The following is a 230,686-nucleotide window of genomic DNA, read 5'->3' as shown; positions in this document are numbered from 1 at the left end:
AATGCACCCACATCGCCTATAACGTAGAACTTAAGATAGCGAAAGGCGAACTTTACGACACGACCTACATACCCAACCCCAGCCCCTCGTTATTTCCCGATAGTTAGAACCAATAAAAACAGAAAAAATGAAACCTATAAATTTCCCCGAACAAAACGCCGTATTCGGCGAGAATCAACGCCCGTTATACGAACCGCTTCCGGCATATAGAAGCCCGGACGGGCAAGTAATATGCTGTTTTGAACTTACCGAAGAAGAAAAACAGCGAGTAGCAGAAACCGGCCAAATTTGGCTAAGTCTATTAACCTTCAACCGACCGCTACAACCCGTTTACTTGACAACGGAGAAAAGCGACATATTCAAGAACCCGGAATAACTATGGCTACCGTATTAAGGAATTGCGATAATTGCGGCCGTCTATACGAAGCCGATACCCGGAACTTAGCGCGAGGTTGGGGAAAGTGCTGCAGTAAGTCCTGCGCGGCTACCCTTCGGGAGAAGTCGGCCGGGACCAAACAGGGGAAGCCCGCCCGTCGTCTTACCTACGACGAATTGGTAGCGAGAGCCAACGCCACCGAGAAGAAGGCGAAGCCCCGGCACATAGAAAGCCACCTACAACGGAATTGCTTTACCTGGTTCCGGCTTCAATACCCACGCCTTCGGCTATTGCTTTTCGCCGTACCTAACGGCGGGTTCCGCAATAAGAAGGAAGCCGGGATAATGAAAGCGGAAGGAGTTACGGCGGGCGTGGCGGACGTTATTCTACTTATTCCTTCCGGCGGCTTCGCTTCGCTTTGCGTAGAGTTCAAGACCGAGGACGGAAGGCAGAGGGCAACGCAGAAGGAATGGCAGACCGCCGCCGAAGGAGCGGGTAACAAATACGTCATAGTCCGCAGCTTCGACGAGTTCAAGGAACAAATAGAAACATACCTAACCCCCGACAAAAATAATGGATAAGGAAGAATACAAAAAGCGGAAGGCGGAAATGGAGGCCCGCCACGAACAAGAGAAAAAAGACCTCGCAATAGCATACGCGAAGGCGAACAACCCCTATAAGGTTGGCGACATACTTACCGACGGCAGGGGTAGAACAATCCAAGTAGACCGTATTTGTTATTCGCGTGGTACAACGTGGGGCGGCTATTCGGAATTTCCCTTTTGCGTCTATGAAGGCGCGGTACTTAAAAAAGACCTAACCCCGCGAAAAGCAAGCCCGTTTAGGGATAGCATAAGCCAACCCCATGTAAAAGAAAAACTGACACCCAAAGAAAGCTAACCGCCCGACTTGAAGTTTTAGCGAAGTGTTTTAGGCTTTGTCGTATCACTATAATACGATAAAGCCTTTAACTTTGCACATAGAAACCAACACGCCAATGACACCGAAACAAGTAATAGAAAAAGTCGTGGCCTTCGTTGAAGGGCTACCGTTCGACAAGAAGCTGCACTACGCCGCCGGGCTTCTTATTGCCGGAGTTCTCACCAACTTCCTACCCGTCCTTATTGCCGTCGCTATTGCCGTGGCAGTAGGCATCGGTAAGGAAGTCTACGACCGGGTAACGAAGAAGGGAACGCCGGAATTTGCGGACTTCCTATGGACGACCGCCGGGGCTTTAACGTGGCTTCTTCTTTACTACGCCGTTTCGGGCATTGTTTGGGCGTGGATAAGTTAGGCTTCTACGAAATTCCATATAGCTGAGCAACGGCGACAGCCGAAGCGGGAAAGGGCGCGGCGACCAAACCGCGCCTTTTCTTCCATTAAGACACAGGACGAGATGAGCAGACAAAAGAAGACAATACCCAAGAAGACCCAGGCCGACGACAACGGCTTAGACTTTAACGTAGGCGATATCGGGATAGAAACGCCCGACTTCGATACGGCGTTATTCGACATATTGGAAGACGAAGTAGGCGAAGAAACACGCTATATAAAGCCGAAGGTTTACGCTACCTCGGCGTATTTCGTTATGTACGATAACGCCGTAAAGTTGGCGCGGGATATTGTAATAACAGAAGGAAGCCGCTACGACGTGGTAGTAAACGGTTCGTTCATATTCGGCGACTTCTTAGAAGCCTTCATAGTGAGAAATAACGCCAAGTGTAAGAAGTTGACAATTTCCACGCTGTCGCTCAACCAAAACAACGTAGACAGTCTGCACAACCTTATAACCCACGGCTATATAGACGAACTTAACCTTATAGTAAGCGCGTACTTCTACAATATGGAGATACGGGCTTTAATTCCCTACATATACCGACAATTAGACATCGACAACCGCCTACAATTAGCAGTAGCGAACGTCCACACGAAAACTGCTCAGTTTGAAACATTAGGCGGGAAGAAGATAATAGCCCACGGTTCGGCGAACCTTCGCAGTTCCGGCAGTATAGAGCAATTCACAATAGAGGAAAACCCGGAACTTTACGACTTCTACGACGAAATGTTTAGCCGGATATTGGAACGCTACGCCACCATACGGAAAGCGGTATGGGGTAAAAGCCTATGGGCGGACTTAATAAAAAAGAAATTCAACGACTAATCCCTACGACTATGGCAGAAGACAACGGAAGCACAGGAAGCGGCGGCAACGGTTCCACTATACAGAGTTCGACGGCGGCAAGTATGCGCGGCCCGTCTATGGCTTATTGGGCGGATCCATTCGGCGGAGGCCCGACAGGCCCGGCACCATTCTAACCTTAACACCCCGACACAATGGCAAAGAAAAAGACAACACAGGAAGCGACAGCCGCCAAGCCCCTCGCGGGATTGGTGCAAAGCGTCGTAGTCCGTCTTAGCGACATAGAACCCAACAAAGGGCAAATTCCCGGCGTTCCGAAGAACCCGCGCCAAATGAAGGACGACGTTAAGTTTAGGAAGTTGAAAGCGTCGATACAGGACGACCCGGAAATGTTGGCACTTCGGGAAGTGCTTATTTACCAACACAACGGGTTGAACGTCATTATAGGCGGAAATATGCGTTACCGCGCCCTTAAAGAATTGGGCTATACGGAAACAATAGCCAAGATTATACCGCCGGAAACACCGCCGGAGAAGTTGCGGGCGATAGTGATAAAAGATAACGTAGCCTTCGGCGATTGGGATATGGACGACTTAGCCAACGAATGGGATATAGAAGACTTAGACCATTGGGGCGTAGACCTTCCCGACATTGATACGGGCAAAGCGGAAGAAGACGCGGAAGAAGACGACTTTAACGTAGCTGAGAACCTACCGAAGAAGCCGAAAGCCCGATACGGCGACGTTTACCGATTGGGAAACCACCGCCTTATCTGTGGCGACAGCACAAGCCCCGAAGTGTTGGATATTCTTATAGGCGAAGGGAAGGTAGACTTACTTCTGACCGACCCGCCCTATAACGTGGACTATTCGAGCAAGAACGAAGCCCTAAACGCCGCAGACAAAGGAAACAGAGTACAGAAAGACATCGCCAACGACAAGATGGAGGACGGCGCGTTTTTGGACTTCCTTACGGCAGCTTTTGAAAACGCAAACCGCTTTCTCAAGAAGGGCGGCGCGTTCTACATTTGGCACGCTGGAACGGAAGGGCTTAACTTCAAATTAGCAGTAAAATCCGTGGGTTGGGATTTGAAACAAATTCTTATATGGGTTAAGAACAACATGGTATTAGGCCGACAGGACTACCAATGGAAGCACGAACCCTGCCTATACGGGTGGAAGCCCGGCGCGTCGCACTTCTTCGTAAACCGCCGCGACCTTCTTACCGTGTTGGAAGACCCCGGCCCGGACATAGACGCTATGACGAAGGACGAACTTAAAGCCCTTCTTCGTTCGCTATTGGGCGAAGCGACACCTACGACAGTCATACACGAAGACAAGCCGCTACGTTCAGCCGACCACCCCACGATGAAGCCTATTAAACTTATGGGCAGGGCGATTAAGAACAGCACACGCCCCGGCGAAGTCGTCTTAGACCTATTCGGCGGAAGCGGAAGCACCCTTATGGCGGCCGAACAGTTAGCCCGCTCCTGTTATACCGTGGAATTAGACCCCGCCTACATAGACGTGATTATAAAGCGTTGGGAGGAATACACGGGCGACAAGGCGGAATTATTAGGAAACTTCGCGCCGGACGAAGACGCGCCGGAACGAGAATAAAGGAACAGAGAGAAAAACAACCATTATCAGAGAAAAGCGATGGCCAACGAACAAAACCTTATACCCTTCAAGCCGGGGCAGAGCGGAAACCCGAAAGGGCGACCGAAAAGCCGCGTACCCGAACAGCTTGTAAAGATATTCGGGAGCAAGGCCCGCGCAAAGAAGTTTTACAGCCTTTCCTCCGTCGAAATTGACGAATGGGAAGCCGCTATATTGTCGTTCAGCGCGAACGACCTTAAATTATTAGCGAAGTGGGAAGACGCGCCCGCGTACCCAAAAGGGCTTGCTATTGCCGTCCTTTCGGATATGAAAAACGGGAAGACCACGACGTTAGACAAGCTGCGCGAACGTCAGTACGGGAAGCCCACACAGCGAATGGAATTAACCGGGAAGGACGGCGGCGACTTGATACCCGCTCGGACGCTTACGAAAGAAGAAGCGGCCGACTTATTCAAAAGCCTAAACGAGAAATATTAAATGAGTTTCTGCCGCGACATAGACGTTATAAAAACGTGGGTTCTACAAGGAACCCTAAACTTTACGCGCTTCTTTTTCAAAGAAAAGTATAAGCGTAAGTTTGTCGTAGGCGTACACCATGAGCGAATAGCCGAAGCGTTAGACAAGGTTCTAAAAGGCGAGATAACCCGGCTAATAATAAACATTGCCCCGCGCTACGGTAAGACGGAGTTAGCCGTTAAGTCCTTCATCGCGGAAGGCTTCGCCATAAACCCGAAGGCGAAGTTTATACACCTCAGTTATTCGGACGACTTAGCCCGCGACAATTCGCGGGGAGTACAGGAAATTCTACGCGAACCTTCGTTTAAGCGTCTATTCCCGGAAGCCGCGCCTACAAGTGTCAATACCCGTAAATGGTTCACGAAGGCGGGCGGCGGACTTTACGCCGTTTCGTCAGCCGGACAGGTAACAGGCTTCGGCGCGGGTTTGGTGGATAAGGACGAGGAAGAAGAATTAGGCGACGAAGTAGCGGCTATTACGTCCGAAGCCGGAGAGTTCGGCGGCGCGATAGTCATCGACGACCCGATAAAGCCGGACGACGCACGAAGCGAATTAGTCCGCGAGAAGGTAAACCAAAAGTTTGAAACTACCATACGAAACCGCGTTAACAGCCGAAAAACGCCGATAATTATAATTATGCAGCGTTTGGACGAAGACGACCTATGCGGCTACCTTCAAAAGTTAGAGCCGGGCGAATGGACGGTTTTAAGCCTTCCCGTTATTGAGGTGGACGACCGAGGGAACGAACAGTCCTTATGGCCGTTTAAGCACACCTTAGCCGAACTTCACGAATTAGAGGACAAAGCCCCGTGGGTATTTGAAACGCAGTATATGCAGAACCCGCGCCCCCTTACCGGGCTTATGTACGAAAGGGAGTTTAAGACCTACGAAGTATTACCCATTACCAAGCAACGGAAAATTAAAGCCTACGTCGATACTGCCGACACGGGCGACGACTTCCTATGTTGCATTGTCTATGTGGAAACGGAAATAGGCAACTTCATTTTAGACGTGTATTACACCCAGGCCGCTATGGAAACGACCGAGCCGGAAACGGCGCGTATTCTTACGAAGTGGGAGGTAGAAGAAGCGATTATAGAGAGCAACAACGGCGGCCGTGGCTTCGCCCGTAAGGTTGAGGAAAACTGCCGGACGTTGGGAAACAGGAAGACGGTAATACGCTGGTTCCACCAAAGCGAAAATAAGGATGTCCGTATCTTCAACCATTCCGGCGAAGTGCAGAACCTAACGCACTTTCCGAAGGATTGGGCGCACCTATTCCCCAAGTTCTACCAAGCAATAACCAAGTATAAGAAGCAAGGAAGGAACGCCCACGACGACGCGCCGGACGCTTTAACCGGAACCGTGGAGAAGCGACCCGACGGGAAGACCAATATAACGAAATTGAAAAGAATGTTTAACTAACAATAACAACGACTATGCCCCCAATAGACGAACTTCTAAAGACAGGCGACCACGCCGCCGCCATTAACGAACTGAGGAACGGACGACTTACGACCCTTCCCAATTCGGAGCAGTACAACGCGCAGTATGACCCAAAGCTGCACGACATTAACGACCCCCGGAAACGCCCGGACAAAATCGTAGTAACCGACAAGAATAGCGAGGAATACGGCGAAGTAAAGAACATCAACGTAAACGCCGAGATGACGACCGAAAGCGGGTTTAGAATAGAACCCGTAGCCCGCATCGCATTAGCCCTTCAAAAGTTGATAGTAAAACGCGCCGTCGCCTTTACTTTCGGCAACCCGGTAGCCTACGACGCGACCCCGGAAGGCTCCGACGAAAAGGCCATACTTGCCGCCCTTAAGCGAGTATTCCACGACGTTAAGGAAAAGACCCTTAACCGCCGCGTAGCCCGTAGCCTTTTCAGTAGTACCGAAGTGGCGGAATATTGGTACCCGGTGGAAACCGACGAGGAACACACCCTTTATGGCTTTCCAACTAAAATGAAGTTCCGCGTAGCCCTGTTTAGCCCTATGTTCGGGGATAAACTTTACCCATACTTCGACGATACCCGCGACCTTGTAGCCTTCTCCCGTGAGTTTGTGAAGAAGGCGGACGACCTTACTACACGGACGTACTTTGAAACCTACACGAAGGACGCGCACTACTTATGGACGGCGGAAGGCCCGACAGGAACGGAAGCCAAGAACTGGGAGTTAGTCGAGGGCTACCCCAAAGAATTGGAAATAGGTAAAATTCCCGTCGTTTACGGGTGCCAACCCGCCGTAGAGTGGGAAGACGTACAAAGCCTTATAGACCGATTGGAAAAGTTACTTTCCAACTTCGCCGATACCAACGACTACCACGCTTCGCCGAAAATCTTTGTAGAAGGCAAAATATTAGGCTTCGCAAGGAAGGGAGAAGCCGGGGCCATAATAGAAGGCGAAGAAGGCGCGAAGGCTACCTACTTATCATGGAACCAAGCCCCCGAAAGCGTGAAGTTGGAAATAGACACGCTTCTCCGGCTCATATACGCCATTACCCAAACGCCCGACATTTCCTTTGAGAGCGTCAAGGGCATAGGCGCAATTAGCGGCGTAGCCCTTCAACTTCTATTTATGGACGCACACCTAAAAGTACAGGACAAAATGGAAGTATTCGACGACTACCTAACCCGACGCGCCAACATATTGTTAGCCTATCTCGGAGCGGCTAACATCAAGAACAAGGACGCGGCCCGCCGTCTTATCGTTTCGCCCCGGATAACGCCCTACATTATTGAGGACGAACAGGCGAAAATAAATATGCTTCAAGCCGCCAACGGACAAAAGCCCGTTGCAAGTCAAAAAGCCACCGTCCGCCGTTTGGGTTGGGCGGAAGACCCGGACGCTGAAATAGCCGAGATACAGGAAGAAGAAGCCCGCGCAAACACCTATTACGAGGGCGAACCGACCGTTTAACCCTATTTTGCCGAATGTCGTATCAATATAATACGATTAGGGCGCGTCTAAGCGCGTTAAACCGCTCCAACTAAGGAAACTATAACCTAACGCGCTTCTCGCGCTTAGACGCGAAATTTAACAAAAATAACTTTATGCCCGATTATACCGAAAACCGCCTTATAGTCCGACTTCGGGGCTTCGACGCGGCACACTACGCCCGGACGACGCGCTACGCCCGTCAAGTGGAACGACTGTATAACACCGCTTGCGACGAGATAGCCGCCGCAGCCGGACGAATAACCATACCCGAAGATGGCGTTTTCAGTTTCGACGACTTCCCCGCTACCCGGAAACAGGCGCAAGGGATATTAACCCGGTTGGCTAAGAAGGTGGAAGCAGTGATAGAAACAGGAACGCGGACGGAGTGGCAAGCGGCCTGCGACAAAAGCGACACGTTCCTAAGTTCTATTCTGCGCACTTCCCGACTAACCCCGGAAGAAGCGAAGCAATACCAAGCCCGAAACTTAGAAGCCTTACAAGCCTTCCAACAGCGTAAGGCCGGCGGGTTGGGTTTAAGTCAGCGCGTATGGAAGTACACGGAAGAATTTAAGACGGCGTTAGAATTGGGTATAGATGTCGCCGTAGGAGAAGGACGGAGCGCACAGCAGCTCTCCCGCGACCTACGGCAGTACCTAAAAGCCCCGGACAAACTATTTAGGCGCGTCCGGGATAAGGGCGGAAACCTTCGGCTAAGTAAGGCGGCCGCCATGTACCACCCCGGACGCGGCGTTTACAGGAGTTCCGCCAAGAACGCCGAGCGTTTGGCGCGTACCGAGGTAAATATGGCATACCGTGAAGCCGAATACTTACGATGGCAACAATTAGACTTCGTTGTAGGCTTCCGGGTAATGTTGAGTAACAACCACACGACAACCGACAGTAAAGGGAAGAAAGTACCGCTTACCGATATTTGCGATGAGTTGGCGGGCGACTACCCTAAAACGTTCAAGTTCCTCGGTTGGCACCCGCAATGCCGTTGTTTAGTCGTTCCCATTATGTCTGACTACGACGAATATAATAAAGACCGGGCTAACCGCTTGAAGGCAATAGTTAGGGGGCAGACCTATAAAAGCCTTCCTTCCCGTCGTACCGTCCGCGACGTACCCGCCGCCTTCCGTTCCCATATAGAAGCGATAGCCGACCGCGCTAAGGGTTGGAAGTCGATGCCGTACTACATACGCGACAACTTCAATAAGGGCATTATTTCCGGGGGGCTTCTTCCACAGATACCACAACGGGCGCAAATGCCCGGCACAACGGCGAAGCCGCCCGAACCATGTACAGCCTACGACAGCGAGATAGCCAATTATAAGACGTGGGCTTATACTTATGGCTTAGATGTGTCGGCATTGGATCCATTACGCACGGCGGGCGATAAAGCCGGACTTCACGCCGAATTAAAACGACTTCAAACGGAACGCTTCAACCGACAGGCGGAATGGATATCCGCCCGTAACGAGGTGGAAGACTTCGCATCCCAGGCCGTAGGCTTCCCGGATATTGTGAAGGAGATAGAAGACGCGCTTAACGCCAACGAGATAAAGACGACCAATTACTACGGCGACTGCATAAGCCGCCTTAAAACCTTCTTTGCGTCGCTTCCGGGCAAGTTGTCAGCCGCCAAAGCGAAGAAAGGAACGTATTCCAAGAATATGCCTACCGAGTTAGAGAACGGAAGGGCTTATTTGGATAAGGTCAGCCACGAATTTAGTAAGGACTTCTTCGACCTTCTTAAAGAAAAGCCGAAGTTAGAATTACGCCACAAGAATAAGGGAAGTTATTGCACGAATAATGGCAAGTTAGTAGTAATAGACGGCGACAGCCGCGCCGCCGCGTCGGATTGGTACCGAATACGGGTAATTTACCATGAGTTCGGCCACGCCATAGCAGACCAAAGGAAATTATTATTTTCAAAGGAAGTTACCGATGTACGCGACAGGCAAATAACCCGCCTACGCAAACGAGAAAAGGCGACCTATTACACTACCGAGAAAGTATGGAATCACAAAAAAGGAAAATACGAACTTCAAAAGGTTAGGCACGAGGTTAATCAAATGAAAATAGTTACCCTTTCCGCTAAGATAAATAATATTTATAGACGGATAAAAGACAAGAAAAGCGACGACCCGATATTTAAGCGTTTCGGGATAACGAAGGGCGACGCGATAGAGCAATTTTGCGCCCTTATGGATACGTTGCGCAGCTTAGTTAACCGCGACGACGTGGGCTGGGGGCATAAAGTTAGTTATTTCAAGAACCACGGAATGAAGGAACACGAATATTTAGCCCACACCTTCGAGAACGCATTTATAGGAAACCGCGTATTCCAGTTGTTAATGCCAACAGAATACGCGGAAATGATAGCGTTAGCGAAGTCGTTTAAGAAGCCTTAGCCGACGGGAATAACGTATAAGCCACCGTCCATTATTGAGCCTACGAACTTCGCGCCCGTAGGCTCTTTTTCGTCATTGCCGGGATAGACAGGAAGAAGGCGGGCTTTACCTTCCAAGCAACGCCGGAGAATAGCCCCGTTTTTTTCAGCGTCCGGCTCGGCATATTGCAGAAGGCGCACTACGTCGATGTCTTCCGCCGGAGCGTCCGAGTTAAGGAAGCCTTCGACAAGGGCGTTATTAGGAACGATAGTAACGGGCTGTTTGCCCTTCGTGGTGGGGATATTGGGAACTTTCATAATTCGGCAATTAACGGATAGTAGGAGGATATGGCGAAACGGGCAGAAGAAGAAGGCTTAACCGGCCCACAATAATACGGGGCAGTAGACCCGATGAGAAGGCACGGTAGAACGTCCGGCTTGCCGTTCAGTTCGTCGGAAGGAAGCGGCGCACCTTCCACGGGCGGGAATAGCTCAGTAACAACCCGGTCAAGCTCCCGTAGTGCTTCGCGCCGGGCGCGTCCGTGTGAACGCTTTACTTCCCACAATGCAAGAGAAACGCGCCCTTCTTTAGTCTGAGCGGTACGCGCTACCAAGTCGTCAAGAAGTGGCTCAACGGAACGGCTTACTTCGGCGACTGCTTCCCGGAGTTCGGGAGGAAAGGGGGGAATTATACGGTTAGACATTTTGGGTATATTTTGCTTCAACTTCGACTCCTTTAATACGGCAGTCCACCACGTCGCCGGAAGTGGCTAAGGCGGGCTGTACGGCGACGGCGACCTTTATAACTACGTCCGTGGCATACATTCCGGCGAAGTTCTTAACGGCCTCCGTTATGCCGTGTTCAAATTCCGCCTTCTTCATAAAGAACGTTTCGGCGGGTGTTAAGTTCTTTTCATTCATAGGGGCAAATGGTTATTTATTCGCCACAAAGATAGCACAATAACACGGCGCGACCAAATCCGCCACCACAGGAAAGCGGTAACGGCATACCCACAAAGGCACAGCCGTAACCGTATAACGTGGAACAGGCGGAACTAATTGTTACCAACCGAAAAAGTCAATAGCAAAAACTACTCAAACGTATTACTTTGTTACGTCGCCATTCTTCCGGGCTTCGTCAAGTATTCGCGTCGCACGTTCAAGCCCGCCCAACTTGATACGGGTAACAGCGACGCGCCCGTAGATGTCGGCTAATTCCTTCGCCCGCGCTTCGGCTTCGCGTTGGGCCTTCTTCCGCATACGCCGGGGCTTCGTCAGCAGAGCGACCACGACAAACAGAAAGAATCCGGCAAGAAGGACGGCGGCAAGAATAAGCGCAGCTTCCATTTTAAGGCTGTGTTACGTCGTGAAAGAAAACGTAGAAGGTTTTTAAGTCGTCCGAATAGTGCGACATAACGCTAACCTTATTCCCGTACCAATTAAAGCCGTTGTCGTCCTTCGCCCATTCCCCAAAGTCCGACATAAGAGCTTTTACTATATCCAATTCTTCGCCCTTCCCGATAAGGAAATAGGCTAAGATATTTTTAATTTTGTAATTGGCAACGTCAACGTATATGGCTAACGGAGAATGCCCGCCAATCCTATAACATTCCTTCTCCTTTTCGGTTACTTCACAACGGAAGCCTCCCTTTTCCGCTTTTTCTTCCAATAGGTGCAACTTCCGAAGATTTTTAGTAATTGAATCGCCTAACACGACTTCGCCGTAGAACGGACGAGAATCAAGATAGGCAAGCGTTCCGCGTTCCTGTGCATAGGACAGCACAGGGAGCAAAAGGCAGAGCCAAAAAAGTAACTTCTTCATAAAATTAGTAACTTTGTAGCCACCGCCCGAAGTAGCCGGGTTAAACGCACAAAAGAAGCGCGGACTATATAGGTTTGAGTATTTGCGGCATCGCCAAACGCCTTACGAAAACAAACCGTATAGCCGCGCTTCATCGGTATATCGTGGTAGGGATATACGACGCTACGCGCTTAGGTTCATTCTTCGTAATTTGTTAATTTGGCGATTTTCAAATACTAAGAACCTATCGCTTCTTCGATAATAGCCGGATTTCTCCCCGGACTACGCTACAAAGTTACGCCAAATATTTCACAAAACGCACATAAAACACTTACAAAGTGTATGGCAAGCGACACGACCGTAGGAAGTTTCGGCGAAGTGTTTGCCGTTCTATATTTGAACCCGTATTAAGGTAATACGCTAAATTTGCACTTGATAAAGTAACCCTACAAATTTTTATGGACGAATTAACATTAGCAATTTTTACACTACTGCAAACGAAATTTGCGGGCGTGAGAAAAGACGGTTTGCAACAGTTGGCCGCCGTTATCGGCGTACAGGTAGCAAACGAAGAAGAAGCAAACGAAGTCGTAGGTAAACTTACCGCCGACAAAGTAAGCAAGTTCGTAACCGAATGGCGAAAGACAGCCGACGCGGAGATAGCCAAAGCCAACAAGACCCACGAAGACGGCCTTAGACGTAAGTACGACTTCAAGGAGAAGGAACAGCCCGGCGAACCCCAACCCGGCGAGGAAACGCCGCCCACGGGTGGAGCATTGACAGCCGAACAAATCCGCGCCATCATACGCGAGGAAAACAAGGTAATTCGCGACGAGTACGCGAGCTTACGCGCCGAAAAGACCGTAGCCACCCGTAGGGAACAATTTGTAGCAAAGTTGGAAGCCGCCAAGATTGAAGGCAAGGAGCGCGAACTGATGCTACGCAGCTTCGACCGCATTGCTCCCACCTTCAAGGACGACGAAGACTTTAACGGGTACCTTAACGGAGTGCAGGGCGACCTCGATGCCATTGCACAGGAGCGAAGCGACAAAGGATTGCTTAACCACGAAAAGCCCCTCTTTGGAGCCGTGAACAAAGAGGGTATTAGCGCGGGCGTAGCAGACTACATCGCTTCGCAGAGTGAAACAAATCCGGCCCTTACAGGGAAGGAAATTTAACAACCCCTAAAACGACACTACAATGGGATTTATGCGATACCAACGCAAACAGGACGAGCGAGTAGCCCACGCCTGTATTAACAATTTGGCGGATATTCCTAACGGTGTAACCGTAGTCGTTGCAGACCTTATCCCCGGCGTTCCCCTTCGTGAAGGTGCTGTTATTGCGCCGGACGAAGCGGGCTTTTACCACCTTCTCAAGACCGCCGCAGTTGTGGAAGCCGCAACCACGACCGCGACCGAATACAAGGTAGAGAAAGGTCATCACTTCAAGGTAGGCGACTTCGTGATGTTCAAGACCGGGGCCAAGTCTTACGCTATTACAGCCATTGACACCACATCCCCAATCTTCGACAAAATAACCGTAGGAACAACCCTCGGCGCGGCTATTCCCGTCGGCGGAACGCTTATGCTTGCAAAGGGCGAAAGCGCGACCGTTTCCGCCTTCAAGTACCCGCCTTTTGCCGCTTGCGGCGACAGTTACCCTGTAGAAGCCCTTACCAACACCCCGGTAGCGGCTATAACCTTCGGGCAGTTCCGCGCCGCCCTCTGTCCGCCCCTTAGCGACGAGATTAAGGCCGCGCTTCCTACCCTTAAATTCATTTAAACTAACCCCCACAGCAGAAAGTTATGATACCTACTTTAATGCAAGGGCTTAACGAGAAGGACATGGCGGGCGTAGTCAAGACCTACAACCTTCATCCGTTCTACTACCCAACCCTTTTCCCGTTGAAGGAAAACTACTCCTTAACGTGGAAAGCGTTGGAAACCCGTGTAGGCTTGAAAATAGCCGCCGACCTCGTAGCCCGTGGCGCACGAATTGACAAAAAGACCCGCGAGGCAATAGCCCGTATTCAGGGCGATATCCCCAAAATTGCCATTAAGCGCACCAAGAACGAAGACGAGCTGGACGAATACGACCTTATGATAGCCCGTACTTCGCAGAACCCCGACCTTCGCGCACTTGTGGACGCATGGGCGGAAGATACTAAGTTTTGTTGGGATGGCGTAGCCGCCCGTTTGGAATGGATAGCGTTGCAGTCCATTTCCCTCGGTAAGATTACGCTTACCAACGAAAACAATACTTCCGTACTTACCGAATACGACGTAGACTACCTTATCCCCGAAGAACAAAAGGTAGGCTTCCAAACCGGATCCGCTTCGTGGGCTAATTCTGCGGCCGCCCGTCCTATTACAAAAGACTTCAAGGCGGTATGTAAAAAGGCGAAGAAGAAGGGCGTAACCCTTAAATACGCCTTCATGAATACGGAAACCTTCGCCGAATTTACAGAAACGGCAGAAGTACAGAAAATTTGTGCTTCTTTCGCCGCCAACGCCCTCGGCGTTCAGCAGACACCGAGCCTCGAACAGGTAAACAACGCCCTTCGCGGACTTTCCTACCTTTACGGACTTCAAATCATCGTTATCGACCAAGACATTACAATAGAACTTAGCGACGGAAGCCGCCCGTTCAGCGGCAACCCCTTCGTTACGAATGTCGTAATGTTCAGCGCGTCTAAGGTTCTGGGGCATACCTATTGGAAACGCCCGGCAGACCTTAACGTAAAGGGTTCGGTAGCCCTTAAGACCCTTAACGGCCACACCCTTATTAAGAAGTTCGCTAACGAAGAACCGTTAGAGGAAGTCACGATGGGCATTGCAAACGCCTTCCCCGCGTGGGAAACTTCTAACGACTCGTGGCTTATGTCCACCGACGCGAACACGTGGAACCATTAACCTAACAGCCGGGAAGCCCCGGAAACCCCGAAGGCTTCCCGGTTTAACACCTTCCAATTATGACGTACAAAGAATGGCTTTCGCGCACCGTTTCCCGGTTCGGCATTGACAACGCCGACGCGGAATTGATACTTATCAACCAAGCCGGGATAATTCCCGACCCCGAAGCCGAAGTAGAAGTAAGGACGGCAAAAACCGCCCTTTGCAAAGAGTTCGGCTCGGTCATACCGTTGGCAAACGTCAGCGAAGGCGGCTATTCGGTAACGTGGAATTGGGAAGCTATTAAGTTTTGGTATAATCAGACTTGCGGCGAATTGGGGATAACACCCGCAAACGCGCCGAAGGTCAAGAACCGAAGCCGGATATGGTAGCAATAAAAGAGATTATAAACAGCCAATACCCGCACTTCCTTTATACGCACAACAGCGACGGGGAAGCGAAACAAGACGCTAACGGTAGTTGGACGACAACCGGGGCCGCGTGGAAACTTCACGCTTCATGCCGAGAGGAAACAAACGGCAAGGGAACGCAGATACAGGCGGCTAATGGTAGGTTTATAACCTTCGCTTCCCTTATCCAACTTCCGGCGGGAACGGAACGGGTAGGCTTAGGCCAGGAAGTGGCAGTAGCCGACCGAATGCTAACCCCGTCAGAGCTGACCGACGAAGCGTTACGAAGCGCGGAAGCGGAAGGAGTAGTTAGGATTATTGGCGAATGCTTAAAATTCGATAAAGGGCGACTTCATTGTAGGCTATGGGTATAACGTCAAACTTCAAAGGCAACATAGACGAAACGTTTAGGGCGTTTCTTGCCGAAGTGGAAAGGCAGATTATAGAGAGCCTTTGCCGCGTAGGAGAGGAAGCCGTAAAGTTGGCTAAGTTGATACCGCCGGAACGTGGCTTTAACGACCAAACGGGAAACCTTCGCTCGTCAATTGGCTACGTCGTCGTAAAAGACGGGAAGCCCGTAAACGTGTCTTTCGGGGCTGTCAAGGGCGGACACGCCGGAGTTAACGAAGGTCAGCGTTTAGCCCTTCAAGTTGGAAGCAACTATACAGACGGGTATGCTTTAGTCGTCGTGGCGGGTATGAACTACGCCGTTCACGTCGAGAGCAAAGGGCGCGACGTATTGACCTCAGCCGAAAAGTTTGCCGAAAAGGAGATAGCCAAAGAATTAGCCGACTTAGTTACCAACGTTCAAAATGCCTTCAAGTAGTGGAAAATTGCAGTAGCATAGACACCGACGACATCCTCTACAAAATAATAGCGGAAGCCGTCAGTTCCGGGAAAGTCAATATTTCCGGCGGTGTATTCGTACAGGGGGAACGCCCCGACGATAGCGAAGCCGAGGACATAGTAATAAACACTATAACCATAACGGACGAAAAACCGCAGACCGGAACCTCAAACGTAAATATCTTCGCCCCCGACAAGAAGGTAAAGATACACGGGAGAGAACAGCGCAAAGCAGACCGGGAACGCCTACGCATAATTGGCAACGCGGTTAAAGCCCACTTGAAAGCGCAGAACGTGGCCGACTTAGAATATTGGATAGAGAGCGACACGACAATAAAAGAGATTGAGGTAAAGCAGCACTACCGCAATTTGAGAATTAGCTGGAATATTCATTAACCCAACCACCTATAACGACATGGTAATAACTTTAGGACTATCCAAGATTTTAGGTAAGACAGGCGAACCCGCCAACGCGACCGCCACTTTTACCGAAACGGGCTATACCACCTTCGGACTTACCTACCAAGACACCGCCAAGATGTCGCAAGAGGACGGCGAGGAAACGGAGTTTTACGCCGAGGAAATAGACGACCCGGTAGAAGTGATGGGTAAGGAAGGTAAAACTATCTTCAACTTTTCCATCATGAACCCCGACCTTACCACCCTTAAACGACTTTTCGGCGGCGAAGTGGCTTCCAACGTATGGGCTTACCCCGACGCTTCGACACAGATTGAGGAATCGCTTATAATTCTTCCCCGAAAGGGTTTGAAGTTCAGCGTTCCCCGTGCCAAGATTAAGGCGAAGCTCAACGGCGAATTTTCTAAGAAGGGTTTGCTTCTTGTAGAAGTAACCGCCACCGCGATGAAGCCCAACACCGAAGGGCTTAAAAAACTTTACGTCGGCTTAGTCAATCCGAAATAACAGGACGACCCAACCAACCACCCGGACGGTCCCGCTACATTGTTCCGGGGCCGTCTTAACATATTCAACCAATGACACAGGACGAAAAATTAGAAGCCCTTACCCGCGAGCAGACAGAGCTGCGCAAGATGATAGGCGAAGGCGTAACTTTCGACGTGGAAATAACACACCGCCGCCGGAAGCCCGGCTTTTGGGGATATTTCCGCAGACGTGAGAAGGTAACGGAAACGAAGGTTTATACAATTCAAGAACCGACGTTAGCAACCTTAGACCGCCTTAGCCTTCTTTGGCTTCAAATGGAGATAGACGAAACCAAGTTAGGCGACGACGACTACCTACGCACCGCCCGCGCCTTAGCCAACAAGGAAGCAAAGCAGCTCGCCGAAGTAGTGGCTACCGCCGTATTGGGCGAGGATTATTATATAGCGACTTTTGACGGCACGACCTACCGCCGGAAGGAAGACCGCAAGGCACTACGCGACCTTACCCGGCTTTTCTTCCATACCTTAAAGCCTTCGGAGTTGCTGACGTTGGCTATTATTATAACGAACGTAAGCAACTTAGGGGATTTTGTAAACTCTATGCGGTTGATGAGCGCAACGCGAACAAGCGAACCGGAAGCGACTCGTATAGAGCCACAGGATTAAAAAGCCCGCACGGCCGCCGGGGTTCCGTTTGCGCACACTTCGGCTGGACGTTGGACTACCTTCTCCACGGTATAGCGTGGGGAGCGGTGCAACGGATGTTAATAGACGCGCCCGGAGTAGAGGAAAAGGGTAAAGGCGGCAGTTCCGGGAAGTCCGGCGACGACGTGGAAATAGCCCTTACCGACGACAACGCGGCGGAAATAATGAACCTTATAAACAGGATGAACCGATGAATATTCAAGGCGGCGGGCTGTCGTTTGAGATTTCCGGCACCAACAAACAGCTACTAAGCGTTCTTAACGAAAGTAAGAAGGCTATACAGGAATTTCAAGGCGCGGCCGTATTAGGCGGAAAGCAGATGGACGGAGCATTTACACGCGCCGCCCAAGCTATTGACAAAGCCTTTGCCAACATAGATGTTATAGTAGATACCAACAAGGCGGCTATAACCGAGTTGGAAAACGAGTACAAACGACTCGGCGCGGAAGCGTCTAAGGCTCTTTCCGCCGGGCATAAGGAAGAAGCCGCAGCCCTTCAAACCAAGCAAGCCCAACTACGGGAAGAAATAACCTTACGCCAAACAGTCATAGACGAAGCAGGGAAGCAGGCCGACGCGCTTATGCGTGAGGAACAGCAGTTGCGCAAAGCACAGGAAGCCGCCCAAAACAACGCTACCGCCCAACAGTCGTTAAGAACGCAGCTTAGGAACGTCCGCGAGCAGTTAGGGCAGATGGAAGAAGCAGGGCTACGCGGAACTGAAACCTTCCGACAACTTCAAAAGGAAGCCGGACGACTTGCCAACGCCATAGGCGACGCGCAGACTCAGGCCCGAATATTTAGCCACGATAACGCCGGACTTCAAGGAATGATAGCCGGACTTTCGGGCGTAGCCGGAGCGTTCAGCGCGGCACAAGGCGCGGTAGCACTTTTCGCCGGAGAGAACGAAAACCTTCAAAAAATTATGTTGAAGGTTCAAGCCCTTATGTCGATAACGATGGGATTGCAACAAGTCGCCAACGCCTTAAATAAGGATAGCGCGTTTATGCTAACCACAGTAGCAAAAGCGAAAGAGTTGTTAGCCGCCGCCAACCTTAAGTTAGCCGGGGCGTTGGGTATTTCCACCGTAGCCGCCCAAGCACTTATGGCGACACTAACTCTCGGCCTTTCCGTCGCTATTACCGCCGTTATTGCCATTATTGCCAAGTTGAACAGCAAACAAGCGGAAGCCAAGAAAGCCGCCGACGAGTTCAACAAGAAGGTAGCCGAAGCCGCCGGGAAACCGATAGCCGCATACCGCGCCCTTCAAGCGGAATGGTTAAGCCTTTCAAGTTCATTAAAAGACCGGGAAAAGTGGGTACAGGACAATGCCGACAAATTTAACGACTTAGGCTATAAGGTACGCAACGCGAAGGAAGCCGAAGACCTACTTATTAAAAATTCCGCGAAGTTTGTAGAAGCCTGTATAATGAAGGCGAAGGCATTAGCCGCACAGAACCTCGCCGCTGAAAAGTACCAAGAAATTATAAAGAAGCAAGCCGAAATAGACGCTATGCCGGACACGGTTAGCCAATTCGTGCAGACGAGTAGCGGACAATATGGCGGCGTTACAGGCTATTATATTGAGGTAGCCAACCGAGCAAAGGCAGAAGCCCGGAAAGAATTAGAAGGCTTACAGGGCGAAGCGAAAAAACTTATCGAACAGCAAACGCAGTTTACAGCCGAGGAACAGGCTATTTTAGCACAGATAGGCAACCAAGCCGGGCAAGTCGTAGAAGGAAGCGTAGCGGCCGCAGAGAAGGAACTGCAACGCCTTCGCGGGCTTTATAACGACGCAGCTACCGACGCAGAACGCTCCAATCTTGCCAAACAAATAGCCGCACAGCAAGCAGAAGTAGACCGTTTAAGCCTAAAAACTACTTCCGGGGGTGGAGGATCCAACAAAGATAAAGACCCATTCGCCGAAATGTTGGCGACACGAAAAGGGCTTTACGAAAAATATTTGAAGTGGATAACAAGCAGCGACGAAACCGTTAGGAACGCCGCCGCTTCCGAGTTCGCGCCCTTATTGAAGGAAGGCAGTAGCTATCTTGACTATTTGGAGAAACAACGCGCCGCGATTGAAGCCAAAGCCACAAAGACAGCCGCCGACCTTAAGAACCTTACTACGATTAACAACGAGATAGCCAACGCCACCCGCGAATCGGTTATTTCCGCCTTCGACGCACAACTACAACAGGAGTTGGCCCAGTGCAAGACCCTAAGCGAAATGTTAGCCACCATAGAACGCCGACGTTCCGAACTTTCCGGGGATAATTCCGACGTTGATAACGCAAAGGCGGAAATACTTACGACCGCAGAGAACGACGCTAAGGAACAGGCTAAGGAAGAAACCAAAGCCCTACTTAACGAATACGCCGCCTATCTTCAAGAGAAAATAGACTTTGAAGAAAGTTATGCCCGGAACCGGGAACTACTGACCCGGAGAGCCGCAGAAGCCACCACAGACGCAGAACGCCAAGTAGTCGAAGCCGCCTTAGCCGCGCTTGAAGCCAAACGCGCCGAATATAATAAGCGAAGCGGAAACGAACAATACGACACGCTGTTACAGGAATACCAAACCTATCAGCAACAGGAAACCGCGATACTTGAAAAGTACGCGGCCCAACGTGCATTAGCCGAACAGCAGGGCAACGCTGCCATGATAGCGCAGATTAACGCCAAACAGCAAACCGAACTTTCCAAGTTAGCCGCCCAAAGGCTTATGGCTTCCGAAAGTTGGGGGCAGTTGTTTAGCGATATTTCCCGCCTAAGCACAACCACAATTAACCGGCTTTTGAACGACATAAACAGCCGGAAAGTAAATCTTTCGGCAGAGTTCAACCCCGCCGACCTCAAGGCTATTAACGACCAATTGCAAAAGGCTAAAAACGAGTTGCAGACCCGTAACCCATTCTTAGCCCTTCGTCAGAGCCTTAGCGAGCTTCGCGCCGCAATGAAGGCGGATAAGTTGTTAGACAGCGACGACCCGTTTGTAAAGTCCTTAGAAGAAAAGAAAAAGCAATATGCCGACTATACGGACGCGATAAACAGCAGCGACACCACGTTAGCCGGGGCCGCTAAAGAAGCCTTCGCCGACCTTTTGGCGGAAGGCAGTAGTTACGTCGATATGCTACGCCGGAAAATTGCCACGCTTAACGGGCTTAAGATTAAAGGCGAACTTACCATAGAAGGACAGGAGCAACTCGATATATTGAACGCCGCCCTTAACAAAGAACAGGGCACCGCCAAGAGCGTAGGCGCGGCAATAAAGGAAAACTTTGCTGACCTCGGCAGTAGCCTAACCTTTGTTTCGTCGTGCTTCGGCAGCGTCGTAAGCGGAATAAAGAAGATGGGCTTAAGTATGGACGAGGAAACGGAAACCATACTTAACGACATAGGCGGTATGTTGGACGGAGCCTCACAGATAGCGACGGGCATAGCCACCGCGAACCCGTTAAGCATTATACAGGGTTCTATCGGCTTTTTGTCGTCCGCCTTCGACCTATTCAACAGCCGCGACCGAAAAGCGGAGCGTTCAATCAAGAAACACGAAGAAGCCGTTACCCGGTTGGGCCGTGCTTATACAGCATTACAACACGCTGTAGATAACGCCCTCGGCGAAACCGTTTACCAAAACCAAAGCGCGTTAATTGCCAATCTTCGCCAACAGCAGAACGAAATTTACGGTATGATAAACGACGAGAAATCGAAAAAACATACCGATTGGGGCAAGGTTGAAGAATACCAAGAACGCATAGCCGATGCCAACCGCCAAATACAAGATATCATAAGCGAGATAACCAAGAGTATAACGCAGACCTCCGCCGGGGAGTTGGCGAACCAACTTAAGGACGCGCTTATGGAAGCCTTTGAGAGCGGCGAGGACGCGGCTAAAGCCTTCGGCGACATAGCTAACCAAGTATTAAGAAACGCCGTCGCAAACGCCTTAAAGTTACAGTTCTTAGAAAAGCCCCTGCAAAACGCGATTAAGCAGCTTCAAAAAGATATGGGCTTTGACGAGGAAGGAAACGGTAGTTTCGACGGGCTTACCCCGGAAGAACAGGCACGTTTCAAAGCCGCAGTAGCCGCAGCCGGGGCCAACTTCAAAAACGCGATGGATATGTATAAAGACCTATTCGCGGAATTGGACGACAGCGACCCGACGAGCCTAAGCGGAGCGATAAAGGGAGCAAGCCAAGAGAGTATAGACCTCTTAGCCGGACAGACTAATGCGGTACGCCAAAACCAAGTAGTTTCTATTGAAATTTTCCGACAGCAGCTAAGCCGCCTTACAAGCATGGATAACCGCTTAGGACACATAGCCGGAACACTTCTAAGCATACTTTCCCGCTTAGGCATTGAAGAAGGCGACGATTTGCGCTCTCAAGGAATAACCGATTAACCCTTACTACGACAATGGAATTAAACCAACTTAAGAAGGCTTTAGCCGCCGAAGCAAAAGACAAAGGCATTTGTTCAGAGTGGTACGACTTCATACTGAACGCCACGACCAAAGAACGCCTAATAACCCTTTTCGTAAAGGGGCAGGACTTCTGCGAAGAAAATAACTACCCGTCGCCGGAACTTCGGGCGGAGTTCGCCGACATACGCGCCCGTTTCGGAGTGTATTGCGCTGACGACAGGATAGCGGCGAAAAGTCTGCGAAGTGTTATAGCCTTCGACAACGCGACCGGGATAGCGGAATATAGTAACTTCGATGTCGCCTCCATTTCGGCGCGTGGCAACAGCGAGATAACCATCACGGCAAAAGATAACGCCTTTGTTGTCGTCGTCGTTTCCGAGGCGGCAAAGGTGCAGATAACAGCAAGCGACAACGCAAGGGTAAGCGTAATCCTTCACGGCGGAGAGTGCAAGACCCAGGCCAAAGAGCAAGCGAAGATAAAAACAACCGACAAACGTAAGTAAAATGGCATTAGAGCAAAATCTTATATTAAACCTTCCCTTCGACGAAGCGGACGGTTCTAACGTAGCCTATGACTTCGCGGCAAACCGTTATGACGCGGAAGTAACGGGCTGTCCTTTCGTCGTCGGCAGACAGGGGAACTGCATACGCTTCCCCGGCGAAGGCTACGCCGAAATTCCCGCCAACGTGATACCATTAAGCGGCAACTTCACTATTTTAGCATGGGTCAAGGCAAATAAGTACGCCGACGGAGTTACAGGAAAGCGAATCGGGCTTTTCTGTAATACCGCCCAATTGGAAGGAAGCCGCGAAATTTGGATAGACGTAACGCCGGATAGTTGGGGCTTCCTAACAATCAAGAAGACGGGCAACACAGTAACGCTATATTTGGACACGCAGCGCGTAAGTAGCGTTACCCTTCCCGCTACACTTACGGGAATAGCCCTGTTACAGGACGTTTACGGCACTGAATACGGTTATGCAGATGTTGACGAAGTGAAGGTTTATAACGTCGCCCTTTCGGACGACGATATAGCCGGAAGCCTTAATAACGTTTCGCAACTTGAATACTACCTTAGTGGCGTAAATTTCCGCGACATGGGTATAAGGGTAGAAAGTTCCACGGGAGTATTAGACCAACCAAAATTAAAAACGCCGTCTTCTATTGATTGGCCCGACTACCACGGGAAAGTAGTCGATCTAACGAATAAGCGTTACGAGGAACGCGAAATAACGCTTAATTGTTGGCTTAAGGCTTCGGGTAAAATTGACTTCGTGGAGCGAGTAAACAGACTTTACGACCTTCTACGCGCCGACGGAACCGCCCGCCTTATGATAAGCATCCACCCGACAAAGCCACTTCTTTACGAAGTCTATGCTTCCGACGGTATAGCCCCGTCGAAACGTTGGCACGACGATAAGATGATAGGCACTTTTAGCCTAAAGTTGAGAGAACCCGACCCAGTGAAGCGCGTAGTTCGCCACCAACGAATCAACGAAACAAGCCGCGAGCTTTCCATCGCCCTAAAAACTGAAAAAGTTGTTAGCGTCTATTGGGGCGACGGAACAGTAACCGAAGATGTTTACGGAGATTATACCGGGGCGAAGGCTTTAAAACATACCTACGCCGAAAACGGCGTTTATTACGTCGTTGTGGCCGGTGTAATTGAGGAAATAACCGACTTTTCCACCAACGGCATCATCGTATGGAACAGATTATAATTTACCACGCAGACGGAAGCGAAACGCCGTTATTCAGTCGTAAGAACGTCAGCGGAATCAGTAAGGCGACCCAAAAAGCCGCCTTACTTTCCGACGACGTGGTAACTATTTCCGTTTCGTCATCCGTACCCCTTCCCGTAGGGATAGGCGACCGTATTAAAGTTTACGGGCGAACCTACAAGGCAAACCAATTGCCGGAACCCTCTAAAAACGGGCTTCGGCGGTTTGAATACGACATTACGTTTGAAGGGCTGCAGTACGACCTTATCGACGCACAATATAAGTTACCCCCGGAAGCCTACGGCGACACCTATTACAGCGACCTATACGGACATTTGCGCGTATTGGTTTGGAACGCCAACCGCGTACAGCCGAATAAATGGCGTTTAGGCGTTTGCCCGGCAGAAGGAACGACCGCCTATAAGAACATAAACACGGCAAGCCGGAACTGCTTACAAGTTCTTCAAGACATTTGTAGCGAATGGAGCGTAGAATTTGAGATAACCCCCGGCGACGGTTTTAATACGATTAACATCAAGGAAAAAGCCGGAATTACCCACCCGTTTACACTTCGATACGGGCGCGGTAAAGGCCTCTATACCCTAAAGCGTACCAACGTTAATAACGCCGGAATAACTACGCGCTTGTTCGTCTATGGCGGACAGGACAACCTCGGACGCAACTATGGGCATACCCGCTTATGCCTTCCCAATACCGACCGCCTTACTTCCTATTTACAGGACGATAAGGCTTTGGCACAGTACGGCACAAAAGAAAACGAAAAAGTTTACGACATTAAGCCGGAGCGCGTCGGAAAGGTTACAGCAGTTGGAGCGGACGAAATAACATTTTCGGACACAACCGCCGGGGATAACGCTATGTTCGACCTTAACGCCAAAGGCCCGGACGGAAGCACCCTTTATTTGTTGGGCGACACCCACGCAAAAATAAAGTTTCAGTCCGGGCAGTTGGCGGGCTACGAATTTGACGTACACAAATACGACCATGCTACCCGAACCTTCATACTAAACCGCTTTACAGACGAAAACGGTACGGTATTCCCTTCCGCTACTTCCGAAGCCTTCCAATTTGCCAAAGGCGACGAATATATTATTACCGAGATACAACTGCCCCGTAGTTATATAACCGCCGCTGAAAACAAGTTGTTAGAAGCCGCTAACAAGGACTTCCCGGCCATGACACAGCCACAAGTAAGTTATAAACTTACTATTTCCGAAGACTTTTTTACCGCGATGTTCGGGCGCGAGGTGGAAGCCGAGATTTTACACGTTGGCGATTACATTAACATTGAGGACGAAGACATAGGCGTTAATAAGGCTGTCCGCATAGTGAGATTAGAACGTAACCTTTTAAAGCGACACGCCTACGACATTACACTCAGCGACACCGTTACCAAGTCTACAACTGTCCGCGTCCTTAACGAGATAGACGACATTAACGAAGTCATCAATATAAACAAGTTGGCAGACCCCGCAAAAGCCCGCCGACGTTGGATGGCTACGCAAGAGTTGTTAAGTATGGTATTTGACCCGGAAGGCGACTATTACAGCGAGAAAATAAAACCGTTGTCGATAGAAACCCAAATGTTGAGCGTTGGCGCGAAGTCCACACAATTCGCGCTCCAAAACATTACCTTCCAACCGAACTATAACAAGGATCCAAACGCGTTGTTTGTTTCAAACGGTTTGTTAGTTCACTACGCCATCGAAGAAAATATACGGACGTGGGTACTTACGGCGGCAACCTTTACCAACTTAAAGACTGCTACCGCTTACTTTATTTACGCCCGATGTTCCACCACCGCCGGGAACGGACAAATTATCCTTTCCCAAAGTGCTATAAAAGTAGAACAGGAAGCCGGGTATTACAACTTTCTTATAGGAGTTCTTAACAGTGTAGTAACCGACGCGGGCGGCAAGAACCCCGGCAGATTGGTAAGCCTTACCTACGGAAGTACGACCATTAACGGGCGTTTCCTTCGTACCGGGCGAATAGAAAGCAGCGGGGGCGGTAAGTGCTACTTCGATTTGGATAACGACGAAATAGGCGGCGTTATTCGTTTCGTAGGCATAGACGGGAATTATTATAACATTACAGACGTACAGGAGAAGACCGACGAACTTAAGAATTACATAAACAACACCCTTCCGGGAATATTGAGCGACCTGCAAGGGCAGTTAGACGGCGTTATAGAACAATGGTTTTATGACATAGACCCCGCGCCGTTAAGTACCGCACCTTTGGCAGCACCAAACGCACCCGCAAAAGAGTGGACGGACACCGATACGGCGGCCGGAAACAACGCGGAGCGGGAAAAGCACCTCGGCGACCTATATTATAACACTTCGTCGGGCAAAGTTTGGCGTTACGTCAAAGGTAAGATACGACCCAAGCCGGGAGCTGCGCTATCAACGACGGATTACTACTTTTGGCAGGAACTTGAAGACACGGAATTAGCCCAAGCGTTAGCGTTGGCACAGGACGCACTCGATGCGGCTAACGACAAGGCTAAAATTTTCGTGTCAACCCCTTACACGCCCTATTATGTCGGCGACTTGTGGGTACAGGGAAGCACGGGCGACATCCTACGATGTAAAAAAGAACGTCTTACCGGGGCTTTTAATTCCGGCGATTGGGAGAAGGCAAGTAAGTACACCGACGACGCGGCGTTAACGAACTTCATAAATAACAACTTCCTTCCGACTGTCAGCGACATAGAAGACCAGATAGACGGTAAAATAGAGAGTTGGTTTCAATCTTCCGACCCTTCTGAGAATTGGACTACGACCGCCGAAAAACGTAAACACATAGGCGATATGTGGTACAATTCTTCTACGAAGACTTTGAAGCGATACCGACAAAACCCGATATCACTTATTGACCCTTCTACGGGTACAGTTCTTTATAATTTTAGTTGGCAAACCATCGAAGACCAAAAGGCAATAGATGCCTATGAAGCCGCAAGCCAAGCACAGGACACCGCCGACCGCAAAAGACAAGTATTTGTAAGCACCCCTTACGGGCCTTACGATGTCGGCGACCTTTGGCTACGGTCATGGACAGACAGCACAGGAGTAGCAAGAAAAGACCTATACCGCTGTATTACCGCCCGAACTTCCGGCTACAATATTAACGATTGGGCGGAAGCGACCTTTTACGACAACACCCAAGTAACCATAGACCGGGGAATAGTTACCGCCGGAACTGTGCAACTTGCTAACGGTAATTCCCAAAGTATTGTAGCGGGTATTACCGGGGGCGAGAGTGAAGCCGCCAACGAGAAGGAAGAACGGAAGGTTAGAATTTGGGCGGGAGCAAGTAAGGCGAACCGCTTTACCGCGCCTTTCCGCGTTCTTCAAGACGGCAGTTTCGTAGCGACAAAAGGAACGATAACAGGAACAATTAACGCCAATTCCGGCTCTATTGGCGGCTTCGAGATAGGAAGCGGAAGAATAGGAACTGTAGCAAACGGCACGGCAACAACAGGTACCGGAATGTCTTTATATAGTGAATTTATTAAATTCGCTAATACTTATTGTTGGGCTTCGATAGGCACCAACGTACTGCCCGCAACGACGGGAACGGTTGGTTTAGGACGCTTTACCAATTCCACCCCGAACAGTTATGGCACGAACTACGGGCTTCTTATTGACGTTACAGGCGGATTGATTAACTTAGCGATAAAGACACATGGCGCGATAGTTTCCGATACCTACATAGAAAGTTACGGGATATTGAAAGTAACGCCATCCGTTAACACTTGTCATATTCCCGGCGATTTGTCAAACCCGACTATTTTTAGAATTGTCGCAAACTTCATTTATTCAAATGCCGGGGTTGGCTTCCCAACACGCCAATCAGTATGCAAGCTATTAGGAATTGGCAGCAGCACACCGTTTGCCGTCCGCTTCCAAATGGTAGTTAGTACATCTTCAACCCAAACGGGCTACATTACCGGGCGCAATACATTCGTAACAAGCAAGAATAGCGCAGGCGTAACAACTTACCCGATGAATAACGACTCCTACCCGTGGCGACTTGACAACAACGCCGCACAGCAGACAGGAAAAGCGAATATGGCAAAGGGCGACATTTGCGAATACCTTTTAGTTTGGGATGGAAGCACCTATAACGCCTATTGCTTGAATTTCCGCACCTAAACAACTGAAACACGCCGCTATATAGCATTTGTTAGCCCGTCCTACACGGCGGGCGGGCTAACAAACACTTCACGGATACTTAGCGACGTATTAAAGTAATACGACTATACAGTAATTTTGCAAACACCAAAATCAGATAACAATGACAAACAGGAACGGCGATTTAGTCAGCGCACAAATATCGGTAGCCGGCCCGGTCAAGTTCGACGGGGGCAGCTTCCGAAAAGATACGCCCTTTTGCGTCAAGAACGACGGAGAAGCTGCGGTAGTGCTTGAAGTGAACCTTTGGGGAATGCCCGAAGGCGAATTTATTGCTACGCGCTTTGAAACGGGTTGGAACCCGGAAATAGTCCGAGAGATAAAAGAAACAAGTCAGAAAACCGCCCTTCTTTGGGGCTACTAATAACACCACAAACTATGGGTTTAATTATAGCTGCGGGCAACACTAAGCCCGCCTTCCCTTACGATTATTACTACGGCGTTCGCATAAAGACGACCGTAGCCGCTACCACTTTGGAGCGAATAGGCCGCCCGGAGTTGCACACGTCGCTCCCGGTTCAGTCAAAGATGCGCCGTTGTGTGCTTCGTGATAACGGAACGGTAGCCTACTACCTTCACGCGACAGACAGCACCAAACGCGACACCGGGGCCGCCGCCAACCTTACCGGGGCAGACGGTCAAGTAATGGTAGAAATTCCGAAGCACTACCGTAAGTTTGAGTTCGACGGAACCGACCTTATAGCCCTTATTTCGGAATACCCGCTCCCCGGCTTCCACGAAGTACCGAAAATGTACCGCAGTGCCTACGAAGCCACAGTAGACCGCACCGTAGCCGCTACGCCTAAGTTGGCTTCCGTAGTCAACACTACCGCCGCTTTCCGAGGTGGAAACAATAACGCAACTTACGACGGCACCTACCGCAGCTTCCTCGGACTTCCGGCTACGGCAATTTCCCTTACCAACTTCCGAAACTACGCCCGCAACCGTGGCGAAGCCGGACTTAACGGCAAAGGTTGGAACTGCGACCTATACGCCGCACAGTTGGCGACCTATTGGCTTTTCGTCATTGAGTACGCCAACCTTAACTGCCAGGCCGATTATAACGCACAGCCGGATGCAAACGGTTATAAGCAGGGCGGACTCGGCGCGGGCGTTACTACTATGACTTCCGCGAATTGGAACACCTATAACGGCTATTACCCCGTCGTTCCGTGTGGCGCAACCAATTCGCTCGGCAACGCTTCCGGCGTTGTCGAAAAGAGCATAGACAACGGCGCGGGCATAGCCTATACGTTCAAAGTTCCTTCTTATCGAGGGATAGAAAACCCCTTCGGCCATATTTGGAGCTGGACGGATGGCTGTAAGTGTGAGATACAAAGCGAAGAAGCGGGCGGCCTGTCGAAGTTCTACGTTTGCAACGACCCCGCGCAGTTCCAAGACAGCAGCTACAACGGTTATGACTACCGGGGCGACCTTCCCCGGAAGGAAGGCTACGTTAAGCGCATCATGGGCGGCGAGTTCGGCGACAATATGCCCGTAGAGGTTGGCGGAGGTTCTACCACCTACTTCGCGGACTACTTCTATACCAATATACCCGCGTCCGGCGTGGCTATGCGCGGCGTTTTGTTCGGCGGGAGCGCGATTGACGGCGCGTTTGCCGGGCTTTCGTGTGCGTATACGCGCAACGCGGCTTCGAGTACGACTGCGACCGTCGGCTCTCGGCTTTGCTTTATACCCGCAACGTAACCCGTTCCCCACGCAATACAATAACGAAAACGCGCCCCAACCGCCGCGCCCCGATTGTTCGGCGGTTGGGGTAAATAAAAAGACAAATTATGGAAATAGACCCTTTGCGACAAGCCGACAGAGCATTACGCCAATGGGTAGCAAGAACTAAACACGAAATAGCGATGAGCGACTACAACACCAAGCCCACAGTAGAAGACGACGGAAGCCTCGCCTTCTTGAACATTCCACAGGACGAAACAAACAAGCAGTTCAACTGCCGCGAAACCACGTAGCAAAAACTAATAAACCTTTCCTTCCTTGTGCTTGACTTCATCGACGGAGTAAAAACAAAGTTCGGAAACGAACGCTTCTTAGTGAAGATAAAGCACCCGGACAACAGCCCTGACAAGCCGGGCCAAGTGGAAAAGTTCTTTACCAATTCCACCGAAATAAAATACGTTCTTCGTGAGATTAAGAAGCGTAACGCCTTCCCGCGAAAAGTCACTATGAGGGCTTCGGGTACGCGCTACTACTTTGAATAAAACGAATTGGGTTGTTTGCCTACGGGCGTTTTGTTCGGCGGGAACGCGAATAACGGCGCGAATGCCGGGCTTTCGTATGCGAATACGAACAACGCGGCTTCGAATACGAATGCGAACATCGGCTCTCGGAATTACTGATAACCTTAGAAATAAGGGCTTATAACTTGAAATGGCAAAGACCCCGCCTCTTGGCGAAAAATAGTAATAATTATTGGCTTTTGGTAGGCTTGCGCCGAAGAACGCCAAGTAATCAGCAAAGCAATAAAAGAAGTGAAAAGACACGGTAATTTATTCGGCAGTTTCAGCGACGCGGACAACATAGAACGCGCCGCCCGTATGTCCGACCACTATAAGCCCGAAAACACGGCGAAAGTGTGCGCTTTGCTTCATAGCGACGAGTTCCAACCGTCAGACGCTTATAATATAACCATAAACGACGGTAAGGAACGACTGTTAACCATTCTACCCGAAAACCCCGACAAGATAATACATCGCGCCCTGTTGTTGATACTTCGCCCGATTTGGGATAAGGTATTTATAGCCGATAGTTACTGCGGCATTAGGAAACGCGGGCAGCTTCCGGCAGCACTAAGAACGCGCAGCTTCATACAGGAAGCCCGCAAAAGCGGCCGGGTGTATTGTCTTAAGTTCGATATGCGGAAATTCTACCCTACGATAAAGCACGACGTATTAAAGGCGTTAGTTCGTAGGAGCATCAAGGACAAACAGATACTTCGGTATTTAGACGCTATTATAGACAGCGAAGAAGGGGTAATGCTGGGTAGCCCTATAAGTCCGTACTTCGCCAACCTTTATATAACCTACCTTTGCCACAGGCTTAAGGAGAAGATGGGCGCGAAGTGGCTGATAAACTACGCCGACGACTTTATTATACTTTCTAACGATAAAGAGTTTTTGCACCGTTTGTTAAAGGAGATTGAGGGATACTCTACCGTAGAACTACGGATAGAGGTAAAGAGGAATAAGCAAATATTCCCCGTAGCCTTAGACCGAAGCGACAAACACGGCCGGGGCATAGACTTTTTAGGCTTTGTCTTCTACCTTAACGAAACACGGATAAGGAAAGGTATAAAACAAGCCCTTTGTAGGAAGATAGCGAAGTTAAGGAAAGCCAAGAACCCTATATCCCGGAAAGACTTCTTACAGGCTATTGCGCCGTGGTGGGGTTGGCTTAAATACAGCGATAGCCAATACTTAATTAACCAACTTAATAAAATAAGCCCGTATGAAATCAAATTCAGACGTTAGGCCGGCGGCAATTTTGCCGCTCGGAAATGGCGCGTACCACTACAATTATAACGTAGCCGCCCGAACCCAAGAACCCGAACCCGTGGCTCAGTCCGACGACGAAACCCCGGACGGAACAGACACCGCCGTTAACATAGTCAGCCCCCGGATAGTCTATGACTACGACACCGTGGAAGTGTGGGGAACGCCCAACTACAAAGACCTTACCCGCGCCGTCATTCGTGCCGAAGTTTCGGAAACGGAAGAGTTCGGACTGATTAACGACTACAACGCCGCCCGCGCCGGGCTACTTGAAGACGAGGAAGCAGAAAAGGCGGAAGCCGCCTATACCGCGCACCTTCGCCGAGTAGCCGAGATTAAGGCAATGGTCAAAGTTGACCTCGCCGGGGCCGGGTACTAAAAACGACATAGGACAATGGAAAACGTACCCGCAATAATAAGCGCGATTGGTGTAATTATAGCTGCGTGGTTTAGTTACAACCAATACGCCAAAAACAAACTGACCGACTTGAAGGTAGAGCAGATGCAACGCGAAAACGAAGTAAAGCGTAAGCGTCGTTCTGACAATTCGGCGTTAGTTCACGGCGAATTATGGGAGATACTCCACGAACTAAAAGCCGACCGCGTTTACATAGTTCAGCCGCACCCATTAGGGAACGAAAGTATGGTTAGCATCTACTTTGAAAGCAAGCGCAAAGGAGTAGAAAGCATGAAGCCGCGTATTCAAAACCTTAAGATGTGCGACGTAGCAAAGTTTTGCAGTGAACTAACGAAGAACTTGTTTATGTTCATAACGGACATAGATAACGAAGTATCCGACCGCTACGCGAAATCCTTACTTTCGTCCTGCGGAACGGAGCAAGTAATTATAAAACGCCTTTCCGACAATTCCCACGATTGGGTAGGCTCAATTTTTTGCGAGTTCACACACGGCACGGAAATAGACGAAGGAGAAGCCCGCGCCATTCTTCACGAAGCCGCTATGAATATTCAGTACATTCTACCGGCATTTATAGACTAATCAATTAAAACCACATGGCAAATTTAGCAGTATTAGCCCCCTTCATTTTGTCGCACGAAGGCGGGTTTGTAAACGACCCCTACGACCGGGGCGGAGCGACCAACAAAGGAGTAACTATTGCAACGTGGCGACAAGTTGGCTACGATAAGGACGGCGACGGCGATATAGACGTAGACGACCTCAAGAAGATAACCGACACCGACGCAATAGAGCGCGTAATGCGTCCGCACTATTGGAACCGGTGGAAAGCCGACCGCATAGCGTCGCAGTCAGTCGCTAACATTGTCGTCGATTGGGTATGGGCTTCCGGCAAGCACGGAATAACGAAGGTTCAGGCCCTTCTCGGCGTGAAGGTGGACGGCATTGTAGGCGAAAAGACCTTAGCCGCCCTTAACGCGCGGAACCCCCGCGCCCTGTTCGACAGGATAAAAGCCGCCCGCGTCGCCTTCATTGAAGGCATCGTAGCCGCCAACCCTTCGCAAAAGCGATTTGGGAACGGATGGCTTAAGCGTCTTAACCGTATTAAGTACGGAAGTCTTACCCACAACACCAACCCCGAAAAAACAATAACCTTCCCCGACGTATGAACCGAGTAGCCCAAATTCTTATAGTTGTGCTTGCGCTTTTCGCGTCCGCCTGTACGACGAGCCGGAAGGCGACGGCGACCAACACCCAGGCCGAAGCGCAGTTTACGGCGACGACCGAGAAACAACACCACGCCGGATCTATAGAGAAGGCGGGGATAATTACCAACATAACGACCGACGAACGCCGGAACGTGGTAGTAGATTTTACAACGGTGGAGTTTTACCCCGGCGGCTTCCCTTCATTCCCTAACGACAGTACGGCCCCGGATTGGCTTAATACAGTAATAGCCGCTACCGCTTCCGAGAACGGGGAGAAGGCGAAGCCCCCCAACGTGAAAAGCATCACGAAAGGCCGGGCAGTTCTTAACGGGGAGAAAAACGAGCAAAGCCGGACGGAAGCACAGGCCGACCGAACCACTACCGAAGACGACACGGAAAAACAGGACATCAACGCCGAAGCGAAGAAAGATACCGACACCAAGACCGAGGAAAAGCCAAAGACCACTATTTGGGATTGGCTATATTTGGCAGTCGTCGGCGTGTTCTGTGTCTACGCGATAATTATCGGCTTGAAGGTGGCGATAAAGATGCACCGGGCCGCCAAAGGTAAATAAACGAATAGAGCCGGGAGCCGGGCGGGGCTTCCGGCTTTATATTGGCCCCGGATAAAAGAAAAGTACCCTCAAAAGTCCGTTTTTGGGTACTTTTTCGGGTACTTATTCGCTAAAACATTGATTTTCAATGTTAGAAGCGGAGAGGGAGGGATTCGAACCCCCGGAGGTGTGACCCTCAACGGTTTTCAAGACCGCCGCAATCGACCACTCTGCCACCTCTCCTCTGAGATTATGAGTGCAAAGGTAGGCGATTCTTGTGATATATGCAAGCGTTTGCGCGACTTTTTTTGTGATTTTTTTGAGTGAGATGCAGATTACAATTGTAATCGGCTGGCGTTCAGGCGGAGACTGTCGAGGCTTCAGCGGTCAAAAATTTTGTCTTTTTCAGCTGCTTGTGTCGGTGTTCCTGCTATTCCTCCTATATGGCAGTCGTTCATTACGACTCCTGTGGTGTTGGAGAAGCTTATGCCGATTTTTGCATCACCCGCCGAGACATTGTTGAAATAGATGTCAGATACCGGTTTTTGAGAAGTGCCTTGTACGACGAGTGCGGCGGCTGTCGCCTTGTCACAAGTGAGCCCGTCTACATATATGCCGCGTATGGTTGAATATCGGTCGTTGTCAAGCCCCTCGCCGGCATATCTGCTTGTCACGTAAAACAGGTCCTCGACTTCACCAAACCGACAATTGCTGACATGGATATTCTCGACAAATCCTCCACGGTCAGGGTTGGTCTTGACATATATGCCGCGCTTGCAATAGCCCGAGTAGTCGCAGTCCTCGATGATGATATTGCGTACACCCGCCGACATTTCGCTTCCGATCACTACTGCGTGGAGTCCCTTGAAATGACAGTTTCTGATGATGACATTCTCAGTCGGCGAGCCGAGCGTCCATCCGTCATTGTCACGGCCGCTCTTTATGGCTATGTTGTCGTCACCATTGTCAAAGTAGATGTCTTCGATAAGAATGTTGCGGGAACATTCAGGGTCGATGCCGTCGTTGTTTATCAGTTTGGCGTCATAGCGGATTGAGCGGCATATTATATTTTCGCTTTTAAGCAGATGGACACACCAGAACGGCGAATTAATGATTTTCACTCCTTCTACGGTCACGCCGCTACATTCATACAGCTGGATGAGTTGCGGGCGCAGGTAGTAGCCGTCGCCAAATATCCGTTCTGACACCGGTGTGGCATTGTGATTCATGTCACGGCTTCGTTTTTGACCGGCTTTCTGCGATTTTTTCCAGGTGGCAAATGTCGACATGGCATTTCCGTCGATCGTGCCCTTTCCGGTGATTGCCACATTTTTTAGCCCATATCCGTAAATCATGGGAGAGTAATTGTAAAGAAATGTGCCTTCCCAGCTTGTGCTTACTACGGGATACAGCTCAGGGTCGGGGTCAAACTTCAGCGTTGCGCCCTCTTCAAGGTCTATACATACATTGCTTGTCAACGTTACGGGACCTTTGATATAATATGTGCCCGGGGGTACTGATATTCTTACGCCGCCTTTTTTGTCGGCGTGGCGCATGGCTTTTTCAAAAGCCTTACGGCAGTCTTTCATCCCGTCGCCTTTGGCTCCGAAATCGGTTATTTTCACGCGGTTGCCGCTGATTTCGGCTCCGCTTATAGATGACAGGATGCTGTCGCGCAAAGCCTCGCGGACAGCTGAATGGTCGGTGGCAGCGGCTCCAAGCGATGCGGCTGCCAGTATCAGGCAAGAAAATAAGTGTTTAAGCATGGTGAAGATATAAAAAATTGTTAGCGATTTCAGCAGGCCATATAGCGTTTTTGCATCATTATCCACCCGTCATATTGCTCCGGGCTCTTAAATGCCGACCTCGGGATAAGTAATATGCAGTATTTCCCGGAGTCAAGTCGGTACGCGATATATTCTTGTGTGATTTTGATGCCTTTTATGCGGCTCCACGTTATCATGTCGTCATCTCTTGCCGGTATATCCTCCGCCATCGGTTCATACACGAGTCTGAGCCCCTCTTCCGAGAGCTGTGTGTGATGAGGGAGTATCGACATGCGCGCCTCCGGGGCAAGCGCGTGATAGAAATATACTGTAATCATTATGGGCGGCAGTATGACGAATGCCATCATAAGCGCGATCAGAAGAAATTTTACATCGACGGCGGCGGCAAGCACAAGACATGCTGCCGGTGGCAGCGCAATAAGCCACCAGTTGCGGCGACACCATAGTTTCATTATGTATGTGGCGAGCGTCGACGCCCCCACTTTGTATATGTCAGTTGTCATAGTGGAGTCAAAGTTAAGAAAAAAAGTGAATTGTGTCGCAGGTATGTAATGTAAGGCATGCCGTTTTTTATTGAATATGGACATAAAGTGTCCGTTATCGGACAATAGTCCTGTTGTGATAATGTTGATTCCCAATAGTTTATGTTTTTGGCACGGAAAATGCAACTATAAATGACGGAAATTCATCAAATAACAGCAATGGATAGAGAAATACCGAAAGAAGAGCTTCGACGGATGAAGCGGAAGAAAATCATCACAACGGTAAGTGTTGTAGCTATGCTTGCGGTCGTGATAGCAGTTATCATGATGCTTACGCGTACCGGGGTGTCGCGTAAAGATATCGTGGTGGCTACGGTTGACCGGGGCACGATACAGTCGTCGGTAAGCGCCGGGGGCAAGGTAGCTCCGGCATTTGAAGAGATAATCAATTCGCCGATAGCCACCCGTATAGTCGAGGTCTACAGCAAGGCGGGCGACAGCGTCGATGTGGGCACACCGCTCATGCGCCTTGACCTGCAGACTGCCGAGACAGAGCTCAACAAACTTATGGACCAGATAGAGATGAGGCGTCATGAACTTGAACAGCAGCGTGTCAACAATGCCACTCAGCTCAGCGACCTCGAAATGCAGATAAAGGTAAAGGCTATGACGGTCGACCGCATGGCAGTAGAGCTTCGCAACGAGCGCTATCTTGACAGTCTCGGCTCGGGCACCGGTGACAGGGTAAAGCAGGTCGAACTTGAATACAATACCGGCAAGCTTGAGCTTGAGCAGATGAGGCTGCGTCTTGCCAACGAGCGTAAGGTGACCGATGCAAATCTCAGACTTAAAGAACTTGAACTGAATATTACCGGTAAAAATCTCGGCGAGATGCAGCGCACACTCGATGATGCCCGCATACGTGCGCCGCGCAAGGCGACACTTACCTATATCAACGATCAGGTAGGGCAGAAGATTGCCGAGGGTGAGCGAATAGCCATTATATCAGATTTGTCACATTTCAAGGTCGACGGCGAGATAGCCGACACCTACAGCGACCGCGTGTCGGTAGGCGCCGACGCGATAGTGAAAATAGGCAAAGAGCGTCTGCCCGGAAAGGTGAGCAATGTCACGCCGCTGTCGCGTAACGGCGTGATGGCATTCACCGTAAGGCTTGATGACGACAGCAACAAGCGTCTGCGTTCAGGTCTTAAAACCGATGTATATGTGATGTGTGACGTAATCGAGGATGTGGTGAGGATTACCAACGGACCTTTTTACACCGGTCCCGGCGAATATGAGCTTTTTGTGCTTGACGGCGACGATGAACTGTTGAGGCGCAAGGTGACTCTCGGCGACAGCAATTTCGAGTATGTGGAGGTGAAAAGCGGACTGCAGCCCGGCGACAGGGTGGTCATCAGCGACATGAAAGAGTTTAAAACAAAGAAAAGGCTAAGAATCAAATGATTGATATACGTAAAATCGCACGACTGACTGTCAGGCAGGCTCGCGCTGACAAGGCATACACGGCTCTTTATATAGGAGGAGTGGCGCTGAGTATCGCTACGGTATTGATTTTCGCGGTGATATATTATGTAAGGATTGCGCCGATATATCCGGAGGTGAACCGTGACCGCACTCTTTATCTTGACCTCGTAAGGTGCGTGAAGCCTGACAGTACATCATCGGCAATGGCTAATCTCTCTTACCGAGGGCTTGACGAGTGGATTTACCGTCTTGAAAATGTCGAGGCTGTATCGGCAAAAAAGGGCGGGACAATGGCTGTGTCGGTTAATGGTGAAAACAGGAGCATGGACGCGGAAGCGTCATATACCGATGTAGATTTCTTCAAGATATATGAATTTGATTTTATTGAAGGAAGCTGTTTTTCAGAAGCCGATTTCAATAGCGGGATTAAAAGAGCGGTGATAGCCGAAAGTCTTGCCCGCAAACTTTTCGGCACTGCTGAAGGAGTGACCGGGCGGGAGTTCATGGGCGATGGAGAGATTTATACCGTCGCGGGAGTCGTCAAGTCGCCGAGCCGGCTTACGCGCAGCTCATTTGCCGAGGTCTATGCCCCCTATACCGCGACTGAGGGTTACGACAGTCAGGGCTGGAATGTCGGAGCGCCCTATATCGGTGGCGGCTACAGTGTGGCGTTTCTTGTAAGCGACGCGCGGCAGGAGAAGGCTTTGCGACACGAGATGGCGGAGTTTGTAAGAAAAAACAATGCTTCCGGCGACAATTGGAGTATCGACATCTTCAATCAGCCGCGCACCCACCTGCTGAGTGTCTTTCAACGCTTTCCCGGCAATGACTTTTCCTGGCTTGACATCCTGATTGACAATATTCTTGTGCTTCTGGCTCTACTGCTTGTACCGGCAATCAACATAAGCGCCATGATAGCGGGCAGGATGGACTCGCGCCTCTCGGAAATCGGCATACGAAAGGCGTTTGGTGCCGACAGGCGCGGATTGCTGTCGCAGATAATGTGGGAAAACCTTCTGCTTACCCTCACCGGAGGCATGATAGGTCTTGTCGCGGCATGGGTCGTGCTGTATGTCTGCCGCACGTGGGTTTTTGACCTCCTGCTGTCGACAAACGAGCCGGTCCATGACACGACTACAATCACTGTTACCGGCGAGATGCTTTTCGCTCCGGCTGTGTTCCTTGCCGCGCTGTTGCTGTGTGTCGCTCTCAACGTGCTGTCGGCGTTTATTCCGGCATGGCGCTCATTGCGTCACCCGATAGTGGATTCCCTCAATGAAAAAAGATAACAGGTTATGTGGAAACTGATATTCAAGAATCTTTATAGCCGACGCCGTCGCATGGCGTGGCTTATCGCGGAAATGGCTATTGTTACTATAGTCATATGGGTGTTTATCGACCCGATTATAGTCAATGGCTATGTCGACTCGCTCCCTCTCGGATATGACCGCGACAGGCTGTGTCTTGTAAAGACGCGCAGGGTTAAGGAAAATTCTCCCGGATATAATGCGGAGCGCACCGACAGCGCATCGTCGGAAACCGACTTGCGCAACCTTATCCGCCGCGTCACCAATATGCCCGAGGTCGAAAGTGCCACCATCGTCGACTGGAGTTATCCCGACGCTATGGGCTACAGTTCGATTAGCGTCGGAAAAGACAGTGTGTGGCTGTCATTGCAGGTTCTTCCTATGGTGAGCGGCATGGATTATTTGACCACCTTCGGCATAGACGCCATTGACGGTAGTCCTGTCGCCGGGCAGTTGCAGAATCTCCGGCCCGAAACGGGCGACATCATTATCACGCGTTCTGTCGCCAATCTGTTGTTTCCTGAAAGCAACGCGGTAGGACGTTACATCGGAGATGACGCTGAAGATTTCACTCCTGAGGACGCATATCGGATAGCCGGTGTCGTTAAGGATGTTAGGCCGCAGAGTGTGAGCAGCTGTCCTTTAGTGGCATTCCGCCCTTATGAGTTCAATCCCGACCTTGATTACAGCATTGTTGTCAGGCTTCGTTCCGCTTCCGGAAAGAGACGGTTTATACATGATTTCAAGGAGAGGATGTCGACAGAGATGCGTTCAGGCAATTACATGTGCTATGACATAAATTCTTATGACAATATAAGCGAAGAAGCCGCTTATTCTGCCGGCGTGACAAATGATCTCAGGCTAAGGTCGATGCTGTTGCTCTTCTTTTTCACCAATCTTCTGCTTGGTGTGGCAGGCGTGTTTTATCTGCAGACCCGGAAGAGGAGTGAAGAGGCGGGGATTATGAGGTCGTTTGGCGCTACACCACGGCGTATAAGGCTGATGCTTCTCGGCGAGGGATGGGTGCTTGCGACGGCAGGATGTCTTATAGGATGCCTTGTCTATTTGCAGTATGCTGTAAAGGAGGGCCTTGCACGCGCTCATTCCAATACCGGCTACGAGCTTTACGATTCATCATGGGGAAGCGACCTGTCTGTCCATTTTATAGTGGTGTCGCTTGTGGTATATCTACTCATGCTGATAGTCACGGGCATCGGCATCAGTATACCGGCATGGCGTATAAGCCGTGTCAACCCTGTCGACGCTCTGCGTCATGATTGATAAACGATGATAATTGAATATTAATAAACCAAAGAAAATATATAAAAATATGGCAATCATTAAACTTAGCGGAGTCAACAAAATCTACCGTACCGATGAAATCGAGACCCTTGCTCTCGAAAACGTGAATATAGAGGTTGAAAAAGGTGAGTTTGTAAGTATCATGGGACCTTCCGGATGCGGAAAGTCCACGCTGCTCAATGTCATAGGGCTGCTCGACACTCCTACCGGCGGCACTGTGGAGATCGACGGAGTGAACGTGACCGGCATGAACGACAGCAATCTGTCATCATTCCGCAACAAGAATCTTGGATTTGTATTCCAGAGTTTTCACCTTATCAATTCTCTCAATGTCATTGACAATGTGGAGCTGCCGCTGCTTTACCGCAAGATGAAGGCATCGGAGCGCACGCGTTTTGCCAAGGAGATGCTTGAACGGGTAGGACTGAGCCACCGCATGCGCCACATGCCGTCGCAGCTTTCCGGCGGACAGTGTCAGAGAGTGGCGATAGCGCGTGCGATTGTCGGAAATCCCGAAATTATCCTCGCCGACGAGCCTACAGGTAACCTTGACTCAAAGATGGGCGCGGAGGTGATGGAGCTGCTTCATGACCTGAACAAGAATGACGGACGCACAATCGTCATGGTTACCCATAATGAAGACCAGGCTAAGCTGACCGACAGGATTATTCGCTTCTTTGACGGTCGACAGGTAAAGTAAATATTAAAATCGACAGGTTATGATAAATATATTCCGACAGGCATTGGCGCAGTTGAAAGCGCAGAAAATGCTCGGCATCATCTCCATTGTCGGCACGGCGCTTGCCATATTCCTGATTATGGTGGTCGTGATGCTGCAGCAGGTGAAAGTGGTGCCTTTTGCTCCGGAGAGCAACCGTGACAGGCTGCTTCATGCGTCAATGGCAAGTATAAAGACCGTAGACGGGGCTGACAATTACTTTGAGTCCAACGGTCCGCTGAGCTATGAATCGGCGCGTAAACTTTTTTATGCATTGGAGACTCCCGAGGCTGTGAGCATATATGAGCCGGGCACAAGCACCGCGCCTGTATCGCTTCCGGCGTCACAGGCAGTAAGCGTCGACATTAGAAATACCGACGATAATTTCTGGAAAGTATTTGATTTCAGTTTCGTGAGCGGTAAACCTTACGATAAGGCGGCATTTGATTCCGGACTTGCCGAGGCAGTCATATGCGAGAGTGTGGCACGCCGTTTATTCGGCAGTGTTGACGTTGCCGGAAAAGAGATTCTGATTAATTATGTGCCTTATACGGTGGCAGGTGTCGTCAAGGATGTGTCAACACTTGCCGGACATGCCTATGCCTCTGTATGGGTGCCGTTTACATCGACCAATATGGTTAATTGGACGTGGAACTACGACATCATGGGTTCGCTCGGTGTCACTATTCTTGCCCGCAACCGCGATGATTTTGACCGCATACGTCATGAATATGAGGAAAACGTAAGGCAGTTGAACAAGGAGATTGAATCGACGGGATGGGAGATGATTACGCGCAACCGCCCTTACGACCAGGAAAAGGAAGCATGTGGCGCATGGGCTAATATAGAGCCTGATGTCGAAGGGGCGCGACGTATGCGCTGGATTATATTTGCGATATTGCTTATCGTGCCGGCGGTCAATCTGAGCAGCATGTCAGAGAGCCGGTTGCGCCGCAGGGTGGAAGAAATCGGTGTGCGCCGTGCGTTCGGTTGCCGACGAAGCGAACTTTTTGCAGGAATAGTGGGTGAAAATCTTGTCACTACACTTATCGCAGGCATGCTCGGGTGGATTATGAGTGTGATATTTGCGTGGGTCTTCAGCTCATTCCTGTTTACCGCGCCCTATTCTACGGTGTCGGTGATGCCCAAAGTGGACATTACGATGCTTGTGCAGCCATCCACTTTCCTGTGGGCGATTTTATTCTGTTTTGTGCTTAACCTGTTGAGTACCGGCTTGCCTGCATGGAGAGCCTCGCGGATAAATGTCGTCAATGCACTCAACGCCAAACTATGACATCTATGGACCAGAAACTATTTAAACAGATAAAAAATGAATGGCGCAGCAATCTGTGGCTCGCCATCGAGCTTCTTATTGTGAGTGTGGTGATGTGGTATATAATCGACTATTTCTATGTCGATTACAGAGTCTACAATGAGCCGCTCGGCTTTGACACGGAACATTGCTATAGGCTGGATGTGTCTTACTTGAACGAAAAGTCGCCTGATTATATCGCCGATGCTTCGGAGGAAGAATGGGTGTCATGGATGAACACGTTGGAAGACCGCTTGCGCGCCCGTCCGGAGATAGAGGCTGTAGGGAGGGGACAGAACTCTCATCCTTATAACGGCTCCAATTCAGGCACAATGCTCAAATATGACACGATAAACACGTCAAGTTATGTTATAAGGCGAGTGGTCTCTCCTGATTTTGTCAGGGTATTCCGCTACGAGGGCATCAACGGGGAGACTCCCGATCAACTTGCCGAGATACTCGACAAGGGAGAAATCTTGATAAGCGAGAATCTGCTGTCGATGGAGAAGGATCCGGGCATGGATGCAGCCGACCTTATGGGTAAGGATGTTTATATTGACTGGGACACTACACGAACAGTGAGGGTAGGAGCTGTGTTGAAACCTGTGAAATACTCCGAGTTTTTGCAGGGACCGATGAACCGCACAATCGTGATTCCGGAGCGCTTGACCAATGTAAACACCAATGAATGGGTAGTCAGGGTAAAGGAAAACATGGACAAAGATTTCGAGAAAAATCTTCGTGCCGACATCGACCGTCATTTCCGGATAGGCAATATGTATATATCAAACATAAAACCGTTTTCTGTACTTCGCGACAGCTATATAAAGGCGGAAAAGGACACAATACGCAACATGCTTACCGTAATGGGATTTCTGATGGTCAATATATTTCTCGGACTTCTCGGCACATTCTGGTTCAGGACACAGCAGCGCACCCGCGACATCGCAGTGCGCAAGGTGAGCGGAGCTACTTCAGGCGATATTCTGCGTCTGCTTTTCGGGGAAGGGTTGCTGATACTTACCGTGGTTACGCCTATTGCCATTGCGATAGACGCCAACATAGCCAATCTTGAACTTAGCGCCTATCTGCACGGTGCAGGTGACGGTTATTTCGCATGGTGGCGTCTTGCTCTGTGCGGAGGTTTGACCTATATCGTGATGGCGATTATGATTGTGGTCGGTATTGCAATCCCTGCTTACCGAGCCATGCATATCACCCCGGCTGTCGCGCTCCACAATGAATAGATATTGATTTAAAGGTTAATAAATAGTTAGAATAGAATGTTTTTACGAAAAACACTCCTGTCAGCAGTTGTCGCCCTTGCCGCCCCTGTGATGGCGGCAAGCGGCGGCGAAGCTGTGAGCCGTATAACACTTGAAGAGGCTATTATCACAGCGCGGACACAAAGCGTTGACGCGGCTGTGGCTCTTAACGAGCTGAAAACCGCTTATTGGCAATACCGCACATTTCGCGCCGACCTTCTGCCGGAAGTGAACTTTCAGGCTACAATCCCGAGCTATCGCAAAAATTACAGCACCTATCAGCTTGACGACGGAAGCTACACCTTTGTGCGCAATAATAACCTTCAGATGAGCGGAGTGCTGTCGATTGACCAGAATATATGGCTCACAGGCGGAAAGCTGTCGCTTAACACGTCGATAGACTATCTGAAGCAACTTGACGGCAACCGCTTTGACCGGTTCATGTCGGTGCCTGTGGCGCTTACTTTGAGTCAGCCTGTATTTGGCGTCAACCATATAAAGTGGAGCCGCCGCATCGAGCCGGTGCGTTATGAAGAGGCTAAGGCGGCGTTTCTGAGTGCCACGGAGACTGTGGCTATGAGAGCCGTCGACTACTTTTTCAGCCTGCTTATGGCAAAGGAAAACCTGGCTACCGCGCGGCAGAACTGTGACAATTCCGTAAAGCTGTATGAAGTGGCGAAAGCAAAGCGCAAGATGGGGCAGATCAGCGAGAATGACCTTCTACAGCTTGAACTTAACCTGCTCAACGACAGGTCGACCCTGACCGATTCGGAAAGCGATTTCAAGGCGAAGATGTTTCAGTTGCGCTCGTTTCTCGGCCTTGACGAGACAGTCGAGCTGGAGCCTGTATTGCCGGAGGCGGTACCTCATGCCGCGATTGATTATTATGATGTGCTTGAAAAGGCAAAGGCAAATAACTCTTTTTCTAAAAACATAAGGCGACGTCAGCTTGAAGCCGACTATGAGGTGGCTAAGGCCAAGGGCAACCTGCGAGAGATAACGCTCTTTGCCCAGGTGGGCTATACCGGAACGGCTGAACGGTTTAATCTCGCTTACGACCGGCTGAAAGACAATCAGGTGGTGGAGGTGGGCTTCCGTATCCCTATTATTGACTGGGGCAAGCGCCGCGGTCAGGTCAAGGTCGCCGAAAGCAACAGGGAAGTCGTGGAGAGCCGCCTGCGTCAGGAGACCATGAACTTCAATCAAGACATATTTATCCTCGTCGAGCGGTTTAACAATCAGCAGGCGCAGCTTGACATCGCGTCGCGCGCCGACACAATCGCTATGAAGCGCTATGCTACCAATGTCGAGACATTCATGATCGGCAAGATTTCCACGCTTGACCTCAATGACTCTCAGTCGAGGAAAGATCTCTCGCGTCAGGAATATATCAACGAGCTTTTCCGCTACTGGTATTATTACTATCAGCTGCGGAGCCTCACCCTGTGGGATTTTGCATCGGGGACAGGCATCGACAGCGACGTTGAGGCGATAATTAAGCGGTGACAGTTTCCTGAAGTTGCGTAATATTCTTATCTTTGTATTGATAAACAGAAAAGGAGTTTGCCGATGATACTCATAGTCGATGATGACAATGCCATAAGACTGTCGCTCTCCATGCTTTTGCGGAAGGGCGGTTATGAAGTCAAGGCTGTGGCCGGTCCCGCCGAGGCGATGGCTGTGGTGAGGCAGGCTGCGCCGCAGCTTGTGTTGCTCGACATGAATTTTTCGCGTGCCACAACCGGCGACGAGGGGCTTACCCTGTTGAGGCAGATAAAGATATTTCACCCCGATGTTCCGGTCATTTTGATGACGGCATGGGGGAGCATACCTCTCGCTGTGGAGGGGATTCGCGCAGGGGCGTTTGATTTTATCACCAAGCCCTGGGACAACCGGGCGCTTCTCGGACGCATTGAGGCTGCTATCAATATGACGGGCGGCAAGACTGATGCAGGAGAGTTTGACCGCTCCCGCATTATCGGGTCGTCGCCGGCTCTGATGAGCGTCCTTGACACAGTGAGGCGCGTGGCTGCTACTGACGCGCCTGTACTGATAATGGGTGAAAACGGCACCGGCAAGGAACTTGTCGCGGAGACCCTGCATGCCAACAGTCGCCGCAACGGGGCTCCGTTTGTAAAGGTGAATCTTGGCGGAATCTCCCGCTCCCTTTTCGAGAGCGAGATGTTTGGTCATAAAAAGGGCGCGTTTACAGGAGCTGCCGCCGACCGTGAAGGACGCTTTGCTGTTGCCGACAAGGGCACTATATTTCTCGATGAGATAGGTGAACTTGACGTCAACTCCCAGGTAAAACTGCTGCGTGTGTTGCAGGAACACACGTTTGAGGTGCTTGGCGACAGTGTCCCTCGCAAGGTCGATATACGTGTCGTGTGTGCGACCAATGCCGACCTTTCCGCGATGGTCGCTGACCGCACTTTCCGTGAGGACCTGTTTTACCGCATAAGCCTTATAACTGTCACGCTCCCGCCGCTGAGGGACCGTAAAGAGGACATCCCGGAGCTTGTCGCCCACTTTGCCCGTCAGTTCAGCAAGGCAAACCGCATGGCGATGCCCGACATTACTGACGACGCCGTCGATTATCTGTCAGGGCTTCCTTATCCGGGCAACATCCGCGAACTGAAAAATCTTGTTGAACGCACGATGATTATCAGTCAGTCGCCGGTGCTTGACGGGCGAGCGTTTCGCAGTGCGTCGTCATTTGCCCCCGATATGACCGTGGCTTCCGTAGCCGCCTCGGGAAGCCTTGAGGATATAGAGAAGGCGGCTATTGAGAATGCGCTTGCCAAGAGTGGCGGCAATCTGTCGGCTGCAGCGTCGCAGCTTGGCATAAGCCGGCAGGCACTTTACCGTCGCATGGAAAAATTCGGCATATCGACATGAAGCGTAATCCTGTATTTATCATTCTGTCGGTGCTGATTGTGATTGCATGTGTCGCGCTTCTTGTGATAGTCAGGCACACAGCGTCATCTTCTTTTTTTATTGCCGAGGGACTGCTGGCGCTCTGCTTGTTGCTGCTATGGGTGTTTTATGCGCGTCTTGTCAAGCCGATAAATACGATTGCCAATGGTATGGACCTCCTGCGTGAACAGGATTTCAGCAGCCGGCTTTCTCCGGTGGGGCAGAGTGATGCCGACCGCCTTGTTGACATCTTTAACCGGATGATGGCAAGCCTGAAGGAGGAGCGCCTGAGAGTCAGGGAGCAGAATCATTTTCTTGACCTGCTGATAGCCGCGTCGCCTATGGGTATAATCATCCTTGACGATGACGACCGGGTGACGATGGTTAATGACGCCGCGCTTAAATTTCTTGACGCCGACGCGAGCAAGGCGCTTGCCGGAAAAAGGGTCGCCGATCTCGACAGCCCGCTCTCAGAGGCGCTGGTGACGCTCCCTCAGGACACAACCACGACCTTGCGCCTCAGCGACTCGATGATTTACCGCTGTGCGCGGCTGTCGTTTATGGACAAGGGATATGCCCATCCGTTCATCATGATTGAGAAGCTCACCGATGAAGTGATGAAAGCGGAGAAATTTGCTTATGAAAAGGTGATAAGGATGATGGCTCATGAGGTCAACAATTCGGTGGCCGGAGTAAGTTCAGTGCTTGAGACCGCATCCATGATTTCGGAAGACCCTGACATGGCTGAGGCTCTTGATGTGTGTCGCCATCGGTGTGAGAGCATGAGCCGGTTTATCACCTCGTTTGCCGATGTGGTCAAGATTCCGGCGCCGCGGCTTGAGGAGTGTGACCTTAACGTTTTTGTTGCCGAGACATTGCCGCTTCTTGAAAGCCTGTGTACGGTAAGGGAGATAAATCTTGTATTCAGGACATCGCCGGAGGCTGTGAACGTCATGCTTGACAAGGTGCAGATGGAGCAGGTGTTGATAAATCTTGTCAAGAATGCCGCCGAAAGCATCGGGACCGAAGGAGAGATTACCGTGTCAGTCGCGGGTCATGAAATATGTATCGCCGACAATGGCGCCGGCATTGACAAGGAGACACGTCAGAAAATTTTTACACCGTTTTTTTCATCCAAGGCCGATGGCAGGGGACTCGGGCTGCTCTTTGTCAGTGAGGTGCTTAACGGTCACGGATGCACCTTTTCACTGCGCACCTATGATGATGGACTCACAAGATTTTTGATACGTTTTCAACCATAGTGCCATTAAGATTGTTTAAAATCTCGGAACTATATTTAATGTCGTTTAAACAATCTAAATTCACGATTATGAAGAAGTATTTAGTCATCCTTATGGCATTGGTCGGTTTTTGTATGACAGCACAGGCTCAACGTACAGAAATATTTGCAAGCTACGGCGGTTATACCCAGATGGACGCGATGGACTGTCATGACGGTGGCCCTGACGTAAACAATGCCTGGGGTGCGCTCAATCTTGGTGTCAATGTGAATGTGGCACCGAATTTCTGGATTGGTCCTTCCTATACATTTTCGAGTACAACAAGAAAGAAATGGGATGACAATCATTTCTATTATCATGCCATCATGCTTAACGGTCGATATGACTACTATCGCAACCGCATAGTGACAGTCTACGGAAAGGTAGGTGTAGGTTGTGTAATCATGCATGAGACCTGGGATGATGACGATGACGATTACACCAAAGACAAAGGCTATTTCGCATTTCAGATTAACCCCATCGGAGCTACTGTAGGGTTGACTGATGTCTTCTCTATCTTCGGCGAGCTCGGTTTTGGTGCGCAAGGTCTTGTTCAGGTAGGCTTCAAGCTTCGCCTGTAATATAATTCGGCTTTTTGTTTGTTTCCGGGGGTGGGGGTGTTGGCCTTTGCCTCCGGTGTCATATATGACGGTATAGTGTTATAGATACTTAATTTCGGACGGTATAAATCGACAGAATGTAAATGAATGTTAATATCGTGCGAGAAAAGGGCGTATATAATGTTATAAAGTAGCGAGTAGGGGTTAACTTTGTCCAAGCAAATTATAAGTTTATGCCAAATATATTGACGAGCCTTGTACGCAAACAGGCACATAAATATGGTGATAGAGCCGTGTTCTGTTTCAAAAGTACATTGCAGGGCTCATGGGATGAGATTTCATGGAACGCTTTCAGCGCTGACGTTGACAAGGCGGCTTGTGCGCTTGAGATACTTGGGATAGAGCCTACTCATACGGTGGGCGTATTCTCGGCAAATCGTCCTGACATCCTTGTCACTGATTTTGCCTCATTTGCCAATCGTGTCGTTACTGTCTCCATCTATGCCACAAGCAGCGAGGAGCAGGTCGAATACATTGTAAAGGATGCACGCATACCATTGCTTTTTGTAGGTAACCAGGAGCAGTATGAGATAGCCCGTAAGGTAGCTGAAAAATGTCACTGCCTCAAGCAGATTGTCACATATGAGAAGGTGAAGATGCATCCTGCCGACTCTCACACAATTACGTTTGAGGATTTTCTAAAGCTTGGGGCTGCCGCCGGCGACTTGTGTCGCAAGGAGGTGGCGGCGCGCTCGGAGGCGGCTCGTCCCGATGACATCGCCACATTGCTCTATACGTCAGGCACGACAGGTGAACCCAAGGGCGCGATTTTGCTGCACTCATGTTTTGACGCGGCGATGGCAATCCACCAGGAGCGCCTTACGATGCTTTCCGACAAGGACACGTCAATCAGCTTCCTGCCTTTAAGCCACATCTTTGAAAAGGCGTGGACCTATTATTGCATGGTCATGGGAATAAAGGTGTATATAAATCTTGACCCACATAATATACAGACATCAATACGTGAGACCCATCCGACATGTATGTGCAGTGTCCCCCGATTCTGGGAGAAGGTATATGCGGCTGTGATGGCTAAGATCTCGCGGATGAACGCGGTCCAGAAGCTGCTTGTCAAGCGGGCGCTTGTCGTGGGTCGCCGCCGCAACATCGACTTTGTAAGGCTTGGACGCAAGGTGCCTGGATGGCTCGAATTGCAATACCGCTTTTACGACAAGAAGGTGTTTGAGCCTATGCGTAAGGTGATAGGTATTGAAAACGGGACACTGTTTCCTACCGCAGGAGCGCCGCTGTCGGCTTCGATAACCGAGTTTCTGCAATCATGCGGTATACCTATAATAATCGGCTACGGACTATCCGAGACTACGGCTACAGTGACCTGCTTCCCTAAGGTCGGTTATGAGATAGGCACCGTCGGGACAGTCATGCCGCGCATTCAGATAAGGCTTGGCGAGCAGGACGAGATCTGTGTCAAGGGTCCTACCGTTATGGCAGGTTATTACAACAAGCCTGAGGAGACGGCTGCCGCGTTTACTCCCGACGGATGGTTCCGCACAGGTGACGCCGGCAAGATTGACGATACCGGAGCGCTGATACTTACCGAACGCATCAAGGACCTGTTCAAGACTTCCAACGGCAAGTATATAGCCCCGCAGGCGATAGAAAGCCGTCTTGGAGAGGATGAATATATCGAGCAGGTGGCTGTCATAGGCGATCAGCGCAAGTATGTGACGGCGATAATCATCCCCGCGTTTGAGGCTCTGAAGGAGTATGCAAAAAAGAAGCATATCAAATATAAGACTGTCGTTGACCTTGTCAACAACACCGAGATCAAGCGTATGATCGAGGAGCGTATAGAGAAGCTTCAGAAAGGATTTGCCAGCTATGAGAAGGTGAAGAAGTTCACTTTGCTCCCTAAGGAATTCACGATGGAGAGCGGCGAGCTGACCAACACGCTGAAGATACGACGTCCGGTCATCAACCATCGCTATGCCCGCGAGATAGAGGCTATGTATGCCCAGTGAAAAGACAGAAATTGAATTATTAACATATTATTAACCAACCATAATCAGATGATTACATTTGAACAGCTAAAAGAGACGATAGAGCGCAAGGATGCGCTGGGGAGGTATCTTTGACATCGACAGTAAGCGTGTCGAAGTAGAAGAGGAAGAACTGCGCACACATGTGCCCGACTTCTGGGAACATCAGAAAGAAGCACAGGCGCAGATGAAAAAAGTAAAGGAACTGCATCAGTGGATTGACGGCTACGATGAGCTTGACAAGGCGGTCGGCGAGCTTCAGCTTGCCTGGGACTTTCTGAAAGAGGGGCTTGTCGAGGAAGAAGAGATTGACTCCATGTATGGCTCGGTGATGGAGAAAATCGAGGCGCTTGAGCTGAAAAACATGCTGCGTCGCGAGGAAGATTCACTCGGTGCGGTGCTGAAGATTAATTCAGGTGCCGGAGGCACGGAGAGCCAGGATTGGGCGTCAATGCTTATGCGCATGTATCTGCGTTGGTGTGAGGCAAAAGGCTATAAGGCTTCCATCGCCAATATCCTTGAAGGTGACGAGGCAGGTATAAAGTCGGTGACTATCGATGTCGACGGCGCGTTTGCCTACGGTTATCTTAAAAGTGAAAACGGAGTCCACCGTCTTGTCAGGGTGTCGCCTTACAATGCTCAGGGTAAGCGCATGACATCATTTGCATCGGTATTTGTGACTCCGCTTGTCGATGACACCATCGAGGTGAAAGTCGACCCCGCCGCCCTGTCGTGGGATACATTCCGAAGCGGTGGAGCAGGAGGTCAGAACGTGAACAAGGTCGAGTCGGGCGTCAGGTTGCGCTACCAGTTTGTCGACCCTTACACCGGAGAGAAGGAGGAAATCCTGATTGAGAATACCGAGACCCGCGACCAGCCCAAGAACAAGGAAAACGCCATGCGTCAGCTCCGTTCCATTCTATATGACAAGGAGTTGCAACACCGCCTTGCCGAGCAGCGTAAGATTGAAGACGGCAAGATGAAGATAGAGTGGGGCTCGCAGATAAGAAGCTATGTGTTTGACGACCGGAGGGTTAAGGACCATCGCACCAACTGGCAGACAAGTGATGTCAACGGAGTGATGGATGGTGACATCGACGGATTCATCAAGGCATATCTGATGGAGTTTGCCTCGGAGTCGGAAGAATAATTTAATAAAGTTACAACAATGAAAGATAAGCTCACGGTAATAAAGGTGGGCGGCAAGATTGTCGAGGAGGAGGCATCGTTGAATAGCCTCCTTCGCGACTTTGCTGCAATAGAGGGTTTCAAGCTTCTTGTGCATGGCGGAGGCAGGTCGGCGACAAAGATTGCCGCCGCTCTCGGAGTAGAGACGGTGATGGTCGACGGAAGGCGTGTGACTGATGACGCTATGCTTGATGTCGTCACTATGGTCTATGGCGGTCTTGTCAACAAGAAAGTGGTGGCAAGGCTCCAGGGGCTCGGCGTGGACGCTCTCGGCATGACAGGTGCCGACATGGACATAATACGCAGCCACAAGCGACCGGTGAAGACTGTCGACTACGGCTGGGTAGGCGATGTCGACCGTGTAAACGGCGAGGCTCTCGCGTCATTGTTGCGTTCAGGCGTCGTGCCTGTCATAGCGCCTCTTACCCATGACGGTGACGGTCATCTTCTGAACACCAATGCCGACACCATGGCAGGGGAGACGGCAAAGGGGCTTGCTCCTTATTTTGATGTCACCCTTGTGTATTGTTTTGAGAAACCGGGTGTGTTGCGTGACGAGAATGACGACAATTCGGTCATAGCCGAGATTGACACAGCTATGTTTGAAAAATTGAGAAATGACGGAATCGTAACCGGCGGCATGTTGCCCAAGCTTGAAAATGCGCTTGACGCAGTAGGCAAGGGAGTAAGCGAAGTCGTGATAACGCGTGCGTCGGCTCTTGACAATCTTGACGGCGGCACTCACATAAGGCTCTGAAGTCACATTTGTCTACAGATTAATGGTCGGGCGGCAATTCGTTGAGGATTGTCGCCCGATTGATAATTAAATAGTGAGATGCATTGTTAAAATACTATATTATGTAATCTTTTTTAGCCTGCCGATGTTGAAATGATGTATATGATTAAAAAGAATATCAGTCGGGTACATTGACGCGTGAGAATATTTCTTGATGCCCGGTACCCCACAGAATAATATAATTCAAACTTAACAAAACACAATTACTATGGCAGACAAGAAGTATTCTCCTGCGGTGCAGGAACTTGCGGACCTGATTAAGAAAAACAAGTGGGAAGACAAGTTTAACCAGGCTATTGAAAAAGTGGTGTCCTACAAGATTCCCGGATTGTCCGACATGAAGACTATCGAGGATTATCTTGATTACCTTGAGGCTTATGCTCACTGGGTACCTGCTGAAAACAGCGAGGGCACACATGTGTATCAGCATCTTTTCCGTTCATTCTTCCTTCTGGATCAGGAACCGGTCAAGTCGTTGCAGACACCATGTCGTCCTGCCGACAAAATGCCTGAACTTACCCCGCTGTCAAAGTGGATGGTAGATTACTGCTACGCAATCGGTGACTGGCTTGACAGTCCTGAATCAATCACTGATGCCAGTGTCAAGTCATTCTATGACTGTGCGGTATATAACATGAACGAGTATCTTGAACCCCGTGGCGGCTGGAAGACATTCAACCAGATGTTTGCGCGTCACGTGAAACCTGGATACCGTCCTATCGCAGCAATTGAAGATGACAAGATCATAGTGCATCCTGCCGATGCATGCTTCGGTGGACAATGGGAAATACGCCCCGACACTCATGTGCGTATCAAGGGTCTTGACTGGAGTATCGACGAACTTCTTGAGGGAAGCCCTTACAAGGATAAATTCAAAGGCGGCATGTGGTGTCACTCCTTCCTTAGCTGGACCGACTATCATCGTCAGCATGCGCCGCTGTCAGGTATAGTGCGCGAGGCGCGTGTTATCCAGGGTGCATGTTATGTTGACCTTGTGGCTGTGCCTGATAAGGTAAATCCTGCCACCAATCAAGTCGAGGCATGGCGTGCTACCGCTCCTGACCAGGCCGGTTATGAGTTTATGCAGACCCGTGGATTGATCGTGCTTGAAACAAAATATGGCTACGTCGCTATTCTGCCTATCGCTATGCCGCAGGTATCGTCAGTTGTGGTTACGGCAGAAGAAGGCATGGCTCTGAAGAAGGGCGATGAGATTTCTTACTTCCAGTTTGGCGGCTCTGATATAGTATATCTGTTCTCTGCCAACATGAATGTCTCAATCTCCGCTCATCTCGGCACTCACTACAAGGTAGGCACCAAGATTGGTGAAATCTATCCGGTGGTAGAGCTTTAGACAAAATAATCTTTCAACCAATAAAAACTTAGGCTATGGCTGCTCCCGATGTAAAAAAGCCATCAGTTCAGCCTAAGGAAAGCAAACCCGCGAAGGCTCTCATCTCGACCGGTGCGATGACCGTAATGATTATCACGACGGTGGTGAGCCTCCGCGGACTTCCTTCCCAGGCGGAATTTGGCATACAGTCAATTTTCTACTATCTCTTTGCTGCGATAGTGTTTCTTATTCCTTTCTCTCTTGTGTGTGCCGAACTTGCCTCGACTTATACTCATTCCGGAGGTCTCTACCGGTGGGTATCGGAAGCGTTTGGCACCCGTTGGGGATGGTCGGCGATGTATCTTGAATGGCAGACCCTCGTAATATGGTTTCCTGCCGTGCTTATGTTTGGCGCCGTCTCTCTTGCCTATATTTTCTGGCCGGAATCATTTGACGCCCGCCTTGCATCCAACAAGATTTACACTCTTATCATAGTGCTTGGTGTCTACTGGTTCTGTAATTTCATGGCGTTCCGCGGCATGAAATCGTCAAAGATGCTAAGTACGCTTGGCGGACTTTTCGGAACAATCGTTCCGGGGGCGATTCTTATCGTGCTTGGCGTGGCATATTTCTGCATGGGCAAGCCTATCATGCTTACTCATGAGTCATTTTTCCCTGATTTTACCAAAATCGGCACAATAGTGCTTGCCGCGTCTATATTCCTGTTTTATGGCGGAATGGAGATGAACGCCGTACACGTGCAGAACATGCGTGACCCTGCGCGTCAGTTTCCTAAGGCTATGTTTACAGCCGTGGCTGTAATCGTTGCTCTGTTTGTCTTTGCGACTCTTGCCATAGGCTTTGTCGTCCCGGCGAAGGATATCAATCTGCTTGCGTCGCTTCTTGTCGCATACAATGACCTTTGGGCGTCTATCGGTGTGCCCTGGCTCGGCAACGTGATGGCTGTGCTTATCACTTTTGGAGTCATAGGTCAGGTCAGCGTGATTATCGCCGGCCCGTCGACCGGACTTGTCGCCGTGGGCGAGAGCGGTTATCTGCCGCGTGCACTGCAGAAGACCAATTCCAAGGGTGTCAACAAGCCTATCCTTTATGTTCAGGCATTGTTTGTGACGTTGCTTGCATTTGTGCTTGTCGTTTTGCCTTCGGTCGAGTCGGCTTACCAGGTGATGTCGCAGATGGCTACCGTCATATACCTGATTCTCGTGTTGATGATTTACTTCGCTTTTATCCGTCTGCGTCACACCCAGCCCTCGAAGCGTCGCGGATTCCGGGTGCCCGGCGGTAAATTGGGCGAGGTCATTGTTACCGGAATCGGCATTCTCGGTGCGGTTGTGGCGATGATATTGAGCTTTATTCCCCCGTCGCAGATTAATACAGGAAGCCCTGTCGTCTATGTGCTTATCATTTTGATTGGTGCTGCTGTGTTCTTCTGTGTCCCTCTCGTCGTTTATGGCTGCCGTCGTCCCGACTGGCGTGACCCGGCTGTCGCTGACAAGTTCTACCCGTTTGACTGGCAGATAGAAAACCGTAAACCTTCTCAGGTGTCGCGGTGGAGTGCCGGCTATGAGCCTACTCCCGCGGAAGTGTCGGCTGCCGTGGCTCGAATCTCAAAGGAGGAGGGTGAGCCTGCTGATGCTTCCGGGAAGTGATAATCGGCTGTCTTGAGGCAGCGGCTCTTGAAATGCTGTTTAGTGAAGGCTGTGTGTCATGATTCCGGTCATGACACCGCTTTCATTAAAATTTAAAAGAGTCATCTCCGGTAAAATATTTATTCTGGTTAATTTTTCAAGAGCTATCCTGAGATTATGAAACGTATAGCTACAGGCAGGGGATATATTCCGTTGCTGACATTGATTGCCGTGTGGTCGATGTCGTTGGTCGTTGATCTTCCCGGACTTGCCATATCTCCGTTGATAAGCGTGATTGACAAGGTGTTTCCCGGTGCGACTCATCTCGAATGTCAGTTGCTTGAGATTCTCCCCAATTTCTGTATTTTCCCTTTTATACTGCTTTCCGGCAAGCTGTCTATGAGCCGTAACAAGGTGGGGCTTGTCGTGGTGGGGCTTGTCGTGTTTTTATTGGCGGGGATTGCTTATTTCTTTGTCGACTCGATTCTCGGGCTTATAATCGTAAGCTGTATTCTCGGCATGGGTTGCGGGCTTGTCATCCCCCTTGCCGCGGGATTGCTTGCCGAAATCTTCACCGGGCGCTATCGGCTTGAACAGATGGGTATAAAGTCGGGTATTGCCAACGGCACACTCGTGTTGGCGACGCTTGCCGTCGGGCTTATCGAGGGAAAAAACTGGCACCTGCCGTTTGTCGTCTACCTCTTGCCGGTCGTCCCATTGGTGATGTCGGTGTTTCTGTCGCGCAGGTTTCTTTCGGCAAACGGAGGCTCAGATGTGGCTACTCCCGTGCAGGCTCACATTAAATTGGCGGGATTGCCTGCCGGAGTTGTGCGCCGCCGCATCATGGGAATAATCTTTTTCTATCTTGTCGTGACAATCTCGGGAATCACACTGTCGTTTTTTATCCCGTTTCTGATGTCGGCTCATCACATGAGCGATGACGCTACCGGTTATGTGAGCGCGGTGTTTTATCTGATGGTGACATTGCCGGGGTTTTTCCTTGGCAAGATTGTGTGCGGATTGCGCAGGTCGACAATTCCGGTGTGTATAGCCATGATGATTGTCGGTCCGCTTATAATCGCTTTCTGCCCGTCGCTGACGGCTTATTTTATAGGAGCGTCACTGATGGGGTTCGGATATGGTGCCTTGCAGCCGATTTTCTATGACAAGGCGTCGGAACTTGCCCCGTCGGCCGCTCATTCCACAAGGGTGCTTTCATATGTCATGTCGGCAAATTATATCGGTGTCGCCGTGTGTCCGCTTTTCTTTGTCGGCTTAAATTCGGTAGTGGCGTTTGTGATAAGCGCGGCATGTATGGCGGTCGTGCTTGTGGTGGCGATTCTAAGGCGTCATTCATTTACGTTCAGTGTCGATGACGAGCTTGCCGCCTATGGGAAGAAACACCTTGATTAGCAATATTTATAATATGGATTTTATTACTTTAAAGTTACTTTATGATGATGAAAAAGTCGGTGTCAACTATTCTTGCCGTCACATTTTCGGTGTTGCCGGCAACCGTTGCAGCCCAGGCTGTAGAAGATGATGAAACAATTGTCACTGTAATCGTCGGCGATGATAACGCAGCCGTAGATGTCCAGGACGAGTTTGTGAAAAATGCGCCTAAGCGTAAAAGTGACAACGGTTTGCCCCGATTTGCAATCGTCGGGAAAGACAATAAGTTTTACCTTGGTATAGGCGCTCAGTTTCTTGGCGAAGGGCTGGTGGACTTCGGCGGAGAGATGCCCTCGCCTTATAACTTTGTTCCGTCGGCTATCACTCCGGCTACGCCCGGCAACGGGTCGTCGTTACGCTTTACTGCGCTGACATCCTCGTTTTACATAAACGCAGTCGCTCTTCCGGGCACTAAGGATAAGGTGGGGTTATTTTTCAAAGCGCAGATAAATGACGGTAACGATTATGGCTTTAATGTGTCACATTTCTATGTGACTTACCGCGGATTCCAGATCGGTTATACGTCAAGCCTGTTTGCTGATGGTGCGGCGATGCCATTTACGATTGATGCCCAGGGACCTAACGGCTCGGCTAACATGTCAGTGTTTACGGCAGGGTATATACATGAATTTTCTTCATCTATAACGGGAGCTATCGGTATAGATGCCCCGACTGCCGATATAACTGCGGGAGACGGTACCTCAACCGTGAATCAGCGCATACCTGCCGTGCCGTTGTATCTGCAATACGGATGGGATGGCGGTGCAAGCCACATAAGGCTGTCAGGACTTGTCAGACCTATGCAATACCGGGATGTTGTCGCGGGTAAGAACCGCACTCCTGTAGGGTGGGGCGTGCAGCTCTCCGGTCTTGCCAAGGTGTTGCCTGCGCTGACGCTGTATTATGATGCCACTTATGGTCACGGCGTGGCTGACTACCTGCAGGATAATACGGGCATGGGGCTTGACGCCCTGCCCGATGCCGACCGTGACGGGCGATGCCGGTTGATGAAGTCAATGGGACTGACTGCGGGTATGTCAATCGGACTTACCGACCGCCTGGTGTTTAACGGCGCTTACAGCCATGTAACCAACTGGGCTCCGTCGGGGGCTGTTACTGACGACAGCCGTTACCGTTACGGCGATTATGTAGCGGCAAACCTTATCTACACGGTCAACAAGATTGTAGGTGTCGGCGTGGAATATGATTATGGACACAGAAAGTCATTTGGCGGCGAGGGGTTGCATGTCAACCGTGTCCAGGCTCAACTTTCCGTTACATTCTAATATAAATTCCGGTCGGCACTTGACAATATGTGCCGACCGGTCTTTTTTTGTCACATAATTTTGCAAAATTTGGATAAAAGGAAAGAATTGTATAACTTTGTGCGATTAATAAAGAAAACGGAAAGCTATGAGAGTTGCGATAGTTGGCGCGAGCGGCGCCGTAGGTCAAGAGTTCCTTCGTGTACTTGACCAGCAGAATTTCCCTATTGACGAACTGTTGTTGTTTGGCTCAGTCCGCAGTGCAGGACGTAAATATACGTTCCGCGGCAAAGAGATTGAGGTCAAGGAGCTTAAACACAACGATGACTTCAAGGGAGTTGATATCGCATTTGCTTCTGCCGGAGCCGGCACGTCGCGCGAATTTGCCGAGACCATCACCAAGCATGGCGCCATCATGATTGACAACTCAAGCGCGTTTCGCATGGATGACGATGTGCCTTTGGTTGTCCCTGAGGTAAACGGTGACGACGCTTTTAACACTCCGCGCAATATCATAGCCAATCCTAACTGTACGACCATACAGATGGTGGTGGCTCTGAAACCTATTAATGACATCTCGCCGATAAAGCGTGTGCATGTCGCTACCTATCAGGCTGCGTCAGGTGCCGGAGCTGCGGCTATGGATGAGCTTGTAGAGCAGTATGCCCAGCTTGGCAGGGGAGAGGAACCCACCGTTGAAAAGTTTGCCTATCAGCTCGCCTACAATGTAATCCCTCAGGTTGACGTGTTTACCGACAACGGTTATACCAAGGAGGAGATGAAGATGTACAACGAGACCAAGAAGATAATGCATGCGCCCGACATCGAGGTGAGCGCCACATGTGTGCGTGTGCCTGTGATGCGTGCCCATTCCGAGTCAATCTGGATTGAGACGGAGAGCCCCGTGTCGCTTGACGCTGCCCGCAAGGCTCTTTCCGAGGCGGAAGGTGTAGTTGTCTTCGATGACCCTGCAAACAAGAAATACCCGATGCCGCTTGACATCGCAAATCAAGACCCCGTTTATGTGGGACGTCTCCGCAAGGATCTCACATGTGACAACGGTCTGTCATTCTGGGTGGTCGGCGACCAGATAAAGAAGGGCGCAGCGCTTAATGCCGTGCAGATTGCACAGTACATGCTTGCCCACGGTAAGAAATTTTGAAGATTAATATATCCTTATAAGAAACCTCTGTACAAACTAAGATTTTATTCTTTTAAGCCTTTATTTTATTTACGAAAGGAGTCGACGAGAGCCGCCTCCTTTTTTTATTGGTGAAAAATTGCTAAATTTGTGGATGATTTTTCCAGAGAATGTAGTATGGGCGTTATGAATGCAGCAGTTCTTGTCACTGACCCGGTGCTGATATTTTTTATCGTGCTGGTAATAATATTGTTGTCTCCTCTGTTGCTCAATAAGCTAAGGATTCCCCATATAATAGGGATGATTGTCGCGGGAATTGTCGTGGGTCCCTATGGAATAGGCCTGCTCGCCCGCGATGCAAGTTTTGCTATATTCGGTCAGGTCGGCATCCTGTATCTCATGTTCCTTGCCGGAATAGAGATTGACATGTATCATCTGAAGAAAAATCTCAAAAAAGGTCTCTGTTTTGGTATGTACACCTTTCTTGTGCCGATGATACTCGGCACGGTGTCATCCTATTTCCTCCTGAAACTTGACTGGCTCACATCGGTGCTGCTTGCTTCGATGTATGCGTCCCATACTCTTATCGCTTATCCTGTCGTCTCGCGTTTCGGGCTGACAAAGACTCCGGCTGTCATTATCACAATCGCCGGCACTATCGTGACAGTGCTTGGCGCGCTCATTGTGCTTGCCGTGTGTGTCGGTATCTATTCCGACGGGGCGTTCAATATCGGTGAGGTATTGCGGCTGATGTTGCGTCTTGTGATTTATTGCATCGTTGTCGTGTATTCTTTCCCGAGGATGACACGATGGTTTTTCAAGAAATACAGTGACAATGTGTCGCAGTTCGTATATGTTCTGGCGATGGTCTTCCTGGCGAGTTTCTCGGCTCAGATGATAGGGCTTGAAAGCGTGTTGGGAGCCTTCTTTGCCGGTCTTGTGCTTAACCGTTACATCCCTAACATGTCGCCGTTGATGAACCGTATCGAGTTTGTCGGCAATGCGATTTTCATCCCGTATTTCCTTATCGGTGTAGGTATGCTGATTAATGTCGGTGTTGTTGTCAGAAGTTGGGACACGGTCTATGTCGCGGCTGTCATGACTATAATGGCGACGGCTGTAAAGTGGATTGCCGCGTGGATGACGCAGCTTACCTATAAGATGAGCGGCGCCGAACGAAGCATGATATTCGGGCTCTCCAATGCTCAGGCGGCGGCAACGCTTGCCGCGGTGATGATCGGCTTTAATATCGGGATGTTTGACGAGAATGTGCTGAATGGCACTATTGTGATGATTCTTGTCACATGCACAATCTCCTCTATAATCACCGAGCGCGCGGCTTCAAGACTGAAACTGCAGCAGCTTGAGTCAGAATCGGAGGTAAGCGAGCCGCAGGGCAGGTCGTCCAATACATTAATCTCTGTGTCCAACCCTATTACCGCCGGGTCGCTTGTCGAGCTTGCCATTCTTACCCGTAATCCGGGCATAAAGGGAAACAAGCTTTATGCGATACACGTGCGCAATGATAATTCCGCCGGCTCAAGGGCGATAGGCCGAAACTCGCTTGACGTGGCGGAACAGGCTGCGGCGAGTGTGGACGCAAAGCTTATCCCGATTGAACGTTACGACTTGAATGTGGTGACCGGTCTTGTCAACACTATCGAAGAGCGGGATATTTCTGACGTTATAATCGGCATGCACCGCAAGGCTACTGTGATAGACTCTTTTTTCGGCAACAAGATAGAGCAGTTGTTGACATCTACCCATCGCATGGTGGTCATAACCCGATGCTTCATCCCGGTCAGCACGATTACGCGTATCGTCGTGTCAGTGCCTGACAAGGCTCAGTATGAGACCGGTTTCCGTCGTTGGGTATTTTCCATCGGAAATCTCGCGCGCCAGCTCGGATGCCGTGTGATATTCTGCTGCCATCCCGACGTGCAGCCTTATATACGCGGAGTGCTTTATAAAGAGAAATATGACATCCGCGCCGAGTACCGTGACGTGGAGGATTGGGATGACTTTGTGCTTCTCGCCAACCGGGTGCTTGACGATGACCTGTTTATTGTCGTGAGTGCGCGCCGCGCGTCACTGTCGTTTAATTCCGGCATGGATGAGATGCCCGGATTCCTGCAGAAGTATTTTTCACGCAACAATCTTGTGGTGCTATATCCTGAGCAGTTTGGCTCGGACGTGACAAATGCTTCATCAATCGACCCGCTTGCCAGTGATGTCACAGCGACCCCGAGCGGGCTCTGGTTGCAGCTGCTTTCCTACTATCGTAAGCTGATACAGTTCAGGAAGCGGTTCACTCAGCGAAAACGCGTGAAGAAAATAGATCTCTGATGTCGATTGGTGCAGTTTAAGCATCGAAATGACATGTTTAATCGGTTTATTGTACATGTTTGGCATTTTTGGACATGGTTTGTGTTAAATATTGTATAATTATGCTTATTTTTGCATTAAATAAATCATTTTATCACAATTAAGACTATGAAATTATTTAGACTATTTGGAATGGTTGCGTTTTCCGGACTATTGATGACCGGATTTGCTTCATGTGGCAGCGATGAACCGGGCAATGACGAGGGTGATGATCCTGTGGTTGAGCCTGGACAGGTTGATGAGACTGTCAACCGTCAGTTGACATCGGCCGAGGCCGGTAATTATCTTGATGAGACGGCTACAAAAATCAGTGAGATGTTTGATCCGGCCGACCAGAAAGAGGTTATTGATGTATTTCAGAATTTTGTCGACCGATATGGTTACTACGAATTTGATGAAGACTACTTTAACTTTGAGACAGGTGGAAGAAGCATGCTTGCCGAGATGGCAAAGTCATTTGTAATCGGACTTTCTACCGGCGATCCCGGAAGCCTGTCGCGTGCGGCTAACACGTTTGTGACACGTTACGAAATATCATTTGACAAGCTTAAAGGTGTCTATACACCTGACACCCGTAACCAGGTGTGGAAGCGTGACCCGAGCGGCAACGACATTGTGTTCCGTTTCGGCACTACCGAATTTAAGGTTCAGGTGAGCGGAGGCAACTGGGACATTGAATTTGCTGATTCTTACGATGACTGGTGGGATGACGCCACTTATGTTGAGGAATACAAGGTGACTGTTCCTAAAAACATCGTGATGACTGTGACTGACTCAGGCAAGGAGCTTGTAAAGAGCGTTGTCGAGACCAATCTTGATGTCAATGGACGCAATTTCCATGTAAAGACTTCGCTCCGCGCGGCTAACATCACTCTTGATGCGCTTGTGGACGGAAACAACAATCTTATATCCGAGTCGCAGTCGATGACTGTGGGCGGTCAGCGTTTCCTGACTACAGTTACTTCTGTCAACGGCAGCCACCTCTGTGACGTGGAGTATCTTTCAGAGATTTTTGACGAAGACGTTGAGTCAGCCGTAAGCAAGATTGACAATACATTCGGCAAGGGTGTGACCTCGGTAAACATCTGTGACCGTGTTCAGATAAAGGCTGAGATAAGCAAAATCGGCACACTGATGGCTGCCGGCAGCTATGATTCCTACACTTATTATAACAAGAATGCCGAAAACGATGCTGTAAAATTTGCTTCATCGCTCAACAATAACGTGAAGGCTCAGATGTATTTCGGAAATACTTCTGTCGCGCAGGCTGATGTGCAGTGGCAGAAATGTTATTATGAATACTATGCCGGCGTGGGCGATTGGTATGTCGAGCCTGTGATAGTGTTTGGCGATGGCAGCCGCTTTACTTTTGAGGAGTATTTCGACGAGTCGCGCTTTGCTAATGCCGAAAACAAGTTCTTGAGTCTCGTATATCTGTACGAAAGTCTCTGGTAATAATTGAGAACAAGACATTTGACTCTTGCATATATGAGCTGTGTCGCCCGCCGGGCGGCACGGCTCTTGTTGACTGTAGGCATGGCGGCAAGTGGCGTTGCCTGCTTTGCCGTGGAGTCACGTGACAGCGTGGAGTTGCGGGAGGTGGAAGTTGTCGCGACATCTACAAGGACCACACGCATCGGTGAATCGGGGGCGTTGACCATGGATGCCTCGCTTTTGGGGCGGACGCTGCGTTCGTTGGGCGAGGCTGATGCCGTAGGTTATCTGAAATTGCTCCCCGGTGTAAGCGGCGGCAGCGACTACGGGTCGGGGCTTTCTGTTCAAGGCGGCGATTATTCCCACACGTTATTTCGCATTAACGGCATGCCGCTGTTTTTTCCGTATCATTTCGGAGGGATATTTTCCGTTGTCTCTCCGATGCACTTTCCTCTGGTTAAATTTGAAAAGGCTATACATGACCGTTCCGCTCCGTCGAGACTTGGTGGCATAGTGGACATGTCCACGCGCAGGGACAAGCTTGAAAGTGTGAGAGGGTCGGTAAATATCGGTGTCATATCCTCGGGGGTCAGTGTCGGATTCCCTCTCAGCAACACAGTCGATCTGACTGTCACGGCAAGAACCTCCTATATTGACCGCCTTTACGGTAAATTGCTCAAGGGGAAGAGTTCAGCGATATATTATAATCTCAGAGATGTTTGCGTGACTGCGGCGTGGACTCCGGGAGAGTCGGATCGCGTTACCGCTGACTTTTTTCTCAATTCCGACAATCTGAAGGTCACGGATGACGCGTATGCGCTCGGTACTGTCATGAAATGGGGCAATGTCGCCGGCTCTGTCGGCTGGTGTCACCGGCTTTCTCATGGAGAGATTACTAACACCGCTTATTATTCCGGATTTAACAATTCGCTGACGATGGAGATGCCGCAGCTCGGTATCAGAATGCCGTCAGAAATATCACAACTGTCGGTTAACGGGCGGCTTGACTTGTCGCTTGACCGTAACTGGCGGCTGAAAACCGGATATGCGCTTATGCTTAACCGCGTGATTCCGCAGTGGGCCGATGTCAATGGCTATTCACGGGGAAATGCGGAGCTTGTTAAGGAGCATAGCCGTGAAGCGGCATTGTTTGCCGAGATTTACCGTCGGGTTGTGCCGTCGCTTACGCTTTCGGCAGGTGTACGTGTCACCGGATATGAGCAGGGCTCCTACGGGACTGTGCTTGCCGATCCGTCGGTCACAGCGTCGCTTTCCCGACCGTGGGGCGACCTGATGATGCAGGTTGCAAGTTACAGCCAGACTCTTCATCAGGTAGGATTCTCAGAGATAGGAATGTCGTCAAATTTCTGGATTGGCTCCGACGGGTCGCTTCCCGTTCAGAGGGCATTGTCGGCTGCTGTCAATTACAACCGGTCATTTCTTGACGGGCGATACACGATGTCGGTTGACTTGTATTATAAACGTTTGCGCGGATGCTCCGAATATGACGGCATAATCCTCGGATTGCTTGACGGCAATTATCAGTCGCGCGACAATATATTAAGTGGCAAAGGCTATAATTACGGGGCTGATATTATGGTGTCAAAAAATTTCGGAAAGCTTACAGGCTCTGCCGGCTATGCCTATGGGATAGCGCGCCGGATGTTTGACGATAAGACAGGGTGGGTGACCGCTTCGTCAGAGCTGCGTCATTCGGTCAATCTGTGGATTCGTTACAACCTGTCGACTCATTGGTCGCTTTCCTCTGTGTTCACTTACACTACCGGGCGGCCTGTGACACCGATAAAAGCGTTTTATATGGTCGGTGAAAATGTGTTTATGGACTACGGCAGGCGTAACTCCGGCAATCTTCCTGCCTATCATCGGCTTGACCTCTCTGCTACATACTCGTGGACTACAAGGAAATGGCTGAGTCTGCGACATTTTATAAATCTTTCGTTGCTGAACGCTTACGGTCACCGTAATGTGGATATAGTCGGGTTCAATTATGACAGTGACGACAATCTCTTTTACCGCAAGGAGGTGACGTCGCTTTACCGGTTTATGCCGTCGGTCAGCTATAGTGTGGAATTCTGATGAGATACAGACTGTTATACATATCGTTGATTTCAGTTGTCATGACATGGCTTGTCGCCTGTAACAACACGACCGCCCCATCGGCCCCGTCACTTGTCATTGACGGGTGGATTGATTCCGACGGCTATCCTGTCGTCGTGCTTACCAGGACTATTTCACCCGGCGACTCCAAAAAGACTCCTGTTGCCGATTGTCTTGTGAGATGGGGGAAGGTCACTGTGTCAGACGGGGAGCGGGAGGTGGTGCTTACAGGCTCTTCTAATGAAAATTATTTCCCTCCTTATATCTACCGTAGTTATGAGATGAAAGGAGAGCCGGGCAGGACTTATTCTGTCACGGCTTCATATGACGGCATGACAGCATCATCGTCATGCAAAATGCCATCCCGACCACGGATTACCGGCGTCGTGACCCGTAAGGTGCAGGACTCTGACTCGTTGTGTGAACTCACGCTGAACTTTGTGCCTGCCGCAGGCGAGCGCTTCTATCATATAGTGACGCGACCTTACGGCAGCAGGGGACGCATGCTGCCCTCATTTATGGGGGCTGTGAAAGCCGATGTCGGTGCTGATACGGTAAGTGTGCCTGTTTATGCGCCTAAGACCGATACCTCACCCGATGATTTCTCGCCATATTTTAAAACGGGCGATATTATCGAGGTGGCGTTGTGTACAATTACGCCTGAGGTCTATGACTTCTGGCTCGGATATGACGAAGAGGTGGCTTTTGGCGGAAACCAGTTTGTAACGTCGTCCGGCAATCTTCAGTCCAATGTCATGAATGGTTACGGAGTATGGAGCGCACGCGGAGTTGCGCTCCACACAGTTGTCATAGCTCCGTAATGTAAAGAGTCCTGACCGACTCTTATTTGTAAGTCTCCGCTATTGAATAAATCGAATTGAAGATTTCGATGTCGGTATCGGTCAGCTCGACATGGCGTCGCGCCATTACGCGTCGTGCGATGTCAAAGAATTTGGATAGTGACACGTCGCTGAAGCCCGCAGCGCCGCCTTCGCTGAATGACGCTACGAAGTTGCGAGGAAATCCTGACCCGTGGATATTGCATCCTACACCTACCACTGTGGCGGTGTTAAACATGGTGTTGATGCCGGCTTTTGTGTGGTCGCCCATGATAAGTCCGCAGAACTGGAGCCCTGTGCGCAGGAAACGGTGGGCTGGGTAGTTCCAGAGTTTGATTTCCGAATAGTCGTTTTTGAGGTTGGAGGCGACACAATTGGCGCCGAGATTACACCACTCGCCGATGACGGCGTTGCCGAGAAATCCGTCATGACCCTTGTTGCTGTATCCGATCATGACCACATTGTTGAGCTCGCCGCCTACTTTGCAGTAGGGACCGATGGTCGTTGCGCCATATACCTTTGTGCCCATGTTTATATAAGAGTGTTCGCAAAGAGCGAGAGGCCCTCTTACACATGATCCCTCCATAATCTCCGCATCGCGACCGATATATATGGGACCGTGGGTCACATTGAGCATCGCCCCTTCCACTGTCGCGCCTTCTTCAATAAAGATTGCCGGAGTGCCGTCGCTGAGAGTGGGCGAGCCGATAAGGGTGCATGTAGGGCTGAGTGGTTTCGAGCTACGGTTTTCAGTCAATGTGCGGTAGTCGGCGGCGAGGGCTTGCTCGTTGAGCATAAATATGTCGGGCAACGTTTTTATTGCGAGCACGTCATCTTCAAACTGCACTGTCGCCTCATGGCGCTTTCCATGACTTGCAATCAAGGTGTCGCCGATGAAAAGTGCCGTAGCCTGCGGCAGCGACTCGATTGCCTTGACAAGGTCGGCTGAAGGACATACATTGCCGGCAATATAAAGGTCTTCATTAGTGTCTGACTCTTTTATCGGATATTTTGGCGAAAGATATTCGACTGTCCGGTAGGAATAAGTGCCCGGTAACGCTTTTTCCCATTTTTCCCTTATGGTCATTATGCCGAATCTTATGTCGGCTATAGGTCGGGTAAATGTAATGGGTAGTAGATTTTCGCGCAAGTCGGCGTCGTCAAAAAGTATGATGTTACGTGTCATGGTTTCTGAATTAATGTTTCTACAAATGTAAGAAAAATTATTGAGATATGGTCAATTGATAATGGTTAGAGTGCATAAATATGCAGATATGCATAAATTAGACGATTTTTAACCTCAAAATCAATGAAAATTAAATATCAGGTAATCAGTGATTTGTGTAAATTTATATGTTAAATAACATAGTTTTATTGCATGGTTTAAGAAAAAACATCTAACTTTGCACCGTATTTAGTTGTATATAGTAGTGAAACGGGGAGAAAGGAAACCCCGATAAATATTAACTAAAACTTTATAGTCATGAACAAGATGATTAAGTTTTTTAAAGAGGGAGTCAATTCATATGTAAGAAACATGAGTGACCACCAGTTGTTCAGGATTACCGGCGACTGCACTCCTATGTTTGACGAAGAGAATTAGTATGAATCGCCCCCGCCCGGATGCCGCCCGGGGCTTGTTGAAGGAAGCGGCACACTTGAGAATGAAGAATGTTTTAGGAATTTAAAGAAGAAGTGTTATGAAGAAGTTTTTTAAGAAAGTACTTACTTGGTACTTTGAAGCAGCATCAGAGATGTACAAGTAAAAAAAACTTGCATTAGTGAGCAAGTAAATGAATTTAGGTTTAAAATTAGAGAATCGTGAACATCTCACGATTTTTTTGTGCCCTGACGTCAGGAACAGGCAAAAATCACTATCTTAGCCATCCTGTTTTTTTTAGTTATGGATAAATTGACTACATCAGTTGAAATAGAGCGTCTGGCAGTGAGGGCGCGTCACGGTGTCTTTGACCAGGAGCGTAAGGTCGGAAACGATTTTGAGGTCACCGTAAGAGTTGACTATCCCTGGGATATAGACTCCGATTCGCTTGACGGCACTCTTAATTACGGTGAGCTCGTGGCGCTTGTGAAAGAGGAGATGGCAAAGCCGTCGGCTCTGCTTGAGCATGTGGCGGGAAGGATATACCGGCGTATAACGGACCGGTGGGATGCAGCCACAGGAGGATATATAAAAATCTCCAAGCTCACCCCGCCGGTCACGGCACAGCTTGCCTCAGCCTCGGTCAGCATCAGGTGGTGACGGCTTTAAAAGGCTCTTCCTTTGTAGACGCTGCTTTTTGCGGCAGGATACAGTGTGCCCTCGAGGGTGATGCGGTTGGAGTTGAAATTGGGTGTCACGACTGCTGTCGCGCGGTCGGTGCCTTCTATTACGGTGATGGAGATTACAGCCGAAATGCCGTTGCCGGTCACGCTCATGGACTGGGTGAATGACCCGTCTTTGTTTTGCGATGTCTTGATGTTGGATGCGACTCCTTCTACCGTGATTCCTCCTACTCCGTTAGGTCCGCCCGAGTTAAACGGCGCTATCTGTACAGTTGTCCTGCCGTTGACCGAGGATATGAAGTTTGTTACCGAAGATACATATGCCGGTCGTCCGCGCTTGAAGATGAGCCTGTCGGCTTCAAGCACAAAGTCCATTCCCGCGAGCGACTTCACGGCAATGATATGATTGATTGAATCGCGGCGTGCTTCAAGTGTTTTCTGCTCTTCCCTTGCCGCCTTCTGTTCCGGGGTGAGAGTGGTGCATGAGGTTGTCAGTGCGATTGCCGTGGCAATGATTAAAAACAGTCGGTTCATGATTGCTTGATTGTGTTAAGTTTAATCCGGATGATATATTTCTATAAATATAACGTATATAAACTTAATTTGGATTGAGAAAAGTGGTATCTTTGCATAAAAATGAAATAATTTGTCAATCCAATCATTAATTTATAAAGTGTATATGAAAAAGTTTTTACTCTCTGCCATGGCATTGCTGCTTGGTGTAAGCGGCATGAGTGCGGCAAAACAAGTAGGGCTCATTTCGTCGGACGTATTGGCTGCAATTGACAAGCCTGTCGTTAGAAAAGCCGCTGCGGCTTCAACCCCGCGTTGGGACTGCTATTATTTTCTTGGAAGCAGTATTACCGCAGGCAATTTTAATACCCCCGGTACTTATAAGCTCTCAATCGTAATTCCTGAAGATAAAGCGAAGCAGTGTATCGGTTCAAAGCTTACCAGTATTGTTTTCTATATGGGAACATCTACTGATTCCGCCGGTTCGGTGTTTATAACAAAAGGTCTCGGAGGCGAGACAATCTGGGAGAAGGAGATCACTCTTAATCTTGGCACTCTTTCTGGCAACAGCTTTAATCCCGGAGAAAACGTGGTTGAACTTGATGAGCCTTATGTGTTTACAGGAGAAGAGATCGCAATAGGATATAAGTTCAAGGCGCCGCGAAATACCGCAATCCGCAGTTATTATCCATTTTGTTACGTGAATGAGGACGCTATCAGCGAGTATTGCGATAATGCGGCGTTGGTTACTGATGGAGAAGAAGTGTGGAATAATCTTGGAGTGCCTCTTACTATTATGGCAGGGGTAGAGGGCGAAAATCTGCCACTTTGGGCTATTCCCGTAGGCTACGACATGTCAAGTGTCGTAAAGACCGGGGAGGCTATTGATGTCGCCATGCAGTTTGTCAATATAGGAGGTCGTCAGATTACGTCATTCTCCGGGTTTACAGGAGTTGACGGCGTGAATGGCGAAGAGCAGGAACTGCCGCTGAAAATTAGCTCTCACCGCTCAGGTATCGTGAACCTCAAGACGGCTCCTGTCGATAAAGATGGCTTGTATCTCGTCAATGTCGCATTTGACAAGGTGAATGGCGAGCCGATGGAGACTGCCGAGGCTGAATCTTATGTAAAGGCTATCGATAAGGGCGTGAAGCGTCGTGTCGTTTTTGAAGAGTGGACCGGTACATGGTGTGGCTATTGCCCGAGAGGTATCTGGGGTATGGAATACATGAAAGAGAATTATCCCGATGATTTCATCGGCATCGGCGTGCATTACAACGATGACATGCAGGAGACTAATTATATCACCTCGCTCGTAAACACCGGCTATGTAGCCGGATTCCCCGGAGGTCTTGCCGACCGCATGCTTACTGCAAATCCCAGTCCTAATGATTTTGTGGCGCTTGTAACGGAAGTTGGCGGTGAGAAGGGCTTTGGCGACATTTCTATTGACGCGAAGTATATAGATGAAGCTGAAAAGACTCTTGAAATAAGTGGTAACGCTAAAATTGTGTATGACCGCGCCAATGTAAACGACATTCTTGCCAAGTCGCAGTATCGGGTGTCATTTGTCATCACTGAAAATGGTGTTGCTGGAACTCAGGCAAATTACTTCGCCGGCGGTGGCTACGGACTGTGTGGCGGATGGGAATCCTATCCCAGTAGCGTTAATTGGAAATTTGATGATGTGGCGCGCTTGATTGACACGTTTGACGGAGTGGACGGTCTGCTTCCCGCAGTCATGGAGAAGGATAAGGAATATGCCTTCACCCATCAGATTAAGTTGCCCTCTAATGTCAAGGTCGGCAGCAATATAGATATTATCGCGATGCTTATCAACACGACTACCGGCTTTATTGAAAATGCCGTTAAGATAGCCGGTCCGCAGCGAGTGGCATCAATCGACGCCATTACCGCCGGCGGCTCTGCTTCAGCTGTTGCAGTGAGCGCGGGCGCCGGAGAGATTACGGTAGCCGGTGAGTGTGCCGTTGCCGAGGTCTATGGCTTCAACGGGGTGCGTGTGGCCGAAATTTCAGGCGCAGGGTCAATATCTGTTGCTCCCGGACTTTACGTCGTAAGGACTATGGATACTGACGGCAATAGCTCTACGGTGAAGGTTGCCGTGAGATAACGGAGCGTTACCAGAACTTATTTGTCGACGGATTGTATTCCCATCCGTATTCGCTCATTTTTCTCTCCAGCTCGCCGCGGTCTATGTCAAGGTCGTCGCAGAGTTCATCGAGCGAGGTGTAATTGTCGCGCAGTTTCATGTTCAGAAAGCTGAACAGCATTGCAGGGTCTTTAGGTAAATTGTCCATGTAATAAAAATTTTGTGCAAAATTACATCTTTTTGCTTGATGTTAAAATAGTGTGGATTAATGGCAATTAGTCAGATATTTACGCCTTGGCGTGGCAAATGTATAAGGAAAAGCCATGCCAAGGCGTGATTGTTTATGGGAATAACGCGTTAACGAGATGAATGGATTTTAATATCTCGCGATAAAAAGTTAATTTTGTACTGAAAATAAAATTGTTATCCGCAAAAATAGAAATGGAAAAGAACTTTAAACGCACTCTGATAACTACCGCTCTCCCTTATGCCAACGGCCCTGTCCACATCGGACATCTTGCCGGAGTATATGTGCCTGCCGACATCTATGCCCGTTACCTGCGTCTGCGCGGGGAGGATGTGAAGATGATCGGTGGCAGTGACGAGCATGGAGTGCCCATCACTATAAAGGCGCGCCGCGAGGGGGTGACACCGCAGGACATCGTGGACCGCTACCACAACATTATCAAGGACTCTTTTGAGGAACTTGGTATCTCGTTTGACGTGTATTCACGCACAACTTCGTCGACCCACGCGGCTACCGCGTCGGAATTTTTCAAGAGACTCTACGACAAAGGCGAGTTTGTCGAGAAGACATCCATGCAGTTGTATGACGAGGAGGCGGGTCAGTTTCTCGCCGACCGTTATGTGACCGGAAAATGTCCTCACTGCGGCAATGAGCGTGCCTACGGAGACCAGTGTGAGGCATGCGGCACATCGCTTAGCCCCGAGGAGCTTATCGACCCGACAAGCGCAATCACCGGCAGCAAGCCCGTAATGAAGGAGACAAAACATTGGTATCTTCCTCTTGACAAGTGGGAGCCCACACTGCGCAAGTGGATTCTTGACGGACACAAGGAGTGGCGCAGCAATGTTTACGGACAGTGCAAGTCATGGCTTGACATGGGGCTTCAGCCGCGTGCCGTGAGCCGCGACCTTGACTGGGGTATCCCTGTGCCTGTGGAAGGGGCTGAAGGAAAGGTGCTGTATGTATGGTTTGATGCACCTATCGGCTATATTTCAAATACCAAGGAGATACTCCCCGACTCGTGGGAGACATGGTGGAAAGACCCTGAGACCCGGTTGATTCATTTCATCGGAAAGGATAACATCGTGTTTCATTGTATCGTGTTCCCGTCTATGCTCATGGCCTACGGTGACAATTTCCAGCTTCCTGACAACGTGCCGGCAAATGAATTCCTCAATCTTGAGGGCGACAAAATCTCGACCTCACGCAACTGGGCTGTGTGGCTGCATGAATATCTGCGTGACTTCCCCGGCAAGCAGGATGTGCTCCGCTACGTGCTTACCGCAAATGCTCCTGAGACAAAGGACAATGACTTCACATGGCGCGATTTCCAGGCTCGTAACAACAGTGAACTTGTGGCCATACTCGGCAACTTCGTGAACCGTGCCGTGGTGCTTACCCATAAATATTTTGACGGCGTGGTGCCTGCTGTCGGTGAGTATCTTGACGTGGACAATAATGCATTCAAGGAACTTGCCGATATAAAGCAGTCGCTTACCGATAATCTTGATAACTTCCACTTCCGCGACGCGCTGAAAGACGCTATGAACATAGCGCGTCTCGGCAACCGTTACCTTCAGGAGACAGAGCCTTGGAAGGTGGCAAAGACTGACATCGGCCGTGCCGGCACGATATTGAATGTCGCGTTGCAGATATGCGCCAATATCACGGTCGCGTTTGAGCCATTCTTGCCATTCATGTCGGCTAAGCTGCTGAAGATGCTCGGCGGAGAGACCTTGACATGGGATATGCTCGGCTGCAATGACCTCATTCCCGCCGGAGCCAAGATAGGAGAGCCCGAACTGCTCTTTGAGAAAATCGAGGATGACGCTATCGAAGCGCAGATAAAGCGTCTTGAGGATATCAAGCGCCAGAACCAGCTTGACAACTGGAAGGTGGCGCCGCAGGCTGAAAACGTGGACTTTGACACATTCAAGAAGTGTGACATCCGTGTCGGGACTGTGCTTGAGTGTGAAAAAGTGCCCAAGGCCGACAAGCTGCTCCGCTTCCTTATTGACGACGGCATGAAAAAGAGGACAATCGTGTCAGGTATAGCCAAATATTATGCTCCGGAAGACCTTATCGGCAAGCAGGTGTGCTTTATCGCCAACTTCGAGCCCCGAAAGTTGCGCGGCATCCTGTCGGAAGGCATGATTCTTTCGGCTGAAAATCCCGACGGCTCGCTTGTCGTTATAGGTCCCACTGCCCCGGTGCGTCCCGGCGCACAGGTGATGTGATGCCGCAACTTAACAGAAAATTCAAACCCACAAAGACAGAGATATAGATGAAAAGTGCGCGAAAACCTCATATTCTGATCATATATACCGGTGGTACAATCGGTATGATCGAGAATCCGGAGACTCACACGCTTCAGCCATTTGACTTCACGCATCTGATTGACAATGTGCCGAAAATCAAGATGCTTGATTACACGATTGAAAATATACAGTTCAATCCTCCGCTCGATTCTTCCGACATGAATCCGAAGTATTGGATGGAGATGGCTCGCGCGATCGAGGAAAATTTTGACCGCTTTGACGGATTTGTCGTGCTTCACGGTACCGACACAATGTCCTATACGGCGTCGGCACTTTCATTTATGCTTGAAAACCTGCATAAGCCGGTGATTATAACCGGCTCGCAGTTGCCGATAGGCGAGGTAAGGACCGACGGTGAGGAAAATCTTATCACTGCTTTGCAGATAGCTGCTGCGACCGATATAAATGATGCGCCGATGGTTCAGGAAGTGGCGATATTGTTTGAAAACTATCTTTGGCGAGGAAACCGCTCGACAAAAATGAGCGCCGACAACTTCAACGCGTTTAAGAGCAACAACTATCCCTCGCTTGCGAAGATAGGTCTCGGCATCCACTTCAACGAAGAGGCGCTGATGAGGGCGGTGATGAAACGCCCGTTGAAGGTGCGCTACGCGATGGACACCAATGTGATGTTTCTGGATTTGAATCCGGGAATATCGGAGGAGATACTGCGTCACCAGTTGTCGACACCCGGCATAAAGGGTATTGTGCTGAAGACATTCGGCGCCGGAAACGCCCCGACTTACCTATGGTTTCTTGATGCCATACGCGATGCGGTCGACCGTGGCATAGTGATTGTCAACGTGACCCAATGTGTCAACGGCGGAGTGCATACAAAGCGTTACCTGTCAGGCGACAGGCTTGCCGCTGCAGGCGTCATCTCCGGTCATGACATGACATCGGAAGCTGCGATAACCAAGCTTATGTATCTTTTCGGGCTTGGATTGCCGCCCGCTGAGGTGAGAAAGTATCTCGAATGTTCGCTATGCGGAGAGGTCACCTTATAAAATAATATATGTAAGCCTTTCCGCGATTGACCCTCCTAAAAGTGTGGATTTGAGAATTTTATTTTAAAAAGTGAGCTACGGATTGTAGCTAATTGAAAAAAAAGTGCGATATTTGCACTTGCAAAATCAGCGAGAACGCTTAAAAGAGCGTAACCGCTTGCAAATCATAAAATTATTACCATTATAATAAAAATAAACGAAAAATGACAAAAGCCGACATCGTAAACGAAATCTCTAAGACTACCGGTATAGAGAAAGTAAATGTGCTTGAGACTATCGAAAAGTTCATGGAGATTGTAAAGGATTCTCTGGCTCACGGTGAGAATGTTTATCTCCGTGGTTTTGGTAGCTTCATCGTTAAGACCCGTTCAGAGAAGACCGCACGTAACATTTCAAAGAACACCACTATCATTATCCCCGAACATAAGATTCCGGCATTCAAGCCTGCAAAAGTGTTCATGGAAGAGGTGAAGTAATCCGGTTTTACACTTCTGATACATATTTTAATTAACCAATTATATTAACTTCAAATTAGCGTACAATGCCAAGCGGAAAGAAAAGAAAAGGCCACAAGATGGCTACTCACAAGCGCAAAAAACGCCTAAGAAAGAATCGTCATAAGAAGAAATAATCAGGGTGACCGTTTATTTTCAGAAATGACTGTTTAAACAAGATTTTTGTATATACATGAGAACAAACGTGACCAATCACACCATAATGCGATGAAGTCAAGTTTGTTCTCTGCGTATATAAAAGAAAAAGACCAAATGAAAAGTGAACTCATTGTAGATGTCCAACCCTCCGAGGTGTCGATAGCCTTGGCGGAAGATTCCCGTCTCGTTTCGCTTCAGAAGGAGTCGAGGAATATTTCCTACGCTGTCGGTGACATTTATCTGGCGAGAGTCAAGAAGCTCATGCCCGGATTAAATGCCGCTTTCGTTGACGTAGGCTACGAGAAAGACGCTTTTCTTCATTACCTGGATCTTGGTTCCCAATTCTCTACCTATTACCAGTTTGTAAAGCAGGCTCTCGATGATCCCAAGCGTGTGCCCTCGCTGTCAAAAATGAAACTGCTGCCCGACATCAACAAGCAGGGCTCTATTGCCGATGTCCTGGAGAAGGACATGACGTTGATGGTGCAGATAGCCAAGGAACCCATCTCTACAAAGGGTCCGCGACTGACTACGGAAATTACATTTACGGGACGTTTTCTTGTCCTTATTCCTTTTTCTGACAAAATTTCCGTGTCGCAGAAAATCAAGACAACCGAGGAGAAGCTGCGTCTGCGTCAGCTCGTCGACAGTATCAGACCTAAGAACTTCGGAGTAATTGTGCGTACCTCGGCTGAAGGCAAGCGTGTCGCAGAGCTCAATCATGAGCTGAAGACGTTGCTGAAATGCTGGGAAGACACTGTGTTGAAAGCGCAGCACTCTACTGTGCCCTCTCTCATATTTGAGGAGGAAAGCCGTATTGTGAGCATGTTGCGTGACGTGTTCAGTCCTTCTTTTGAAAGCATATATGTGAATGACGCGGAGACATTTAATCAGATATCGAAGTATGTCGACCTGATTGCTCCCGAATGTCACGACATCGTAAAGCTGTACTCAAAGGATGAACCGATTTTTGACCATTTCAACATTACGCGGCAGATAAAGTCTTCATTTGGCAAGACCGTATCTTTCAAGTCGGGTGCTTATATTATAATCGAGCATACCGAGGCGCTTCATGTGATTGACGTGAACTCCGGCAATCGCTCCAAAGCCTCTGCCGACCAGGAAAGCAACGCCCTTGAAGTGAATCTCCGTGCGGCCGACGAAATCGCACGCCAATTGCGTCTGCGTGACATGGGTGGTATAATTGTGATTGACTTCATCGACATGAACAAGGCGGAACATAGACAGACCTTGTATGAACACATGAAGGAAGTCATGGCTAATGACCGTGCGCGTCACAATATATTGCCGCTAAGTAAATTCGGACTGATGCAGATAACACGTCAGAGAGTGCGTCCGGCGCTTGATGTGGTCATAGCGGAAAAGTGTCCGTCATGCTTCGGGAAAGGAGAGGTGCAGCCCTCGCTACTCTTTACCGATACTCTGCACGAAAAACTGGACTATCTAATTAATAATCTTAAAGTCACGGGCTTCATAATGTATGTCCATCCCTTTGTTGACGCATATCTTAAAAAGGGTCTGCTGTCGCTTTACAGGAAATGGCGCGTCGAGCTTGGCGGCAAGTTTAAGATTTTACCTGACCAGTCGCTTGCCTACCTTCAGTATAAGGTGGTGGACAGCGATAAAAATGAAATAGACCTCGCTGAGGAGAAGGACCTTGAGTCATCGTCATCGAAGTCAAAATCTAAAGCCAAGAATCGGGATAGCGAAGAATCGTAGTCTTTGCCCCACTTATCGCTCAATAAAAAGCGCGGACACCATAGTGAGTGCCCGCGCTTTATTTTTGCATTGTCCCGGGGGATTTTATTTTGCCGCAAGGGGTGAAGGCACGTTGTATACGCGTGCGGCGAGTTCCTGGTCAAGCATGTAAAGCCCCATGCCGTTATCTCCGATCATGCGGAATTTGTTGATAAGTTCCTGGGCGCTCTCTTCTTCTTCGACCTGCTCGTTGACAAACCAGTTCAGGCGGTCGCAGGTGGGATAGTCTTTTTCTGCTTCTGCGATTGAGTAAAGATTGTTGATAAGAGCCGTAACTTTCTGCTCATGGGCGAGAGTCGCCTCAAAGGCGTCAATAGGCTTTTCCCAGGTGACCGGTACTTCATCGATGGGCTTCAGGACTACTCTGCCTCCTCTTGCATTCACGTAATTCATGAAAATCTGGGCGTGGGCCTGTTCTTCCTGAAACTGAATGCGAAACCAGTTGGCTATTCCGGGCTTTCCGTCGGCATCAAAATTGCATGCCATTGACAGGTAGAGATAAGCCGACCAGAACTCGGCATTGATTTGCTCGTTGAGAGCGTCTTGTACTTTAGGACTAAGCATGGTAATACGTTTTTATATGTTTTTATTGTGTAATTAAGAAACACAGGACAAGCGGAATTGTTGGATTCCGTTTGTCCTGTTGTTTCATGATAGGATATTTTTTATTCAGCTTTCTTTTTTGCCGGAGCCTTCTTTGCAGCGGCCTTCTTTGTAGTCTTTTTGGCTTTCGGAGCTTTGGCTTCTTCTGCCTTCTCGGCAGAGCCTTCAGCAAGAGCCTCGCGCTTTGCATGCTCCTCGTTGTAGTGCTCGAGGTTGTTGCGCATTGATGCCACTTCCTTGTTCAGGACCTCGATTTCGGTAGCCTGGTTGCGGATTGTGGTCAGGAGGGCGTTGAGCTCTTCGTTTTCGATAGAAAGCGGATACTGCTCTTCGACACGCACGATGAAGTCGGCAAGCACGTTCATGTAATTGGTGAATGCCTGGAATGGGGTCTCGTAGGGGCTGAACATTGCATGCACTGCACCGTCATTCATATGCTTGGTCGACATGTAGAAGAAATGGTCGGAGCCCTGAAGATAGGACCAGTCCTGCTTCAAGCGCCTGTCAGAGCAAAGGCGCACACGCTCTGCTACCGAATAAAGCTTGTTGAACGCTTCATTCTGCAACTTGTTTCCGAGCCATGCCGAGGTGTCTCTTGCCTCGTCGGCCCACGAGATGGGGTGAAGCACGCTGAGAGTGTCTACCGCCTTGCACTTTGCCACTACCTCCGAGGGGGTCCAGAAGTCAATTCCGCGTTCGGCGGCGAAGCGGGGTATCGCTTCCAGGAACTGGAATATTCCGCTCTCTCTCGGCTGAAGTTCGCCGAAAGTGTCAAGACTCATGAACAGGTTGATTACCTGCTCCTCGGCGGGAGTCGATGCAATCCAGTCCATATACTTGTCGGCTGTCAGCGGATAAGAATCCCAGTCGTGGTTGCTGAATCGGAAAGAGATGTCGTCGCTGAGCTTGTCGTTTTTAAGAAGCAGCTTGAGCTTGGGGCATGATGCCGCCGAATAAACGTAATTGGGCGATTTCCATCCAAGTATGTGTTTTGCTCCTTCGGTGATGCAGCCCTTGTAGCCCATGTCGTAAATCATGGGAGCCATCTCGTCGCAGTAGATAAGCTCGGTGTTGCGCAATACCTTGGGGTGCTGTCCGAAAAGCTCATAAATCTTTTCATCATGAACGCGTACCTGCGATGCAAACTCTTCCGGGTCAATAAGAGAAGAGAGCGAGTGGGCGTAAGTCTCGGCAAGGAATTCCACTTTTCCTGTATCGGCGAGTTTCTTGAGGATGTCGATAAACTCGGGGACGTATTGCTCACACTGTTCGAGCGCTGTTCCGGTTATTGACAGCGCGCAGCGGAATTTTCCGTCGGAGTTTTCAATCATGCGTAGCAGGGTTTCTGCGGCGGGTATATAGCTTCGATGTGCGATGCGGGTAATTATATCGTCATTTGCAAAGTCATCGTAGTAGTAGTGGTCGTTGCCTATATCAAAAAAGCGGTATCTTTTGAGGCGGAACGGTTGATGAATCTGGAAATAAAAACAAATAGCTTTCATGAGCTTGGTTTATTTTGATAGTTAGTTTTTCGAGTTTGATTAATTTCTATGGAGCACTTTGTTGTATATGTCGATGACTTTTGCTCCTGCCTTGTCCCATGTAATCTGGTTGACTTCATTCAGCCCGTCTTCCTGTAGCTGGGTGTACATGGCGGGATAGGTCACGATGGAATAGATGGCGTCGGCCATTGCATCGATGTCCCAGTAGTCGGTCTTGATTACGTTGGTGAGGATTTCGGCACATCCGCTCTGCTTGGAGATTATCGATGGAACCCCCATCTGCATCGCTTCAAGCGGAGATATGCCAAACGGTTCTGAAACGGAGGGCATTACATACACGTCGCTTGCCTTCAGCATCTCATATACCTGCTTGCCTTTCTGGAATCCGGGGAAGTGGAATCGGTCAGCGATGCCGCGTTCGGCAGCGAGCGTGATCATCTTCTCCATCATGTCGCCGCTTCCTGCCATCACAAATCTTACGTTGTGATTGTTTTTCAGCACGCGTGCCGCCGCCTCGACAAAGTATTCGGGCCCTTTCTGCATGGTTATACGTCCGAGAAATGTCACTACTTTCTCTTTTGAACGGGGCGGGTCGACGTTAAGCAGCTCCTCGCTCAGCGGGGTCACGGCATTGTGTACTGTGGTGACTTTTGCCGGGTCGATGCCATATTTGTCAATCACTGTGTTGCGTGTAAGGTTGCTGACGGTGATGATATGGTCGGCGTGGAGCATTCCGTCGCGTTCGATATTGTAGACCGTCGGGTTTACATTGCCTCGAGAGCGGTCGAAGTCAGTGGCATGGACATGAATTACCAGCGGCTTTCCCGTGACCTGCTTTGCGTGTATGCCGGCAGGGTAGGTGAGCCAGTCGTGGGAGTGTATCACGTCAAATTCTTCGGTGCGTGCAATCACTCCTGCACAGATAGAGTAGTTGTTGATTTCTTCAAGCAGGTTGTCGGGGTAGCGTCCCGAAAACTCGATGCAGCCAAGGTCGTTGAGGCGCATATAATTGAAATCGGCATAGATGTGGTCGCGCAGACGGAAGTATTCGTCAGGGCTCATGACATTGCCGATGCGGCTCTCCACATATTCGCGGCTTACGTCGCGCCATCCTACCGGGACCTGTGAGGCTCCGATTATTTTGGCGAAACTCTTGTCTTCATCTCCAAACGGCTTTGGAATCACAAAAGTGATGTCCATGTCGCCACATTCCCACATGCCTTTTGTGAGACCGTAGCTGGCGGTGCCGAGTCCGCCGAGGATATGGGGCGGGAATTCCCACCCGAACATTAACGCTTTCATGGTAATGATTTACACGTTTAATTTTTTAAGATTACGTAATGTGCGGAGCACTTCGGCGACATTTGTTGCCTGGGAAATCGCTCCACGTCCGGTAAACGGAGGATTGCCGTCATAGAGCTGCGAGATTGTGCCTATGCAATTCTGGCTCATCTCATCCTCAAAGCCTATCAGCATACGGTCGATATAGCTGACACCGCTGATGCCGAACACTTTGATGTAGGCATCGGCATACATGCCCATAAGCCAGGGACGTGCCGGTCCGTTGTGATAGGCGCGCTCTCGTTCTTCAGGCGACCCTACGTAGAAGGGCTGGTAGCCATAGCTCTTCGGTGAGAGGGTGCGCAGTCCTTTGGGGGTGAGCAGCTCTCGTGTCACTACGTCAAGCACTCCTTTGCGCTGGCGTCGGTCGAGCGGGGAGTAATCAAGTCCGATTGCAATAGCCATGTTGGGGCGCACGGCAAGGTCGGCGTGATGTCCGTTCACGTAGTCATAGAGATAACCGTAATCGTTGAGGAACGTCTCGACAAATGCCGGTTTAGCCTGCTCGGCAATCGTGAGCCATGTCTCGCGGTCCTTGGCATAGGTCTCGTTGCCTTCAGCAAGATTGTAGGCAAACATGAGGGCGTTGTACCAGAGCGCGTTGAACTCGACGAGCAGTCCGGAGCGGGGAATCAAAGGCCAGCCGTTGGAGGTGACGTTCATCCATGATACCGGGGTGTTAGTGCCTGTAGTGCCTACAAGTCCGCTTGTCTCGACCTGAAGATTGGGGTGTCCGCCGGCGATAATCCAGTTGAGTATCTTTGCAATCATCGGCATGTAGCGGTCGCGCGCCGCGTCAAATCCGAGATTCTTTGCATATTGCTGTATGCTCCATATCGCCCATAACGGGACATCGGGCAGGTCTATGCCGTGGATACGCGTGTCAAGAAGTTCGTTTTCGATATAGTTGTCAAGAGCCTTCGAGGCGGTTGCCATTATATCGTGGAAGTCTTCGTTGTGGTTTATGGCGAGAGTGGTGCCGGGAAGTGCGATAAATGTGTCTCGTGCCCTTATTTGTCCCCAGGGATAGCCTGATATTATAAATTCTCCGTCTTGGTCTTTGATGTAGAATTGTTTTGCCGCGTTTTTAAGGCAGTTATAGAAGCTTGTGCGGCTTGTGCGGCTTGCCACTTCTGTCTCATAGAGCTTTGCCATCGATCTTGGCGACATTTCTTCGACTCCTGCCGAGAAGATTATTGACTCGCCTTTTTTAATCGGAATCTCGAAATATCCGGGCACCCAGAGGTCTTCGGTGTAGGGGATGCCGCGTTCAAGGTCTTTTACATATTCGATGCCGTTATACCAGTTGGGGTTCTGTACCCATGTCGGTTTATGGCTGAACTGCATGTAAAGGGTGGGGAAGCCGTCGTAAAGGCGGAATGAGACTCCGTTTTTAATCTCGTCGTAATTCTGATTGAGGCGGTCATTCTGCACTACCAGCTGATTGGACTCGCGGAACGCAAGAAACGGTCGGAACTGCAGTGTGGTGGCCGAGTGGGCGTCAACGAGCGTATAACGTATCAGGATTCGGTTTTCCTGCGATATAAAGACCATCTCCTTGGTCAGGATAACGCCGCCGACACGGTAAGTGGTGCGGGGAACGCTCTCGCAGTCATATTCACGAATGTATTTGTGTCCGTTAGGGCTGTATACACCTCCGGAATAGCGGTGAAGTCCGAGGTTGAACGGGGCGCCGTGTTGAATCACGGTCTCATCAAGCGAAGACAGCATGACAAATGACTTGTTGTCCATTTCGGGAATAGGAATCACGAGAAGTCCGTGTTGCTTTCTCGTGTTGCACCCTACGATTGATGAGCAATGGTAAGCGCCTGCCTGATTGGTCCTGAGCATCTCTTTGGATAGAGACTGTTCAAGGTTAATCATGAGGTTTTTATCAAATTTAAGATAACTCATTGGTATGGTATGTTAGTGTTTTTGATTTGTAGAAATATATATACAGCTACAATTTTACTGATTTTTTTTTGTGTTGCAAAAAAAATGATGAAAAATATTTTGAAAACGGGTGTATAAAACTTATCGTATGTTATTAAACACGGTTACTGGGCTATTTTCTTCCTAAAACACGCGTCATGCTTGTCGAAAGCTCCCTTATCATATTCTCTAAGGGCGTGATGATTGGGCGGAATTTTATTTCCCTTGTCGGAGCGAAAATCTTCAGTGAGTTGTGGTGACACTTAATGTCCATCGTGTCCTCCATGTTGAATGGTTCGCCGTCAAGATGAGCCGGTCCTTCTTCCTGGCGGTATATCACTGCGGCGGGTGCGCGGAATGTGTGTATGAGAGTGTTTGAGTTTATATATCCTGTGAACAGGTCGACTCCTGCCATTGCCTCGTCAAAAGGGGTTCCGGCGTGGATTATGGTGATGTCGAGAAGTCCGTCGGTGAGGCTTGCATGGGGCGCGATGTAGGCGTTGTTGCCATATTGCGATGCGTTGCAGCACGCTATGAGAAACGCTTTTTCGGTAAGCACCTTGCCGTTGGCGCTTACGGTGTAGACCTGCGGATGATATTTGATATATTCGGTGATGGCGCTTTTAAGATAGGTGAGCCTTCCTCTTCGGCGCTGACGCGCGAAATTGCTGCTTACTGCCGCGTCAAACCCTACTCCAAACGTGCAGAAGAAGTGGCGTCCGTTGACTGAGCCGTAGTCGCTTTTTACTATGTTGTCTTCGGCTATTATGTCGGCTGCGAGGTAGGGGTCAAGCGGGATGCCGAGATGCCGTGCAAGTCCGTTGCCGGAGCCGCAGGGGATAATGCCGAGTGCTGTCTCGGTGTCACATAGCGCCCTTGCGCTTTCGTTGACCGTTCCGTCGCCTCCTACAGCGATTACACCATAGAAACCTTCGTCTACGGCTTTTCCGGCAAGTCTTGTGGCGTCACCGCGCGCACACGTGTAGGCGGTGGATATCTTGTAGCCAAGCGGCTCAAGTCGATTGTGGACAAGTGTCTCTATAGCATCCTTGCTGCCGATGCCTGAGACGGGGTTGATTATCAGAAGCAGCTTTCGGTTGGAATCCATTTCAGTAAATTGAGAAAACAGTTGAGTACTCTTTTACAAAGATAAATCATCTGAGGCAATAAAACAAGCCGTCTTGCCATGATGAGGTCACGGCAAGACGGCAGGTTAAGATAAATTATTGTAAATTAATTACTCTAATTCTTTGGGAATGGCTACGATTTTCATCTCGTGGTTGCGGATGAAGTCCACGATATTGTCGCGGATGTCGCTCTTGGTCACGTCGGCCTCTATGCGGCGCAGGGCATTGAACACGGATGTCCCGCACTGGTAGACGTGGCGGTAGCTTTTGGCAACATCGTCAATCTGGTCTTCAGTGAAGCCATGTTTGCGCATTATCACGGCGTTGATTCCGTAATATGACGCGGGGTTATGGGCTATCACGATATAGGGCGGGACATTGCCCATTATGCGGCAGCCTCCCTTTATGAGTACCCAGTCGCCTACTTCGCTGCGCTCGTGGAGCATAGAGTTGGATGACATGATTGTACATTGTCCCACTTTGCAGTCGCCTGCAAGCATGACTCCGTTGCCAAGCACAGTCTTGCCTTTTATGAGGCAGTCGTGACCTATATGGGTCTCTGCCGCGATAAAGCAGTCGTCGCCGATTACAGTCCCTCCGCTGTTGCGGATGCCACGGTTTATAATCACATACTCGCGGATGATGTTATTGTCACCGATGGTGCAATAGGTCTTCTCGCCTTTCCATCGGAAATCCTGCGGGTCGGCGCCTATTATGGCGCCCTGATATATCTTGTTGTGTCTGCCGATCTTTGTGCCGCGGATTATGCTTACATGGGGCATGATCTCGCAGTCATCACCGATTTCGACATCGGCATCAATGTAGGCGAAGGGGTGGATTGTGACGTTGTTGCCTATTTTGGCAGCAGGGTCGACATAAGATAACGGACTGATCATTGTGTTATAGTTTTAGTTTGACTGGTATTAACGTCCACCTCCCAGCGACTGGTAGAGATTGATTGCCGCGCGTGCTTTAGCGTTCTCGCATGCCACTTGTGAAATCTGGGCTGAGAGCAGGCTCTGCTGTGCGGTCAACACTTCCAGATAAGTAGATGAACCGTTCAAAGATAACAATTCTTCCGTATATTCTACAGATTTTTCAAGATTTTCCACCTGTTTTTCAAGAAATGCTGCTTTTTCCTGGCTCTTGGTGTAGAGCATCAGGGCGTCGCTTACTTCGGCTGAGGCGCTCAAGAGAGTGTACTCGAAATTGTTCATCGCCTGCTGCTGCTGTGCTTTAGTCGCCTCAAGATTGGCAATGAGCTTTCCGCGGGCAAATATCGGCTGGGTCAACTGTCCGGCGAGCTGGATAAACCATTTTCCGGGATTGGAGATGAACGACCCGAGAAGGTTGGTGAATCCGCCGTTGGAAGAGATTGTCAGTCCTGGATAGAATGCCGCCCGGGCCTCGTTGGTGGTATAGTAGGCGGCTGCGAGGCTCTGTTCGGCTGCGCGCACATCGGGGCGGGAGGCAAGTTCTTTCATCGGGATTCCCTCGCGTAGTATTTCGGGAGTAGAGAAAGTGGCGTCGGCGGGAATGTCCCATGAGTGGGGCATCTCGTTCATGAGGAGCGACATTGTGTTGTTTGCCTCGTGGAGCGACACTTCAAGGTCGGTTATCGAGCCGAGGATGCTGTAGTAGTTGGCTGTGCTTTGTACTACGGCGCTTTCGTTGACGCGTCCGGCGAGCTTGAGGTTTTTCATCACCTCTACGCTTTCAGCCCAGTATTCGGCTGTCTGACGGCTTATTTGCAATTGCTTCTCAAGCATCGCGATGGTATAGTAGCAGTTGGCCACGCCTCCTATAATCTGAGAGCGCACCGCCTGCTCGTAGGCCTGGCTTTGCAGTAAAGAGGCTTTCGCCTTGCGGTCGGCGTTGAGAAGCTTTCCAAACAGGTCTATTTCCCAGCTTACCGCGATAGGTATCTGGTAGGTCCAGTTTATGGTGGAGTGGTCGTAAGAGGCTCCGCTACCGTTGGGGTTGAACGTCAGCGAAGGCAGATAGCTCAGGCGTGCGCCTTTGAGCTGGGCATGTGCCATGTCGACGTTTAATTTGGCATTGTTGAGATCCTTGTTGTTGACAAGGGCGCGGTCAATAAGCTCGGCGAGGAAAGGGTCGGTGAACACGTCCTGCCACTGAAGGTTGCCGTAGGCTGCGCTGTCAATTGACGCGTCGCGTGCTTCGGCGTATTCTGCTGTTACCGGGGTGTCGGTGGGCAAGTCAAACTTGTTGTAAATGTGGCAGCTCGAAAGAGCCCCCACACTTACAGCAAGGATTGCTATGCGTGAAATATTATTTATAGACATGATTTGAATATTCGATTATGATTAGCGGGAGTATTGTTCAATCTCTGACTGGAGTCCACTGTTGTCGGTGTCTTCCCATTTGAGCGGTGAGATTTTCTCCTGGATATACTGGAAGGCGACAAAAAGAGCCGGCACGATGAGTACCTGGAGAATCATACCGATAAGCATACCGCCGATGGCTCCCGTTCCGAGCGCACGGTTACCGTTGGCGCCTACTCCGTGGGCAAACATCATAGGCAGAAGACCGATGACAAGTGCGAGAGAGGTCATGAGAATCGGTCGCAGACGTGCCGACGCACCTTGTATCGCAGCGTTGACCACCGACATGCCTGTGCGGCGGCGCTCAAGCGCAAACTCTACGATAAGGATGGCATTTTTTGCAAGTAGACCGATAAGCATGATCAGCGCAATCTGTAGGTAAACGCTGTTGGCGATTCCGTCGATGGTCGCAAACACGAATGAACCCATAAGACCGAACGGAATAGAGAGAATAACCGCCCAGGGGATGATGTAGCTCTCATACTGTGCCGAAAGAAGGAGGTAGACAAACAATAGACACAGACCGAATATCATCGCTGTCGCGTTGCCTGAGGTGCTTGCCTCCTCGCGGGTCATACCTGAATATTCATAACCGTAACCCTGCGGGAGTGTCTGGGCTGCAACGCGCTCGATGGCGGCAAGACAGTCGCCGGAGGTGTAGCCCGGCGCGGGCTGTCCGGTCACGGAGATTGATGCAAACATGTTGAATCGGTTGAGCAAGTCAGGACCGTAGACCTTCTTGAGGGTGACAAAGTTGGACAGTGACGCCATCTCTGCTCCGTTTCTGATCTTTATGCTTGCGAGTGTCTCGGGTGATACACGTGATTCAGGCGACGCCTGCATCATTACACGGTAAATCTTACCGAAACGGTTGAAGTTGGAGACATACATACCACCATAATAACCCTGAAGAGTTGACAATATGGTCGACGGGCTGATGCCTGCCTGCTTAGCCTTTGCCGCATCAATGTCGACCATATATTGCGGGAATGAAGGGTTGAATGTAGAGTATGCCATCTGTACTTCCGGCTGCTGCATCAGCGCGCCCAGGAAGTTCTGTACGATGCCGAAGAAGTCATCAATCGAGCCGCCGGTCTTATCCTGCATCTTCAGGTCGAAACCGTTGGTGAGCGAGTAACCGCTGATCATAGGGGGCGCAAACGCGACAATACGTCCGTCCTTTATCGAGGATGTCACGCCATATATCTGGGCGAGTATCGCGTCACTGCTCTGGCTTTCATCGCGGTCGGCCCAGTCATTCAGCTTGATGATGAATGTACCGTAAGTGTTACCCTGACCGGCAAGGAAGCTGTAGCCCATGATTTTCTGGGTGTACTTCACTCCGGGAATCGAGAGTATCGCCTGGTCCATTTTGTCGAGCACTGCGTTAGTGCGTTCCTGTGATGTGCCGGGAGGCATGTCAAGCATTACAAATAGTGTACCGGTGTCCTCATTGGGCACGAGGGTGGTGGGAGTCACCGACATGAGCCATACAAGCACTGCTACTGAGGCGGCTACGATACCGAATGATGTAATCTTATGGTTGATGAAAAATTTGGTAAGCTTGTTATAGAACTTTAGAAGAGAGTCATAGCTCTTTTCAAAACCGGCTTTAAAGCGGTCGCTGAAAATACCCATTACGGTTATTATCGCGCAGATAGAAGCGACAACAAGTTTCCAGATTACCTCAAGCTGATACCATCCAAGCACCATGAAGGTGATTGTGGCGGCAAGGAAAGCAAATGTCACAAGGGGGTGGAGGTTGAGTTTCCATGCTGAAGAGTAGCGCTTCTTCATGGTCTTTGCAGCCTCGGAATATGCTTCGCCCATGCGCTCCTTCAATGATGAATCGCTGTCGTGGGCTTTCAGGAACACGGCGCAGAGTGCCGGTGAAAGGGTAAGCGCGTTAAGCGCTGAAAGACCGATGGCTATAGCCATTGTAAGACCAAACTGCTGGTAGAATACACCTGATGTGCCGGGCATGAATGACACGGGGATAAACACGAGCATCATGACAAGGGTAATCGAGATGATGGCTCCGCCTATCTCGTTCATGGCGTCGATTGATGCCTTGCGCGCACTCTTGTAGCCTACGTCAAGCTTGGCATGGACCGCTTCGACGACCACAATCGCGTCATCGACCACAATCGCGATTGCAAGCACAAGTGCAGAAAGGGTGATGAGGTTGATAGAGAAGCCGATGAGCTTCATGATGAAGAATGTGCCGACGAGCGCAACCGGGATGGCGATAGCCGGGATGATGGTCGAGCGGAAGTCCTGAAGGAAGATGTAGGTAACGAAGAACACAAGGATGAATGCCTCGATGAGGGTCTTGATTACCTCGTGGATTGACGCCTCAAGGAAGTCATTGTTGTTCATCGGGATTGCAAATTTCAATCCGTTGGGAAGGTCTTTGGAGAGAAGGTCAATCTCCTTTTCGCAATCCTTGATAATCTGGGTAGCGTTAGAGCCTGCCGTCTGGAATATCATCGCCGAGGTGGCGGGATAGCTGTTAAGACCGTTGTTGAATCCGTATGTCACCTTGCCGAGTTCGATGTCGGCTACATCTTTAAGGTAGAGAATCTGTCCGTTGGAATTGGCGCTTACAACGATGTTGCCAAATTCTTCCGGAGTGCTGAGACGTCCTTTGTATTTGATTGTGTATTGGAACGACTGGTCGCCCTGGTCACCGAACGAACCGGGAGCCGCCTCGACATTCTGCTCGCGTAGCGCAGCCGAGATGTCGGAAGGCATGAGGTTGTACTGAGCCATTACATCGGGCTTCAGCCACACTCGCATCGAGTAGTCGGCACCGAATGACATCACATCACCTACACCGTTGACACGCTGCAGCTGAGGAATGACGTTGATTTTCATATAGTTGTCGATGAATGTCTCGTCATATTCGCCATTGTCGCAATATAGAGAGACACCCATGAGCATTGAGGTCTGGCGTTTCTGGGTCTGCACGCCGACCTGCGTTACTTCTGCGGGAAGAAGGTTGGACGCCTTTGCGACACGGTTCTGTACATCGACAGCAGCCATGTCGGCGTTGAAGCCTTGCTTGAAGTAGACGGTAATGTCGGCTGAGCCGGTGTTGGTTGCGGTAGACTCCATGTAGGTCATGCCTTCCGCACCGTTGATTGACTCTTCAAGGGGAGCAATCACTGAGTTAAGCACCGCCTGGGCGTTGGCACCCGTGTAAGTCGTTGACACACGTATGGTAGGTGGCGCAAGGTCGGGATACTGGGTGATAGGAAGGGACGTAAGTCCGATTATACCCAGCAATACAATGAAGATTGATATAACCGTCGATAGCACCGGGCGGTTTATAAAAGTATCTAATTTCATGTTTGAATGGTAGTTATGATAACTTTTTGATGAAATTGCTTACAGCTGTCATCGTTATTGCTGTGAAGCTTCCTGGGGTTGTGTCTGCTTTGCTGCGGCTGCATCGACCGGCACGATGGTGATTCCGTCGCGCACCTTTGTTCCGATGCCCTCGACTGCAATGCGCTGTCCGGGCTGAAGTCCTGAAGTGACGATGAAGTTTTTGCCGTCATTGATTTCTGACACCTGGATAGGGGTTGCTACTACCTTGTTGCTGTCATTTACAACATAGGCGAAACGAACGTTCTGAAGCTCGTTGGTGGCTGCCTGAGGAATCATGATGACCTGCTCGAAGTTGTTGGGAATCAACACCTGACCGGTTGAACCGCTGCGTAACATTCCGCTCTTGTTGTCAAAGAGGGCGCGTACTGTCGCCGAACCGGTCGAGTTGTCAATCACGCCCGACACTGTGGCTACTTTGCCCTTTGTCGGATAAAGCTCGCCATTAGCAAGACGGAGTGTCACTTCAGGCATCTGGCTGATGCTTGCATTCAATGACTTTGCCCCGTTTTCAGTAAGGTCAAGGATGTCTTTCTCGTTCAGGGAGAAGTAGGCGTAAACTTCGGAGTTGTCGCTTACGGTTGTGAGCGGCTGGGCCGAAGAGGGAGAAGCAAGAGAGCCTTCCCTGTTGGGTATAGTGCCTACCACACCGTCACTGGGGGAGGTCACTGAGGTATAGGCAAGATTCTTGCGGGCGTTCACCAGGTTGGCTTGAGCCTGGGCAAGCTGTGCCTTAGCCTGGGCGAGGGCGTTGTCGGCCATCTGCCATTCATATTCGCTGATTATATTCTTGTCAAATAGTGTGCGCTTGTTGTCAGCTGTAAGCTGGGCTGTCTGTACACCGGTCTCGGCTACTTTTACAGAAGCGAGCGCCTGGTCTACGGCTGCCTGAAATTGAACTTGGTCAAGAGTGAACAATACTTGTCCTTTTTTTACCTGCTGACCTTCGTCAACATGAACTTTGGTGATGAATCCTGTCACTTGCGGACGGATGTCAATGTCAGTGCGTCCTTTAATGGTCGCGGGATAGGTGCTTTCGAGATTGGAATTCCCATAATCGACAGTTAGAGTTGCGATTTCAGGCGCCGGTGCCTGAGCTTGCTGCTGTTGCTGACCACCGCATGCGGTCACACACAGCACAGTTGCGGTTGCGAGAGCCATTCCGGCTGTCTTTGCTGCGTTAAATTTCATACTTTTCATTATTTATGACTTATCTTTTTCCCTATTGAATTGTATACTTTAATAAAAATTAGTGCAAAGTTAGACACAGATAATCGGAAAGTATATGATATATATCATAAATTTCCTATGATTTAAGTATTATTAAACCATTTTAAAGATTTAATACTTTCCTGACCTTATGCGATAAAGCGTTTCTCTTGTGACTCCGAGAAAGGAAGCGACCTGCGTGACTGTCGCATATTCGAGCAGGCGCGGGTAGCGCCTCATTGCCCAGTCATATCTTTCGCGCGCGTCCATGCACTGGAGGGTGTAAATGCGTTCCTCAAGATAGGAATTATAGGCAACAAGACTTGAATTAAGAAACATTGACGCCTCTAACATGTTGGAGTCAGCCTCTTTCTTCATCTTGTAGCTTAATGAGCGTATGGGGATGCAGATTACCTCGGAGTCTTCCATAAACTTTATGGATAGCGGGATGTCAATCGAGTTGAGCACGAGGTGGGTCATCAGGTACTCGTCGTCGAAGGCAAATGACATGGTGTGTTCCTTGCCGTCTTTTGTGTAATAGGCGCGTGCCGCCCCTTTCTTTATATAATATGTGTTTTGCTGTACATTTTTGTTGCCGTCGATCGCCGAGCCTTTCGGCATGCGTTTTTCCTTGATTTCAGCACTGAGCTTTTCAAGCAATTCAGGCGAGAGGTTAAACAGTTTGCGCAGTAATTCGACAGGATGTGGCATGGCTTTTACTTGAATTTGCTTATGTGGGCGGTGAACTGTGCCCAGTATTTTACACATTTTCGCTCTCCTACGCCTTCTACCTGCATGAACTCGTTCATAGTCACGGGGCGGCGGCGCACCATGTCCATGAGAGTCTTGTCGGTAAACACGAGATAGGGCGGGATGCCTTCTTTGGCGGCAAGCTCTTTGCGAAGCGACTTGAGCTCGCTGAAAAGCTGCTCGGCGGGATTGACCGGAGCTGTGTTTTTGGCGCCGCGCGATTTCTTTGCCGTGGCCTCTTTCTGTCGGCGGGCAAGCATTACCGTGACTTCTCCTCTAAGGATTTTTTGTCCGTAGGGAGTGATTTTAAGGTGGTTGGAGTCATTGTAGGCGATGTCGACGGCGCCGAGCTGTATTAGCTGGGAGATATATTCATTCCACTCGACAAACGGAATCATCCTGCCTACTCCGTAGGTCTTAATCTTGTCATATCCGAGATTTATAAGCTCGGTGCGGGCCGAACCGCGCAGGATGTCGATGAGCATCTGTATGCCGGTTTTCTCTCCTGTGCGTATTATTGCACTGAGTGCCATCTGGGCGGGGATAGTGCCGTCAAATCGTTCGGGAGGCGACAGACACACATCGCAGTTTTTGCAGTCGTGGTCAAGGACCTCGTTAAAATAGCTCAGCAGCACGCGCCTTCTGCACACGGGACTCTCGCAATATTCCATCATGCGCTTGAGCTTTTCCTGGTTTATTTCCCGTTGTCCCGACTCGTTTATGAAGCTTTGGAGGGTTGCGACATCTGCGTAAGAATAAAACAGGGTTGTCTCAGCTTTCATGCCGTCACGTCCGGCACGTCCGATTTCCTGATAGTAGCTTTCGAGGTTGCGGGGCATGTTGGAGTGGACGACCCATCGTATATTGCTTTTGTCAATACCCATGCCGAATGCCACGGTGGCGCATACGGCCTGTACCTCCCCGTTGATAAACATCTCCTGGGCGCGGTCACGCTCCGAGGCTGAAAGTCCGGCGTGGTACACGGTGCTTTTATAGCCTTTAAGCGTAAGCTCCGCGTTAATAGCCTCGGCGCCCTTGCGGCTAAGGGTGTAGACGATTCCTGAGTCGTCGGGATACCGGTCGATCAGGCGTGATATGTAGGCGACTTTCTTGCTTTTGGGTGGAGCGGGGATTACACGCAGCGACAGATTGGGGCGGTCAAACGACGAGATGTAGACAAACGGGTCGCAGAGCGACAGCTGCTTTGCTATGTCATCGCGTGTAAGCTTGTCGGCGGTCGCGGTAAGCGCCATTACCGGGACATTTCCCATGCGTTTCTTTATAAGCCCGAGTGCGGAATATTCCGGACGGAAATCGTGCCCCCACTGAGAGATGCAGTGTGCCTCGTCAATGGCAAAAAGGTCGACCCAGCCACGGAAATCCACATGCTCCATTTCCACCATCAGACGCTCGGGCGACATGTAGAGCAGTTTTATCTTTCCGCGCATGGCTTCGCGAAGCACATTCCGGTTGTCTATTTCGGAGTTTCCGCTGTTTATCGCCGCAGCCGGAATGCCGTTGGCATTCAGTCCGCTTACCTGGTCTTTCATCAGGGAGATGAGCGGGGATATCACTATCGTGCATCCTTCACCAAGCATTGCCGGAATCTGATAGCATATTGACTTGCCGCCGCCTGTCGGCATAAGTACAAGCGTGTCTCGTCCCGACATTATTGACTTGATGATGTCAAGTTGTCCGGGACGGAAGTCGCGGTAACCGTAGAAACGGTTGAGCAGAGCGCGTGCCTGTTTGGTTATGTCGTTTTGGGGCATGCCGTTGTCAGAAAGCGTTGTCATCACCGCGGAATACGTCAATGACAGTAAGTATTATTATCTTTATGTCGAGGAAAAAATTCCAGTTTTCGATATACCACACATCGTGTTCGACACGCTTCTCCATCTGCCACAGTTCTTCGGTCTGACCTCTGAAGCCATTTATCTGGGCCCATCCGGTTATGCCCGGCTTGATGAGATGTCGTAACATGTATTTGTCAATCAGCTTACTGTAGTCGGCGGTGTGCTTGAGCATGTGAGGACGCGGACCCACGACCGACATGTCGCCGAGCCACACATTTATGAATTGAGGCAGCTCGTCAAGGCTCGTGCGTCGCAGAAAATTGCCTACACGGGTGACGCGCGGGTCTTCTCTCACAGCCTGTTGCGTGTCGCTTGCCTCGTTTAGCCGCATGGTGCGGAATTTGTAACAGTTGAAGTCCTTGCCGAGGTAGCCTGTGCGTTTCTGCTTGAAGAGTATCGGTCCGGGCGAACTGAGCTTTATGGCTATGGCAATCGGGATAAACAGTATCGGTGACAGTATAAGAAACGTTGATGAAAAGATTACATCAAAGGCTCTCTTCATGTAACGGTTGGAGATGCGTTTCAGCGGATTTTCCCTGATGTTAAGTATGGGCACTTTCCCTATGTTGGAAAGCTCGCTGACACGGCTGACATACTGATTGAGCTGCGGGACATAGTAGAACTGCGCGACATGATTGTCGGCATATCCTACACATCGGCGTAAGGTCTCGTGGTCTTCTCCTGAAAGCGTGTAGTAGACTTCATTGACCGGTTCAAGATTCATGAAGCGTTCAAGGTCGTCGATAGTGCCGCGATATCCGTCGACAGCATCAGGTCTTGCTGGCTTGCTGTCAAAAAATCCGAGAAAGCGGTAGCCGTAGCCGGGGTCGGCAAGCATGGCGTCACGGAGTCTTATGGCACTTTCCCCGGTGCCGATAATTACGGCGTTTGCCGAGTTTATGCCGTTGCGGCGGAAATATTTCAGTGACAGGCGCGTCATTGTCCATCCGAGCGGAAGCAGAATGACCAGAATGCCGTAAAACCATAGATAAAACGACATGTTATCGACCCATGAGTCGAGAAATGTCAGTATGGAAAAGAAGAACAGTGCGTGTATGCCGACTGCCGCGATTGCATTTTTTGCGATTATGTCAAGATGCAAGGCTCTTCCCTGGGGATAGCGTGCCCGATAGTAGACTACCGGTAGATAGCATACATTCACGATAAGGAGAGTCACCTTCCATCTGAAACCGAGCACTTCCTTGTCGGAGAGTGTGGCAATCAGAAACGCAAGGTTCACCACCGCAAAGCCAAGCAGGCTTTCGATGATGTGTAGATATTTGCCATATTTTCCTTTCCTAAACACTTTGCCGTATATCGTAATTACATGATTGGTCTTTTCTTAATTAAAAGAGCGCACTCCTGTCCATCGCGGAGGCGCTCTTTTATGCTATGTCGTTGACCGACAGTTATAGCTTGCTGTCAATCATCTTGATTTTTTCTTCAAGAGTCGCGATGTCGTCTTTTATGCGCTGCATCTTTCGCTCCATGTCTTTCAGAAGCGAGTTTCCGCTTTTAGACTTAACGCTGAAAAAGCCCAGATTATTTTCGTAAGTCTTCAATTCGTTGCGTTTTTGCTCAAATACGCGCACAAGGCGTTCGCGTTCGCGATACAATTTATTCTCGTCGCCGGAGATTTCATTGATGGTGTCGGCGAAGTTTGCCATTGCCGCCTTTGACTCTTTCATGTCAAAACGATTGTACAGGTCATTGACAGCCGCGCGGTATGCGTCATATACCTTGTCTTTGTCTTTAAACGGGACATGACCTATCTGCTGCCATTTTGCCATTAGCTCCTTTACGGTCTTTATCGCCTCGTCGCGGGATGTCTCGTCGGAGATGGCTTTAAGCTCGTTTATAATCTCTTGTTTCTGACGGAGGTTGGACTGTTCTGCCTTGCGAGCGCCGGAAGTGGCTTTTTTCCTGCGGTCAAAGAAATAGTCACACGCTGTCTGGAAACGTTGCCACACAGCGTCACTGTGTTTTTTCTCAACGGGGCCGATGGTCTTCCACTCTTTTTGTAGCTCTACAAGCTTGTCGGCTGTCTTTTTCCAGTCAGTGCTTTCTTTAAGTTCTTCAGCACGCTCGCAGAGTGATGTCTTCTTTTCAAGGTTGGCGGCGTGGGTGTCGCGCATAGTCTTGAAGTATTCCGCCTTTTTGGCGAAGAATGTGTCACATGTCTCGCGGAAACGGGCGAAAAGCGAATTGTTGACTTTTTTTGATGCGAAACCGAGTTTCTTCCAGTCTTCCTGGGCGGCAAGTATCTCCTTGGTCAGCTGATCCCATGCAGCGTAGCTCTTGACGTTGTCAAAGTCAAGAGCTTCCACGCGCTCGCAGATAGCCGTCTTCTTTTCTTCATTTTCGCGTTCGCGAGCCTTGCGCTCTTCAAAGAATGTCTGGTAACGCTTGTTGACTGTCGCCGAGGCGTCTTTGAACTTGTTCCAGATTTCTTCGCGTATCTCTTTGGCCACGGGGCCTATCTCGCGCCACTTGTCGTGTAATTCCTGAAGGCGGCGGAAAGCTGTGATTACATCCTCTTCGGCTGCGAGCTTTTCGGCCTCTGCAATAAGCAGTTGCTTTTGCTCCAGATTTTTCTTGAAGTCATAGTCGCGCAGGTCCTTGTTGATTTTCAACTGGTCGTAGAAGCGCTCTACTGCGGCGGAATAATTCCTGTAAAGGTCGGTCGTGTCGGTCGGGGGCACTTCTCCTACTGTCTTGAACTCCTGGGTCAATTCGCGGAAACGGGGGAAAAGCTTGTTGACATTGTCAGTGTCTTCCGCCATTTTTCCGAGTTCGTCTATTATGGCGAGCTTTTTGTCAAGGTTGGCCTTGCGTTCAGCTTCGACAGCCGCTACATAGAGAGCCTTTTTCTCCTTTATGGTTTCGGTGAGCTGATGGAAACGCTCTTCCAGCGGGTCGGGAGCGGGGGTAAACGCTGCTTCGTCATTACCATTGTCGACAAACGCCTGCTTTTCTGCCGCGAGCTCGCTTTTTCGGATTGCGTGGAAATGCTGACGTAGTGATGACACTTCCTCACGAGAAATGTCGGCACCGTCTTTTTCGCTGATAGCTTCCAGCGTCGCGATTATGTCGTCCTTAGTCATGGCTCGGCAATGGTCGGGAGTCGCTTCACCGGCTGTCTCAACTTCTACATTCTCTTCAATTGTTTCAGGAGCCATCATGGCTTCTTCGTTCAAGGTTAAATCCGCGGCGGCGTTTTCTGCCGGCTGGGATTGTTCACGCAATTCCATAGTCGTATTGTATTGTTTTATAACTTTCTTGCGGCAATGGAAGCTGCCGCCGTAATATTATCAGGTTTCAAATATAGGTATAATTTTGAAAATTGATGACATTTATGGTGAAAAAAATTAAAAATGTCAATTTACAGGGGTGTATAAGAGGGTGGACGAGTTCTCCGGAACAAGGATGGTTGCAGCCGTGTCATGTATTATTTCAGGTGTCACGGTGCGCTGTCTCGGCACGATGTTGTTGATGTCTTGTCCGCGCATTTCGCCCTGGGCTATTACCGAGGCGAGGTTTACATAGTTCATGCAGCCAAATGTATGGTTGGACTCAAACCGGTTTAACGCCCGCTGTAGCTCGTAGTCGGCAGGCGGTTCTGAAATCAGGGATAGAGCCTCACGGGTCAGGGCTTCTTCTGCTTTCTCGGGGTCGGTCCCTTCGCGGAGGTGGGCGCTCAGCAGCATTAGTCCGGGGTCTTCCGTGCCGGTGATTGACGCGTCGACGCGTGTGAACATGTCGGTCCCCATAAGCAGGTTTCTGTAAAATCTCGATGACTGTCCCGCCGACAACAGGTCGGTTATCACGTCACATGCCGGATATGACACATCGGCGTATCCGGGCATGTGGTATGCCTTGTAGATTACCGTCTGCGGCACTCTTCCTGTCATTGTGTCGCGTCGCGGACTTTGCTGGAGAGGCTCCCGGGCATATGTGTGAGGGGGGATGTCGCGTGACGGGATGCCGCCAAACCATTTTTCTGCGAGGCGGCATGTCTCTTCAAATGTAATGTTGCCGGTTACGGCGAGCACCGCGTTGTTTGGGGCATAGTGGCGATAGAAAAATGCTTTTACGTCATCAATGGTGACCTGCTCTATGTGAGACAGCTCTTTGCCGATGACGGGAAAGCGGTAGGGGTGGACTTTGTAGGCAAGCGCGTACAGGTGGTGAAACAGGTCGCCGTAAGGCTGGTTGAGGCATACCTGCTTGAACTCCTCACACACGACATGGCGTTGCACCTCCAGTGAACGCTCGCTGAATGCCAGTTCGTTCATGCGGTCGCTTTCAAGCCAGAATGCGGTCTCTACGTTGTGGGCTGGCACGATGTCGTAGAAGTTGGTGAAGTCGCAGTTGGTCCAGGCGTTGTTGGTGCCTCCGGCTTCTTCAAGAGCCTTGTCAAATTCAGGGATATTCCGTGACCCTCCAAACATCAGGTGCTCGAAGAGGTGGGCCATTCCTGTCGATTCCGGATTCTCGTCACGGCTGCCTACATTATATAATATGTTTAGTGCCACCATTGCAGTGGCACTATCCTGATTATGCACTATGCGCAACCCGTTGGGAAGCGTGAAGCGGTTTATCTCGATCATTTCTCGATTGTGATGTTTAATATCTTTACGTCGTCTTTAGGACGGTCGCCGGGCAAAGTGGTGACCTTTTCGATTCTTTCCACAACGTCAAGTCCGTCAAGCACTTCGCCAAACACAGTGTACTGGTTGTCAAGATGCGGAGTGCCGCCGACAGTGGTATAGGCTTTTTTCTGCTCGTCGGTAAATTTTACCGGATTTTTTGAGGCTTCTGTCTCGGTGAGAGCTATAAGCTCTTCCTGAAGTTTCTGTATGCCGGCGTGGTCGTTGTTGCGGCGGAGCTGCATTATGGTGTCGCGCCTTTCCGAGGCGAGACGGTTGAAGATTTCCTGCTGTTTCATCATCTGCATCTGCTTCTCCATCTGCATGAGCTGTTGCTCGGAATAAGCCTTTCCGGTTACGATGTAGAACTGTGATCCTGATGATTTGCGCTCCGGGTTGACATTGTCGCCTTGGCGTGCGGCTGCAAGAGCGCCACGCTTGTGGAAATGTTCAGGATATACAATCTCCGCCTCGATGTTGTAGCCTGGGCCGCCGGTGCCGAGACGCTTCACGGCCGGAGCTCCTTTTGACTCGGGGTCGCCCGCCTGTATCATGAACTCATTGATGACGCGGTGAAATAGTGTACCGTCATAAAATCCGTCATTGACAAGCTTTATGAAGTTGTCGCGGTGTTTCGGGGTGTCGCCGTAAAGGAGCACCTTTATGTCGCCCATGGTTGTGGAGATGTTGACAATGATGTCATTTTTGTCAGTCTGAGTCATGTTTTCCGTTGTGTTTAGGTTGTTAGTTTCTATTGATGATTGGCGCGTCTGTGAACATGACGTGCTCCAGAGGCTTAACGCAGCCAACAGTCCGATAGTTCGTAGTCTTAACATAATTATTACAGGGTTCACATTCCGGTAGGATACAGGCGCTTGTATATGCGTCGGAAATTGTCGTCGGAGGCGCTTAAAGCCGCCACGTTGTCGGCATAGTCGTCGCCCCAGAGCGACAGGAGGTCACCGATATATCTGTGTTCGCGGTCTTTTTCTATTGCAGCTGCGATGAGCCTTGATATGGCGCCGGCATATTTGCCGCTGTCTATGGCGTGAAGATAGCGGGCTGCGCTGACTGTGAACTGACCGGACAGGTCAACGGTTATCATATTGTCGACAAGGTCGTCAATGACAGGGTCGATTGAATCAATATGATTGGCGATATACTCGTAGGTTAAAAGCCCGTCGGGGTCTTTGCCAAGTTCCTTTTTAATATCCTCGTTCATGATACTAATTGTAAAGTTATTGCGCAAAGATAATAAATTTCGGTAAAAACACTTATATTTGTATGACTTAAACCCGATATTATGGATAAAAAGAATTATGTAATCACGATAGGTCGCCAGTTTGGAAGCGGCGGCAGGGAGATTGGGAAGCTTGTAGCAGAGAAGCTCGGCATAGCTTATTATGACAAGGAGCTACTTTGTGAGGCTGCAAAAAATGCAGGTGTAAGCCCTGAGTTTTTTGAGAAGTCTGACGAGAAGATGCCGAGATTTTTCAGCGGGCTGTTTTCTTTTACGATGGGGTATAATCCTTATACATTATATGCCGGATCCTCGTCAATCAGTGATGACACTCTTTACCGTGCGCAGAGCGATTTTATCCATTCGGTGGCTGAAAAACATTCATGTGTCATAGTAGGGCGCAGCGCCGACTATGTGCTGCGTGACCATCCGCGATGTGCCAACATATTTATACATGCGCCGATTGAGGAGTGTGTGAAGCGCATCATGCGCCGAGGCGACAAGACCACGCCCGAGCAGGCAAGGTCGCTTGCCGAAAAGACCAATAAGTTGCGAGCAGGTTATTATAACTTCTACTCCGACAAGACTTGGGGCGATGCAAAGACCTATCACATGACAATAGACTCGTCGTCGCTTCCTGCCGAGGAAGTCGCCGGGATGATATGTGACTACGTCACCCGTCGCTTCAATCTCGACAGGTGACGTAGACGGGCTTAGCCCTCGATTTTTTCTGTGTCTTTTATCTCTTCCTTGACCGGTCGTGCCGAGTTGTAGGCGGCGAGGTAGATAAACAGTCCGTTTGCCGCGGCGGCAACCATCGCTATGCCTGCCATAAGGGTGAACGCCGACTCTATCTCGCGCAGGGGAGAGCATATCATGACTATGCCGGTGATGAAGATGAGCGCCGGAAGCACATAAAGCCACAGCGGCATCGAATAGGGCTTATAGTCTACCGCGAGCACCCATATCTGGCAGAAACCGACAATGAGAAGCACTGCGGCGAGTACGTAGACAAACACTCCCGCAAACGGTTCCGGCCATATGATCATGATTACTCCGATGATAAGCGAGCCGATTGAAGAGATCATCGACGAGGCGTTGACGCCCTTGTTGCGGCTGCTGCGGCTTATGCCGGTGATGACTCCGATAAGTCCGGGCAATGCAAACATAGCGCCTACAAACATTATCAGCCACGCAAGGATATTGACCCGGGTGTGAAAACAAATTAACACGATTCCTGCGACTAATACGAACAGGTAGCTCCAAAAACTGTTTTTTCCGCTCATGACATTATGTTTTTAACTGTGAATTGTATAATGTTAACACTCTTCCGCTTGAAATGTTGCCATGAGGTTAAATGTAGCCTGATTATTCGATAGAGAGAGTCGAGCGAGAAGAAAAAGGTGTTCCTGTATCGGTGATGCCCTCTATCACGATGTCATAAGTGGTTGACTGTGCATCGGTAGTGTAAAATTCAATTTCCGATTTGCCGTCATTCCCGATTTCAATCTTCGGATTCCAGTATATTGCGGCTCTGAGATCGCTTCCATCGATGTGGCTGTCAGGTGTATATCGTGGGGAGTAGAATTCTGCCGGTTTTTGATATCCCGGGACATGGGCTTCGCGGATACCGTTGTCCCATGTGTCGTGTAGCTTCCCGGCATCTTTTTTTGTTTGAATCATCAAGGCGCCGTTAGCGGCTTTGAAACCTAAAGCGACAGCCTCGCCGGGGATAAGAAATGTTATCTTCTTGATGGTACTGTAGGGACATATATCTTCGATTGCCCTTAATTGATTGTCGTTCGACCCCAAAACTCCTAATCCGTCACCCATAACCCAGTGAGTGGATTTATTTCCCTTCCGGAAAATTTTTTTGCCCTTTGTCGGTGGTTTTCCCTCGAATAGCGGGAGAGGTCCTGTAGACACATGACCTAAATCTATATATATGTCGTCAACATAGACGGCTACCGTTTTTCCGCGAAACATTATAGAACCGTCATTCCTTACTTGTATGCCGTGGATTTTGCGGAGCGCTTCTTCTATGGTCGAAATATATGTGTAGTCCTTGTCTTCAGTATCATATTGCCGTGACTCGGTTATGAGGTCATACCATGTGGTTCCTGACTCGGGCTTTTTTTTGACCGGTCACAACCACTTCTGATAACAATATGCTACTGAGCTCAGGATTGCTTTCAATGCGCATTTTCTCTATGGGGGAAACTTTGTTGCAAATTTCGTAAGAAAAATCTTGCCTATATTGCAAGTGAGGATAGTCTGACGGGTCTACAATTATATTTCGCTCTGTTTTGCCGTCATGGTTTATGGCTTGAATTAGAAAACGGGAATTTTCGGGCAGCTCAAATCCGTCAAAAATAAACCGTCCATCATTATCTGTCTCCGTCATTGCGACATAGCCGGTATTTGGTGACATGAGGCTCACAGTCGCGTCAGAGACAGCTTTGTTTTTCCAAAGGCTGTGAACATATCCCGTTATAGCCATGTCTGTCTCGATTTGTGTTTTTGGCTTGGAATAGTGCCCTTTGATTGTCTCCGGGATGTCGTATCGTTTCCACCCTTGGGTCAGCAATAGATCATCAAGCGCTTCTACCGCCTCTACAGTGCTTGAAAAATAATATCCGACATCTTCAATATGTCCCTTCAGGTCACTTTGCAGTAATGTGTGATATACTATGTTGGCATTTGAATCATGTAATGTTGAATTACGGTCCGTTACGCTGACGGCATAGTTTCCTTTGGGTGGTCTTATGCTGTCAAATATGCCGCAGATTTTTACATGTTCACGGTTTTTGTAGGATATACGGTTGGGGACAATTTCCGGTTGATGATTATTGTGGTCTGCTATGAATATTAGGCGTTCGCTTAGTTTGTGCATGCTGTCATCAAAGAGGGTCAGCTGGATTATGCCCGGAGGACAAGAAGCGCGGGCAAACTTTATTGTGTCGATGTCGTCAAGCCGGGTGTAAGTAAGCGGTATTCCTCTCTGTTGCATTAAAAGAGACATGCCATTAGTGCGCTCTCCTGCGACCGTGATTTTCAGCGTGTCAGCAAAGCGGTTATGAACTTGAAGCACTGATGCCCGTTTTGTAGCAGGGGGAAGCTCCACCTTTTTTCCGCCGTTGTCGATAGCGTAATATTTCTTGTCTTTATCGAGGGTCAATACTAATGACCCCATGCCGGCGTGTTGCGATTTGTACTGTGCTACTTCTGTGCCTGATTCATCAACGATATTGCCTTCCGCATCGCGTGACATACCGTCAGCCGATATGCTTTTGAATGCTATGCGACATGGAACTCCGTCTATTATGTAGCCGCCCTCAGGGAAAAACGTAAGGTCATATTCTTCTGTTTCATGCATATTGTCGAGATGGATGAATTTTTGATAGTCGTCATATCTCACTTGAATCCATCCGTTTATAAGATCTTCCGGCTTGATTTTTATGTTGATTGCATCGGGGCTGCCTGATGATGAAAACTCCTTGCCTCCGTCGGAGCGTAAATTCATCTCGTTGTATTGGCGAGGTTTACCTGTCGTTTTGTCTAAATATGATAATGACAGACGCCTGTTTCGGCTATCCCAACGATGGACTATTTCATCTTTTATTGACCTGATGTTTAGTAAAGTTACTTTCTTCCGTGGAAAAAAGTCCGGTGATTGGCTCTGCATGAATCGGGTATATGCTATAAGGTCGTATTTGCCGTCTGATATATCTGCCGGAAGCTTTATGTAGCCCGAATATGTGCCATTGTTATTTCTTGCCATTATCCTTTGCTCTGTTATGCCCATAGGATTGATTAGCTCTACATAGACATATCTGCTCGCATTCACCTCTATATGGGTTGAAGCATCCATTATAAATGCCCTGAACCATATTGTGTCTCCTCCGAGATAGTTGTCACGGTCGGTCATCAGATATGCCTTTTCTTGAGGGAAGATTTCACGTTGATGATCAATACGTCTGAAAATGGTATCGGCGGTCACAGCTGAGGCTGTGACCGCTATTTGTGAAAACACGACAATTATAACCAGAGGCAATTGTTTGAGATATTTTAAGATTCGTTGTCCTGTTTTGTCGTTGAGAAGAGATGTTGTCATCATATAACTGTTACGTGGTTTTGCAAATATAAATTGTTTTGTTGTGTTATTGTGTTAAATTGCAAAATAGTGTCTTTGATTTGTGATAAATTAACAGAGGTGGGCGACCCTCTATCACGATGTCATAAGTGGTTGACTGTGCATCGGTAGTGTAAAATTCAATTTCCGATTTGCCGTCATCCCCGATTTCAATCTTCGTTGTGGAAGCCGGAATATTTGCTATGGTTGTAGATGTTTTGTAACTTTGCAAGGAACCACTGATAAACCTGCCGCGTACTTATTTAGGTGACAATTCCGTTACTTCGCGCTCCATGTGCCACAACTTATGCCAGAAGCAAAAATGGAGTATTTAAAGAATACTATTTTAAGCCATTAGAATAATAGCCAAACATTATCACAATATGATGAATAAACTTGAGAAATATTGTACAGAGGAAATTGAAGCTATTAAAGCTACTACATTCATGTTTCAATTACATGAATGTGCTTTCTTTGACAAGATAAAATTCAGGGAATTTCTGCTGTGTATAAAGAGTTTGACACATTATTATCTTGAAAATGGTAAAACTAAGTATTATGAAACTATATTATGTGGAATTGTCGATAGCTTTTCATACATAATGCAACTGTTTTATTGCCATTTAGATCCTGGCGACTTGTATCTAATTGAAAATTATCACGATATAAAGGGTGAAATTTCTTCCTATTTTGAAGACATGCGTTTAGCCATAAGAAATTTAATCGCAGTGACAAGCGATTCCAACGATCTTGACAAGCGGAACGCTAAAGGACATTATGAGCCACAAAAAGAAAATTTTAATAAGACACAAATATTTGAAGACTTTGATTTCACAAACTTTTGGAAAGACAGTCAATATGCAAGAAGCCAATATGTCGGCAATCCGCCTAATGATGAATTAATAGCCGGTGTCGAACGAGAATTAGGCTATAAACTGCCTGCTTCCTATATCGAGTTGATTAAACAACAGAATGGCGGGATTCCGGCTAAAACATGTTTGCCTGTAGGAAACAATCGCACAAAGGTAATTACCGGTATATTCGGTATAGACAGAAATAAACCGTACTCAGTATGTGGGGAGATTGGCAGCCGGTTTATGATTGACGAATGGGGCTATCCTGCTATTGGAGTTGCCATTTGTAGTTGCCCAAGTGCCGGGCATGATATGGTCTTTTTGGATTATCGAGAATGTGGTCCATTAGGGGAGCCTAAAGTTGTGCATGTAGATCAGGAATCAGATTTCAAAATAACTCTTTTAGCAGAAAATTTCGAGAGCTTTATACGGGGGCTTAAAAAAGATGGATTCATGTAAGGAACCCATATAGCTGTTACGTGGTTTTGCAAATATAAATTGTTTTGTTGTGATATTGTGTTAAATTACAAAATAGCGTCTTTGATTTGTGATAAATTAACGGAGGTGGGCGACTTTGACGTTGCGATGCATTATTTTTAATGTAAATTATTCCGGATTATGGTATAATGTGCAATTTTTTATGTCGGAATGTGCTGATTTTAGCAGCACAAAATTTGCAACTAATTGAAATTGTTGTAACTTTGCAATTATCCATAATCTTAAATCATGAATAAGGTCATCACGGAAATCACGCCGCTTTCGTCAAAGGATTGCTTTTACCTTGTCGATCGTTACAAGGAGAGTTTTGATTACCCGCTACACAGGCATGCAGAGTTTGAACTTAACTTTGTGGAAAACTGTGAGGGTGCCCGCCGTATCGTTGGCGACAGCATCGAGGAGCTGGGCAATTATGACCTTGCGATTGTGGGCGGCGGTCTTGAACATGCCTGGGAGCAGCATGAGTGCTGCCGCAAGGATATACATGAGGTGACCATCCAGTTTTCATCTGACTTGCTCGGCGACTCGCTTCTTGCCAAAAATCAGATGAAGAGCCTCGAGGTGATGCTCGACCGCAGCCGCAACGGGATTGCATTCGGGGTGCCGGCAATCATGAGGCTCTATTCAAAGCTTATGGAGATAACCCGCCTTCAGTCGGGGTTTTACAGGGTGTTGAAGCTGCTTGAAATCTTGTATGAGCTTTCGCTTGAGGAAAATTTCCACATGCTTTCAAGCTCTTCGTTTGCCAATGTGTCGACCGTGTCCGACAGCCGGCGTGTGCGCAAGGTCGAAGAGTATATCAACAAGAATTACAACAAAGAGATACGCCTTCAGGCTCTTGCCGACTTGATAAGCATGACCCCGACCGCGTTCAGCCGCTTTTTCAAGTTACGCACAGGCAGGACCATCTCGGATTATATCATCGACCTCCGGCTTGGATATGCGTCGCGGCTGCTTGCCGACAGCACGATGTCGATTGTGGAGATATGCTATGAGTGCGGGTTTAACAATGTGTCCAATTTCAACCGCATATTCAAGCGTAAAAAGGGCTGCTCGCCCAAGGTGTTCAGAGAGAATTACCGCAAGAACAAAATCATAGTGTAGGGTAAGGTAAAATAGTATTAATTTATCTTATTGTGACACTCTGCGGCGACTTTGATTGCTCGGCCGGATATAATTACTATATTTGTGACATAGGAATTATTATTAATCAACCAATTAAACATATTTACTCAATTCCATGAAATTATTGCCAATCGTAATTTTATTCTCATCACTTCTCGGGATGACGGCGTGTGGTGTTAAGGCGGAGGCATCGGACTCTGCCGCCGAAAATGAAAAACTTACTCTTGTAGAGCGTCACGGACAGCTGAAAGTCAACGGCTCGCGTATAGTCGACAGTAACGGTGACTCGATACAGCTGCGCGGTGTGAGCTTCGGATGGCACAACATGTGGCCGCGCTTCTACAACCGCAGTTCGGTGACAGAAATCGCCAAGGACTGGGGCGCTGACATTGTGCGTGCGTCTATCGGCCTTGACCTGGATGAAAACACCTTTGACAAGAAGCCTGAAATGGGCTATGCTCTTGTCGACAGCATCGTGCAGGGAGCGGTGGAAAACGGCATATACGTGCTTATCGACTTCCATAGCCATGAAAACAATCTTCCGCTCGCCAAAGAGTTTTTTGCCACGGTCAGCGAGAAATATGGCAATCTGCCCAATGTGATGTATGAAATCTGGAACGAGCCTCTTGAAGTCACCTGGCAGGAGACAAAGAGCTATGCCGAGGAACTGTTGCCGATCATACGCAAGAATGCGCCTGAGGCAATTGTTATAGTGCCGACTCCCCGCTGGGACCAGAATGTGCATGAGGCTGCCGACGACCCTATTACGTCAGATAAAAATGTAGTCTATTCGCTCCACTATTATGCCGCCACCCATACCGACTATCTGCGTCAGCAGGCTCAATATGCCATTGACAAGGGGCTTCCGTTGTTCATGGCTGAATGTGCGTCGATGGTTCACACAGGCGACGGAGTGATTGACCCCGCTTCCTGGGAAAAGTGGATGGAACTTGCCGACGCTAACGGAATAAGCTGGATTTGCTGGTCGGTAAGCGACAAGGATGAAACCTGCTCGATGCTCCGCCCGTCGGCGTCTTCGCAAGGCGAGGAATGGACCGACGACGACCTCAAGCCGTGGGCGGTGCTTGTGAAATACTATATTAACCGTAACCGTTAAACAATCAAGTATCAAATCATGAAAATCAATCTTCGTAACCTGGTAATGGGCATCGCCGTTGCCGGGTTTGCCTGTGGTGCCGACGCGCTGACTCTTCCTGACATCGTTAACCGTAACATGATGCTTCAGCAAAACAGTGAGGCGGCTCTGTGGGGATGGGCAAAGCCCGGGTCGCCGGTAAAGGTTGTCACCGGTTGGAACGGAAAGGAATATACGGCAAAAGCCGCAAAAGACGGTCGCTGGGATGTAAAAGTGACGACTCCCGCTGCTTCATATGATATACAGACAGTCACTATCACGGGCGACGGCGAGACCCGCACGCTTGACAATGTGCTTGTCGGCGAGGTGTGGTTTGCCTCCGGACAGTCCAATATGGAGATGCCTCTCCGCGGATTCTGGGGCGCGCCGATCGAGGGCGCTAACAAGGCGATTGCAGAGTCGGGCAAATACAAACATGCGATACGCTTCGCGACGGTTCCGAAAAACCGGTCGGAGGTGCCTCTTGACAGCGTGAAGGGCGAATGGGTGGAGTGTGTCCCCGAAAATGCTCCTGACTTCAGCGCCCTGGGCTATTTCTTCGCGCGCGAACTTAATAATATAATAGACGTCCCTGTCGGGATAATAAATTGCAGCTGGGGCGGAAGCCGCGTGGAGGGCTGGCTTCCCAAGGAAATCCTTGACCGCTATCCCGACGTGGATTATGAGGCTGAAAAAGATGAGAGCCGTCCCGACTATCAGGAATATATGCTCCCTATGATTATGTACAACGGTATGCTTCATCCGCTTATGGGCTATACCGTTCGCGGATTCCTGTGGAACCAGGGAGAGAGCAATGTCGGCAAGCATGCCGATTACCCTTCGCGTTTCGCTACCATGATAGAGCATTGGCGCGACAAGTGGGGTCAGGGTGAGATACCTGTCTACTGTGTCGAGGTGCCTCCTCATTATTATGGTGACGAGCAGGGCACATGGGGCGCTTTGCTCCGCGAGGCTCAGCGCAAGGCTGTCGAGATTGTGCCAAACAGCGGCATTGTCGCTACGGTAGACCTCGTGACACCCGGCACCTCATTTCAGATTCATCCGTCAAAAAAGCGCGAAATAGGCGAGCGTCTTGCCTATATGGCGGCTGTACGTGACTATGGCGTGAAAGGCATTGCCTGCGATTCGCCTGAATTTGAGTCGATGGAGGTCGACGGCAACAAGGCTATCCTGCACTTCCGTCATGCCGACGACGGCTTCTCGCCTGAACGCGACATGGAGGGCTTCGAGGTGGCAGGTGAAGACGGGGTGTTCCATCCCGCTCAGGCAAAGCAGGTGTACACTGACCGCTGTAATGTGGAGGTGACAAGTGACAAGGTCGACAAGATTGCCGCTGTGCGCTATTGCTTTAAAAACTGGGCTCCCGGAAACATCTATGGCATGCGTGAGCTTCCGCTTGCCCCGTTCCGCACTGATAATTGGGAGAAATAATCTTTGCGAATCTAAACAATACTTGAAAAATGAAAAAAATATTATGGATAGCAGCCCTTTGTGTGGCTGTGACTGCTATAGCCTGCTCTTCGTCAAAGAAGAGCGGCGCTGCACGTGACGGTGATTTCGTTACCGTCCGCGACGGCAAGTTTTATATCGGCGACAGTGTCTATCGGTTTGTCGGGACTAATTTCTGGTATGGCCCCATACTTGCATCGGAGGGCAGGGGAGGCGACCGCGCCCGCCTGAGCCGTGAACTTGACTTGCTTCAGGAAAACGGAGTGAACAATCTGCGCATCCTTGTCGGCGGCGACGGTGACGAGGGTCTCGCCTCTCATATAAGCCCTGTCCTGCAGACCGCGCCCGGAGTCTATAATGACACTCTTCTTGCAGGGCTCGATTACCTCATGGCTGAGCTTGAGCGCCGCGACATGAAGGCTGTGCTTTACCTTAACAACGCCTGGGAATGGAGCGGCGGATATTCTGCTTATCTGCAGTGGGCGGGTAAGGGCAAGGCCCCGATTCCGAGTGTTGACGGCTGGCCCGCCTATATGGACTATGTGAGGCAGTTTGTTACCTGTGACTCGGCAAAGCAGCTTTCTTATGACCATGTGCGCAATATAGTGTCGCGGGTCAACAGTGTTACCGGGAAGCCTTATGTGGAGAGCCCCGCGATAATGGCATGGCAGGTGGCAAACGAGCCACGGGCATTTGCCGACGACAGCGTGCAGAAACGCGCCTTCGCCGACTGGATACGCACCACGGCAAAGATAATCAAGGAGATTGACCCTAACCATCTCGTGTCGACCGGCAGCGAAGGAAAGCATGGCTGCGAGCAGGACATCGAGCTTTGGGAAGAGATTCACAATTATCCCGAGATTGACTACGGCATCATCCATCTCTGGCCCTATAATTGGAGCTGGGTAGGCAAGGAGACCCTTATTTCAGGCGTCGACAGTGCCTGCATCAAGGCGGTGGAGTATATAACTCCCCACTCCGAGATGATGAAGCGTGCGCGCAAGCCTCTTGTGCTTGAGGAGTTTGGCTATCCGCGCGACTCCATGTCATTTGCTTCCGGCTCACCCACGGAGGGCAGGGACAAGTTTTATGAGTATGTGTTCTCGCTCGTGGAGCGCGGCGACCTGATTGACGGCTGCAACTTCTGGGGATGGGGCGGATATGCAGAGCCCGACCATGTAGTGTGGGTCGCTGGTGATGAATACACATGTGACCCGGCGCAGGAAGAGCAAGGTCTTAACTCTGTTTTTGCAAAAGATAACAAAACTTTAGCAATAATTTCGCGAATTGCACGTAATATAAGCACCAAATAAATACCATACAACAGTGACCTTTCATAAAACCAAGATGATTGCCGGTGCAATCTCACTGCTTTTCATAACCTTTTCAGTTTCGGCGGCAGAGCGTCACCTGAAAGCGTCGGCGGTTGCCGACAGCCAATGGTGGTGGCTCGCGCCTCAGGTCCCTTCGCTTACGGTTGCCGTGAGCGATTCCACCGGAGCGGCGTGTAACGCCGACCTCCGCATTGTCGTCACCACCGACAATTATGAGCCTGTCATGGAGGAGACACGCTCCGTGACCGTTGCTGCCGGCGACACGGCATGCTTCAAGGTTGACCCCTGTGTCAAAGCTCCCGGCTTTTACCGCCTTTCAGTGAATGACGGTGACAAGTCTATTCTTGACATGAATTTCGGCTATGAGCCTGAAAATATAGTGTCGTTGCCTGACTCGCAGCCCGATTTTGACCGTTTCTGGTCTGAGGCACTTGACGAGCTTGCCCGGGTCGATCCGCGCTATAATCTTCAGGAAGTCGACTCGCTGAGCGGCGAGAAGCGCAAGGTGTATCTTGCGACAATGCGCTCGCTCGGCGGCGACACTATCAGCGGATATATCGCCATTCCTGTCAAGGAGGGTAAGTATCCTGTCCACATTATTTATAACGGATATGGCGTCGACCCCTGGTGTGTAGGTGCCGACGATGCTCCCGACTGGATTCATTTTATCCCGTTTTCAAGAGGTCAGGGTTATGGTAAAAAATACAATAAGTATGGCGACTGGGTGGCTTATGGAATAGCCTCTCCCGACACCTATTATTACCGTGGAGCCTTTATGGATGTCGTGCGTGCAATTGACTTTATTTATCAACTGCCGCAGACCGACCGCAACAATATTTTTGCCGAGGGCGGCAGTCAGGGAGGGGCTTTCACCCTTGTGTCGGCTGCGCTCGACCATCGCGTTGCGGCGATTGCCCCTTACATACCCTTCCTCTCTGACTATCCCGACTATTTCAACATCGTCCACTGGCCTGCCGAGCCTGTAAAGAAGGCTGCCGCCGAAGCCGGCATAAGCGATGAAGAAATGTATAAGACGCTCAGCTACTTCGATATGAAGAACATGGCACGGCGCATTAAGTGTCCGGTGTTGATGGGTGTCGGCTTGCAGGATCCGGTATGTCCGCCCCACACTAATTTTTCAAGTTACAATCTAATCAGTTCACCAAAGGAGTTTATTATCTATCGTGACCTTGGTCACACAGTCGATTATGACGACTGGAATCCGCGAATAAGAGAATTTTTTGAACGAAACCGCCGTTGACAACATATAAGTCAACAAAGTGCAATATAGAGATAAAATTGTATTATTATATCTCTGTCCATATGCCTAATTTTGCATAGGGTGTATTATGCCCGACAGTGCAGTAATTATAAACCAACTATTCTAACCTAAATACATTAACCTTACCTTAAAAATTGCTCATGATGACAAGAACAGTCTTGAACATTAGAGCCCTTCTATTGGCGCTATTTATATCGGTGTCAATCGGAGTGTTCGCCCAGACATCCGTAAAGGGTGTCGTCCTCGAGCCATCGGGTGAGCCGGCAATCGGTGCAACCATCATGGAAAAGGGGACTTCCGTAGGTACGGCGACTGACTTCGATGGTAATTTTGCTATCAAAGTCGCGTCTCCTAACGCAGTGCTCGTAGTGTCGTATGTAGGCATGGAGACCCAGGAGGTCAAGCTCGCCGGCCGTACCGACCTTACTATTACCTTGAAAGAATCGGGCGTTTCGCTCGACGAGGTTGTGGTAGTCGGCTATGGTGTCATGAAGAAGAGTGACCTTGCAGGTGCTTCTGTGTCAATGAGTGAGGATGACCTCAAGGGATCAATCATCACCAACCTCGACCAGTCTCTTCAGGGACGTGCCACAGGTGTGCAGGCAATGGCAACCTCAGGTGCCCCCGGCTCTTCATCTTCTATCCGCGTGCGCGGTCAGTCAACCATCAACGCCAACGCCGAGCCGCTTTATGTGATCGACGGTGTGATCGTCCAGGGTGGCGGTAACTCAGGTGCCGACTTCGGTCTTGGTGACGCCCTCGGTAACGGTAAAGTGTCGACCGTGTCGCCTCTTTCAACCATCAACCCCTCCGACATCGTGTCAATGGAGATTCTAAAGGATGCCTCGGCTACCGCAATCTACGGTGCGCAGGGCTCCAACGGTGTCGTCCTCATTACCACCAAGCGCGGTAAGTCAGGCGAGGCTAAGTTCACCTACGACGGTATGTTTGCTGTCAACCACCAGAACAAGCGCCTTGACATGATGAACCTCCGCGAATATGCTGAATATTACAATGAGTTTGTGGCAAACGGTTACCAGACAGCAAATGACTGGTATCGCGACCCCTCTGTACTCGGTGTCGGTACCAACTGGCAGGATGCGGTGTTCCGCACAGCTCTCCAGAATCAGCACCAGGTATCGGCTCAGGGCGGTACTGACAAAGTGCAGTATTATGTGTCAGGTTCTTATATGAACCAGGAAGGTACGCTTATCGGTTCTGATTTCAGCCGTTTCTCTGTACGCGCCAACCTTGACGCGCAGCTCAAGTCATGGTTGAAGCTCGGTCTCAGCGCCACCTATACCGACACTGATGAAAGCCTCAAGCTTGCCGACGGCGAGCAGGGTATCATCAACTACTCGCTCACGACACTCCCCGATATACCTATCTATGATATCGACGGCAACTTCTCTTCTGTAGTACGTGAGGGTTACACCAACCCCAACCCCATCGCGCTTGCTATGCTAGATGACATTCTGCTCCGCCGTAAGAAACTTACCGGTAACATCTTCTTCGATGTGACTCCGATCAAGAATCTTGTATGGCATGCCGAATTCGGCTACGATGTCAGCGCTTCCAAGGCTGACCGCTACAAACCGATGGTTGACCTCGGCTCTTGGGTGCGCAGCAGCAACGAAAGCTCTATACAGAAAAACTCCAGCTGGTTCTGGCAGTTGAAAAACTATGTGTCTTACAACGGCACTGCATGGGATAAATTCCACTACACCGCAATGGTCGGTCAGGAATGTTGGGAGTCACGCTACGACTTCACAAATATCTTCGCTTCAGGTCTTCCCTCCGACGAGGTTCACAACCCCGCTCTCGGTAACAAGAACTCTTACAACATCAGCGCCGGATTCGGCAGCTCTGCAATGGCTTCGTTCTTCACCCGTGAGACCCTTAACTGGGATGACCGTTATCTCTTGACCTATACTTACCGTTACGACGGTAGCTCAAACTTCGGTCCCGAGAACCGTTGGGCAGGTTTCCACTCAGTGGCAGGTGCATGGCGCTTCTCCAATGAGAAATTCTTCGAGCCTGTGCGCAACGTGATTGACAACGGTAAGCTCCGTCTCGGATGGGGTCAGACCGGTAACGCCAACATCGGCGGTTACGCATGGGGTGTGGCTATGAGCCGTATGCCCTCAGCTCTCGGTGCAGGTTACCGTCCCGCCAACATCGCCAACCCCGGTATCAAGTGGGAGACTCAGGAACAGTGGAACGCCGGTATCGACATCAACATGTTCAACAACCGCTTGAACTTCGTTGTCGACGCTTACCTCAAGACTTCAAAGGACATGCTTATGGCAATGCAGCTGCCCTCTTACATGGGTACACAGGGTAACGGCTCTTCAGCTCTTGCCGCTCCTAAGGGCAACTTCGGTGAAATCGAGAACAAGGGTATCGAAATCGAGGTTACCGGACGTCCTTTCGTAGGAGAATTTGAGTGGGAGTCAAGCTTCCAGATCTCTTTCAACCGCAATAAGCTCAAAGCCCTTTCCGGCACCGAAAACGCTCAGCTCGTAGGCTACGGTCAGTGGAGCGACGTTGTGTCAGTGTCAGAAATCGGTCAGCCGCTCTATAACTTCTACGGTTATGTAGTGGAAGGCGTATACCGCGACTATGACGACATCATGAACTCACCGACACCCGACCATTTCCCCTCCGACGGCGTGTTCAACAAGAGCAACACCGTGTGGGTCGGTGACCTCAAATACAAGGATGTCAACGGCGACGGCAAAATCGACGCCAACGACCGCACTGTCATCGGCTCGCCGATGCCCAAGTTCACTTTCGGATGGACCAACACTTTCCGTTACAAGAACATTGACCTCTCGATCTTCCTTAACGGTTCTTACGGCAACGACGTGATGAACTACCTCGCAATCAACCTTACCGGCATGAAGTCGACCTGGACCAACCAGCTCAATTCGGTCAGCGACCGCGCGCAGCTCGTGCCAATCGACCCCAACAAGGTTTATCCCGCAGGTCAGAACTGGTATGACGATATCACCAATATCCGCGTAAAGAACTGGCAGACAAAGGTTCCCGCCGCACGTCTTAACGACCCGAACGATAACGACCGCATCAGCGACCGTTACATCGAGGATGGCTCATACCTGCGTATAAAGAACATCACTCTCGGCTACACCTTCAAGAAGTCACTTCTGAAGCGTCTCCATCTTGAAAATCTGCGTGTTTACTGCAATATTCAGAACTTATACACGTTTACCAAATATAAAGGTTATGATCCTGAAATCGGTGCATCAACCCAGGATTCATCAGGTCTTGTATATGGTCTTGACTTCGGACGCTATCCGTCACCGACCACCTATTCATTTGGTCTAAACATTTCGTTCTAATATTATTAAAAACAGAATTCAACTTATGAAAATCAAAAATATCAAATATTTAGCCGTAGTTGCCGCTCTCGGTTTAGGCGCGTCGTCATGCAACGACTTCCTTGACCGTCCTGCGGAAGACAACTACAACGCCGGCAACTTCTACCAGACCGACGAGCAGTGCTATCAGGGTGTCAACTACCTTTACAACTCGCCCTGGTATGATTTCCAGCGCGGATTCATCAAGGTAGGTGAGGTGCTTTCGGGCAACATGTACTGGGGTTCGTCTCCCTATCTGACATTTACCGTCAACGGTACCGATACTGACCTTGTGAACATGTCTTACTCTCTCTGGGCCGTGATTGCTCACTGCTCTACAGTCTACAACAACCTTCAGGCGTCACCGGCGTCAAAGGAAGCTCGCGAGGCTTGCATGGGCGAGGCTCTCACCTTCAAGGCTCTTGCCTACTTCTATCTCGTGCGCAGCTTCGGCGATGTGCCCATCATCCACAATATCTCCGACGAACTTAACGGAGCCTACAACTCCAAGTTCAAGGTAAAGCGTGAGGATGTATACGAGTATATCGTGATGACTCTCGAAAAGGCTATGGAGCTTCTTCCCAAGACTGCTTCAGCCCCCGGCCGCATCGACTACTACTGTGCCGAAGGTCTGCTCGCCAAGGTTTACCTTACCCGCGCAGGACTCTCAGGCTCACTCAACGCTGACGACCTCAAGAAGTCGGCAGCCTATGCAAAGGATGTAATCGATAACTCAGGCAGAAATCTGCTCAGCAACTATTCTGACATCTTCCGTCTCGCCAACAACACTAACGAGGAGTCACTCATCGCGTGGCGCTGGCAGGCAGGACGTGACCCCTGGACTCAGCAGAACACTCTCCAGAGCGACCTTGCTCCGGTAGGTTTTGACGAGTGGGGTGACTGCTGGGGCGGTTACGGCGGCCCTTCTGTCGACCTTCAGGACGCTTTCGGCATCGACGTGCTTGAAGATCCCTCTTCGCGCACCGACATCGACACCCGCCGCAAGGCTACCATGATGCTCCCCGGCGACAAGTATGAATACTTCTGGCAGGACAAGAAAGATAAAGACGGATTCACCGGCTTCAACGTGCTCCAGTTCTGCTACGACGGCGAGTATGGCAAGGGAGGTCCCGGCGAGTGGCAGTCGCCTACAGGTGCTTACAACGTGAAGCATCTCTATGGCAACAACTACGACCACGTTCAGGCTACCGGTGTGGCTTCGGGTAACATGTACAGCGCTCTTGCTACCCACATCCTCCGTCTTGCCGATGTATATCTCATCTATACCGAGGCTATGATGGGCGGCACAGGCTCTACTTCCGACGCTTCAGCTATCGACGCTTACTATAAGGTGCGCAACCGCGCTATCCCTACTTACTGGGACAAGCCCTCTGTAGTAACCTGGGAAGATGTCTGGAAAGAGCGTCGTCTCGAGCTTGCAGGCGAGGGCGACCGCTGGTATGACTATGTGCGTCTCTCTTACTACGATCCTCAGCGTGCCATCAACGAGCTTAAAGGACAGCGTCGTAACTCTTTCTGGAACGTAAACAGCCTTTACAAGTATTACTACGACAGCGGCAAGTGGGATATCGCTGAAGCCGCCAAGAAAGATGATACCGGCGAGGCAGGTTATGACACCAAGACAGCTGCGCCCAACGTGACCAAGGAGAGCTTCACTCTTCCTTTCCCCTCGGAGGACGTTGTCTACAACCCCAACCTTCTCAAGGATCCCATCTCTTGCGATGTCCGCACGGAATATTCTTACTAATAGCTAAAATTCACAGACTGTACAATGAATAAATTCAAATATACAAAATGGCTTCTTCCGGTGTTTGCCGCAGCAATGGGTGTCTCAATGGTATCCTGCGAGGACGAACCCGACAAGTTTGAGCTTACCGACGGTACTCCTTCCGTGCGCTATGTGCGCATGACTGCCGGTGCCGACTCGCTGGTGACCGAGGCTTATGTCGACAATCTGATATGTCTTGTCGGCGACAACCTCACCTCTATCCGCGAGATGTACTTCAACGACCAGAAGGCTGTGCTCAACACAAGCTACATCACTGACCATACACTCCTTGTAAATATTCCGCGCGGCATTCCCGAAGTGGAGACCAACAAGATTTATATGATCAACAAGGATGGCGTCACCACTGAATTTGATTTCCGCGTGCTTGTGCCCGGTCCGTCGCTGCTCTCGCTCTCATTCGAGTATGCTAAGCCCGGCGACGAGGTTACTCTCAACGGTAACTACTTCGTGGATGACCCCAACAAGCCTCTTACCATAACCTTCCCCGGTGACATACCCGTGACCGAGATCAAGAGCATCGAGCAGACCGCCGTTACATTCGTAATCCCTGACGGGGCTACAGAGGAAGGCGAGCTTGAGGTTACTACCCGCTACGGTAAGGGTGAGTCCAAGTTCCACTATCTTGACACCCGTGGCATGCTCTTCAGCTTTGACGGCGGTCTTGAGCAGCAGGGATGGCACGCTCAGGCTATTGTGGCCGATGACTATTCATTTAGCGGCAACTACTTGCAGCTTGGCGACGGCGACGCTATCATGTCGGAAGACGGCGGATGGGCCGACACAAAGTTCTCGTTCGAGTATTGGGCTGGTTCATGGGATGATCCCCAGAACATAACCAGCGGACAGGGCGCGGCTCTTTATAATGTGGCTGACTTCTCCAAGCCCGAGAAGATGGCGCTTAAATTCGAGATGTGCATCCCTTCTTCCAATGTATGGGCTGCAGGTGCCATGCAGGTATGCTTCCAGGGACTTACTCAGCTCTCTCTGTCAAGCAATCCTATTGACGGAATAAGCGTAGCTCTTCCCGGTGCTCAGGCTTGGGCGTTCAACGGTGAGGTAAGCGATGACTTCAAGGATCGCGAGGGTGACTGGACCGACTGGGGCCGTTATCTCTATCGTCCGTGGCAGACTGCCGACAAGGGCGAATACCACACCGATGGCAAGTGGATTACCGTGACTCTTCCCTTCTCTCAGTTCCGCTATACCGCAAAGGGTACCGGCGCCGGCAAGACTCCATCCAAGCCGGAAGACTTCGCGAGCCTTACCATGTTTGTCGTGAGCGGCGGTGTCAACGGTGCAGAGTGTCAGCCTATCATCAAGATTGACAACATCCGTGCGGTAATCAATGAATAACCATCAAAATCGAGTATCAGCAATGAAAAAATACAGCAAATATACGGCACTCCTAATGATGTGCCTCATGTTGGTGACCTCGCTGTCGTTTACCGCTTGTAATGATGACGACTTCGACACCAACCAGAACCGTGGCGGCATCTCGCTTGAGGTGTTCGGTCCGTGCCCCGTGGCGCGTGGCGGTGAACTCCGTTTCATCGGTAGCGGTCTCGACCAGATTAACTCAGTAACCATTCCCGGCTGCGACGACATCACCAATATTACGGTGGTGTCGGGCAGCGAGATTCGCGTGACTGTCCCCCAGACCGCCCTCCCCGGAAAGGTGGTCCTCAACCATGCCAACGGCAAGATTACCACTCTTACCGACCTTACTTTCCTTGAGCCGATCAGCTTCGCCGAGGAAAACACCTTCAGCCCCGCCCGCGTTAAGCCGGGTCAGGAACTTGTCATCAACGGTGAATATCTTAACCTGATGAAAGAGGTGTGCTTCTCGTTTGTAGAAGGTCTTGACAGCGCCAATGTATATAAGGCCGACGAGGGCAAGTTCATCGAGCACACCCGCAATGTCATCAAGGTAATCGTTCCCGACAATGCGGTGACCGGTCCGGTCGGTATCTCTGACGCTATCGCCGAAATCCCCAACCTTATATGGTCGGAAGTAGAGCTTGAAGTGATACTTCCCGCTGTAGAGAAGGCTATCGACATCACCGATGCAAAGCCCGGCGACCTGATTACTATCACCGGTACTGACCTTGACCTCGTGCGCAAGGTTGTTATGCCCAACGAGGATGAAGTCGAGTTTACTCTTACCGAAGATGGCAAGATTACTTTCAATCTTCCCGACAACGCTTCCAACGGTGCTGTATGTGTCGTTCCCGGTTCAGGCGTGAAAGTTGCCGTAGCAAATATCGGCATGGTTGTGCCTACCGACATGACTCACAACTGTGGTGACGGTCTTCGTGCTGGCGAGGAGCTGATTATAAAGGGCGTGAACATGGACATGGTTGCGTCTATGATCTTCCCCGGAATGACCGACGCCGTTGAACCCGAATTAGTGAGCGCTACTGAAGTCAAGGTGACTGTACCCGCGACTGCGTGGTCAGGCGACCTCACTCTCAATCTCAAGAGCGGCGAGACTGTCATTCTGCCTATAGTAATAGCTCATCCCGAGAATGTTGTATTCGCTCCCTCTCCCGTGCCCGGCGGAGCAGAACTTACCATCACAGGTAAGAATCTTGATCTTATAGCTACTGTGGTGTTTGAGGGCGAGGCTTCTGTAGAGGCTAAGGATGCAACCGCTGCCGAACTGAAGATAAAGGTGCCCTTCACTGCTCAGACAGGTATGGTCAAGTTTATCCTCAAGAGTGGCGAGACCGTTGAGGCAGGCGAGCTTACAGTCGACCTCCCGACTATCGCTTATGTAACCGAGTGGCCCGCTGAAGATGAGGAAGTAAAGGCTGGCAACATCATGAAAGTCAAGGTTGCCAATGCCGACAAACTTACCGCTGTCAAGGTCAACGGAGTGGAAGTTCAGTATATACTTAACGGTGAATACCTGTATATCAATCTTCCGATGACTGCAGGTAAGGCAACCAAGTTTGCCCTCATGTCAGGCGAAGAGTCATTTGAAGGTGAATTTGACGTAATCCCTGCTACCGAGGTTGAAAATGTAATCTGGCAGGGTCTCTTCTCAGCAAGTTGGAACGGTATGGATGACCTCTCATGGGGTAAATTTGACTGGTCTACAGTTGAAGTAGGCTGGAAGCTCAAGGCTTACTTCACATTTGCAGAAGGAGCCGATTATGCTCAGATGCGATTTGGCAACGGAAGCTGGGCTTCTCTTCCCGACGCTGACATGGGTTATAATGAAGGAAATATCGACCTGTTCACTGAATTCCCTGACGGAGTTGCCGAAATCACCATAACAGCAGCGATGAAGGAAGCTCTTATTAATGAAGGTGGTCTTGTGATGACAGGTGCCAACTATATCCTTAACAAGCTTACCCTCTGGTATGAGAACTCACTTGAGACAGCATTCTATGAAGGATCTGCCGTAGTTGATGGATGGGGCGCTTTACAGGAGTTTGCCTGGAATGATGGCATTATCGCTAATCTGATAAGCACCTGGAAGGCTGGACAGACATTCCGTATATATTACAACACTCTTACCGGCGACACCGGAAAGATTAAGATAGGTCAGGGTTCTAACTGGGCTGGTCTTGCAGGAACAATCGCTTCTCCCGATACCAATGAAGAAGGTTACTTCGATTGTCCCGCTCCCAATGGAGTCGTAGCATATCAGCTGACTCAGGAGGATATTGATCAGATGGTTAATAACAACGGCTTTATCCTTCAGGGTAACGGTATAGAAATAACCAAGCTTACTATCGAGTAATAATAACTGAATAACAACATCACGATGAAAAGATTTAAATATATATTGCCGGCAGCTTTGCTTGGTGTTTCGATGGTCGCATGTGATGACGATGACACCTACGAGATGCTTGATGGCATGGACATGATCGTCCGCACTCAGACTATCGCCGAGGGCGAGTCGGTAAGGGCGGCGTTCACTCCGACAATGACTATCGCCTATAATAATCTTATAGGTATAGCCGAAGGTGTCAACGTGACTCTCAACGGTCAGCTTGTCACTCTTGCTGTAAATCCTGAAAACGGCATGGAGCTTATCCTTACGCTCCCGGCGATGACCGACTTTACCGAATATACCCTCGAGATACCTGAGGGAGCCGTATTCATCAAGGATCGTCCCGAGTCAAAGTGTGCTGCCAAGACAGTGAAGTTCAACACCAACGCGGGCATCAACCCCGAATGGCTTGACAAGAACCTCACTAATCCCAACGCCACTCCCGAGGCTAAGAAGGTGTTCCAGTATCTTCTTGACAATTACGGCAAGACTCAGCTCTCGGGCTGCATGAGCGACGAGGCATGGGGCACAAAGTATGTTGACTTCATCTCGTCACAGTCGGGTCACACTCCGGCAGTGCTCGGATTTGACTATGGTCATCTTTACGCTTCGCCCGCCAACTGGATTGACTACGGCGACATAACTCCCGTGCAGACCGCATGGAACAACGGTTCGATTCCCGAAATCCAGTGGCACTGGAATGTTCCCACTGAAAAGCAGAACATACTTTCTACCATATGGGAAGGAAACATGGTCATTGACAACTGGGACGCTCTGCAGCTTACCCCCGACATGAAGAAGACCGTGACCGATGAAGAGGGCAACACCTCTGAAATTAATGTATTTGACGACCTTGCGTCAGGACAGTGTATCCTTGTAAAGGTCAAGGACATCGACACATCGCGTGCGCAGGGCTCATTGAAGAGTCTTTCAAGCGGATGGCCGGCACTCGGCCCCGCCGGAACTACCGGATATGAGAACGGCACCGAGTATTTTGACATCCGTGACAACTACTCGCTTATCACCAACCGCTCGATTGTAGACGACATCAAGACCAACGGTTTTGTTGTGTCAGGTCAGGGCTACACCGTGACCGGCGTTTATATTACCGACGGTGACCCCCGTCTCGGCTTTGACGCTAACCGCTCTTTCAGCCCGACACAGGCTGTCATCGACGGAACTTGGGAAAACGAGATTATCAACAAGGACATCAAGAAGCTTGCAGGTTATCTGAAGCGCATCCAGGAAGCCAACATTCCGGTGCTGTGGCGTCCGCTTCACGAGGCAGCCGGCGATTACTCTAACGGCGCATGGTTCTGGTGGGGTAACGACAGCGTACAGGCTACCAAGGGTCTTTGGAAGTATCTCCGCAACAAGCTTGAAAACGAGTATGGCATCAACAACCTTATATGGGTATGGAACGTGCAGACAACTGACGGCGGCAATCTTGCCTCAGTCGAGAAGTGTCGCGAGGCTTATCCCGGTGACGACCTTGTCGACATCATAGGCGCCGACCTTTATCTGCAGGGCGAAAACCTCTATGGTCTTGACCCGACACTTGAGTTTGATCCCGAGGCTACCAACCAGACCCGTCAGTTTGACCTTGTAAACAATACCGCCAAGTTCAAGAAGATGGTGGTGCTCGCCGAGTGTGGCAACCTTCTTATGCCTGATGTGGCTAAGAAATACAATGCACTCTGGGGTTACTTCATGCAGTGGTATGACATGAAGGATGGCGAGATGGGGTTCCATACTTACCACGACGCTACCGTCTGGAAGCAAGTGATGGAGTCGCCCAATGTACTCAACCAAGGTGATTTCAACGTGAAATAATTAAGTTTGGTATATTATTTTATTCAGGTCCCGGCTCCGGAGTAACGCCCGGGACCTGAATTTTATAAAACACTTTTTAAGAGTTGCTTATAAAATAATTTACTATTTTTGCCGTATCCAAAATTCATTAATAAACTTTCCAATCCAAATTTTTCCCAATAGGTATGAAATACGGACACTTTGACGACGAGGCACGTGAATATGTCATCGACAATCCGCGCACTCCCTGGCCCTGGATCAACTATCTCGGCAATAAAGACTTCTTTTCTCTTATATCCAATACTGCCGGCGGCTACTCCTTCTATAAGGATGCCAAGTTCCGCCGTCTGACACGCTACCGTTACAATGGCGTCCCGATGGATGCCGGCGGACGCTACTTTTACATCAAGGATGGTGACACAGTGTGGAATCCCGGATGGAAACCTACCAAAACCGCCCTTGACAGCTACGAATGTCGCCACGGCATGAACTATACACGCATAAAAGGCGAGAAAAACGGACTGCGCGCGGAACTGTTGTTTTTTGTTCCGCTCGACACCCATGCTGAAATAGCAAAACTCTCGCTGACCAACACCACCGACAAGCCCAAGAGCTTCAAGCTGTTCTCGTTTATAGAGTGGTGTCTGTGGAATGCGGCTACCGATATGGAAAACTTCCAGCGCAATTTCTCTACCGGAGAGGTGGAAATTGACGGCTCAACAATATATCACAAGACAGAATACAAAGAGCGTCGTAATCATTACGCGTTTTATCATGTCAACGCGCCTGTCGACGGCTTTGACACTGACCGCGAGTCATTTCTCGGTCTTTACAATGGCTTTGACGAGCCTCAGGTGGTGACCGAAGGCAAGCCCCGCAACTCGGAGGCTCACGGATGGTCGCCTATAGCGTCACATTATATGGAAATCACCCTTCAGCCGGGTGAGTCGCGCGACCTCGTGTTCATGCTCGGATATGTCGAGAATGAGCAGGATGAGAAGTGGGAGTCAAAGGGTGTGGTCAACAAGACCAAGGCACGCGAGATGATAGCCCGCTTCGACAGCGCCGAAAAGGTCGACAAGGCTTTCGGCGAGCTGCGCGCCTACTGGGACAACCTGCTGCGTCGCTTTACGCTTGACAGCGGCGACGAGCGTCTTGACCGCATGGTCAACATCTGGAACCAGTATCAGTGCATGATCACCTTCTGCTTCTCTCGCTCCGCGTCATTCTTTGAAAGCGGCATCGGCAGGGGCATGGGATTCCGTGACTCCAATCAGGACCTCGTAGGGTTTGTGCATCAGATTCCGGAGCGTGCCCGCGAGCGCATCATCGACATCGCGTCGACCCAATTCCCTGACGGCGGCTGCTATCACCAGTATCAGCCGCTTACAAAGCGAGGCAACAATGACATAGGCGGCGGATTCAACGATGACCCGATGTGGCTGATATTCGGCACAATCGCCTATATCAAGGAGACCGGTGACATGTCGATACTTGACGAGCCGGTGCCCTTTGACAATGTAAAAGGCTCTGAAGTGAGCCTGATGGATCACCTGAAGGTGTCGTTTGACCATGTTGTCAACAACCTCGGTCCCCACGGGCTGCCGCTCATCGGGCGCGCCGACTGGAACGACTGCCTTAACCTTAACTGCTTCTCGATGGATCCCAACGAGTCGTTCCAGACCACTGAAAACAAGACTGAGGGCTCAAAGGCTGAGTCGCTGATGATAGCCGGTCAGTTTGTAATCTATGGAGAGGAGTATGTGAAGCTGTGCCGCAAGCTCGGTCTTGACGACGAGGCTGACCGCGCGCAGAAGCATGTCGACGAGATGGTAGAGGCTGTCAAGAGGCATGGCTGGGACGGCGAATGGTTCCTTCGTGCCTATGACTTCTACGGCAATAAGGTCGGCAGCCACGAAAACAAGGAGGGCAAGATATTTATCGAAAGCCAGGGCTGGTGTACGATGGCAGGAATCGGTCTTGAATCGGGGCTTGTAGAGAAGTCGCTTGACTCGGTTAAGAAATATCTTGACTGCGAGCATGGCATCGTGCTTAACAATCCCGCATTTACCGAGTATGTGATGGAATATGGCGAAATCTCGACCTATCCCGCGGGCTACAAGGAAAACGCCGGCATATTCGCCCACAACAATCCCTGGGTGATTATAGGCGAGACTGTGCTCGGGCGCGGCGACGAGGCATGGGAGTATTATCGCAAGATATGTCCCGCTTATCTCGAAGAGAAAAGCGACCTGCATAAGGTAGAGCCTTACGTGTATTGCCAGATGACCGCCGGCAAGGACGCCTACCGTCCCGGAGAGGCGAAAAACTCCTGGCTCACCGGTACTGCCGCGTGGAACTGGTATGCCATAACCCAGTTTATCCTTGGCATCAAGCCCGATTACGACGGACTGCTCATAGACCCCTGTGTGCCCAAGGACTGGAAACATTATGAGATAACCCGTAAATTCCGTGGCGCTGAATACAAAATCAAGATTGACAATCCTGACGGAGTGAACCGCGGCGTTAAGCGTCTTGTGGTCAACGGCGAAGAGGTCGACGGCAATCTTGTGGCCCATAAGCCGGAGGGAAGTGTAAACACAGTCGAGGTCACTCTCGGTTAATTTATTACTAAAAAAATTCACCTTGTAATGAAATATGGATTATTTGCGCTCATGGCAGCGCTCGCGGTAAGTTCGTGCAGCAGCTCCAAGGGCAACAAGACTGAGGCTGCCGCCGAAAGCGTGGCGACACCGCGCGAGGCGATGATTTCACGCCTCGACTCTGTGGCAAGAAGCGGTCACTACTATTTCGGCCATCATGACGACACGGCTTACGGGCATACGTGGAGATATGTCGACGGAGGTTCCGACGTAAAGGCTGTGACAGGTCAGTATCCCGGATTGATGAGCTGGGATCTCGGCATGATCGAGGTCGACTCTGCACGGAATCTTGACGGAGTGCCGTTTAGCTTCATCGCCGCCGAGATTGCAAAGCAGCATGAGCGTGGCGGCATCAACGCCATAAGCTGGCATCCGCTCAATCCGGTTTCAGGAGGCAATTCGTGGGATGTTACAGGCACCCCGCTTCACAGCCTTCAAGAGGGCACCGGCGTGAGCGACACGATGAAGGTGTGGATTGACCGCGCCGCCGCATTTGTGGCTTCGCTGAAAGACAGTGAGGGCAATCCTATCCCCGTGATATTCCGCCCCTGGCATGAAAATTCAGGCTCGTGGTTCTGGTGGGGTAGGGATCACGGCACTCCCGAAGAGTATATCAATCTCTGGAAGATGACACGTGCCGGCTTTGACGCCCGCGGCATCAACAATGTGGTGTGGGCATATTCTCCCGACAAGGATCTGACTCCGGAAGAGTATTTCTCCACTTACCCCGGTGATGAATATGTCGACATTCTCGGCACCGACATCTATCATTTTGACGGAGAGGCGGGTGTTGACACCTATGTCAACCGCATAAAGGCTCAGATGCCGTTTGTCGTAGAGGAAGCGCAGAAGCGTGGCAAGGTCGCCGCGTTGACAGAGACCGGTCTTGAAGGACTCGGCGTGACCGACTGGTACACCCGCGTGCTTGAACCGGCGATCAAGGGACTGCCTATCGCTTATGTGTGTGTGTGGCGCAACGCTATCGAAAGCGAAAAGCCCAATCACTTCTATGTGCCTTATCCCGGGCATCCCTCTGAAGATGACTTTAAGAAGTTTCACGAGACTTCGGGCGCAATCTTTGTGGATTGACGCCACGGTTTTCTACCACGATTTAATCAAAAGATATCCTAATTAGTTTACCATTAAAGAATACAATCCTATCTGATGAATAACATCTTTGAACATCGCAAGAATCTTGTCCTCAATCGTTATGAGGAACTTGTTACCCGTAAAAACGAGCCAATCGAAGGCAACGGCGTCTATGAACGATATAAAAATCCGGTGGTGACGGCTGAAATGGCACCTCCTTTCTGGCGCTATGACTTCAACGAGACTACCAATCCCTACTTTGAGGAGCGCATAGGCGTCAACGCCACTCTCAACTCGGGCGCCATCAAGTGGGGCGACAAATATGTGCTCGTGGTGCGTGTGGAAGGGAGCGACCGCAAGTCATTTTTCGCAGTAGCCGAGAGCCCCAACGGAGTAGACAATTTCCGCTTCTGGGATCATCCGATCACCATGCCTGAGGATGAGGTGCCCGGCGTGAATATCTATGACATGCGACTCACCCGTCATGAGGACGGCTGGATCTACGGACTCTTCTGCGTGGAGCGTCACGACGACTCTCAGCCCGGAAATCTGTCGGCTGCTACCGCCACCTGTGGTATCGCCCGCACCAAGGACCTTGTAAACTGGGAGCGTCTGCCCGATCTCAAGAGCCGCAGCCAGCAGCGTAACGTGGTGCTTCATCCTGAGTTTGTCGACGGAAAATATGCTCTTTACACCCGTCCGCAGGATGGCTTCATCGATGCCGGAAGCGGCGGCGGCATAGGCTGGGCGCTTGTAGATGACATCACCCATGCTGAAATCAAGGATGAACTGATAGTTGACTGCCGCCATTACCACACCATCAAGGAAGTGAAAAACGGCGAGGGCCCTCACCCCATCAAGACATCCAAAGGCTGGCTTCACCTTGCCCACGGTGTTAGAGGCTGTGCTTCAGGTCTACGTTATGTGCTTTACCTGTACATGACCGCGCTTGACGAGCCCTGGCGTCCGATCTACACCCCCGGCGGATATTTCATGGCTCCCGTGGGAGAAGAGTACATAGGCGACGTGATGAACGTGCTTTTCACCAATGGCTGGATTGCCGATGAAGACGGAAAGGTGTTTATATATTATGCATCAAGCGATACCCGCATGCATGTAGCCACCTCTACTATCGACCGTCTTGTCGACTATTGCATGAACACACCGCAGGACGGTCTTTCGACCGGCGAGTCGGTCAAGACCCTAAATCGTCTTATCGACAGCAATCTTGCCATCCTGAATAAAAAGTAGTCTTATTTAACCTCTAATATCATAAATCTCGATTATGGCTTCACTTAGTGAAAAGATAGGATATGGCTTCGGCGACATGGCGTCGTCGATGTTCTGGAAAGTGTTCAGTTACTATCTGCCCTTTTTCTACGCCAATGTGTTCGGACTGTCACTGATAGATACCGGTCTGCTGCTTCTGGTAACCCGTATATGGGATGCCGTAAGCGACCCCATGATGGGTGCCGTCGCCGACCGCACCAAGACCCGTTGGGGCAAGTATCGTCCTTATCTGTTGTGGGTGGCTGCTCCGTTCTCGATATGCGGTATCCTGCTTTTTACCACTCCTGACTGGGGCTATGCCGCGAAACTTGTGTGGGCTTACGTAACCTACATTATGATGATGACCGTCTATACGGGTATTAATGTGCCTTACGGAGCGATGCTCGGCGTGATGACCGAAGACTCGCAGGAAAAGACGGTGTTCTCGTCATTCCGTATGTTCTTCGCCTATGGCGGTTCATTTATCTCGCTTTTTGCGTGGGATCCCTTGTGTACTCTTTTCCGTAACACATTCGGGATGTCGCTCCAGTCAAGCTGGCAGTTTGCCATGATCGTGATTGCAGCATGCTGCTTCATCCTCTTCCTCCTCTGCTTCAAGCTCACCCGCGAACAGCTCACCACCGAGTGTACGGCGTCGCTCGGCAAGGACCTCAAGGCGCTTGTCACTAACAAGCCGTGGTGGCTGCTCAATGGTGCGTCACTCTGCTTCAACCTTTTCAACACTGTGCGTGGCGCGACGGTAGCATTCTTCTTTGCCGACATCATCGGCGGCGAACAGCATATTGTCATCTTTGCCATCTCGATGCTCTTCTATTCAGGATTGTTCCTCGGAGTGGGTGAAGTGGCAAATATGGTAGGTGTCGCTCTCGCCGTAGGTATCACAAAGAAGATTGGCAAGAAAGCGACATTCATTCTCGTGGACCTGTCGCTGATTGTCATGAGCGTGATTTTCTTCCTCTGCTCGCCCGAAAGCAATGCCGGTCTTGTCATGATGTTGTTGCTTCAGATTGTGATTTCGGTGCTTACCGGTATAATGTCGCCGCTCGTCTGGTCGATGTATGCCGATGTGAGCGATTATTCGGAACTCAAATATCGCTCCGCCTCTACCGGTCTCATCTTCTCTTCGGCGTCGATGGCTCAGAAGTTTGGCGGTGCAATCGGTGGTGCTGCGGTCATGTGGCTGCTTCACGGCTTCGGCTATGTGGAGCGTCCCGAGGGAGCGCAGTCACTTGATATAGCACAGCCCGACAGCGCCATCACATGTCTCTGGATGCTGATGACATTTATCCCTGCCGGCGTGGCGCTCATATCCATGATTATCGTGTGGCTTTATCCGCTTAACACCCGCCGTATGGAAGAGATTGTCGCTGAACTGAAGAAGCAGCGTAAGCAGCCTGTTGCCGATCCCGGTGACTCTAATGTGGAGCCGGTCTGATTTATTAATTAATTACCGATTACTACGATGACAGAAAAAGAATTCTGCTCGGAATTGCTTGAAAATCTTACGGGAAACATACTTCCCTACTGGATAGACAAGATGGTTGACCCTCGCGGTGGCTTTTATGGCCGCTGCGACGGCTTTGACCGCCTTGATGAAGACGCACCGAAAGGCGCGATCCTTAACGGGCGCCTGCTCTGGAGCTTTGCGTCGGCTTACCGGGCTACCGGAAAACCGGAATATCTTGAAATGGCGACACGCGCCAAAGATTATATCATCCGGCATTTTGTCGACCATGAATATGGCGGCGTCTATTGGTCGCTTAACGCTGACGGCTCGCCGCTTGACACCAAGAAGCAGTTTTACGCTATCGGCTTTGTCATATATGGACTGAGCGAGTATGTGCGTGCCACAGGCGACAAGGAGTCGCTTGACTGTGCTATAGAACTGTTTGAGTCAATCGAGGCTCATAGCCGCGACCGTGTCAACGGCGGCTATCTTGAGGCGTGTACGCGTGAGTGGGGGAGAATAGACGACATGCGTCTCAGCGACAAGGATGAGAACATGGCTAAGACTATGAACACCCATCTCCACATTATCGAGCCGTATACTAACCTGTATCGCGTATGGAAAGAGCCGAGATTGCGCGAGGCTATCGTGCATCTGCTCGACCTTTTCCTTGACGTGATGGAAGATAAGGCGACGGGTCACCTCGGACTGTTCTTTGACGAGGAGTGGCACCGCCATGACCGCAATGTGTCTTACGGACACGATATCGAGGCGTCGTGGCTGCTGCTGGAGACCGCTCAGGAACTCGGCGACGAGGCGTTGCTTGAAAAGGCTATTGTCCATACAAGGCGCATAGCCGAGGCGGCGCTTGAAGGACGATGTGACGACGCGTCAATGGTCTATGAACTGCACGGCGACGGGCGTCTTGACGATGACCGCCACTGGTGGGTCCAGGCTGAGGATGTGATAGGTCTCGTCTATCTCCATAAGTTCCACGGTGTTGTCGGTGCTCTTGACAAGGCTATAAATTCTTGGAAATATATCCGTGACAATATCGTTGACCGCGAAGGAGGCGAGTGGCATTGGAGCCGTCGTGCCGTGGGTGACCTTAACCGTGATGACGACAAGGCAGGTTTCTGGAAGTGCCCCTACCATAACAGCCGCATGTGCACCGAGGTCGTGCGCGTCTTGTCGGAATAATTGTTTTTATAGGTAAAAAAGAATTTTTAGAGTTACTATGATTGCTCCGTTTAAATTTGTGCCTTACCTGAAGCCTGTGCTTTGGGGCGGCAACAAGATAGCCCCGTTCAAGGGCATCGAGTCAGATTGTGACAACATCGGCGAAAGTTGGGAGATTTCGGGTGTCCCGGGTCATGAATCAGTGGTGAGTGAAGGTCCCGACAAAGGACTTACATTGCCGGAACTGGTGAAAAAATATGGCGCAGCGCTTATGGGAAGCCATGTGATTGAAAAGTATGGCGACACATTCCCCCTGCTTGTCAAGCTCATCGACGCCAAGAAGGATCTTTCAGTGCAGGTGCATCCCGATGACGCTCTTGCGTGCAAGCGCCATCAGAGTCTTGGCAAAACCGAAATGTGGTATATCGTCGATACCGAGCCCGGTGCGCGTATTTATGCCGGTCTCTCTGAAAAGATCACTCCCGATGATTACACCCGCCTTGTTGAAGAAAAGAAGATAATGGATGTCGTGGCGGCTCATGATTCAGCCCCCGGCGACATATTTTTCCTTCCGGCCGGACGCATCCATGCAATAGGGGCGGGCAATCTGCTCGCGGAGATTCAGGAGACAAGCGACATCACTTACAGGGTGTATGATTTTGACCGTCGTGATGCCAATGGCAATACACGTGAATTGCACACTGAGCTTGCCAAGGACGCGATTGATTACACTGTTTATCCCGAGTATAAGGGAAGCTATGACAAGAATTCCAAAGGCGAGACTGAGCTTGTAAAGTGTGACCATTTCGATGTGCGCCGTGTCATGGTCGACGGAGAGATACGTGTCACTACGGAGCCCGATTCATTTGTGGTGATTATGTGTCTTGACGGTGAATGCTCTGTCATTACCGGTGATGTCACCACTCCCATGCGCCGTGGCGAGACTATACTTGTGGCTGCGTCAACCGCGCCCTCTATAATCGCGACCGGCTCGGCAACCCTCCTTACTGCCACCGCCTGACAAGATGGACTGACACACGACGTAAGGCTTAAAAGCTATCCGGCGCAAATCCTGCCATTAATCCCTTTTGTGATTTAATATGGGCGGATTTGCCTCCGGCATGGCTTTTTTTATTGCCCAATGAATCAGTAAAATGAAAAATGTGAAATTATTTGGCAATCAATAAAAAAAGTCGTACCTTTGCGCACCGATTATGTCCAAATTAATGAAATGACAGACGTCGGGCTACGTTTTTGGCCGAACAAAGCTCAAGCGCGTCAGTCAATTATTAAACTATTAATTAAACATTTAACGTGGATACTTTAAGCTACAAAACCATTACTCCCAACGAGCAGCAGTGCCACCGTGAGTGGGTAGTCATCGATGCTACCGACCAGGTTCTCGGTCGTCTTTGCTCAGCAGTTGCCCTAATCCTTAGAGGCAAGAACAAGCCCACTTATTCACCCTTTGTAGAGTGTGGCGACAATGTTATCATCATCAACGCCGACAAGGTGCGCCTTACCGGCAACAAGTGGACTGACCGCGAATATCTTTCTTACACCGGTTATCCCGGCGGACAGCGCGTCTCTACTCCCGAGCTTCTTCAGCAGAAGTCATTCAACAAGCACATCAAGCCCGGTTTCAACCCCTTGTTTACAAAGGTATTGAAGGGTATGCTTCCCAAGAACCGTCTCGGTCGCAAGATCATTGAGAACGTGCATGTTTACAATGGTCCCGAGCATCCCCACGCAGCTCAGAATCCTAAAGTAATCGACATCAACACTATTAAATAAGAAGTATGGAAAAGGTAAATGCAATAGGCCGTCGTAAGGCCGCCATCGCTCGCGTGATCGTAAGTGAAGGAAATGGCGCAATCACTATCAACAAGCGCCCCTTGGAAGTTTATTTCCCCTCTTCCATCCTCCAGTATATCGTTAAGCAGCCGCTTACCACCCTTGAGGCAGACGGTAAGTATGACATCAATGTCAATCTTGACGGAGGTGGTTACAAGGGACAGGCTGAGGCTCTTCGCCTTGCAATTGCCCGCGCTCTTGTAAAGATCAACCCCGAAGACAAGCACGCTCTCCGCGTAGAAGGCTTCATGACCCGCGACCCGCGTGTCGTTGAACGTAAGAAACCCGGTCAGCCCAAGGCTCGCAAGCGTTTCCAGTTCTCAAAGCGTTAATATCTTTCGGGCTTCTCTCCGCGAGAGCCTGACCGATACATTGTGTTTAGTATCTAAATTCCGGAGATGGACACGTTCCCTACCTCGGAATTGTAAATTGAAAAAGAACGTAAACAACTTTAACAAACAATGTCAACACTTACATTTGACCAACTTTTGGAAGCAGGTTGCCATTTCGGTCACCTTAAAAGAAAATGGAATCCTGCAATGGCTCCTTACATCTTCATGGAGCGCAATGGTATCCACATCATAGATCTCTACAAGACCGCAGCTAAGGTTGATGAAGCCGCTGCCGCTCTCAAGAGCATCGCAAAATCAGGCAAGAAGGTGCTCTTCGTTGCCACTAAGAAACAGGCCAAACAAGTTATCGCCGACAAGGCTGCTTCGGTTAACATGCCTTATGTTATCGAGCGCTGGCCCGGTGGTATGCTCACCAACTTCCCCACTATCCGCAAGGCTGTGAAGAAGATGGCTACTATCGACAAGATGACAAAGGACGGTACTTTTGACAACTTGTCAAAGCGCGAGAAGCTTCAGATTTCTCGTCAGCGCGCAAAGCTTGAGAAGACTCTCGGTTCTATCGCCGACCTTAACCGTCTTCCTTCAGCTCTTTTCGTGGTTGACGTATTGAAGGAGCGCATCGCGGTTGCTGAGGCTAACCGTCTCGGTATACCCGTGTTCGCTATGGTCGACACCAACTCTGACCCCACCAACGTTGACTTCGTGATCCCTGCCAACGATGACGCATCAAAGTCTATCGAGCTTATCCTCGACACTGTTGTCAAGGCTATGGCAGAAGGTCTTGAAGAGCGCAAGGCTGAAAAGGCCGACGCTCCCGCAGCCGAAGGTGACGATGAGGCTCCCGCAAAGGGCGGTCGCCGTCGCGTGAACCGTCGCAGCGAAGAAGCTCCCGCAACTGTTGAGGAAGCTCCCGCAGCTGAAGAGGCTCCCGCAGCAGAGGCTTAATTTAAAATCTATTTATTAACCGAATTAAACTGTATTACAATATGGCAGTAACTATGGCAGATATCACCAAGCTCCGCGCTCTTACCAGCGCCGGCTTGATGGACTGCAAGAAAGCTCTTGCAGAGACTGACGGCGACATCGAGGCAGCCGTTGAGATTCTCCGTAAGAAAGGTCAGGCGGTAGCTGCAAAGCGTGAAGACCGTCAGGCTGCTGAAGGCTGTGTGCTTTCTAAGAGCACCGGCAAGTTTGCGGCTATCGTGGCTCTTAACTGCGAGACCGACTTCGTGGCTCAGAACGCAGGTTTTGTCGCTCTTACCCAGAAAATCCTTGACGCAGCCGTGGCTGCTGAGGCTAAGACTCTTGACGACCTCAAGGCTCTGACCATCGATGGTCAGACTATCGAGGCTCTTGTCGTAGAGGAGAGCGGTAAGACCGGTGAGAAGACTGAAATCAGCTCTTACGAGGTGGTTGCAGCTCCCTCTACCGCCGCTTACAACCACTTCAACAAGAAGCTTGCCGCTGTTGTAGGCTTCAACCTTGAAGGCGTTGACGAGAAGGTGGGCCGTGAGGTTGCCATGCAGGTAGCTTCAATGAATCCTGTGGCTGTTGACGCTGACAGCGTTCCCCAGTCAGTAAAGGATACCGAGTATAACGTGGCTGTTGAAAAGACCAAGGAAGAGCAGGTGAAGAAGGCTGTCGAGGCAGCTCTCAAGAAAGCCGGCATCAACCCCAACCTTGTTGACAGCGAGGCTCACATCGAGTCTAACATCGCTAAGGGATGGCTTACTGAAGAGGAAGCAGAAAAGGCTCGCGTTATCGCTAAGGAGACAGCAGAGGCTAAGGCTGCTAATCTTCCCGAGCAGATGATCAAAAACATCGCCCAGGGTCGTCTTAACAAGTTCTTCAAGGACTCTTGCCTTATGGAGCAGGCATTCGTTCAGGATGGCGAGCTTACTGTAGGTCAGTATCTTGAGAAGGTTCAGAAGGGTCTTGTAGCTGTTGAGTTCAAGCGCGTGAACCTTAACCAGGACTAATCAATAGCATAGTCATAACAAATCTTTATAAGAGAGCCGCAGTGGAGTTTACTCCGCTGCGGCTCTCACTTTTCAACAAGCATTCAAGCACTCCAATTCTGATTGTCTTATTGGCTGATTGTTAAAAACTGAATTCCCCCATTATCTGCACTTGATTTGAAGTCCTATGTCCGCCGTTTGAGGCTCTCGACGAGTTACTATAGGCGGTAAGTGTATAATTGGTTCTTAGTTTTATATTTTTGCACAACACATAGTTTAAGCCGACAAGATATTTGTCAAAGTTGCCTGCAAGCGTTGCTTTCTCTACGCTGTCGCGGCAATAATCATATCTGATTACCGGCAGAAATTTTCCGAGATGCCAGGCGGCGAGTATATAGAATGTGTTTTCCTTTACAATATCCCTGCCGTTATGGCGGGCATTACAGATTCCATATTCTCCCCGCAGGTCAATGCCTGTGGGATTGTCATACCATATGCCTGCTACACCGCGGTGCATCGGCTGATATTTATGTCCCTCAGGATTTTTCTCGCCGGTAAATTCGCCGAAATTGTATCCGGCTTTTATATTGAGAAATCTCCCCGGTCGGTAAAAAATCACTCCCTGCACTTCTTTTGACTTGTTGTTGTCATCGATGGATGGCAAATGTCCGTTGGTTAGCGAAACATTGTATGAGAGCCTTGTATAGCCTTTGTCTGTAGGAAACAGGTCGCCCATAACCATGATACCCAGGTCGCGTCCGAAGTCGGAATAGTCATAGCCTATGGCATTTCTGAACACGACGCGAGAACTGAGCGACGAGAAGTCTATAGTCTCCATCGTTGCGGGCGACAGATTATAATTCTCATAGCATAGAGGTGAGTTAAACTGTCCGACTCTGACGCTTAGCGCATCGCAGACCTTATAAGTAGCATAAGCATCGATGACCTGTATTGATTTCTGCCCGTTGTGATGAGCCGGAAGCCCGCTTAAAGCCTCGACTTGAAGCCTGAACGATGCGCGGTCGTTAATTGTGCCGTCAAGTAAAAGGCGGAGCCTTTTAATCTGAAAAGTGGATGTGCCTGAGCCGAGGCTGTTATAGTTCCATCCTGTCTGCATGTATCCCGATAGGCGTGGCAGCTTGCTTATTATTCTGTCCCACTTTTTTATCGTGGACATGGCGCAACTGTCGACCGGGTTCGGCTCATGCGGATACACGTATGATGTCATTGCAGCGATGCTGCAAAGCAAAGCGATTACTCTTTTCATGACCTGATTGTTACTTTGTGTAGTCAGCCTTTACCTCATCAAGGCTGATGCACTTTATGCCCATGTTTTTCATGTCAAAGATGTTTGCTTCTGCAACCTGTGGGGTCTTTGCCGAGCATGCGTCGGTACAGACTACTGTCTCATAGTCGTAGCTCATGGCGTCGGCTGCTGTGCCTCTTACACAGTTGGGATATTGTGTGCCGGCGAGAATCACCGTTTTTACTCCCATGCGGCGAAGCACCATGTCGAGATTGGTCTGGAAAAAGCCGCTGTTGCGGGTCTTTGTGATTATCAGGTCACCATCCTCGGGGGTGAGTTCTTCAATTATTTCGCCACCCTCTGTCCCGGGCACACAGTAACCGGGCTTTCCGTCGGTGAAAAGAGGTATGCGCGGTGCGTCTACATTGATTCCGTAAGGGTCATGAGCGCGAATCACATGTATCACCTTCCAGTCATTGGCGCGGGCATGTGCTACGAGATTCTTGATTGCGGGAACTGTGGGCATCGCACCGTCCACACAGAGGATTGCCCCCGGTTTTACAAAGTCATTCTGCATGTCTATGATAAGCACGGCGACATCGTGCTTTTCAACCTTGTCGGTGACATATCGGCTCTGAGCCGATACAGAATTAATAATAGTAGAAACAAGCAATAGCAATAAAAATAACCTTTTCATAATGTTGATTTTTTGATTAAAGAAATATAAGTAACAAGCTTGTGATGTATCTGATTTTGTATAAAAAGAAGCGAGACCGTAGGGGGCTACGGTCTCGTTGTTATTTAGGGATGAGGGGGCTGAAATCCTGTGTGACATCGGTCGTGTCACTTTCAATAGCAGTATTTTGCCGTGGACTCTCATCTTGTTGTTGCAATTATGATGCGGCAAAATTAAGTAAAATGTCGCGTATGTGCAAATTTTTATAGAATAAAGTTTGGGTTTATTCTATCTGAATGGCAAATTGCTATCGGCGTTTCTTAGAGCCGGTGATGTTTTTAACCATCTCTCTGCCAAGGGTGCGGCCCATTGTTGTCAATATCGGTACGGCAATCTTTGTGACTGCGCTCCAGAATCCGCCCTTCGACGATTTCTTCTTCGGCTCTGCAGTCGCTTTGGGTGCCGGTTTTGTGTTAGCTTCTTTTTGAGCCGCTTCTGCCGCCGCTTTCTTTTCACTCTCGGCGAGCAGGAGCTCAAAGGCGCTTTCGCGGTCTACAGCAGTGTCATACTTGCCATAGAGAGCCGATTTCCTGATTATCTCGTCGTGCTCTTCCCCTGTTATTGCGCCTATGTGGCTCAGCGGAAACAGTATTTTGGCGCGCTCGACTATCGAGGGGGTGCCGTTTTCGTCAAGAAACGACACAAGAGCCTCACCGGTGGCGAGCTCCTGTATGGCATCGCGGGTGTCAAATGCCGGATTGGCGCGAAAAGTCTCGGCAGCGGCTTTTACCGCCTTCTGGTCGCGCGGAGTGAAGGCGCGCAAAGCGTGTTGCACACGGTTGCCGAGCTGTCCGAGTATAGTCTCGGGCACATCCAGAGGATTCTGAGTCACGAAATAAATGCCGACACCCTTGCTCCTTATCAGCCTTACGACCCTCTCGATGCTGTCAAGGAGCGCTTTGGGGGCGTCGTCAAAGAGCAGATGTGCCTCGTCGAAGAAAAACACGAGTTTGGGCAGTTCCATGTCGCCCACTTCAGGCAAGGTCGTGTACAGCTCATTCAGAAGCCACATAAGGAAGGTTGAATAGAGTTTTGGCTGAAGTATGAGCCTGTCGGCTTCAAGCACGCTCATTACGCCTCTTCCGCCTTCAGTGGCAAGCAGGTCGCGGATGTCAAATTCCGGCTCGCCAAAAAATGATGTCGCTCCCTGGTTTTCAAGAGCGAGAAGTGCGCGCTGAATGGCGCCGATTGACTGCGGGCTCACATTGCCGTAGGCCGTGGTAAACTCTCCGCTGTTTTTAGCCACATAGTCAAGCATGGCGCGGAGGTCTTTCATGTCTATCAGGGTGAGATTGCGGTCGGCGGCTATGCGAAACACTATGTTGAGCACACCCGTCTGCGTGGCGTTCAGGTCGAGTAGGCGGGCAAGCAGTTCTGCGCCCATGCGTGATATTGTAGCCCTCATAGGGTGTCCCTGCTCGCCAAACACGTCGTAGAATCTTACCGGACACCCTTCAAATGCGGGTGACTCCATGGAAAATTCCTTGCAGCGTTTTTCGATAAACCCGGTCATCTCGCCCTTGCGGCTTATGCCCGACAGGTCGCCCTTGATGTCGGCTATGAAACATGGCACACCGGCTCCGCTGAATGTCTCGGCAAGCACCTGAAGTGTGACTGTCTTGCCTGTGCCGGTCGCGCCGGCTATAAGTCCGTGGCGGTTTGCCATTCTGCCGTTTATACTGATGGCGCCGTTTGCCCCGTGGGCTACGTAAAGCCCATTCTCTTTGTCATACATGGTAGGTCGCTTTTGATTATATAAATGCAATATTCGTAAAAAAGTTCCGGATATGCAAGAGTTGTGTGGTTGCGTGATTTCAGATTATCACGTCGCCCTTACTGAAAACTCCGGCTCTCAATAATCATCAGGCTCGCGACCGTAATTTTTAGACTGAATCCATTCGTCAAACTGCATGTCGGAGGTTTCCTCGCTGAATTTTTCCTTTTTCAGTCGCTTTTTGCGAGTCTTCAGGGTATTGTCGCTCATCCCCATCAGGAGCGCGATGTCACGGCTCTGCAGCCCGAGCTTAATCATGGCGCATATCTCTACGTCCTTGTCGGCGAGGGTGGGGTACTCTTCGCGCAGCCCGTCGACAAATCCTTCGTGGCATATGTTGACTGTGGCAAGCATGTGTTCCATCTCTGCATCGGTCATCGTGAACCTTGCCGACTCGGTGACACGTTCCCTCGGGCTTGCGTCGCGCAGCGCCCTTATCTTGTCGAGTGTATTGTCCATCATGATGACGCGGTTGCGGAGGCTTTCTATGTGACGGTCGCGGCGAAGAAGATCCTGCCTCATCTGCTCCTCAATGCCTGTCACCGCGCTGTTTATGCTCTTGTCGCGCGCTATCTCGACCTTTATCCTTCGCTGACGCTGGATATAGGCGTAGCTGAGTGCTGCGAGCAGCAACGCGAGCAGCGCCACGGTTATTGACAGCCACTTTATATTTTTTGCCTGCGACTCGATTTTTATCCGGTCGAGAGCGATAGCGACATCCTGATAGTCATAACGTCGCTGAAACTCAGCCACTCTGTTCTGCTCATTTTCCTTATACATAGAGTCGAGAAATTCAGAGTATTTCCTGTGGGTTTTGTATGCCGCCTTATAATCCCCGCGTTGCGCTTCATATTTTGCTCGTGCAAGTTTAAAAATAGCCTGGGCGGCGTAGCTTTGAGTATCATTACCGCGTTCGGCTGCATTCAGGTAATAGTCAACTGAGTCGAGCCGTCCTAATTCAGTCAAAATTTCTGCCTTGGAAAGTAATAAATTACAAAGAGATGTTGATTTTTGTCCCTTGGCTGAATCTGTTGCCTTGCTTATCCATTTCAACGCTTCCTCTTTATTTTCTTCCATCTGATATGATGTACTAATTCGTTCATAGAGTCTTGGAAGTAATCTCTGTTCTGTAGGATAGACATTTATAAGATTTGCAGCGCGTTCCATATAATTCCTTCCAGTTTCATGATGCTCAGACCATATATACATTTCCCCGATATTCATTAGTGCAGTAATGACTCTTGATGTATCATTCATGTTTCTAGCATATTTTTCTGCAATAAGAAATTTCTCTATTGCATCACTATAAGGTCTTTTCCCAAAGAGTAGGTCGCCCCAAAAATTATATATGTAGACCTTCAGTCTTTCATCTATTAATTTGTTCTCTTCTGCAATATTCGCTGCTTTGCGAATATATTTTAATGAGAGTGAATCGTTGCCTGCCTGTTTGTTTACTTCAGAAGCATACACGAGCGACCATGCTAGTTTGCATATGTCATTTTTATTATGCGAATAATAATTTACTGATTGCAATATCGATGAGTCTCCTGCTTCAAGGATATGGTTTCGCGATTTTGCTTGCGTAGATATCAAGTGATAATATGCTTTAGTGGCATCATCACTTTTTTCTATTCCTTCTATCTTAGATATTATTTTTAGAGAACTGTCGGGTTGTATGAACATATGACTGTCTGCTATGGCAATCTGGCTCCATAGTCTGTAATCTGTGTTTTTGATACATCCGCTAAGGGTACATATCAACATGGCGGTAATTAGACAAATTGGTTGGGTTTTCATATCGTAATTGACGAGATTATTGCTGTAAAGATACGAATTTTCAGGTGGATTTTTTATCACGTACACCAAATGTACACCAATAATTGAATTATTGTTGGCGTAATGAATTGTTATACAACGATTTTACACTCTGAGTTTTTGCTGCTTTGTACACCCGATGTCACTGTCGTTTTTCTGATTTTTACATTGGAACTATCTAATTTTGCGATATCAATTCAAAACAAATAATTATGAAAAAGAAAATAGTTACACTATGTATTCTGCTTTCGGGATTGTCTCATGTTTATGCTGAAAGAGTAAAACTAATGATAGAAAATCAATCAAAGAGTAGTGCTATTGAAGTCCCGATCCATGTTGACTTTGACCAGTCAAATAGGTCGCTGCGTATTGATTTTAAAAAGAGTATTGATTGCACTGTGATTGTTTCCGGAGTGGATGGCATAGTTTATCAGCAGTCGATCAGTGTTAAAAACTATCAGAGCGTCAGGCTTGACCTCAAACAATATGAAGAAGGCGATTATGAAATCGTATTCTACGATACAGAAGGCAATGTCATCGACGGCTCATTCTATCTAAATGACAACTTTAAAATTTATACTCATTACTAACGATAAAATATATCATATTTTTAATCAACTAAATTTTTAAACAATGAAAAAGGGTAAATTTTTAATGGTATTGCCATTAATTGTAATTTTATGTGTAGCAAATGTTGCGTGCCAAAAAGAAACAATGCTATTGACTTATGACCCTAATGCTAAAGTATCTACAGAAGTGATAGGTGTTAATTCGGCTATGGTCATAGTTGATTCTTTAATATCAATTTCTTCAAATCTTGATGAAGAATTATCGCGTGGAACAGCTTTGGACCAACAAGAAGTAACTATTCAAAAAGAGCAGGAGATTGCTGCTGTACTTCAGCCTCTTACGGATTGCGGTAAAAAATTACGGTCAGATTTGTTAATAGCAGCAAATGACCCTAATAGCGGATTTGTACTTTCTTCTGAAGAGTTGCAAATCTTGTATAATATTAAAGATGAAGAGCTTGCTCACATGATGATAATAGTTTTGACGGCAAGTGATGATTATGTGTTACTTACAGATGATGCCGGAATGAAGATTTCTACGGGAAAAGCTAAGGATTGTCTATGGGAGGCTTTTGGAATTAACGATGCTATTGCCATATGGACAACGATGGCTAAGGGTCAAGGAATAAAAATCGCTCAACTTTTAACTATTCCTAAAGGTAAATTATTCAAGCTGTTATCAAAGATCGTAGGAAAAGCTAACTATGTCATGCTGGCATATACGATTGCAGAATTTGCGTACTGTATGCTTTCTGATGACGCTTATAAAGTCTCAGTAACTGAAGGAAGAGAAGGATTAGATATTCAAAAATTTGAGATGGCAGAGATTTTTGAATCGGAAGTGTTTAAAAGTCCGGTAATTTTGGAAATTACAAATAATTGAATTATATTTGTTAATTCTGATATTTTATAGTAAATTTTAAGATATCGACAATAAAATCGTTTAAGCAATGGCGGGGTTGACTGAAAAAAGAAGAAGCCCATTCGGGTGGGAACGTGCGGGAAACTATTACCTGGGTCTCGCAACCGGAGTTATAGGCATAAGTGAGTGTGCGGATTCTTTTGCATGGCTACTGCTGATGCTTTTTACCACATTGATTTGCGTTGTGTCGTTTCTGATGCATTCTTATGGAGCTGTCGGGTCAAAAAACAGAATTCTTTATTGCCTGAACCGGTATGGGTGGATTCCTGTGTGTATAGTTGCGATTGCCTATATGATGAAGTATAAAGGGCTTTATTGTAATCCGTTTTTTATTTTGCTGATGTCCTTAATCGGTATGCTTGCTCCGATATGGTGGCTTAGAAAAGGCGATTCTTCTACAATAAAGATTTATTCCGTATATGTCCTGTTGCTGATTGTTTTTTGGGCGGTAGTTCATCTGGTGCCCGTACATATTGACGGGACAATCATTACCCGGTGTTACTATGCCTTGATGATGGTTGCGTTTATATGGATGCTGTTGATTAGTCCCAAGGTATTTGCTAAATATGATGGATACAACATGGGCTTATTTATGTTATTCTGGATTGGAGTAATTTTGCTTGATTTAATCTTATTTCAAGTGTTGCCGTTTTTATCAGACGGCACTCCTCTTTTTACTGTGACGAGATGGCTTAAATGACAACTTCAATGGATGTAATATCGTATTAATTAAACTATTTCATAGTCAATGGAAAAGAAAAAATTAATTGTCTTGGCATAATAACCGGAGCGGCTTTTGCTGCCGTGGTCATGGGTATGGCATGGTGGTTGGCATCGTATAGTATTTCTTTAGCGAGAATAGTTACTTCTTGTTCATAATATTAATAGTATGAAATATATAGGTAATATATTGTTGGTGGTGTTATCATTAATTCTCGTATTAGACGTCGTATTTTACGTTCTGAAAATTGTCACAATAGAAGCATTATTACTACAGATTGCTGCTTTTGTATGCTTTATAGGCTTATATGCTGTAAATCTACGAAAAATTAAGAAATAGGACTAATAAGTGATATGGGAGGGAAGTGCCACTAAAATATTAATAATTGAGCCTTTGGTGACACCTTCTCTCCCGCTTCTTTAACTGGCGTGAAGTGGAAAAGCAGAAAAGCAGAATTAAGAAATAAAGTCTAAATGCGGTTGTAAATTATAAATTAATTAGCTAAATTTGCCTTTAGATAAAAAATAGTAACTGCGGGTGGCCCGAAAAGGGAAAGGGATTAACCCGCTTGCGAGGAAATATTCATGTAGATTTTTAAACTGACACTTATTATAGACAATGAAAAAAGGGAAGTCAAATAGTGGAAATATTTATGCGTGGGCATGGGCTTTGATTGCGATTTATCTCGTAGTGTGGATTGACAGCCTCACCGGTATGTTCGGCAGCCGTGTTCATGACATTGTGATTCAGGCAGGTGCGATATTCAGTCTTGCATTTGGCGGCAATTTGCTGCTAAATAGAATCTCGTCGCAGTGATATGGCGTTATGATACGATTTGTGAATATAATAGCTTGTATGCTGTTGACAAGACATTCATTAAATTCCTTATCGGATAGGTTTATGTGGATTTTTAAACTAACAATATTATAGTCAATGGAAAAGAAAAAAATTAATTGTCTTGGTGCAATAGCCGGGTGGATTGAGCTTTTTATGCTAATGACCGGGGTATTTTTAGTTTTCATAAATTATAATGTGCCTATTGCCTACGGATATGACAAGGTGGTAAACATCTCGTTTATTTTCCTTGTATTGGGAATAGTCGCGTTTTGGAAGCAGATGGTTTCGGCGGGGCAAACATTTGGCTATCTGGTAGATATATGCTGGATGTTGGCGGTAGTTACAGTAATATTCGGGGTTAACCTTGATAAATGGGACTTTTGGGCGGCTATTGCTATTCTGACAGGTCTTATTGTCGATTTACTCCGCACATATTATTCCAGATTAAATAAATAAGAGAGTATTTACTTTGGAAGATTACAAATAATTAGTTAAATTTGTCTTTAGATAAAAAATAGCAACTGCGGGTGGCTCAAAAGGGAAAGGGATTAACCCGCTTGCGAGGAAATATTTATGTAGATTTTTAAACTGACACTTATTATAGACAATGGAAAAGAAAAAAGTTAATTATCTTGGCATAATAACCGGAGCGGCTTTTGCTGTCGGGGTCATGAGTATGGCTGCAGTGTGTGGCGTTACTTTGTTTTCGTTTGCTGAAACATTTTCCGATGTCTTGCCACATGATTTCCATGGTGTGGTAGGCGCATTGGTTCAGATATTGATGCTCTATATCGGAATTGAAGTATTTACACGTGCCTACAACGCCGGGTTTACTCTCGGCTATAAAATCGATGGCGCTATACTTGCGGCATGTGTGCTGTTTGCAATGTATTTCGGTGATTTTATTCATGTGATAGCTCCTGTGGGCGTTGTTCTTGGTGTAGCGATGGATGTAATCGCTACCGGAAATAAGCGTGCCTGTATCTCAAACAACTAAGCCCCCGTTCCCTATGGCACGAGACACATTTATAAGGGCTTTTGCTTACACCATGTTACTGTTTGGGGTAATATCGATGCCTGTGGGTGCATTACAGCTGCCTCTTGCTCCCGACCCGATTGACTGGGGAGAACCCGCACTGTGGATAGCCTTGGCTGTCAGGGTTATGGTGGTTTTTGCAGGATTAATGTTGACGAGACGTCTTGTCGCTATTAAATTTAATCTCGGCTACATTGTCGACAGCCTTATCCTGGCTTCGGCGGTGCTGGTCTATGTATATTACGGTGACACGCAATTTGTTTTGCCTCTTGTGCTGATTGTAGCCGGGGCTGTCGCTGATGCGGTCAGTGTGTTTCGCTCGGCAACGCAAAATATGTGACGCGCGAGGCGGTCATCGGCGGGCGTGACGCTGTGACGCGACCCGCGCCCGTATCTGCTGTCGGCTCGTCGGGCATGATGTCGGGGCATGATGTGTGGGCGGCGATAACTTTCGGCTGGCATGATACTGTCGGTTTCGCAGGAAATTTGTAAATTTGCGGAAAAATTGCGCGATTTATGGAAGAAAACGAAAAGAAATCCAATTCACTGTTTAAGGTAGTTATAATCCTTGGCATACTGCTTGCTGCAGCAGTCGTGGCTATAATCCTGACCACAACGACAATGAGCAAGAAGGTCAGCGAGGCGACACTCGCCAACGAGCAGCTTCAGCTTACCAACGAGCAGCTTCAACTCGCCAATGAGTATCAGGCGTTGAACACAGAGTATGCTCAATATGAAAACCAGTCGCAGCTTCTTGTCAACGACTCGCTTGTGTCAAAGTATGCGGCGGCAAAGAGCAAGGTAGAGAAATTGCTTCAGGAACTTAACTCAGAGAAGAAAAAGAGCGCACAACGCATCAAGCAGTTGCAGGATGAGATAGGCACGCTGAAAAACATACTCCGCCATTACGTGACTCAGATCGACTCTCTCGGCAAGGAAAATGAAGGCTTGCGCGCCGAGGTAGCCGAGGTGCGTCAGCAGAATCAGCAGCTTTCCAATCGAGTGGCAACCGCGACACGCCGTAACGAGGAGCTGTCGGAGCGCATGACGCTTGCCGAAAAGCTTAATGTGACCGGTGTGAGCCTGGTGGCATTGAAGAAAAACGGCAAGGTTGAAAAAAATGTCACCAAGGCAAAGCAGCTTCAGGTGTCGTTTACCATTCCACAGAATAATTCGACACCCGTCGGAGAAAAGACAATATATCTGCGCATCACTAATCCGGAGGGCTCGCTGCTCGGAGCCGGTGGCGCCTTCTCGTTTGAGGGCGGCACGGTGCAGTGTACGGCGCGCAAGACTATCGAATATTCCGGCGAGGAAATCCCCGGCATCCATATCTACTGGGATGTCAACACCACTCTCACTCCCGGCGACTACACTGTAGAGCTATTTGCCGACAATTACCGTCTTGCGTCACGACGTTTCACCCTGCGAAAGTAAATCACGATGACTGACGTGTGGGGCATATTGCTTGACGACATCAACGCGATTGAGGTCAACAATGTTTCATCGGTGTTCAAGCTGGTGCTCAGCCTTGTGCTCGGATGTTGCGTGGGGTTTGAACGCAAGCGCAAGGGGCAGATAGCCGGTGTGCGCACATTTGCCCTGATTTCAATGGGAGCCACGCTTGCCATGCTGCTTTCAATCTATGTGCCTCAGGAATATCTCGGGCTGAAAAACGGCGACCCGGGACGTATAGCGGCACAGGTAGTGACCGGTATCGGTTTTCTCGGTGCGGGAGCCATAATCCAGATGAAAGGATCTGTGCGCGGACTCACCACAGCCGCCGGCATATGGATGGTGGCGGCTATAGGTATGGCTGTCGGTGTGGGGATGTATTTCCTTTCGATAGTGGCTACGGCGCTGATACTTGTGATACTTGTGTTTGTCGAGCGGTGGGAACACCGTATAAGCGCCGGGGTGGAGTCGCGCATAATCCGCCTCAAGCTGTCGGCTATAACAGAAAATATCGACGGGTATCGCGAAGTGTTGAGCCGTCATCACGTGCATCTCAGCAATGTCTATGTGGAGTATGATTACGAGGCGGGCGTGACGCGGCTGAATCTTGTGGTACTGGTGAGGGAGCGGACCAACTATCTTGACCTTTTCGCCGACCTTAGGCAGGTGAAGCCTACACTCGCCATATCGCTCGGCAATCAGGTGAGCATCTAAACTGAAAAAGAACGGTAATCTATAAAAATATATATCAGGCGACGAAATGACGCTATCACTTATACTTGCATTAATATCGGCGGCAGGCGGCGACACCGCAGCCGCTTCAGAGACTATTTCTGACGTTCAGGTGGAGAATCTTGTGTCGGATCTCGCGTTTATACTGATACTCGGGGCTATTGTCACGGTGCTTTTCAAGTGGCTTAAACAGCCTGTCGTGCTCGGTTATATCGTGGCGGGATTTCTTGCAAGCCCGCATTTCGAGTATCTCCCGTCGGTCACGACCGAGAGCAACATCGAGTTTTGGGCGCAGCTCGGTATCGTGGTGCTGCTCTTTTCGCTGGGTCTTGAGTTCAGCTTCAAGAAGCTCCTTAATGTAGGCGGCTCCGCAGTTGTCACGGCGCTCATAATCGTCATGGGCATGATGGCGTCGGGGTTTGCGATCGGGCATTTCCTGCATTTCTCCAATATGAACAGCCTTTTTCTCGGAGGGATGTTGTCAATGTCGTCGACCACAATTATCATAAAGGCGTTCACTGACCTGAATCTAAGGCAGAAAAAGTTTGCGTCACTTGTATTTGCCGTGCTTATCGTCGAGGACCTCTTTGCCGTGTTGATGATGGTGATTCTTTCATCGGTTGCAATCAACAAGAGTGTCGAAGGGACGGAGATGCTTTTCAGCATAAGCAAGCTTGTGTTTTTCCTTGTCATCTGGTTTCTTGTCGGGGTCTACATGCTGCCTACGCTTCTCAATGCCATACGCCGTTATCTTAACAACGAGACCCTGCTCATCATCTCTCTCGGACTTTGCTTCGGGATGGCTGTATTCTCGGTCTACTGCGGATTTTCGCTTGCCCTCGGCGCGTTTGTCATGGGCTCGATAATAGCGGGCATCAGTTATGCGGAGCGTATCGAGCAGATAGTGACACCGGTTAAGGACCTGTTTGGAGCCGTGTTTTTCATCTCTGTCGGCATGATGGTGGACCCACATATAATCGTTGAATACGCGTCGCCGATTCTTATCCTGTCATGTGTCGTGATTGTGGGCATGATAACGTTTGGCACATTCGGCATGCTCATCACGGGGCAGTCGCTGCGCATAGCGATGGAGTCGGGATTCTCGCTTACCCAGATAGGTGAGTTTGCGTTTATCATCGCCTCGCTCGGTATGTCGCTCGGGGTGCTCGACCCCAATATCTATCCTATAGTCGTGGCGGTATCGGTGATAACCACGTTTACCACCCCATACTTCATACGCATTGCCGACCCCGCCTACAAGCTTGTCGAGAAGGTGTTGCCCAAGCGGCTCCACTTCCTTATCGACCGCTATAGCGACAAGGCTGCGTCGGAAAGCGAGACGCGCACACTCTGGCACTCGGTGTTGAAGCGCTATCTGTGGCGCATATTGCTCTATTCGACAGTGATAATCGCGATTATCCTCGTGTGTCTAAAATTCCTGCTTCCGTGGCTTGTCGGGATTATGCCCGGCTGGGGCCGCTTCTTATGCAGTGTCGTGGCTCTTGTGCTGATGGCTCCGTTTCTGCTGGCACTTGCCATGCCCGCCTCGAAGCATACGGAACGCCAGCGGCTTATCTCGGCAAACGCTCATTTTGACGTGCCGCTCATTGTGATGACGATATTCCGCCTTCTGCTTTCCCTCGGCTTTATAATCTACATGCTGAGTGCCGTCCACTCGATGCGTGTGGGCTGGATTGTCGGCTTCCTCATATTCATGGTGCTTATCGGTACATGGTCGGGACGATTTAAGAAGCAGATGCGTCACATTGAGTCGCGCTTTTTCAACAATCTTAATGAACGCGAGCTGCGCCGTAGCGGCAAAAACAATAATCTTGTGAGCGACCTGCATCTTGCTTTTATCGAGGTGGGCTACGGATGTCCGTTTGTCGGCGAGCGGCTTGTAGACTCCGACATGCGCAAGCGTTACGGGGTCAATGTCGCCAGCATACAGCGTGGAGCCTCCTATATCCCGGTGCCTAACGGAAACGAGCGCATATTTCCCGGCGATGTGCTTGGCGTGATTGGTACTGACAGCCAGATTGAACAGTTGCTGCCGATACTGGAGCAGTCCAATGAAGAAGAGGCTCCCACGGTCAGCATAAGTGATATAAAACTTACCAACATACAGCTTACCGACAAGTCGCCTATCGTAGGGAAGACGTCGGCGTCGGCACAGATACGTGACAAGTACAAGGCGCTGCTTGTGGCTATACAGCATCCTGACGGCACTTATGACCACCCGACAGGTAATACGGTGTTTAAGGCCGACGATGTGCTCTGGCTTGTAGGAAACCAGAAGCTTCTTGACGCTCTTAAATAATACAGCGGTTGAGGTAAGTTAATGTAAAATACAGGAAGATGTGGATATTGCTTGCTGTCGTGTCGGCTCTATGTCTTGGCGCCTACGACATATTTAAGAAAATCTCTGTTGACGGCAATAATGTGCCGGTAGTGCTGTTTTATAATACGCTTTTCAGCGCGTTGCTCATGTCGCCCGTGCTTGTCATCGGTATTGCCGGCGACGGGTTGATACTCGGCGGCGGTGTTACAGGTCATGTCCATATATTGATCAAGTCATTCATCGTGCTGTCGTCATGGCTGCTTGGTTATTTCGGACTGAAGCATCTGCCGCTTACTATCGCCGGACCTATCAACGCGGCTCGACCGGTGATTGTGCTTGTCGGTGCATTGCTGATCTTTGGCGAGACGCTTAACTGGCTTCAGTGGGTAGGTATACTACTCGGTTTCTGGTCATTGTTCTTTATAAGCCGCCTGGGAAGCAGGGAGGGATTTTCATTCAAACACAGCAAGTGGCTGTGGTTCAGCATAGGGGCTACGTTTATGGGGGCTGTCAGCGCTTTGTATGACAAGTGGCTTCTGAAACTTTACGAGCCACTTCAGGTGCAGGCTTGGTACTCCTTTTATCAGCTTATCATCATGGGGGTCACGCTGTTGCTTGTCATCAGGATGACGCCGGGCAAGACGCGCTTCCGCTGGAGCTGGGCGATACCGTTTATCTCCGTATTTCTTACGATTGCCGATATAGCATATTTTTACTCGCTATCGATTGATGGCTCCATGATTGCCGTTGTTTCGATGATACGCCGCGGCAGCGTGATTGTGTCGTTTATCTACGGAGTGTTTGCGCTTCACGAGAAGAATATAAAGCTCAAACTCATCGACCTGTCGGTGCTTCTTCTGGGTCTGCTCTTTTTGGTGCTCGGCAGCAGGTAGAAAACGGTGTTGTCAACAGTCACACGCATCGTGGGCGTAATGACGCGAGGCGTGACACTCCTGCAGGCTGTGGTTGATAATCAGGTGGCGGTTTGCCATGCCTGCTATAGCCGACATTTCGTGAGACACGAGGATGATGGTTGTTGTGGGCGCGAGCTCTTCGATTATATGGTATAGCTTATGCTCGTAATCCTTGTCAAGATAGCTCAGGGGCTCGTCCATTACCAGGACTTCGGGACGCGAGATTATAGCCCTTCCGATCAGCGCCCGTTGCAACTGTCCGCCTGAAAGCTCGCTTATCGCATTGTCGGCATGGTCGGAGAGCCCCATCAGTCTTATCGTGTCGTCTATGCGGCGCATCCGTTCTTCTTTTGTGATGTCGGGGGTGTTCATCAGTCCGAAGGCGGTGACTTCTTTTACAGTCACCGGAAAGCTGCTGTCGATAAGATTCTTTTGAGGCAGGTAGCCTATGCGCAGGCGTTTTCCGCTGCCCTTGTCTCCAAGATATGTCACTGACCCTTTGGACGGGTCGAGCAGTCGCAGGATTATGCGCAGGAGGGTGGTTTTCCCTCCGCCGTTGGGGCCGGTTATGGCTATGAAGTCGCCCCGGCATATGTCAAGGTTTATGTCGTTTAGAGTGACCTTGCGGTCAAATTGCATGGTCACGCCGCGTAGCGAAATGAGTGTTTCAGTGTTCTGCGATTGCATTTGCGATATTGTATATTTCTTTGTCCCAGTTATAACTTAGCGGATTTATGTTTACCATTGTCGCTCCTATCTGCCGGTTGGCTGTCTCGGCTTGGCGGGAGTCAATCTCTTTCTGATAGAAAACGACGCGGGCGCCTGAAGTGCGAGCTGAATCGACAGCTTCCTGCAGCATGTTGACTGAGGCTTCTTTCCCTTCCGGGCTCAGCGAAATCTGATGAAGCCCGTAGTCACGTGCGAAATAGCTTAGCGAGGGATGCCACACGACAAATGACTCACCACGCTTAGGCGCAAGCAGCGAGTCAATGCTCGAATCAAGCGAGTCGAGCGACTCAAGCACCTTGAGGTAATTGCGCGAGTAAGTGTCTTTATGCTTGGGGTCAAGATCGCTCATCGCGTTATACATGTTTGTCGCTATGATTCTTGCATTTTTGACCGAAGTCCATGTGTGGGGGTCGGGGGCGTCGGCATGCTTGATGTCGCCGTGGCTGTGAGTGCCTGTTATAAGTTCGATGCCTTCGGAGTTGTTATAGATTTTCAGGGCGGGGTTATTGTTGTGTACCTTGTTGATAATGGCGCTCTCAAAGGGGATGTTTCCCATGCGGAAATAAGCCTTGCTTGATTCAAGATTAAGCAGATGGGTCATTGCTGGGTCGTAGGATTCAGGGTTGGCTCCGTTGGAGAGCAGGCACTTGACTTCCCACTTGTCGCCGGCTATTTTTTCAAGAAAATATTTCTGAGGCTGGATGCTTACAGTTATGGTAGGCTTATTGTCAAGATTACGGTTGCAAGCCGGCAATACCGCTCCAAGTAAAAGCAACGCTATTGGTAGATATCGGGTGATTATTCTCTTCATAGGTGTATTGAATATTGGCGTTATGCAAAATTAGTAAAAAAACGTCTACTCCGCATTGTACACATGGCGATATAGGAGCCGGCGCGCTGTCTCAGGGTCAAGGTCGCCATGAATCATCAATGTCATCGGCAGCGATGCCAGTCCCGGAGAGTAGGGGGGCTGGATGTAGTGGAAGTCTTGCCTGTCGCGGAAGCCGTGTCGGCGGTAAAATTCGATTCTGCGCCGCGCCAGGTCGCCGGTGTCGGCTGTCTCTACCTCAAGCACTACCGGGCGGGTGGCTGAAGACGTGAGTTTGTTTAGTGCCTTCGACCCTATTCCGGAGCCGCGAAATGCTTTGTCGGTAGCAAAATGCTCGATATAGATGGCTTCATGAAACTCCCAGACGGTTATAAAACCGACAAATTGCGAGTCGGCAAGGATAGAAAATGCCTTGAAGAAACCGTTGCCGGTGGAAATCAGTTTTTTAAGTTCATCCCACGGACGGCGTTCGTCAACGGGGAATGAATCCTCGTATATCTCCTTGAACTTGTTGAGGTTCAGAGTGGTTAGCTGTATGTGGCCAAGCGTGACGTTCATTTCACAAAGTTAAATTAAAATTAAATTACAATATAAATTTAACCGAAAAAACTCAAAAAAAATAATTTTATTGTGTAAATTTGCTATCGTGATTGATTAAAAGTTTAATAAAGTATAAACAACAACCTTAAAATATTAGTTTATGGCTAAGGCTCAATTAGATTCTTTAGACTACAAAATTTTAAAGACATTGTCCACCAATGGACGAAAACCGTTTCTTGAAATAGCGCGTGAGTGTAATGTGTCAGGGGCGGCAATCCATCAGCGTATACAAAAACTTATGGCAATGGGTGTGCTCCGTGGCTCTGAGTGTCTTATCAATCCTGCTTCGGTAGGTTATGACACTTGCGCCTATATCGGATTTTTCCTCAAGGACCCGAGTAAATTTGATGAAGTAGTGGAGCGTCTGCGCGCTATCCCCGAAGTGGTGGAGGTTCACTTTACGACAGGTCAGTATGACATGTTCATAAAGCTGTATGCCCGCAATAATGACCACTTGCTTCACATCATCCACGAGCAGCTTCAGGGTCTCGGCCTTGCCCGCACTGAATCGCTCATCTCGTTTAAGGAAGTGTTCAAGCGTCAGCTCCCAATTGAAGAGAAGCAGGATTAAACAAATTGGCTGTAAGAGATATTTTATATAGAGACTGCTTTAATTAATTGACCTATATGAATTACTCTTCCTTATTGCTCGACGCGATGTCTTGGGCGCGTGAGGCGGGGGCGGTGCATATGCGCTACTTCCGCGGCTCGGAGCTTGACATAAAGTCGAAGCTGAATGACAGCGATGTTGTGACTGCCGCCGATAAGGCTGCTGAAAAACTGCTTATCGACCATATACGGAGCGCTTATCCCGGTCACTCGATTCTCTCGGAGGAGTCGGGCGAGGAGTTACATGAAAGCGACTACCGGTGGGTGATTGATCCTCTTGACGGGACCACCAATTTTAGCCAGGGTCTGCCATTGTTTTCCGTGTCTATCGGCATTGAACATAATGGAGAGACTGTGGTAGGGGTAGTGTTTGCTCCTTATATGAATGAGCTTTTTCATGCTGTGAGAGGCGAAGGGGCATGGCTTAACGGAGAGCGAGTAAGGGTTTCTGGAAAGTTATCGCTTGACCAAAGTGTCGTCGCTACAGGATTTCCTGTCGATAAGGATTCCAATCCCGACAATAACCTTGACAACGTGGCGCGTATTATGCCGCGTGTGCGCGGGCTCAGGCGCCTTGGCTCTGCGGCAATCGACCTGTGTTACGTTGCCGCCGGATTCCTTGACGGTTACTGGGAGCTTAATCTGCACGAGTGGGATGCAAGCGCCGGGCTGCTTATCCTTGAAGAAGCAGGCGGAAGCTATACTCACTTCCGGGCTGACCGTAATATTTCGGTGCTTGCCGCGACTCCGGCAATACATGACATCCTTCTCCCGATGCTTTCTACCGGAAAGCTTTAAGACACGATAGGATTAAAACTATTTTGCTCGGCAGCCGGAAATTTCCGGTTGCCGGCTTATTTTTAAGCCGTATATATAGAAAAATGTGTAACTTTGAGGCAAGAAATAAAATATTGAATTATGGAAAAAATCATATTGACAGGCGACCGTCCTACCGGTAAACTTCATTTAGGCCACTATGTAGGCTCGCTTAAACGTCGAGTTGAGTTGCAGAACTCGGGCGAATTTGACAAGATATTTGTCATGATAGCCGATGCGCAGGCGCTTACCGATAATGCCGATAATCCGGAGAAGGTGCGTCAGAACATAATCGAGGTTGCGCTTGATTATCTGTCGGTGGGTATAGACCCGTCAAAAACCACTATCTTCATTCAGTCGATGGTCCCCGAGCTTACGGAGCTTGCTTTCTATTATATGAATCTTGTGACAGTCTCGAGGGTGCAGCGTAATCCGACTGTGAAGACAGAGATAAAGATGCGCAATTTCGAGCAGAGTATTCCTGTCGGTTTTTTCTGTTATCCTGTAAGCCAGGCTTCCGACATAACGGCTTTCAAGGCTACTACCGTTCCTGTCGGTGAGGATCAGGCGCCGATGATTGAGCTTACGAGAGAAATCGTCAACAGATTTAACAACATATATGGCGATACTCTTGTAGAGCCTGAAATCCTGTTGCCTGAAAATGCAGCTTGCCTGCGTCTGCCAGGCACTGACGGCAAGGCAAAGATGAGCAAATCTCTTGGTAATTGCATCTATCTTAGCGATACCGCAAAGGAGATGGCTAAGAAGGTAAAGGGCATGTACACCGACCCGCTTCATCTGAATATCTCCGATCCGGGTCATCTTGAGGGCAACTGCCCGTTTATCTATCTTGACGCGTTCTGTAACGACGGGCATTTTGCCAAGTATCTGCCCGATTATAAGAATCTTCAGGAGCTGAAGGATCATTATACGCGTGGAGGTCTTGGCGACGGTACTGTTAAAAAGTTCCTTATCAACGTGCTTGACGAAGAGCTTGTGCCCATCCGTGAGCGCCGCAAGCAATGGGAGCAGGATATTCCTGCGGTATATGAGATACTGAAAAAGGGTTCGGAGGAAGCTCGCGAGGTTGCCGCTAAGACGCTTCATGAGGTCCGTGAGGCGATGAAGATAAACTATTTTGACGATGCTGAGCTTATAAAGCAACATTCAGAAAAATACAGTTCGGTTAAATAGTGTTAATTATGCTGCAAAATCTTCCTGGGATGTCATAGATTGTATAATGAATGGTTATATTTGTGAAAATCTATTATCATTTTAACCACTGCCTTAAAGGAGAGGCATTATCCAATCATTATGCTATGTACTAATAGAGGATTTTGGAAGACATTTTTTCTGAACCTTGTAACATTCGGACTTTACAACTGGTATTTGATCCACTCTTTTGCCAAGGAGACTAACATTGCCTGCAAGGATGACGGCGAGTCTACTTCCGGACTTGTGACCTATCTTTTGCTTAATATCATCACCTTGGGAATCTATGGTATCATATGGACTTACAAGTGGATTAACCGGTGTAACCGCTATCTTTATAAGAATGGTGAGATAGGTGGTCTTCAGGCGTCAACTTATCTGCTTACCATTTTCTTGTTTGGTCCGTTGACTTTAGGCATTATGTATCTTGTGGTTTTCTGCAAGTCGCTCTATCTCCAGAATGCCGTTAATAGGGTTCACAATCAGCTATCAGCCGCTTGATGACTGAATGAAATTATTAAAGCGGGGCTCACCTTCAAAGGTGAGCCCCGCTTCATGTTTACGGTCGCTGATGTCTTACTGTCTGCCTTCTTCAGCGGCGACGCCTGCGTCGTTGTCGGCTTCGGCATCATACCATGTTGAATACATAAGATAGTTCTTGGCGATCTTTCGGTTCATTTCCTTGCTCTGTTCCGGGTCTACCATCTTGATGAATTTTGCCGGCGCACCGCCCCATAGCTCGTTGGGTCCTATCTGGGTGCGGGAGAGCACTACGCTTCCGGCTGCGACAAGCGCGCCTTCGCCTACGACTGCATCGTCCATTACGACGGCTCCCATGCCGATGAGCGCGAAATCATGGATTTTGGCGCCGTGGATGGTGACGTTATGTCCGATTGACACGTCATCACCGATCTCGATAGTCGACTTCTGGTAAAGTGTGTGAAGCACCGAGCCGTCCTGGATATTGACACGATTGCCGATTTTTATCGAGTTTACGTCGCCACGCAGTACGGTGTTGAACCAGATGCTGCAATCGTCGCCCATCACTACGTCGCCTATTATTGTGCAATTGTCGGCGAGGAAGCAGTTTTTGCCTATTTCAGGAGTATATCCTCTGACTGATTTTATTAGTGCCATTACTGAATGTCTTTAGTTAAAGGAATAGTCTTTTTTTCAAGCCACTCACATTCCTGCTTGTTTAGCTCGGGAGAAAGAGTGTCATAAACTCGCTTGTGGTAAGCGTTGAGCCAGCATATCTCCTCTTCCGTCATGATGTTTACGTCAAAGAGCTTGATGTCAAACGGGAACAAGGTGACGGTCTCGAATTTGTAGAAGTTGCCAAACTCTGTGGTAAACGCGGGGACGGTCAAGATGAGGTTTTCACAACGGATACCATATTTGTCAGTGATATAAAGTCCCGGTTCGTTGGACGTGAGCATTCCCGGCACAAGGGTGGCAGGATTCTCGTTAAGGCGAATGTTCTGAGGACCTTCGTGTACGTTAAGGAAGTGTCCTACTCCATGACCTGTCCCGTGAAGATAGCTTTTGCCTTCGTTCCACAGGAAGTGGCGGGCGAGCGCGTCGAGCTGCGATCCGCGCGTTCCTTCGGGGAATATTGCGGAGCCAAGGGCTATGTGACCTTTCATCACAAGGGTGAAGTCGTGGCGCTCATCTTCTGTGGGCGATCCGAGCGCTATCGTGCGCGTAATGTCGGTGGTGCCGTCAAGATACTGCGCTCCCGAGTCTATGAGCAGGAGTCCGTCGGGTTCTATCGTGGAATCGCTTTCAGGCGTAGCCTCGTAGTGGACGATAGCCCCGTGACCGCGATAACCGGCGATTGTGCCGAAGCTGTCGTCAAAATAGAGCGGCTGTTCGCTGCGTCGGCGTGTGAGGATTCTTCCCACCTCCATCTCTGTCAAGGTTTTTCCTTCTGAAAGCATCTGCTCGATGTCCATCATCGCTCTGACGAGAGCTACTCCGTCGCGCTTCATTGCCGCGTGAATCCCGGCAATCTGCACTTCGTTTTTAACGCCTTTCATCAGAGGGATAGGCGATTTCTCTGTCACCATGCGGTTGCCGAGCGGGCTTGCCATTGCGCTTGATGTAGATGCCGGGTCAACGAGAACCTTTTCTGTCTCAGGCAGCCGGCTCAAGAATGTAGCCACGCCGTCATATGGAGCGGTGGAGATTCCGTTGGCGGTAAGATATGCGTTTGTCTTGTCGTCGAGCTTGATTTCGTCAATGAACAATGTGGAGTTTTCTTTGCCAAGATATAGAAAAGCCGTGACGACAGGATTGTATTTTACGTCGCTTCCACGCAGGTTAAGAGTCCATGCGAGTTCGTCAAGAGCCGACACAAGTATTGAATCAGCTCCTTTTTGGTTGATGGCGTTAAGGATTTTTGAGATTTTGTCGGCAGTGGCTTCTCCTGAGTATTTAAGTTCATGGATAAAAGCCTTATTTGCCGGGAGAGCCGGGCGGTCGGTCCAGATGGCGTCTGCCGGACGGAATGTTGTGTCGAGTTCTATGTCATGGGCATTCAGCTCCTTGCGGAGGCTGTTCTCGGCGTTTATCGAGAATTGCATCCCGTCAATGCCTACGGTCGCCCCGGCAGGCAGGCTTTTGATGATATATTCCGATATTTCCGGAGTGCCGGGGATGCCTTCCTTCATTAATTTTATGCCGGTCCCTTCAAGCTGCTGCGCTGCCTGGAGGAAGTAGCGGGAGTCGGTCCACAGGCATGCTTCCTCTTTGCCGACCACCAATGTGCCCGCCGAGCCGGTGAATCCGCTGAAAAAACCGCGGAGATGCCAGTGGCTTGACATGTATTCACTCTGATGAGGGTCGGCGTGGGGGATGACGGCTAAGTCTACGCCGGCTTTATCCATCTCTGCACGCAGAGCCTCCAGTCTTGATTTGATATCTGTTTTCATTATATAATATGTATATATTTTGATTGATTAATGCAAACATACAAAAAAATATCGAGTTCGCTTGCTGAATATAGAAAAATATGTGTAACTTTGCACTCGCAAAGCAGAGGCTTTGTTGTCTGAATTGACTTAATGAGAAGAATAAAAGCCATTTGGCGTTTAAAATGCTAAAACGGATGAAAATTTATCGTTAAAAATTTGGATAGAATAAAATTGATGCGTAACTTTGCACCCGCTTGACAGTCATAACGGCGGTTAAGCGACAAGATACTCAAAATGCCTCTTTAGCTCAGTTGGCCAGAGCACGTGATTTGTAATCTCGGGGTCGTTGGTTCGAATCCGACAAGAGGCTCAAAGGTATCGGGCGAATACCAGAGTGGCCAAATGGGGCAGACTGTAAATCTGCTGGCTTATGCCTTCGGTGGTTCGAATCCATCTTCGCCCACATAATGCGGAAGTAGCTCAGTTGATAGAGCATCAGCCTTCCAAGCTGAGGGTCGCGAGTTTGAGCCTCGTCTTCCGCTCAAAGGAAAACAACGCCAATGTAGCTCAGGGGTAGAGCACTTCCTTGGTAAGGAAGAGGTCGCGGGTTCAAATCCCGCCATCGGCTCTGATTTGCAATGAATGCCTCGGGGGCGAATACGCTTTCGTGGCGCTTTGTTGAAAAAGATAATTTTAATCACAACACAATAAAATAACAATAGTTATGGCTAAAGAGAAATTCGAAAGAACCAAACCGCATGTTAACATCGGTACTATCGGTCACGTTGACCACGGTAAGACCACTCTGACTGCAGCTATCACTAAGGTGCTCGCTGAAAAGGGTCTTTCTGAAGTTAAGTCATTCGACCAGATTGACAACGCTCCCGAGGAAAAGGAACGTGGTATCACAATTAACACTGCTCACGTTGAGTATGAGACTGAAAATCGTCACTATGCTCACGTTGACTGCCCGGGACACGCCGACTATGTGAAGAACATGGTAACCGGTGCTGCTCAGATGGACGGTGCAATCATCGTGGTTGCTGCAACTGACGGTCCTATGCCCCAGACTCGCGAGCACATCCTTCTCGCTCGTCAGGTGAACGTTCCCCGTATCGTTGTGTTCCTGAACAAGTGTGACATGGTTGACGACGAAGAAATGTTTGACCTTGTTGAGATGGAAATGCGTGACCTTCTTTCTTCTTACGAGTATGATGGCGACAACACTCCTATCATCCGTGGTTCTGCTCTTGGTGCGCTTAACGGCGAGCCTCAGTGGGTAGAGAAGGTAATGGAGCTTATGGCTGCCGTTGACGAGTGGATTCCTCTGCCTCCCCGCGATATTGACAAGCCTTTCTTGATGCCTGTTGAGGACGTGTTCTCAATCACCGGTCGTGGTACTGTTGCTACAGGTCGTATCGAAACTGGTATCGTTAAGGTAGGTGACGAAGTTCAGATCATGGGTCTTGGTGCTGACCTCAAGTCGGTTGTTACCGGTGTTGAGATGTTCCGCAAGCTCCTCGATCAGGGTGAAGCCGGTGACAACGTAGGTCTTCTTCTCCGTGGTATCGACAAGAAGGATATCAAGCGTGGTATGGTAATCTGTCACCCGGGAGTTGTTAAGCCTCACAGCAAGTTCAAGGCTCAGGTTTATATCCTGAAGAAGGAAGAAGGTGGTCGTCACACTCCGTTCCACAACCACTACCGTCCCCAGTTCTACATCCGTACACTTGACGTGACCGGTGAGATTACTCTCCCCGACGGAGTGGAGATGGTAATGCCCGGTGACCACGTTGCTATCAACGTTGAGCTCATCAACCCTGTAGCTTGTGACCTCGGTCTCCGTTTCGCTATCCGTGAAGGTGGTCGCACCGTAGGTTCTGGTCAGATTACTGAAATCCTTGACTAATAAATAAACTCGGGGGTGTCTCTGACACTCCCCGATATACGGGACTAGCTCAGTTGGTAGAGCACCGGTCTCCAAAACCGGGTGTCGGGAGTTCGAGTCTCTCGTCCCGTGCCAAAGTATAAGAAATGAAGAAATTAAAATTGCTTACGGATATACAGGAGTCTTATACCGAGCTTCGATATAAGACTTCTTGGCCTACCAAGACCCAGCTGATCAAGAGTAGCTGTATAGTGCTTATTGCTTCCATAATTATAGCGCTTATAATACTTGTATTTGATCAGATAATCGACCACTTCATGCATTTTATTTACGGTCTTTAAGATTTAAAACGTAGTCGCAATGGCTGAAAGAAAGAAAGAATGGTATGTGCTTCGCGCCATATCAGGAAAAGAAGCTAAGGTTAAGGAACTTCTTGATGCTGCAATCAAGAACACAGACTTAGGCAACTACGTGTTTCAAGTCTTGATTCCTACAGAGAAAGTGGTTACAACGCGTAACGGGAAGAGGGTTGTAAAAGAACGCAACCTTTATTCCGGCTATGTGTTTATAGAGGCTGATCTTCAGGGCGAGGTTATGCATGAACTTCGCAACACCACCAACGTGATTGACTTCCTCGGAGGAAGGGGTAAGGGCTCTGCTCCGGAACCTCTCCGCCAGAGCGAGGTTATGCGCATGTTAGGTGCTGCTGATGAGATTAACGATGCTAACGATGACGGCTTTGGCGACTTCCTTGTCGGCGAGCATGTGAAGGTGACATTTGGACCGTTCAGCGGTTTCAACGGCGAGATTGTAGATCTTGACCCGGAGAAGCGCAAGCTGAAAGTTGAAGTGAAAATCTTCGGTCGTAGCACACCTCTTGAATTGGAGGCTTCGCAAGTAGAGCGGGAATTGGCTAAATAACGGTTACGAGTTATGTAAACCGGTTATCCGCACGTTTAACCCAACAAAATTTGTATTAAAAAATGGCTAAAGAAATTGCTGGACAGATCAAATTGCAGATTAAAGGTGGAGCAGCAAATCCATCGCCGCCAGTAGGTCCCGCTCTGGGTTCTAAGGGCATCAACATCATGGAGTTTTGCAAGCAATTCAACGCCCGCACCCAGGACAAGGCAGGCAAAGTGCTTCCGGTAGTAATCACTTACTTTACCGACAAGAGCTTTGACTTCATTGTAAAGACTCCTCCGGTAGCTATTCAGCTTCTTGAGGTGGCTAAGCTCAAAAGCGGTTCTGCAGAGCCTAATCGTAAGAAGGTGGCAGAAATCACTTGGGAGCAGGTGAAGGCGATTGCTGAGGACAAAATGCCCGATTTGAACTGTTTTAATGTTGAGTCGGCAATGCGCATGGTTGCCGGTACAGCCAGAAGCATGGGTATCACCGTAAAGGGGGCATTCCCTGAAAATAACTAATAAACTTCAATTGACATGGGTAAACTTACTAAAAATCAAAAGTTGGCTTTACAGAAGATTGAAGCTGGGAAGGCTTACTCTTTGGCTGAGGCTACAGAGAAGGTAAAGGAAGTAACCTATACCAAATTTGACGCTTCGCTTGATATCGATGTACGTCTTGGCGTTGATCCCCGTAAGGCTAATCAAATGGTACGCGGTGTCGTTACTCTGCCTCATGGAACAGGCAAGCAGACTACCGTATTGGTTCTTTGCAACCCCGACGCCGAGAGCGCTGCCAAGGCTGCAGGTGCCGATTACGTAGGACTTGATGAATATATTGAGAAAATCAAAGGTGGATGGACTGACGTTGATGTAATCATCACCCAGCCCGCTATCATGGGTAAGATTGGAGCCCTCGGACGTGTCCTCGGACCCCGCGGCCTCATGCCTAACCCCAAGAGCGGAACTGTTACCAACGATGTCGCTAAGGCGGTTGAGGAGGTAAAGAAGGGTAAGATTGACTTCAAGGTTGACAAGAACGGTATTGTTCACTCTTCAATCGGCAAGGTGTCATTTACACCCGAGCAGATGCGTGACAATGCACGTGAGTTCATCAACACGTTGATTAAGCTCAAGCCTGCTACTGCAAAGGGTACCTATATTAAGAGTATTTATCTTTCGAGCACAATGAGTCCCGGTATCAAGGTTGACTCAAAGTCAATCGATGCTTAACCCTAAATGACTAAGTAAAATGAAAAAGGAAGATAAAGGTATTATTATAGAGAAAATAGCGGAAACCGTTAAGGAATATCCCTGCTTCTATCTTGTTGAGACCGCAGGTCTTGACGCAGAGAAGACAAGCGACCTCCGCCGTGCCTGCAGCAAGGCTGACATTAAGCTTCTTGTTGTAAAGAATACACTTCTCCACAAGGCTCTCGAGTCACTTGACTATGACTATTCAGAGCTTTATCCCTGCCTGAAGGGTGCAACCTCTGTGATGTTCTCACATGTAGGTAACGCTCCTGCAAAGCTCATCAAGGATGTGCTTAAAAAGGATAAGGAAGCTCAGCTTCCCCGCCTGAAGGCTGCATTTGTGGAAGAGACTGTTTATGTAGGCGCTGACCAGCTTGACACCCTTGCAAGCATCAAGAGCAAGAACGAGCTTATCGCTGACGTTGTGGCTCTTCTACAGTCACCCGCCAAGAACGTGGTTTCTGCCCTTACTTCGGGCGGTACCAAGCTTCACGGTATCCTTGAGACACTCTCCAATAAATAATCAATCATTTAAGAAAAATAACTCAATTAAATCATACAAAAATGGCAGATTTAAAAGCTTTTGCAGAACAATTAGTTAACCTCTCAGTAAAAGAAGTAAACGAACTTGCTCAGATCCTTAAAGATGAGTATGGCATCGAGCCCGCAGCAGCAGCTGTTGCTGTAGCAGCAGGTCCCGCAGCAGGTGCACCCGCAGCTGAAGAGAAGACTTCATTTGACGTTATCCTCAAGTCAGCTGGCGCAAGCAAGCTTGCAGTCGTTAAGCTCGTTAAGGAACTTACCGGTCTTGGCTTGAAGGAAGCTAAGGAACTCGTTGACGGTGCTCCCGGCGTAGTTAAGGAAGGTCTTGCCAAGGCTGATGCTGAAGGCCTCAAGAAGCAGTTGGAAGAAGCTGGCGCTGAAGTTGAACTTAAATAATATTGCCTGTTAACCAGGTAATTAGGTTAAGAATCATTTTTTGTGATGATTCTTAACCTTTTTGTGCTATAATTTAAGTTGAGTTCCCCTTAACATTTTTTTTAATGTCAGTTTCATCTTCTAAACCCCGTATAAATTTTGCCTCGGTAAAGAATCCGCTTCCTTACCCTGACTTCCTCGAGGTGCAGCTCAAGTCATTCCAGGATTTCCTACAGCTTGACACTCCTCCGGAAAAAAGAAATAATGAGGGCCTTTACAAGGTGTTTGCGGAAAATTTCCCCATTGTGGACACCCGCAACAACTATGTACTTGAGTTCTTGGATTATTACATCGATCCGCCGCGTTACACAATCGAGGAGTGTCTCGAGCGCGGACTCACCTACAGTGTGCCCCTCAAAGCTAAACTAAAGCTCTATTGTACCGACCCCGATCATGAGGATTTCGAACCGAAGATCCAGGATGTATACCTGGGTCCGATTCCTTATATGACTGCTCAAGGCACTTTTGTCATCAATGGTGCCGAGCGTGTCGTGGTGTCTCAGCTTCACCGTTCACCCGGTGTGTTCTTCGGTCAGAGCACTCATGCCAACGGTACGAAACTGTACTCTGCACGTATCATTCCTTTCCGTGGCTCATGGATAGAATTTGCTACTGACATTAATAACGTCATGTATGCCTATATCGACCGTAAGAAGAAGCTCCCTGTTACAACGCTTCTCCGTGCGATTGGTTTGGAAAGTGACAAGGATATAATCGAGATTTTCGGTCTTGCCGAGGAAATCAAGGTCAACAAGACCAACCTGAAGAAAGCTGTTGGCAGAAAACTTGCAGCCCGTGTCCTGAAGACCTGGGTAGAGGACTTCGTAGACGAAGATACCGGCGAGGTTGTGTCAATCGAGCGTAACAATGTGGTAATCGACCGTGAGACTGTGCTTGAGGAAGAGCACATCGACGAGATTATCGAATCAGGCGCGCAGACTGTGTTGCTTCACAAGGAAGATGCAAATACCAGCGACTACTCGATTATTTTCAACACTCTGCAAAAAGATACCTCCAACTCTGAGAAGGAGGCAATCCAATATATATACAGGCAGCTGCGCAACGCGGAGCCGCCGGATGACGCGTCGGCACGCGAGGTCATAACCAACCTTTTCTTCTCGGAAAAGCGTTACGACCTTGGCGAGGTGGGCCGTTATCGTATCAATAAGAAGCTTGATCTTGGTACTTCTATGGATGTCAAGGTCCTTACCAAGGAAGACATCATCGCCATTATCAAGTATCTTATCGAGCTTATCAATTCGAAGACTGACGTGGATGATATCGACCACTTGAGCAACCGTCGTGTGCGTACAGTGGGCGAGCAGCTCTACAATCAGTTTGGCGTGGGTCTTGCCCGTATGTCACGTACCATACGTGAGCGTATGAACGTCCGTGACAACGAGGACTTCACTCCTATCGACCTTATCAACGCGAAGACAATTTCGTCGGTTATCAATACATTCTTTGGTACAAATGCGTTGTCTCAGTTCATGGACCAGACCAACCCCCTTGCGGAAATGACCCACAAGCGCCGTATGTCGGCACTTGGCCCCGGCGGTCTTTCTCGTGAGCGTGCCGGCTTCGAGGTTCGTGACGTTCACTATACCCATTACGGACGTCTTTGTCCGATTGAGACTCCTGAAGGTCCTAACATCGGTCTTATCTCTTCACTCTGCGTATATGCCAAAATCAATGATCTCGGATTTATCGAGACTCCCTACCGCAAGGTTGACGATGGCAAGGTAAATATCAATAACGATGAAATCGTATATCTTACCGCTGAGGTTGAAGAGGGTCAGGTGATTGCCCAGGGTAACGCGCCCCTTAATCCCGACGGAAGCTTTGTGCGTGACCGCGTGAAGGCGCGTCTTGACGCCGACTTCCCGATTGTGGCTCCGGGTGAGGTTAACCTGATGGATGTGTCGCCGACTCAGATCGCTTCTATCGCTGCGTCACTTATCCCGTTCCTTGAGCATGATGACGCTAACCGTGCGTTGATGGGATCTAACATGATGCGCCAGGCAGTGCCGTTGCTTCGTTCAGAGGCTCCTATCGTAGGTACCGGTCTGGAAGGACAGCTTATCCGCGATTCACGCACGCAGATTACTGCCGAGGGTGACGGTGTGATTGAGTTTGTCGATGCAAAGGTTATCCGCATCCGTTATGACCGCACCGAGGACGAGGAATTTGTAGCGTTTGAGGATGCTGTAAAAGAATACCACATACCTAAGTTCCGCAAGACCAACCAGAGCACTACTATCGACCTTCGTCCTATTTGTGAAAAGGGTCAGCGTGTTACTTTCGGTCAGATTCTCACCGAGGGTTACTCTACCGAAAATGGCGAGCTTGCGCTTGGTCGCAACCTGAAAGTTGCGTTCATGCCCTGGAAGGGTTACAACTATGAGGATGCTATCGTGCTTAATGAGCGCGTCGTGCGCGAGGATATACTTACCTCTGTTCATGTCGACGAGTATTCTCTTGAAGTGCGCGAGACAAAGCGCGGTATGGAAGAGTTGACAAGCGATATTCCTAATGTCAGCGAAGACGCTACCAAGGATCTTGACGAGCGCGGTATCATACGCGTCGGTGCCCATGTAGCTCCCGGTGACATCATGATAGGTAAGATCACGCCTAAGGGCGAGTCAGACCCCACCCCCGAAGAGAAGCTTCTCCGCGCTATTTTCGGCGACAAGGCCGGTGATGTAAAGGATGCTTCATTGAAGGCTACCCCGTCACTGAAGGGTGTGGTAATCGGTACCAACCTCTTCTCCCGTGCAGCTAAAAAGAAGAAGACAAAGAGTGCCAATGCTCAGCTTCCCAAGCTTGACGAGGAGTATGAGGTTAAGCAGGGCGAGCTGAAGGATATTCTTATCAACAAGCTCATGGTGCTTACCGAGGGCAAGACTTCACAGGGCGTGAAAGACTTCCTCGGGGCCGACATTATCGCCAAGGGTGCCAAGTTTACCCCCGGAGCGTTGAAGGATATCGACTTTGACACCGTGAATCTGTCTAAGTGGACCGCCGATGCCCATGCTAATGAGCTTATCCGCGCCACTATTGTAAATTACTTGCGCAAGTCTAAGGAAATCGATGCCGAGCTGCGCCGTAAGAAGTTTGACATCTCAATCGGTGACGAGCTTCCCTCCGGTATCATGCAGATGGCTAAGGTCTATGTGGCAAAGAAGCGTAAGATCAGCGTAGGTGACAAGATGGCGGGCCGTCACGGTAACAAGGGTATCGTGTCGCGTATCGTGCGTCAGGAAGACATGCCCTTCCTTGCCGACGGTACTCCTGTTGACATCTGTCTTAACCCGCTTGGTGTGCCTTCTCGTATGAACCTTGGTCAGATATTCGAGACAGTTCTCGGATGGTCGGGTGCTATTCTTGACGAGAAGTTTGCTACTCCGATTTTCGACGGAGCGAGCCTCGATGACCTTAACGAGTGGACTGACAAGGCAGGTCTTCCCCGATATGGAAAGACTTACCTCTATGATGGAGGTACAGGCGAGCGATTTGACCAGCCGGCGACCGTAGGTATCATCTACATGCTTAAACTCGGTCACATGGTCGAGGACAAGATGCATGCCCGTTCAATCGGTCCGTACTCGCTTATCACTCAGCAACCTCTCGGTGGTAAGGCTCAGTTTGGTGGTCAGCGTTTCGGAGAGATGGAAGTTTGGGCGCTCGAAGCATTCGGCGCATCCCACATCCTCCAGGAGATTCTTACCATCAAGAGTGATGATGTCAACGGCCGCAGCAAGGCTTACGAGGCAATCGTCAAGGGCGAGCCTATGCCGCAGGCAGGTATCCCCGAGTCACTCAACGTGTTGCTCCATGAGCTTCGCGGTCTCGGCTTGAGCATCAACCTTGAGCAATAATCATTCACAAGACAAAGATAGGTAAATACATATATGGCTTTTAGAAAAGACAATAAGACAAAAACCGGTTTTTCCAAAATCTCTATCGGGCTTGCTTCGCCCGAGGAGATTCTGGAGAAGTCAAGCGGTGAGGTACTCAAGCCTGAGACCATCAACTACCGCACCTACAAGCCCGAGCGCGACGGTCTCTTCTGTGAGAAGATATTCGGTCCGGTAAAGGACTATGAATGTCACTGCGGAAAGTATAAGCGCATCCGCTACAAGGGCATCGTGTGCGACCGTTGTGGTGTGATGGTGACTGAAAAGAAGGTGCGTCGTGAACGCATGGGTCACATCAAGCTTGTCGTTCCCGTGGCACACATCTGGTATTTCCGTTCGTTACCCAACAAGATTGGTTATCTGCTCGGATTGCCCTCTAAGAAGCTTGACGCTGTAATATACTACGAGCGTTACGTAGTGATTCAGCCGGGAGCTGCCGAGGGTGTGCAGGCGCTTGATCTTCTTACCGAAGAAGAATACTTCGATATCCTTGACAAGCTTCCCCAGGGAAACCAGCAGCTTGAGGATACCGACCCCAATAAATTTATCGCTAAGATGGGTGCAGAGGCAGTCTATGACCTCCTTACTCGTCTTGACCTTGACTCCCTCTCTTACGAGCTGCGCCACCGTGCCAATACCGACGGCTCGCAGCAGCGTAAGACCGAGGCGCTCAAGCGTCTACAGATTGTAGAGTCGTTCCGCGCATCGCGTCACCGTAACAAGCCCGAGTGGATGATTTTGCAGGCAGTGCCTGTAATCCCGCCGGAGCTGCGTCCGCTTGTGCCTCTTGACGGCGGTCGTTTCGCCACCTCCGACCTCAATGACCTCTACCGTCGTGTAATCATCCGTAACAATCGTCTGAAACGTCTTATCGAGATTAAGGCGCCTGAAGTGATTCTCCGCAACGAAAAGCGTATGCTTCAGGAAGCGGTAGACTCTCTGCTTGACAACTCACGCAAGTCGTCGGCTGTCAAGACTGAGGCAAACCGTCCGTTGAAATCTCTTTCCGACTCTCTCAAGGGTAAGCAGGGACGTTTCCGTCAGAACCTCCTCGGTAAGCGTGTCGACTATTCCGCACGTTCGGTTATCGTTGTCGGTCCTGAGCTGAAGATGCATGAGTGCGGTATTCCCAAAAACATGGCTGCCGAGCTTTACAAGCCCTTTGTCATACGTAAGCTTATCGAGCGTGGTATCGTCAAGACCGTTAAGTCGGCAAAGAAAATAGTTGACCGAAAGGAGCCTGTCGTATGGGACATCCTTGAGCACGTCATGAAGGGTCATCCCGTGTTGCTTAACCGTGCCCCGACACTTCACCGTCTCGGTATACAGGCGTTCCAGCCCAAGATGATCGAGGGTAAGGCAATCCAGCTGCATCCGCTTGCATGTACGGCATTCAACGCCGACTTCGACGGTGACCAGATGGCAGTTCACCTCCCCCTTGGCAACGAGGCTGTGCTTGAGGCGCAGATGCTTATGCTCGGTGCCCACAACATCCTTAACCCGGCAAACGGTGCGCCTATCACTGTGCCTTCGCAGGACATGGTACTCGGTCTTTACTACATCACCAAGCTACGCAAGGGCGACAAGGGTGAAGGCTCCAAGTTCTATGGACCGGAGGAAGCCCAGATTGCCTACAATGAAGGCAAGGTGACTCTCCACGCTCCTGTATCGGTAGTCGTTGACGACATTGATGAAAACGGTAATGCCATACAGCATCTTGTAGAGAATACTTCTGTTGGACGTATACTCGTCAACCAGTTTGTGCCGAAGGAAATCGGTTATGTCAACCAGATACTTTCCAAGAAGTCGCTCCGCGACATCATCGGTAAGGTTATCAACACTTGCGGTGTGACCCGTTCGGCCCAGTTCCTTGACGACATCAAGAACCTCGGTTACTACATGGCGTTCAAGGGAGGTCTTTCGTTCAACCTCGGTGACGTATTGATTCCCGAGGAGAAGGAGAAACTCGTCGCTGAGGGTAACGAGCAGGTTCAAGAGGTGTTGAACAACTACTCTATGGGTTTCATCACCAATAACGAGCGTTACAACCAGATTATCGATATATGGACTCACGTGAACTCACGTCTTACCGATATCCTCATGAAGCACATGACTGCTGCCAACCAGGGCTTCAACTCTGTCTTCATGATGCTTGATTCCGGTGCCCGTGGTTCTAAGGACCAGATTCGTCAGCTTGCCGGTATGCGTGGTCTTATGGCTAAACCGCAGAAAGCAGGTGCTGAGGGAGGTCAGATTATCGAGAACCCGATTCTTGCCAACTTCAAGGAGGGTCTTTCGGTGCTTGAGTACTTCATCTCTACCCACGGTGCCCGTAAGGGTCTTGCCGATACCGCATTGAAGACCGCCGACGCCGGTTATCTTACCCGTCGTCTTGTCGATGTGGCTCATGACGTTATTATACATGAAGAGGATTGTGGCACACTCCGCGGTCTTGTATGTACTGAAATCAAGAACAACGAAGAGGTTGTCGCTTCTCTTGCAGAGCGTATTCTCGGACGTGTTTCTGTTCATGACATCATCGATCCTATTTCCGGAGAGATTATTGTCGCTTCAGGAGAGGAAATCGACGAAGTTGCCGCCAACCGCATCAATGAGTCACCGATTGAGTCGGTTGAGATCCGTTCAGTGCTTACCTGCGAGTCCAAGAAGGGTGTATGTGCCAAGTGTTACGGCCGCAATCTTTCCAACAATCTCATTGTTCAGAAGGGTGAGGCTGTCGGCGTGATTGCCGCCCAGTCAATCGGTGAGCCGGGTACCCAGCTTACACTTCGTACATTCCACGTCGGTGGTGTGGCATCAAATATCGCTGCCGTGTCTACTATCACCTCTCGCTATGAGGGTACGCTCGAAATCGAAGAGTTGCGTACTGTCGAAACCGAGGAGAAGGGTCCTGACGGACAGCCCGTACAGGTTGTGATAGGTCGTCTTGCGGAGATGCGTATTATCGACCCCAACACCAAGATGATGCTTACCAACGCCAACATTCCTTACGGTTCTAAACTGTATTATCCTAACGGCGCTACATTGAAGAAAGGTGATGTCATCTGTGAATGGGACCCCTTCAATGCCGTTATTATTTCGGAAGTCGCCGGTAAGATTCAGTTCCAGAACCTTATCGAGAATGTGACTTACCGCGTGGATTATGACGAGCAGACCGGTCTTGAGGACAAGATTATCATCGAGTCAAAGGATCGTACACGTGTTCCGGAAGCCAATATCGTTGATGCCAACGGTCAGGTGCTCAAGACTTATGCTCTTCCCGTGGGCGCTCACCTTATGGTAGATGACGGTGCCGATGTCAAGGCCGGCGATGTATTTGTCAAGATTCCTCGCTCGGCAGGTAATGCCGGTGACATCACCGGTGGTCTGCCCCGTGTCACTGAGCTGTTTGAAGCGCGCAATCCGTCTAATCCCGCCATTGTGTCGGAAATCGACGGTGAGGTTAAGTTCGGCAAGGTTAAGCGTGGTAACCGTGAGATTTCAGTTACCTCCAAGCTTGGTGAAATCAAGAAGTATCTCGTTCCGTTGTCCAAGCAGATTCTTGTACAGGAAAACGACTATGTGCGTGCCGGTACTCCGCTTTCCGACGGTGCGATTACTCCCGCCGATATTCTTAACATCATGGGACCGACTGCCGTGCAGGAATATATCGTGAACGAAGTTCAGGATGTGTACCGCATGCAGGGTGTGAAAATCAATGACAAGCACTTTGAGGTGATTGTACGCCAGATGATGCGTAAGGTGAATATCCTTGATCCGGGCGACACTTGCTTCCTTGAGCAGCAGGTTGTCGACAAGCGCGAGTTCATGGACGAGAACGACCGCATCTGGGGCAAGAAAGTGGTTGTTGACGCCGGCGACAGCGAGACTTTGAAGCCGGGTCAGATAATAACCGCCCGCAAGCTCCGTGACGAGAACTCAGCTCTGAAGCGTCGTGACCTCAAGACTGTCACTGTACGTGACGCTGTTCCTGCAACGTCAGAACAGATTCTGCAAGGTATCACGCGTGCGGCTCTCCAGACTTCAAGCTTCATGTCGGCTGCATCATTCCAGGAAACAACCAAGGTGCTCAACGAAGCTGCCATCAACGGTAAGACCGATTACCTCGAGGGCATGAAGGAAAATGTAATCTGTGGTCATCTGATACCTGCCGGTACGGGTCTCCGTGAGTACAACAATCTTGTTGTTGCCGGAAAAGATGATATAGATTCAGTGTTTGACTCCGCCGATGTTATCGACGTGGCTCACACCGAGCAGTAAATAATAAGAAAAAATTCACTTGATATAGCGGGACGGCATCTGATGCCGTCCCGCTTTTTAGTATACTGCTGCCGAACATTTGAGCCGGTGACCTTGTTTATCGTTTACAAAAATTATTTATTAACATTAGATATAGAAGATACTATGAAGAAGTTGCAGCTGATTTTACCATTGCTGCTGATGGCGGCGGCAGCAGGTTGTGGCGATGACGATGATGACCGTCCAGTCGTGGCAGACAAGGTTTTTGATACGGCGCTTAACGCAAAGTACCCCGGTGCCTCCAATGTAAAGTGGGAGCGGGAGGGATCTTATATGGTAGCTGATTTTTATTATCAGAGTTTTGACATGGAAGCATGGTTTGCCGGCGATGGCGACTGGCGACAGTCAGAGACCGACTATGGCCCGAATATCCAGGTGCTTCCGACAGAAGTGCAGACAGCCTTTGCCGCAAGCGAATATGCATCCTGGAGCGTTGATGACGCCTACCGTTATGACCGCCCCGACATGACATTTTATGTAATCGACATAGAAAAGGTCAACTCACGTGACCTTCAGGTGTTTTATAAACCTGACGGTACATTGATTCAGGCTATTCCCGATATCGCTGACATCACACCAGACACCCCGATTCCGTCAGTGTAATTGTCAGGTTGCTTTAAAATCCTTATATTTGCCGGTATGAAAGAGACAAGGACTTTTATATCGGCATTTTTTATGTTATGCTGCGTTGCGGCGATCGCGTGTACGTCGGCTATTGTCGGAGGACATCTTACCCCCGACGGCCGACCGTTGCTATGGAAACACAGGGACACAGGGACTGAACATAATTTTGTGGCGCGTGTGAAGTCGGCGATTCCAGGAGATGCCGATTATGTGGCTCTCTTCAATGCCGGCGACTCGTTGCTGCGTGAGGCATGGACCGGCATCAACAGCAATGGATTTGCAATAATGAATACGGCGTCTTATAATCTTGTGCCTGACACCGCGAGTTACCGTGACATGGAAGGTTTCGTAATGTCGCAGGCATTGAAGCGCTGCCGCTCGGTCGATGATTTCGCCTCTCTTCTTGATTCGTTGCCCAAGCCCCTTGGAGTGCAGGCTAATTTCGGCGTAATTGACGCTCAGGGCAACGGAGCTTATTTTGAGACCGATGACTACGGATATGTCAGGTTTGACCTCGCGGATGCTCCCGAAGGATATATGATACGCACAAATTATTCATGTTCAGGCGACACATTGTCGTGTGGCTACGGCTATATACGCTTGCGCAACGCATATGACCTGCTGCAACCTCACGTCAAAGACTCGACCGTATCCCCTGAAGTGCTCACTGAAGAGTTGTCGAAAAGTTTCTACCATTCGCTTATCGGCAGAGATATGCTCAAGGGTTCCGACATGTGGATTATAGACCAAGATTTCATTCCGCGTTACTCGTCAAGCGCGTCGGTGGTGACTGACGGAGAGGTGATGTGGACTGTCATCGGCTATCCGCCCTGTTCCTACGCGCTGCCTGTGACTCTTGAAAGTATTCCGGCATCTCTTGCCGCCGATCCGGTGACGGGGCGCAGCGCCCTGTGTGACACAGTCGTGGCGCGCAAGCACGAAGTGTTTCCTATAAAACGCGGAAGCGGACAGCACTATATCGATGCTGTCCGCCTTAAAACTTATCGCGACTCGTGTCGAAATGTCAGTCTGCGCAATTATAATGTCTGCCGCGGTCGGTTATCTCGGAGCGATTTTGGGCTCGGTAGAGGGCATGATTGACTCTACGTTGGCAATCATTTCTTCCTCGGTCATAAATCCTACACTCCTGTTTATCACTCCCTGTGTGTCAACGAAAAGCAGGGTGGGGATTGAGCTTACGCCATATTGCTTTGCTATGCCGGGGCATTTGTCCACGTTAACAGAGATGAATCTTACCTGACCTTTGTACTTGTCGGCTACCTTATGGAATATCGGTGACAGTTCCTTGCATGGCGGACACCAGTCAGCCCAGAAGTCGACTACAACGGGAGCCGGCATTGCGCCTCCGAATTCAAGGATGTCGTCGGGACCCAGCACAATCGGTTCACCGCTTGCCTGTGCCATCTCTTCTTGTAATTTTTCTTCTCCCTGCGCCTCCTTTTGTGCGGCGTTGTTTCCACAGGAAATCATCCACATACCGCATGCGGCAACTGTGGCTAAGAGTAATATTTTCTTCATATTTATGAATTGGATAATATAAACAAGGTGTTCCGCTTATAGGAACACCTTGAATTGCATTATGGTTCAGTGACGTTTATCAGAGTGATGCTGCAAGCGCGCCGTTGGTCTTGCGCACAGCTTCTGCGCTCTTTGCAAAGAGAGCCTTTTCTTCTTCGTTAAGCTTGACATCGATGATTTTCTCGATACCGTTCTTTCCAAGAAGACAAGGAACGCCGATGCAGATGTCGGTTTCGCCATATTCTCCTTCTACGAGAGCAGAGCAGGGGATGATGCGCTTCTGGTCGTGAAGCACTGCTGCTACTACTGCTGCCGAAGCCGCACCGGGAGCATACCATGCTGAAGTGCCGAGAAGAGAAGTAAGGGTAGCACCGCCTACCATTGTGTCAGCCGCTACCTTATCAAGGGTTTCCTTGTCAAGAAGCTGAGTTGCGGGGATGCCGCGGTAAGTAGCGTAGCGGGTAAGAGGAATCATGGTGGTGTCACCGTGTCCGCCTATTACCATACCCTCGATTTCGTTGGGGTTGGCATTCAGAGCGACGCTGAGGAAATATTTGAAGCGTGAGCTGTCAAGCGCGCCACCCATACCGATGATGCGGTTTTTGGGAAGACCCGATACCTTGTGGATAAGGTAGGTCATTGTATCCATGGGGTTTGATACACACAGGATGATTGCGTCAGGTGAATACTTGAGCACATTGTCGGTCACTGACTTTACGATGCCGGCATTAACGCCGATAAGCTCCTCGCGGGTCATACCGGGCTTGCGGGGTATACCTGAAGTGATTACCACTACATCGCTGCCTGCGGTCTTCTCATAGTCGTTGGTAACACCGGTCATGCGGGTGTTGATAGTAAGAAGATTGGCGGTCTGCATGATGTCCATGGTTTTGCCCTCGGCAAGACCTTCCTTGATGTCGATCAATACTACCTCGTCGGCGATGTTGTTTGTCACCAATACATTTGCACAGGTTGCACCTACGTTGCCTGCGCCTACAACAGTTACTTTTGACATACTTAAATTGGTTTATTGTGGTTGAATATTTTTTTACTCTTATTCTTCTGCAAAAATACGGAAATATTTCCTTATTTTGAAAACTTTAACCAAATTTTAGTATATCGGAAAACAAACAGGGGGATGCTCTGTGCATCCCCCTGCGTTCAGTCATGTATATCGTTCTGATTATTTGGCAAATTTCAATGTCTTTACTCCTGCCTCGCAGCTTACCGAGGCTACATATACACCGCCTGCAAGTGATGACAGGTCAATGTCAAAAGAGCCGTTGCCGCTCGTGGAGATTACATTTATGCCGGTAGCCGAATAAACCTTGACAGAGGCTTCTCCGGGAGCTGCCACGTTCAGGCAATTGTCATTGACAGAGCAGCTGATTGCCTGAGAGGAGATAGCTTGGTCTACGCCTGCGCTGATTTTCACGAATTCACTTGACACTATTTTATCAATCGGCATGAAGTCTTCGGCGTCAAAATCATATTCTGAAGTGATCGCTTCAAGTGTCTCACCGTTTTCACCATAGGTGTAATCGTAGTTTATCTGTCCTATCAGCTCGTCGTAGTCTCCTTCAAAGAATTTGCTTATCTCGCTTGTGATATTGCCGTGGTCGTCACAGATTATCTCGTAGCTTTCTCCCTCCGACACTGTGTTTTCAGGGTCATCGTCGTAGCTGTACTCTGCTATTGTGCGCTCGATATAGCTGCCGTTGTCATCGGTGTGGGTAAGAGACATTGTTTCAGTCATTGTCATCCCGTCTTCACTGTAAGTGGAGGTGATTATGTAGTCTTTTTCGTTGGGATATTCCGCCTGTAGCGCGGCTGCTTCCTCCCCGCCATCGCTTATTTGGGCACTTTTGATTTTGTTTTCGCCTGAGAAAAGACGCGAGAAGTCGGTAGTGGCAATCTGTCCGTCACATGATTCCCATACGATTTCTTGAAGCTTGGTTCCTTCTTTCCAGAAGTATTCTGCAGTGTTATAGTCGTAATCAAGGTTCTGTACTGTCCAGGTGTCGGGCTCTTTCTTCCCGTCAGGATATGTCATGACGGTTTTTACGGTTGTGTCATACGCGTTATTAAACAGCACCATTACATTGTAGGCGGTTATATTATTGTCGCTGTTGCGTGTTACCTCAAATTTGTTGCCATATATTATGTCCCAGTCACTTCCGGAATAGTAAAATCCTTCATTGAGGGTCATGAGGTTGTGCAATACGGGGTCGTTGTATTCTCTCGAACGTTTTTCGCCCTGAGTCCAATTGACGCCATCCTCACTTATGGAAGTGACTTCGGAGATGCAGTTGTCATATTTGTCATATGTATATTCTGTGCGCATCAGTGTCCCTTCTTCAGCTTCCTCACGGGTGATTGAGGTGATATTTCCGTGAGAATCGTAGGCAAGGGTGACATTCATGTCGAGTATCCATTCACCGTCCTCATACATGTATATTGCCTGCTTTGTCGGTTTTAACAAGTTTCCCGCAGCCGCTTTTCGTAGCGATGATAGCAGTGTAGTTTGCCTTGTCTCTTTGGTTATTGATGTTTTCTGCTTAGCCTGCAAAAAGCTGTGAGCCGGCTTTTCTGCCGATATTGACGGGGCTGCAAGCATGGCGCTTGCAATAATGATTGGAGTAAAATACTTCTTCATACGCAAAGTGATAAATTTAAGTGATAAGATGCTTAATTATTATTAATGTATAGCAAAGTTAAGCTTTAATCGTTGAATTTCAAAACCGGATGTTATATTTCTCTGTTTAAATGGTCTTTTCTTCCTGTTTTTTTCCTTAGCTATAACGCCTATCTCTCTGACTGATACAGTAGCGTGTTATTATGACGCTACTGTAAATTCGGTTGTTGAAAATCAGATTTTTAGATAATAAATGTTAATTGAGGAAATTTTTCCGCAATTATTTTTGGTGAATAAAATTTAATGCGTAACTTTGTATCAGTTTTTCATGGTATTAGATTTAAGGTAAAAAGATTATTCGTCGCGATGACGAGTAATTTTTTTTATGCCCGTCCGTTAACATGTTTAGATGACTTGTATATTATGCAGAATGCCCTCAAAAAAATAGAACTACTCGCGCCTGCACGCAATGCCGATATTGCTGTGGAGGCGATAAAGCATGGTGCCGATGCCGTCTACATCGGTGCTGAAGGTTTTGGTGCGCGCGCGGCGGCAGGAAATGCCGTGGCTGATATCGAGAGACTTACGGATTATGCCCACCGCTATCTTGCACGAGTCTATGTGACAGTCAACACAATAATATATGATAATGAATTAAGGGAGGTTGAACGTCTTATAAAGCGTCTGTATCACGCGGGCGTCGATGCACTGATCGTGCAGGACATGGCTGTGTTGAGAATGGATATACCTCCTATCGCGCTGCATGCAAGCACGCAATGTGACACCCGCACTCCTGAACGGGCGAGATTTCTACAAGACGCCGGTTTCTCCCAGATTGTGTTGCCGCGCGAGCTGTCGCTTGACGAGATACGTGCTATGCGTGCCGCCGTTGATGTCCCGCTTGAGGCATTTGTCCACGGTGCGTTGTGTGTGTGCTACAGCGGCGATTGCCATGCGAGTCATGTCTTGAAAGGGCGTAGCGCCAACCGTGGTGAATGTGCCCAGATTTGCCGGTTGCCCTACGACCTGTATGACGGTGCCGGCAACTGCGTCGAGCGGTGTCGCCACTTCCTTTCTTTGCGCGACATGAATCGTTCAGCCGAACTTCTGTCGATGCTTGAAGCTGGAGTGACATCGTTTAAAATAGAGGGACGCCTGAAAGATGCCGGATATGTGAAAAATGTAGTGAGCTACTATGACCGTAAACTGCGCGGGATTGTCGAGAATAATCCCGACATTTATAGCCGCGAGTCAGTAGGGCGGACGGTTACTACTTTCATCCCTGAGCTGCAAAAAAGTTTCAACCGCGGTTTCACGACATATTTTCTTAACGGTGATTCCGGTCGGGTCGGGTCGATATATACCCCGAAATCCCAGGGTGAGCCTGTCGGCTCGGTCGTGCGCTGTCATGACCGGATGATTGAGGCGCGGCTTGACACCGCGCTTGCCAATGGCGACGGGCTCGGGTATTTCAATGAGCGCCATGAATTTGTCGGATTTCGTCTTAACCGTGTCGAAGGGTCACGCCTCTACCCGGCTTTGGCAGTGAACGCCGCTCCCGGCACCCGGCTCTACCGTAATAGCGACAAGGCGTTTGATGACCTGTTGAAGAAGGAGTCGGCGACACGTTCGGTGATTGTTGACATGACATTGCGCATGAGCGGGACTCTGCTCGCTGTCGATGCCGAGGATGAGCGCGGTAATGCTGTGACTGCGACCGTTGAGGTCGGTACTCCTGACCGGGCGCAGACTGACCAGACGGCACAACGTCGTAAGGCGCTCGGCAAGCTGGGCGGCACTGGTTACTCTCTCGGCTCGCTTGATGACCGTGTGGGAAATCTGTTTCTTCCTGCCGCGGTGCTGACTTCTCTGCGCCGCGACGTGACTTCACTGCTTGACAGTGCCAACCGGATGAGGTATTGCCGTGAACTGCGCCGTCAGGAAAATGCGGCTTCTGTCTATCCTGACAGGCAGCTCGATTATCATAGCAATGTGGCTAACGCTCTTGCCTCGGAATTTTATCGTTCCCATGGTGTCAAGACGATTATGCCGTCGTTGGAGACTTCTGGCGGAGAGGGCAGCAAGACTCTGCGTGTGATGACGACCCGTTACTGTCTGCGGCGTGAGCTTGGCGCATGCCTTAAAAAGGGCGGGGCTGATAAAATCAAGGGACCGCTGACATTGCGTAGCGGTGACATGACCCTGCGCCTCGACTTTGATTGCGCCGCTTGCCGCATGCTTGTCAACACGACAAAGAGGTCTTAGACCCCGTTCTCCAATATTTGTTAATGCTTGGCCGAGGCGATGGTAATTTCTGCCACGGAAAGCTGAGAATAAATATGTCTGTGATGAACTCGGGATGAAGTTGAATTAAACAACATAAACATTGCACACACTGCCATCGCAATCGCTTTGGCGGTGTGAAGAAACTGTTCGTAATTCCTATTTAATCTTCTGAAAGATTCAAGCCACGAGAAGGTGCGTTCCACAACCCACCTGCCGTTAATCGGCTTGAATTCCGATGTGCCGAAATTCGATTTCACACACTCCAATTCCACAAGCAATCCCTCTTTCACGTTTTTTACTAAAGGTCCGCGATAGCCGTTGTCTGCCTTTAATAATTTGATCGTGGGATATTTGCAGACCGTGTCAATTGCCAATCCAATCGCCCCCTTGCTGTCGTGGACATTTGCGCGTGATATAACTATAGTCAGTGGGAATCCATTTGAATCTACGGCAAAATGTCTTTTTATACCCTTGATTTTCTTTCCTCCGTCTATTCCCTTTACTGATTGGGTCAGTCCGGTACGCACGCTTTGGCTGTCTATGACGGCAACAATCTGTTTAGCCGATTTCCTTAGCGAATCCCTTGCCATGACATTCAATTCTTGGGTCAAACGGTCAAAGAATCCTATAGAAATCCACTTGCGGTAAAATTCATACACGGTACGCCATTTTGGAAAATCATTTGGCAGAAGTTTCCATTGACACCCTGTTTTGATTAAGAAAAACAAGGCATTAATAATCTCAAATATATCAGCCTTTGATTTCGTATTGAAAATTTCCGGAAATTTTTCTAAAATAAAGTTGCGCTGTCCAAGTGTCAAATCTGTAGTATATCCCAATCTAATCCAACAAGTTATAAATGCTTAAAAGCATATAACTGAATTGGGGTGAAATTAATTGTGTGCTGATGTATAAAATTACCTTATCATCGCATCGCTCTGGCGCTTTTTGCCTTCTTCTTCAGTCACGTAGCTACGGCTACGCTCCTTTATCACAAGACAAAAATCACTCAGAGATATGCGACACCAGCATTAACAAATATTTGGGAACGGGGTCTTAGTTCCAGCCTCCTCCGAGAGCTTTGTAGAGCTGCACGATGACAAGCTCCTTGTTGCGCACGGCGTTGCTCAGATTGACCTGGGCGTCGAAGTAGCTACGCTGAGCGTCAAGCACATCGATATATCCGATTACTCCGTTAATGTATTGCAACTGGGCAAGTTCCATTGAGGTCTTTGACGCCTGTTCGAGTTCAGCCATTGACTCGTAGATTTCCTGAATCTTGTTATAGTCGACAATGGCATTGCGTGCTTCCATGAAAGCGTTCAACACAGTCTTTTCGTAGCTGTAACACTCCTGCTCGTAGACCGCCTGTTGCGCCCTGTAGGCTCCTTGTCGCCGTCCGAAGTCAAATATCGGACCGAGCAATGACGCGCTTAGAAAGTGCATCGGCGACTTGAAAAAGTCGGAAAACTCCTCGCTTTCCAGTCCGCCTGTCGCTGTAAGAGACAGACGCGGAAACCTGTTGGTGTAAGCGACTCCTACCGCGGCATTGGCGGCAATAAGGCTCTGTTCGGCTGCGCGTACGTCGGGACGTCGTTCAAGTAATGTCGACGGCATTCCTACCGGCAGGTCATCGGGCAGGTTTATCGTAGAGCGCTGGCGGTTTCGTTCGATTGGCGAGGGGAAATCGCCTGCAAGGAAAGAAATCTCGTTTTCCTTCAGAGAGATGTCACGCTCAAGAATAGGTATATGTGTAGCGGTGCGGGCAAGCTCCACTTTTGCCTGCTGATAGGATGTCTCTGATGTAAGACCTCCCTCAAATCTCAATTTGGCAAGTCTCACGCTTTCCTTACGGGCATCGAGAGTCTGCTTCACGATGCTTAGCTCATTGTCAAGAGCCACCAGCTCGAAGTAAGCCTGGGCCACTTGTGCGATTATTGAGATTGTCAGTCCGCGCCGGTCTTCGACGCTTTCAAGAAGAAGTGCCTTGCTGCGGTCATTAGCCCATCGGAGATTGCCCCATATGTCAAGTTCCCATGACATGGATGCCTTCAATCCATTTTCCGGGTCATTCTTATAATGGTCGCCGCCGTAGTTGAGACCTTCTTTCTGGACATATGCCTGACCGTTGACCGAAGGCAGCAGATTGGCTGTCTCGACACGCTTTCTTGCCGCAAGCTCTTTTATGCGCGCGTCGGCTATACGCAGGTCCTTGTTGTTTTCAAGGGTGTGCTCGATGAGCTTGCGCAGTACCGGGTCGTTATAGATGTCCCACCATGCAAGGTCGGCGATAGAAAAAGTGTCGGTCAGGTGCTCTTTTTCCAGTGTTGCCGGGATTGCCATCTGCGGTTTCACATATTTTTGACCGAGCTTACATCCACACATCGCGAATGCAATAAGCAGGGATGATATAATAAGTCGCGTTCTCATTTTTTCTTATGGAAGATGTTAGTCAACTTTTTAGCCTTGGCAGGCATGTGAACACCGGGATAACGGCTACGCAGCCTGCTCATTACTCTGTAGATAAGCACGAAGAAGAATGGTACAAGCACGATTCCGGCGACTACGGCTACAATCATGCCGAAAAATACGCCTGTGCCTATTGCCTGGCGGCTCGCAGAACCGGGACCCGACGCGATGACCATAGGCAACATTCCGAGGATAAATGCGAGCGAGGTCATGAGGATAGGGCGGAAACGCAGGCGCGCAGCATATATGGCTGCCTGAAATGCGTCGGTGCCGCGGTCGGTCTGCTCTTTTGCAAACTCCACAATCAGGATGGCATTCTTTGCCGCCATACCCATGAGCATTACGAGTCCGATCTGGAAATACACGTCATTTTCAAGTCCGCATGCCCATTCTCCTATGTAGGCTCCGAATGCGGCTACAGGCAGAGAGAGCAATACCGCCGCCGGCACAGTCCAGCTTTCATAGAGCGCTGCGAGGAAGAGAAACACGAAGAGAAATACAAGCGTCAGCACAAGACCTGTCTGTCCGCCCGCCTTTTTCTCCTGAAATGATAGTCCGCTCCATTCCACTCCAATGTTTTCAGGCAGCTTTTCCCTGGCAATCTGCTCGACGATTTCCATCGCTTCACCCGAGCTGTAGCCTTTTGCCGCCTCACCGCGTATAACCGCGCTGTTAAACATGTTGAATCGCTTGATGTTTCCCGGTCCGGTCGTAAACGAAGATGTGCCGAGCGACGTGAGAGGTATCATAGTATCTCCATTGCCGCGTACAAAAAACAGGTTGATGTTATCACGGTGTTCGCGATATGGCGCCTCTGCCTGGATATATACTCGGTAGACACGGTTAAACATGTTGAAGTCGTTGACATAGACCGAGCCTGTATAAGCTTTCATCGTCGCAAACACATCGGCAAGCGGCACACCGGCAAACTTCACTTTGTCACGGTCCACGTCAAAGTAAAGCTGTGGGATGTCGGCTTGCAGGGATGTCGACAGCCCTGCCACTTTTTTGTTCATCGCGGCATATTTCATCACAGTGTCAGTAGCCGCCTCAAGGTCGGAAAGAGTGGCGTCGCCGCGCGCTTCAAGCTGCATCTCAAAGCCTCCCGACTGTCCGAGTCCGGGGATTACCGGCGGCTTAGAAAGATATACCTTACATTCCGGATATTGCGAGAGGTCTTTCCTTACCTCTGCCATTATGTCGTCGATAGTCTCGTCATCACGCTCTTCCCAGGGTTTCAGGATGACTGTAAGCTCACTTCGCGCCTGACTGCTGCCCACTTGCGAGCTGCTGCCGGCAACGCTCTGCACATATTCCACGGCAGGATTGGCGGTCAGATACTCTACCGCGCGCTCTGTCACCTGGCGTGTGCGCTCAAGGGTGGCTCCCTCCGGAAGTTCAAGCTCAACTTTGAAATAACCTTGGTCTTCGACGGGAAGGAAGCTTGAGGGCATGAATTTGTTGATGATGAAGATTGCTATGATCATCATCCCGAATCCGGCGATGACGCGTTTCTTGTATTTCAGGCTGTCACCTATGATTTTTACATATTTAGAGTTGCCTTTTGCAAGCCATTCATTGATTTTGCGGAACACAATATTTTTCTTTTCGCCCTCTTTCTGCGGTCGCAGGATGAGGGAACACATCACGGGGCTGAGTGTAAGGGCTACTACTGCTGATAGTAGCACTGAGACTACGATTGTCACCGTGAACTGGCGATAAAGCTGCCCGGTGATACCGCCGAGGAAGCTTACCGGGACAAATACGGCGGCAAGCACCAGCGATGTGGCTATAATAGGGCTCGCAAGTCCCTGCATGGCTTTTTTCGTAGCCTCGTAAGGCGGCAGATGCTCTTCCTCCATCACGCGTTCGACATTCTCCACTACCACAATGGCGTCATCCACTACTATACCAATTGCGAGTACGAGTCCGAGAAGGGTAAGCATGTTTAGTGAAAATCCGAATATGAGCATGAATCCGAATGTTCCTATAAGCGAGATGGGCACCGCAACAAGTGGAATTAGGGTCGCGCGCCACGACTGAAGCGACAGGTAGACTACAAAAATCACAAGTATAAGCGCCTCGAAGAGGGTCTTGTAGACCTCATGGATTGACTCCGAGATATAGGTGGTCATGTCAAACGGAATCTCGTAGCTCAACCCCTCAGGAAAACTTTTACTGATTTCTTCCATCGCTTCCTTGACGCGTGAGGCTACATCCATCGCGTTGGCGCCGGGAAGCATATATACGGCAAGCACTGCGGCATTTTCTCCATTGATGCCGCTCTCGGTGTTGTAGCTCTGTGCCTCGAGTGAGATGCGCGCTACGTCACGCAGACGGATGATTGACCCGTCGGGGTTGGCGCGAACGACAATTTCCTCAAACTGGCTCACGGTCGACAGTCGGCCCTGGGTGGTGATAGGAATCGTGACATCAAGACCTTTGGTAGGCTGCTGTCCCAACACTCCTGCCGCCGACTCGCGGTTCTGGTCTTTCAGTGCTTTCTGAAGGTCGGCGACTGTAATGCCGAGATTGGCGAGCTTGTCGGGCTGCACCCATATCTGCATGGCGTAATATCGTCCACCTATCTGCGACACGCGTCCTACTCCAGGTATGCGCCTGAGAAGGTCTATGACGTTTAGGGTTGCGAAGTTACTGAGATATATTTCGTCAAACTTCGGGTCGGATGACTGGACACATATCGTGAGAAGCTGGCTTGGAGCCTGCTTTTCGACTGAGATACCATTTTGTACGACTTCTGCAGGCAGTCGTGACTCCGCGAGTTTGACACGGTTCTGGATTTCTACGGCTGCAAGGTCGGCGTTTGCCGATATGTCAAATGTCACCGTCGCAGAAAATGACCCGGAGTTGGAGCTTGACGACTCCATGTAAAGCATGCCGGGAGTGCCGTTAAGCTCCTGCTCAATCGGGGTGGCTACTGCCTGTGACACCGTAAGGGCGCTTGCTCCTGGATAGGAGGCGCTGATTTTTACTACAGGGGGAGTGATCTGCGGATACTGGTCGATAGGCAACATCGTGAGTCCGATGACGCCTACGATTATAATCAGTATCGACAATACCATCGAGAAGACCGGGCGGTCTATGAAAAAACTTACTTTCATTGCTTTTCCAGTGCTTGGTGTATGGTTATTCTTCGTCGCTCTCAGTATTGAGCATGTCGCTGACCTTGACTTTCATGCCGGGGGCAAGCTTGTGATAGCCTTCGACAACAACATTTTCTCCGGGATTGAGTCCGCGCTCGACAACCATATTGTTCTGAAATTCGGGACCTACCTCGATAAAGCGCTTTTCAACGGTAGAGTCGGCGCGCATGACAAAAATGTGGGCGCCGCCTTTCTCTATGCTTATGGCGCGGGTGGGGACGACGGTCGCTTTTTCTCTTACGTCAAGCAGCACCTTTACCTTGGTGAACTGACCGGGAAGAATGGCACGTTCAGGATTAGGCATCTCGGCACGCACCGAGAATGTTCCTGTATTCGGGTCGACTGTCGGTTCGGCAAAGTCTACCATTCCTTTGTGGAGATATACCGTGTTGTCGGCAAGGGTTATGGTGACATAGGGCTGCCACGAGCGGTTTTCATCTTGCTGGCTGAAGTCCACGTTGCGTTCCTTGCTCTTCAGGTAGTCGAGAGCGGTCATGCTGAAGTCGATCAGCACAGTGTCGCTCTTGACGATTGTCGCGAGAAGAGATTTGGCTCCGGGTCCTACGAGGGTGCCGAGGTCCACGTTACGTTCACTGATGTGTCCCGCGATAGGGGAGCGCACGGTCGTATAGCCAAGCTCGAGCTCTGACTGGGCGAGGTCGGCGCGGCTCATAGCCACCGACGCCTTTGCTGTCTCATAGGCGGCGACTGCATTGTCAAGGTCAAGCTGGCTTGCCGCATTTTGTTCATACAGCGGACGTATGCGTTCAAGGTCGCGTTTTGCTTTTTGCTCCTGCGACTCGTCTTTTTTCAATTGTGCGCGGGCTTTGTCGACCTTTGCCCGATATTGGTCGGGGTTTATAATGAAGAGCACCTGATTTTTTTTTACATATGTGCCTTCCTCGAAAAGCATTTTTTCAAGATAGCCTTCTACACGGGCGCGTACCTCTACAAACTGCTGTGCGCGCACTCTGCCGACATATTCACCATAAATCTCGACATCATCCTGCGATGCAGGCTGAACAGCTACTACAGGAAGCTCGCTCTCCGTTTTCTTACATCCGGTGGATATAACGGGCAGAATTATGCCTAATAATATGGCTGAAAGATATTTGTGTCCCATTGTTTTCTTGTTTGTTAGAGTGTGATAATACCTTTTAAGCTATGATGTTTTATAAATTTAACAAATATGAAACATTTGAGTTCATTCGATGCTTATTTATGATGCAAAATTACACATTATTCATGGCGCACGAAAATTAAGGGCAATACGTATATTTACATTTTGATGCTGTCTGTTTACAGTTAAAGTCACTTTGAAAAATAGCCACCTGATATTGGGGAACGGGGTCAAATTATGGACGGCTAAATTAAGGATAGAAACATTTTGAGGAAATTTTTGTTATAATTATATGTTATAGATTGCAAAAAAATCGTAAATTTGCCATCGGTAGTAGAACTTAACATGAGGAAATTCATTTATATGTCTAACAAATAAATACTTACGACAATGAACATTGACACTATCGGTTATAACGCCGGCCTTGTGTGGAATGCACTTAATGAAGCTGATGCGCTTGGGCTTAAACAGATCAAGAAAGTGACAAAATTGAAAGATAAGGAATTGTTTGCCGCCCTCGGATGGCTTGCACGTGAGAATAAAATCCTTATCGCTGAAAATGAAGATGACAAGGATCTTATAATATCACTTGCCTGATAAACTTCGATACTTTACACTATACAATAGAAGGGGCTGCATGTCAACGTGCAGTCCCTTTTTGGTGGAAGACTGACCAGTAAAAAGCCGGTGACCTCAGATAGCGGTATAATTACTTTTTTGTAATAATAACTTTTGTTAGGCAACCCGCGAGGGGGAGTGTTGTTTTAATTATAGAGTGTCCGGCTGCCGGTATATGGAGCGGTCGGCTCGTATAAGTCAAACAAAAAAAGGTTTCATTTATGAAAAGTATCACATCATTCACCCTACAGTATGCCCACCGTTTTCTCGGGTTTAAAGGAGAAGCGCAATACCTTCACGGTCACACCGGAAATCTGACAATTGAAGTTGAGGACACGATAAACACGGGTGTCAATATGGTTTTCCCATGTAACGAGATAAAGAAAACAGCATGGGAAGTGTTGAAAAACTTTGACCATGCGCTGGTGCTTCGTGAAGACGACCCGTTGCTTCCCGCTATCATCGGGGTTTACGAAAAGCAAGGCATAAAGGATGGACATCCTCAGAATCTGTTGAAGGGGCCGGCATTCAAGACCGAGCTTGCAACGGCATATCCGGACGCGCGCCTTGTCGTGACAAAGGAGACGATGACGGTAGAGGGAATGATTAAGATAGTTTATGACTTGCTGAAAGACAAGCTTAATATATCTAAGATAACTTTTACGAGCGGAGACAATGCCGCGTCACAAGAATATAATCCGGCAGGAACAATCGAGCGCTGTCCGCTCTGCGGTATCGCACTTAATGAGCAGGGCGTATGCGAAAAGTGTGGATATCATAAATAGAGTTTCCATAAGATTGGATTGAACAGGTAACACTAAATATAATGACTGCACCCCAAAACGCTTGATACAAGGCTTTTGGAGTGCAGTTGCCTTTTTATAAGCAGTTATTGCGTTTTGACTGCTATTGCCGGAGAGGCATTGTGTTAGGTTAGAGCCTGTGGTATAATTACGGGCGGGGTATCCAGCGGTTGCGCAGGAGGCGTATAAGGAAGATGCTACCACGGAATATGAGTTCGGCACACATGGCAATCCATACGCCTTTAAGCCCCATGCTCCGTGACAGTATCCATGCCAACGGAAGCCTGACAACCCATATGCTGCCGAAATTCATTATGGCCGGCAATGTGGTGCCGCCTACTCCGACAAAAACTCCGTATGCCACAATCGACGCGGCAAACATGGGCTCTGCCCATGCCTCGATACGTAATATCTCTGTTCCGAGTTGGCTGATTGAATTGACAGGGGTCATCAGCTCCATTATATATGGCGCCACAATCCACATCGCCACTCCCATTATTGTCATCACAATCATGCCGAGTCCTACCGTGATATAGGCAAACCGCTTGACAAGATTGCGCCTGCCGGCTCCGAAGCTTTGTCCTACCAGCGTGGTCGCCGCGTCGCCTATGCCATATCCGGGCATGTAGCACAGGCTTTCGGCTGTGACCGCAAAAGCATTGGCGGCAATTGCAACCACCCCTAATGGCGCCACAATCATGGTTACGGCAATCTGCGCGCCGCATATGACTGCGTGTTCGATGGTCATGGGCGCCGATATGATTGATGCCTTACGCAGCACGGGGATGCGTGGACGGTAACTTCCGTGAAGCCCGCGCAGCCGGAGTTCGGGCTGACGGCAGTAGACCCAATAAAGCATGAGCAACGCTGTCACCGCCTCTGCGAGGACTGTGCCGAGGGCTGCGCCAAGCACACCTAATCCTGCTCCGGGAATTGTCACGGGCATGCCGAAGAGCTCAATCTGCCGGGAAGGGAAGATGAGGATGAAATTAAAAATACAGTCCATTACACACATAAGCACATTGAGCATGCTCGGCACCTTTATGTTGCCGACACATCTTAACATGCCTCCTGCAAGATAATTCATTGTGAGCAGCGGCAGGGCGCTTACAAATACAAGGAAGTATAGCGATGCACGGGGGCTTATGCTGTCGGTGCCGCCAAGCCAATAGGGGAGACGGCCGCTTATCGCTATGCCGACCGCCATTATCGCAAGGCTGAACAGCATACAGGCTACGAGAGCCTGGCGAAGCACGTCGCGGGCTCCTTCGATGTCCTTAGCCCCGACCTTGTGGGCGACCTGGACGGAAAATCCGGTTGTTGCCGCCGAACAGATGCCCCAGAATAGCCAGAGTGAAGTGGATACAAGTCCTATGGATGCGGAATCATCGGCACCGAGCCTTCCTACCATCGAGGCGTCGATATACTGCATGAGTATGCTTGACAGCTGTGCAAGCATTGCAGGAAGCGAAAGCATTACCGTCAGCCTTAGTTGCTGGCGGAATGTCATTGACTTGCCTTCCCGTATCATCGATATGTCAGCCATAGGGATATAATATTTGCGATATTAGCGGACGATGTTGGCGACAGCGCGTTTCAGCCTGCGGAGACCCTCAAGCAGGCGGCTTCGCGGGCATGCCATGTTGATGCGTATGTAGCCCTCGCTGCCATACATAGAGCCGGCGTTGACCCATACACGTTCTGTTTCGAGGGCGTGCTCCTCAAGCTTTTCCGAACTGATGCCGAGGGCTGTGATGTCGACCCATGCAAGGTAGGTCGATTCAAGACTGCACACTTTAAGAGAGGGAAGCTCAGTGGCGAAAAAGTCAAGCAGCATGGCATAATTGCCTGAAATGTAGTCGCGCAACGCATCGAGCCACGGGGCGCCATGGTTGTAGGCGGCAATGAGAGCCGTGACTCCAAACGGGTTCACGTCACACACCTCATTGTCATTTATGGCGCGGTCGATGACAGCTCTTACCGGCTCTGACGGCGCTACAATGTTGGCAATCTGCAATCCGGCTATGTTGAAAGCCTTGCTTGGCGAGCAGCATATCACAGCGTCGGGGTCGACTGTGGCGTAGGGGGTGTACTCGCGTCCGGGCAACGTGAGTTCGCAGTGTATCTCGTCGCTGATGACCATGACTCCGTGGCGATGGCATATTCCCGCTATCTCTTCAAGTTCGCCGCGGGTCCAGATGCGTCCCGTAGGGTTGTGGGGATTGCAAAGTATCATGACTTTGTTGGCAGGGTCGGCACATGCCTCTTCAAGAGAGTCAAGGTCTATGCGGTAAGTGAAGCTGTCACCGCTGTCAACGCGTATAAGCAGGTTTTCCACGATGGTGCAGCGATTGTTGCGTATGGAAGAGAAAAAGCAATTGTAGGCAGGGGTGTTTACGATAACTCCGTCGCCGGGGCGCGTCAGGGCTTTTATTATTGCCGATACAGCCGGCACCACACCTGAGGTATAGATTACCATGTCGCGGTTTATAGTCCAGCCGTGACGGTGACGGTTCCACGATATAAGCGCGTCGTAATAATCATCAGAAACCTTTACATAGCCGAAGACCCCGTGGTCGACTCTGCGCCGGAGCGCGTCGATTATCACGGGGGCTGTAGGGAAGTCCATGTCGGCGACCCATAGAGGGATTACATCTTGTTGGGAGGCGGAGTCCCATTTATAAGAGCCGCTGCCCCGACGGTCGACCGGGGTGTCGAAATCAAAGTGTCGGGTCATTGGCGAGTGATTATTTCAACGGGGTCTATCGCCTTGCTGTTGGCGTCGATGATTGTTTCACCTACCGATATTGCCTCTATTCTGCCGCTGCGCGGGTTTTTTATGCTTGTGACAGGCGAGAGTATCGAGGCTGTCACGTCACTGTCCTCAAAGGCAAGGTCGCAGTCGGGGGCAAACTCGCAGTCCTCAAGAATCAGGTCGCTGGCATAGCATAGCGGCTGAGTGCCACTGATTTTGCACCGTACCAGATGCAGCCTCTTTGAGTGCCAGCCAAGGTATTCGCCGTTCAGTTCCGAATCGTAGACGGTGACATTCTCCGTGCCCCAGAAAGCGTCTTTGGAGTCGATTTTTGCATTGCGGATTACTACGTCGCTGCAATATTGGAATGAATAATTGCCGTTCTGCCGGTAACGGTTTATGTTGATGTGGCGGCTGTGCATAAACAGGTAGTCGGCATTGTCGACTTCGACATCTTCAATGTCGATATTGTTGCAGTGCCAAAGAGTCTCTTCTGCATCAGGAATAGAGACACGCCTCAGCACTATTCCGTCAAGCTCACGAAACATTTTCGGGGCTTCGACTATGGTGTCGGTCATGACGACATTTCGCGAGTACCAGAGCGCGGCGCGCGCACCCGGCGTGAATGTACATTCCCTTACGCGGAATCCGTCAGTGTGCCAGAAAGGATATTTGCCCTCAAAGCGGCAATGCACGGCATCGATGTTGCTACAGCATTTCAAGGCTGACTCGCCTTCATGGAAAGTCACGTCGTAGAGGCGCAGGTTGCGTGAGGCGAAGAGTGGTCTCTCTCCTCCAAATTCCTGATTGGTAATTTCGGTCATGATAAAATTTATTCCTGTATAGTGTAGTGATTGGGGGCTGTCGTGATGATTACTCGATTGTGACGAGTGTGTATTTCTGTGAGCCGAGTCCAAGTTTTTCCGCGGCTTCAAGAGTGTGGGTTCCGTGGCGGGAATTGATGCGTTCGAGCAGTTCTTCTTTCCCGGGCTCATTGGTGTGCATCACCATGTCAACCGATGCGCGGTCGAGTGCCACAGGGTCAAGCGAGGCAAGTATTCCGAGGTCACCCATCACCGGCGGTGCGGCATTGGCGTCGCAGTCACAGTCGACCGAAAGGTTGTTTGCGATATTGATGAATAGCATCCTGTCGCCCATGTGGTCAAATACACCTTTGCATGCGTCGGCCATTGATTCAAGAAACACATCCTGTTCAGCGATGTTGTCCCATATCTCTGACGCATTGTTGGTCTTGCCGCCGGAGTGAATCCATGCTTTTCCATTAGATGAAGCTATGCCTATCGCTACATTTTTGAGTGCGCCGCCGAAGCCACCCATCGCGTGACCCTTGAAATGGGACAATACCACGAGGAAGTCGTAGTCGAGGAAGTGGCTGCCTACATAGTTTCTATCGAGGTGTATTCCTCCGTTGACGGGAAGTATTGTGTCGCCGTCAGCGTCCATTATGTCGACTTTAGCTATTTTTGTATAGCCGTGTTCCTCTACTGTCTTCAGATGTTTCTCTGTCGTGTTTCTTGAGCCTTCATATGCAGTGTTACACTCCACGAGGGTTCCGTTGACATTATTGACAAAATCTTTTATGAGGTCAGGGTCAAGCTGATGGCTCTTTTCCGATTCACCGGTAGAGATTTTCACTGCCACGTTTTTGCCTTCGGCTTTTCTGCCGAGAGCTTCATATATCTTGATTATATTTTCAGGCGTGATGTCTTTGATGTAGTACACTACGGGAAGAGAGTCTGACATGTTGTCGGTCTCGGTTGAGGCTTTGGCGCTGCCGGCACAGCCGCTCATGTTCAGCAGTGTGCTGCAAGCGGCACATAGGAGGAATGATTTTTTTAGCATAGGGATATTGTAAGTTGGATTATATACACATTCACTTTACAAAGTTAGTGTAAAAAACTGATTTTTAGCTACCAAAATCCCGTCAATTGCTACCTTGATTACTGATTTACATGATGACAGCAGGAAAAACCGCTGCTTTTCCTGCTGTCATTTTTGTCTGCGACCTGCCGGGGTCGCCAATGCCCTGAGGCTTATCTGCCTGACTCTTTGCCTTTCTGCTTCTCAAGCTGGCGGCTTAGAGCTTCCAGGGAGAGGTCGACCGCTTCTTCAAATGTGTCGGCTACTTTAGATGCAAATATATCTTCGCGCGGGGGCACACAAATGAGGATGCCTGCTTCCTTGTTCATTGATGTTTCGGGTTTGATTACATTTAGAGTGACCTCGACGGTGGTTATGCTTTCGTAATGACGAGCAAGACGGTTGACTTTCTTGTTGATAAAGTCCTTCAGGCTTTCTGTTGCGTCAAAGTGGATTGACTTGATGTTAACTTCCATGATGTCCTCCTTTTTTTAATGCACGTGGATGTGCTTGTTGATAATTTTGTTTAAGTTCACGATAAGTTATATGGGTGTACACCTGCGTTGTCGCCAACGACTGGTGGCCAAGTAACTGCTGTACTGAATAGAGGTCGGCGCCGTTATTGAGCATGTCGGTAGCAAATGAATGGCGCAATACGTGAGGGCTCTGGCGACGTGCGACTGTGTGTCCGCATAGGGCGTTGTGGACTACATTGTAGACAAGCTTGCGGTATACGGGCTCTCCCGATTCCCTGACGAAAAACTCGTCGGCGCCGAGCGATGCCACTGTTGAGGCGCGGAGATTGCGATACTGTGCTATCATTTTTGCCAATTCAGGTCCGAAAGGGATTATTCTCTCTTTATTACGCTTGCCAAGCACTTTTAGTTCACCTCTTGTGGCGTCTACATCGGAGTCAAGCAGTCCGGTAATTTCCGAAGCTCGCAGCCCTGTAGTGTATATCATGTCGATTATGAGCCGGTCGCGCACCTGCCTGAAGTCATCGGGGTCTATGGCGGAATTGAGTATTGCCTCTGTCTCCGACTGGCGGGCGTAAACCGGGAGCGGCTTGTCGGTCTTGGCGAGAGTAAGGTCGGCAGCAGGGTTGTAAGCCATCCCGTGCTGTTTCATCATATAGCGGAAGAAGGCTCTCAATGCCTGCACTTTCCGGCGGATTGTGCGCGGCGACTCTCCCGACCTGGCGAGTGAGTTGATCCATAGCCTGAGGTCGGAGGTGGTGACATCGGCTGGATGCAGCTCCTCGGGCTTGTTGCCGGTGGCAAAATCGGCCCATTGTGAAAGGTCTCGTGAATAAGCAGAAACGGTGTGAGCTGAAAGTGTCAGCTCACACCGTATATATGTTATAAAAGAGTTAATCATATCTTATTCGTAAACCTTACAGTTACGAATATAACTCTTTTATGGGAATTTACCAAATAAAAAGGAGGGAAATTCTGTATTATTCCTCTACCATGCGAAGTTTCTGCACGTAGACAGCCTTCATCATCTTCTTGCGGTTAGTGATGCTGGGCTTTTCAAATGCCTGACGGCTACGCAGTTCCTTCACGATGCCTGTCTTTTCAAATTTTCTTTTGAACTTCTTGAGAGCTTTTTCGATGTTTTCGCCTTCTTTTACTTGTACGATTATCATTTTGTTATTATGGTTTTGTTTGTATTTGCGTTTTTATAATTGCGCGACAAAATTACATATACTTTTCGATATGACAAAATTTTATGTCAATAAAAGTATCTGTATGATTGCGATTTATTTGTCGGCAGCGTTATCTTCGGTCACTCCTGCAAGCTCCGGGTCAATCATGATGCGGCCGCAGTACTCACATACGATGACTTTCTTGTGCATCTTTATTTCCATCTGCTTCTGGGGCGGGATGCGGTTGAAGCAGCCTCCGCAGGCGTTACGCTGGATATACACGATGCCGAGTCCGTTTCGGGCGTTGTCGCGAATGCGCTTGAATGCCTTCAGGGTGCGCTCATCGATGCGCGGTTCTATCTCCTTGGCCTGGATGCGCAGACGCTCCTCGTCCTGACGGGTCTCTGACACGATTTCGTCAAGCTCTGCCTGCTTTTCCTTCAGGATGTGTTCGCTGTCTTTCAGTCGCTCTTCGGTCGCGGCAATCTCGTTGGTCTTGTTGTCGATTGCGCGGGCGTACTCGTTGAGATGCTTTTCGCAAAGCTCGATTTCAAGAGTCTGGAATTCGACTTCCTTTGAAAGGAGGTCAAACTCGCGGTTGTTTCTTACGTTGTCAAGCTGCTCCTTGTAACGAGAAATCTTGGACTGTGACTCGTTGATTTTTTCTTTTTCCACGAGGGTCTTTTTGCGGAGGTCTTCCACGTCGCGCTTGTAATTCTCGATACGGGTGCGCAGTCCCTCGATATTGTCCTCAAGGTCCTTGACTTCCAGGGGAAGCTCTCCACGGATGGTCTTGATACGGTCGATTTCAGAGAGGATGGTCTGGAGCTCATAGAGCGATTTCAGGCGCTGCTCTACTGAAATTACTTCATTTTTGTTCTTGTCTGTAGCCATGTTTGCTTACAAGTAATTTATCGGATTTTTTTCTGTTTCGGAGTAATAGAGTGCAAAGTTAGGAAAATTTTCGCTAACTATATGATAAAAAATCTGTTTTGTGCATTTTTCGCTCTCGTAATGTCCGATGTCGATAATGAATATGCGCTCTGCGTAGTCGACAAAGTCGTGATATTTTACATCGGAGGTGAGGAAAGCGTCGGCACCGGCTTCTATTGCATCGTTAATGAGAAATGACCCGGAGCCGCCGCAAAGCGCAAGGCGTGACAGCCTTCCTTGGGGCGGGGTGGTGCATCTTGCTACCGGCGAGCCGCACACTGTCTTTATGCGGTTGACAAGTTCGGCGGCTGTAAGCGCCGGAGTCAGCGTGCCGCACAGTCCGGGAGGCGTCGCGAGCGGGGTTATGTCGTCAAGTCCGAGCTGACGGGCAAGCGTGAAGTTCACGCCCTCGGGCGCGGCGTCAAGGTTGGTGTGGGCTGCATATACGGCGATGTCGGCTTTTATTGCCGCTGTCGCTGCACGTTCCTGCGGGGTCGAGCCGGTAATACGTTTTAGCCCCTTGAAGATGAGCGGGTGATGTGACACAATCAGGTTGCATCCCTTTTGTGCCGCTTCGTTGACTGTCTCCTCGTTGACGTCGACACAGAAGAGCACTCCGCTGCACTCGCGATGCCTGTCGCCGATGATAAGACCGGCGTTGTCATACGGCTCCTGCAGCGCAAGCGGAGCTTTTTCTTCGATTGTGTCTATGATGTCGTTTATCAGCATCGGTTTACTTTTCGGGTAGCTCTATGGCAAGGGCAAGTTCATCAAGCTGCTTCTGGTCGAGAGCTGCCGGAGCGTCGAGCATAACGTCGCGTCCGGAATTGTTTTTCGGGAATGCGATGCAGTCGCGTATGCTGTCGAGTCCTGCGAAGAGCGATACCCAGCGGTCAAGACCGTAGGCGAGTCCACCGTGAGGCGGTGCGCCATACTTGAACGCGTTCATCAGGAAGCCAAATTGCTCTTGTGCGCGTTCGGGGGTGAATCCGAGTATCTCAAACATCTTTGCCTGTAGCTTGCTGTCGTGGATACGGATTGAGCCGCCTCCTACTTCCACGCCATTGATTACCATGTCGTAGGCATCGGCGCGTACGGCAGCCGGGTCGGTGTCAAGTAACGCTATGTCTTCATCTTTGGGATGGGTGAACGGGTGGTGCATAGCCATGAGTCTCTGCTCCTCCTCGCTCCATTCAAACATCGGGAAGTCAACCACCCACAGACATGCAAACTTGTTCTTGTCGCGGAGTCCGAGCTGGCGTCCCATTTCAAGACGTAGCTCACAGAGCTGCTTGCGGGTCTTCATGGCGTCGTCGCCTGAAAGGATGAGGATGAGGTCGCCGGGCTTGGCTCCGAAAGCCTCTTTCATCTTCTGGAGCACATCCTGAGAGTAGAATTTGTCGACGCTTGACTTGACTGTGCCGTCAGCTTCCACGCGGGCATATACCATGCCTTTCGCGCCAATCTGGGGGCGTTTTACAAATTCGGTGAGCTGGTCGAGCTGCTTGCGGGTATAGCTTGCCGCTCCTTCGGCGCAGATTCCGCCGATATAAGCCGCGTTGTCAAATACACCGAATCCATGACCTTTCATTATGTCCATCAGCTCGACAAATGTCATGCCGAAACGGAGGTCGGGCTTGTCGCTTCCGTAGAGGCGCATAGCCTCAGCCCAGGGCATGCGGATGAACGGCTCGTTCAGCTCGACGCCGCGCAGTTCCTTGAAGAGGTGCTTCGCCATTCCCTCGAAGAGGTTTATGATGTCGTCCTGCTCCACATAGCTCATCTCGCAGTCAATCTGGGTAAATTCGGGCTGACGGTCGGCACGAAGGTCTTCGTCGCGGAAACATTTTACAATCTGGAAGTAGCGGTCTATGCCTGACACCATCAGAAGCTGCTTGAGAGTCTGGGGCGACTGGGGGAGGGCATAGAACTGTCCCGGGTTCATGCGTGAGGGAACGACAAAGTCGCGCGCGCCTTCGGGGGTTGAGCCTACGAGCATCGGGGTCTCGATTTCGAGGAATCCTTTGCCGTCGAGATAACGGCGCACTTCCATTGTCATCTTGTGGCGCAGCTCAAGATTGCTTCTTACGCAGTTGCGGCGCAGGTCAAGATAGCGGAATTTCATGCGCAGGTCGTCGCCTCCGTCAGTGTCGTCCTCGATGGTGAACGGCGGCACTTCCGATGGGTTCAATATATTGAGCTTGTCGGCGATTATCTCGATGTCGCCTGTAGGGATGTTAGGATTTTTGCTTGAGCGTTCAGCCACCTTTCCGGTAATCTGCACTACAAATTCGCGGCCGAGATGGTTTGCAGCCTCGCATAGAGAGGCATCTGTCTCATTGTTAAAGACTGCCTGGGTTATGCCGTAGCGGTCGCGGACATCGACAAATGTCATGCCGCCCATCTTGCGGACACGTTGTACCCAGCCGGCGATGGTGACAATAGTGCCGGCATCCTGTTGGCGGAGTTCTCCGCAGGTTTTAGTCCTGTACATATATATTTACTGAAAAATTATACACAATTGTATTGCGGTGATAAAATTTCGGTAAAGTTAGTGATAAACAATGTAAAATGGAAATCTATAATTCACTAATTTTTATGACTCTGTGTCTTGATGGTCTCTTGATGGTGTATGCTCATGCAGTTGGACACTCCGCAAATGGGCAATAAACTGTTTTAATCGTAAGTCATAGTTCAAATGATTCCACTCACAAACTGCCTTTATTGTCCACAGTACAGCCACGCTCAGCTCGGAAACAGCTGCATCTTTACCAATCAAGAGAGCATAAAACTCATTCTTGTCTCGCAAATAAGTAGAGGCTGCGAGATCACCTATAATAGCTCCAAGCATATTGTATATAAGTTCAGCTTAATGTTTGCTTCTATTGGTTCCGACCGCGTTGTATATTATCCTGACAAATGGAGCATCTGACACCTTTTCTCCACATTTATAGAATCCATCATCTGTTTTCTCGGAAGTCCTTTCAAATTCCTCTCTTAGAACTTTTGCGATTTTTTCTTCTCTTTTTTTTCTGCTCTTGCAGCCTTTTTGTTAAGAAAATATGATTTAATGTCTTCAGGAAATAAATTATGTTCCGTTCTCAAATGCCGTTTTTTTGAAGGATACTTTATCCACGCTCTACATATAGTACACTTTTAACATGAGTTTACTATATTGAGCCGCTTTTCCTTCTCTGCTTTTGAGATTCTTTGTTTCTGATTTTCTATTTCACGAGATTTCTTACTCATACATTATGCTCGAATAACAATGGACTGTTAGTAGTATCAGTTACATCAGTCATAATCTCGGATTTCATTGCATATGACATCAATTCAATAAACACTTGGATAGTTTACCATTCAAATTCCGGTTCATTACGCTTTTTCTTTAACTTGGCATTTTGCTTGTTTCCGAGTCCGGGATGAAGTTGAACATATTTGAGGAAGTCTATACGAGACCCAATCGTTGGATGGTCGCTATATTCATCATACAAAGCATCATAAGCTGTTCCTAAGATTCTTAGACCATTTATAAACTCTTCTCCCTTTCCGATGTGCTCAAGGAAACGATAGGCAAAAAGGTCAGCCTCAAATTCTTGCTCTCTGGAATACTTGAAAGAATATTTAAGGGTAGAAATCTTAATATCATTACCTATATTAGCGATAGTAGCGCCATAATCTGTTCCACTTGTTGGAATACCATAGGCTGCTGCGTTGTATGCTTCCATTCCCGCAGCTAATCCATTTAGTCCGGCAGCTATACCCCCAAGCAGTTCATTTTTTCTTCGCTCTTTAGCTTGTGCATAAAAAACTCTTGCATGATGAAGCAAAGCACCATGAGCAAATTCATGCGCGACATAGCCCATAAGAATTTCATATGTAATACCCTTTTTAGAAGCCAATTCGGTTGTAATACACATGGCAAAGCCATCTTCAGTAAGTGCAGTATACGCATTTGCTTCGTCTGAATATATCATGTGCAACGAGCATTTGATACCAAGGTCCGCTATGCCCATATCTATAAGGAGAGTGTCGCAAAAACCTTGCATACTTTCAACAATAGTCTCGTCATACTGAGGATAAAAACGAAGAAGCTGTGCAGTCTTGTTCAACGCTTCTTTTTCTGCACCTTTATTCTTTTGTAAATCCTTAATGAACTTGGCACAAAGCTCGTTATTGTCAAGTGCCGCGCCCCAAAAGGCTACTGTATTTATAGGTGTTACCGATTTTGCTTCGTCAGCAACATCAAAATTTTCAATGAGTTTCTTGTATTGCTTCTCTACGTTTGCAGAATAAGCGAGAACAGTCGAAAGTACAAGGAAAATGAGGACTAATGATTTCTTCATGTCTATAAATTATTATGCATCAAGTGATTGGTTTTTTTAGCCGAGACTCAATTTACTAAAGCGCGGCGGCGGTGCTGCAACGCCATAATTATTTAATAGCTCTCCAGTCAAACTTGTCAAGTTGATATTCCGTCCACTGCCACTTACCGTTGGGATGGACTTTGCCCAGATAATGACCTGCTACAATACCATGAATACTTCTCGTTGTGCTTGCAATATCATTGTCATCAAACATTTGCCACTGACTATCTTCACTATAACAGTCCAGTAGGATAGGCTTAAAGTAATCAATCATTTCCGAAAGGTTCATTGAACCCATGTTTGCCAAAATTTCAGACTTATCTACATCATGGAATTTCAATAGGAGTCGACCAATATTTCTAACAATCGAATCCTCTGAAATTTCGGGATGGTTATTAAGCCAGTCGCGAATAGTTTTCTTGATGTTATAGCCTCGTAGTAACACAAATCCCAAATCAAGAAGTCTCGCTTCATCAGATAGACCTTGATATTCGGATGAATAACTGTCGATATAGGATTTAATATGGTGAGGAAAATCTAAAGTTCCATACATAAAGTAAGTTTCCTTATGTAACGGACGCCTATAAGTAATGGGGGATCTATCTACGTTCATAATATAATTGAATTTTGCGACTGAAGCTGGACGGCCGAAATTCTAAGTTTGATTCACGAAAGCGCGGCGGGAGTGCCGCTACGCCCTGATAAATCTTCTATATACTCAAAAAAATAACTTTCAATTTTAGAAATCAAAGAGTTATTCGTGGAGAAATACTCAATAGGATTACGTATAATTATCGTCTGTGTCTTGATGGTGTAGATTCTTTCTGAAAATGATGTGTCGCGGGGTAATCAGCCTTTGTTCAATTTCCATTTCATGCGTTCCCACAATGATGGCTTGTCAAACTTGATGTGTACGTTCACCCCGTTGTCATTTTTGTTGAGGAATATAATGGAGCTGTGAAGCACAATAGCTATCACATCGTCAAAATGATAGAAACCGTGTATGCGATCAAGTGATATTTTATGGAACGGGGAATGCTCGTCAATACTGCCGATTACAATATTTCCGTCTCCGTCAATAGATATGTCATGATGCTCTGCCGCGTATTCAAAGAGCAATCCTATGTCAAGATGCTCTATGCCTGAGGGGCGTTTGCGAAAGCGTCGGTATAGCTCGTCAATTACTTTTTTTGTAATCATTATAGGTCATTTAAATATCATATGTTGCAATTGGAGTGATATTATAACATAGCAGGCGTCCAAATGGTTTGTGCCTTTTGCAACACATGTTAATAAATGTTTGGTGAATTGAAGTTAACTTTAATTGCAATTGCTTGACCCTAAAGACTGTCACCGGTAAATCAGCGGCGGCACTAAAGTCACCTCGTGGTGAAAATAATGCCGCCGCGTATATTCATTATGGTTTATGCAAGGAATCCAAGCAGCACACCGGCAGCCACGGCTGAACCGATGACACCTGCGACATTCGGTCCCATGGCGTGCATGAGAAGGTAGTTGCTGGGGTCATATTCAAGACCGAGGTTGTTGGAGATACGCGCTGACATCGGGACAGCCGATACACCGGCATTACCGATAAGCGGGTTGAGCTTCTTTGATGCCGGCAGGAACAGGTTGAATATCTTCACAAATATCACGCCTGAAGCAGAGGCAATGATGAATGCCATGAATCCTAAGGCGAAGATGAAGATGGTGTCGAGTGTAAGGAACTCTGACGCCTGTGTCGATGCTCCTACGGTCATTCCAAGCAGGATGGTCACGATGTCGGTGAGGGCGTTGCTTGCGGTCTTGGCAAGGCGATTGGTCACGCCACACTCACGAAGCAGGTTGCCGAAGAAGAGCATGCCGAGAAGCGGAATGCCTGAAGGCACTACGAAGCAGGTGAGCAGAAGTCCGACGATCGGGAAGATAATCTTCTCGTTCTGTGACACGGCACGTGCGGGCTTCATCTTGATTACGCGCTCGCTTTTTGTTGTGAGCAGTCGCATGATCGGCGGCTGAATCAGCGGCACGAGTGCCATGTAGGAATAAGCCGACACTGCAATCGCTCCCATGAGGTTGGGCGCAAGCTTTGATGAAAGGAAGATAGCTGTAGGACCGTCGGCTCCACCGATTATGGCTATGGCTCCGGCCTGGTCGGGGGCAAATCCGAGGGCGAGCGCCACCATGTAGGCTCCGAAGATACCAAACTGTGCGGCGGCGCCGACAAGCATCAGTTTCGGATTGGCGATAAGGGCGGAGAAGTCGGTCATCGCACCGATTCCCAAGAATATAAGCGGGGGATACCATCCGGCGCTTACACCATTGTAAAGGATGTTAAGTACCGAACCCTCTTCATAGATGCCGACTTCAAGTCCGGCGGCTCCATTGAAGGGGATGTTGCCGATAAGTATACCGAATCCTATCGGCACAAGCAACATCGGCTCAAAGTTCTTCTTGATGGCAAGCCAAAGGAAGAACAAGCCTACGACGAGCATGACCAGATGTTGCCAGGTAGCGTTGGCAAAGCCAGTAAGCTCCCAGAACTGCTGGAAATTGGTCGCCATAAATTCGTTTAAACTCATAGTGGGTTATGCTTTTAAATTTGAATCTTATAAGTAGTTTGCTGTCACTTGTATTATTCGATAGATATAAGTACCGCACCTTCGAGCACAGCGTCACCGGCTGCGACCGAAACGCCTGACACTTTTCCGTCTCTGCCTGCGTGGATAGCATTTTCCATCTTCATCGCCTCAAGCACGACTACGGTGTCGGCAGCCTTCACTACGTCGCCGGGCTTTACGTTGATTGAAAGTATTGTTCCGGGGAGCGGAGCCTTTACTTCGTAGGCCGAAGCGCCGGCGGCGGCTTTTGCCACTACTTTCTCGCCTGTAGCGGTGCGCGGTGCAGCCGAGGGACGATGAGGCGCAACTACTGTCACGGGCGCCTTTTTCTTTTCGAGTTCAACTTTGTAGGGAGTACCGTTGACAAGCACTTCAGTCATGTTGTCAACGATGTCGCCTATTGCCACATTATATGTGTTACCGTTGATTTTATATTTGTATTCTTTCATTTTTTTTGTGGTAATGTTTTTATTTGACTAATAAAAAGCTGCCGGTTGATTATCGGCGGGGGAGTTCGCGGAGTCCGTAGATTTTTGAGCTCCAGGGAGAATAGCTCTTCCTTACCTTGTTGATGGTAAGTATAGTGCTTTCCTTGTCATGGGCGTTAAGATGTTCCTGAAGTGCCATGACGATTGCTGCGATCTCCTCACCCGAGTCATGTTCCGGTCTTTCATCCCTAGGCATGGACTTGGTCTCCAAGCCGTGGGAGCGCGCTTTGTTACGGGTAGAGATTCTGGCTCCTATGCGGTTGATGGCGTAGAATGACAGGCTCAGCAGCAGAAGCGCCGAGAATACTATACACATAGCCATGAGTGTCAGACCGAATCCATTTCCGTCGGTCTCGGCAAACATTTCCACTTTGGAGTTGGTGTCGATAATCTTGTTGTTGCTGCTCGGGGTTATGTAGGCTTCGGCAGAGCCGTCGCGCACACCCCACGCTTCCTTGCCGCTTCCCTCGCCGTCGTTGACGCGGGCATAGCTCTGGTTGGCGATAAGCGAGGCGGGCACTGTGATGGAGTCGATAAGGGTGACACCATTGGCGTCATACACTCCAATCCAGTTGTCCTGACCCGGAACGAGCTTGAAATTCAAGTGGAAGGTGCCTTTGTTAGGCTCTCCGTCGGCCCAGAACACCACGTGCTGGCGGGGTGGAATCTCGGTGTTTACATCGCCAAGGGGCACGGGATACTTTTTGGGTTGTGCCGGGTCGTTGGACAGATACACGCTTGATATCTCCATCGGGGCATAGGTCGAGTTGTACAGCTCGATCCATGCGTGATGCAAGCCGTAGTCGTCGACGTAGTTGCTGTCGTTTTGCACCATGACCTCGTTGATACGCAGTCCGCGGCGTCCTTGGGCGCTTACTGCCACCGCGCATCCTACGAGGGCTATGAGCAATATTGATAATTTCTTCTTCATTGCTTTTGAAGGATTTGTTTAAAGAGGTATGTTGCCATGTTTCTTGGCGGGGTTGACCACTTTCTTGGTTGCAAGCTGCTGAAGGGCGCGGATTACGCGGAAACGCGTGTTGCGCGGCTCGATTACATCGTCGATGTAGCCATATTTTGCTGCGTTGTAGGGGTTGCAGAACAGCTTGTTGTATTCCGCTTCCTTCTCGGCAAGCACCTTTGCGGGATCTTCAGCCTCTTTTGCCTCGCGTGCATAAAGTACCTCTACGGCGCCTGCGCCACCCATTACGGCAATCTCAGCTGTAGGCCAAGCGTAGTTCATGTCGCCTCTAAGCTGCTTGCAGCTCATCACGATATGGCTTCCACCGTAGCTCTTGCGCAGAGTCACAGTCACCTTGGGCACAGTAGCCTCGCCGTAGGCGTAGAGCAGCTTCGCGCCGTGGAGTATGACTCCGTTGTATTCCTGTCCGGTGCCGGGAAGGAAGCCCGGTACGTCGACGAGGGTCACGAGGGGGATATTGAACGCGTCGCAGAAGCGTACAAAGCGGGCTCCCTTGCGAGAAGCGTTGCTGTCGAGCACGCCTGCAAGGTATTTGGGCTGGTTTGCCACGATACCTACCGACTGTCCGTTCATGCGGGCGAAGCCGATGATGAGGTTTTTAGCGTAGTTGCTTTGTATTTCAAGGAATTCTCCGTTGTCGACGATTGCACCGATTACCTCATACATGTTGTAGGGCTTGGTGGCGCTGTCAGGTACGATTTCGTTGAGCGAGTCTTCCAGACGGTCAATCGGGTCGGTACATTCAACCAACGGGGGCTCCTCAAGATTGTTCTGGGGAATGTAGCTGAAAAGCTTGCGGATGATTTTGAGGGCTTCCTCGCCGTCTTCGGCCGCGAAGTGAGCCACACCGCTCTTGCAAGCGTGTACTTCCGCTCCACCGAGAGCCTCCTGGGTCACATCTTCACCGGTCACGGTCTTCACTACCTTCGGTCCGGTAAGGAACATGTAGGAGATGCCCTTTGTCATGATGGTGAAGTCAGTGAGGGCGGGAGAGTATACCGCACCACCTGCGCAGGGTCCGAGGATACCTGAAATCTGGGGTATCACACCTGACGCCATGATGTTGCGCTGGAAGATTTCGGCATATCCGGCAAGCGCGTTGATACCTTCCTGGATACGTGCGCCTCCTGAGTCGTTAAGGCCGATGACGGGTGCGCCCATCTTCATAGCCATGTCCATGACCTTGCATATCTTTAGTGCCATTGTCTCTGACAGAGAACCACCGAATACGGTGAAGTCCTGTGCGAATACATAGACGAGACGGCCGTCGATTGTACCGTAGCCGGTCACTACGCCGTCGCCGAGATAGCTCTTCTTTTCTTGTCCGAAGTTGGTGCAACGGTGACGGACAAACATGTCAAGCTCTTCAAAGGAACCTTCGTCAAGCAGCTGGGCTATACGCTCGCGTGCTGTGTATTTGCCTTTGTCGTGTTGCTTCTGGATGGCTTTTTCACCACCGCCGATACGAGCCTGTTCGCGCAAGGCGATCAGCTCCTGGACTTTTTCAAGCTGTGTGCTCATGTGCTTTATTATATAATGAGTATTTTTTTCTTTTTGGGGGATTACTTATTGGGGTCTTCGCAAAGCTCGATCAGAGTGCCGAAAGTTGATTTCGGGTGGAGGAATGCAATGTTAAGACCCTCTGCACCCTTGCGAGGAGCCTTGTCGATAAGGCGGCATCCCTTCTCTTCAGCTTCAGCGAGAGCGTTTGCCACACCGTCTTCGATTGCGAATGCCATGTGCTGTATGCCACCGCGACCGCCATTGTTGGCGATGTACTTGGATATTGCGCTGTCTTCGCTTGTGCCTTCAAGAAGCTCAATCTTGGTCTGTCCTACCTTGAAGAATGCTGTGCGTACTTTCTGGTCGGGTACTTCTTCGATAGCGAAACATTTGATACCGAATGTCTTTTCGTAGAAAGGAATTGCTTCGTCAAGCGACGGAACGGCAATGCCGATGTGTTCGATGTGAGAAATATTCATTTTATTTCGATTTATTTAGTTGGTTAAAGTCTAATTCGTTTTGCCCCGTTTTTATGTGGCTTTGAGGGTATGCGGAAAGCCACTCCACGGTTTAAGTTGCAAATTTAATAAATATTGTGAAACAAAAATTGAAAAACACCTTTTTTGTCAGCATTCCTGCCAAATATTCCGACAATAAGGCACGCCGATATAGTATTTTTGGCAGAAAAGTGAAAAAGTGTCATATGTCATGTCACATCTTGCTTCGCCATTAAGTCGTTGTGATTGATTAATTTATCGTGGTGTCAACCTTTTTGGCACATGATTTGTTTTTTAAGATGAATGTCGGAGCGCAGTAAGGCGATTCCGCAATAAAGTCGAATTTAATATAACCAAAATAAAAGAAAAGAATTATGGGAAAGATTATTGGTATTGACTTGGGAACAACCAATTCCTGCGTTTCGGTACTTGAAGGTAATGACCCTGTTGTAATCCCCAACAGCGAAGGTCGTAATACAACTCCGTCTATCGTGGCTTTTATCGCCGGTGGCGAGCGTAAGGTAGGTGACCCTGCAAAGCGTCAGGCAATCACTAACCCTGAGGGCACAATCTATTCAATCAAGCGCTTCATGGGTGAGAAATATGATGAAGTGGCTGAAGAAGTAAAGCGTGTGCCTTACGAAGTCGGCAAGGCTGACAACGGCACAGTACGTGTGCTTGTTGACGGTCGTGAATATACTCCTCAGGAAATCTCGGCAATGATTCTTCAGAAGATGAAGAAGACCGCTGAGGATTACCTCGGTCAGACTGTGGACGAGGCTGTCATCACTGTCCCCGCCTACTTTAACGACTCTCAGCGTCAGGCAACCAAGGAAGCCGGTGAGATTGCCGGATTGAAAGTGCGCCGTATTGTCAACGAGCCTACTGCAGCAGCGCTTGCCTACGGTCTTGACAAGAGCGACAAGGACCAGAAGATTGCCGTGTTTGACCTCGGTGGCGGTACATTTGATATTTCTATTCTTGAACTTGGCGATGGTGTGTTTGAAGTTAAGTCAACCAACGGTGACACCCACCTTGGCGGTGATGACTTCGACCACGTGATCATCGACTGGCTTGCCGATGACTTCCAGCAGGAATACAATGTAGACCTCCGCAAGGATGCAATGGCGCTCCAGCGTCTTAAAGAAGCTGCAGAGAAGGCTAAGATCGAGCTTTCAAGCTCAACCACTACTGAAATCAACCTTCCTTACATCATGCCGGTTGACGGTGTTCCCCGCCACTTGGTTAAGACATTGACCCGTGCGAAGTTTGAGCAGCTTGCCGACAAGCTTATCCAGGCTACGATCAAGCCCTGTGAGCAGGCGTTGAAGGATGCCGGTCTTACTGCAAAGGATATTGACGAGGTTATCCTCGTGGGTGGTTCGACCCGTATACCTGCTATTCAGGAGATTGTCAATAAGTTCTTCGGAAAGGCTCCTTCAAAGGGTGTTAACCCTGATGAGGTGGTTGCCGTAGGTGCGGCCATCCAGGGTGGTGTGCTTTCAGGCGATGTAAAGGACGTGCTTCTTCTTGATGTCGTTCCGTTGTCAGTAGGTATTGAGACTCTCGGTGGCGTGATGACCAAGCTTATCGAGGCTAACACCACAATTCCTACTCGTAAGAGCGAAGTGTTCTCTACAGCAGCCGACAATCAGCCCTCAGTTGAAATCCATGTGCTTCAGGGCGAGCGTCCTCTTGCTAAGGATGACAAGACACTCGGCAAGTTCCATCTTGACGGAATCGCACCCGCACCACGTGGCATACCTCAGATTGAAGTGACATTTGAGATTGATGCCAACGGTATCCTGAACGTATCGGCTAAGGATAAGGCTACAGGTAAGGAGCAGAGCATCCGTATCGAGGCTTCTTCAGGCTTGACCGACGCTGAAATCAAGAGAATGAAGGATGAGGCAGCAGCCAATGCAGCCGCCGACGAGGCTGAAAAGCAGCGTATCGACAAACTCAATCAGGCTGATACCGTTATATTCCAGACCAAGAAGCAGCTTGAAGAGCTTGGCGCAGCAATCCCCGCCGACAAGAAGGCTACTATTGAAAATGCCCTCAAGCGCCTTGAAGACGCCCACAAGGCTCAGGATGTAGCTGCAATCGAGCCGGCTATCGCAGAAATCCAGAAGGCATTCGGCGAGGCTCAGCAGGACATTCTAAACGCTCAGCAGCAGGCTCAGGGCGGTGCGCAGGCAGGTCCTAACCCCGGAGCCGGAAATTCATCCAACGCAGGCGGCGACGACCACGTGACCGACGTCGACTTCGAGGAAGTGAAATAAGTCCCACAACCAACGATAACAAAATGGAGTGTAGCTCAACGAGTTGCACTCCATTTTTATTTACGCTTTTTCCTATGAATACTTGTTTTCTACGGATTTTTAGCTTATATGTGGATGTGCCCTTAGGCAGGGTTATGCGGATTGCATCAAAAAGTGATATGAGTTCAGACTTTTTTTGTATATTTGGCGTTGAATAAGAAAAGATTATTTTATGTCGGACGCTGAGATGAATAGCTATCGACTTACGTCGATGGAGGAGCCGGGCGATGAGCGCATGGCTCAGATCATGCGTGAGGTTGCCGAGGATGCCCGCGAAAGCACTCGCCGGGCTGCCGAACGTGTGGCTGCCGGTATCGAGGCTGCCTCGCAAGCGGCACAAGAGAAATGGGGCGATGCCATCAATAGAATTAAGAATGGCAGCTATTGAACATCGTCCTGTTCTGATTGTTATTGCCGGGCCCAATGGGTCGGGCAAAACATCTGTAACCTCAAAGATTCTTCATCATGAGTGGCTGGAGGACTCGGAGTATATCAATCCCGACAATGTGGCTCGCGACGTTTTCGGAGATTGGAACGACCGGGAGGCTGTTCTCAAAGCGGCTAACTATTGCAACGATTGGCGAGAGAGATGCCTTGCCGAACATAAGAGCCATATATTTGAGACTGTGATGTCGGCAGGCGATAAGGTAGATTATATTATGCGGGCAAAGATGGCAGGATTCTTTATAAGGTTGTTTTTTGTATCAACCGCATCTCCTACCATCAATGCTAAGCGTGTTGCTAACCGCGTCTTGAATGGCGGTCACGATGTTCCTATTCCCAAGATTATTTCTCGTTACGACAAATCTATCGCCAATTGTCAGCTTTTAGCTCCCATTGTCGATCGCCTGTATGTTTACGATAACTCTGTGGAGGATGCGGATGCACGGATTCTGTTCCGCATGAGCAATGGCGAGGTGGTGAAATCCTATACTGAAGATGTACCTGACTGGGCTAAAATCATCCTCCCCAAATAAAGAACGATGAGGCATCCTCTTAGGGTGCTTGCCGGTAGGGCTGTCAATGCTTGCGCGGGCGCAGTTGCCAGAATGCGACGGCTGCCGCCGCGGCTACATTTAGGGAGTCGACATTGTGGCTCATAGGGATGCGTGCGGTATAGTCAGCTTCGTTGATTACGGAAGATGCCAGTCCGTCGCCTTCCGTGCCCATGATTATGGCGAGGCGAGGTTCGGAGCATAGCGCCGGGTCGTCGATGGAGACCGATCTATCGGTGAGTGCCATAGCGACCGTACGGAATCCGTAGTCGTGCAGTGACTTTATAGGCTCTTCAAGCCAGGTCCACGGTAGAAGAAACACTGACCCCATCGATACTCTGACGGCTCTACGGTTGAGCGGGTCGCAGGAGGTAGGAGTTAGCAAAATGCCGTCTATCCCGAGGGCTGCGGCAGAACGGAATATGGCTCCGATGTTGGTCGTGTCGACAACTCCGTCAATCAATACGATGCGTTGCGCGTCGCGGCATACTGCCTCTACTGTGGGATTGTTCTTGCGGCGCATCGCACACAGCACCCCGCGGGTAAGCTTGTAGCCTGTGATGGAGGTAAGAATGTCGCGGTCGCCTGTGTAGACCGGAATGTCGCCACACCGCTCGATTATGTCACGTGCATCGCCGATGATGTGGCGTCGTTCACATAGCAGTGACACCGGATCATAGCCGGCATCAAGCGCCACGTGTATCACCTTTGGGCTTTCCGCGATAAAAAGACCGTCGTCGGGGTTGAGACGGTTGCGCAGTTGCGCTTCTGTGAGCGATACGTAGCTTTCGACTCTTTTGTCGTCAATAGAAGAGATTTCAAATACTGCCATGTCATTGACCTGATTACATTAGGTTGCAAAGATACAACAAAGAAATGAATCGTTATGATTTATTGTCATTCCGGCTCTTCGGAGTGGCGAAATTTTGTATATTTGTAGTGATTACCTATAATCATCGTGCAATGAAAATACTCCACACAAGTGACTGGCATCTCGGTCACACACTTTATAACTATGACCGAACTGAGGAACAATTGTCCATGCTTAGGCAGATGAGGACAATTGTCGATGAAGAGCGTCCCGACCTGTTTTTGCTTAGCGGCGATGTATATCACACATCACGTCCTTCGGCGGCTGTGCAGACGATGCTTGCTGACGCGCTGATGTCGATACATGAGGCATGTCCCGATATGATCATCGTTGTCACGGCGGGAAATCATGACAGCGGCATGCGTCATGAAATATTCCGCACGCCGTGGCGTAGGCTCAATGTCCACATGATAGGCACGATTGACCGGGAGCGTCCTGAGTCACATATCGTGGAAATCCCGGGGAAAGGTTATGTAGTGGCGTTGCCTTATGCTTACGGGCGTTTTATTTCCGATGGATTCTTGCAGTCGGTGCTTGAGCGTGTCGGCGAGATGAATGACGGGAGGCTGCCTGTGGTGGTCAGCGCACACACGACTGTGAAGGGATGTGATATTACAGGACACGACGGTGTGACTGAATATACGGTAGGTGGAATTGATTATGTTACCATTGATGAGTTTGGCTGCGGATATGATTATCTTGCCTTGGGGCATATACATCGTCAGCAGTGGATACATGGCAGTCGCGGCAAGGCAAGATATTGCGGCACACCGCTTGCCGTCAGTTTTGATGAGGCCTATGACCATAGCGTGAGTATCGTCACGGTGAATGGCGACGGTGAGCCTCCTGTGCTCAAGACGGTGGCGGTTGACAATCCTTTCCCGTTGGTGACATTGCCTGCGTCGGGCGCGGCGGAATGGGAGCGCGTGAAGGAGTTGCTAAGCGAATTTCCAGCCGACATCCCTGCTTACATAAGGCTTAATGTCAGTGTCGATGGTTTTCTTCCGGTAGGTGCCATGAACGAGGCGCTGCTTATAGCCTCCGGAAAGAAATGCAAGGTGTGTCATATAAATACAGTCAGGCGTGATGCCGTCTCGGCTACATCGAGGATGATGTCGGTGAGTGATTTCCGCATGTGTCAGCCTGTTGAGATAGCCGGCAGTTATGCAGCCGACATAGGCGCCGTGTTTGATGATGACATGAAGGCTATGTTTAACGAGGCGCTGGATGAAGTGAAAAAAGATGAACGTAATGATTAATCAAGCGATGTTATGAGACTCCGGAGGCTTACTATACATAATATAGCGTCGATTGAAGACGCGGTGATTGACTTTGAGGCATGTCCGCTTGCTGATGCGCCTGTGTTTCTGATTACCGGTGACACCGGGTCGGGAAAGTCGACTATTCTTGACGCGATATGTCTCGCGCTTTATGCCACCACTCCAAGATTTGACAATACACAGATGGAGGGCGACATGAATGAGTCGGGAAAACCGATTACATTGCGCGACCCGAGGCAATTGATGAGGCGTAATACCGGAGAGGCTTCGGTAGCTCTGACTTTCATCGGCAATAACGGGAAAGAGTATGAGGCGTCATGGTCAGTGGCGCGGGCGAGAAAGAAACCCGCCGGCGCTTTGCAGGCAAAACAGTGGTCGCTGAGAGACGTGACTGCCGGCGACGTGCTGTCGAAAGACAAGGACATCAGGACTGAAATACTCGCTGCCGTGGGACTCGACTTCCGGCAGTTTTGCCGCACAGTCATGCTTGCTCAGGGAGAGTTTACCCGTTTTCTTAATAGCCGTAACGAGGAGAAGGCTTCGATTCTTGAGAAAATCACGGGCATGGATATATACAGCCGACTTGGCGTGAAGATATATCAGATTGCCTCGACAAAGAAGCAGGACTGTGATGAGGCTATGAGAAAGGTTGATGCGGTGAAGCTGCTTGATGACGATGCTATCGCCGGGTATAATGCCAATCTCGCCAGTCTTGACAAGGAGATAGCCGGACAGAAAAAACGTCGTGAAGACCTTGAACTCCGTCGTGACTGGCTGAAGACGATGGCTCTCCTTGTGGCGGCGGCTGATGATGCCGCGTCGGCTCATAAAGCGGCTCTTGATGCTGTCGCCTGCGAGTCTTATCAGAGTGACTCGCAGCTTGTGGATAAATGGTCGCGATCGGCCGAGGCCCGCGGATGGCTTGCGGCCGCTATGGCTGCTGATGATGAGGTGAAATCACAGGATAAGTTGCTGACAAGACTTTGTGACGATTTCGCTGAAGTGAAAAATGGACTTGCCTATGTCGAGGCTGAGAGGGCGGGATTGTCACGTGACATCAGCGAGATTGAGGCGTCGATACGTGAAGAGTCCTGCCGGAAAGAGATGTATGATAACGTTCAGGCAATCAATAGCCTGGCGGCTTCTATTGCAGGATATAAGGATAAGATACGTGATGCTCGGGTCGCAACCGGAAAGGAGACAGGGCGGCTTGAGGGGACTTTGCGTCCTGAACTTGATAAAGCGACTGAAGACTATGATAGATGTCGTGCGGCTCTTGATGTTGCCCGGAAAGAGGTGGATGGTCTCGACAAGGCGTTTCAGGAGATGAATATGCCGGAATTGCGTATAAAGCTTGCCGAACTGCGCGGGACTATCGTTGCATGTGGTGTCGCGCGTGAAAGCATGAACAAGCTTGTTGAGGAGAAGTCGCGTAAGGTTGAGGCGGAACGTCATTTTGCCTCTTGCCGGCGTGAGATTGCATCGTTGAATTCCGAGATTGACAGGCTCTCGCCTCTTATTGTCAAGGCAAAGTCATTGATGGAGTGTCGCGAACGTGATTATGAGAAGCAGCGCGAGAGTGTAGGGAAGTGGGCGAAGGATATACGCTCGCGGCTTAATGTAGGCGATGTCTGCCCGGTGTGTCGCCGGCAGTTGCTTGAGGCTTTGCCTCTCGAGGAGGAGATAGATGATGTGTGTCGTTGCGCCAAGGATGAGTGGGACAAGGCTGTCGCTGATTACCGTGGCTTATGTGACCGTAAGGCGGAGGTTGATACCAGGTCTCGGGCAATGTCGGAAGCTCTTGAACGTGAGATACGCGACTATGAAAGCCGTGATGCTTACGGTCGCGCGCTTTCCGGTGTGGTAGAGGCATTTGGTAAATGTGGTGTCGCCTGGGGCGGTGGTGAAGAGGATTCAGCCCTTTCGCGCCTGGAGAATGATGTGGCGGCATCATTAAAGCAGGTTGAGAAAAAGAATGAGGATGGCGATGTCCTTGAAAAAAGCATAAGGGAGCATCGTGTGGCGGTCGAAAGGATGACCGACAATCTCAACAGTCTTGCAGAAAGAAAGCTTGCTGCCGGGAAAATGGTTGATGACTGTCGCAATTCCATAGCCACTTATGGCGCTCTTATTGATGGCTGGAGGGCTGAGATAAATAAGGCTGAGACAGCGCTTCGGGTGATGGTCGGCGAGCGAGAGTGGGCTGACGGATGGAGTGATAATCCGGTAGGTAAAGCTCTTGCTGTTACCACTGCGGCAAATGCTTATAATAAACTTGTCGAGCGCCATCGTGAATTGACTGCACGAAGTGAACAGGCTGAGGCGCTGAGGCGTGAAGTGGGCGACATAGTTGAGGGGATTACGCGTGTCTTGCCGGCATGGAAGGATGTTAAATGTGACTTGTCGGCCGCAGGATCTCCTTCACTGAAGGCTAAGGCGTCGGCTTTGTTTACCGACATTAAAGTGGCGGTCGATGCAAGGGCGCGGGCTGAGTCGCGGCGCGCTGAAAATAGAAACAGGGTAGGGCGTTATGTGGCTTCGCCTGAAGGTATTCCGCTTGATGAACTGGAGGGTCTGCAAGGATATTCGACCGAGACAATTTCATCACTTGCATCGGCATTGAAAGCGGTAGCCGACGACCTGCTGACAAAAGATGCGTTGTTGAAAAATGCCCGACAGAGACTTGCCGACCATCAGAAAGCGATGCCGCCGCTTGAGCCCGGCGATACTGTCGAGCGGCTTGATGAGGCAATTAAGGAGCTGGATGCCTTGTCGGAGGCAAAGGGCAGGGAGGCAGGCGCTATAGCGCTGATGCTGAGGCAGGATGCCGAACTCTGCTCTGCACAGGCTTCGCTGATTCAGGAGGCACGGCGGAAAAAGGAAGAATATGACCGCTGGGAAAGATTAAGAGTGTTGCTTGGCGATGCGACAGGAAAGAAATTCCGCGAAATTGCCCAGAGTTATGTGCTTGCGAGTCTTATTCATTCGGCTAATTACTACATGCACGGATTGTCAGACCGCTACACGCTGAAGGTCGTGCCGGGAACATTTGTCATTATGCTTGAAGATGCTTATCAAGGATATACTTCTCGGTCGGCTGCGACGATTTCGGGTGGAGAGAGTTTTCTGGTCTCGTTGTCGCTCGCGCTCGCCTTGAGTGACATAGGCGGACGTCTTGCCGTCGACACTCTTTTTATTGATGAAGGATTTGGCACTCTAAGCGGCGAACCTCTTAGGAAAGCGGTCGACACTTTACGCTCGCTTCATGCCGCTTCGGGCAGGCATGTGGGCATAATCAGCCATGTTGAGGAACTGCGCGAGCGTATTCCGGTGCAGATACGCCTCTCCCGCTCATCTGACTCGTCGTCAAGTATTGTCAGAATTTCGGGCTTATGATGGCTGCAGTCAATAACGCGGTTTGAGAGTGCTCCAGTAGTGGAAACGACATTCTGACTCCACCCGTGCTTCAACGCTGTCGGGAAGAGCAGAAAAGAAGTCATAGCCGGTAGCTGCCTCTACTTCATCGACACTTACCGCAGCAGCCTGCATGCCTCCCGCAACAGTGCCGTTGTTCATGAGAAAGCCGATGGCACGCGGCGGAGTGGCATAGGGCGATAGCACGACCTTGAAAAATCGTCGCGGAACTGAAATGTGGCTGTCGCCGATAGTCTCGGTCATGGTGTCGGTCATCACCGGTCCGGCGATGATAATAATAGCGCTGTCTGACTGTGCCCAGACCCGGCATTTCTCTTCAAGGCGTGCCCATACGCCCGAATTGAATGACTTTACCTGAGGGCAGACATTGGTCATCAAAAAAGACTGAGCCATCGCAGAGGGACTCCACTTCATGTCACCGGCAGGGGCGATGTGTCCGCGGTCATATCCCGAATAGGAATACTCCCAAGGCTCCGGACATCCTTCGACTTCCGGATCGGAGGAAAAACTTTTGGCTCGTGGCACTGTGCCGCGGGTCTCGTCGGCGGTAAGCTCCCATGCGACCCAATTGGGGATGTGGCGTTGGGGATTAAATGACAGCGTCATGCCTTCATATTCCACAATTGTCGAGGGTAGGGTGTCGGGCGTGATTACAGAGGTAAGCCCCCGGCAGTCTATATTGGATACCGTATCATTTTCATCGGAATTACATCCGGCAAGCGCGCGGACTACGGCAAGCAGCATGGCAAGCACCGGAAGAAGCAGGCGGAGGTCACGCAGTTTCATAATGTGAGATTGGCGTTTTCTTTTCATTTATACAAATGTATTAATATTATGTGAGTTTGTACACTGCTGAGTCAAGATTTCTTTGTACATTTGTGAACATTAACATTAAAATAATACCGGACAATATGAAAAGTGACCCGAAAGAATGTCTTTACTGCACAAATAATCAGACACTTCACGACCTGATGATAGAAATCGCTCAGCTGAGTGTGTCGAGAGTATTCCTCTTCAAGGAGCAGACTTACCGCGGGCGTTGCCTCGTGGCGTATAAGGATCATGTCAACGACCTCTTTGAGCTGACCCCGGAAGAACGTAACGCGTTCATGGACGATGTTACAAGGGTGACCCGCGCGATGGACAAAGTGTTTCACCCGGAAAAGATTAATTACGGCGCTTACAGTGACAAGCTGTCACACCTCCACTTCCATCTCGCGCCTAAATATGTGGACGGCTCCGACTATGGCGGCACATTCCGCATGAACCCGGGTGAAGTCTACCTGACCGATGACGAGTATGCCGCAATGGTCGAAGCCATTCGCGAGGCTCTCTGATTCATTAGCGTATATTTTTACATTACAAAAATCCATACATGCCGCCATGAAAACTAAACTTTTCAGGGTAGCATTTGTCATAAAATTATATCCATACTTAACTAAAACTATTTATTGACATGAAATTACTGAACCGTGTGCTTCCGGCGCTGCTTATCGCTGCAGGCATCTTCTTCCTCGGAGTGTTTATCAAGGCTGGATTTGACAGCTTTACTAACCGTGACCGCGTAATCACCGTGCGTGGACTGGCTGAAAAGGAAGTCATGGCAAACAAGGTGACCTGGCCCATCGTGTGTAAGGAAGTCGGCAACGACCTGCCTGCCATATACGACAAAATAACGTCAACCAACAACGCACTTATCAAGTTCTTGACATCCAACGGTATATCGCAAGACGAAATCTCAATCAACGCACCCGACATCGTCGACCTTCAGGCTGAACGCTATGGAAGCCGCGATTTCCAGTATCGCTACAATGTGACATCAGTCGTAGTGGTTACCTCAAAAAATGTGGAAAAAGTAAATGAGCTCATAAAGCGACAGACCGAACTCCTTAAAGAAGGAATCGCAATCACGGCAGGCGACTACAACTATCAGACAATATACGAATATACCGACCTTAACAAAATCAAGCCCGAAATGATCGCCGAGGCTACCCACAATGCCCGCGAGGCTGCTGACAAATTTGCCGCCGACTCTCACAGTAAAATCGGCAAGATTAAGACTGCGACACAGGGACAATTTTCAATCGACAACCGCGACCCATATACCCCCTACATAAAAAATGTGCGTGTCGTCTCTTCAATAATCTTCTATATCGAAGACTGACGACACTGAATAGCCGGTGCGGCAGCAAATAGCCTAACGGCTGAAATACATGACGTTGAGACGCGCATTGATGATAGGGTTGAGACGCGCATGAGACGCGCATGACAAAAAACTTTAGAAATCTGCAAAGATACATTTTGAAAATCAAAAAACATGATGTATCTTTGCAGACACAAAGCCCAGGTGGCGGAATGGTAGACGCGCTCGTTTCAGGTGCGAGTGCTGCGAGGCGTGCAGGTTCGAGTCCTGTTCTGGGCACCACAAAAGCGACTTAACAAAGTGATAATCACCAAGTTAAGTCGCTTCTTTTATTTTTTACAGGCAAAATTAAAATATTTCGGGTCAACTGATTTTTCCTCCTCCAACCGGAATAATCCGATGACCTAAAAATCTATCTAATTTTATGACAATTATTGATTACGATGAATTGCAGCGTCTTCTTAGGGCTATTGGAATGAAGGTATACGTTGAGATACTTTTCCCGGCTTTGGTCAGAGACAATGACATCTCTGTCATGGAACTGTGTCATAAATACCCGGATTTCAACAAATACACACCAACCGCACAAAACACACGGAGATCCAAAGCTAGAAAGATTTTTGAAAATGGCTGGGAGTTCGAAGCTCTTCGGACAATCTCACTATCTTCTCGAGTTGATTCTTGCGTCAAGGCTAAAGCTCAGGAATTGGACTTGAAATATAAAAAGTAACAGTTCGATTGGCTATTCTTCCTCGTAGTAATATGAGTAGTCGATGCCTTTCATAAACATTTCGCGGTCGTTGATTTTGTCAGTCAAGGCTCCTTTCAGCAAGGCTTTGATATGGGTTGAGTCAATAACGCTTTCTCTCATCGCTGTCAGATATTCATTCTTATCAATCCGGCTCCAGTCTACGCACAGTTTCAGCGAGCGACGGAGCATCAGGTCGAGCCAGATGCGAGTGCTACGCCCGTTCCCTTCCATAAACGGATGCACGACGTTCATCTCTACATACTTGTCGGCGATTTCGTCTATCGTCGTTTCCGGCATACGTTCAATGGTCGGAATGATAATTGAGAAATGGAGGCAGTTGGCAAAAGTGAAACCACCCTTTGATATATTCTTGGTTCTTATCTGTCCGGCAAACTCATAGAGACCGCCGAAGAGGTAGGCATGAATCTGTTGCAGGCATTTCATGCTGCCCGGCTCCAGAGAGTTCAGCAAACCGCTTTCAAACAGAGTATACGCCTTCTTGCGGCTCTGCCCGTCAATGGTGTTGTCGCTATACGTAAACCAATCAAGAAACTTAGCTGCACGATTGTTGGGATAATGCTTGGCGAGAAGAATAACCCCCTCGCTGTTGAGCACATCGGCCTTGCGCTGCTTGCCATCCGGGGCCTCGAATTTGAACCCGTGAGTGGGACTCACGAGTTGAACGTCTTCCTGTCCTAACTTGCGCTTTAGCCAACGCCAATAGTTGCCGGCCTTCGTATAGTCCGGCTCGTCATTGATAGCGCGTACAACGTCTGTAGCCGAAAACCACCAGCAGTTGTTCTCGTCGTCCCAGACAGCCCTCACCTCGCGGTCATTGAAAAACCGTATCGACTTCTTACTCATAGAATATCTGACACCTTCAAATGTTTAGCATCTGCTCAAAATCTTCTGGCTTAACCTCGATGCGTTCAGTGGGAAAAATTGTTGAAGATGCGAGATTTATCTTTCGACTAAGTAGTTCGTCAAGAGTTACATCAAAAGACTTAAAATTAGGACTTACAGCCATTGGATAATAGACATAGACATCTTTGTCCTGACCTATGCGGTATGCCCGATCAGTAGCCTGATTCTCTTTTGCCGGATTCCAATGGCGGCTATAGTGTATCACGTGATTGGCTGCCGTAACATTAAGTCCCATGCCAGCAGCCACAGGCGACATAATTATCACACCGAAGCCATATCTGTTTTGAAAATCATCAATTGCCGACTGTCGAGACTGTTTTCCTGCATTCGGGTCAGATAATGTGGGCGTATCACCATTTATTATTTTTGCGGTATATCCATATCGGTTTCTAACGACACGCTGAAGCATTTTTTGTGTTTCCTTTCGTTCCGCAAATAAAATCACTTTTTCAGAGGATGAACGAATCTTGTCTAAGAATGATATTGTGGCTGTAAGACGCGCTGCGTCATCAATTAATTTGTCGCAATCGTGAGCCAATAGACTGTCATCATGAAGATACGGGTGTTCCGAGACTTCCCTTATCCCCATAATGGTAACGAGCATATCACCTTTTTTGCTTGGATTATATGACGACACAACATAGCGATACATCTTTTCCTGTATCGTTGGCATATTGACTTGCTCTTTGACTTCATACTTCATTGGCAAATCTTTCGCTGCGTCCGCTTTTAGACGTCGCATAAAGTATATGCCGAGTTTATCGTGAATCTCGTTACCCAAAGCAATAAGGTCTGTATCCTGATTTTTTAGTGGCGATTGATATTTTTTTGCAAACTCCTTGGCATTACCAAGTAGTCCGGGAACACAAAAATCCATGATACACCAAAGATCCAATAAGGTGTTTTCAACAGGTGTACCTGTCATAGCTACCCTGAAAGTGCTTTTAAGAGCTTTGACAGCATTCGTTACCAAAGTGCCGGGCGTCTTAACCTTTTGAGCCTCATCAAGCACAACAATATCAAAGTTGACAGCGCAAAAATTTAACTGACAGTTTCTGACAGTTTCATAATTCGTTATGATGATGTCGCATTGTTGCATCATATCGATAGATTTTCTGTCAAACTTTCGAGGCACCTGCTGTGATGAGAGCGTAGTTACCTTCATTGGTTTACTGAAGAATCGCATATACTCATTCAGCCAATTCTCAATTAGAGATACTGGCGCAACAATAAGATAAGGCTTATGCTTCGGATGAGTTTGTGCGTGCCAATCAATAAAATATAATAACTGGAGAGTCTTACCAAGGCCCATATCATCAGCCATCAAACATCCGGGTGCTTTCTTGCCAAATAAATACTGCAACCAAGCTACGCCTTCCTCCTGATGTGCTTTTAGATGAAAATCATTACGAAGATTGGTATTCTGATAAAGAGGATATTCAGATTCAGAAGAGAGACTATGGTTCCCGACTCTATAACCAGTGGACTCAGCATTCTCTTCGATAATTAGTACCTTTTTGCCATTGCCATCATCTTCAACTTTAACAGGAGACTTAGGATTTGACAATTGCTTTCTTGCCATTTCGGCCAAGAACTTAGCATCTTCAACTGCCAGTTCTGTCTCATGGTAAGAACAAACGGTTTTCTCCTCAGAAACAGCGGTCTCGATTGATTTTTCAAGTTCCTGTAATTCATCCTCTGATTCGACTGTGACGCTTGCTGTTCCATCTATTGGATGTTCAATAGTGGCCCCCACAATCCATTCGGAACGATAGGGTGATACAAACGGATAAAATTTAGGCTTATAGAAACCTAAATCAATTACACGCTCACTGTAAAATTCAGATAAGTCAAACTGGTCCGGGTCAAAATATTCGGTGGGATGCTCTATAATATTCAGGATCTCATCATTATTGGAATAACGGCAACCATGCTTCTTGATTGGTTCAAGATTCTCCTTTTGAGTATCATTTAATACCACGCGAGTTCTGTTGCCATCCTCATCAGAAATAGGATATACATTAAGAATGCGTCGCTGTCTGTCAAAAGTTCGTTTGAATTTGTCCTTTTCTTTTATATCAACAGAAGGCAATACCGTTAAAGAATCCCCATCTCTGGATATTTCAAGCTTTATCTCGTTGGGCACAAATACATTTTCACCATCAAGAAAAGGGTCGAGTTCGATTCCGGCAGTTATTGCAGCTGTTTTAATTTCAGAAAACTTACGAAGATTGTACTCATAAGTCTTAATTTCTTCATCTATGGTATTAAATCTGTCGACTAATCTTTTTAGATTATACTGTGCCTGGGATAAGATATACTTTCTACCGTCACTCAGTTCAATCTGATTCCCATAGGTATTAACGGGTAGAATATCTCCATCCGGAACATGAGTCAAATACTCCAAGCAATAATGGAAATCAGGACTTTTGAAATCACCTATACTTCTCAGTCTGATTGCATATGGATAACACGATGGCAATCCAAGCAGTTCTCTATCTTGGTTGTCAAGATAATATATAGAATCAAATGGAACAAGGCACCCATCCTTATCATAGGTGGCAAAACCATTGTCAACAAGGGTTGCCAATGGCATATAATATATACAAGCATCAGTTGCATCCCATTCTTTGAAATGCAAAGGCTTTCCATTATACTCGACAACCAATAAATAACCGTTGTTTTTTCTTATTACTGTCAGCATATTTATTGTGTATGAATGTTAACTTTAACGCCATTTAATGGGGCAAATACAATATCACTACCATTCCGCTCAATAGTACCCCAAATCTTGGTATAAGATTTTCCGGTTAGTTTATTCTGAATAGCTAATTGGACAGTGTACTTTTTGTTAGAGTTATATGAAGATACAAGCCATATACTGCATCCCTCAAATTTTGTAATCTTGCTGGGAGCTATGTAATATGTGCGACCATTCTTTTTCAGATGGACATAGATGCCATCCGTGTCTGCCATAACTCTACAGGTGTCATCAAAAACCCATTTACTCTGAAGTCCTCGAATCTCTCTCTTTATTCTATAGCCCGGATGTGGCGTGTTGGATTCAGAAGATGGACTCGATTTGGGTATTGGCGCCTCTTCTTCTGAGAAAAGAGATGGTTGAGATGGGGCAGACACACCCCACGAAGATTCGTGCCGTTCAACTTTTGGCATAACAGCTTGGAATTTAGGAGCCGGTTTCTCATCTTCTAATCTTTCAATTCCAAATCGTTGTCGATTATCTGTCTGGGCTGGCTTAGGAATTGAATACTTAACCTTCTGACCTGGACGCATCTCCATTTTTTCACGCATCCAACGACGGAATCGGTCCTCCCATTCGCCGCGGTGGGTTATTCTTCCTTCATCATAATAAAGATAACTCCATGAAGAATACTGGTCAATGGCCATTCCAATAGAAGTATCCTTTAAATCAGCTGTAGAGTCGATGTAGCGTTTCCGTTTTATGTCATGTATAACACGATTTGATGAATTGTATATATAAAGAGACCCCACATCAGAAAATTCAACAAAGACCTTATCTTTTATAAATAACACTAAAGCAGCAGTGGTTGATACTCTTGAATTAGTTTCAATAAAACATGATTTCAACAGTGATGCAACCTCTGAATTACTCTGAAGTTTAGTACGAACTGAGGTAGAACCAACAATTCTGTAATCCATAATACTGCCAACATATTCAAGCCAACATTTCCGACGTCTTGGATCCTGAACGCAAACATCAAAGAAGGCATCGACAGTCTTTCGTGCGCCCCATGCAATTATTAAATCCTTTGCTTTATTTAATTGCCAAATATCTTCTGCGGTAGCACCTGTAAATGGCGACCATGTAGTTGATACATTTATGTCTCCTAATATTCTTCGGGCTGAACGAACAACGGCTCCTTGGAAATTACCATCTCCGCTGTCTTCGGCTTTTTCAACCAGATAAGCATAGATTAGTTTCTTCGTCCGGTCAAGAGAATGTTTACTGAAGATATTTTCCATTTCGTCATAATCTATTTCTTGCTTACGCTTAAAATAGTTGATTATGACATCTGAAAAATATGGGAATGATAGAGAAGAAGCTTTATAACCTAATATGGTCGGAGAATCCTCCAACGGAATATTTTTAGCTGAAAGAATTGTAGCCAAACGAACTGGGCCAGCTTTTTCGAGCAGGTCTGTCTGTCGCTTCAATATGAGATATCGTTTGATTGAACCGCTATAATTAATAAGATGTCTCTTTACGAGTTCACTTACACCTATCAATAAATTGTCAGCACATATATTCCATGAGTTCATCAAGAAAAACATAAGTCCGTTGACGAATATATCCTTCCAGTTGCTTTCAAGCAACCATAAAGCATGGTCGAAAACTTTCTGCTCATTGCGAAGACGAACCATATAATAGGAAACAAGTCGCAGTTCCTTTAGCGCCCACTCTTCATTTGTACCATTAGCCTCTCGCTTGACCTTTTCAATTACCTCCTCTATGGACTGTAAATTAAAATCGGGTCGTTTCCCATCGTCTTGCATTCTGTCCTCAATGGCTTTGAGTTTGCGTGTGGCGTTCCTGAGAATCCTGTCGGTCTCGACATTATTCTCAATCAAACGCCCTTGCAAAGCAAAGTTTTCAAGGATGTCCCGATTAAGGTTTAACAATCCATATACATTACTCATGTCTATTCGAGGCTCGTTTCTCAGTTATTACTTCAAGTTGTTTTTCAGCATTAGTTCTTACACGAAATTCAACGCGACGAGACAAACTTTTGTCTTCGACACCATCACGAAGAATAGGATGGCTAGATGATAATCCATTCGCAGTAATAAAGTTTTTTGCCCAATCAATTTGCTCGGGTTTCATAAGTCCCATACAGTATTGAAGTACAGCGCGTGTTCGGTTTTGCGAAAGTTCCATGTTATGAAAATAAGAGCCATTGCTGTCGGTATGTCCTTCAATACGGATTTCCTCAATATTATCTCGATACTCAGGTTTATTTAATATCGCTATGTACCGGGGATAAAAATCATTAAGAATTTCCTTGAAATTTTCTTTAAGTGTCGCTTGATTGTTATCAAATAGCATGGATGGCTCTTGAAAACGAACACATAGAGTTGAGTCAATTTCTGCTCTCCATACTTTCAAATCATCCTTAAATTCCTCTTGCAGATCAATATATAGTTGTGTCTTAATTTGGTCATATTTCCGGATAATCTCTTCATCTTGTTCAGCTTTCTCTTGCACCTGAAGCAAAGCTCCCATAAGTAGTAAGATGAAGATGAATAAAAGTCCGGCCATAAGGTCGCCTGTCGATAACGCAAACACGTTCTCGGCATTGCCTTCGTGATGTACCCTGCGCCGCTTCATTACTTCCTACGATTGTTTACAGTCTCGACAAGCATCTCAACCATCTCATTCTGACGTTCAATCGTGGATGCAAGGGCATCAGTCGTTGAGGTAAGGCTGTTAGAATAAGAATCAAGATACTTTTGCAATGATATGCTAACAGAACGGCTGTATTCACTTAAGCCGTTTTGAATCTGGGTGAATATTTGGCCAAGACCATTTTTGATAATCTCGAATTTCTCAACGTATTCGTCAGTGGCATTACCAGCGGTTTCAAAAAGTTCAACGACCTCATGAAGTTTACCCTCAGTCTCTTTCTGAACTTTTTCAAGGCTCAATGAATATTCTGTCTGTCCTTTTCTGAATGTTTCAGTTGCGGTTCTCATATCCCCTGTAATAGTTTGTAGATGAGCCGTCGTCCCTGTAATATTTGATTGAGCTTGTTGGAATAAGTCCATTGTACCGCTCACAGCTGAGTTCGTTGTACTCATGCGTTCTATGGTATTGTCAAACCTAGACAATAAGTTCTCTGTCTGTGAGAGAATTGCCTCAGAAGATTCCTGCCAAGACGCACTTAACTGAGCAACAACTTTCTTGACTTCAGAAGTTGTTCCCTCTTGAAGTGCGAGCAAATCTGTTTGTTTGCCAGCAATATCATCAGACATAGATTGAACGGACGCTTGCATCACTCTTGAGATTTGCTCCATAGTTTGCTGCATAAAGCTACTCATATCAGAAGTAGACTTAGCAACTTTTTCGATGAGGTCTTTTGACGATTGTTCAGAAGATTGTGTGATGTTATTCATCACATCCTTAACCTCTGTAATTGCATTACTTATTGAGTTGGTTGCAAACACGATTTGTTCCTGCATTTGTTTCATCGCTGAGGAATTCGCGGCTGCGGAGGAATTAGAAATTTCAGCAATGGAATTGCGAACTTCGGTTATCGTCAGTTGTAAGACTTCAGAGATATTCGACATATTTTGAGGGAATTCCGCTATTGCCTTAGTTGCCGTTCCCAGAGAAAGCGCCAGATTTTCAAGTTCGTTAGTGGCATTTTTTGAAAGAGTTGACTTAAACTCATCCATAATTCCCATCAAACTATCTTTCAAGTCTCCGACAACACGTTCAATCATATCTGTAGCAGGAGATGAAACTGAAATAGCCATTTGATCAATATGGTCAACCACAGTTTTTGTTGTAGCATCCACACTTTCCATTAGTGGAATAAGTCGTAGTTGCATCTGCCGCGACAAAGTCTCATCGAGACGATCATTTAGTTCCAATGCAAGGTCTGATGAAAATGATTTCAATGCTCTCGTCTGTTCTTCGTTATTAGTTAAAATCTCTCTAACGGCATTAGCAACAGGGACGTCGTGTCCATCTGCATTTTGGTATTGCAAGAGAGGTGTTATTTTATCATATAAGGCAGTTACAACATTGTTTAATTCTTCTGAAATAGATTTCGTAACTTTCTCTGAAATACATTTCTGATTGTATGTCGAAAGCTCGACATCATCAATGTAGTTGGAGTCATCAAGCTTCTGGTTTAGATCGTACAATCGTTTTGCAAGTCCATTCCTCCAAATTTTTTCAAATATTGTATAAAGCAATGAAAGAAACATTCCTAACAGGGATGTAAGGAACGCAGTTCCCATGCCGTCAAGGAGAGATTGAATGCTTGATTGAATATTATCGCTATTACTGCTATCAAATCCTTGAATGCCGAGAGTAAGACCGAGGAAAGTACCGAGAAGGCCAAGCCCAACTAAAGTTCCAGCACCAGCATCTATGATACGGGTATTTATTCCGCATGACTTGCAGACAGTAAATTCCGAGAAATATTCACTCGCTGGAATATTGCTTTTTGTGTTACCTTCAATTTCTATATCAAGGCTCTTGCGATATTCTTTTACGTTAGGCTCAAGTTTTGACTCTGCTAAGATGGCCAACGGGTCATCCTCATCTTTAGCGCGGTCTATCGTTTTCGTGCCACGTAGCCAAATGCGTAAGGCATCATACATGAAACCTAAAAAAGCGGCTCCAATGACGCAGCATGAGATTAGTGTGATTTGATTGGTATCCATGTTTTCAGTATATTAAATCTGCGACCTTGACGTTCAACATTTCCGAGATTCTATTTAATGTATACAAATCAGGTTGGGAGGTGTTGGTACACCATTTGGAGACGGTTACGGGGTCTTTGCCAAGTTGCTCGGCGAGCCATTTGCCAGTATGGCTTGTTTCGGCTAATACTGCTTTTATTCTGTTTAGTTTTTGGCGTTCTGTTTTTGTCTCCATTAATTGATTTATTAAATTTGAACGTAAAGTAACTAAAGATAAATGAGACGGCAAACGAATATGCTGTAAAACATAGTCATTGCCGTCTCTTTTTGGGGTAGATTTCAGTTATAATGTCGCTTCTGTGCACCTATTCGGTGCTGGCGGAGGAAGGCGTCGAGGTCGGTGCGGTTGACGTAGATTTTGCGGCCTATCTGGGAGAAGGGGATGAGGCGTTGGTCGCGGTAGTTCTGCCACGTCTTGGGGGGATGCCGAGGATTTCGCGGACTTCGTCGGATTCAAACCAGTCCTTGCCGGGACTTCCAATCCGGGTTTTCTCGACTATCTCAATGAGACGGTTGAGTTTCTCGTGTAGTGATTGCCACTCCTCCTGCGGAATCATTAGCATGAGCGATGTAGGAGCGGAGTTTAACTGAGATTTTCTCAAGGGGGTTGTCATATTCTTTAGAGAGATTGACGATTGCGTCCTTCCATTCGTCGAAGTGATGTTTGAGCAGGTTGTTGATGAAGGTTGTAAGATTGGCTTTGCGGTTTCCACATAGGAGTTGCAACTGTCTGATCTGCTTCACAAATTCAGGGCAGATTCTTACATTTGAGCATCCGGAGTGTGGACATAGATACGTCAGATCATCAATAAATCTTCGTCTGTATTCTTCCGTTTGTGTCGTTAGAGCCGAATTGCGGAATTTTGATGCAGAACTTCCCTTATGGTTAGTCAGCACCGAGGAGGGAGGTTCTTGCGCCGTGGGAATTGATTCCTCAGTAATATTTCGGGGAGCGGAAGGCGGAGCTTCCTTAGCGCGGAAATTCTCCACAAAGGCATCTGCATCAAAGTCGTTGTCATATCTTTTTGCCATAATTCACTATTTCTGGGGTTAACATACATCTTGACTATTAGATTGGACGCTTCCACATCTACACACCTTGAGCTGTCCGAGCTTACTGTTAAAGTTCGGATGATTGATGTTCGTTCTGAGCAGCATACTCCTTTGGACATAGGGCGATCAATCATTCCAAAACTCATCAACTGAATGTGACGGCGTATGTACTCGGATAAATATGCTGATTCAAAAGAATCTGGTATATGGCGGGAAGCAAATTTCAGCAAGCACGAGTTCTGTGGCTTTTTCTCAAATAGTCCGGCAGTGGAATATGAGGAGTCTGAAATTCTAAGACAAAGATAGCATGACGCCGTCTGTCTACCCAAATTTTCAGACATGTCGGGATTATGTTGCCTCGCATTGCCTGAAACTGTCGCGATTTGTGGCTATGAAGCTGCGTGGCTGCAAATCCACATTTATACGTATAAATGTTTGAATGCACAAACAGATATATGCTTTTGCGTTCTTGCAAATAGATATTCCTATATTTTCACATCAGCACTATCAAACAGTCGTTTATAAATATGGCAATCAGGATTTATGCCTATAACTATATCTGAGCGTGCGTAAAAGCGAATTGATTCATAGATGTTTGTCAAGTCGTATATACATTCTTATAATAGGAAGTATGCTCAAAAGTGTACATACACTGACATCCTTGCCTCTACATAGGAATATGACAAAGTTAACATCAATGGATGTGCAAGTCCAAATATCTGAATATATCGGGCATCTGGGGCCTGAATCTGCCGTCAAATGCCGTCTGTTACGCCGGAATTCAAGTATGGTACCCCTGCGCGGTCAAGACAGTAGGTAGAATTTTCAAACGACCCGCTTCCATTGGTCTTCGAATTTCAACCCTTGTTCAACCAAATTTTCGCCATATGCAGACGGGTGAAAGCGGAATTTGGCAGTTTCGGAAATTTTTTCGTATCTTTAATATGACATTCGTGGAAACATCCAAGACCGGATGTGGCAATTCACTGAAAAACAGGCATCCACATGGATGAGCAAGGTGTGTTGCAAGGCACTCGAAATAAAACCGGTGCCTCGCAACCCTTGCTCTCCGAGGGAATGGTTTCCTCCATAGTCGGAAACCCCTTTCAACGCCTATGGCATTTCTCAGCGAAGCAATCTGCGATGCCATCTCTTATTTTTATGGGTAGATACTCAAACAACGGAGGTCGCAGACCCAAGGCTGACCCTTCCGTGAACCGTTACGTCAAGCGGTTCAATGTAGAGGAAAATGCTCGATTCCTCTCAATGTCCGAGCAGTCCGAAGACATCAACAAGGCTGCTTTCATCAAAAACTTTCTTTTTTCAGAATCCTTTCACGGTCTTTGTTGTCGATGAAAACACACGGATTTCTCATCAATCAGTTGTCCTCGCTGAATGCACTCTATCGAACTTATGGTGGCAGTTACGACTCTCTTCGCGAGAATTTCAGCGAAAAGAAATGTTCAGAAGCTAAATATCTGTTAAATATATCATAAACCAAGTGCTGCAAGTAATGTGTCGACGAGTTCTGGATATTGGATGCGAATTGTAGTGGCATCCATAATGGATTTGCCTATGAGGTTGACACTGCCGTACCAACCGATACGTTGGTCGATGATGGCGCATTGCATCTTGCTGTCTGGACGGTGGATTATGTTGAAGCCCATCGCCTGAAGTTCGGCTTCGCGATATCCTGTTTCAGAGATGACGATTGTGATACTGATACCACGTAATATAGTAGCGGCTAACAGGTCAATGATTCGAGGTGTTCGGTTCCAGCGCAGACGTGTTGTCGATATTACAATGCTTTGTTTGGCTGATACAAGGTCGTCATGAAATGGCCTTTCAAAATCCGTTGCATCAAAGATGGCCTCGGTCGTAGTTTCGGCAAACAACCCTTCGTTAGCGACAGCGATGGAATAGCCTACGGCTTTGTAGCCTTGAAGTCGCTTGCGGTACATCGAGTCACAGACCGGAACGCGCAGGTCGATGTAATCATAGATACGAGTTTCGTTTTTACCGGGATAGTTGCGATGTAATCGTCCGGTGTACTGCGCAATCAGCCCCTTCCATGACACGGGCATGGCAAGCATCAGAGTGTCAAGTCGCGGCAGGTCAAAACCTTCTCCGACGTATTTGCCGGTGGCGACAACTACCAATGGTTCGTTTGCCGGGATGGCGTTCAGTTGCGTAATCACCTCACGCTTGGCTTTTGCTGAGTCATTACCCACGAGACGTATCACATTCTGACATATTTTGCGGCATTGATTAGTCAGCAGGTCGACATGAGCTGTTCGTGCTGTCAGGATTATCGGGGTACGTCCTTCGGCAATATTTGATGCGACATCGTCAAGGATAAGCCGATTGCGAGATTCGTTTTCAATTAGTTCATCGATAATCTGTGCATAATTGTTACCATCAGCATTGAGATTGCGATGAGAAGTAAAGCGTGGGATTAGAAGTCGCCGGAAGGATTGTTGGATCTGTTGTGCTTTTGAATCTGACGTATAACGGATTTCGCCGCATTGCATGAAAATAATTGGCTGATGACCGTCCTTGCGTATGGGTGTGGCTGTGAGTCCATAGACATAGCGGGCGTTTACCTCACATAGAATTCGCTCAAAGTTGAACGCTGGCGCATGATGGCACTCATCGACAATCACCATGCCATACTCACGCACAAACGGTTTTACCACATTGTCATTAATGCACGATTGCAGTAGAGCAATGTCAATTTTGCCGTTTAGTGTATTCTCATTAGATGACAAAACTCCGAATTGTTGGAATTTCTTACGTTGGCCACGACCTTTGGGTTGCCCCTCCGGTTGAAAATCAGTCATCAGATATTCCAATAGACGTTTGCGCCATTGATCGAGCAGAGCTTTGGTGTGGACCAATATCAGCGTGTTGACTTTCTTGCGTGCTATCATAGCAGCGGCGGTCACCGTCTTGCCAAAGGCTGTTGTGGCATACAGAGTTCCGCAGCGATACCGGGCAAGTACCTCAATCGCTTGTTCTTGCTCAGGATACAGCTGACCGTTGAATTCCACCGCAATAGGCAGTCCCGGATTTGTTTTATCCTGAATCTCAACATCCACATTATTTCCTCTGAGGAAATCTATGGCAGATTCTTCACAACCCCTTGGTAGAATGAGATAATCGTCAGTTATCTCCGAACATGATATTATGCGTGGAAGATTATAGGCAGGCAGTCGCATTCCGAGTTTCGCATAAAATTCCGGATTCTTGAACGCCGCCAGACGCTTGAGATGATTTATGGCTTTGGCTGACAAGTTCGTTATCGGAATATAAATGCCGGATGAGCGTACAATGGTGATGCGATTAGGGAAATCCGCCTTATTCATAGGCTTTGGCAACGGTCGTTCCCATGGTGCTGATTCGCTGGACTTTGACAATTCGCCAAGCGACTCCCTGTCATATCTCGACACTAACATCTCAACCTCTGAGACCGTCATCTTCTTCATTCCTTGCAGATATGCCCATTGGTCAGTAAAGGGGATGAAGTCATCATTCACAAACACGCTGTTACCATCTTTACGAACTCTCCCTTGCAGCGGCAAAGCCACAAGATTGCCGAATCCACCCGTAGGCATATAGTCTTGATTGGGAAAGAAACGGTCGTATGATTTGAATGACATCAGACCTTCTCGTTCCATCGCCTCTGTCAGAATTGCATTACCCAATCGCCGTGCCGTCTGAGCTTTTATGTGTTCGTCAAACAGAATCCAGACATGAGCGCCATTGCCGGAGCGAGAACGCTCGATATATGCCGGAACGCCCCACTCGCGACAAACAGACACATATGCTCTTACATCATCTTGATACTCATGCTCGCAACTCTTATCATCGAAGTCGCAACATAGAAAACTGCATGAATTATCTGGAAGAATGGCATAAACGCCGACTACATCGCGTCCATTCTGGTCTTTCCCTTCGAGATGTCGGTAAATGTCATTATAGCCCAGCGGCTGGAATTCGCGGTTTGGGCACTCCGCGCATTTATATTTCTTCTTGTCGCAATACTCCCTGTTCCATTCCCGAGCGCATACCGGCTGATAACCGCTTTTCCCGGTTGAGGCGCTGAACCATCGCCGGGCAAACACATCCTCTCGACCCTTAAACAAACTGCGAAACAGCGCGACCTTCTCCTGCAAAGATAGCGTTGATACTACAGACGAGGTTGGCTCTTCTACAACGATTCCATGCTTCGTCAGCAATGCCCTAAGTCGGGCATTCTCAGCCCTAAGCCTTTTTAATTCGTCAATGCCAGTATCTCTCATTAGAATGAAGTTCTTTACTTTTCAATTTATCTCCTATATCATACTTGCCAGATGTGACTGGGATAAGAGCAGTGGTGTAGCTGTTCATATTAGACGCACCGTATGATATTCTCCCAATTCGGTATTCACGATTACCGAAATGTATCTATCTGATAACGACTATTATTTCCAAATCGTCAGTCACAACCGACGATTTGATCCATTGTGGATGTCGGTCCATATTCATTCAATGACTTCCCATGTGCCGGATTTCTCAGAACCGACTCTTGTTATTCGGTTAGAAGTCTTAAGTGCATCAATAATTCGGAATAAGGTTCTTCTCGGAATATTTAGTTGAGCTGAGATTTCTTTAATACTTATCCGCTTATTTTTACGCATTAGATTCACAATCGCATCTTCACGAGACATTTCATTGGTGCCATCGGTGCCATTATCAGTGCCAAATTCAGATTTATCGGTGCCATCGGTGCCATTTTCTATGCCATTTACTATGACATTAGGCTTTTTTTCTATGACATCGTTGCTATTTTCTATGACATCAGCGTTCTGGACAACCACCTTGAAGGTCGTGTAGTCACCAAGAAGGAACTCGGCAGGATTGCTTTTGTTCTCTTCGAGAAGTGTCGAAACGGTATTCACTCCGCTTCCGAAACGGTTGACATAACCGAGATTCAGCATTATCTCGGCTATGTTGGGATTGCGATAGACGGTTTCATTGGGGAAGTTCTCCAGGTTAACTTTACCATATAGATTGCCCGGATTGTCAATCTCTATGCGGTCGCTATACTCGTAGAATTTTATCGGGGAGTTGTTGCCGTTATAGGCTCGGTGCATCACGGCGTTCATGGCGAGCTCACGAATCGCCTCCCACGGATAGTTGATGCGTGGCTCTTCGCGCAATACGCTGACAAATTCGGGGCGCTTGCTCTCGATTGAATACTTGATGAAATATTCCAGTTCCTTCAGCATTGAGATAAGATTGCCCTTGAATCGATTTTCTTTCAAAACCTTTGTGGCTCGTGTCGTACCCGCGAACTTAACATACTGAATGTATGCCCCCGGAATAAAATATTGCGGATCATGCCCCAATAAAAGGAGTCCGGCATAGGTGGGGCAATTAAATCGAGTGTCGAAAAGGCGCAATGATGCCATCTGCTGAATCGGCGTGCGCTTGTCCTTTGCCAATGTTGCCGGAGACACAGCTTTTGGCAGATACTCATTCTTGAACAGTTCGACATCAATGTTGTCAATTGTAGCCTCGCGGCACGGACGACCATCGAAAGAAGAACTGTGTATCTGTCCTTTTTCGGTCAGGATGCGTTCCTCCTCCGTGTTCGCTTCCGCTTTCCTCGCTCCGATTCTAATCCAGATTACACCTTTATATCTGACCGGGGTGTCTTCGCTTGGCTGAACTTCAATAACCGCAACCTCGCCTTCAGGAAACGTCTCTTTGTAGACCATCATCGCCGGTGGAGGAAGAAGCGTTCCGGAATTACGGAGTCCTGCGTATGAACGCAATTGTTCATCGGTGAAAGTCTGCCCGTCGAGAACGCCATTATCATCAGCACCGATAAGAAAACATCCCGGTTTCTTCGTGTTGCGGATATCATTGGCAAACGAGCAGATAGCCTCCGACATTTTCTTGGTGTTATCGGTGGATAACGTGCGCTCCACGCGCTCATTCTCTATGTCGCTCAACAGCGACCGTATTTCATTTTTTGTCAGAGACATATACTTGTCGTTTAGACTGCAAATTTACTCATTATTTGTTGATTGCCGAAATGACAGCCATGATTTGTTCCGGGGTCATACCCTTTAGCAATTCGATAGCTTGTTCTTCTTTAGACAGTGCTTTATCTGCTTCTTCTTGCTGTGAATGCTTGAACGCAGCCTTCTTTTTGAAAAGAGTTCGCAGGGTATTGTCGGTTTTGGATGTATCGAAGCTGCCCATGTATCGCTCGGTTGTGGCGAGATTGCTATGACCGAGAATATTCTTTATGGCAGACGATTCGGCTCCGGCCTCCTGCGCTATATGTGCAAAGGCATGGCGGCTAATGTGCATGGTGAGATTCGTTGTGATTTCTGCCTTCTCCGCAATCTTTTTCAGATATTTATTGATGAGGGCATTCTTGGCTGAAATCTGCTGGTAAAGCTGGTGGCGCAACACCGGCTTTATTCTATCCTTATCTGCCTGGGTGACAAATTTTGCAAACGGTGCATCATTGTCAAGCAAAGGGAAGATATAATCATCCTGTTTGACATCATCATTATGATAATACCGAAGTATATCCAAAGCCTGATCGACAAGCAAGAGGTCTCGGTCTTTATGGTTCTTGCCCATTTGGTAGTGCAAACGACCATTTTCAGTGACGTTACGCCACCGGTGTTGAATCAGGTCTGCGGCTCGGATACCTGCGCAATAATAACTGAACAGGAAATAATTCTTACAGTGCCATATCAACGATCCTTCTTCCAATTCGAGCGCGATGATACGCTCCATCTCTGTATCGCTCAGTTTTTCCTTCGTTGTCTTTACACCCTTGTATTTAAATATGAGAAACGGATCCTTTGACGCTTCCATTATTCCTACCTCAATCGCCCTATGCACAAGAGTCCGTAGGATATTAAACTGCACCTCAATTGTATTGGGATGCAGAAGTTTTCCCGATTCCCGCTCATTCTCCCATTTATGGAGAAAATTGTCGAAACTGGTCAGCAAATCAACGGTCAGGTCATCGACGGCTATATCAGCCATGCGGCGTTTCTTGCGGAATGCATCCAACTTATTGATAAGTCCGCAGTACTTACGCCAGTTGCGCCAGTCGCCATTGTCGTAAATCATATGCGCACGCTCTCGGGCAAACGCTAAGAAAGATGGCGATACATATTCCGCATCCAGATTTTTATAACCTTAGCAGAAAGACACATCGCCATCTGAGGCTAATTCCTGATAAGCATCATTAGCTTGTGCAAGCATAAGGCACAACTGCTCATCGAGGACCTTTGCATCAGGAACATTCGCACGAATCCAGTTGTTACCCTTGCATTGAGGGTTGAAGTCGTCAATGCGTTTCAACTGAATACCGGTTTTCTTCTTTATGCGTTTACCCGCAGCCGTCACCATCAGATATAGGTTGTAA

197 protein-coding genes, 7 tRNA genes and 1 pseudogene (2 of these 205 cut by a window edge) are annotated in these 230,686 nt (G+C 49.0%); 128 read left to right on the top strand and 77 right to left on the bottom strand.

Annotated elements, in window-relative coordinates; translation table 11 throughout:
• The 11 genes from E4T81_RS01785 to E4T81_RS01740 all read left to right on the top strand — a co-directional run.
• Positions 1-107, top strand: the final stretch of a protein-coding gene (locus tag E4T81_RS01785) for a hypothetical protein (protein ID WP_135040833.1). 244 nt of this gene lie to the left of the window's left edge; the window shows 107 of its 351 coding nt (coding positions 245-351); the start codon falls outside the window, past its left edge; it ends in the stop codon at positions 105-107.
• 640 nt (positions 108-747) lie between these two features.
• Positions 748-957, top strand: coding sequence for a hypothetical protein (locus E4T81_RS15850; protein WP_245206978.1), 210 nt, complete (start codon positions 748-750; stop codon positions 955-957).
• Positions 950-1,276 carry a hypothetical protein gene (locus E4T81_RS01775; protein ID WP_135040832.1) on the top strand — a complete coding sequence of 109 codons (327 nt, stop codon included), beginning with the start codon at positions 950-952 and terminating at the stop codon, positions 1,274-1,276. The genes E4T81_RS15850 and E4T81_RS01775 overlap by 8 nt, the downstream gene beginning before the upstream one ends.
• A 97-nt stretch (positions 1,277-1,373) precedes the next feature.
• Entirely contained in the window at positions 1,374-1,670 is a 297-nt protein-coding gene (locus tag E4T81_RS01770) for a hypothetical protein (RefSeq protein WP_135040831.1), read from the top strand.
• 102 nt (positions 1,671-1,772) lie between these two features.
• On the top strand, positions 1,773-2,537 hold the full coding sequence (locus E4T81_RS01765; RefSeq protein ID WP_135040830.1) for a hypothetical protein: 765 nt from the start codon (positions 1,773-1,775) through the stop codon (positions 2,535-2,537).
• 11 nt (positions 2,538-2,548) lie between these two features.
• A complete protein-coding gene (locus E4T81_RS15550; RefSeq protein ID WP_167761569.1) occupies positions 2,549-2,692 on the top strand; it encodes a hypothetical protein in 144 nt (47 codons plus the stop codon).
• Between the two features lie 18 nt (positions 2,693-2,710).
• Positions 2,711-4,135: a DNA modification methylase gene (locus E4T81_RS01760; protein WP_135040829.1), complete on the top strand. Its 1,425-nt coding sequence runs from the start codon at positions 2,711-2,713 to the stop codon at positions 4,133-4,135.
• A 39-nt stretch (positions 4,136-4,174) separates the two neighbouring features.
• Positions 4,175-4,612 (top strand): DUF5681 domain-containing protein, encoded by a 438-nt coding sequence (locus E4T81_RS01755; protein ID WP_135040828.1) that lies wholly within the window; start codon positions 4,175-4,177, stop codon positions 4,610-4,612.
• Positions 4,613-6,076: a phage terminase large subunit gene (terL, locus tag E4T81_RS01750; RefSeq protein ID WP_135040827.1), complete on the top strand. Its 1,464-nt coding sequence runs from the start codon at positions 4,613-4,615 to the stop codon at positions 6,074-6,076. It abuts the gene before it with no gap.
• Between the two features lie 14 nt (positions 6,077-6,090).
• The gene (locus E4T81_RS01745; RefSeq protein ID WP_135040826.1) at positions 6,091-7,578 is read left to right on the top strand and encodes a phage portal protein; all 1,488 of its coding nucleotides are present in this window, start codon (positions 6,091-6,093) and stop codon (positions 7,576-7,578) included.
• Between the two features lie 1,037 nt (positions 7,579-8,615).
• Positions 8,616-10,013 carry a hypothetical protein gene (locus E4T81_RS01740; RefSeq protein ID WP_135040825.1) on the top strand — a complete coding sequence of 466 codons (1,398 nt, stop codon included), beginning with the start codon at positions 8,616-8,618 and terminating at the stop codon, positions 10,011-10,013.
• Here E4T81_RS01740 and E4T81_RS01735 read toward each other — a convergent pair.
• The 4 genes from E4T81_RS01735 to E4T81_RS01725 form a co-directional block, all read right to left on the bottom strand.
• Entirely contained in the window at positions 10,010-10,309 is a 300-nt protein-coding gene (locus E4T81_RS01735) for a hypothetical protein (protein WP_135040824.1), read from the bottom strand. The genes E4T81_RS01740 and E4T81_RS01735 overlap by 4 nt on opposite strands.
• Before the next feature lie 378 nt (positions 10,310-10,687).
• Positions 10,688-10,912, bottom strand: a complete 225-nt coding sequence (locus tag E4T81_RS01730; protein ID WP_135040823.1) for a hypothetical protein — start codon at positions 10,910-10,912, stop codon at positions 10,688-10,690.
• 183 nt (positions 10,913-11,095) lie between these two features.
• A complete protein-coding gene (locus E4T81_RS15545; protein WP_167761567.1) occupies positions 11,096-11,251 on the bottom strand; it encodes a hypothetical protein in 156 nt (51 codons plus the stop codon).
• Positions 11,252-11,339: 88 nt separating this feature from the next.
• Positions 11,340-11,813, bottom strand: coding sequence for a hypothetical protein (locus E4T81_RS01725; protein ID WP_135040822.1), 474 nt, complete (start codon positions 11,811-11,813; stop codon positions 11,340-11,342).
• Between the two features lie 491 nt (positions 11,814-12,304).
• On the opposite strand from E4T81_RS01725, the gene E4T81_RS01720 reads away from it, so the two are divergent.
• The 22 genes from E4T81_RS01720 (at position 12,305) to E4T81_RS01615 (ending at position 33,637) form a co-directional block, all read left to right on the top strand.
• Positions 12,305-12,970 (top strand): hypothetical protein, encoded by a 666-nt coding sequence (locus tag E4T81_RS01720; protein ID WP_135040821.1) that lies wholly within the window; start codon positions 12,305-12,307, stop codon positions 12,968-12,970.
• A 31-nt stretch (positions 12,971-13,001) separates the two neighbouring features.
• A complete protein-coding gene (locus tag E4T81_RS01715) occupies positions 13,002-13,577 on the top strand; it encodes a hypothetical protein (RefSeq protein WP_135040820.1) in 576 nt (191 codons plus the stop codon).
• A 23-nt stretch (positions 13,578-13,600) separates the two neighbouring features.
• Positions 13,601-14,707, top strand: coding sequence for a major capsid protein (locus E4T81_RS01710; RefSeq protein WP_135040819.1), 1,107 nt, complete (start codon positions 13,601-13,603; stop codon positions 14,705-14,707).
• Between the two features lie 59 nt (positions 14,708-14,766).
• Positions 14,767-15,078 (top strand): DUF6706 family protein, encoded by a 312-nt coding sequence (locus E4T81_RS01705; protein WP_135040818.1) that lies wholly within the window; start codon positions 14,767-14,769, stop codon positions 15,076-15,078.
• 382 nt (positions 15,079-15,460) lie between these two features.
• Positions 15,461-15,922 (top strand): hypothetical protein, encoded by a 462-nt coding sequence (locus E4T81_RS01695; RefSeq protein ID WP_135040816.1) that lies wholly within the window; start codon positions 15,461-15,463, stop codon positions 15,920-15,922.
• Positions 15,922-16,338, top strand: a complete 417-nt coding sequence (locus tag E4T81_RS01690; RefSeq protein ID WP_135040815.1) for a hypothetical protein — start codon at positions 15,922-15,924, stop codon at positions 16,336-16,338. The genes E4T81_RS01695 and E4T81_RS01690 overlap by 1 nt, the downstream gene beginning before the upstream one ends.
• Positions 16,339-16,357: 19 nt before the next feature.
• On the top strand, positions 16,358-16,864 hold the full coding sequence (locus tag E4T81_RS01685) for a hypothetical protein (RefSeq protein WP_135040814.1): 507 nt from the start codon (positions 16,358-16,360) through the stop codon (positions 16,862-16,864).
• A gap of 71 nt (positions 16,865-16,935) precedes the next feature.
• Positions 16,936-17,511, top strand: coding sequence for a hypothetical protein (locus tag E4T81_RS01680; RefSeq protein ID WP_135040813.1), 576 nt, complete (start codon positions 16,936-16,938; stop codon positions 17,509-17,511).
• A gap of 50 nt (positions 17,512-17,561) precedes the next feature.
• Complete coding sequence (locus E4T81_RS01675; protein WP_135040812.1) at positions 17,562-17,744, top strand: hypothetical protein; 183 nt, start codon at positions 17,562-17,564, stop codon at positions 17,742-17,744.
• A gap of 125 nt (positions 17,745-17,869) precedes the next feature.
• Complete coding sequence (locus E4T81_RS01670) at positions 17,870-21,952, top strand: hypothetical protein (RefSeq protein ID WP_135040811.1); 4,083 nt, start codon at positions 17,870-17,872, stop codon at positions 21,950-21,952.
• A gap of 14 nt (positions 21,953-21,966) precedes the next feature.
• Positions 21,967-22,476: a hypothetical protein gene (locus E4T81_RS01665; RefSeq protein ID WP_135040810.1), complete on the top strand. Its 510-nt coding sequence runs from the start codon at positions 21,967-21,969 to the stop codon at positions 22,474-22,476.
• A gap of 1 nt (position 22,477) precedes the next feature.
• Positions 22,478-23,695 (top strand): LamG-like jellyroll fold domain-containing protein, encoded by a 1,218-nt coding sequence (locus E4T81_RS01660; protein WP_135040809.1) that lies wholly within the window; start codon positions 22,478-22,480, stop codon positions 23,693-23,695.
• The gene (locus E4T81_RS01655; RefSeq protein ID WP_135040808.1) at positions 23,680-27,876 is read left to right on the top strand and encodes a phage tail protein; all 4,197 of its coding nucleotides are present in this window, start codon (positions 23,680-23,682) and stop codon (positions 27,874-27,876) included. The genes E4T81_RS01660 and E4T81_RS01655 overlap by 16 nt, the downstream gene beginning before the upstream one ends.
• Positions 27,877-28,018: 142 nt before the next feature.
• Positions 28,019-28,279: a hypothetical protein gene (locus E4T81_RS01650; RefSeq protein WP_135040807.1), complete on the top strand. Its 261-nt coding sequence runs from the start codon at positions 28,019-28,021 to the stop codon at positions 28,277-28,279.
• A 14-nt stretch (positions 28,280-28,293) separates the two neighbouring features.
• Entirely contained in the window at positions 28,294-29,622 is a 1,329-nt protein-coding gene (locus tag E4T81_RS01645; RefSeq protein WP_135040806.1) for a hypothetical protein, read from the top strand.
• Between the two features lie 89 nt (positions 29,623-29,711).
• Positions 29,712-29,897, top strand: a complete 186-nt coding sequence (locus tag E4T81_RS15845) for a hypothetical protein (RefSeq protein ID WP_245206977.1) — start codon at positions 29,712-29,714, stop codon at positions 29,895-29,897.
• 81 nt (positions 29,898-29,978) lie between these two features.
• Positions 29,979-30,146 (top strand): hypothetical protein, encoded by a 168-nt coding sequence (locus tag E4T81_RS15840; RefSeq protein ID WP_245206976.1) that lies wholly within the window; start codon positions 29,979-29,981, stop codon positions 30,144-30,146.
• A gap of 336 nt (positions 30,147-30,482) precedes the next feature.
• Positions 30,483-31,415, top strand: a complete 933-nt coding sequence (locus E4T81_RS01635; RefSeq protein ID WP_123612193.1) for a reverse transcriptase domain-containing protein — start codon at positions 30,483-30,485, stop codon at positions 31,413-31,415.
• Positions 31,393-31,815, top strand: a complete 423-nt coding sequence (locus E4T81_RS01630) for a hypothetical protein (protein WP_135040805.1) — start codon at positions 31,393-31,395, stop codon at positions 31,813-31,815. Before E4T81_RS01635 ends, E4T81_RS01630 begins: the two co-directional genes overlap by 23 nt.
• Before the next feature lie 15 nt (positions 31,816-31,830).
• The gene (locus E4T81_RS01625) at positions 31,831-32,436 is read left to right on the top strand and encodes a hypothetical protein (protein ID WP_135040804.1); all 606 of its coding nucleotides are present in this window, start codon (positions 31,831-31,833) and stop codon (positions 32,434-32,436) included.
• 14 nt (positions 32,437-32,450) lie between these two features.
• On the top strand, positions 32,451-33,023 hold the full coding sequence (locus E4T81_RS01620; protein ID WP_135040803.1) for a glycoside hydrolase family 108 protein: 573 nt from the start codon (positions 32,451-32,453) through the stop codon (positions 33,021-33,023).
• Positions 33,020-33,637: a hypothetical protein gene (locus tag E4T81_RS01615; RefSeq protein ID WP_135040802.1), complete on the top strand. Its 618-nt coding sequence runs from the start codon at positions 33,020-33,022 to the stop codon at positions 33,635-33,637. The genes E4T81_RS01620 and E4T81_RS01615 overlap by 4 nt, the downstream gene beginning before the upstream one ends.
• Before the next feature lie 137 nt (positions 33,638-33,774).
• On the opposite strand, the gene E4T81_RS01610 is transcribed toward E4T81_RS01615, so the two are convergent.
• From E4T81_RS01610 to E4T81_RS01600, 3 genes are all read right to left on the bottom strand, one after another.
• A tRNA-Ser gene (locus E4T81_RS01610) sits at positions 33,775-33,859 on the bottom strand.
• A 137-nt stretch (positions 33,860-33,996) separates the two neighbouring features.
• On the bottom strand, positions 33,997-35,382 hold the full coding sequence (locus tag E4T81_RS01605; protein WP_135040801.1) for a glycoside hydrolase family 28 protein: 1,386 nt from the start codon (positions 35,380-35,382) through the stop codon (positions 33,997-33,999).
• A 29-nt stretch (positions 35,383-35,411) separates the two neighbouring features.
• The gene (locus tag E4T81_RS01600; RefSeq protein ID WP_135040800.1) at positions 35,412-35,906 is read right to left on the bottom strand and encodes a YcxB family protein; all 495 of its coding nucleotides are present in this window, start codon (positions 35,904-35,906) and stop codon (positions 35,412-35,414) included.
• A gap of 198 nt (positions 35,907-36,104) precedes the next feature.
• On the opposite strand from E4T81_RS01600, the gene E4T81_RS01595 reads away from it, so the two are divergent.
• The 22 genes from E4T81_RS01595 to E4T81_RS01490 all read left to right on the top strand — a co-directional run bounded on the left by E4T81_RS01595 (position 36,105) and on the right by E4T81_RS01490 (position 65,675).
• Positions 36,105-37,352, top strand: coding sequence for an efflux RND transporter periplasmic adaptor subunit (locus E4T81_RS01595; RefSeq protein ID WP_135040799.1), 1,248 nt, complete (start codon positions 36,105-36,107; stop codon positions 37,350-37,352).
• Entirely contained in the window at positions 37,349-38,662 is a 1,314-nt protein-coding gene (locus E4T81_RS01590; protein ID WP_135040798.1) for an ABC transporter permease, read from the top strand. The genes E4T81_RS01595 and E4T81_RS01590 overlap by 4 nt, the downstream gene beginning before the upstream one ends.
• A 6-nt stretch (positions 38,663-38,668) precedes the next feature.
• Positions 38,669-39,961, top strand: a complete 1,293-nt coding sequence (locus E4T81_RS01585) for an ABC transporter permease (protein ID WP_135040797.1) — start codon at positions 38,669-38,671, stop codon at positions 39,959-39,961.
• 55 nt (positions 39,962-40,016) lie between these two features.
• Entirely contained in the window at positions 40,017-40,682 is a 666-nt protein-coding gene (locus E4T81_RS01580; RefSeq protein ID WP_135040865.1) for an ABC transporter ATP-binding protein, read from the top strand.
• Between the two features lie 19 nt (positions 40,683-40,701).
• Entirely contained in the window at positions 40,702-41,994 is a 1,293-nt protein-coding gene (locus tag E4T81_RS01575; protein WP_135040796.1) for an ABC transporter permease, read from the top strand.
• A gap of 5 nt (positions 41,995-41,999) precedes the next feature.
• Positions 42,000-43,259 carry an ABC transporter permease gene (locus E4T81_RS01570; protein ID WP_167761565.1) on the top strand — a complete coding sequence of 420 codons (1,260 nt, stop codon included), beginning with the start codon at positions 42,000-42,002 and terminating at the stop codon, positions 43,257-43,259.
• 90 nt (positions 43,260-43,349) lie between these two features.
• Complete coding sequence (locus E4T81_RS01565) at positions 43,350-44,783, top strand: TolC family protein (protein WP_245206983.1); 1,434 nt, start codon at positions 43,350-43,352, stop codon at positions 44,781-44,783.
• Between the two features lie 63 nt (positions 44,784-44,846).
• Positions 44,847-46,175 carry a sigma-54 dependent transcriptional regulator gene (locus E4T81_RS01560; RefSeq protein WP_135040793.1) on the top strand — a complete coding sequence of 443 codons (1,329 nt, stop codon included), beginning with the start codon at positions 44,847-44,849 and terminating at the stop codon, positions 46,173-46,175.
• Positions 46,172-47,455, top strand: coding sequence for a PAS domain-containing sensor histidine kinase (locus tag E4T81_RS01555; RefSeq protein WP_135040792.1), 1,284 nt, complete (start codon positions 46,172-46,174; stop codon positions 47,453-47,455). The genes E4T81_RS01560 and E4T81_RS01555 overlap by 4 nt, the downstream gene beginning before the upstream one ends.
• 68 nt (positions 47,456-47,523) lie before the next feature.
• Positions 47,524-48,054 carry an outer membrane beta-barrel protein gene (locus E4T81_RS01550; protein ID WP_167761561.1) on the top strand — a complete coding sequence of 177 codons (531 nt, stop codon included), beginning with the start codon at positions 47,524-47,526 and terminating at the stop codon, positions 48,052-48,054.
• 212 nt (positions 48,055-48,266) lie between these two features.
• Positions 48,267-50,075, top strand: coding sequence for a long-chain fatty acid--CoA ligase (locus E4T81_RS01545; RefSeq protein WP_135040790.1), 1,809 nt, complete (start codon positions 48,267-48,269; stop codon positions 50,073-50,075).
• A 48-nt stretch (positions 50,076-50,123) separates the two neighbouring features.
• Positions 50,124-51,243, top strand: a protein-coding gene (prfB, locus tag E4T81_RS01540) for a peptide chain release factor 2 (protein WP_135040789.1) whose coding sequence is annotated in 2 segments (ribosomal slippage) — positions 50,124-50,186 and positions 50,188-51,243 — 1,119 coding nt in all. Because the reading frame shifts where the segments join, the coding sequence is not laid out codon by codon here.
• An 18-nt stretch (positions 51,244-51,261) separates the two neighbouring features.
• The gene (argB, locus tag E4T81_RS01535; RefSeq protein ID WP_135040788.1) at positions 51,262-52,038 is read left to right on the top strand and encodes an acetylglutamate kinase; all 777 of its coding nucleotides are present in this window, start codon (positions 51,262-51,264) and stop codon (positions 52,036-52,038) included.
• Positions 52,039-52,285: 247 nt separating this feature from the next.
• Positions 52,286-53,431 carry a phosphatidylserine decarboxylase gene (locus E4T81_RS01530; protein ID WP_135040787.1) on the top strand — a complete coding sequence of 382 codons (1,146 nt, stop codon included), beginning with the start codon at positions 52,286-52,288 and terminating at the stop codon, positions 53,429-53,431.
• Positions 53,432-53,466: 35 nt separating this feature from the next.
• Complete coding sequence (gene gadC, locus E4T81_RS01525; protein ID WP_135040786.1) at positions 53,467-55,080, top strand: putative glutamine/gamma-aminobutyrate antiporter GadC; 1,614 nt, start codon at positions 53,467-53,469, stop codon at positions 55,078-55,080.
• Between the two features lie 156 nt (positions 55,081-55,236).
• On the top strand, positions 55,237-56,472 hold the full coding sequence (locus E4T81_RS01520; RefSeq protein WP_135040785.1) for an MFS transporter: 1,236 nt from the start codon (positions 55,237-55,239) through the stop codon (positions 56,470-56,472).
• Between the two features lie 41 nt (positions 56,473-56,513).
• The gene (locus E4T81_RS01515; protein ID WP_135040784.1) at positions 56,514-57,797 is read left to right on the top strand and encodes a porin; all 1,284 of its coding nucleotides are present in this window, start codon (positions 56,514-56,516) and stop codon (positions 57,795-57,797) included.
• Between the two features lie 127 nt (positions 57,798-57,924).
• Positions 57,925-58,938 (top strand): aspartate-semialdehyde dehydrogenase, encoded by a 1,014-nt coding sequence (locus tag E4T81_RS01510; protein ID WP_135040783.1) that lies wholly within the window; start codon positions 57,925-57,927, stop codon positions 58,936-58,938.
• A 165-nt stretch (positions 58,939-59,103) separates the two neighbouring features.
• The gene (locus tag E4T81_RS01505) at positions 59,104-61,263 is read left to right on the top strand and encodes a cation:proton antiporter (RefSeq protein WP_245206975.1); all 2,160 of its coding nucleotides are present in this window, start codon (positions 59,104-59,106) and stop codon (positions 61,261-61,263) included.
• A gap of 147 nt (positions 61,264-61,410) precedes the next feature.
• Positions 61,411-62,757, top strand: a complete 1,347-nt coding sequence (locus E4T81_RS01500; RefSeq protein WP_135040782.1) for a hypothetical protein — start codon at positions 61,411-61,413, stop codon at positions 62,755-62,757.
• A gap of 3 nt (positions 62,758-62,760) precedes the next feature.
• Positions 62,761-64,833 carry a TonB-dependent siderophore receptor gene (locus E4T81_RS01495; protein ID WP_135040781.1) on the top strand — a complete coding sequence of 691 codons (2,073 nt, stop codon included), beginning with the start codon at positions 62,761-62,763 and terminating at the stop codon, positions 64,831-64,833.
• Entirely contained in the window at positions 64,833-65,675 is an 843-nt protein-coding gene (locus tag E4T81_RS01490; RefSeq protein ID WP_135040780.1) for a DUF4249 family protein, read from the top strand. The genes E4T81_RS01495 and E4T81_RS01490 overlap by 1 nt, the downstream gene beginning before the upstream one ends.
• 22 nt (positions 65,676-65,697) lie before the next feature.
• Here the strand turns inward: E4T81_RS01490 and E4T81_RS01485 are convergent, their stop codons facing one another.
• Entirely contained in the window at positions 65,698-66,879 is a 1,182-nt protein-coding gene (locus tag E4T81_RS01485) for a GlmU family protein (RefSeq protein ID WP_135040779.1), read from the bottom strand.
• Between the two features lie 717 nt (positions 66,880-67,596).
• Between E4T81_RS01485 and folB the strand changes: the two genes are divergently transcribed.
• Positions 67,597-67,953: a dihydroneopterin aldolase gene (folB, locus tag E4T81_RS01480; protein WP_135040778.1), complete on the top strand. Its 357-nt coding sequence runs from the start codon at positions 67,597-67,599 to the stop codon at positions 67,951-67,953.
• 5 nt (positions 67,954-67,958) lie between these two features.
• On the opposite strand, the gene E4T81_RS01475 is transcribed toward folB, so the two are convergent.
• Positions 67,959-68,510, bottom strand: a complete 552-nt coding sequence (locus tag E4T81_RS01475; RefSeq protein ID WP_135040777.1) for a DUF4251 domain-containing protein — start codon at positions 68,508-68,510, stop codon at positions 67,959-67,961.
• A gap of 145 nt (positions 68,511-68,655) precedes the next feature.
• Between E4T81_RS01475 and E4T81_RS01470 the strand changes: the two genes are divergently transcribed.
• The gene (locus E4T81_RS01470) at positions 68,656-70,620 is read left to right on the top strand and encodes a hypothetical protein (RefSeq protein WP_135040776.1); all 1,965 of its coding nucleotides are present in this window, start codon (positions 68,656-68,658) and stop codon (positions 70,618-70,620) included.
• Positions 70,621-70,627: 7 nt separating this feature from the next.
• On the opposite strand, the gene E4T81_RS01465 is transcribed toward E4T81_RS01470, so the two are convergent.
• A complete protein-coding gene (locus tag E4T81_RS01465) occupies positions 70,628-70,807 on the bottom strand; it encodes a DUF4250 domain-containing protein (RefSeq protein ID WP_135040775.1) in 180 nt (59 codons plus the stop codon).
• 233 nt (positions 70,808-71,040) lie between these two features.
• Here E4T81_RS01465 and metG point away from each other — a divergent pair, with 233 nt between their 5' ends.
• The 4 genes and pseudogenes from metG (at position 71,041) to E4T81_RS01445 (ending at position 76,564) form a co-directional block, all read left to right on the top strand.
• Positions 71,041-73,083: a methionine--tRNA ligase gene (gene metG, locus E4T81_RS01460; protein ID WP_135040774.1), complete on the top strand. Its 2,043-nt coding sequence runs from the start codon at positions 71,041-71,043 to the stop codon at positions 73,081-73,083.
• Positions 73,084-73,130: 47 nt separating this feature from the next.
• Entirely contained in the window at positions 73,131-74,171 is a 1,041-nt protein-coding gene (locus tag E4T81_RS01455; RefSeq protein ID WP_135040773.1) for an asparaginase, read from the top strand.
• A gap of 185 nt (positions 74,172-74,356) precedes the next feature.
• A pseudogene (locus tag E4T81_RS01450) lies at positions 74,357-74,647 on the top strand (HU family DNA-binding protein); the annotation flags it as partial.
• Positions 74,648-74,938: 291 nt separating this feature from the next.
• Complete coding sequence (locus E4T81_RS01445) at positions 74,939-76,564, top strand: Rne/Rng family ribonuclease (protein ID WP_135040771.1); 1,626 nt, start codon at positions 74,939-74,941, stop codon at positions 76,562-76,564.
• Between the two features lie 84 nt (positions 76,565-76,648).
• Here the strand turns inward: E4T81_RS01445 and E4T81_RS01440 are convergent, their stop codons facing one another.
• From E4T81_RS01440 to E4T81_RS01365, 16 genes are all read right to left on the bottom strand, one after another.
• Positions 76,649-77,167, bottom strand: coding sequence for a ferritin (locus E4T81_RS01440; protein ID WP_135040770.1), 519 nt, complete (start codon positions 77,165-77,167; stop codon positions 76,649-76,651).
• A 101-nt stretch (positions 77,168-77,268) separates the two neighbouring features.
• Complete coding sequence (locus tag E4T81_RS01435; RefSeq protein ID WP_135040769.1) at positions 77,269-78,708, bottom strand: glycoside hydrolase family 57 protein; 1,440 nt, start codon at positions 78,706-78,708, stop codon at positions 77,269-77,271.
• A gap of 39 nt (positions 78,709-78,747) precedes the next feature.
• Positions 78,748-80,010: a glycosyltransferase family 4 protein gene (locus E4T81_RS01430; RefSeq protein ID WP_135040768.1), complete on the bottom strand. Its 1,263-nt coding sequence runs from the start codon at positions 80,008-80,010 to the stop codon at positions 78,748-78,750.
• 9 nt (positions 80,011-80,019) lie between these two features.
• Positions 80,020-81,963: a glycogen debranching enzyme N-terminal domain-containing protein gene (locus E4T81_RS01425; RefSeq protein WP_135040767.1), complete on the bottom strand. Its 1,944-nt coding sequence runs from the start codon at positions 81,961-81,963 to the stop codon at positions 80,020-80,022.
• Between the two features lie 151 nt (positions 81,964-82,114).
• Complete coding sequence (locus tag E4T81_RS01420) at positions 82,115-83,089, bottom strand: diacylglycerol kinase family protein (RefSeq protein ID WP_135040766.1); 975 nt, start codon at positions 83,087-83,089, stop codon at positions 82,115-82,117.
• A 129-nt stretch (positions 83,090-83,218) separates the two neighbouring features.
• Positions 83,219-84,004, bottom strand: a complete 786-nt coding sequence (lpxA, locus tag E4T81_RS01415; RefSeq protein WP_135040765.1) for an acyl-ACP--UDP-N-acetylglucosamine O-acyltransferase — start codon at positions 84,002-84,004, stop codon at positions 83,219-83,221.
• Between the two features lie 27 nt (positions 84,005-84,031).
• A complete protein-coding gene (locus E4T81_RS01410) occupies positions 84,032-85,414 on the bottom strand; it encodes a TolC family protein (RefSeq protein WP_245206974.1) in 1,383 nt (460 codons plus the stop codon).
• Positions 85,415-85,435: 21 nt separating this feature from the next.
• Positions 85,436-88,804 (bottom strand): efflux RND transporter permease subunit, encoded by a 3,369-nt coding sequence (locus E4T81_RS01405; RefSeq protein ID WP_135040764.1) that lies wholly within the window; start codon positions 88,802-88,804, stop codon positions 85,436-85,438.
• 54 nt (positions 88,805-88,858) lie between these two features.
• Positions 88,859-90,034: an efflux RND transporter periplasmic adaptor subunit gene (locus E4T81_RS01400; protein WP_245206973.1), complete on the bottom strand. Its 1,176-nt coding sequence runs from the start codon at positions 90,032-90,034 to the stop codon at positions 88,859-88,861.
• Between the two features lie 150 nt (positions 90,035-90,184).
• Positions 90,185-90,763 (bottom strand): Crp/Fnr family transcriptional regulator, encoded by a 579-nt coding sequence (locus tag E4T81_RS01395; RefSeq protein ID WP_135040762.1) that lies wholly within the window; start codon positions 90,761-90,763, stop codon positions 90,185-90,187.
• Positions 90,764-90,768: 5 nt separating this feature from the next.
• Positions 90,769-92,574, bottom strand: a complete 1,806-nt coding sequence (gene recQ, locus E4T81_RS01390) for a DNA helicase RecQ (protein WP_135040862.1) — start codon at positions 92,572-92,574, stop codon at positions 90,769-90,771.
• 7 nt (positions 92,575-92,581) lie between these two features.
• Complete coding sequence (locus E4T81_RS01385; RefSeq protein WP_135040761.1) at positions 92,582-93,964, bottom strand: undecaprenyl-phosphate glucose phosphotransferase; 1,383 nt, start codon at positions 93,962-93,964, stop codon at positions 92,582-92,584.
• 103 nt (positions 93,965-94,067) lie between these two features.
• The gene (locus E4T81_RS01380; protein WP_135040760.1) at positions 94,068-95,909 is read right to left on the bottom strand and encodes a DUF349 domain-containing protein; all 1,842 of its coding nucleotides are present in this window, start codon (positions 95,907-95,909) and stop codon (positions 94,068-94,070) included.
• A gap of 126 nt (positions 95,910-96,035) precedes the next feature.
• Positions 96,036-97,268: a pitrilysin family protein gene (locus E4T81_RS01375; RefSeq protein WP_135040759.1), complete on the bottom strand. Its 1,233-nt coding sequence runs from the start codon at positions 97,266-97,268 to the stop codon at positions 96,036-96,038.
• Entirely contained in the window at positions 97,265-98,143 is an 879-nt protein-coding gene (locus E4T81_RS01370; protein WP_371683024.1) for a peptidylprolyl isomerase, read from the bottom strand. The genes E4T81_RS01375 and E4T81_RS01370 overlap by 4 nt, the downstream gene beginning before the upstream one ends.
• Before the next feature lie 14 nt (positions 98,144-98,157).
• Positions 98,158-98,529, bottom strand: a complete 372-nt coding sequence (locus E4T81_RS01365) for a hypothetical protein (RefSeq protein ID WP_135040758.1) — start codon at positions 98,527-98,529, stop codon at positions 98,158-98,160.
• 81 nt (positions 98,530-98,610) lie between these two features.
• Here E4T81_RS01365 and E4T81_RS01360 point away from each other — a divergent pair, with 81 nt between their 5' ends.
• A complete protein-coding gene (locus E4T81_RS01360; protein WP_135040757.1) occupies positions 98,611-99,249 on the top strand; it encodes an AAA family ATPase in 639 nt (212 codons plus the stop codon).
• Between the two features lie 11 nt (positions 99,250-99,260).
• Here the strand turns inward: E4T81_RS01360 and E4T81_RS01355 are convergent, their stop codons facing one another.
• From E4T81_RS01355 to E4T81_RS01345, 3 genes are all read right to left on the bottom strand, one after another.
• Complete coding sequence (locus E4T81_RS01355) at positions 99,261-99,833, bottom strand: DUF308 domain-containing protein (protein WP_135040756.1); 573 nt, start codon at positions 99,831-99,833, stop codon at positions 99,261-99,263.
• 82 nt (positions 99,834-99,915) lie between these two features.
• Entirely contained in the window at positions 99,916-100,533 is a 618-nt protein-coding gene (locus tag E4T81_RS01350) for a hypothetical protein (RefSeq protein ID WP_135040755.1), read from the bottom strand.
• A 118-nt stretch (positions 100,534-100,651) separates the two neighbouring features.
• Positions 100,652-102,664, bottom strand: coding sequence for a hypothetical protein (locus tag E4T81_RS01345; protein WP_135040754.1), 2,013 nt, complete (start codon positions 102,662-102,664; stop codon positions 100,652-100,654).
• A 398-nt stretch (positions 102,665-103,062) separates the two neighbouring features.
• Between E4T81_RS01345 and E4T81_RS01340 the strand changes: the two genes are divergently transcribed.
• The 21 genes from E4T81_RS01340 (at position 103,063) to tsf (ending at position 133,014) form a co-directional block, all read left to right on the top strand.
• On the top strand, positions 103,063-103,992 hold the full coding sequence (locus tag E4T81_RS01340) for an SMI1/KNR4 family protein (RefSeq protein WP_245206972.1): 930 nt from the start codon (positions 103,063-103,065) through the stop codon (positions 103,990-103,992).
• A 267-nt stretch (positions 103,993-104,259) separates the two neighbouring features.
• Positions 104,260-105,135 (top strand): AraC family transcriptional regulator, encoded by an 876-nt coding sequence (locus E4T81_RS01335; RefSeq protein WP_135040753.1) that lies wholly within the window; start codon positions 104,260-104,262, stop codon positions 105,133-105,135.
• Positions 105,136-105,271: 136 nt separating this feature from the next.
• Positions 105,272-106,273 (top strand): glycoside hydrolase family 5 protein, encoded by a 1,002-nt coding sequence (locus E4T81_RS01330; protein WP_135040752.1) that lies wholly within the window; start codon positions 105,272-105,274, stop codon positions 106,271-106,273.
• Positions 106,274-106,291: 18 nt separating this feature from the next.
• Positions 106,292-107,743 carry a sialate O-acetylesterase gene (locus tag E4T81_RS01325; RefSeq protein ID WP_245206971.1) on the top strand — a complete coding sequence of 484 codons (1,452 nt, stop codon included), beginning with the start codon at positions 106,292-106,294 and terminating at the stop codon, positions 107,741-107,743.
• A gap of 29 nt (positions 107,744-107,772) precedes the next feature.
• Complete coding sequence (locus E4T81_RS01320) at positions 107,773-109,074, top strand: beta-mannosidase (protein WP_135040751.1); 1,302 nt, start codon at positions 107,773-107,775, stop codon at positions 109,072-109,074.
• Between the two features lie 13 nt (positions 109,075-109,087).
• Positions 109,088-110,356 carry an acetylxylan esterase gene (locus tag E4T81_RS01315; RefSeq protein WP_135040750.1) on the top strand — a complete coding sequence of 423 codons (1,269 nt, stop codon included), beginning with the start codon at positions 109,088-109,090 and terminating at the stop codon, positions 110,354-110,356.
• A gap of 161 nt (positions 110,357-110,517) precedes the next feature.
• Positions 110,518-113,739, top strand: a complete 3,222-nt coding sequence (locus E4T81_RS01310; RefSeq protein ID WP_135040749.1) for a TonB-dependent receptor — start codon at positions 110,518-110,520, stop codon at positions 113,737-113,739.
• 25 nt (positions 113,740-113,764) lie between these two features.
• A complete protein-coding gene (locus E4T81_RS01305) occupies positions 113,765-115,525 on the top strand; it encodes a RagB/SusD family nutrient uptake outer membrane protein (RefSeq protein WP_135040748.1) in 1,761 nt (586 codons plus the stop codon).
• A gap of 24 nt (positions 115,526-115,549) precedes the next feature.
• Positions 115,550-116,920 carry a glycan-binding surface protein gene (locus E4T81_RS01300; RefSeq protein WP_135040747.1) on the top strand — a complete coding sequence of 457 codons (1,371 nt, stop codon included), beginning with the start codon at positions 115,550-115,552 and terminating at the stop codon, positions 116,918-116,920.
• A gap of 22 nt (positions 116,921-116,942) precedes the next feature.
• Positions 116,943-119,315, top strand: a complete 2,373-nt coding sequence (locus E4T81_RS01295) for a hypothetical protein (RefSeq protein WP_135040746.1) — start codon at positions 116,943-116,945, stop codon at positions 119,313-119,315.
• A gap of 24 nt (positions 119,316-119,339) precedes the next feature.
• A complete protein-coding gene (locus E4T81_RS01290) occupies positions 119,340-121,181 on the top strand; it encodes a glycosyl hydrolase (protein ID WP_135040745.1) in 1,842 nt (613 codons plus the stop codon).
• 164 nt (positions 121,182-121,345) lie between these two features.
• Positions 121,346-123,784 carry a GH36-type glycosyl hydrolase domain-containing protein gene (locus E4T81_RS01285; protein WP_135040744.1) on the top strand — a complete coding sequence of 813 codons (2,439 nt, stop codon included), beginning with the start codon at positions 121,346-121,348 and terminating at the stop codon, positions 123,782-123,784.
• 27 nt (positions 123,785-123,811) lie between these two features.
• Positions 123,812-124,912: a glycoside hydrolase family 26 protein gene (locus E4T81_RS01280; RefSeq protein WP_135040743.1), complete on the top strand. Its 1,101-nt coding sequence runs from the start codon at positions 123,812-123,814 to the stop codon at positions 124,910-124,912.
• 75 nt (positions 124,913-124,987) lie between these two features.
• Positions 124,988-126,163 (top strand): glycosidase, encoded by a 1,176-nt coding sequence (locus E4T81_RS01275; RefSeq protein ID WP_135040742.1) that lies wholly within the window; start codon positions 124,988-124,990, stop codon positions 126,161-126,163.
• A 34-nt stretch (positions 126,164-126,197) separates the two neighbouring features.
• Complete coding sequence (locus E4T81_RS01270) at positions 126,198-127,637, top strand: MFS transporter (RefSeq protein ID WP_135040741.1); 1,440 nt, start codon at positions 126,198-126,200, stop codon at positions 127,635-127,637.
• A gap of 27 nt (positions 127,638-127,664) precedes the next feature.
• On the top strand, positions 127,665-128,849 hold the full coding sequence (locus E4T81_RS01265) for an AGE family epimerase/isomerase (protein WP_135040740.1): 1,185 nt from the start codon (positions 127,665-127,667) through the stop codon (positions 128,847-128,849).
• 37 nt (positions 128,850-128,886) lie between these two features.
• On the top strand, positions 128,887-129,849 hold the full coding sequence (locus tag E4T81_RS01260) for a type I phosphomannose isomerase catalytic subunit (protein ID WP_135040739.1): 963 nt from the start codon (positions 128,887-128,889) through the stop codon (positions 129,847-129,849).
• Positions 129,850-130,142: 293 nt separating this feature from the next.
• On the top strand, positions 130,143-130,622 hold the full coding sequence (rplM, locus tag E4T81_RS01255) for a 50S ribosomal protein L13 (protein WP_135040738.1): 480 nt from the start codon (positions 130,143-130,145) through the stop codon (positions 130,620-130,622).
• 5 nt (positions 130,623-130,627) lie between these two features.
• Positions 130,628-131,014 (top strand): 30S ribosomal protein S9, encoded by a 387-nt coding sequence (gene rpsI, locus E4T81_RS01250; RefSeq protein ID WP_135040737.1) that lies wholly within the window; start codon positions 130,628-130,630, stop codon positions 131,012-131,014.
• A 129-nt stretch (positions 131,015-131,143) separates the two neighbouring features.
• Positions 131,144-131,980 carry a 30S ribosomal protein S2 gene (rpsB, locus tag E4T81_RS01245; RefSeq protein ID WP_135040736.1) on the top strand — a complete coding sequence of 279 codons (837 nt, stop codon included), beginning with the start codon at positions 131,144-131,146 and terminating at the stop codon, positions 131,978-131,980.
• A gap of 41 nt (positions 131,981-132,021) precedes the next feature.
• A complete protein-coding gene (gene tsf / locus E4T81_RS01240) occupies positions 132,022-133,014 on the top strand; it encodes a translation elongation factor Ts (protein WP_135040735.1) in 993 nt (330 codons plus the stop codon).
• Positions 133,015-133,135: 121 nt separating this feature from the next.
• Here the strand turns inward: tsf and E4T81_RS01235 are convergent, their stop codons facing one another.
• From E4T81_RS01235 to E4T81_RS01220, 4 genes are all read right to left on the bottom strand, one after another.
• Positions 133,136-134,260 carry a porin gene (locus E4T81_RS01235; protein ID WP_135040734.1) on the bottom strand — a complete coding sequence of 375 codons (1,125 nt, stop codon included), beginning with the start codon at positions 134,258-134,260 and terminating at the stop codon, positions 133,136-133,138.
• Positions 134,261-134,270: 10 nt separating this feature from the next.
• Positions 134,271-134,936 (bottom strand): cysteine hydrolase family protein, encoded by a 666-nt coding sequence (locus tag E4T81_RS01230; RefSeq protein ID WP_135040733.1) that lies wholly within the window; start codon positions 134,934-134,936, stop codon positions 134,271-134,273.
• 286 nt (positions 134,937-135,222) lie between these two features.
• A complete protein-coding gene (locus E4T81_RS01225) occupies positions 135,223-136,710 on the bottom strand; it encodes a helicase HerA-like domain-containing protein (RefSeq protein WP_135040732.1) in 1,488 nt (495 codons plus the stop codon).
• 117 nt (positions 136,711-136,827) lie between these two features.
• A complete protein-coding gene (locus E4T81_RS01220; RefSeq protein WP_167761558.1) occupies positions 136,828-137,826 on the bottom strand; it encodes a hypothetical protein in 999 nt (332 codons plus the stop codon).
• A 1,025-nt stretch (positions 137,827-138,851) separates the two neighbouring features.
• On the opposite strand from E4T81_RS01220, the gene E4T81_RS01215 reads away from it, so the two are divergent.
• The 12 genes from E4T81_RS01215 to E4T81_RS01165 all read left to right on the top strand — a co-directional run bounded on the left by E4T81_RS01215 (position 138,852) and on the right by E4T81_RS01165 (position 148,070).
• Positions 138,852-139,154 (top strand): DUF3244 domain-containing protein, encoded by a 303-nt coding sequence (locus tag E4T81_RS01215; RefSeq protein ID WP_167761557.1) that lies wholly within the window; start codon positions 138,852-138,854, stop codon positions 139,152-139,154.
• A gap of 43 nt (positions 139,155-139,197) precedes the next feature.
• Positions 139,198-140,016, top strand: coding sequence for a hypothetical protein (locus E4T81_RS01210; RefSeq protein WP_135040729.1), 819 nt, complete (start codon positions 139,198-139,200; stop codon positions 140,014-140,016).
• Positions 140,017-140,083: 67 nt separating this feature from the next.
• A complete protein-coding gene (locus E4T81_RS01205; RefSeq protein ID WP_135040728.1) occupies positions 140,084-140,755 on the top strand; it encodes a hypothetical protein in 672 nt (223 codons plus the stop codon).
• 639 nt (positions 140,756-141,394) lie between these two features.
• Positions 141,395-141,592 carry a hypothetical protein gene (locus E4T81_RS01200; protein WP_135040727.1) on the top strand — a complete coding sequence of 66 codons (198 nt, stop codon included), beginning with the start codon at positions 141,395-141,397 and terminating at the stop codon, positions 141,590-141,592.
• Between the two features lie 117 nt (positions 141,593-141,709).
• Complete coding sequence (locus tag E4T81_RS01195; RefSeq protein ID WP_135040726.1) at positions 141,710-142,069, top strand: hypothetical protein; 360 nt, start codon at positions 141,710-141,712, stop codon at positions 142,067-142,069.
• Between the two features lie 151 nt (positions 142,070-142,220).
• Positions 142,221-142,610: a hypothetical protein gene (locus E4T81_RS01190; RefSeq protein WP_135040725.1), complete on the top strand. Its 390-nt coding sequence runs from the start codon at positions 142,221-142,223 to the stop codon at positions 142,608-142,610.
• Between the two features lie 13 nt (positions 142,611-142,623).
• Positions 142,624-142,989 (top strand): hypothetical protein, encoded by a 366-nt coding sequence (locus tag E4T81_RS01185; protein ID WP_135040724.1) that lies wholly within the window; start codon positions 142,624-142,626, stop codon positions 142,987-142,989.
• Positions 142,986-143,141, top strand: coding sequence for a hypothetical protein (locus E4T81_RS15540; protein WP_167761556.1), 156 nt, complete (start codon positions 142,986-142,988; stop codon positions 143,139-143,141). The genes E4T81_RS01185 and E4T81_RS15540 overlap by 4 nt, the downstream gene beginning before the upstream one ends.
• Before the next feature lie 24 nt (positions 143,142-143,165).
• Positions 143,166-144,086 (top strand): hypothetical protein, encoded by a 921-nt coding sequence (locus E4T81_RS01180; RefSeq protein WP_135040722.1) that lies wholly within the window; start codon positions 143,166-143,168, stop codon positions 144,084-144,086.
• Between the two features lie 6 nt (positions 144,087-144,092).
• Positions 144,093-144,818, top strand: a complete 726-nt coding sequence (locus E4T81_RS01175; RefSeq protein ID WP_135040720.1) for an MgtC/SapB family protein — start codon at positions 144,093-144,095, stop codon at positions 144,816-144,818.
• Positions 144,819-144,864: 46 nt separating this feature from the next.
• Positions 144,865-147,156 (top strand): cation:proton antiporter, encoded by a 2,292-nt coding sequence (locus E4T81_RS01170; protein ID WP_135040718.1) that lies wholly within the window; start codon positions 144,865-144,867, stop codon positions 147,154-147,156.
• Positions 147,157-147,194: 38 nt separating this feature from the next.
• Positions 147,195-148,070, top strand: coding sequence for a DMT family transporter (locus tag E4T81_RS01165; protein ID WP_135040716.1), 876 nt, complete (start codon positions 147,195-147,197; stop codon positions 148,068-148,070).
• Between the two features lie 12 nt (positions 148,071-148,082).
• Here the strand turns inward: E4T81_RS01165 and E4T81_RS01160 are convergent, their stop codons facing one another.
• From E4T81_RS01160 to E4T81_RS01150, 3 genes are read right to left on the bottom strand one after another with little or no spacing between them, the layout of a single operon-like run.
• Complete coding sequence (locus tag E4T81_RS01160; protein WP_135040714.1) at positions 148,083-148,778, bottom strand: metal ABC transporter ATP-binding protein; 696 nt, start codon at positions 148,776-148,778, stop codon at positions 148,083-148,085.
• Positions 148,759-149,631 carry a metal ABC transporter solute-binding protein, Zn/Mn family gene (locus E4T81_RS01155; protein ID WP_135040712.1) on the bottom strand — a complete coding sequence of 291 codons (873 nt, stop codon included), beginning with the start codon at positions 149,629-149,631 and terminating at the stop codon, positions 148,759-148,761. Before E4T81_RS01155 ends, E4T81_RS01160 begins: the two co-directional genes overlap by 20 nt.
• Positions 149,632-149,676: 45 nt before the next feature.
• On the bottom strand, positions 149,677-150,207 hold the full coding sequence (locus tag E4T81_RS01150; RefSeq protein WP_135040710.1) for a GNAT family N-acetyltransferase: 531 nt from the start codon (positions 150,205-150,207) through the stop codon (positions 149,677-149,679).
• Between the two features lie 142 nt (positions 150,208-150,349).
• Between E4T81_RS01150 and E4T81_RS01145 the strand changes: the two genes are divergently transcribed.
• The 4 genes from E4T81_RS01145 to E4T81_RS01130 all read left to right on the top strand — a co-directional run bounded on the left by E4T81_RS01145 (position 150,350) and on the right by E4T81_RS01130 (position 153,387).
• Positions 150,350-150,820: an Lrp/AsnC family transcriptional regulator gene (locus E4T81_RS01145; RefSeq protein WP_135040708.1), complete on the top strand. Its 471-nt coding sequence runs from the start codon at positions 150,350-150,352 to the stop codon at positions 150,818-150,820.
• A 56-nt stretch (positions 150,821-150,876) separates the two neighbouring features.
• Positions 150,877-151,656 carry an inositol monophosphatase family protein gene (locus tag E4T81_RS01140; RefSeq protein WP_135040706.1) on the top strand — a complete coding sequence of 260 codons (780 nt, stop codon included), beginning with the start codon at positions 150,877-150,879 and terminating at the stop codon, positions 151,654-151,656.
• Between the two features lie 120 nt (positions 151,657-151,776).
• Entirely contained in the window at positions 151,777-152,868 is a 1,092-nt protein-coding gene (gene trpS / locus E4T81_RS01135; RefSeq protein ID WP_135040704.1) for a tryptophan--tRNA ligase, read from the top strand.
• 120 nt (positions 152,869-152,988) lie between these two features.
• A complete protein-coding gene (locus E4T81_RS01130) occupies positions 152,989-153,387 on the top strand; it encodes a DUF4234 domain-containing protein (protein ID WP_135040702.1) in 399 nt (132 codons plus the stop codon).
• 75 nt (positions 153,388-153,462) lie between these two features.
• Here E4T81_RS01130 and E4T81_RS01125 read toward each other — a convergent pair whose 3' ends face one another.
• Positions 153,463-154,023, bottom strand: a complete 561-nt coding sequence (locus tag E4T81_RS01125; protein ID WP_135040701.1) for a gamma carbonic anhydrase family protein — start codon at positions 154,021-154,023, stop codon at positions 153,463-153,465.
• Positions 154,023-155,819 (bottom strand): aminopeptidase P family protein, encoded by a 1,797-nt coding sequence (locus E4T81_RS01120; protein ID WP_135040699.1) that lies wholly within the window; start codon positions 155,817-155,819, stop codon positions 154,023-154,025. The genes E4T81_RS01125 and E4T81_RS01120 overlap by 1 nt, the downstream gene beginning before the upstream one ends.
• A gap of 278 nt (positions 155,820-156,097) precedes the next feature.
• On the opposite strand from E4T81_RS01120, the gene E4T81_RS01115 reads away from it, so the two are divergent.
• From E4T81_RS01115 to E4T81_RS01040, 16 genes are all read left to right on the top strand, one after another.
• Positions 156,098-156,171: transfer RNA gene (locus E4T81_RS01115), tRNA-Thr, on the top strand.
• Positions 156,172-156,181: 10 nt separating this feature from the next.
• Positions 156,182-156,264: transfer RNA gene (locus E4T81_RS01110), tRNA-Tyr, on the top strand.
• 6 nt (positions 156,265-156,270) lie between these two features.
• A tRNA-Gly gene (locus tag E4T81_RS01105) sits at positions 156,271-156,343 on the top strand.
• Between the two features lie 14 nt (positions 156,344-156,357).
• Positions 156,358-156,429, top strand: a tRNA-Thr gene (locus E4T81_RS01100).
• A gap of 96 nt (positions 156,430-156,525) precedes the next feature.
• Positions 156,526-157,710 (top strand): elongation factor Tu, encoded by a 1,185-nt coding sequence (gene tuf, locus E4T81_RS01095; protein ID WP_135040698.1) that lies wholly within the window; start codon positions 156,526-156,528, stop codon positions 157,708-157,710.
• A gap of 38 nt (positions 157,711-157,748) precedes the next feature.
• Positions 157,749-157,824 (top strand) — tRNA-Trp (locus tag E4T81_RS01090).
• 11 nt (positions 157,825-157,835) lie between these two features.
• Positions 157,836-158,030, top strand: coding sequence for a preprotein translocase subunit SecE (gene secE, locus E4T81_RS01085; RefSeq protein WP_135040696.1), 195 nt, complete (start codon positions 157,836-157,838; stop codon positions 158,028-158,030).
• A 19-nt stretch (positions 158,031-158,049) separates the two neighbouring features.
• Entirely contained in the window at positions 158,050-158,610 is a 561-nt protein-coding gene (gene nusG / locus E4T81_RS01080) for a transcription termination/antitermination protein NusG (protein WP_135040694.1), read from the top strand.
• A 62-nt stretch (positions 158,611-158,672) separates the two neighbouring features.
• Positions 158,673-159,116 (top strand): 50S ribosomal protein L11, encoded by a 444-nt coding sequence (rplK, locus tag E4T81_RS01075; RefSeq protein ID WP_135040692.1) that lies wholly within the window; start codon positions 158,673-158,675, stop codon positions 159,114-159,116.
• A gap of 15 nt (positions 159,117-159,131) precedes the next feature.
• The gene (rplA, locus tag E4T81_RS01070; RefSeq protein WP_135040690.1) at positions 159,132-159,827 is read left to right on the top strand and encodes a 50S ribosomal protein L1; all 696 of its coding nucleotides are present in this window, start codon (positions 159,132-159,134) and stop codon (positions 159,825-159,827) included.
• A 19-nt stretch (positions 159,828-159,846) separates the two neighbouring features.
• A complete protein-coding gene (rplJ, locus tag E4T81_RS01065; RefSeq protein ID WP_135040688.1) occupies positions 159,847-160,371 on the top strand; it encodes a 50S ribosomal protein L10 in 525 nt (174 codons plus the stop codon).
• A gap of 41 nt (positions 160,372-160,412) precedes the next feature.
• Positions 160,413-160,787 carry a 50S ribosomal protein L7/L12 gene (gene rplL / locus E4T81_RS01060; RefSeq protein WP_135040686.1) on the top strand — a complete coding sequence of 125 codons (375 nt, stop codon included), beginning with the start codon at positions 160,413-160,415 and terminating at the stop codon, positions 160,785-160,787.
• A gap of 104 nt (positions 160,788-160,891) precedes the next feature.
• Complete coding sequence (gene rpoB / locus E4T81_RS01055; RefSeq protein WP_135040684.1) at positions 160,892-164,704, top strand: DNA-directed RNA polymerase subunit beta; 3,813 nt, start codon at positions 160,892-160,894, stop codon at positions 164,702-164,704.
• Between the two features lie 33 nt (positions 164,705-164,737).
• Complete coding sequence (gene rpoC, locus E4T81_RS01050; RefSeq protein WP_135040682.1) at positions 164,738-169,024, top strand: DNA-directed RNA polymerase subunit beta'; 4,287 nt, start codon at positions 164,738-164,740, stop codon at positions 169,022-169,024.
• 144 nt (positions 169,025-169,168) lie between these two features.
• Positions 169,169-169,666, top strand: a complete 498-nt coding sequence (locus tag E4T81_RS01045) for a PepSY-like domain-containing protein (RefSeq protein ID WP_167761555.1) — start codon at positions 169,169-169,171, stop codon at positions 169,664-169,666.
• 36 nt (positions 169,667-169,702) lie between these two features.
• Positions 169,703-170,788, top strand: a complete 1,086-nt coding sequence (locus tag E4T81_RS01040) for a hypothetical protein (RefSeq protein WP_135040678.1) — start codon at positions 169,703-169,705, stop codon at positions 170,786-170,788.
• Here E4T81_RS01040 and trxA read toward each other — a convergent pair.
• The 3 genes from trxA to E4T81_RS01025 all read right to left on the bottom strand — a co-directional run bounded on the left by trxA (position 170,747) and on the right by E4T81_RS01025 (position 173,882).
• Complete coding sequence (gene trxA / locus E4T81_RS01035; protein ID WP_135040676.1) at positions 170,747-171,226, bottom strand: thioredoxin; 480 nt, start codon at positions 171,224-171,226, stop codon at positions 170,747-170,749. The genes E4T81_RS01040 and trxA overlap by 42 nt on opposite strands.
• A gap of 79 nt (positions 171,227-171,305) precedes the next feature.
• Entirely contained in the window at positions 171,306-172,241 is a 936-nt protein-coding gene (locus tag E4T81_RS01030; RefSeq protein WP_135040674.1) for a malate dehydrogenase, read from the bottom strand.
• Between the two features lie 168 nt (positions 172,242-172,409).
• Positions 172,410-173,882 carry a T9SS type A sorting domain-containing protein gene (locus E4T81_RS01025; RefSeq protein ID WP_135040672.1) on the bottom strand — a complete coding sequence of 491 codons (1,473 nt, stop codon included), beginning with the start codon at positions 173,880-173,882 and terminating at the stop codon, positions 172,410-172,412.
• 402 nt (positions 173,883-174,284) lie between these two features.
• On the opposite strand from E4T81_RS01025, the gene E4T81_RS01020 reads away from it, so the two are divergent.
• Positions 174,285-176,126 carry a U32 family peptidase gene (locus E4T81_RS01020; protein WP_135040670.1) on the top strand — a complete coding sequence of 614 codons (1,842 nt, stop codon included), beginning with the start codon at positions 174,285-174,287 and terminating at the stop codon, positions 176,124-176,126.
• Positions 176,127-176,146: 20 nt separating this feature from the next.
• Here the strand turns inward: E4T81_RS01020 and E4T81_RS01015 are convergent, their stop codons facing one another.
• The 4 genes from E4T81_RS01015 to E4T81_RS01000 form a co-directional block, all read right to left on the bottom strand.
• Positions 176,147-176,968: an IS5 family transposase gene (locus tag E4T81_RS01015; protein WP_167761554.1), complete on the bottom strand. Its 822-nt coding sequence runs from the start codon at positions 176,966-176,968 to the stop codon at positions 176,147-176,149.
• A gap of 235 nt (positions 176,969-177,203) precedes the next feature.
• Positions 177,204-178,577 (bottom strand): efflux transporter outer membrane subunit, encoded by a 1,374-nt coding sequence (locus E4T81_RS01010; protein WP_135040666.1) that lies wholly within the window; start codon positions 178,575-178,577, stop codon positions 177,204-177,206.
• The gene (locus E4T81_RS01005; RefSeq protein ID WP_135040664.1) at positions 178,574-181,738 is read right to left on the bottom strand and encodes an efflux RND transporter permease subunit; all 3,165 of its coding nucleotides are present in this window, start codon (positions 181,736-181,738) and stop codon (positions 178,574-178,576) included. Before E4T81_RS01005 ends, E4T81_RS01010 begins: the two co-directional genes overlap by 4 nt.
• 25 nt (positions 181,739-181,763) lie before the next feature.
• Positions 181,764-182,903 carry an efflux RND transporter periplasmic adaptor subunit gene (locus E4T81_RS01000; RefSeq protein ID WP_135040662.1) on the bottom strand — a complete coding sequence of 380 codons (1,140 nt, stop codon included), beginning with the start codon at positions 182,901-182,903 and terminating at the stop codon, positions 181,764-181,766.
• Between the two features lie 387 nt (positions 182,904-183,290).
• Between E4T81_RS01000 and E4T81_RS00995 the strand changes: the two genes are divergently transcribed.
• Entirely contained in the window at positions 183,291-183,497 is a 207-nt protein-coding gene (locus E4T81_RS00995) for a winged helix-turn-helix domain-containing protein (protein WP_135040661.1), read from the top strand.
• A gap of 242 nt (positions 183,498-183,739) precedes the next feature.
• Complete coding sequence (locus E4T81_RS00990; RefSeq protein ID WP_135040659.1) at positions 183,740-184,303, top strand: 6-carboxytetrahydropterin synthase; 564 nt, start codon at positions 183,740-183,742, stop codon at positions 184,301-184,303.
• A gap of 166 nt (positions 184,304-184,469) precedes the next feature.
• Here the strand turns inward: E4T81_RS00990 and E4T81_RS00985 are convergent, their stop codons facing one another.
• From E4T81_RS00985 to mce, 18 genes are all read right to left on the bottom strand, one after another.
• Complete coding sequence (locus E4T81_RS00985; RefSeq protein WP_135040657.1) at positions 184,470-185,867, bottom strand: MATE family efflux transporter; 1,398 nt, start codon at positions 185,865-185,867, stop codon at positions 184,470-184,472.
• 21 nt (positions 185,868-185,888) lie between these two features.
• On the bottom strand, positions 185,889-187,058 hold the full coding sequence (locus E4T81_RS00980) for a MalY/PatB family protein (RefSeq protein ID WP_135040655.1): 1,170 nt from the start codon (positions 187,056-187,058) through the stop codon (positions 185,889-185,891).
• Positions 187,055-187,900 (bottom strand): DUF3737 family protein, encoded by an 846-nt coding sequence (locus E4T81_RS00975; protein ID WP_135040653.1) that lies wholly within the window; start codon positions 187,898-187,900, stop codon positions 187,055-187,057. Before E4T81_RS00975 ends, E4T81_RS00980 begins: the two co-directional genes overlap by 4 nt.
• 49 nt (positions 187,901-187,949) lie before the next feature.
• Positions 187,950-188,939, bottom strand: coding sequence for a DUF362 domain-containing protein (locus E4T81_RS00970; RefSeq protein ID WP_135040651.1), 990 nt, complete (start codon positions 188,937-188,939; stop codon positions 187,950-187,952).
• A gap of 191 nt (positions 188,940-189,130) precedes the next feature.
• Positions 189,131-189,433 (bottom strand): ribosome hibernation-promoting factor, HPF/YfiA family, encoded by a 303-nt coding sequence (gene hpf, locus E4T81_RS00965; protein ID WP_135040649.1) that lies wholly within the window; start codon positions 189,431-189,433, stop codon positions 189,131-189,133.
• Positions 189,423-190,334 carry a tyrosine-type recombinase/integrase gene (locus tag E4T81_RS00960; protein ID WP_135040647.1) on the bottom strand — a complete coding sequence of 304 codons (912 nt, stop codon included), beginning with the start codon at positions 190,332-190,334 and terminating at the stop codon, positions 189,423-189,425. The genes hpf and E4T81_RS00960 overlap by 11 nt, the downstream gene beginning before the upstream one ends.
• Positions 190,335-190,413: 79 nt before the next feature.
• Positions 190,414-190,605, bottom strand: coding sequence for a 30S ribosomal protein S21 (gene rpsU / locus E4T81_RS00955; protein WP_121700190.1), 192 nt, complete (start codon positions 190,603-190,605; stop codon positions 190,414-190,416).
• A 114-nt stretch (positions 190,606-190,719) separates the two neighbouring features.
• The gene (locus E4T81_RS00950) at positions 190,720-191,499 is read right to left on the bottom strand and encodes a zinc ribbon domain-containing protein (RefSeq protein WP_135040645.1); all 780 of its coding nucleotides are present in this window, start codon (positions 191,497-191,499) and stop codon (positions 190,720-190,722) included.
• A gap of 6 nt (positions 191,500-191,505) precedes the next feature.
• Entirely contained in the window at positions 191,506-192,267 is a 762-nt protein-coding gene (locus E4T81_RS00945) for a Nif3-like dinuclear metal center hexameric protein (protein ID WP_135040643.1), read from the bottom strand.
• A 4-nt stretch (positions 192,268-192,271) separates the two neighbouring features.
• Positions 192,272-194,032, bottom strand: coding sequence for an aspartate--tRNA ligase (gene aspS, locus E4T81_RS00940; RefSeq protein ID WP_135040641.1), 1,761 nt, complete (start codon positions 194,030-194,032; stop codon positions 192,272-192,274).
• Between the two features lie 859 nt (positions 194,033-194,891).
• Positions 194,892-195,884, bottom strand: coding sequence for a M48 family metalloprotease (locus E4T81_RS00935; RefSeq protein WP_135040639.1), 993 nt, complete (start codon positions 195,882-195,884; stop codon positions 194,892-194,894).
• A gap of 88 nt (positions 195,885-195,972) precedes the next feature.
• Positions 195,973-196,518, bottom strand: coding sequence for a hypothetical protein (locus tag E4T81_RS00930; protein WP_135040637.1), 546 nt, complete (start codon positions 196,516-196,518; stop codon positions 195,973-195,975).
• Between the two features lie 236 nt (positions 196,519-196,754).
• Positions 196,755-197,105, bottom strand: coding sequence for a hypothetical protein (locus tag E4T81_RS00925; RefSeq protein WP_135040635.1), 351 nt, complete (start codon positions 197,103-197,105; stop codon positions 196,755-196,757).
• A 224-nt stretch (positions 197,106-197,329) separates the two neighbouring features.
• Complete coding sequence (locus E4T81_RS00920) at positions 197,330-198,487, bottom strand: sodium ion-translocating decarboxylase subunit beta (protein WP_135040633.1); 1,158 nt, start codon at positions 198,485-198,487, stop codon at positions 197,330-197,332.
• A gap of 53 nt (positions 198,488-198,540) precedes the next feature.
• Positions 198,541-198,975 (bottom strand): biotin/lipoyl-containing protein, encoded by a 435-nt coding sequence (locus E4T81_RS00915; protein ID WP_135040631.1) that lies wholly within the window; start codon positions 198,973-198,975, stop codon positions 198,541-198,543.
• 49 nt (positions 198,976-199,024) lie between these two features.
• Positions 199,025-199,945, bottom strand: coding sequence for an OadG family transporter subunit (locus E4T81_RS00910; protein ID WP_135040629.1), 921 nt, complete (start codon positions 199,943-199,945; stop codon positions 199,025-199,027).
• Positions 199,946-199,963: 18 nt separating this feature from the next.
• On the bottom strand, positions 199,964-201,517 hold the full coding sequence (locus E4T81_RS00905; RefSeq protein WP_135040627.1) for an acyl-CoA carboxylase subunit beta: 1,554 nt from the start codon (positions 201,515-201,517) through the stop codon (positions 199,964-199,966).
• A gap of 41 nt (positions 201,518-201,558) precedes the next feature.
• The gene (mce, locus tag E4T81_RS00900) at positions 201,559-201,978 is read right to left on the bottom strand and encodes a methylmalonyl-CoA epimerase (protein ID WP_135040625.1); all 420 of its coding nucleotides are present in this window, start codon (positions 201,976-201,978) and stop codon (positions 201,559-201,561) included.
• Between the two features lie 392 nt (positions 201,979-202,370).
• Between mce and dnaK the strand changes: the two genes are divergently transcribed.
• The 3 genes from dnaK to E4T81_RS00885 all read left to right on the top strand — a co-directional run bounded on the left by dnaK (position 202,371) and on the right by E4T81_RS00885 (position 205,297).
• Complete coding sequence (dnaK, locus tag E4T81_RS00895; protein WP_135040623.1) at positions 202,371-204,281, top strand: molecular chaperone DnaK; 1,911 nt, start codon at positions 202,371-202,373, stop codon at positions 204,279-204,281.
• Between the two features lie 211 nt (positions 204,282-204,492).
• Entirely contained in the window at positions 204,493-204,708 is a 216-nt protein-coding gene (locus E4T81_RS00890) for a hypothetical protein (protein ID WP_135040621.1), read from the top strand.
• Positions 204,695-205,297 carry a zeta toxin family protein gene (locus E4T81_RS00885; protein WP_135040619.1) on the top strand — a complete coding sequence of 201 codons (603 nt, stop codon included), beginning with the start codon at positions 204,695-204,697 and terminating at the stop codon, positions 205,295-205,297. Before E4T81_RS00890 ends, E4T81_RS00885 begins: the two co-directional genes overlap by 14 nt.
• Positions 205,298-205,340: 43 nt before the next feature.
• On the opposite strand, the gene E4T81_RS00880 is transcribed toward E4T81_RS00885, so the two are convergent.
• Positions 205,341-206,147: an RNA methyltransferase gene (locus tag E4T81_RS00880; protein ID WP_135040618.1), complete on the bottom strand. Its 807-nt coding sequence runs from the start codon at positions 206,145-206,147 to the stop codon at positions 205,341-205,343.
• A gap of 131 nt (positions 206,148-206,278) precedes the next feature.
• On the opposite strand from E4T81_RS00880, the gene E4T81_RS00875 reads away from it, so the two are divergent.
• Both E4T81_RS00875 and E4T81_RS00870 read left to right on the top strand, forming a co-directional pair.
• Positions 206,279-207,445: an exonuclease subunit SbcD gene (locus tag E4T81_RS00875; RefSeq protein ID WP_209308138.1), complete on the top strand. Its 1,167-nt coding sequence runs from the start codon at positions 206,279-206,281 to the stop codon at positions 207,443-207,445.
• Positions 207,446-207,457: 12 nt separating this feature from the next.
• Positions 207,458-210,862: an AAA family ATPase gene (locus E4T81_RS00870; protein ID WP_135040614.1), complete on the top strand. Its 3,405-nt coding sequence runs from the start codon at positions 207,458-207,460 to the stop codon at positions 210,860-210,862.
• A gap of 9 nt (positions 210,863-210,871) precedes the next feature.
• Here E4T81_RS00870 and E4T81_RS00865 read toward each other — a convergent pair whose 3' ends face one another.
• Positions 210,872-211,687 carry a DNA/RNA non-specific endonuclease gene (locus tag E4T81_RS00865; protein ID WP_167761553.1) on the bottom strand — a complete coding sequence of 272 codons (816 nt, stop codon included), beginning with the start codon at positions 211,685-211,687 and terminating at the stop codon, positions 210,872-210,874.
• Between the two features lie 125 nt (positions 211,688-211,812).
• Between E4T81_RS00865 and E4T81_RS00860 the strand changes: the two genes are divergently transcribed.
• The 4 genes from E4T81_RS00860 to E4T81_RS00845 all read left to right on the top strand — a co-directional run bounded on the left by E4T81_RS00860 (position 211,813) and on the right by E4T81_RS00845 (position 213,774).
• Positions 211,813-212,238 (top strand): HIT family protein, encoded by a 426-nt coding sequence (locus tag E4T81_RS00860; RefSeq protein WP_135040610.1) that lies wholly within the window; start codon positions 211,813-211,815, stop codon positions 212,236-212,238.
• A gap of 119 nt (positions 212,239-212,357) precedes the next feature.
• Entirely contained in the window at positions 212,358-213,065 is a 708-nt protein-coding gene (locus tag E4T81_RS00855) for an SIMPL domain-containing protein (protein WP_135040608.1), read from the top strand.
• 177 nt (positions 213,066-213,242) lie between these two features.
• Positions 213,243-213,326: transfer RNA gene (locus E4T81_RS00850), tRNA-Leu, on the top strand.
• A 142-nt stretch (positions 213,327-213,468) separates the two neighbouring features.
• On the top strand, positions 213,469-213,774 hold the full coding sequence (locus E4T81_RS00845; protein WP_135040606.1) for a hypothetical protein: 306 nt from the start codon (positions 213,469-213,471) through the stop codon (positions 213,772-213,774).
• A 12-nt stretch (positions 213,775-213,786) separates the two neighbouring features.
• On the opposite strand, the gene fic is transcribed toward E4T81_RS00845, so the two are convergent.
• The 8 genes from fic to E4T81_RS00805 all read right to left on the bottom strand — a co-directional run bounded on the left by fic (position 213,787) and on the right by E4T81_RS00805 (position 223,224).
• On the bottom strand, positions 213,787-214,659 hold the full coding sequence (gene fic, locus E4T81_RS00840) for a protein adenylyltransferase Fic (RefSeq protein ID WP_135040604.1): 873 nt from the start codon (positions 214,657-214,659) through the stop codon (positions 213,787-213,789).
• Positions 214,660-214,675: 16 nt separating this feature from the next.
• Positions 214,676-217,423, bottom strand: coding sequence for a DEAD/DEAH box helicase (locus tag E4T81_RS00835; protein WP_135040602.1), 2,748 nt, complete (start codon positions 217,421-217,423; stop codon positions 214,676-214,678).
• A 2-nt stretch (positions 217,424-217,425) separates the two neighbouring features.
• Positions 217,426-219,399: an EH signature domain-containing protein gene (locus E4T81_RS00830; protein WP_135040600.1), complete on the bottom strand. Its 1,974-nt coding sequence runs from the start codon at positions 219,397-219,399 to the stop codon at positions 217,426-217,428.
• Positions 219,392-220,087, bottom strand: a complete 696-nt coding sequence (locus E4T81_RS00825; RefSeq protein ID WP_135040598.1) for an OmpA family protein — start codon at positions 220,085-220,087, stop codon at positions 219,392-219,394. Before E4T81_RS00825 ends, E4T81_RS00830 begins: the two co-directional genes overlap by 8 nt.
• Positions 220,087-222,153 carry a methyl-accepting chemotaxis protein gene (locus tag E4T81_RS00820; protein WP_135040596.1) on the bottom strand — a complete coding sequence of 689 codons (2,067 nt, stop codon included), beginning with the start codon at positions 222,151-222,153 and terminating at the stop codon, positions 220,087-220,089. Before E4T81_RS00820 ends, E4T81_RS00825 begins: the two co-directional genes overlap by 1 nt.
• Before the next feature lie 4 nt (positions 222,154-222,157).
• Positions 222,158-222,367 carry a helix-turn-helix transcriptional regulator gene (locus E4T81_RS00815; RefSeq protein WP_135040594.1) on the bottom strand — a complete coding sequence of 70 codons (210 nt, stop codon included), beginning with the start codon at positions 222,365-222,367 and terminating at the stop codon, positions 222,158-222,160.
• 104 nt (positions 222,368-222,471) lie between these two features.
• The gene (locus E4T81_RS16050; RefSeq protein WP_371683026.1) at positions 222,472-222,645 is read right to left on the bottom strand and encodes a helix-turn-helix domain-containing protein; all 174 of its coding nucleotides are present in this window, start codon (positions 222,643-222,645) and stop codon (positions 222,472-222,474) included.
• 48 nt (positions 222,646-222,693) lie between these two features.
• Positions 222,694-223,224, bottom strand: a complete 531-nt coding sequence (locus E4T81_RS00805) for a DUF3408 domain-containing protein (protein WP_135040592.1) — start codon at positions 223,222-223,224, stop codon at positions 222,694-222,696.
• Positions 223,225-224,250: 1,026 nt separating this feature from the next.
• Here E4T81_RS00805 and E4T81_RS15740 point away from each other — a divergent pair.
• Positions 224,251-224,601, top strand: a complete 351-nt coding sequence (locus tag E4T81_RS15740) for a hypothetical protein (protein WP_135040589.1) — start codon at positions 224,251-224,253, stop codon at positions 224,599-224,601.
• A gap of 134 nt (positions 224,602-224,735) precedes the next feature.
• On the opposite strand, the gene E4T81_RS00795 is transcribed toward E4T81_RS15740, so the two are convergent.
• From E4T81_RS00795 to E4T81_RS00780, 4 genes are all read right to left on the bottom strand, one after another.
• Positions 224,736-227,546: a DEAD/DEAH box helicase family protein gene (locus tag E4T81_RS00795; protein ID WP_135040587.1), complete on the bottom strand. Its 2,811-nt coding sequence runs from the start codon at positions 227,544-227,546 to the stop codon at positions 224,736-224,738.
• Between the two features lie 222 nt (positions 227,547-227,768).
• On the bottom strand, positions 227,769-229,277 hold the full coding sequence (locus E4T81_RS00790) for an ATP-binding protein (RefSeq protein ID WP_135040585.1): 1,509 nt from the start codon (positions 229,275-229,277) through the stop codon (positions 227,769-227,771).
• Positions 229,278-229,308: 31 nt separating this feature from the next.
• A complete protein-coding gene (locus E4T81_RS00785; RefSeq protein WP_256371504.1) occupies positions 229,309-230,445 on the bottom strand; it encodes a site-specific integrase in 1,137 nt (378 codons plus the stop codon).
• Between the two features lie 12 nt (positions 230,446-230,457).
• Positions 230,458-230,686 carry the 3' portion of a hypothetical protein gene (locus E4T81_RS00780; RefSeq protein ID WP_135040581.1) on the bottom strand. It continues 50 nt past the right edge of the window, so 229 of the gene's 279 nt are visible here — the last part of the coding sequence; its start codon lies beyond the right edge, outside the window; its stop codon occupies positions 230,458-230,460.

The organism is Barnesiella sp. WM24 (genome assembly GCF_004570975.1).
Lineage (GTDB): Bacteria > Bacteroidota > Bacteroidia > Bacteroidales > Muribaculaceae > Muribaculum.
Note: the sequence above shows the minus strand (reverse complement) of the source record. Positions and strands in the feature narration are given on the sequence as shown.

What these genes read in the sequence shown, in the direction of transcription:
- E4T81_RS01775 (WP_135040832.1), top strand. Translation starts at nt 950, where the DNA reads ATGGATAAGGAAGAATACAAAAAGCGGAAGGCGGAAATGGAGGCCCGC.
- E4T81_RS01770 (WP_135040831.1), top strand. Translation starts at nt 1,374, where the DNA reads ATGACACCGAAACAAGTAATAGAAAAAGTCGTGGCCTTCGTTGAAGGG.
- E4T81_RS01765 (WP_135040830.1), top strand. Translation starts at nt 1,773, where the DNA reads ATGAGCAGACAAAAGAAGACAATACCCAAGAAGACCCAGGCCGACGAC.
- E4T81_RS15550 (WP_167761569.1), top strand. Translation starts at nt 2,549, where the DNA reads ATGGCAGAAGACAACGGAAGCACAGGAAGCGGCGGCAACGGTTCCACT.
- E4T81_RS01760 (WP_135040829.1), top strand. Translation starts at nt 2,711, where the DNA reads ATGGCAAAGAAAAAGACAACACAGGAAGCGACAGCCGCCAAGCCCCTC.
- E4T81_RS01755 (WP_135040828.1), top strand. Translation starts at nt 4,175, where the DNA reads ATGGCCAACGAACAAAACCTTATACCCTTCAAGCCGGGGCAGAGCGGA.
- terL (WP_135040827.1), top strand. Translation starts at nt 4,613, where the DNA reads ATGAGTTTCTGCCGCGACATAGACGTTATAAAAACGTGGGTTCTACAA.
- E4T81_RS01745 (WP_135040826.1), top strand. Translation starts at nt 6,091, where the DNA reads ATGCCCCCAATAGACGAACTTCTAAAGACAGGCGACCACGCCGCCGCC.
- E4T81_RS01740 (WP_135040825.1), top strand. Translation starts at nt 8,616, where the DNA reads ATGTCTGACTACGACGAATATAATAAAGACCGGGCTAACCGCTTGAAG.
- E4T81_RS01735 (WP_135040824.1), bottom strand. Translation starts at nt 10,309, where the DNA reads ATGAAAGTTCCCAATATCCCCACCACGAAGGGCAAACAGCCCGTTACT.
- E4T81_RS01730 (WP_135040823.1), bottom strand. Translation starts at nt 10,912, where the DNA reads ATGAATGAAAAGAACTTAACACCCGCCGAAACGTTCTTTATGAAGAAG.
- E4T81_RS15545 (WP_167761567.1), bottom strand. Translation starts at nt 11,251, where the DNA reads ATGCGGAAGAAGGCCCAACGCGAAGCCGAAGCGCGGGCGAAGGAATTA.
- E4T81_RS01725 (WP_135040822.1), bottom strand. Translation starts at nt 11,813, where the DNA reads ATGAAGAAGTTACTTTTTTGGCTCTGCCTTTTGCTCCCTGTGCTGTCC.
- E4T81_RS01715 (WP_135040820.1), top strand. Translation starts at nt 13,002, where the DNA reads ATGCGATACCAACGCAAACAGGACGAGCGAGTAGCCCACGCCTGTATT.
- E4T81_RS01710 (WP_135040819.1), top strand. Translation starts at nt 13,601, where the DNA reads ATGATACCTACTTTAATGCAAGGGCTTAACGAGAAGGACATGGCGGGC.
- E4T81_RS01705 (WP_135040818.1), top strand. Translation starts at nt 14,767, where the DNA reads ATGACGTACAAAGAATGGCTTTCGCGCACCGTTTCCCGGTTCGGCATT.
- E4T81_RS01695 (WP_135040816.1), top strand. Translation starts at nt 15,461, where the DNA reads ATGGGTATAACGTCAAACTTCAAAGGCAACATAGACGAAACGTTTAGG.
- E4T81_RS01685 (WP_135040814.1), top strand. Translation starts at nt 16,358, where the DNA reads ATGGTAATAACTTTAGGACTATCCAAGATTTTAGGTAAGACAGGCGAA.
- E4T81_RS01680 (WP_135040813.1), top strand. Translation starts at nt 16,936, where the DNA reads ATGACACAGGACGAAAAATTAGAAGCCCTTACCCGCGAGCAGACAGAG.
- E4T81_RS01670 (WP_135040811.1), top strand. Translation starts at nt 17,870, where the DNA reads ATGGACGGAGCATTTACACGCGCCGCCCAAGCTATTGACAAAGCCTTT.
- E4T81_RS01665 (WP_135040810.1), top strand. Translation starts at nt 21,967, where the DNA reads ATGGAATTAAACCAACTTAAGAAGGCTTTAGCCGCCGAAGCAAAAGAC.
- E4T81_RS01660 (WP_135040809.1), top strand. Translation starts at nt 22,478, where the DNA reads ATGGCATTAGAGCAAAATCTTATATTAAACCTTCCCTTCGACGAAGCG.
- E4T81_RS01655 (WP_135040808.1), top strand. Translation starts at nt 23,680, where the DNA reads ATGGAACAGATTATAATTTACCACGCAGACGGAAGCGAAACGCCGTTA.
- E4T81_RS01650 (WP_135040807.1), top strand. Translation starts at nt 28,019, where the DNA reads ATGACAAACAGGAACGGCGATTTAGTCAGCGCACAAATATCGGTAGCC.
- E4T81_RS01645 (WP_135040806.1), top strand. Translation starts at nt 28,294, where the DNA reads ATGGGTTTAATTATAGCTGCGGGCAACACTAAGCCCGCCTTCCCTTAC.
- E4T81_RS15845 (WP_245206977.1), top strand. Translation starts at nt 29,712, where the DNA reads ATGGAAATAGACCCTTTGCGACAAGCCGACAGAGCATTACGCCAATGG.
- E4T81_RS01635 (WP_123612193.1), top strand. Translation starts at nt 30,483, where the DNA reads ATGTCCGACCACTATAAGCCCGAAAACACGGCGAAAGTGTGCGCTTTG.
- E4T81_RS01630 (WP_135040805.1), top strand. Translation starts at nt 31,393, where the DNA reads ATGAAATCAAATTCAGACGTTAGGCCGGCGGCAATTTTGCCGCTCGGA.
- E4T81_RS01625 (WP_135040804.1), top strand. Translation starts at nt 31,831, where the DNA reads ATGGAAAACGTACCCGCAATAATAAGCGCGATTGGTGTAATTATAGCT.
- E4T81_RS01620 (WP_135040803.1), top strand. Translation starts at nt 32,451, where the DNA reads ATGGCAAATTTAGCAGTATTAGCCCCCTTCATTTTGTCGCACGAAGGC.
- E4T81_RS01615 (WP_135040802.1), top strand. Translation starts at nt 33,020, where the DNA reads ATGAACCGAGTAGCCCAAATTCTTATAGTTGTGCTTGCGCTTTTCGCG.
- E4T81_RS01605 (WP_135040801.1), bottom strand. Translation starts at nt 35,382, where the DNA reads ATGCTTAAACACTTATTTTCTTGCCTGATACTGGCAGCCGCATCGCTT.
- E4T81_RS01600 (WP_135040800.1), bottom strand. Translation starts at nt 35,906, where the DNA reads ATGACAACTGACATATACAAAGTGGGGGCGTCGACGCTCGCCACATAC.
- E4T81_RS01595 (WP_135040799.1), top strand. Translation starts at nt 36,105, where the DNA reads ATGGATAGAGAAATACCGAAAGAAGAGCTTCGACGGATGAAGCGGAAG.
- E4T81_RS01590 (WP_135040798.1), top strand. Translation starts at nt 37,349, where the DNA reads ATGATTGATATACGTAAAATCGCACGACTGACTGTCAGGCAGGCTCGC.
- E4T81_RS01585 (WP_135040797.1), top strand. Translation starts at nt 38,669, where the DNA reads ATGTGGAAACTGATATTCAAGAATCTTTATAGCCGACGCCGTCGCATG.
- E4T81_RS01575 (WP_135040796.1), top strand. Translation starts at nt 40,702, where the DNA reads ATGATAAATATATTCCGACAGGCATTGGCGCAGTTGAAAGCGCAGAAA.
- E4T81_RS01570 (WP_167761565.1), top strand. Translation starts at nt 42,000, where the DNA reads ATGGACCAGAAACTATTTAAACAGATAAAAAATGAATGGCGCAGCAAT.
- E4T81_RS01565 (WP_245206983.1), top strand. Translation starts at nt 43,350, where the DNA reads ATGGCGGCAAGCGGCGGCGAAGCTGTGAGCCGTATAACACTTGAAGAG.
- E4T81_RS01560 (WP_135040793.1), top strand. Translation starts at nt 44,847, where the DNA reads ATGATACTCATAGTCGATGATGACAATGCCATAAGACTGTCGCTCTCC.
- E4T81_RS01555 (WP_135040792.1), top strand. Translation starts at nt 46,172, where the DNA reads ATGAAGCGTAATCCTGTATTTATCATTCTGTCGGTGCTGATTGTGATT.
- E4T81_RS01550 (WP_167761561.1), top strand. Translation starts at nt 47,524, where the DNA reads ATGAAGAAGTATTTAGTCATCCTTATGGCATTGGTCGGTTTTTGTATG.
- E4T81_RS01545 (WP_135040790.1), top strand. Translation starts at nt 48,267, where the DNA reads ATGCCAAATATATTGACGAGCCTTGTACGCAAACAGGCACATAAATAT.
- argB (WP_135040788.1), top strand. Translation starts at nt 51,262, where the DNA reads ATGAAAGATAAGCTCACGGTAATAAAGGTGGGCGGCAAGATTGTCGAG.
- E4T81_RS01530 (WP_135040787.1), top strand. Translation starts at nt 52,286, where the DNA reads ATGGCAGACAAGAAGTATTCTCCTGCGGTGCAGGAACTTGCGGACCTG.
- gadC (WP_135040786.1), top strand. Translation starts at nt 53,467, where the DNA reads ATGGCTGCTCCCGATGTAAAAAAGCCATCAGTTCAGCCTAAGGAAAGC.
- E4T81_RS01520 (WP_135040785.1), top strand. Translation starts at nt 55,237, where the DNA reads ATGAAACGTATAGCTACAGGCAGGGGATATATTCCGTTGCTGACATTG.
- E4T81_RS01515 (WP_135040784.1), top strand. Translation starts at nt 56,514, where the DNA reads ATGATGATGAAAAAGTCGGTGTCAACTATTCTTGCCGTCACATTTTCG.
- E4T81_RS01510 (WP_135040783.1), top strand. Translation starts at nt 57,925, where the DNA reads ATGAGAGTTGCGATAGTTGGCGCGAGCGGCGCCGTAGGTCAAGAGTTC.
- E4T81_RS01505 (WP_245206975.1), top strand. Translation starts at nt 59,104, where the DNA reads ATGAATGCAGCAGTTCTTGTCACTGACCCGGTGCTGATATTTTTTATC.
- E4T81_RS01500 (WP_135040782.1), top strand. Translation starts at nt 61,411, where the DNA reads ATGAAATTATTTAGACTATTTGGAATGGTTGCGTTTTCCGGACTATTG.
- E4T81_RS01490 (WP_135040780.1), top strand. Translation starts at nt 64,833, where the DNA reads ATGAGATACAGACTGTTATACATATCGTTGATTTCAGTTGTCATGACA.
- E4T81_RS01485 (WP_135040779.1), bottom strand. Translation starts at nt 66,879, where the DNA reads ATGACACGTAACATCATACTTTTTGACGACGCCGACTTGCGCGAAAAT.
- folB (WP_135040778.1), top strand. Translation starts at nt 67,597, where the DNA reads ATGGATAAATTGACTACATCAGTTGAAATAGAGCGTCTGGCAGTGAGG.
- E4T81_RS01475 (WP_135040777.1), bottom strand. Translation starts at nt 68,510, where the DNA reads ATGAACCGACTGTTTTTAATCATTGCCACGGCAATCGCACTGACAACC.
- E4T81_RS01470 (WP_135040776.1), top strand. Translation starts at nt 68,656, where the DNA reads ATGAAAAAGTTTTTACTCTCTGCCATGGCATTGCTGCTTGGTGTAAGC.
- E4T81_RS01465 (WP_135040775.1), bottom strand. Translation starts at nt 70,807, where the DNA reads ATGGACAATTTACCTAAAGACCCTGCAATGCTGTTCAGCTTTCTGAAC.
- metG (WP_135040774.1), top strand. Translation starts at nt 71,041, where the DNA reads ATGGAAAAGAACTTTAAACGCACTCTGATAACTACCGCTCTCCCTTAT.
- E4T81_RS01455 (WP_135040773.1), top strand. Translation starts at nt 73,131, where the DNA reads ATGAAAAGTGCGCGAAAACCTCATATTCTGATCATATATACCGGTGGT.
- E4T81_RS01445 (WP_135040771.1), top strand. Translation starts at nt 74,939, where the DNA reads ATGAAAAGTGAACTCATTGTAGATGTCCAACCCTCCGAGGTGTCGATA.
- E4T81_RS01440 (WP_135040770.1), bottom strand. Translation starts at nt 77,167, where the DNA reads ATGCTTAGTCCTAAAGTACAAGACGCTCTCAACGAGCAAATCAATGCC.
- E4T81_RS01435 (WP_135040769.1), bottom strand. Translation starts at nt 78,708, where the DNA reads ATGAAAGCTATTTGTTTTTATTTCCAGATTCATCAACCGTTCCGCCTC.
- E4T81_RS01430 (WP_135040768.1), bottom strand. Translation starts at nt 80,010, where the DNA reads ATGAAAGCGTTAATGTTCGGGTGGGAATTCCCGCCCCATATCCTCGGC.
- E4T81_RS01425 (WP_135040767.1), bottom strand. Translation starts at nt 81,963, where the DNA reads ATGAGTTATCTTAAATTTGATAAAAACCTCATGATTAACCTTGAACAG.
- E4T81_RS01420 (WP_135040766.1), bottom strand. Translation starts at nt 83,089, where the DNA reads ATGGATTCCAACCGAAAGCTGCTTCTGATAATCAACCCCGTCTCAGGC.
- lpxA (WP_135040765.1), bottom strand. Translation starts at nt 84,004, where the DNA reads ATGATCAGTCCGTTATCTTATGTCGACCCTGCTGCCAAAATAGGCAAC.
- E4T81_RS01410 (WP_245206974.1), bottom strand. Translation starts at nt 85,414, where the DNA reads ATGTCTATAAATAATATTTCACGCATAGCAATCCTTGCTGTAAGTGTG.
- E4T81_RS01405 (WP_135040764.1), bottom strand. Translation starts at nt 88,804, where the DNA reads ATGAAATTAGATACTTTTATAAACCGCCCGGTGCTATCGACGGTTATA.
- E4T81_RS01400 (WP_245206973.1), bottom strand. Translation starts at nt 90,034, where the DNA reads ATGAAATTTAACGCAGCAAAGACAGCCGGAATGGCTCTCGCAACCGCA.
- E4T81_RS01395 (WP_135040762.1), bottom strand. Translation starts at nt 90,763, where the DNA reads ATGCCACATCCTGTCGAATTACTGCGCAAACTGTTTAACCTCTCGCCT.
- recQ (WP_135040862.1), bottom strand. Translation starts at nt 92,574, where the DNA reads ATGCCCCAAAACGACATAACCAAACAGGCACGCGCTCTGCTCAACCGT.
- E4T81_RS01380 (WP_135040760.1), bottom strand. Translation starts at nt 95,909, where the DNA reads ATGGAATTGCGTGAACAATCCCAGCCGGCAGAAAACGCCGCCGCGGAT.
- E4T81_RS01375 (WP_135040759.1), bottom strand. Translation starts at nt 97,268, where the DNA reads ATGATCGAGATAAACCGCTTCACGCTTCCCAACGGGTTGCGCATAGTG.
- E4T81_RS01370 (WP_371683024.1), bottom strand. Translation starts at nt 98,143, where the DNA reads ATGTTAAGACTACGAACTATCGGACTGTTGGCTGCGTTAAGCCTCTGG.
- E4T81_RS01365 (WP_135040758.1), bottom strand. Translation starts at nt 98,529, where the DNA reads ATGAACGAGGATATTAAAAAGGAACTTGGCAAAGACCCCGACGGGCTT.
- E4T81_RS01360 (WP_135040757.1), top strand. Translation starts at nt 98,611, where the DNA reads ATGGATAAAAAGAATTATGTAATCACGATAGGTCGCCAGTTTGGAAGC.
- E4T81_RS01355 (WP_135040756.1), bottom strand. Translation starts at nt 99,833, where the DNA reads ATGAGCGGAAAAAACAGTTTTTGGAGCTACCTGTTCGTATTAGTCGCA.
- E4T81_RS01350 (WP_135040755.1), bottom strand. Translation starts at nt 100,533, where the DNA reads ATGTTTCGCGGAAAAACGGTAGCCGTCTATGTTGACGACATATATATA.
- E4T81_RS01345 (WP_135040754.1), bottom strand. Translation starts at nt 102,664, where the DNA reads ATGATGACAACATCTCTTCTCAACGACAAAACAGGACAACGAATCTTA.
- E4T81_RS01340 (WP_245206972.1), top strand. Translation starts at nt 103,063, where the DNA reads ATGATGAATAAACTTGAGAAATATTGTACAGAGGAAATTGAAGCTATT.
- E4T81_RS01335 (WP_135040753.1), top strand. Translation starts at nt 104,260, where the DNA reads ATGAATAAGGTCATCACGGAAATCACGCCGCTTTCGTCAAAGGATTGC.
- E4T81_RS01330 (WP_135040752.1), top strand. Translation starts at nt 105,272, where the DNA reads ATGAAATTATTGCCAATCGTAATTTTATTCTCATCACTTCTCGGGATG.
- E4T81_RS01325 (WP_245206971.1), top strand. Translation starts at nt 106,292, where the DNA reads ATGAAAATCAATCTTCGTAACCTGGTAATGGGCATCGCCGTTGCCGGG.
- E4T81_RS01320 (WP_135040751.1), top strand. Translation starts at nt 107,773, where the DNA reads ATGAAAAAAATATTATGGATAGCAGCCCTTTGTGTGGCTGTGACTGCT.
- E4T81_RS01310 (WP_135040749.1), top strand. Translation starts at nt 110,518, where the DNA reads ATGATGACAAGAACAGTCTTGAACATTAGAGCCCTTCTATTGGCGCTA.
- E4T81_RS01305 (WP_135040748.1), top strand. Translation starts at nt 113,765, where the DNA reads ATGAAAATCAAAAATATCAAATATTTAGCCGTAGTTGCCGCTCTCGGT.
- E4T81_RS01300 (WP_135040747.1), top strand. Translation starts at nt 115,550, where the DNA reads ATGAATAAATTCAAATATACAAAATGGCTTCTTCCGGTGTTTGCCGCA.
- E4T81_RS01295 (WP_135040746.1), top strand. Translation starts at nt 116,943, where the DNA reads ATGAAAAAATACAGCAAATATACGGCACTCCTAATGATGTGCCTCATG.
- E4T81_RS01290 (WP_135040745.1), top strand. Translation starts at nt 119,340, where the DNA reads ATGAAAAGATTTAAATATATATTGCCGGCAGCTTTGCTTGGTGTTTCG.
- E4T81_RS01285 (WP_135040744.1), top strand. Translation starts at nt 121,346, where the DNA reads ATGAAATACGGACACTTTGACGACGAGGCACGTGAATATGTCATCGAC.
- E4T81_RS01280 (WP_135040743.1), top strand. Translation starts at nt 123,812, where the DNA reads ATGAAATATGGATTATTTGCGCTCATGGCAGCGCTCGCGGTAAGTTCG.
- E4T81_RS01275 (WP_135040742.1), top strand. Translation starts at nt 124,988, where the DNA reads ATGAATAACATCTTTGAACATCGCAAGAATCTTGTCCTCAATCGTTAT.
- E4T81_RS01270 (WP_135040741.1), top strand. Translation starts at nt 126,198, where the DNA reads ATGGCTTCACTTAGTGAAAAGATAGGATATGGCTTCGGCGACATGGCG.
- E4T81_RS01265 (WP_135040740.1), top strand. Translation starts at nt 127,665, where the DNA reads ATGACAGAAAAAGAATTCTGCTCGGAATTGCTTGAAAATCTTACGGGA.
- E4T81_RS01260 (WP_135040739.1), top strand. Translation starts at nt 128,887, where the DNA reads ATGATTGCTCCGTTTAAATTTGTGCCTTACCTGAAGCCTGTGCTTTGG.
- rpsI (WP_135040737.1), top strand. Translation starts at nt 130,628, where the DNA reads ATGGAAAAGGTAAATGCAATAGGCCGTCGTAAGGCCGCCATCGCTCGC.
- rpsB (WP_135040736.1), top strand. Translation starts at nt 131,144, where the DNA reads ATGTCAACACTTACATTTGACCAACTTTTGGAAGCAGGTTGCCATTTC.
- tsf (WP_135040735.1), top strand. Translation starts at nt 132,022, where the DNA reads ATGGCAGTAACTATGGCAGATATCACCAAGCTCCGCGCTCTTACCAGC.
- E4T81_RS01235 (WP_135040734.1), bottom strand. Translation starts at nt 134,260, where the DNA reads ATGAAAAGAGTAATCGCTTTGCTTTGCAGCATCGCTGCAATGACATCA.
- E4T81_RS01230 (WP_135040733.1), bottom strand. Translation starts at nt 134,936, where the DNA reads ATGAAAAGGTTATTTTTATTGCTATTGCTTGTTTCTACTATTATTAAT.
- E4T81_RS01225 (WP_135040732.1), bottom strand. Translation starts at nt 136,710, where the DNA reads ATGTATGACAAAGAGAATGGGCTTTACGTAGCCCACGGGGCAAACGGC.
- E4T81_RS01220 (WP_167761558.1), bottom strand. Translation starts at nt 137,826, where the DNA reads ATGGAAGAAAATAAAGAGGAAGCGTTGAAATGGATAAGCAAGGCAACA.
- E4T81_RS01215 (WP_167761557.1), top strand. Translation starts at nt 138,852, where the DNA reads ATGATAGAAAATCAATCAAAGAGTAGTGCTATTGAAGTCCCGATCCAT.
- E4T81_RS01210 (WP_135040729.1), top strand. Translation starts at nt 139,198, where the DNA reads ATGAAAAAGGGTAAATTTTTAATGGTATTGCCATTAATTGTAATTTTA.
- E4T81_RS01205 (WP_135040728.1), top strand. Translation starts at nt 140,084, where the DNA reads ATGGCGGGGTTGACTGAAAAAAGAAGAAGCCCATTCGGGTGGGAACGT.
- E4T81_RS01200 (WP_135040727.1), top strand. Translation starts at nt 141,395, where the DNA reads ATGAAAAAAGGGAAGTCAAATAGTGGAAATATTTATGCGTGGGCATGG.
- E4T81_RS01195 (WP_135040726.1), top strand. Translation starts at nt 141,710, where the DNA reads ATGGAAAAGAAAAAAATTAATTGTCTTGGTGCAATAGCCGGGTGGATT.
- E4T81_RS01190 (WP_135040725.1), top strand. Translation starts at nt 142,221, where the DNA reads ATGGAAAAGAAAAAAGTTAATTATCTTGGCATAATAACCGGAGCGGCT.
- E4T81_RS01185 (WP_135040724.1), top strand. Translation starts at nt 142,624, where the DNA reads ATGGCACGAGACACATTTATAAGGGCTTTTGCTTACACCATGTTACTG.
- E4T81_RS01180 (WP_135040722.1), top strand. Translation starts at nt 143,166, where the DNA reads ATGGAAGAAAACGAAAAGAAATCCAATTCACTGTTTAAGGTAGTTATA.
- E4T81_RS01175 (WP_135040720.1), top strand. Translation starts at nt 144,093, where the DNA reads ATGACTGACGTGTGGGGCATATTGCTTGACGACATCAACGCGATTGAG.
- E4T81_RS01170 (WP_135040718.1), top strand. Translation starts at nt 144,865, where the DNA reads ATGACGCTATCACTTATACTTGCATTAATATCGGCGGCAGGCGGCGAC.
- E4T81_RS01165 (WP_135040716.1), top strand. Translation starts at nt 147,195, where the DNA reads ATGTGGATATTGCTTGCTGTCGTGTCGGCTCTATGTCTTGGCGCCTAC.
- E4T81_RS01160 (WP_135040714.1), bottom strand. Translation starts at nt 148,778, where the DNA reads ATGCAATCGCAGAACACTGAAACACTCATTTCGCTACGCGGCGTGACC.
- E4T81_RS01155 (WP_135040712.1), bottom strand. Translation starts at nt 149,631, where the DNA reads ATGAAGAGAATAATCACCCGATATCTACCAATAGCGTTGCTTTTACTT.
- E4T81_RS01150 (WP_135040710.1), bottom strand. Translation starts at nt 150,207, where the DNA reads ATGAACGTCACGCTTGGCCACATACAGCTAACCACTCTGAACCTCAAC.
- E4T81_RS01145 (WP_135040708.1), top strand. Translation starts at nt 150,350, where the DNA reads ATGGCTAAGGCTCAATTAGATTCTTTAGACTACAAAATTTTAAAGACA.
- E4T81_RS01140 (WP_135040706.1), top strand. Translation starts at nt 150,877, where the DNA reads ATGAATTACTCTTCCTTATTGCTCGACGCGATGTCTTGGGCGCGTGAG.
- trpS (WP_135040704.1), top strand. Translation starts at nt 151,777, where the DNA reads ATGGAAAAAATCATATTGACAGGCGACCGTCCTACCGGTAAACTTCAT.
- E4T81_RS01130 (WP_135040702.1), top strand. Translation starts at nt 152,989, where the DNA reads ATGCTATGTACTAATAGAGGATTTTGGAAGACATTTTTTCTGAACCTT.
- E4T81_RS01125 (WP_135040701.1), bottom strand. Translation starts at nt 154,023, where the DNA reads ATGGCACTAATAAAATCAGTCAGAGGATATACTCCTGAAATAGGCAAA.
- E4T81_RS01120 (WP_135040699.1), bottom strand. Translation starts at nt 155,819, where the DNA reads ATGAAAACAGATATCAAATCAAGACTGGAGGCTCTGCGTGCAGAGATG.
- tuf (WP_135040698.1), top strand. Translation starts at nt 156,526, where the DNA reads ATGGCTAAAGAGAAATTCGAAAGAACCAAACCGCATGTTAACATCGGT.
- secE (WP_135040696.1), top strand. Translation starts at nt 157,836, where the DNA reads ATGAAGAAATTAAAATTGCTTACGGATATACAGGAGTCTTATACCGAG.
- nusG (WP_135040694.1), top strand. Translation starts at nt 158,050, where the DNA reads ATGGCTGAAAGAAAGAAAGAATGGTATGTGCTTCGCGCCATATCAGGA.
- rplK (WP_135040692.1), top strand. Translation starts at nt 158,673, where the DNA reads ATGGCTAAAGAAATTGCTGGACAGATCAAATTGCAGATTAAAGGTGGA.
- rplA (WP_135040690.1), top strand. Translation starts at nt 159,132, where the DNA reads ATGGGTAAACTTACTAAAAATCAAAAGTTGGCTTTACAGAAGATTGAA.
- rplJ (WP_135040688.1), top strand. Translation starts at nt 159,847, where the DNA reads ATGAAAAAGGAAGATAAAGGTATTATTATAGAGAAAATAGCGGAAACC.
- rplL (WP_135040686.1), top strand. Translation starts at nt 160,413, where the DNA reads ATGGCAGATTTAAAAGCTTTTGCAGAACAATTAGTTAACCTCTCAGTA.
- rpoB (WP_135040684.1), top strand. Translation starts at nt 160,892, where the DNA reads ATGTCAGTTTCATCTTCTAAACCCCGTATAAATTTTGCCTCGGTAAAG.
- rpoC (WP_135040682.1), top strand. Translation starts at nt 164,738, where the DNA reads ATGGCTTTTAGAAAAGACAATAAGACAAAAACCGGTTTTTCCAAAATC.
- E4T81_RS01045 (WP_167761555.1), top strand. Translation starts at nt 169,169, where the DNA reads ATGAAGAAGTTGCAGCTGATTTTACCATTGCTGCTGATGGCGGCGGCA.
- E4T81_RS01040 (WP_135040678.1), top strand. Translation starts at nt 169,703, where the DNA reads ATGAAAGAGACAAGGACTTTTATATCGGCATTTTTTATGTTATGCTGC.
- trxA (WP_135040676.1), bottom strand. Translation starts at nt 171,226, where the DNA reads ATGAAGAAAATATTACTCTTAGCCACAGTTGCCGCATGCGGTATGTGG.
- E4T81_RS01030 (WP_135040674.1), bottom strand. Translation starts at nt 172,241, where the DNA reads ATGTCAAAAGTAACTGTTGTAGGCGCAGGCAACGTAGGTGCAACCTGT.
- E4T81_RS01025 (WP_135040672.1), bottom strand. Translation starts at nt 173,882, where the DNA reads ATGAAGAAGTATTTTACTCCAATCATTATTGCAAGCGCCATGCTTGCA.
- E4T81_RS01020 (WP_135040670.1), top strand. Translation starts at nt 174,285, where the DNA reads ATGCAGAATGCCCTCAAAAAAATAGAACTACTCGCGCCTGCACGCAAT.
- E4T81_RS01010 (WP_135040666.1), bottom strand. Translation starts at nt 178,577, where the DNA reads ATGAGAACGCGACTTATTATATCATCCCTGCTTATTGCATTCGCGATG.
- E4T81_RS01005 (WP_135040664.1), bottom strand. Translation starts at nt 181,738, where the DNA reads ATGAAAGTAAGTTTTTTCATAGACCGCCCGGTCTTCTCGATGGTATTG.
- E4T81_RS01000 (WP_135040662.1), bottom strand. Translation starts at nt 182,903, where the DNA reads ATGGGACACAAATATCTTTCAGCCATATTATTAGGCATAATTCTGCCC.
- E4T81_RS00995 (WP_135040661.1), top strand. Translation starts at nt 183,291, where the DNA reads ATGAACATTGACACTATCGGTTATAACGCCGGCCTTGTGTGGAATGCA.
- E4T81_RS00990 (WP_135040659.1), top strand. Translation starts at nt 183,740, where the DNA reads ATGAAAAGTATCACATCATTCACCCTACAGTATGCCCACCGTTTTCTC.
- E4T81_RS00985 (WP_135040657.1), bottom strand. Translation starts at nt 185,867, where the DNA reads ATGGCTGACATATCGATGATACGGGAAGGCAAGTCAATGACATTCCGC.
- E4T81_RS00980 (WP_135040655.1), bottom strand. Translation starts at nt 187,058, where the DNA reads ATGACCCGACACTTTGATTTCGACACCCCGGTCGACCGTCGGGGCAGC.
- E4T81_RS00975 (WP_135040653.1), bottom strand. Translation starts at nt 187,900, where the DNA reads ATGACCGAAATTACCAATCAGGAATTTGGAGGAGAGAGACCACTCTTC.
- E4T81_RS00970 (WP_135040651.1), bottom strand. Translation starts at nt 188,939, where the DNA reads ATGCTAAAAAAATCATTCCTCCTATGTGCCGCTTGCAGCACACTGCTG.
- hpf (WP_135040649.1), bottom strand. Translation starts at nt 189,433, where the DNA reads ATGGAAGTTAACATCAAGTCAATCCACTTTGACGCAACAGAAAGCCTG.
- E4T81_RS00960 (WP_135040647.1), bottom strand. Translation starts at nt 190,334, where the DNA reads ATGATTAACTCTTTTATAACATATATACGGTGTGAGCTGACACTTTCA.
- rpsU (WP_121700190.1), bottom strand. Translation starts at nt 190,605, where the DNA reads ATGATAATCGTACAAGTAAAAGAAGGCGAAAACATCGAAAAAGCTCTC.
- E4T81_RS00950 (WP_135040645.1), bottom strand. Translation starts at nt 191,499, where the DNA reads ATGGCTACAGACAAGAACAAAAATGAAGTAATTTCAGTAGAGCAGCGC.
- E4T81_RS00945 (WP_135040643.1), bottom strand. Translation starts at nt 192,267, where the DNA reads ATGCTGATAAACGACATCATAGACACAATCGAAGAAAAAGCTCCGCTT.
- aspS (WP_135040641.1), bottom strand. Translation starts at nt 194,032, where the DNA reads ATGTACAGGACTAAAACCTGCGGAGAACTCCGCCAACAGGATGCCGGC.
- E4T81_RS00935 (WP_135040639.1), bottom strand. Translation starts at nt 195,884, where the DNA reads ATGAAGAAATCATTAGTCCTCATTTTCCTTGTACTTTCGACTGTTCTC.
- E4T81_RS00930 (WP_135040637.1), bottom strand. Translation starts at nt 196,518, where the DNA reads ATGAACGTAGATAGATCCCCCATTACTTATAGGCGTCCGTTACATAAG.
- E4T81_RS00925 (WP_135040635.1), bottom strand. Translation starts at nt 197,105, where the DNA reads ATGATTACAAAAAAAGTAATTGACGAGCTATACCGACGCTTTCGCAAA.
- E4T81_RS00920 (WP_135040633.1), bottom strand. Translation starts at nt 198,487, where the DNA reads ATGAGTTTAAACGAATTTATGGCGACCAATTTCCAGCAGTTCTGGGAG.
- E4T81_RS00915 (WP_135040631.1), bottom strand. Translation starts at nt 198,975, where the DNA reads ATGAAAGAATACAAATATAAAATCAACGGTAACACATATAATGTGGCA.
- E4T81_RS00910 (WP_135040629.1), bottom strand. Translation starts at nt 199,945, where the DNA reads ATGAAGAAGAAATTATCAATATTGCTCATAGCCCTCGTAGGATGCGCG.
- E4T81_RS00905 (WP_135040627.1), bottom strand. Translation starts at nt 201,517, where the DNA reads ATGAGCACACAGCTTGAAAAAGTCCAGGAGCTGATCGCCTTGCGCGAA.
- mce (WP_135040625.1), bottom strand. Translation starts at nt 201,978, where the DNA reads ATGAATATTTCTCACATCGAACACATCGGCATTGCCGTTCCGTCGCTT.
- dnaK (WP_135040623.1), top strand. Translation starts at nt 202,371, where the DNA reads ATGGGAAAGATTATTGGTATTGACTTGGGAACAACCAATTCCTGCGTT.
- E4T81_RS00890 (WP_135040621.1), top strand. Translation starts at nt 204,493, where the DNA reads ATGTCGGACGCTGAGATGAATAGCTATCGACTTACGTCGATGGAGGAG.
- E4T81_RS00885 (WP_135040619.1), top strand. Translation starts at nt 204,695, where the DNA reads ATGGCAGCTATTGAACATCGTCCTGTTCTGATTGTTATTGCCGGGCCC.
- E4T81_RS00880 (WP_135040618.1), bottom strand. Translation starts at nt 206,147, where the DNA reads ATGGCAGTATTTGAAATCTCTTCTATTGACGACAAAAGAGTCGAAAGC.
- E4T81_RS00875 (WP_209308138.1), top strand. Translation starts at nt 206,279, where the DNA reads ATGAAAATACTCCACACAAGTGACTGGCATCTCGGTCACACACTTTAT.
- E4T81_RS00870 (WP_135040614.1), top strand. Translation starts at nt 207,458, where the DNA reads ATGAGACTCCGGAGGCTTACTATACATAATATAGCGTCGATTGAAGAC.
- E4T81_RS00865 (WP_167761553.1), bottom strand. Translation starts at nt 211,687, where the DNA reads ATGAAACTGCGTGACCTCCGCCTGCTTCTTCCGGTGCTTGCCATGCTG.
- E4T81_RS00860 (WP_135040610.1), top strand. Translation starts at nt 211,813, where the DNA reads ATGAAAAGTGACCCGAAAGAATGTCTTTACTGCACAAATAATCAGACA.
- E4T81_RS00855 (WP_135040608.1), top strand. Translation starts at nt 212,358, where the DNA reads ATGAAATTACTGAACCGTGTGCTTCCGGCGCTGCTTATCGCTGCAGGC.
- E4T81_RS00845 (WP_135040606.1), top strand. Translation starts at nt 213,469, where the DNA reads ATGACAATTATTGATTACGATGAATTGCAGCGTCTTCTTAGGGCTATT.
- fic (WP_135040604.1), bottom strand. Translation starts at nt 214,659, where the DNA reads ATGAGTAAGAAGTCGATACGGTTTTTCAATGACCGCGAGGTGAGGGCT.
- E4T81_RS00835 (WP_135040602.1), bottom strand. Translation starts at nt 217,423, where the DNA reads ATGCTGACAGTAATAAGAAAAAACAACGGTTATTTATTGGTTGTCGAG.
- E4T81_RS00830 (WP_135040600.1), bottom strand. Translation starts at nt 219,399, where the DNA reads ATGAGTAATGTATATGGATTGTTAAACCTTAATCGGGACATCCTTGAA.
- E4T81_RS00825 (WP_135040598.1), bottom strand. Translation starts at nt 220,087, where the DNA reads ATGAAGCGGCGCAGGGTACATCACGAAGGCAATGCCGAGAACGTGTTT.
- E4T81_RS00820 (WP_135040596.1), bottom strand. Translation starts at nt 222,153, where the DNA reads ATGGATACCAATCAAATCACACTAATCTCATGCTGCGTCATTGGAGCC.
- E4T81_RS00815 (WP_135040594.1), bottom strand. Translation starts at nt 222,367, where the DNA reads ATGGAGACAAAAACAGAACGCCAAAAACTAAACAGAATAAAAGCAGTA.
- E4T81_RS00805 (WP_135040592.1), bottom strand. Translation starts at nt 223,224, where the DNA reads ATGGCAAAAAGATATGACAACGACTTTGATGCAGATGCCTTTGTGGAG.
- E4T81_RS15740 (WP_135040589.1), top strand. Translation starts at nt 224,251, where the DNA reads ATGGATGAGCAAGGTGTGTTGCAAGGCACTCGAAATAAAACCGGTGCC.
- E4T81_RS00795 (WP_135040587.1), bottom strand. Translation starts at nt 227,546, where the DNA reads ATGAGAGATACTGGCATTGACGAATTAAAAAGGCTTAGGGCTGAGAAT.
- E4T81_RS00790 (WP_135040585.1), bottom strand. Translation starts at nt 229,277, where the DNA reads ATGTCTCTGACAAAAAATGAAATACGGTCGCTGTTGAGCGACATAGAG.